The organism is Actinoplanes sp. NPDC049802 (assembly GCF_040656595.1).
Taxonomy (GTDB): domain Bacteria; phylum Actinomycetota; class Actinomycetes; order Mycobacteriales; family Micromonosporaceae; genus Actinoplanes.
The window spans coordinates 1-164739 of the sequence record NZ_JBFAMR010000009.1; the positions used below are offsets into that span (position 1 = coordinate 1).

152 protein-coding genes and 4 tRNA genes are annotated in these 164739 nt (G+C 69.6%); 95 read left to right on the forward strand and 61 right to left on the reverse strand.

Translation table 11 applies throughout. The features are described from left to right. Window positions 1–2117: 2117 nt before the first annotated feature. The 8 genes from AB0I88_RS08820 to rpmH form a co-directional block, all read right to left on the reverse strand. Window positions 2118–3170, reverse strand: a complete 1053-nt coding sequence (locus AB0I88_RS08820; protein ID WP_361020324.1) for a ParB/RepB/Spo0J family partition protein — start codon at window positions 3168–3170, stop codon at window positions 2118–2120. Continuing rightward, a complete protein-coding gene (locus tag AB0I88_RS08825) occupies window positions 3167–4174 on the reverse strand; it encodes an AAA family ATPase (RefSeq protein WP_361020326.1) in 1008 nt (335 codons plus the stop codon). The genes AB0I88_RS08820 and AB0I88_RS08825 overlap by 4 nt, the downstream gene beginning before the upstream one ends. Window positions 4175–5208: 1034 nt before the next feature. Further along, complete coding sequence (gene rsmG / locus AB0I88_RS08830; RefSeq protein ID WP_361020328.1) at window positions 5209–5976, reverse strand: 16S rRNA (guanine(527)-N(7))-methyltransferase RsmG; 768 nt, start codon at window positions 5974–5976, stop codon at window positions 5209–5211. A gap of 2 nt (window positions 5977–5978) precedes the next feature. Further along, complete coding sequence (locus AB0I88_RS08835; protein ID WP_361020330.1) at window positions 5979–6545, reverse strand: R3H domain-containing nucleic acid-binding protein; 567 nt, start codon at window positions 6543–6545, stop codon at window positions 5979–5981. A 124-nt stretch (window positions 6546–6669) separates the two neighbouring features. Next, on the reverse strand, window positions 6670–7695 hold the full coding sequence (gene yidC / locus AB0I88_RS08840; RefSeq protein ID WP_361020332.1) for a membrane protein insertase YidC: 1026 nt from the start codon (window positions 7693–7695) through the stop codon (window positions 6670–6672). A 1-nt stretch (window position 7696) separates the two neighbouring features. Further along, on the reverse strand, window positions 7697–7954 hold the full coding sequence (gene yidD, locus AB0I88_RS08845) for a membrane protein insertion efficiency factor YidD (RefSeq protein WP_361020334.1): 258 nt from the start codon (window positions 7952–7954) through the stop codon (window positions 7697–7699). Beyond that, a complete protein-coding gene (gene rnpA / locus AB0I88_RS08850) occupies window positions 7951–8307 on the reverse strand; it encodes a ribonuclease P protein component (RefSeq protein WP_361020336.1) in 357 nt (118 codons plus the stop codon). Before rnpA ends, yidD begins: the two co-directional genes overlap by 4 nt. 36 nt (window positions 8308–8343) lie before the next feature. Next, on the reverse strand, window positions 8344–8481 hold the full coding sequence (gene rpmH, locus AB0I88_RS08855) for a 50S ribosomal protein L34 (RefSeq protein WP_183225835.1): 138 nt from the start codon (window positions 8479–8481) through the stop codon (window positions 8344–8346). Window positions 8482–9077: 596 nt separating this feature from the next. On the opposite strand from rpmH, the gene dnaA reads away from it, so the two are divergent. The 6 genes from dnaA (at window position 9078) to AB0I88_RS08885 (ending at window position 16423) form a co-directional block, all read left to right on the forward strand. Next, window positions 9078–10931 carry a chromosomal replication initiator protein DnaA gene (dnaA, locus tag AB0I88_RS08860; protein ID WP_361020339.1) on the forward strand — a complete coding sequence of 618 codons (1854 nt, stop codon included), beginning with the start codon at window positions 9078–9080 and terminating at the stop codon, window positions 10929–10931. A 1105-nt stretch (window positions 10932–12036) separates the two neighbouring features. Beyond that, complete coding sequence (gene dnaN, locus AB0I88_RS08865; protein WP_361020657.1) at window positions 12037–13170, forward strand: DNA polymerase III subunit beta; 1134 nt, start codon at window positions 12037–12039, stop codon at window positions 13168–13170. Window positions 13171–13209: 39 nt separating this feature from the next. Then, window positions 13210–14082: a phosphogluconate dehydrogenase (NAD(+)-dependent, decarboxylating) gene (gnd, locus tag AB0I88_RS08870; protein WP_361020341.1), complete on the forward strand. Its 873-nt coding sequence runs from the start codon at window positions 13210–13212 to the stop codon at window positions 14080–14082. A gap of 3 nt (window positions 14083–14085) precedes the next feature. Further along, complete coding sequence (recF, locus tag AB0I88_RS08875) at window positions 14086–15216, forward strand: DNA replication/repair protein RecF (protein WP_361020343.1); 1131 nt, start codon at window positions 14086–14088, stop codon at window positions 15214–15216. Between the two features lie 184 nt (window positions 15217–15400). After that, window positions 15401–15916 carry a DciA family protein gene (locus AB0I88_RS08880; protein WP_361020346.1) on the forward strand — a complete coding sequence of 172 codons (516 nt, stop codon included), beginning with the start codon at window positions 15401–15403 and terminating at the stop codon, window positions 15914–15916. Window positions 15917–15949: 33 nt separating this feature from the next. Continuing rightward, window positions 15950–16423 carry a hypothetical protein gene (locus tag AB0I88_RS08885; protein WP_361020348.1) on the forward strand — a complete coding sequence of 158 codons (474 nt, stop codon included), beginning with the start codon at window positions 15950–15952 and terminating at the stop codon, window positions 16421–16423. A gap of 107 nt (window positions 16424–16530) precedes the next feature. Here the strand turns inward: AB0I88_RS08885 and AB0I88_RS08890 are convergent, their stop codons facing one another. After that, window positions 16531–17097 carry a hypothetical protein gene (locus AB0I88_RS08890; protein WP_361020350.1) on the reverse strand — a complete coding sequence of 189 codons (567 nt, stop codon included), beginning with the start codon at window positions 17095–17097 and terminating at the stop codon, window positions 16531–16533. Between the two features lie 546 nt (window positions 17098–17643). Between AB0I88_RS08890 and gyrB the strand changes: the two genes are divergently transcribed. The 10 genes from gyrB to AB0I88_RS08940 all read left to right on the forward strand — a co-directional run bounded on the left by gyrB (window position 17644) and on the right by AB0I88_RS08940 (window position 26183). Further along, complete coding sequence (gyrB, locus tag AB0I88_RS08895) at window positions 17644–19596, forward strand: DNA topoisomerase (ATP-hydrolyzing) subunit B (protein WP_361020352.1); 1953 nt, start codon at window positions 17644–17646, stop codon at window positions 19594–19596. A 145-nt stretch (window positions 19597–19741) separates the two neighbouring features. Further along, the gene (gene gyrA / locus AB0I88_RS08900; protein WP_361020659.1) at window positions 19742–22219 is read left to right on the forward strand and encodes a DNA gyrase subunit A; all 2478 of its coding nucleotides are present in this window, start codon (window positions 19742–19744) and stop codon (window positions 22217–22219) included. Window positions 22220–22222: 3 nt separating this feature from the next. Next, window positions 22223–23128, forward strand: a complete 906-nt coding sequence (locus AB0I88_RS08905; RefSeq protein WP_361020354.1) for a DUF3566 domain-containing protein — start codon at window positions 22223–22225, stop codon at window positions 23126–23128. A gap of 75 nt (window positions 23129–23203) precedes the next feature. Next, window positions 23204–23277: transfer RNA gene (locus AB0I88_RS08910), tRNA-Ile, on the forward strand. Between the two features lie 97 nt (window positions 23278–23374). Then, window positions 23375–23503: a DLW-39 family protein gene (locus AB0I88_RS08915; RefSeq protein ID WP_211304171.1), complete on the forward strand. Its 129-nt coding sequence runs from the start codon at window positions 23375–23377 to the stop codon at window positions 23501–23503. Window positions 23504–23514: 11 nt separating this feature from the next. Continuing rightward, window positions 23515–23587 (forward strand) — tRNA-Ala (locus AB0I88_RS08920). Window positions 23588–23724: 137 nt separating this feature from the next. Further along, window positions 23725–24438, forward strand: a complete 714-nt coding sequence (locus AB0I88_RS08925; RefSeq protein WP_361020356.1) for a hypothetical protein — start codon at window positions 23725–23727, stop codon at window positions 24436–24438. 177 nt (window positions 24439–24615) lie between these two features. Next, a complete protein-coding gene (locus AB0I88_RS08930) occupies window positions 24616–24852 on the forward strand; it encodes a hypothetical protein (protein ID WP_361020358.1) in 237 nt (78 codons plus the stop codon). 47 nt (window positions 24853–24899) lie between these two features. Continuing rightward, window positions 24900–25571 (forward strand): DUF6461 domain-containing protein, encoded by a 672-nt coding sequence (locus tag AB0I88_RS08935; protein WP_361020360.1) that lies wholly within the window; start codon window positions 24900–24902, stop codon window positions 25569–25571. 93 nt (window positions 25572–25664) lie between these two features. Beyond that, the gene (locus tag AB0I88_RS08940) at window positions 25665–26183 is read left to right on the forward strand and encodes an NUDIX hydrolase (RefSeq protein WP_361020362.1); all 519 of its coding nucleotides are present in this window, start codon (window positions 25665–25667) and stop codon (window positions 26181–26183) included. Here AB0I88_RS08940 and AB0I88_RS08945 read toward each other — a convergent pair. Next, entirely contained in the window at window positions 26066–26605 is a 540-nt protein-coding gene (locus AB0I88_RS08945; protein ID WP_361020364.1) for a hypothetical protein, read from the reverse strand. The genes AB0I88_RS08940 and AB0I88_RS08945 overlap by 118 nt on opposite strands. Before the next feature lie 97 nt (window positions 26606–26702). Between AB0I88_RS08945 and AB0I88_RS08950 the strand changes: the two genes are divergently transcribed. Both AB0I88_RS08950 and AB0I88_RS08955 read left to right on the forward strand, forming a co-directional pair. After that, window positions 26703–27491 carry an NAD(P)H-binding protein gene (locus AB0I88_RS08950; RefSeq protein ID WP_361020366.1) on the forward strand — a complete coding sequence of 263 codons (789 nt, stop codon included), beginning with the start codon at window positions 26703–26705 and terminating at the stop codon, window positions 27489–27491. Between the two features lie 306 nt (window positions 27492–27797). Next, window positions 27798–28349, forward strand: coding sequence for a YbaK/EbsC family protein (locus tag AB0I88_RS08955; RefSeq protein ID WP_361020661.1), 552 nt, complete (start codon window positions 27798–27800; stop codon window positions 28347–28349). Between the two features lie 29 nt (window positions 28350–28378). On the opposite strand, the gene AB0I88_RS08960 is transcribed toward AB0I88_RS08955, so the two are convergent. The 4 genes from AB0I88_RS08960 to AB0I88_RS08975 all read right to left on the reverse strand — a co-directional run bounded on the left by AB0I88_RS08960 (window position 28379) and on the right by AB0I88_RS08975 (window position 31741). Next, on the reverse strand, window positions 28379–29020 hold the full coding sequence (locus AB0I88_RS08960; RefSeq protein WP_361020368.1) for a DsbA family oxidoreductase: 642 nt from the start codon (window positions 29018–29020) through the stop codon (window positions 28379–28381). A 1-nt stretch (window position 29021) separates the two neighbouring features. Then, the gene (locus AB0I88_RS08965) at window positions 29022–29465 is read right to left on the reverse strand and encodes a SufE family protein (RefSeq protein ID WP_361020370.1); all 444 of its coding nucleotides are present in this window, start codon (window positions 29463–29465) and stop codon (window positions 29022–29024) included. Between the two features lie 117 nt (window positions 29466–29582). Further along, window positions 29583–29975 (reverse strand): CBS domain-containing protein, encoded by a 393-nt coding sequence (locus tag AB0I88_RS08970; protein ID WP_361020372.1) that lies wholly within the window; start codon window positions 29973–29975, stop codon window positions 29583–29585. Between the two features lie 32 nt (window positions 29976–30007). Further along, window positions 30008–31741: a proline--tRNA ligase gene (locus AB0I88_RS08975; protein WP_361020374.1), complete on the reverse strand. Its 1734-nt coding sequence runs from the start codon at window positions 31739–31741 to the stop codon at window positions 30008–30010. 101 nt (window positions 31742–31842) lie between these two features. Between AB0I88_RS08975 and AB0I88_RS08980 the strand changes: the two genes are divergently transcribed. From AB0I88_RS08980 to AB0I88_RS09040, 13 genes are all read left to right on the forward strand, one after another. Next, the gene (locus AB0I88_RS08980) at window positions 31843–32613 is read left to right on the forward strand and encodes an SGNH/GDSL hydrolase family protein (RefSeq protein ID WP_361020376.1); all 771 of its coding nucleotides are present in this window, start codon (window positions 31843–31845) and stop codon (window positions 32611–32613) included. Between the two features lie 20 nt (window positions 32614–32633). Continuing rightward, complete coding sequence (locus AB0I88_RS08985) at window positions 32634–33533, forward strand: sulfurtransferase (protein ID WP_361020378.1); 900 nt, start codon at window positions 32634–32636, stop codon at window positions 33531–33533. A gap of 79 nt (window positions 33534–33612) precedes the next feature. Further along, entirely contained in the window at window positions 33613–34188 is a 576-nt protein-coding gene (locus tag AB0I88_RS08990; RefSeq protein ID WP_361020380.1) for an RNA polymerase sigma factor, read from the forward strand. Further along, the gene (locus AB0I88_RS08995; RefSeq protein ID WP_361020382.1) at window positions 34185–35018 is read left to right on the forward strand and encodes a hypothetical protein; all 834 of its coding nucleotides are present in this window, start codon (window positions 34185–34187) and stop codon (window positions 35016–35018) included. The genes AB0I88_RS08990 and AB0I88_RS08995 overlap by 4 nt, the downstream gene beginning before the upstream one ends. Beyond that, entirely contained in the window at window positions 35015–35875 is an 861-nt protein-coding gene (locus AB0I88_RS09000; protein WP_361020384.1) for an ABC transporter ATP-binding protein, read from the forward strand. The genes AB0I88_RS08995 and AB0I88_RS09000 overlap by 4 nt, the downstream gene beginning before the upstream one ends. Then, on the forward strand, window positions 35872–37335 hold the full coding sequence (locus tag AB0I88_RS09005) for a hypothetical protein (RefSeq protein WP_361020386.1): 1464 nt from the start codon (window positions 35872–35874) through the stop codon (window positions 37333–37335). Before AB0I88_RS09000 ends, AB0I88_RS09005 begins: the two co-directional genes overlap by 4 nt. Beyond that, window positions 37332–37979: a hypothetical protein gene (locus tag AB0I88_RS09010; protein WP_361020388.1), complete on the forward strand. Its 648-nt coding sequence runs from the start codon at window positions 37332–37334 to the stop codon at window positions 37977–37979. Before AB0I88_RS09005 ends, AB0I88_RS09010 begins: the two co-directional genes overlap by 4 nt. Window positions 37980–38377: 398 nt before the next feature. Further along, window positions 38378–40132, forward strand: coding sequence for an HSP90 family protein (locus tag AB0I88_RS09015; RefSeq protein WP_361020390.1), 1755 nt, complete (start codon window positions 38378–38380; stop codon window positions 40130–40132). Then, window positions 40129–42921: a tetratricopeptide repeat protein gene (locus tag AB0I88_RS09020; protein WP_361020392.1), complete on the forward strand. Its 2793-nt coding sequence runs from the start codon at window positions 40129–40131 to the stop codon at window positions 42919–42921. Before AB0I88_RS09015 ends, AB0I88_RS09020 begins: the two co-directional genes overlap by 4 nt. A gap of 43 nt (window positions 42922–42964) precedes the next feature. Then, window positions 42965–43570 (forward strand): TetR/AcrR family transcriptional regulator, encoded by a 606-nt coding sequence (locus AB0I88_RS09025; RefSeq protein WP_361020394.1) that lies wholly within the window; start codon window positions 42965–42967, stop codon window positions 43568–43570. Between the two features lie 170 nt (window positions 43571–43740). Then, window positions 43741–44691 carry a hypothetical protein gene (locus AB0I88_RS09030; protein WP_361020396.1) on the forward strand — a complete coding sequence of 317 codons (951 nt, stop codon included), beginning with the start codon at window positions 43741–43743 and terminating at the stop codon, window positions 44689–44691. A gap of 274 nt (window positions 44692–44965) precedes the next feature. Further along, complete coding sequence (locus AB0I88_RS09035; protein ID WP_361020398.1) at window positions 44966–46525, forward strand: chaplin family protein; 1560 nt, start codon at window positions 44966–44968, stop codon at window positions 46523–46525. A 218-nt stretch (window positions 46526–46743) separates the two neighbouring features. Next, window positions 46744–47901, forward strand: coding sequence for an acyl-CoA dehydrogenase family protein (locus AB0I88_RS09040; RefSeq protein WP_361020400.1), 1158 nt, complete (start codon window positions 46744–46746; stop codon window positions 47899–47901). Window positions 47902–47911: 10 nt separating this feature from the next. On the opposite strand, the gene AB0I88_RS09045 is transcribed toward AB0I88_RS09040, so the two are convergent. After that, window positions 47912–48397: a MarR family transcriptional regulator gene (locus AB0I88_RS09045; protein WP_361020402.1), complete on the reverse strand. Its 486-nt coding sequence runs from the start codon at window positions 48395–48397 to the stop codon at window positions 47912–47914. 100 nt (window positions 48398–48497) lie between these two features. On the opposite strand from AB0I88_RS09045, the gene AB0I88_RS09050 reads away from it, so the two are divergent. Both AB0I88_RS09050 and AB0I88_RS09055 read left to right on the forward strand, forming a co-directional pair. Then, a complete protein-coding gene (locus tag AB0I88_RS09050) occupies window positions 48498–49070 on the forward strand; it encodes a YceI family protein (protein ID WP_361020405.1) in 573 nt (190 codons plus the stop codon). A 164-nt stretch (window positions 49071–49234) separates the two neighbouring features. Further along, window positions 49235–50707 carry a glutamate--cysteine ligase gene (locus AB0I88_RS09055; RefSeq protein ID WP_361020407.1) on the forward strand — a complete coding sequence of 491 codons (1473 nt, stop codon included), beginning with the start codon at window positions 49235–49237 and terminating at the stop codon, window positions 50705–50707. A gap of 2 nt (window positions 50708–50709) precedes the next feature. Here the strand turns inward: AB0I88_RS09055 and AB0I88_RS09060 are convergent, their stop codons facing one another. Beyond that, window positions 50710–51900 (reverse strand): Hansenula MRAKII killer toxin-resistant protein 1, encoded by a 1191-nt coding sequence (locus AB0I88_RS09060; protein ID WP_361020410.1) that lies wholly within the window; start codon window positions 51898–51900, stop codon window positions 50710–50712. 145 nt (window positions 51901–52045) lie between these two features. Between AB0I88_RS09060 and AB0I88_RS09065 the strand changes: the two genes are divergently transcribed. After that, entirely contained in the window at window positions 52046–52717 is a 672-nt protein-coding gene (locus tag AB0I88_RS09065; protein ID WP_361020412.1) for a PASTA domain-containing protein, read from the forward strand. A gap of 1 nt (window position 52718) precedes the next feature. Here the strand turns inward: AB0I88_RS09065 and AB0I88_RS09070 are convergent, their stop codons facing one another. Continuing rightward, window positions 52719–53021, reverse strand: coding sequence for a hypothetical protein (locus AB0I88_RS09070; protein ID WP_361020414.1), 303 nt, complete (start codon window positions 53019–53021; stop codon window positions 52719–52721). Window positions 53022–53403: 382 nt separating this feature from the next. On the opposite strand from AB0I88_RS09070, the gene AB0I88_RS09075 reads away from it, so the two are divergent. From AB0I88_RS09075 to AB0I88_RS09085, 3 genes are all read left to right on the forward strand, one after another. Next, window positions 53404–54285 carry a helix-turn-helix transcriptional regulator gene (locus tag AB0I88_RS09075; protein ID WP_361020416.1) on the forward strand — a complete coding sequence of 294 codons (882 nt, stop codon included), beginning with the start codon at window positions 53404–53406 and terminating at the stop codon, window positions 54283–54285. Continuing rightward, window positions 54249–54473 (forward strand): DUF397 domain-containing protein, encoded by a 225-nt coding sequence (locus AB0I88_RS09080; protein ID WP_361020418.1) that lies wholly within the window; start codon window positions 54249–54251, stop codon window positions 54471–54473. The genes AB0I88_RS09075 and AB0I88_RS09080 overlap by 37 nt, the downstream gene beginning before the upstream one ends. A 162-nt stretch (window positions 54474–54635) precedes the next feature. Continuing rightward, entirely contained in the window at window positions 54636–55082 is a 447-nt protein-coding gene (locus AB0I88_RS09085; protein ID WP_361020420.1) for a hypothetical protein, read from the forward strand. A 3-nt stretch (window positions 55083–55085) separates the two neighbouring features. Here AB0I88_RS09085 and AB0I88_RS09090 read toward each other — a convergent pair whose 3' ends face one another. The 3 genes from AB0I88_RS09090 to AB0I88_RS09100 form a co-directional block, all read right to left on the reverse strand. Beyond that, window positions 55086–55694 carry a hypothetical protein gene (locus AB0I88_RS09090; protein WP_361020422.1) on the reverse strand — a complete coding sequence of 203 codons (609 nt, stop codon included), beginning with the start codon at window positions 55692–55694 and terminating at the stop codon, window positions 55086–55088. Between the two features lie 190 nt (window positions 55695–55884). Further along, on the reverse strand, window positions 55885–56709 hold the full coding sequence (locus AB0I88_RS09095; RefSeq protein WP_361020424.1) for a WecB/TagA/CpsF family glycosyltransferase: 825 nt from the start codon (window positions 56707–56709) through the stop codon (window positions 55885–55887). A 565-nt stretch (window positions 56710–57274) separates the two neighbouring features. After that, window positions 57275–57357 (reverse strand) — tRNA-Leu (locus AB0I88_RS09100). 231 nt (window positions 57358–57588) lie between these two features. On the opposite strand from AB0I88_RS09100, the gene AB0I88_RS09105 reads away from it, so the two are divergent. The 7 genes from AB0I88_RS09105 to pknB all read left to right on the forward strand — a co-directional run bounded on the left by AB0I88_RS09105 (window position 57589) and on the right by pknB (window position 66358). Next, window positions 57589–58377 carry a DUF3662 and FHA domain-containing protein gene (locus AB0I88_RS09105; protein ID WP_361020426.1) on the forward strand — a complete coding sequence of 263 codons (789 nt, stop codon included), beginning with the start codon at window positions 57589–57591 and terminating at the stop codon, window positions 58375–58377. 5 nt (window positions 58378–58382) lie between these two features. Next, on the forward strand, window positions 58383–58865 hold the full coding sequence (locus AB0I88_RS09110) for an FHA domain-containing protein (protein WP_361020428.1): 483 nt from the start codon (window positions 58383–58385) through the stop codon (window positions 58863–58865). Continuing rightward, complete coding sequence (locus AB0I88_RS09115) at window positions 58862–60217, forward strand: PP2C family serine/threonine-protein phosphatase (RefSeq protein ID WP_361020430.1); 1356 nt, start codon at window positions 58862–58864, stop codon at window positions 60215–60217. Before AB0I88_RS09110 ends, AB0I88_RS09115 begins: the two co-directional genes overlap by 4 nt. A 76-nt stretch (window positions 60218–60293) precedes the next feature. Further along, window positions 60294–61751 (forward strand): FtsW/RodA/SpoVE family cell cycle protein, encoded by a 1458-nt coding sequence (locus AB0I88_RS09120; RefSeq protein ID WP_361020432.1) that lies wholly within the window; start codon window positions 60294–60296, stop codon window positions 61749–61751. After that, window positions 61748–63250, forward strand: a complete 1503-nt coding sequence (locus tag AB0I88_RS09125; RefSeq protein WP_361020434.1) for a penicillin-binding transpeptidase domain-containing protein — start codon at window positions 61748–61750, stop codon at window positions 63248–63250. Before AB0I88_RS09120 ends, AB0I88_RS09125 begins: the two co-directional genes overlap by 4 nt. Before the next feature lies 1 nt (window position 63251). Beyond that, a complete protein-coding gene (locus AB0I88_RS09130; RefSeq protein WP_361020436.1) occupies window positions 63252–64595 on the forward strand; it encodes a serine/threonine-protein kinase in 1344 nt (447 codons plus the stop codon). Next, the gene (pknB, locus tag AB0I88_RS09135; RefSeq protein WP_361020438.1) at window positions 64592–66358 is read left to right on the forward strand and encodes a Stk1 family PASTA domain-containing Ser/Thr kinase; all 1767 of its coding nucleotides are present in this window, start codon (window positions 64592–64594) and stop codon (window positions 66356–66358) included. The genes AB0I88_RS09130 and pknB overlap by 4 nt, the downstream gene beginning before the upstream one ends. A 51-nt stretch (window positions 66359–66409) precedes the next feature. Here the strand turns inward: pknB and AB0I88_RS09140 are convergent, their stop codons facing one another. The 4 genes from AB0I88_RS09140 to AB0I88_RS09155 are packed head-to-tail and all read right to left on the reverse strand — an operon-like array spanning window position 66410 to window position 69793. After that, window positions 66410–67060 carry an aminodeoxychorismate/anthranilate synthase component II gene (locus AB0I88_RS09140; protein WP_361020440.1) on the reverse strand — a complete coding sequence of 217 codons (651 nt, stop codon included), beginning with the start codon at window positions 67058–67060 and terminating at the stop codon, window positions 66410–66412. A 4-nt stretch (window positions 67061–67064) separates the two neighbouring features. Then, the gene (locus AB0I88_RS09145; protein ID WP_361020442.1) at window positions 67065–67328 is read right to left on the reverse strand and encodes a hypothetical protein; all 264 of its coding nucleotides are present in this window, start codon (window positions 67326–67328) and stop codon (window positions 67065–67067) included. A gap of 3 nt (window positions 67329–67331) precedes the next feature. Beyond that, entirely contained in the window at window positions 67332–68996 is a 1665-nt protein-coding gene (locus tag AB0I88_RS09150; RefSeq protein ID WP_361020444.1) for a class E sortase, read from the reverse strand. Next, a complete protein-coding gene (locus tag AB0I88_RS09155; RefSeq protein ID WP_361020446.1) occupies window positions 68996–69793 on the reverse strand; it encodes a DUF881 domain-containing protein in 798 nt (265 codons plus the stop codon). The genes AB0I88_RS09150 and AB0I88_RS09155 overlap by 1 nt, the downstream gene beginning before the upstream one ends. A gap of 197 nt (window positions 69794–69990) precedes the next feature. On the opposite strand from AB0I88_RS09155, the gene AB0I88_RS09160 reads away from it, so the two are divergent. From AB0I88_RS09160 to AB0I88_RS09180, 5 genes are all read left to right on the forward strand, one after another. Further along, entirely contained in the window at window positions 69991–70254 is a 264-nt protein-coding gene (locus tag AB0I88_RS09160; RefSeq protein ID WP_183225786.1) for a cell division protein CrgA, read from the forward strand. A 175-nt stretch (window positions 70255–70429) separates the two neighbouring features. Then, window positions 70430–72577, forward strand: coding sequence for a (Fe-S)-binding protein (locus tag AB0I88_RS09165; RefSeq protein ID WP_361020448.1), 2148 nt, complete (start codon window positions 70430–70432; stop codon window positions 72575–72577). A gap of 188 nt (window positions 72578–72765) precedes the next feature. Further along, window positions 72766–74100: a hemolysin family protein gene (locus AB0I88_RS09170; RefSeq protein ID WP_361020450.1), complete on the forward strand. Its 1335-nt coding sequence runs from the start codon at window positions 72766–72768 to the stop codon at window positions 74098–74100. Window positions 74101–74121: 21 nt separating this feature from the next. Then, window positions 74122–75162 (forward strand): hemolysin family protein, encoded by a 1041-nt coding sequence (locus tag AB0I88_RS09175; RefSeq protein WP_361020452.1) that lies wholly within the window; start codon window positions 74122–74124, stop codon window positions 75160–75162. A 123-nt stretch (window positions 75163–75285) separates the two neighbouring features. Further along, window positions 75286–76155, forward strand: coding sequence for a LamG domain-containing protein (locus AB0I88_RS09180; protein ID WP_361020454.1), 870 nt, complete (start codon window positions 75286–75288; stop codon window positions 76153–76155). A gap of 251 nt (window positions 76156–76406) precedes the next feature. Here the strand turns inward: AB0I88_RS09180 and AB0I88_RS09185 are convergent. Beyond that, window positions 76407–76480 (reverse strand) — tRNA-Gly (locus AB0I88_RS09185). A 53-nt stretch (window positions 76481–76533) separates the two neighbouring features. Then, window positions 76534–77040 (reverse strand): pyridoxamine 5'-phosphate oxidase family protein, encoded by a 507-nt coding sequence (locus AB0I88_RS09190; RefSeq protein ID WP_361020456.1) that lies wholly within the window; start codon window positions 77038–77040, stop codon window positions 76534–76536. A 75-nt stretch (window positions 77041–77115) separates the two neighbouring features. Between AB0I88_RS09190 and dcd the strand changes: the two genes are divergently transcribed. After that, window positions 77116–77694: a dCTP deaminase gene (gene dcd / locus AB0I88_RS09195; protein WP_361020458.1), complete on the forward strand. Its 579-nt coding sequence runs from the start codon at window positions 77116–77118 to the stop codon at window positions 77692–77694. A gap of 7 nt (window positions 77695–77701) precedes the next feature. Here dcd and AB0I88_RS09200 read toward each other — a convergent pair whose 3' ends face one another. Next, window positions 77702–78172, reverse strand: a complete 471-nt coding sequence (locus tag AB0I88_RS09200) for a YcxB family protein (protein WP_361020460.1) — start codon at window positions 78170–78172, stop codon at window positions 77702–77704. 234 nt (window positions 78173–78406) lie between these two features. Between AB0I88_RS09200 and AB0I88_RS09205 the strand changes: the two genes are divergently transcribed. Further along, window positions 78407–78691, forward strand: coding sequence for a YciI family protein (locus AB0I88_RS09205; RefSeq protein ID WP_361020663.1), 285 nt, complete (start codon window positions 78407–78409; stop codon window positions 78689–78691). Between the two features lie 78 nt (window positions 78692–78769). Here AB0I88_RS09205 and AB0I88_RS09210 read toward each other — a convergent pair whose 3' ends face one another. Continuing rightward, window positions 78770–79312 (reverse strand): phosphoribosyltransferase, encoded by a 543-nt coding sequence (locus AB0I88_RS09210; RefSeq protein WP_361020462.1) that lies wholly within the window; start codon window positions 79310–79312, stop codon window positions 78770–78772. 123 nt (window positions 79313–79435) lie between these two features. Between AB0I88_RS09210 and AB0I88_RS09215 the strand changes: the two genes are divergently transcribed. Continuing rightward, window positions 79436–80566, forward strand: coding sequence for a PP2C family protein-serine/threonine phosphatase (locus tag AB0I88_RS09215; RefSeq protein WP_361020464.1), 1131 nt, complete (start codon window positions 79436–79438; stop codon window positions 80564–80566). 1 nt (window position 80567) lies between these two features. Here AB0I88_RS09215 and AB0I88_RS09220 read toward each other — a convergent pair whose 3' ends face one another. Continuing rightward, window positions 80568–80720 carry a hypothetical protein gene (locus AB0I88_RS09220; RefSeq protein ID WP_361020466.1) on the reverse strand — a complete coding sequence of 51 codons (153 nt, stop codon included), beginning with the start codon at window positions 80718–80720 and terminating at the stop codon, window positions 80568–80570. Between the two features lie 266 nt (window positions 80721–80986). On the opposite strand from AB0I88_RS09220, the gene AB0I88_RS09225 reads away from it, so the two are divergent. After that, entirely contained in the window at window positions 80987–82843 is a 1857-nt protein-coding gene (locus AB0I88_RS09225; protein ID WP_361020468.1) for an acyl-CoA dehydrogenase, read from the forward strand. 202 nt (window positions 82844–83045) lie between these two features. Continuing rightward, entirely contained in the window at window positions 83046–85232 is a 2187-nt protein-coding gene (locus AB0I88_RS09230) for an Ig-like domain-containing protein (RefSeq protein WP_361020470.1), read from the forward strand. Window positions 85233–85239: 7 nt separating this feature from the next. On the opposite strand, the gene AB0I88_RS09235 is transcribed toward AB0I88_RS09230, so the two are convergent. After that, the gene (locus tag AB0I88_RS09235; RefSeq protein ID WP_361020472.1) at window positions 85240–85758 is read right to left on the reverse strand and encodes a histidine phosphatase family protein; all 519 of its coding nucleotides are present in this window, start codon (window positions 85756–85758) and stop codon (window positions 85240–85242) included. Window positions 85759–85872: 114 nt separating this feature from the next. Between AB0I88_RS09235 and AB0I88_RS09240 the strand changes: the two genes are divergently transcribed. Next, window positions 85873–86148 (forward strand): DUF6458 family protein, encoded by a 276-nt coding sequence (locus AB0I88_RS09240; protein WP_361020474.1) that lies wholly within the window; start codon window positions 85873–85875, stop codon window positions 86146–86148. Between the two features lie 51 nt (window positions 86149–86199). Here AB0I88_RS09240 and AB0I88_RS09245 read toward each other — a convergent pair whose 3' ends face one another. Continuing rightward, complete coding sequence (locus AB0I88_RS09245; protein WP_361020476.1) at window positions 86200–86877, reverse strand: hemolysin III family protein; 678 nt, start codon at window positions 86875–86877, stop codon at window positions 86200–86202. Window positions 86878–86955: 78 nt separating this feature from the next. Here AB0I88_RS09245 and AB0I88_RS09250 point away from each other — a divergent pair, with 78 nt between their 5' ends. From AB0I88_RS09250 to AB0I88_RS09260, 3 genes are read left to right on the forward strand one after another with little or no spacing between them, the layout of a single operon-like run. Continuing rightward, the gene (locus AB0I88_RS09250) at window positions 86956–87561 is read left to right on the forward strand and encodes an allophanate hydrolase subunit 1 (protein WP_361020478.1); all 606 of its coding nucleotides are present in this window, start codon (window positions 86956–86958) and stop codon (window positions 87559–87561) included. Then, window positions 87558–88397 carry a biotin-dependent carboxyltransferase family protein gene (locus AB0I88_RS09255; protein WP_361020480.1) on the forward strand — a complete coding sequence of 280 codons (840 nt, stop codon included), beginning with the start codon at window positions 87558–87560 and terminating at the stop codon, window positions 88395–88397. The genes AB0I88_RS09250 and AB0I88_RS09255 overlap by 4 nt, the downstream gene beginning before the upstream one ends. After that, window positions 88393–89157 carry a 5-oxoprolinase subunit PxpA gene (locus AB0I88_RS09260; protein ID WP_361020665.1) on the forward strand — a complete coding sequence of 255 codons (765 nt, stop codon included), beginning with the start codon at window positions 88393–88395 and terminating at the stop codon, window positions 89155–89157. The genes AB0I88_RS09255 and AB0I88_RS09260 overlap by 5 nt, the downstream gene beginning before the upstream one ends. A 4-nt stretch (window positions 89158–89161) precedes the next feature. On the opposite strand, the gene AB0I88_RS09265 is transcribed toward AB0I88_RS09260, so the two are convergent. From AB0I88_RS09265 to pdhA, 6 genes are all read right to left on the reverse strand, one after another. Further along, window positions 89162–90955 (reverse strand): NHL domain-containing thioredoxin family protein, encoded by a 1794-nt coding sequence (locus AB0I88_RS09265; protein ID WP_361020482.1) that lies wholly within the window; start codon window positions 90953–90955, stop codon window positions 89162–89164. Between the two features lie 376 nt (window positions 90956–91331). Beyond that, entirely contained in the window at window positions 91332–95036 is a 3705-nt protein-coding gene (locus AB0I88_RS09270; protein WP_361020484.1) for a hypothetical protein, read from the reverse strand. Window positions 95037–95387: 351 nt separating this feature from the next. Then, window positions 95388–95525: a hypothetical protein gene (locus AB0I88_RS09275; RefSeq protein WP_361020486.1), complete on the reverse strand. Its 138-nt coding sequence runs from the start codon at window positions 95523–95525 to the stop codon at window positions 95388–95390. 199 nt (window positions 95526–95724) lie between these two features. Next, window positions 95725–97227 carry a dihydrolipoamide acetyltransferase family protein gene (locus AB0I88_RS09280; RefSeq protein ID WP_361020488.1) on the reverse strand — a complete coding sequence of 501 codons (1503 nt, stop codon included), beginning with the start codon at window positions 97225–97227 and terminating at the stop codon, window positions 95725–95727. Further along, entirely contained in the window at window positions 97224–98201 is a 978-nt protein-coding gene (locus AB0I88_RS09285; RefSeq protein WP_361020490.1) for an alpha-ketoacid dehydrogenase subunit beta, read from the reverse strand. Before AB0I88_RS09285 ends, AB0I88_RS09280 begins: the two co-directional genes overlap by 4 nt. Continuing rightward, window positions 98201–99340, reverse strand: coding sequence for a pyruvate dehydrogenase (acetyl-transferring) E1 component subunit alpha (pdhA, locus tag AB0I88_RS09290; RefSeq protein WP_361020492.1), 1140 nt, complete (start codon window positions 99338–99340; stop codon window positions 98201–98203). Before pdhA ends, AB0I88_RS09285 begins: the two co-directional genes overlap by 1 nt. Before the next feature lie 1422 nt (window positions 99341–100762). On the opposite strand from pdhA, the gene AB0I88_RS09295 reads away from it, so the two are divergent. Continuing rightward, the gene (locus AB0I88_RS09295; protein ID WP_361020494.1) at window positions 100763–101023 is read left to right on the forward strand and encodes a hypothetical protein; all 261 of its coding nucleotides are present in this window, start codon (window positions 100763–100765) and stop codon (window positions 101021–101023) included. A 17-nt stretch (window positions 101024–101040) separates the two neighbouring features. Here AB0I88_RS09295 and AB0I88_RS09300 read toward each other — a convergent pair whose 3' ends face one another. Genes AB0I88_RS09300 through AB0I88_RS09310 form a run of 3 tightly spaced genes read right to left on the reverse strand, consistent with a single transcriptional unit; the run spans window position 101041 to window position 105653 of the window. After that, on the reverse strand, window positions 101041–102243 hold the full coding sequence (locus AB0I88_RS09300) for a hypothetical protein (RefSeq protein ID WP_361020496.1): 1203 nt from the start codon (window positions 102241–102243) through the stop codon (window positions 101041–101043). 33 nt (window positions 102244–102276) lie between these two features. After that, window positions 102277–103938, reverse strand: coding sequence for a GTPase (locus AB0I88_RS09305; protein WP_361020498.1), 1662 nt, complete (start codon window positions 103936–103938; stop codon window positions 102277–102279). Beyond that, entirely contained in the window at window positions 103935–105653 is a 1719-nt protein-coding gene (locus AB0I88_RS09310) for an ABC transporter (RefSeq protein ID WP_361020500.1), read from the reverse strand. Before AB0I88_RS09310 ends, AB0I88_RS09305 begins: the two co-directional genes overlap by 4 nt. Before the next feature lie 344 nt (window positions 105654–105997). Between AB0I88_RS09310 and dnaK the strand changes: the two genes are divergently transcribed. The 4 genes from dnaK to AB0I88_RS09330 all read left to right on the forward strand — a co-directional run bounded on the left by dnaK (window position 105998) and on the right by AB0I88_RS09330 (window position 110182). Further along, window positions 105998–107839, forward strand: coding sequence for a molecular chaperone DnaK (gene dnaK, locus AB0I88_RS09315; protein ID WP_361020502.1), 1842 nt, complete (start codon window positions 105998–106000; stop codon window positions 107837–107839). Further along, window positions 107836–108447: a nucleotide exchange factor GrpE gene (gene grpE, locus AB0I88_RS09320; protein ID WP_361020504.1), complete on the forward strand. Its 612-nt coding sequence runs from the start codon at window positions 107836–107838 to the stop codon at window positions 108445–108447. Before dnaK ends, grpE begins: the two co-directional genes overlap by 4 nt. Window positions 108448–108519: 72 nt before the next feature. Next, on the forward strand, window positions 108520–109701 hold the full coding sequence (gene dnaJ / locus AB0I88_RS09325) for a molecular chaperone DnaJ (protein WP_361020506.1): 1182 nt from the start codon (window positions 108520–108522) through the stop codon (window positions 109699–109701). A gap of 37 nt (window positions 109702–109738) precedes the next feature. Continuing rightward, on the forward strand, window positions 109739–110182 hold the full coding sequence (locus AB0I88_RS09330; protein ID WP_361020508.1) for a MerR family transcriptional regulator: 444 nt from the start codon (window positions 109739–109741) through the stop codon (window positions 110180–110182). 65 nt (window positions 110183–110247) lie between these two features. Here AB0I88_RS09330 and AB0I88_RS09335 read toward each other — a convergent pair whose 3' ends face one another. The 4 genes from AB0I88_RS09335 to AB0I88_RS09350 form a co-directional block, all read right to left on the reverse strand. Then, window positions 110248–110694 carry a hypothetical protein gene (locus AB0I88_RS09335; protein WP_361020510.1) on the reverse strand — a complete coding sequence of 149 codons (447 nt, stop codon included), beginning with the start codon at window positions 110692–110694 and terminating at the stop codon, window positions 110248–110250. Between the two features lie 184 nt (window positions 110695–110878). Next, window positions 110879–112090, reverse strand: a complete 1212-nt coding sequence (locus tag AB0I88_RS09340) for a cation:proton antiporter (RefSeq protein WP_361020512.1) — start codon at window positions 112088–112090, stop codon at window positions 110879–110881. Window positions 112091–112096: 6 nt separating this feature from the next. Further along, a complete protein-coding gene (locus AB0I88_RS09345; protein ID WP_361020514.1) occupies window positions 112097–112594 on the reverse strand; it encodes a cation:proton antiporter regulatory subunit in 498 nt (165 codons plus the stop codon). A 10-nt stretch (window positions 112595–112604) separates the two neighbouring features. Then, entirely contained in the window at window positions 112605–113828 is a 1224-nt protein-coding gene (locus AB0I88_RS09350; protein ID WP_361020516.1) for a sugar efflux transporter, read from the reverse strand. Between the two features lie 81 nt (window positions 113829–113909). Here AB0I88_RS09350 and clpB point away from each other — a divergent pair, with 81 nt between their 5' ends. The 6 genes from clpB to AB0I88_RS09380 all read left to right on the forward strand — a co-directional run bounded on the left by clpB (window position 113910) and on the right by AB0I88_RS09380 (window position 121217). Next, window positions 113910–116498 carry an ATP-dependent chaperone ClpB gene (gene clpB, locus AB0I88_RS09355; RefSeq protein WP_361020518.1) on the forward strand — a complete coding sequence of 863 codons (2589 nt, stop codon included), beginning with the start codon at window positions 113910–113912 and terminating at the stop codon, window positions 116496–116498. Window positions 116499–117128: 630 nt separating this feature from the next. Continuing rightward, the gene (locus AB0I88_RS09360) at window positions 117129–118424 is read left to right on the forward strand and encodes a hypothetical protein (protein WP_361020520.1); all 1296 of its coding nucleotides are present in this window, start codon (window positions 117129–117131) and stop codon (window positions 118422–118424) included. Window positions 118425–118618: 194 nt separating this feature from the next. Continuing rightward, window positions 118619–119263: a hypothetical protein gene (locus tag AB0I88_RS09365; RefSeq protein WP_361020522.1), complete on the forward strand. Its 645-nt coding sequence runs from the start codon at window positions 118619–118621 to the stop codon at window positions 119261–119263. Between the two features lie 377 nt (window positions 119264–119640). Then, window positions 119641–119958, forward strand: a complete 318-nt coding sequence (locus AB0I88_RS09370) for a hypothetical protein (protein WP_361020524.1) — start codon at window positions 119641–119643, stop codon at window positions 119956–119958. 107 nt (window positions 119959–120065) lie between these two features. After that, the gene (locus AB0I88_RS09375) at window positions 120066–120443 is read left to right on the forward strand and encodes a metalloregulator ArsR/SmtB family transcription factor (RefSeq protein ID WP_014440216.1); all 378 of its coding nucleotides are present in this window, start codon (window positions 120066–120068) and stop codon (window positions 120441–120443) included. Between the two features lie 99 nt (window positions 120444–120542). After that, a complete protein-coding gene (locus tag AB0I88_RS09380; protein ID WP_361020526.1) occupies window positions 120543–121217 on the forward strand; it encodes a class II aldolase/adducin family protein in 675 nt (224 codons plus the stop codon). 57 nt (window positions 121218–121274) lie between these two features. Here the strand turns inward: AB0I88_RS09380 and AB0I88_RS09385 are convergent, their stop codons facing one another. The 3 genes from AB0I88_RS09385 to AB0I88_RS09395 all read right to left on the reverse strand — a co-directional run bounded on the left by AB0I88_RS09385 (window position 121275) and on the right by AB0I88_RS09395 (window position 126238). Then, window positions 121275–122309, reverse strand: a complete 1035-nt coding sequence (locus AB0I88_RS09385) for a DedA family protein (RefSeq protein ID WP_361020528.1) — start codon at window positions 122307–122309, stop codon at window positions 121275–121277. Between the two features lie 75 nt (window positions 122310–122384). Continuing rightward, on the reverse strand, window positions 122385–124880 hold the full coding sequence (locus AB0I88_RS09390) for a polynucleotide kinase-phosphatase (RefSeq protein ID WP_361020530.1): 2496 nt from the start codon (window positions 124878–124880) through the stop codon (window positions 122385–122387). Continuing rightward, window positions 124877–126238 (reverse strand): 3' terminal RNA ribose 2'-O-methyltransferase Hen1, encoded by a 1362-nt coding sequence (locus AB0I88_RS09395; protein WP_361020532.1) that lies wholly within the window; start codon window positions 126236–126238, stop codon window positions 124877–124879. Before AB0I88_RS09395 ends, AB0I88_RS09390 begins: the two co-directional genes overlap by 4 nt. A 104-nt stretch (window positions 126239–126342) precedes the next feature. Between AB0I88_RS09395 and AB0I88_RS09400 the strand changes: the two genes are divergently transcribed. Together AB0I88_RS09400 and AB0I88_RS09405 are read left to right on the forward strand one after the other, a co-directional pair. Continuing rightward, window positions 126343–126825 carry a SigE family RNA polymerase sigma factor gene (locus AB0I88_RS09400; RefSeq protein ID WP_361020534.1) on the forward strand — a complete coding sequence of 161 codons (483 nt, stop codon included), beginning with the start codon at window positions 126343–126345 and terminating at the stop codon, window positions 126823–126825. Next, a complete protein-coding gene (locus AB0I88_RS09405) occupies window positions 126822–127853 on the forward strand; it encodes an LCP family protein (protein ID WP_361020537.1) in 1032 nt (343 codons plus the stop codon). Before AB0I88_RS09400 ends, AB0I88_RS09405 begins: the two co-directional genes overlap by 4 nt. 7 nt (window positions 127854–127860) lie before the next feature. On the opposite strand, the gene AB0I88_RS09410 is transcribed toward AB0I88_RS09405, so the two are convergent. Then, the gene (locus tag AB0I88_RS09410; RefSeq protein ID WP_361020539.1) at window positions 127861–128040 is read right to left on the reverse strand and encodes a hypothetical protein; all 180 of its coding nucleotides are present in this window, start codon (window positions 128038–128040) and stop codon (window positions 127861–127863) included. Window positions 128041–128585: 545 nt separating this feature from the next. Between AB0I88_RS09410 and fbaA the strand changes: the two genes are divergently transcribed. Both fbaA and AB0I88_RS09420 read left to right on the forward strand, forming a co-directional pair. Beyond that, a complete protein-coding gene (gene fbaA, locus AB0I88_RS09415; RefSeq protein ID WP_361020541.1) occupies window positions 128586–129611 on the forward strand; it encodes a class II fructose-bisphosphate aldolase in 1026 nt (341 codons plus the stop codon). A 110-nt stretch (window positions 129612–129721) separates the two neighbouring features. Next, a complete protein-coding gene (locus tag AB0I88_RS09420) occupies window positions 129722–130237 on the forward strand; it encodes a hypothetical protein (protein WP_361020543.1) in 516 nt (171 codons plus the stop codon). Between the two features lie 3 nt (window positions 130238–130240). On the opposite strand, the gene AB0I88_RS09425 is transcribed toward AB0I88_RS09420, so the two are convergent. Both AB0I88_RS09425 and AB0I88_RS09430 read right to left on the reverse strand, forming a co-directional pair. Next, window positions 130241–130597: a hypothetical protein gene (locus tag AB0I88_RS09425; RefSeq protein ID WP_361020545.1), complete on the reverse strand. Its 357-nt coding sequence runs from the start codon at window positions 130595–130597 to the stop codon at window positions 130241–130243. A 28-nt stretch (window positions 130598–130625) separates the two neighbouring features. Then, on the reverse strand, window positions 130626–131822 hold the full coding sequence (locus tag AB0I88_RS09430; RefSeq protein ID WP_361020547.1) for a hypothetical protein: 1197 nt from the start codon (window positions 131820–131822) through the stop codon (window positions 130626–130628). Between the two features lie 57 nt (window positions 131823–131879). On the opposite strand from AB0I88_RS09430, the gene AB0I88_RS09435 reads away from it, so the two are divergent. Together AB0I88_RS09435 and AB0I88_RS09440 are read left to right on the forward strand one after the other, a co-directional pair. Further along, window positions 131880–132872 (forward strand): ADP-ribosylglycohydrolase family protein, encoded by a 993-nt coding sequence (locus tag AB0I88_RS09435; RefSeq protein WP_361020549.1) that lies wholly within the window; start codon window positions 131880–131882, stop codon window positions 132870–132872. Between the two features lie 72 nt (window positions 132873–132944). Next, window positions 132945–133367 carry a DUF3151 domain-containing protein gene (locus tag AB0I88_RS09440; protein ID WP_361020551.1) on the forward strand — a complete coding sequence of 141 codons (423 nt, stop codon included), beginning with the start codon at window positions 132945–132947 and terminating at the stop codon, window positions 133365–133367. 50 nt (window positions 133368–133417) lie between these two features. On the opposite strand, the gene AB0I88_RS09445 is transcribed toward AB0I88_RS09440, so the two are convergent. The 3 genes from AB0I88_RS09445 to AB0I88_RS09455 form a co-directional block, all read right to left on the reverse strand. Beyond that, a complete protein-coding gene (locus AB0I88_RS09445) occupies window positions 133418–134464 on the reverse strand; it encodes a ParA family protein (protein WP_361020553.1) in 1047 nt (348 codons plus the stop codon). A gap of 1225 nt (window positions 134465–135689) precedes the next feature. After that, complete coding sequence (locus AB0I88_RS09450; RefSeq protein ID WP_361020555.1) at window positions 135690–136649, reverse strand: hypothetical protein; 960 nt, start codon at window positions 136647–136649, stop codon at window positions 135690–135692. 2 nt (window positions 136650–136651) lie between these two features. Continuing rightward, entirely contained in the window at window positions 136652–137944 is a 1293-nt protein-coding gene (locus AB0I88_RS09455) for an adenylosuccinate synthase (protein ID WP_361020557.1), read from the reverse strand. 91 nt (window positions 137945–138035) lie between these two features. On the opposite strand from AB0I88_RS09455, the gene purD reads away from it, so the two are divergent. Then, entirely contained in the window at window positions 138036–139277 is a 1242-nt protein-coding gene (gene purD / locus AB0I88_RS09460; RefSeq protein WP_361020559.1) for a phosphoribosylamine--glycine ligase, read from the forward strand. Here purD and AB0I88_RS09465 read toward each other — a convergent pair. Then, window positions 139267–139848 (reverse strand): hypothetical protein, encoded by a 582-nt coding sequence (locus AB0I88_RS09465; protein ID WP_361020561.1) that lies wholly within the window; start codon window positions 139846–139848, stop codon window positions 139267–139269. The two genes, purD and AB0I88_RS09465, sit on opposite strands and share 11 nt — an antisense overlap. 172 nt (window positions 139849–140020) lie before the next feature. Between AB0I88_RS09465 and AB0I88_RS09470 the strand changes: the two genes are divergently transcribed. Next, the gene (locus AB0I88_RS09470; RefSeq protein WP_361020563.1) at window positions 140021–141172 is read left to right on the forward strand and encodes a sensor histidine kinase; all 1152 of its coding nucleotides are present in this window, start codon (window positions 140021–140023) and stop codon (window positions 141170–141172) included. Continuing rightward, a complete protein-coding gene (locus tag AB0I88_RS09475) occupies window positions 141169–141819 on the forward strand; it encodes a response regulator transcription factor (protein ID WP_361020565.1) in 651 nt (216 codons plus the stop codon). Before AB0I88_RS09470 ends, AB0I88_RS09475 begins: the two co-directional genes overlap by 4 nt. 3 nt (window positions 141820–141822) lie before the next feature. Here the strand turns inward: AB0I88_RS09475 and AB0I88_RS09480 are convergent, their stop codons facing one another. Continuing rightward, on the reverse strand, window positions 141823–142272 hold the full coding sequence (locus tag AB0I88_RS09480) for an SCP2 sterol-binding domain-containing protein (protein WP_361020567.1): 450 nt from the start codon (window positions 142270–142272) through the stop codon (window positions 141823–141825). A gap of 124 nt (window positions 142273–142396) precedes the next feature. Between AB0I88_RS09480 and AB0I88_RS09485 the strand changes: the two genes are divergently transcribed. The 3 genes from AB0I88_RS09485 to purB are packed head-to-tail and all read left to right on the forward strand — an operon-like array spanning window position 142397 to window position 145571. Beyond that, window positions 142397–142921, forward strand: coding sequence for a helix-turn-helix domain-containing protein (locus tag AB0I88_RS09485; protein WP_361020569.1), 525 nt, complete (start codon window positions 142397–142399; stop codon window positions 142919–142921). Then, on the forward strand, window positions 142918–144153 hold the full coding sequence (locus AB0I88_RS09490; protein WP_361020571.1) for an MFS transporter: 1236 nt from the start codon (window positions 142918–142920) through the stop codon (window positions 144151–144153). Before AB0I88_RS09485 ends, AB0I88_RS09490 begins: the two co-directional genes overlap by 4 nt. Further along, window positions 144150–145571, forward strand: coding sequence for an adenylosuccinate lyase (gene purB, locus AB0I88_RS09495; RefSeq protein ID WP_361020573.1), 1422 nt, complete (start codon window positions 144150–144152; stop codon window positions 145569–145571). Before AB0I88_RS09490 ends, purB begins: the two co-directional genes overlap by 4 nt. Before the next feature lie 54 nt (window positions 145572–145625). Here purB and AB0I88_RS09500 read toward each other — a convergent pair whose 3' ends face one another. Beyond that, window positions 145626–146303, reverse strand: coding sequence for a trypsin-like serine protease (locus tag AB0I88_RS09500; protein ID WP_361020575.1), 678 nt, complete (start codon window positions 146301–146303; stop codon window positions 145626–145628). A gap of 258 nt (window positions 146304–146561) precedes the next feature. Between AB0I88_RS09500 and purS the strand changes: the two genes are divergently transcribed. From purS to purL, 3 genes are read left to right on the forward strand one after another with little or no spacing between them, the layout of a single operon-like run. Next, window positions 146562–146813 (forward strand): phosphoribosylformylglycinamidine synthase subunit PurS, encoded by a 252-nt coding sequence (gene purS / locus AB0I88_RS09505; RefSeq protein ID WP_361020578.1) that lies wholly within the window; start codon window positions 146562–146564, stop codon window positions 146811–146813. Continuing rightward, window positions 146810–147511: a phosphoribosylformylglycinamidine synthase subunit PurQ gene (gene purQ / locus AB0I88_RS09510; protein WP_361020667.1), complete on the forward strand. Its 702-nt coding sequence runs from the start codon at window positions 146810–146812 to the stop codon at window positions 147509–147511. The genes purS and purQ overlap by 4 nt, the downstream gene beginning before the upstream one ends. A 32-nt stretch (window positions 147512–147543) precedes the next feature. After that, complete coding sequence (gene purL, locus AB0I88_RS09515) at window positions 147544–149988, forward strand: phosphoribosylformylglycinamidine synthase subunit PurL (protein ID WP_361020669.1); 2445 nt, start codon at window positions 147544–147546, stop codon at window positions 149986–149988. Between the two features lie 58 nt (window positions 149989–150046). Here purL and AB0I88_RS09520 read toward each other — a convergent pair whose 3' ends face one another. Continuing rightward, window positions 150047–151816, reverse strand: coding sequence for a carboxypeptidase-like regulatory domain-containing protein (locus AB0I88_RS09520; protein WP_361020580.1), 1770 nt, complete (start codon window positions 151814–151816; stop codon window positions 150047–150049). A 387-nt stretch (window positions 151817–152203) separates the two neighbouring features. On the opposite strand from AB0I88_RS09520, the gene AB0I88_RS09525 reads away from it, so the two are divergent. The 5 genes from AB0I88_RS09525 (at window position 152204) to amcA (ending at window position 157049) form a co-directional block, all read left to right on the forward strand. After that, complete coding sequence (locus tag AB0I88_RS09525) at window positions 152204–152566, forward strand: sterol carrier family protein (protein ID WP_361020582.1); 363 nt, start codon at window positions 152204–152206, stop codon at window positions 152564–152566. Between the two features lie 97 nt (window positions 152567–152663). After that, a complete protein-coding gene (gene purF, locus AB0I88_RS09530) occupies window positions 152664–154274 on the forward strand; it encodes an amidophosphoribosyltransferase (RefSeq protein ID WP_361020584.1) in 1611 nt (536 codons plus the stop codon). Window positions 154275–154308: 34 nt separating this feature from the next. After that, a complete protein-coding gene (purM, locus tag AB0I88_RS09535) occupies window positions 154309–155460 on the forward strand; it encodes a phosphoribosylformylglycinamidine cyclo-ligase (RefSeq protein WP_361020586.1) in 1152 nt (383 codons plus the stop codon). A gap of 289 nt (window positions 155461–155749) precedes the next feature. Then, window positions 155750–156853, forward strand: a complete 1104-nt coding sequence (gene amcB, locus AB0I88_RS09540) for a cyclophane-forming radical SAM peptide maturase AmcB (protein ID WP_361020671.1) — start codon at window positions 155750–155752, stop codon at window positions 156851–156853. After that, complete coding sequence (gene amcA, locus AB0I88_RS09545; protein ID WP_361020588.1) at window positions 156822–157049, forward strand: multiple cyclophane-containing RiPP AmcA; 228 nt, start codon at window positions 156822–156824, stop codon at window positions 157047–157049. The genes amcB and amcA overlap by 32 nt, the downstream gene beginning before the upstream one ends. 125 nt (window positions 157050–157174) lie before the next feature. On the opposite strand, the gene AB0I88_RS09550 is transcribed toward amcA, so the two are convergent. Together AB0I88_RS09550 and AB0I88_RS09555 are read right to left on the reverse strand one after the other, a co-directional pair. After that, window positions 157175–157405 carry a DUF3073 domain-containing protein gene (locus AB0I88_RS09550; protein ID WP_361020590.1) on the reverse strand — a complete coding sequence of 77 codons (231 nt, stop codon included), beginning with the start codon at window positions 157403–157405 and terminating at the stop codon, window positions 157175–157177. Between the two features lie 181 nt (window positions 157406–157586). Continuing rightward, on the reverse strand, window positions 157587–158651 hold the full coding sequence (locus AB0I88_RS09555; protein ID WP_361020592.1) for a Glu/Leu/Phe/Val dehydrogenase: 1065 nt from the start codon (window positions 158649–158651) through the stop codon (window positions 157587–157589). A gap of 277 nt (window positions 158652–158928) precedes the next feature. Here AB0I88_RS09555 and AB0I88_RS09560 point away from each other — a divergent pair, with 277 nt between their 5' ends. Together AB0I88_RS09560 and AB0I88_RS09565 are read left to right on the forward strand one after the other, a co-directional pair. Further along, window positions 158929–159768 (forward strand): hypothetical protein, encoded by an 840-nt coding sequence (locus AB0I88_RS09560; protein ID WP_361020594.1) that lies wholly within the window; start codon window positions 158929–158931, stop codon window positions 159766–159768. A gap of 281 nt (window positions 159769–160049) precedes the next feature. Then, on the forward strand, window positions 160050–160259 hold the full coding sequence (locus AB0I88_RS09565) for a BldC family transcriptional regulator (protein WP_014687221.1): 210 nt from the start codon (window positions 160050–160052) through the stop codon (window positions 160257–160259). Between the two features lie 210 nt (window positions 160260–160469). Here the strand turns inward: AB0I88_RS09565 and AB0I88_RS09570 are convergent, their stop codons facing one another. Next, entirely contained in the window at window positions 160470–160841 is a 372-nt protein-coding gene (locus tag AB0I88_RS09570) for a PPOX class F420-dependent oxidoreductase (RefSeq protein ID WP_361020596.1), read from the reverse strand. An 18-nt stretch (window positions 160842–160859) separates the two neighbouring features. Here AB0I88_RS09570 and AB0I88_RS09575 point away from each other — a divergent pair, with 18 nt between their 5' ends. From AB0I88_RS09575 to AB0I88_RS09590, 4 genes are all read left to right on the forward strand, one after another. Next, on the forward strand, window positions 160860–161636 hold the full coding sequence (locus AB0I88_RS09575; RefSeq protein ID WP_361020598.1) for a methyltransferase domain-containing protein: 777 nt from the start codon (window positions 160860–160862) through the stop codon (window positions 161634–161636). Next, the gene (locus AB0I88_RS09580) at window positions 161633–162199 is read left to right on the forward strand and encodes an RNA 2'-phosphotransferase (RefSeq protein ID WP_361020600.1); all 567 of its coding nucleotides are present in this window, start codon (window positions 161633–161635) and stop codon (window positions 162197–162199) included. The genes AB0I88_RS09575 and AB0I88_RS09580 overlap by 4 nt, the downstream gene beginning before the upstream one ends. Before the next feature lie 82 nt (window positions 162200–162281). After that, window positions 162282–162863, forward strand: coding sequence for a hypothetical protein (locus AB0I88_RS09585; RefSeq protein WP_361020602.1), 582 nt, complete (start codon window positions 162282–162284; stop codon window positions 162861–162863). 73 nt (window positions 162864–162936) lie between these two features. Continuing rightward, window positions 162937–164196 (forward strand): PrsW family intramembrane metalloprotease, encoded by a 1260-nt coding sequence (locus tag AB0I88_RS09590; protein ID WP_361020604.1) that lies wholly within the window; start codon window positions 162937–162939, stop codon window positions 164194–164196. A gap of 5 nt (window positions 164197–164201) precedes the next feature. On the opposite strand, the gene AB0I88_RS09595 is transcribed toward AB0I88_RS09590, so the two are convergent. After that, window positions 164202–164447, reverse strand: coding sequence for a hypothetical protein (locus AB0I88_RS09595; protein WP_361020606.1), 246 nt, complete (start codon window positions 164445–164447; stop codon window positions 164202–164204). Window positions 164448–164739 lie beyond the last annotated feature (292 nt).

Below are 164739 nucleotides of genomic sequence, written 5' to 3' on the forward strand. Positions count from 1 at the left end.
ATCCGTCAACTCATCCAACGAGCCCGCACCCTCTACCGCTGGGACACCCGGCCGACAACCCGCCGACTCAAGTAACGCCTATCGCCGGTCGCTCTAATTCGCACCCGAAAGGCCCGCCTTCGGTTGGTCAACACAGCGGGCAGGTTGAGTAGCTGGTCGAGATTTCGGCCAACTACGTTGCCCTCTGCGCAGGCGCTGCTCAGCATTCGCGGACATCCCACAAGCACGGGGCACGATAGGCAGACCGCCGCGGGCGTGGGAACGGGCCACAGCCACGGGCAAGGGCACAGCCACGGGCACAGGTACGGGGCGAAGACCCAGATGCAGGCGCGGAGCCGCAGGGCTGCTTGGCGCGGGGCGGTGGGGGACAGGGGACAGACGGAGGCGGGCGCGAGGAACAAGCACAAGAAGCGGCCACGACAAGCGGGCACGGAGCGCAGACACGGACACGGACCCGTGGTCTGGGGCGCGGATGCAGGCGCGGGCGCGGGCCTACAAAGCCCGGGGCAGCGGGTGCGTAGATAGGCGGGGAACGTGGATGGGCAGGGCGCGAAGGGCGCGGGCGCTAGCTGCGAGCCCGGTGTAAACGCGCGACACGGGCAAGTGGCGCGGGTGCAGAAACGAGCCCAGGCCAAGGCACTGACGCAGACGGGCAACGCGAAAGGACGCGACGCGCAGTGTTCCATCAACAGAACGCTGGCTCCCCGCCCGCCGACCGCTTCAGTTTCACGTGAAACCAAACCAGAACGGCAGATCGCCGCAACCCCCGTACGAACCGAACCGAGGCCCAGCAGCAAGGAGCACCGATCAAGGCCCCACCTACGTCCCCTACTCATCGCCTACTTCTGGCGCAAAAATCGGGACACAAGTCGGGGTAGACCGTCATGGTGAAGCTGAGGGAGTGCACCACCAGGTGCTGGTTGTCCATCAACAGCTTCGAGGCCCAGCCTCGCCACGAAACCCGACTGCCTCACATATGGATATGGGATAGTCCTCGAAGAGAATGAACTCATACCGCCCCGGCCATGGCTGGTGGGCGCCTCAGTCGTTCACGGACGACAAGCTCTCTTCAACACTGCCTTGGCATCTCTGGTGGCTGCGGATCGCCAAGCCAGCAAATTCTCCATCTCCCGCTCGGATCTCGGCGAAGCCCTCTCTCCGGAACGAGGAACCAGCCACGAGAACAAGGCCTGCTCGACAACGGACCAACCGTCTCCGAGAGCAACCCACTTCGATCATGGGAGAGCCAACCACGTTGGGGCGTCTCATGGAGTAGGGGCGCCAGCCAGCCGGGCAGCCGGTGTAGCCACTCGCCGCAGACAACGTCGCTGGGCACGAACGAACTCGCCACGGATGCGCCGCACTTGCCGAAACCCGAGCCATGCCAATGCGCCCTAACGACCAGACGGCGAACCAACCCAATGTCCGGATGCCGGACGCCGATCCACCGCAGCTGCCGGCTCACCGATGGGCCGCGCGCTAGGACGCGATAGGTCGCACGGTCCCCTGTCAGCCCGGCAGCATCGCGCCGACCGACGGGCATGGCTGATCGATCCGCCTAGCGTCGCTCGGGTTGGGATGGGCTACACGTTCGCGGGTGCGGCTCGCCGGTTGATTCCCAGCGGATGCCGTGATCGCCGGGGTACGGCTGCCGGTGATCAGCCCTGTCGCTGAGGATGTCGCGGGGATGGCGCTGTGGGGAAACGCCGAACACGATGGTGTCTGACGATCATGCGATTCCAGCGCGGGGATGAAGTGGCGGCAGCTGCCGCATTGCGGTTCTCTCAGCCAAACCATGCTCACCCACCCAGTGTGTTCAGCAGCACAGTCTGCACGAGGAGAGCGAAGGCTGGGCCCGCGGATCGATCTCCACTTCGCGCGGTAGATGCGGCCGAACTTTTCCGACCAAATAGAAGATGAGCACAATTCGCACATCCGCTCTAATGCTGAACAAAACCAGCAACATGGCATCTAAGTGACATTCGAAAAACGAAAGCCAGCTGATGGCAGGCCCACCGAAATCCCAGGAGAATCCGTCTGACAGAACCGGATTCGGCCCAACAAAGAGGGCGCGTGAGTGGTCACGCGCCCTGACATACCGGCCTACCGGGATGGAGTCACCCCTCCGGCTCGGCACCGTCCCGTGGAGCGCCCTCCTCCTCGACACCGATCATGCCAACGATTCGCTCCAGGTCATCGACCGTTGCGAACTCGATCGTTATCCGACCCTTGTTCCGGCCGATGTCGACCTTCACCCGAGTGTCGAACCGGTCGGACAACCGCTCGGCAAGATCGTTCAGCGCCGGCGCGTGGACCTTGGCCCGCCGAGTAGGAGCCACTTTTTTTGCCGGTGCCTCCGAAGCCGCCAACTGAACGATCTCCTCGGTGGCCCGCACCGAGAGCCCTTCCGCAACGATCTTCTTCGCCAGCTTCTCCTGGGCTTCAGGGTCGTCCAGGCCGAGCAGCGCCCGTGCGTGCCCAGCTGAGAGGATGCCGGCGGCCACCCGTCGCTGAACCGGTGCCGGCAGGTTCATCAGCCGGATGGTGTTGGAGATCTGCGGCCGGCTACGACCGATCCGCCGCGCCAGCTCCTCATGCGTGGCGCCGAACTCTTCCAACAGCTGCTGGTATGCGGCGGCCTCTTCCAGCGGGTTGAGATTGGCCCGGTGGATGTTCTCGAGCAGCGCATCACGCAACATCGCATCGTCGGGCGTGTCTCGGACGATGGCCGGGATCGTTTCCCGGCCGACCGCCTGCGCGGCCCGCCACCGGCGCTCACCCATGACCAGCTCGTACCGGCTGTCACCGAGCTCACGCACCACAATCGGCTGAAGAAAGCCGACCTCCTGAATAGAGGTCTTCAGTTCTTCCAGTGCTTCTTCATCAAAGACGTGCCGCGGCTGCTTGGCGTTCGGCTCGATAGCGGACACCGGCAGTTCGGCGAAACGCGCTCCGGGCACGGGCGCGAGATCACCGTCCACCGGCGCGGCCGGAGCGGGAGCCGGAGGAACCACAGCCGGCGCCGATAGAACGACGGCGGGTGCCGCGGTCGGCTCCGCTACGGTGGGCTCGGGAAGCACCTCTACGGGAGCTGCCGCTTCGGCGGCAGGCGCTGTGGGGATCAGCGCGCCCAGGCCACGGCCCAAGCCACCCCGCGGACGGTTCTTCATGCCGTGCCTCCCGTGTTGACCCCGCGCATCGCGATCTCCAAGGCTGCCTCGAAGTAGCTAGTAGCCCCTCGTGATCCCGGATCGTAGGTCATCACCGACTGGCCGTAGCTGGGAGCCTCTGAAACCCGCACGTTCCGGGGGATCACCGCGTTCAGCACCTTGGTGCCGAAATGGTTCCGCACATCCTGTTCCACCGCATCTGCCAGACGGGTACGCCGGTCGTACATCGTCAGCAAGATCGTAGAGACATCGAGCGTGGGATTCAGGTGTTGACGCACCAGGTTGATGTTGTTGATCAGCTGATTGAGACCTTCCAGCGCGTAGTACTCGCACTGAATGGGAATCAGCACCTCCTGCGCCGCGCAGAGGGCGTTGACCGTCAACAGGCCCAGCGAGGGCGGGCAGTCGATGAAGACGTAGTCGAATTTCTCCGGATGCCCTGCAATGGCCCGGGCAAGCCGCGACTCGCGGGCCACAACCGAGACGAGTTCGATCTCGGCGCCGGCCAGGTCGATGGTTGCGGGCACACAGAAGAGATTCGGAATGCCCTCCACCTGCTGCGCGACTTCGGCCAGCGGCACGTTGTCGATCAGGCAGTCGTAAACATCGGGTACGCCGGCATGGTGCGGGACGTTCAGACCGGTGGAAGCGTTGCCCTGCGGGTCGAGGTCAACCACGAGCACACGGTTGCCATGGAGGGCCAGCGCCACAGCGAGGTTGACCGTCGTGGTCGTCTTCCCGACGCCGCCCTTCTGGTTGGCGACGCAAATCACCCGCGGGTGGTCTGGGCGCGGCATGATGATCTCGCCGCTCGGGTTGAGGATCTGCACAGCTCGCAACGCTTCCATGGCTAAGGGCGGATCGTCCTCATCCGCTACCGGCGTTTCACGTGAAACATGCTCGGTGGATTGAACAGGCACCCCAGAAGAAGGAGTGGCCGATACCTGGCTTGTCGGTGGCACTGTCGCTCGCCCACGAGGATCGCCCGACGCCTGGCCTGGCATCGGAGCCCCGTATTCATACGCCGGCGAAGGCCCATAGCTAGCCGCCCGAGGCTGCGGGACATTCTGTCCGCCCGCATGCAGCCCGCCCACGCTCACTCCCGACGGCCTGTCGAGAGGCGACCCGGTTTCACGTGAAACACCGTACTCATGCACCGCTTCATCCCTGATGGCTAGGAAGGGGTTGGCCGGCAGAACGTGTGCCCGGCTGGGGAAATCCGGTCCACACTATCGACATCCGGCCAGCCTACGGGTGTCGGGCATGTGTCGCCATGGTCCTAAGTTCCGATGAGTCGAGCACAACGCTGCTCCATGGTCTTTCAACGACGACCCGAACACCATGACCCTCGGCACACGTGCCTCACCTTCACCCGTCCGTCCCACTCAAGACCAAAGATCAACCCCAAGGGTGTACGGCCGAAGCCCACAACCCTCGCACTCCGCCAAGTCTGCCCCAATAGCTGAACCGTCGGCCTCATGGGCACCATCCGCCACCGATGCGGGCCGGCGGCCTTCCGTCTCGCCTGATCCGGTCGCCGCCCGGACCGCTTCGAACGGGCGCGTCGTCCCCCGGCCCTCCGTCAACGACAACGTGGGAACAGGCCAATCACGGACACGCACCGACGACGGTCCTCGTCCATGCCAGTCCAAGCCGCACCAAAGCACGGCACACAACCGACACGACAACAAGTCGACGACGCGACGGACGACGTCGGCACCGCGCACCATGAACTCACGAGACGGCGCTAAAAGCGCCGCAACCGCGCAACGCTGCACCCGGCACCCCCGCGTGCGCAAATGATCCTGAACGGCCGCCCTCGGCGCGTTGAGACCCCTCAGCGCCCCGCCCCGACCAGATGTCATCCCACCACAGGCGGCCGCGCCGAAAGCGGTTGTCCACAGCCCGCCACCACCAAGGGATCTCGCTGTGGACAACCATCCGACGCCGACGGCTGACGATGCCGTACCCGGAGAAGACCAAGACAACGCGGTCCCGACGCCGAGAGACCGGAAACCGGGACCAACTGAACGAGCCACTACGGTCGGCGGGGCCGCTTCCGTCCACCATCACCGCGTTGGGTGGAGCGAGCCGGCCGCTGCCGTGAGGGAACCACGTGCCGTTCCTTCATGATCTCCACCACCGTCGTAGGCGGATCGATCAGCCCGGTCCCGCAGAGATGAATGACCGGCGCGCCACCTCCTAGCGCGGTGATCGCCGCCGCGTGTTCCGCGATCTCATCGGCGGCCGACGACCCCTTCATCGCCAGAAGGCGGCCACCGACGGCGGCGAGCGGCAAACACCACCCGGCGAGCTTGTCGAGCGCGGCCACAGCCCTGGCAGTGACCACATCCGCACCGGGCAGAGCGTCGATGACCTCCTCGGCTCGGCCTCGCAGAACGGTCACGTTGCCGAGGTTCAGATCGGCGACGGCCTCGGTGAGGAACGCGGTTCGACGGGCGAGCGGCTCGACGAGGGTGACCGCGAGATCCGGCCGGGCGATCGCCAGCACCAGGCCGGGCAGCCCGGCGCCGGACCCCACGTCGACCACCGACGCACCGGGCGCGATGAGCTGCGACATGACGCCGCAGTTGAGCAGGTGCCGCTCCCACAGGCGTGGCGCCTCCCGCGGGCCGATGAGGCCGCGAACCACGCCGTCGGTGGCGAGCAGTTGCGTGTAGTGGGCGGCGAGTTCGAGTCGCTCCCCGAAGACTTCGGCAGCGACTGCCGGCGCCGGGAAAGACTGCGGCCCGGGCGTTTCGACGCCCGGGCCGGAGTCACCCGCGCCGAAGCGGGAGGTGGTCACGATCAGTCCGCCACCCGCACCACGATGCGCCGGTTGGGCTCGACGCCCTCGGACTCGCTCTGCACGCCGGGGATCGCATTGACCACGTCGTGCACGCACTTGCGCTCGAAGGCCGACATCGCTTCGAGGCGGACCGGTTCGCCGTGTTCCTTGACCTTCTCGACGGCGTTGCGGGCGACCGCGGCGAGTTCCTTGCGCCGGGCGGCCCGGTAGCCACCGATGTCCAGCAGCAGGCGGCTGGGGGAGCCGGTGGCCCGGAAGATCGCCAGGCGGGTGAGCTCTTGGAGGGCTTCGAGGGTGGCGCCGCGCTGGCCGACCAGCGGCTGGAGACGGCCGCCGACAACCTCGACCATGGGCCGGCCCGCGGAGACGAGTTCGTCGATGTCGCCGTCGTAGTCGAGGATGTCCAGCAGACCCTCGACGTAGTCCGCTGCGATCTCGCTCTGGCGGAACAGGTCGCTGTCCGAGGCGACGCTCTCCGACTTCTTGGCCTCTTCGGTGCCGGCCGGCTCGGCAGCGGTGGCGTCGGCTGTCGAGTCGGCGGAAGGGGGAGTGCTGGTGTCGGTCACGGTCTCATCTCCGTTGTCATTCGGGCCGGACCGAAGTCGGTCCGCTGTTTCCCGCGCGCGGCGCGGGGAGGTCTCTGTTCCAAGGGGTGCGCTCAGGCCCCCACTGCCGGGGCCTGAGCCGCGATCATCCCTTGGGTTTGTTCGCCGGCCGGGCGCCCTTCTTGGGATTCACCGGTTTGGCACCGGGCTTGGGTGCGAGCGCCTTGGTGTCGACCACCGGGCTCGTCGGCTCCGGGGTGTCCTTGCGACGGAACAGACCACCGGTACGGGCCGGCTGAACCGGGTTCTTGCCACCGGGGATCTTGGTGCCGGGCGCGGGACGGGCCGCGGCGGCGCCCTTCGCACCGGCCATCTGCAGAGGCGGGAACTTACGGAGCACCCACTGCTGCTGGCCCAGGGTGAACAGGTTGTTGGTGACCCAGTAGATGACCACACCGATGGGGAACAGTGCGCCGGAGATCAGCAGCGAGAACGGGATGCCGTAGAGCATCAGCCGCTGGATCATGAGCTGCTGCGGGTCCTCGGCCCAGCCGGTCTTGAGGATCATCTGGCGCTGGGTTAGGAACGTGGTGGCCATCATGACCAGGACCAGGATGCCGGCCAGGATCTTGACGGTGAGACCGTCGGCGCCGAGGGCGGCGAGTTCGGCAGCGGACGAGCCGAACTTGGCGCTGATCGGAGCATTGAACAGGTGTGCGTAGGCGGCGCTGTTGAACTGGTCGAGCGGCCAGCCGTACAGCTGCTTGTTGGCGTCGGAGATGTTCGGGTCCAGGTGCTGGAGCACGTGGAAGAGGCCGAAGAAGACGGGGATCTGCAGGAACATCGGAAGGCAACCCATGAGCGGGTTCGCCTTCTCCGTCCGGTACAGCTCCATCATCTCTTTCTGGAGCGTCTCCCGGTCGCCCTTGTGCTTCTCCTGGAGGGCCTTGACCTTGGGCTGCAGCGCCTGCATCGCACGCTGGCTCTTGATCTGCTTGACGAAGACCGGGAAGAGGATGACCCGCAGCGTCACGACCAGGAAGAAGATCGACAGGATCCAGGCCCAGTTGGTGCCGATCACGCGTTCGTCGGGTACGCCGATCGCATCCCACAGGGAATGCCAGCGCAGAAGAATCCACGAGATGGCGTAGTAGATCGGGTCGAGACTCAATCTATTCTCCAGTCACATCGGCAGGAGGGTGACGGATCGGGTCAGGCACCGGGTCGTACCCGCCAGGGTGGAAGGGATGGCATCGGAGGAGCCGCCAGATCGCCAGGCCCGTACCCCGGATCGCACCGTGACGCGCCAGCGCCTCCAACGCATACGCGCTGCACGAAGGGTAGAACCGACAGCGAGCCGGCAGCACCGGACTCAAGTATCGACGGTACGCGACGACCGCTGCGGTCAGGATGCGGGCGGCCAGGCTCATCGTGGCCGCCGGGGTCTGCGCGCGGCCGCGAGCGCGCCTTCCAGATCGGTGGCCAACGTGGCGTACGTCGCTGTGGACGCCGACGGCAGTGCCCGAACAACCAGGGAGGCACCGGCGGGGAGGTCGCTGAGCAGTGGCCGGACCAGATGCCGGAGCCGGCGGCGCACCCGGTTACGGACGACCGCGTTGCCCACCGCTTTGGATACGACGAAGCCGGCGCGCGCCGTGGAGGCACACACCGGCTCGTCGATAAGCAGGTGAACGACCAGGGTGCCGCGACCGGCACGGCGACCGCCGCGGATCGCTGCGGCGAAGTCCGCGCTACGCCGCAATCGTTGCGCCGCGGACAGCACGACTACCTGGACATTCCGACCCGACTAGCGGTCGGCTCAGGCCGACAGCTGGCCGCGGCCCTTGGACCGGCGGGCAGACAGGATGGCGCGACCGGCACGGGTGCGCATGCGCAGCCGGAAGCCGTGGGTCTTGGCACGCCGGCGGTTGTTCGGCTGGTAGGTGCGCTTGCTCACGTCAAAACTCCGTCTTCGTACTACGACTCTGGGGGCATCATGGGCTGCAAGACGCCACTTTAGCAGAGCGCGGCGGAGCAACCGCCCAACCCTACGCAGGCCCCCTGGGGTGGTCAACCATATCCTTGGTCGGCACGCCGACATGGGCGGGCGGCAACCGTCTAGCAGGTCTTTCCGTGCACAAAGTGAATCTTTTCCTGACCGCGTGCGGGGGATGGCCCGGACGGCGGTTGTAGTCGACCTGTCGCCGCTGTTAGCGTGCGCGGTTGCTGGTCTCATCCTGGTCGTTCGCAGCCCGCGAAAGCGACGGCCAAAACCGGACAAGCAGGTGGATCGTTCGCCACGGTGAGCCTGTTCACCGCCCGCGCCACGACAGGCTCCGGTAAATCTGCCGACCATCCGGCCGGGAGCGGCCACCGGCACCACCGCAGGTTGTGGATAACCTGTGGATAGCTGGTGGCGCCGTGCGTGTTCAGCACGTTAACTGTGCTGGGTTGGGGGACGTCGGCCGGTCGCCCGCCACGGGCGCCGACAGGCACAGGCGAAAGGCCGGACAAGGCCCACCGGGGGTCGGTGGCGATGGGGGTGGCGCGGCGGTGGCCGATCAGGTCGACCTGGGCAAGTTGTGGCGCGAAACGTTGGACGAACTGTCCGACGAGATCGCGTCACGGCAGCAGCGCGCCTATCTACAGTTCACCCGCCTCCGCGCGATAGTGGAGGACACCGCTCTTCTGTCCGTTCCGGACACCTACACCCGGGACATCATCGAATCCCGGCTGCGCCCGGCGATCACCGAGGCACTGACCCGGCGGTTGAGCCGGCCCATTCAGGTGGCGGTCACGGTCCGCCCTCCGGAGGACGGCTCGGGCATGCCCGGCACCGTCTACGGCACTCCGGCCGATTCCGCCGCCGGTCCGATGATGGACCCGCAGCCGCGGCACTACGCCGAGAACGGTCCTTTTCAACCGGAGCTGCCCGGCTACCCGGTTCCGCAGCGGATGCCCGATCCCCAGCCCTACCAGCCGCCCGCCTTCGGGCCCGCCGAGCACGCGCCCGAGCCCTATCCGACCGGTTCGGCACAGCACTCCGCACCGCAGGCGCCGTTCCCCCGCGGGGTTCCGGCCGCACGCGACGGCCAGGAGGCGCTCTTCGCCGATCCGATGCCACCGCAGATGCCGCCGCAGATGCCGCCCTCGGCGAACCGGCCGCCGACCTCGCCGGCGACCGAGAAGGAACAGCCCAACGACGCGGTCGCGCATCGGATGGCGGCCGATGCCGCCCAGCTGCGGCAGAACGACCGGCCGATGCCGGGCCCGGACCGCCGCGACGACATGCCGGTGCGGGCCGGTGACAACGGGCCCGGCCGGCCGCCGGTCGATCTGCGCGGCCCGGGCAGCACGCCGCGGCCCGGTGGGCAGGACGGCAACCGGCTCAACCCGAAGTACATGTTCGAGACGTTCGTCATCGGCTCGTCCAACCGGTTCGCGCACGCCGCGGCGGTCGCGGTCGCGGAGTCACCGGCGAAGGCGTACAACCCGCTCTTCATCTACGGCAGCTCCGGGCTGGGCAAGACCCACCTGCTGCACGCGATCGGGCATTACGCCACCACCTTGGGACACGCGCGCTCGGTCCGCTACGTGTCGACCGAGGAGTTCACCAACGACTTCATCAACAGCCTGCGGGACGACAAGACCCAGGCGTTCCAGCGCCGCTACCGCGACGTCGACATCCTGCTGATCGACGACATCCAGTTCCTGGAGAACCGCGAGCGTACGCAGGAGGAGTTCTTCCACACCTTCAACACGCTCCACAACGCCAACAAGCAGATCGTGATCAGCTCGGACCGCTCGCCGCGCCAGCTGGCCACGCTCGAGGACCGGATGCGCACCCGCTTCGAGTGGGGTCTGCTCGCCGACATCCAGCCGCCCGACCTCGAGACGCGTATCGCGATCCTTCAGAAGAAGGCCGCCCAGGAGCGGATGTACGCGCCGGACGACGTGCTGGAGTTCATCGCGTCCCGGGTCTCCAACTCGATCCGCGAGCTCGAGGGCGCCCTCATCAGGGTGACGGCCTTCGCCAGCCTCACCCGCTCCCCGGTACAGCTCTCGCTGGCCGAGGAGGTGCTTCGCGACTTCATGCCGGACGGCGCCGGCCCGGAGATCACCGCCGACCAGATCATGGTGTCGACCGCCGACTACTTCGGCGTCTCCCTGGAGGACCTGCGCGGCCACTCCCGCAGCCGGGTCCTGGTCAACGCCCGTCAGGTCGCCATGTACCTCTGCCGCGAACTGACCGACCTCTCCCTGCCCCGGATCGGACAGGCCTTCGGCGGCCGCGACCACACCACGGTCATGCACGCCGACCGCAAGATCCGCCAGCACATGGCCGAGCGCCGATCGCTCTACAACCAGATCGCCGAGCTCACCAACCGGATCAAACAGAACACCTGAGGGGTACGGCGTACCAGCGCTCAACCGCACCGGACGGCCGGCGCCTCGTCATGCCCGGCTCGCTGTCGGGGCACGCCCTCACCCACCCGCCGGGCTGTGCTGCCCCCTCACCGGCCGGGCCGCCCTCACGTCCCCCACACTGCTCGCCTCGAACCTCTAAGCGGGCTCTGCCCGTACCCGATTGATCTCTGTCAAGGGGGTGGGCCGGCTCGTCCGGCTCGGCCACCCGCGGGGTTGTGCACAACGGGATCGGCACGCAGGGACGGCTGTGCATGGTTCGACAGGTGGAAAGGCACTTACCCACAGGGTCGGACACGGTGTGCGACGTGCCTTGAGCTGCGACTTCTTCGCGGTCGGTGAGTTGTCCACCGGTTCTACACCGGGTTGTCCACAAGTTATGCCCAGATCCTTTAGCGAACCTGGGGATATTGAAGTAGGTCGCTGCCTACTTGCTAGGGCGCTGAAGTGAAAGTTGTCAACGCCGGAACGGGTCGGTTTCGTGCCAACGTTATCCACAGCTATCCACAGGCGTCCACAGGCTGTCTCCCCAGACGGTGGACAACTCCCGACAGTCATACCCACAGAAGTGGATAACTCCTGTGGAAATCGATGTGGACAGACACACACAGTAGTTTTTGACCTCACAGGCTGTGGACGGCTGTGGATTACCTGTTGAAGGTTCTGTGGACGACGACTCGGTAGCGTCCCTGCGTCATCCACAGCGCAGGGGATAAAACCAGTGGATATCCGGTGGATAGCCTGTGGACGACGGTGGACAACTCTCGAAAACTCCGAGACTGTGGATACAGACCCGGGTTTATACCCCGGTTACCCACAGGCAAATCACCGGTGGATAACTTGCTGACCAGCGCAAACTCAAGTTTTCCACAGTATGCACAGGACCTATGAAGACGACTAGTTATCTCTTCTAAGAAAACAAAAACCAATCATCAGCGTTGTGGAAGGTGTGGATGGGCCGGTTCCGGCTCGCCGCGCCTCGGGCTCGACTGCACGGCACCGGGGTCGGGCACACAGGGATACCGCCGGAGCCATAGAGTTCAGTGGGGTCCAAGCCCCCTGTATGAGGACGCATCGCGGAGGAAGCATGAAGTTCCGGGTGGAGCGAGACGCACTCGCCGACGCCGTGGCCTGGACAGCCAAGAGCCTGCCCAGCCGGCCCTCGGTGCCGGTGCTTGCCGGCGTCCTGCTGCGGGTCGCCGACGGTCGGCTGCAGGTGTCAGGCTTCGACTACGAGGTCTCCAGCCAGGTGACCGTCGAGGTTCAAGCGGACGCGGAGGGGGCCGCTCTGGTCTCCGGCCGCCTGCTCGCCGAGATCACCAAGGCCCTGCCGGGCAAGCCGGTGGACATCGCCGCAGTCGGCGCGCATCTCGAGCTGGTGTGCGGCAGCGCCCGGTTCACCCTGCCGACCATGCCGGTGGAGGACTACCCGACCCTGCCGGAAATGCCGTCGAGCGCGGGCACCGTCGACGCCGCTGTTTTCGCCTCGGCCGTTTCTCAGGTCGCGATCGCCGCAGGTCGGGACGAGACCCTGCCGATGATGACCGGTGTGCGGCTGGAGCTGAACGGTTCGACCATGGCGCTGCTGGCGACCGACCGGTACAGGCTTGCCATGCGCGAGATCGAGTGGGCCCCCGACGATCCGGAGATCAGCCACAACGCGCTGGTGCCGGCCAAGACGCTGAACGACACCGCGAAGGCCCTCGGCCCGACCGGTGGCGCCGTCACGCTGGCACTGGCCCATGGCAGCGCCGGTGAGGGCATGATCGGTTTTGCCGGTGGCGCCCGTCGCACCACGAGCCGCCTGCTCGACGGTGCCAACTACCCGCCGGTGCGTTCGCTCTTCCCGGCCTCCCACAACGCCGAGGCCCGGGTCGGTGTGGCCGCCCTGGTCGAGGTGGTTCGCCGGGTGGCGCTGGTCGCCGAGCGGCAGACTCCGGTGCTCCTGAGCTTCAGCGAGGACGGTCTGGTGGTCGAGGCCGGCGGCACCGAGGAGGCGCGCGCCAGCGAGGCGATGGAGGCGCAGTTCACCGGTGAGGCGCTGACGATCGGTTTCAATCCGCAATATCTGATCGACGGTCTTCAGAACCTGGGGGCGCCGACCGCGATGTTGTCGTTCGTCGACGCGTTCAAACCGGCTGTGATCTCTCCCGCTGGCGAAACCGGCGAAATCATCCCGGGTTACCGCTATCTGATCATGCCGATCCGGGTGACTCGCTGATACTGAGCTTGAACCAATCGCTCATCTAGGGAGATCACCATGCAACTCGGCCTCATCGGTCTCGGCCGCATGGGTGGCAACATGCGGGAACGACTGCGTGCAGCAGGGCACGAAGTCGTCGGATTCGACCAGAACCTGGAAGTAAGCGACGCTGCCAGTCTGGCCGAGCTGGCGGAGAAACTGGCCGCACCGCGGGTCGTCTGGACCATGGTTCCGTCCGGCAAGATCACCGAGGACACCATCACCCAGCTCGCCGAGGTGCTCGAGGCCGGCGACATCATCATCGACGGCGGCAACTCGAAGTTCACCGATGACATCCCGCGCGCCGAACGGCTGGCCGTCAAGGGCATTCACTACCTGGACGTCGGCGTCTCGGGTGGCGTGTGGGGCATCAAGAACGGCTACGCCCTGATGGTGGGTGGTGACGCTGCCCAGGTGGAGCACTGCAGGCCGATCTTCGAGGCGCTCAAGCCGGCCGGCGAGTTCGGTTTCGCGCACGCCGGCACGCACGGCGCCGGGCACTACGCCAAGATGGTGCACAACGGCATCGAGTACGGGTTGATGCACGCGTACGCCGAGGGCTACGAGATCCTCAAGGCGTCGGAGTACATCAACGACGTCCCCGCGGTCATCAAGAGCTGGCGCGAGGGCAGCGTCGTCAAGTCCTGGCTGCTCGACCTGCTGGACCGGGCGCTCGACGAGGACCCGGAGCTGGAGGCGCTGAAGGGCTACGCCGACGACACCGGCGAGGGCCGCTGGACCGTCGACGAGGCCGTGCGTCTCGCCGTGCCGGCTCACGTCATCGCCGCGTCCCTGTTCGCGCGGTTCCAGTCGCGTCAGGACGATTCACCCGCCATGAAGGCCGTCGCCGCACTGCGCCAGCAGTTCGGCGGCCACGCCGTCAAGCGCTGATCCATGCACGTACGCCGGGTCGAGCTCACCGACTTCCGTTCCTACGATCGGGTGGCGGTCGATCTCGATCCCGGCGTGTCCGTGTTCGTCGGCCAGAACGGCATGGGCAAGACGAACCTGATCGAGGCGCTCGGGTACGTGGCCACTCTGGACAGTCACCGGGTGGCCACCGACGCGCCGTTGGTCCGGGCCGGCGCCACCTCGGCGGTGATCCGTTGCGCGATCGTCCACGATGGCCGGGAGCTGCTGGTCGAGCTGGAGATCGTGCCGGGCCGGGCGAACCGGGCGCGGCTCAACCGTTCACCGGCGCGGCGGCCGCGGGAGGTGCTCGGCGCCCTGCGGATGGTGCTGTTCGCGCCCGAGGATTTGGAGCTGGTTCGCGGCGACCCGTCCGAGCGCCGCCGGTATCTGGACGATCTGCTGGTCGCCCGGCAGCCGCGCTACGCCGGGGTGCGTGCCGACTACGACCGGGTGGTGAAGCAGCGCAACGCGTTGCTGCGGACCGCCTACCTGACCCGCAAGGTGGGCGGCAACCGCGGTCAGGATCTGTCGACCCTGGCGGTCTGGGACCAGCATCTCGCCCACCACGGCGCCGAGCTGCTGGCCGGGCGGCTGGAGCTGGCGGCCGCACTGGGGCCGCATCTGACCAAGGCCTACGACGCGGTGGCGGCCGGGCGGTCGGCCGCGGTGATCGGGTACGCCTCCCGGCTCGGCGAGTCGCTGCCCACCGACCGGCCCGCGCTGGAGTCGATGCTCCTCGAATCGCTGGCCGAACGCCGGACCGCCGAGATCGAGCGCGGGACGACGCTTGTCGGCCCGCACCGTGACGACCTCTCGCTGCAGCTCGGCGACCTGCCCACCAAGGGGTACGCGAGCCACGGCGAGTCCTGGTCGTTCGCGCTGGCGTTGCGGCTCGCGGCGTACGACCTGCTGCGTTCGGACGGGATCGAGCCGGTGCTGGCCCTCGACGACGTCTTCGCCGAGCTGGACACCGATCGCCGGGAACGACTGGCGGCCCTGGTGTCCGACGCGGCACAGTTGCTGGTGACCTGTGCGGTGCCGGAGGACGTGCCGGCCAGCCTGCGGGGCGCACGCTACGACGTCGTGACGGGAGCGGTGACCCGTGGTTCCTGACTCTGATCGCGATCGGTCAGCCGGACGCAAGCCCACCGGCGCCGGAGAGCCCCCTCAGCGCCTCACGGAGGCCCTCGGGGATCTCTGGGCGGGGGTGGATGAGGCTCGGGAGCTTCACGGGGCTGAGCGAGGCACTGAGCGCGTCACGCGTACCCCTGGGGGAGGCCCGGACGATCCACAGGCTGTGGAGAACGACGGCCTTGCCGGACCCGAACTGGCCCGGGCCGTGCTGGATGCCGCGCTCGCGCGGCGGCGCGAGGCCGCGCGCAGCCCGCGCAAGCGCACCGGAACCGGGCAGGGCAGTGGGCGACGGTTGCGTGGCTATTCCGGTCCGGGACCGGATCCGCGTGATCCACAGCTGTTCGGTGTGATGCTGGAGCGCCTCATGCGGGCGCGTGGCTGGGAGAAGCCGAAGGCCGAGGCCACCGTTTTCGGGTCGTGGGAGAAGGTGGTCGGGCCGGACATCGCGTCGCACAGCCGTCCGGTGAAGCTGGAGGGCGGTGTGCTGACCGTCGAGGCGGAGTCCACCGCCTGGGCCACCCAGCTGCGGTTACTGGCCGCCACCCTGCTGCGGAAGATCGCCGGCGAGGTCGGCAACAACGTGGTCACCCGGCTCAACATCCACGGGCCGGCGGCGCCGTCGTGGAATCGCGGTCCGCGCCGGGTGCAGGGGCGTGGACCGCGGGACACCTACGGCTGAAACCGGATCGGCGTTTAGTGCGTCTGATCTCACATGATCAAGCTGCTGCGCCGTGTCCTGGTTCTGGTCTTGCTGGTGCTCGCCCCGGTTCCGGTGGCGGCGCGACCGGCGTGGGCGTGTTCGTGTGCCTCGGGTTTCGACCCGCTGGAGAACGCCGATGTGGCCTTCGTCGGTGTGGCCGAGGAGGTGGACGACCGGCTGCTGGGTACGAGCGTGGACGTCCGGTTCGCGGTCGAGTCGGTGCTCAAGGGTGACGCGGGTGACTCGGTGACGCTCGTTACCAACAAGGACGAGGCGTCCTGTGGATACGGGTTCGTCGAGGGCGGCCGGTACCGGGTGTACGCCGTCGACGGTCAGACGAACCTGTGCGACGGCAACGAGCTGCTGGCCACCGGGGTGAACGTGGACAGCGACGGGCGGTCGCGGATCTTCTGGATCGGTTCGGTGCTGGTCGTTGTCGCGGTGGTGGGCGGCGTGACCTGGTTGATCCGTAACCCGCGGAAGTAACCGACGGCCGGCCTCTGCCGGCCCGGGTTCTCAGCGGTCGGTTTCTCAGCGGCCGGGCTGTCGGTGGCCGGGCTCTCAATGGCCCGGGCTGTCGGTGGCCCGGGCTGTCAGTAGTCGGCGAACACCGCGAAGCCGCGGTCGGCGCAGCGGCGGTAGAAGCCGGCCAGGACGGCCAGCTCGGTGCGCGCGAAGCTCCAGTGCGGCGCGTTGCCGGCGTCGTCGCGCAGCGCGGCCAGCCGCTGGTCCAGCCAGCGCAACTGCTGGTCGGCGAGCCGGCCCGCGGAGATCGCCGTGCGCATGACGTCCGTGACGGTGTCGAAGGTGACCAGGTCACCGTGTTTCTCGTGACCTTCGACGAAACGTTCCAGGCCGCCGGCGATCCAGGCGCAGCCGTCCGGGTCGATGACCGGGTCCTCGTCCTCGGCGGCCGCGTCGGTGGCGTAGAGGACACCCTCCAGCCCGAGGAGCAGATCGACGAGCTCGGTGTACGCGGTCGCCCGTACCGTGCCGGTCTTGGCGATGTGCAGGGCCAGCGCGCCGGTGGGCGCGGCGATCTCGGGACGATCGGCGATCGTTCCGAAGTCGACGAACTCGGCGGGTGCCACCGGGTCGTAGTACTGGTTCGTCCGCGGCCAGTGCACCGCGACGTTGTCCAGGCCCTTGTCGTGCGCCATTTCCGGGGCCACCCCTTCTCGACCTGCCCTGCGACCGCCCGGCCATCCTCGGCCCGCGCGGGCCGAGGTTACGACACAGGCGCGGGACACTGTCGAGCAGTGTCGCAGTGAGTGCGGGCCGGGCATCGCAGGCGCGCCCGAGCGGCGAAACTGCCGCAGCGTTTGCCATTGCGCGGGGCACCAGTGGCGTGTAGGGGATTACGTGGGTAGCGCCTCAAGTCGCGCTACGGCACTCTCAGGCACCCTGAAGGGGTGCCGGACCCTCGCCGATTCGCTCCGGCGGAGTAGAATCGACGGCGACCGGGAAAACTGTGCTTGACGGTCGGGTCGGCCCCCCTGCCAGCCTGCATCGTCACGCTATGCGGTTTTTCCAGCCGATCACGATCCGCGGGTGGTCCGCGGCGACCGGCGCGCACGGTTCCACCGGTGGTCCGCAACTCCCCGCGGGGTCATCTCCGGTTCCTCGTGTGTGCCTGTGCCGTCGCCGGGCCAGCCCGCCAACCCCGTTGCGGGGCCTTTCGGCCCGGCGCGAGAAAGTGGCCGAGGGTGTCAGAGAATCAGCAGGAATACGGTGCCGGATCGATCACCGTGCTCGAAGGCCTTGAAGCGGTCCGCAAGCGTCCCGGTATGTACATCGGTTCCACCGGTGAGCGAGGTCTGCACCACCTGGTCTGGGAGGTTGTGGACAACGCCGTCGACGAGGCGCTGGCCGGCTTCTGCGACACCATCGACGTGGTCCTGCTCGCCGATGGTGGTGTCTCGGTCACTGACAACGGCCGTGGTTTCCCGGTCGACCTCCACCCGCAGCTGAAGAAGCCGGGTGTCGAGGTCGCGCTGACCGTGCTGCACGCGGGTGGCAAGTTCGACGGCCAGGCCTACAAGGTGTCCGGTGGTCTGCACGGCGTCGGCGTGTCCGTGGTGAACGCGCTCTCGACGCGGATGGCTGTGGAGATCCAGAAGGACGGCTTCTGGTGGCGGCAGAAGTACGAGTACTCCGTTCCCGGCGAGCTGGTGAAGGGTGAGCCGACCGACGACCTCGGCTCGACCGTGCAGTTCTGGCCGGACCCGGAGATCTTCGAGACGGTCGAGTTCGACTACCAGACCATCTACCGGCGTCTGCAGGAGATGGCGTTCCTCAACCGTGCCCTCACCATCAACTACATCGATCAGCGGCCCGACCAGGTCGGCGACGACGGCGAACCGCGCAAGGTCAGCTTCATGTACGAGGACGGCATCGCCGACTTCGTGCGGCACCTCAACGCCACCAAGAACGCCATCCACAAGACTGTGATCCAGTTCGAGGCCGACGCCCCCGAGGAGGGCATGGCGGTCGAGATCGCAATGCAGTGGAACGAGTCGTACGGCGAGTCGGTCTACACCTTCGCCAACCGCATCAACACCCACGAGGGCGGCACCCACGAGGAGGGCTTCCGCGCCGCGCTGACGACCATCGTCAACAAGTACGGGGTCGAGAAGAAGTTCCTCAAGGCCGACCAGAAGCTGTCCGGTGAGGACATTCGCGAGGGTCTCGCCGCGATCATCTCGGTGACCTTGGCGAATCCTCAGTTCGAGGGCCAGACCAAGACGAAGCTCGGCAACACCGACATGAAGAGCTTCGTGCAGAAGGTCTGCAACGAGCAGCTCGCCGACTGGTTCGACCGCAACCCGGCGGACGCCAAGCTGATCATCACCAAGGCGGACCAGGCGGCCCGCGCCCGGATCGCCGCGCAGCAGGCCCGCAAGCTGGCCCGGCGCAAGTCGCTGCTGGAGTCCGGTTCGATGCCCGGCAAGCTGGCCGACTGTCAGTCGACCGATCCGCGCGAGACCGAGCTGTTCATCGTCGAGGGCGACTCGGCCGGCGGTTCGGCCAAGTCCGGCCGGGAGAGCCGCATCCAGGCGATCCTCCCGATCCGCGGCAAGATCCTCAACGTGGAGAAGGCCCGGATCGACCGGGTGCTGAAGAACAACGAGGTCCAGGCGCTGATCACGGCCATGGGCACCGGCATCCACGACGAGTTCGACATCTCGAGGCTGCGGTACCACAAGATCATCCTGATGGCCGACGCCGACGTCGACGGCCAGCACATCCAGACGCTGCTGCTCACCCTGCTGTTCCGTTTCATGCGGCCACTGGTCGAGCAGGGGCACGTCTACCTGGCCTCACCGCCGCTGTACAAGATCAAGTGGAACAAGCGGGGTGACGACGCTCAGTACGCGTACTCCGACCGCGAGCGGGACGGTCTGATCGCTCTGCGCCAGCAGAAGAAGGCGAATGCCAAGCCCGACGACATCCAGCGGTTCAAGGGTCTGGGCGAGATGAACTTCCACGAACTGTGGGACACCACGATGAACCCGGACACCCGCACGCTGCGCCAGGTGACGCTCGACGACGCCGCCGTCGCCGACGAGCTGTTCAGCGTGCTGATGGGTGAGGACGTGGAGGCGCGGCGGTCGTTCATTCAACGCAACGCTAAGGACGTCAGGTTCCTGGACATCTGAGTCCGGTGAGCCGTATCCACAGCGTGCAGCGCATTTCCACAACGTTATCCACAGCTATATGCCCGTTCTGGTCGTATTTGCCTGGCATCACCTTGAGTAAGGGTTAAAAGTGACTGACACTCCCGAGCCCCCCGACGGCGACGAGATCCAGGACGATGCCGGCGGCGGTGTGACCCAGCGGGTCGAGCCGGTCGGCCTCGAGGTCGAGATGCAGCGCTCGTACCTCGACTACGCGATGAGCGTGATCGTCGGCCGTGCGCTGCCCGACGTCCGTGACGGCCTCAAGCCGGTGCACCGCAAGATCCTTTACGCGATGTACGACGCCGGATTCCGGCCCGACCGCGGCTACGTCAAGTGCGCCCGCGTCGTCGGCGACGTGATGGGCAACTACCACCCGCACGGCGACTCGTCGATCTACGACGCCCTGGTCCGGATGGGCCAGATCTGGTCGCTGCGGTACCCGCTCATCGACGGCAACGGCAACTTCGGCTCCCCGGGCAACGACCCGCCGGCCGCCATGCGGTACACCGAGTCGAAACTGTCCCCGCTCGCCATGGAGATGCTGCGGGACATCGACGAGGACACCGTCGACATGCAGGACAACTACGACGGGCGTACCAAGGAGCCGACGATCCTGCCGGCCCGGTTCCCGAACCTGCTGGTCAACGGTTCCGAGGGTATCGCGGTCGGGATGGCCACCAAGATCCCGCCGCACAACCTGCGCGAGATCGCGGCCGCCGTCCAGTGGCAGCTCGACAACCCCGAGTCGGACGAGGCCACCGCACTCGAGGCGATGCTTGAGATCGTCAAGGGCCCCGACTTCCCCACCCACGGTCTGATCGTCGGTCAGTCGGCGATCACCGAGGCGTACCGGACCGGCCGCGGATCCATCCGGATGCGTGCCGTGGTCGAGGTCGAGGAGGACCAGCGCGGCCGGCCCTGCCTGGTGGTGACCGAGCTCCCCTACCAGGTGAACCCGGACAACCTCGCCGAGCGGATCGCGGAACTGGTCAAGGAGGGCAAGCTCACCGGTATCGCGGACATCCGGGACGAGTCGTCCGGCCGTACCGGTATGCGGTTGATCCTTGTGCTCAAGCGCGACGCGGTCGCCAAGGTGGTGTTGAACAACCTCTACAAGCACACCCAGCTGCAGGAGACGTTCGGCGCCAACATGCTGGCGCTGGTCGACGGCGTGCCCCGCACGCTGAACCTCGCCCAGTTCATCCGCTACTACGTCGACCACCAGATCGAGGTCATCCAGCGGCGGACCGCGTTCCGGCTTCGCAAGGCCGAGGAACGCGCCCACATCCTGCGCGGTCTGGCCAAGGCGCTGGACATGCTGGACGAGGTCATCGCCCTCATCCGGCGTTCGCCCACGGTCGAGGACTCCCGTCAGGGCCTGATGCAGCTGCTCGACGTCGACGAGGTCCAGGCGACCGCGATCCTCGACATGCAGCTGCGCCGCCTGGCCGCCCTGGAGCGCCAGCGGATCGTCGACGAGCTCGTGAAGATCGAGGTGGAGATCGCCGACTTCAAGGACATCCTCGCGAAGCCGGAACGGCAGCGGGCGATCATCTCGGACGAGTTGGCCGAGATCGTCCAGAAGTTCGGAGATGACCGGCGTACCCAGATCATCCCGTTCGATGGTGAGGTCTCCATGGAGGACCTCATCGCCCGGGAAGACGTTGTGGTGACCATCACACGTACTGGTTACGCCAAGCGCACCAAGGTCGACATGTACCGGTCGCAGAAGCGTGGCGGGAAGGGCGTGAGCGGCGCCTCCCTGCGGCAGGACGACATCGTCTCGCACTTCTTCGTCATCTCGACCCACGACTGGATGCTGTTCTTCACGAACAAGGGCCGGGTGTACCGGGCGAAGGCCTACGAACTGCCCGAGGCGAACCGGGTGGCCAAGGGACAGCACGTCGCGAACCTGCTGGCGTTCCAGCCGGACGAGCACATCGCCCAGGTCATCCAGATCCCGAACTACCAGGTCGCGCCGCACCTTGTGCTCGCCACTAAGAATGGGCTCGTGAAGAAGACCCGCCTGGAGGAATTTGACTCCAACCGCAGCGGTGGCATCATCGCCATCAACCTGCGGGAGGATGACGAATTGGTGGGCGCGGCGCTGGTGGCTTCGGAGGACGACCTGTTGCTGGTCTCCAAGAAGGCCCAGGCCATCCGGTTCAACGCCACCGATGAGGCGCTGCGCCCGATGGGGCGTGCGACCTCCGGTGTGATCGGCATGCGGTTCGGCGACAACGACGAACTCCTGGCGATGGAGGTCGTCCGTGAGGGTATGGATGTGTTGGTCGCCACCGATGGTGGGTATGCGAAACGCACGCCCATCGAGGAGTATCCGGTGCAGGGGCGTGGCGGTAAGGGGGTGCTGACCGCCAAGATCACGGAGCGTCGTGGTGGACTTGTCGGCGCTCTGGTGATCAGCCCGGAGGATGAACTGTTTGCCATCACCAGCAATGGTGGTGTCATCCGGACTCCCGTGAAGCCTGTACGGCGCACACGGGATCGGAACACAATGGGGGTCAAGCTGATGGACCTCCCTGAAGGTGTAACCATCGTGGCGCTTGCTCGCAATGCCGACGAGCCTGACGAACAGGACTAGTTGATGCCGGAGACACAGGCGAAGTCGGGGGGCCCGGGGACCTCAGCGACTCCGGACGATGCGGCCAAGAAAGACGGCGCCGCAGCGAACGGTCGCGAGACCACAGGGCGCGCCGCTGTCCCCGCCGATGCCCCGTCCCCGCCCAAGTTCACTCGCGCGCCGGGCATGGCCCCGCCGCCGGGTGAGCCAGCCGCAGGCAGCAGTGACGGCGCGGACAAGCGGCCGGGCGTGCAGCCCGCGGTGAAGGGATCGGCCTCGGTGCCGGTCGTCACCAAGGGCAAGGGCGCTGCTCCTGGGGCGCCCGCAGGGCGTACCCCGGGAACCGCTCCTGGGGCGAGCCAGAGCGCCCCGCCGCGCCCCGCTGCCGCCGCGCCCGCGTCAGCGCCGCCGGCTTCCGCCGGCGCTGCAAAACAGCGGACCGGCACCTCCCCGACGGCACCGGCGCCCGGTGGCGCGGCAGCGGTCGGCGCCGCCCGTGTCTCGGAGGCGGTCCGTTCGGCCCGCTCCACCGTGTCGTCGGCCGCCGCACGCGGCCCTCGCCGCGCCCGGCTGAACCTGAAGCGGATCGACCCCTGGTCGGTGATGAAGTTCGCGTTCGCGGTGTCGATCGTGCTCTTCATCGTCGTCGTGGTCGCCACCTCGGTGCTCTACCTGGCCCTGGACACCATGGGCGTGTGGAGTTCGATCAACGGCAACCTCAAGGAACTGGTCACCGCGAGCGGCGGTAGTGAGACCTCGTCCAGCGGTGCGTTCCGGATCACCGCCTGGGGTGTCATCGGCACGTCGATGCTGATCGGCGCGGTCAACGTGGTGCTCTTCACCGCGCTGGCCACGCTGAGCGCGTTCATCTACAACGTGTGCGCCGATCTGGTCGGCGGTATCGAGCTGACACTCGCCGAACGGGACTGACGAAACGCATCGGGTTGCGGGGACCCCGCTTTGGAGACCCGCAGCCCGATGCGGTAACGTTCAGTCCGCAGGTGAGGGGCTATAGCTCAGTCGGTTAGAGCGCAGAGCTGATAACTCTGAGGTCGCTGGTTCGATTCCAGCTAGCCCCACGGGTGACTGAGAGGCCCCACTCACGAGATATCGTGAGGCGGGGCCACTTGTCATTCATGGTCCCTTTCCGAGCGGTGCCTAGGGGGTAGCAGTTCAGTGTTGAAGAAGCTCCTCATCATTGCCGGCGTTGTCGGGGTCGCGGCTCTGGTGGTCAAGAAGGTCAAGGCTTCCAGCGACGAGCGCGCCCTGTGGCACGAGGCGACCACTGCTCCCGACCTGCGATAGCAGCGGGTCGCGGGGCCCTAGCTCAACTGGCAGAGCACCGCCTTTGCAAGGCGGGGGTTAGGGGTTCAAGTCCCCTGGGCTCCACTTTCCAAGCCTCTCACCAGGCAAAACGCAAGGCCGAGATTGTTGGGGCCATTCCGGGACCACATCGGCCTAGAACCCACCTAGTGGCTTCAAGCTATTGTGAGGCCATCTTCAGGTGACGAAGGCGTAGGCCATTGGTGAAACGAACCGATCTCGTCGTCCCAGCCGACTTGATAGCCGGTCTACGGATTCCACCGCTGGCCATCACCGACGGTTCGGCCGATTCGGAGTGGGTCGAGGTACCGCTGAGCCACTGGCAGTTCGGCAAGCTGCGTCCGTCGCAGAGGTTACCCATGGATGCGCGCAGCGCGAGAAGCATTCGACGTGCGGTTCGGGTCGCGCCGTGGTCTGTGCTCGCCGCCGTGGTTCTCCTGATCGTCTGGTTGGTCGTCGTCAGTCTGGAGGCGTACCTGTCGTCTCCGGGCCTTTCGGTGGCGATGGCGGCGGCTTCCATCTTCGTCAGCGTCCTGTCCGTGGTACGGAACCATGGGGTACCGAAGCACCTGCCGTACCGCACCCGGTTCGGTGATCTGCGCATCCCTGAGATCCCGGTGGAGGTCGCCCAGCAATGGGTCGCCCTGAACCCAGGCGTGATCACCACCGACGAGCCGGCGCCGCGCCCGCATTCCCGGCGTTTCTACGTCGGCTGGTCCGTCGGTCTCCTGTCCACGTCGATGGGCCTCGGCGTGGTGATGGCGAACAACAGTCGCGAGGACTCCCTTCTGTTCTGGATGTTGCTGCCTGTGCTGTTCGTCATCGGCATCACCACGGCCCTGAAGATTCCGCCGCCCAGGAAGGCCGACGACGTACGGACGTGGTCACCCGTGAACGTCGACCGGCGGACGCCGTAGCGGTCGAACTCAGGGGTGGAACCGAGCACAGGGTGACCATCTTCGAGGGTGACGGTGCGCAGCGTTACATGGACGCACTACGCGGCGCAGTCGCCGCGTGCCCGGGGGAACGAGCGCCAACCATTTCCGCGTGGTCCGCGTAGTAACCCGGTGCCCTCCGCCGATCTGCGTTACCGGATGCTCGACCCGATCGGCGTGGGCGATGAAGCCCTCCTGATCGAGCAGACCGAGCCGCTCATCGAACAGCCGAAGAATCGTGAGATCCGTGCCACCGATCAGCTCGCCGTGTTCCGGGTCGGCGACACCGTGGTGAGCATGGAACTCAACGCGACGCCGTTCACCCCCGTGGTCGATGAGCCGAACATGGAACGACTGATTCGCGCTGCTCATCGACGGTTGGCCGACTGGCGGTAACCGGTATGCGGGCGTTGAAGCGGCACGAATTTTGATCTACTGGCGCGGTGAAACGCCGCTCCGCCCTCCTGCTGATTGCGCTCTCCGGACTGGCCGGCTGTGGCTCCCCCGGCGCCGCCGAACCCCTCTCCTCGGCCGGACCGCCGGTGGACTACGGCTGGCCCGCCCGGAGTGCCGACCTCACCCACGGGTTCTGCTTCACCCTGGTTCGGGGCATCAAGCCGTACGCCCTGATCGAACGACTCGGCGGGGAAGAGTTGGAGCGGGTCGAATGGCATCGGGTCGTCGGGCCCGGTGACGGGGAGACGGGCGACCCGGAACGGTTCTTCGTCGGGATCGCCAGCATCGGGGAGTGGTCGATCCTCGTGGAGGACAACGGGACACTCGGCGTCACCTCGTCGATCACGGCGCCATTGTCGGAGGACGGCGGGGAGGTCATCGCGTACCGGGGCGGCGGTGGCGGGCCCGGGCGGCTCATGATCTTCCGGGACGGGGCTGTCGTGCTCGACCTCGATCCGGCGACACCGGAGCGGGCCGACGGCAGCGGGCTGGACGAGTTTCGGTCCGAGTTGACCGCGTCGGGCCTTCTCGGGGATACGAGCGTGACGGATCCCACGGCCACGGCGCTCGGATTCCTGGCCGGGCTGACCGGCATCGCGTTGACCTTGGAGCTTCTGGAGGATCGCACATATCTGCTGGTCACCGTTCCGAAGCCGTAGGTACGCATTTGCCCGATCTGGGGCCGTGCCGGTTATCCACAGGGGAATGAATGAGCCCTGCGGTGCGCAGGTCATGCGGTTAGCCTGCATGGCGTGGACGAACGAAGACGGGCCGCCGCCGTGATCGTGCGGGACGGCCGTGTGCTGATGGTGCACGAGCGCAGCCGACGATCCGGTGGCGGTGAGTGGTGGACCCTTCCCGGCGGCGGTCTACGTCCTGGAGAGACGGCCGAGGAGGCGGTGCGGCGAGAGGTGTTCGAAGAGACCGGCCTCGTCGTCAGCCAGACGCGGTATGTGCTGGAAATGCCCTACCCGTCCGGCATGACCTCGGTCTTCGCGGTGACCGTCGCGGACGGGGAGCCGCGGGTCGGCCGAGATGACGGCTCCGGCCCCGAGCAGCTCGGCGTCGACTGGCTGCCGGTTCCCGAGTTGCCGATCGAGACCAACGGGGTGCCGGTTCCGCCGTTGATGGTGGTGCTGCCGACGCTTGCCGGTCAGACCGACGGGGTCGAGTCCACCACCGGTGCGCTCTCCGGCTCCGAGTCCGGCAGCGGTTCGGGCGCGGCAGGCAGCGTGGCCGCCACCGCACGGCGCCGCTCCAGCACGAAATAGGCGCAGGCACCGGTGTAACCCACGGCCAGCAGGCTGCCGAGCACGCGAAGCGGCACTGAGGCGGCCGGGGCCCAGGCTGTCGCAGCGGCGATCAGCGCCCAGGTTCCCAGGAGCACGGTGTTGACCGTGTCGGTCCGGTGCCAGGCGATCTGGGCCCGGCGACGGGCCTGACGTTGGATCTCCACGAGCAGGGCGTGCGCCATCACCGTGGCCAGCAGGCCCATGAGCAGGGTGGCGAAGACCGAGTGATGGCTGCCGGAGACGGATACGAGCGCGGTGGCACCGGTCAGTAACGCGAGGCCACTGACGGTCCCGACGCGCGCTTTCCGGCGGTCCTCCACAATCTCTGACGGTCGGCATGATCCGTTCGAATCTGAGGGCTTCGCGGAAATCCGGCCTTCGCGGTCCGCGAATCTGCGCACCTCTGGACCGCTTCGGGACTATTGTCCGCCCCCAGCAGTGATCCAGGCCATGTCACATCGCCGGCCCGCCGTCCGTCCCTCCCGCATGACTGACTCGATGACAGTGCTGGTGACCGGGGCGAGCGGAACACTCGGCACGGCAGTGACGCCCGTACTCGCCGCCGCGGGATTCCAGATCCGGCCGATGAGCCGGAAGGCACGGCCGGGATGGGTGACCGCGGATCTGGTGACCGGCGCCGGCCTCGTCGAGGCCGTCCACGGCGTCGACGCGATCGTGCATCTGGCGTCATCGCCCGGACGAAAGCAGCGGGAAACGGACGTGGAGGGCACGCGGCGGCTTCTCGCCGCGGCGGCCACCGCAGGGGTACGGCACGCGCTGTACGTTTCGATCGTCGGGATCGACCGGGTGCCATTCGGGTACTACCGTGCCAAACTCGCCACCGAGGCTGTTGTCCGTGAGGCCGGTGTGCCGTTCACGATCCTGCGGGCCACCCAGTTCCCATCGCTGGTCGACACCCTCTTCACCGTGTCCAGCAGGATGGGGCCGCTCATCGTCGACCCTCGACTGCGGATGCAGCCGGTCCATGTTCACGACGTGGCGCAGCGGATCGCAGGCCTGCTCGGTGAGCCGCCCACCGGGCAGGTCGTCGAGATCGCGGGACCGCGCGTCATGACTTTCGCCGAGATGGCCGGTCCGTGGGCCGCGGCGCGGGGTACGAGAAGGCCGGTCTGGTCGGTGCGGCTGCCCGGCGGGCTGGTCCGGAGCGTTCGTGAGGGTGGCTTGATCAGTACCGGCGGGTCCACTGGAACGCGGACCTGGGACGACTACCTGGCCGAGCGCTACGGTCGATCCGCCGAGGACGGATCGACCGTTCAAGGAACGTGACCGGGTGTGGTTCGGGGCTTGATCGAGGCGCTGATGGGTTTGGCGCCTCTCGGCCTGGGAGTGGCGCACCGGGGTCATCGATGACGCCCAGGAGAGGCGGTGGGCTCGCGACGACGCGGAACGGCAGGTACTGGCGGACCTCACGGCTGCGGCCAATGCCCTACGGCCAGCCTTTGAACGATGTCGACGGCGTTCGGGAGACAGCGGTCAGTGACCGTCGCGCTCCTGGGTACTGCGCGAGAGCGCCTCGGTACGGCGTACCCCGCGTGGTTTTGATCGTCTGACTTGAACGAGGATGTCGGCATGATGGGAAGCCTGCAGACCGAAATCGCTCAGACTCGGCCGGACCTGCTCGCGCCGGCGGTGGCGGAGGCGCTGACGGTCTGGCCGGCCGAGGCGCCGATCGACGCCGACCAGGTCCTGGTGGCGCCGATCGATCCCGGACTGGCGGACACGGCGGCATTCTGTGCGGCGTACGGGATCGAGCCAGCTCAGTCCGCCAACTGCGTGATCGTGGCCGGGCGCCGGGGCGAGGTCACCCGGTACGCGGCCTGCATCGTTCTCGCGACCACCCGCGCCGATGTGAACGGCGTGGTCCGGCGGTATCTGGATGTGCGGAAGGCCAGCTTCGCGCCGATGGACGACGCGGTGACCTTGACCGGGATGGAGTACGGCGGCATCACCCCGATCGGGTTGCCTGCCGCGTGGCCGATTCTGGTCGATGCTCGGGTGGTGGCCACGCCGCACGTCATCATCGGATCCGGTGTCCGGCACAGCAAGATCGCTATCGCCGGGCCGGCGCTCGGTGCACTACCGGGTGCCGAGGTGGTCGACGGACTGGCTCGCGACGTGACGTGATGGTGGTCGATCCGGTTTCACGTGAAACGTCATAGACCGACGTTGACGTCTGCCCTGCGTGCGATCTCCTCGAAGGCCGCGACCAGGGTGCCCGTTTCCTGAGCGCCCTGCACCTTGTACTTTCCGTCGATCACGAACGTCGGGACGCTGCTGATCCGCAGCGCCCGCGCCTCCTCGACGTCGGTCTGTACAGCCTTGGTGCCGGCGTCCGACTCCAGGTAGGCCTGCGCGGCGGCGGCGTCCAGGCCGATCGAGCCGGCCGTTGCCGCGAGAGCCGGGACCGAACCGATGTCGATGCCGTCGGTGAAGTGTGCCCGCTGCAGCGCGTCCAGCATGTCCGCCTGCCGTTCCTGGGTCTGCGCCCAGGCAATCAATCGGTGCGCCGCGAAGGTGTTGGCCGCGATCGCCCGGTCGAAGTCCAGGGTCAGGCCTTCGCCCGCACCGATCGCGGTGACCTGGGCGAACATCTGCTCAGCGCGGGCCGGGCCGCCGAACTTCTCCGCCATCACCTGTTTGATCGGCAGAGGCTGGAAGACTGGGCTCGGGTTCAGTTGGTAGGCCCGATAGGTGACCGTCGCGGTGCCCTCGAACGCTTTCAGAGCGTTCTCCAGCCGCCGCTTCCCGATGTAGCACCACGGGCAGACCACATCGGACCACACCTGAATATCCACGTCACTCCGTTCCGGCCGCGGTCACCTGCGCGGCGACCTGGCGCTTGAGGCGGGCGAGAATGGCCGTCCCGCCGCGGACCCGCAACGGGCTGATCGCTTGTGCCAGCCCCATCCGGGCATAGAGATCATCGGGTACGGCCAGGATCTCCGCGGTGTGTGCCCCCGCCAAGCCCTCGGCGAGGATGCCGGCGAAGGCCCGAGTGGTCGGCGCCTCCGGTGGGCAGTCGAAGTGGGCCACCACGGTGTCATCCGGCTGCACCAGCGCCTTCAGGAAGAAAGCGGTCTGGCACTCGGGGACCTGCTCCATGCCCTCATGCCCGGCCAGTTCCCCAGGCAGAGGCGGGACGGCGTCGGAGAACTCCAGCAGCATCTCGAGGACGACCTCCCGTGGGGCGGAGGCGAACTCGTCGACGATCTCGGCCAGCTTCGGTGGCATCTCAGTCACGTCATCGACCCTAACGCGCTGATCACCCACACCCGCTCGGGCGTGGTGGCCTCACGGCGAGGGCCGACGCGCCGAGACCGGGGATGGCCGGCCCCGGCCCGTCGCTCGGCTCAGGAGTCAGACGGCGGTTGATGACGTCGGTAGCAGCGCGATGTCGCTCAGACTCAAAATTCCGACCAGGTTGCGGTCGGCGTCACAGACCAGCAGACGGCGAACCCCACGCTCGCGCATCGCCTGCACCGCCTCCTCCACCGAGGCGCTCTGCTCGACCATCAGCAGCTCACGGGTCGCGATCGAGCCCAACGTCGTAGCGGTCGGTGGCAGCCGCTCCGCGAGGGCACGCACCACGATGTCCCGGTCGGTGACGATGCCGGTCATGGTCGGGCCGCTGGTCACCACCACATCGCCGATGTCCCGATCACGCATGACCTGGGCGGCCTCGTCGAGCGGGGTGTCCTCTGGCAGGTAGACCACCTGCCGAGTCATCGCATCCGCGACCAACCTGACCATGCCACCACCTTTCCGCTGCCGGTATCTCACGGTTACCCGGCCTCCGCCGTGATTACACCCGCCACGTCCACAAGGGGCACTTCCTGCCTCCCCTGATTTCGGCGGTCGCGCAACTCCACATAACCCTCGGAGAGACGGCGGCCGACCACGATCGCCCGGGGGATGCCGATGAGCTCGGCATCGGTGAACTTGACGCCCGCCGACACGTTGGGCCGGTCGTCGACGAGCACCCGCAGACCGGCCCGGGAGAGCGTGGCGCCGAGCCCCAGTGCCGCCTCCACCTGGCCGTCCTTGCCGGCAGCGACGATGTGCACGTCGGCCGGGGAGATCGCGGCCGGCCACACCAGGCCACGCTCGTCGTGGTGCTGCTCGGCGATCGCCGCGACCGCGCGGGACAGGCCGATGCCGTAGCAACCCATGGTCGGCCGGACCGGCTTTCCGTCGGCGCCGAGCACGTCGACCTTGAACGCGTCGGTGTAGCGCCGGCCCAGCTGGAAAATGTGCCCGATCTCGATACCCCGGCGCATGGTCAGCGTGCCGTCGCCGCAGGCGGGGCACGGATCGCCGGGCCGCACCTCGGCCGCCTCGATCACGCCGTCCGGCGTGAAGTCACGGCCCGCCACCACATCGGTGGCGTGCTTGCCCGCCTCGTTCGCGCCGGTCAGCCAGGCGGTGCCGGTCGACACACGAGGATCGGCCAGATAACGGATCTTCAGGTTCTGTGGGCCTATGTAGCCCTTTACCAGGTCCGGCCGGGACGCGAAGTCGTCGAACAGCACCGCGGTGGCCGGAGCCAGTGCGGCGTTGAGCCGTTTGAGATCGACTTCACGGTCGCCGGGCAGGCCGATCGCCAGCAACTCCGGCTCGCGGCCCGGATGCTGAACGGTGACGACCACGTTCTTCAACGTGTCGGACGCGGTCCAGTCGGCACGCCCCCCGAGAGCTCTCTCGTTGGCGAGAGCGACGAGAGAGGCGATCGTCGGCGTCTCGGGTGTGTCGTGTATCTCCATCGACGGCGCCGTCATCGCCCGTGCGGGCGGCGCCACGGTGGTCACGGCCTCGGTGTTGGCCGCATAGTCGCAGGCAGTGCAGCCGACATAGGTGTCCTCGCCGACCTCGGCGGCGGCCAGGAACTCCTCGGACGCCGAACCGCCCATGGCTCCGGACGTGGCCGAGACCACCGTGTGGTCCAGCCCGAGCCGCCTGAAGATCTGCTGGTAGGCGGCGCGCATGCGCCCATACACCTCCACCAGCCCGTCCTCGGTGAGATCGAAGGAGTAGGCGTCCTTCATCAAGAACTCACGCCCGCGCAGCAGACCCCCGCGTGGCCGGGCCTCGTCACGGAACTTGGTCTGGATCTGGAACAACAACAACGGAAAGTCCCGGTACGACCCGGTCATCTCCTGCACCAGCAGCGTGAACATCTCCTCGTGCGTCGGCGCGAGCAGATGGTCCGCTCCGCGCCTGTCCTTGAGAGTGAAGATGTCGTCGCCGTACTCCGTCCAGCGGCCACTGGTCTCGTAGGGCTCGCGTGGCAACAGCGCGGGGAACGAGACCTCCTGTCCGCCGGCCGCGACCATCTCCTCCTGAACCACTGCGGTGACCCGGTCCAGCACGAGCTTGCCGAGCGGCAGCCATGTGTATCCACCCGGCGCGGCGCGACGGATGAACCCGGCGCGCACGAGGAGGCGGTGACTCGGCACCTCCGCGTCCGCCGGCTCCTCGCGCAAGGTCTTGAGCAGCAAGGTGGACATCCGAAGCAGCATGCAGGCGAGCTTAGGGACCGGGTACGACGAAAACATCCGGTTATCCCGTTGTCACCAGCATCACGTTACGTTCGTCCCCCGCACGGGGGCAGACTGACCGAATGGCGTGGCGCAGTTACGTAGCCATGGGTGACAGTTTCACCGAAGGCATGTGCGATGAGTATCCGGACGGCACTTACCGCGGGTGGGCCGACCTGGTCGCCGCCCGGCTGGCGGTCGACTCCGGTCCCGGGTTCGGCTATGCCAACCTCGCGATCCGTGGCCGGCTCCTGGGCAGGGTGGTCGACGAGCAACTGGAGCCGGCCCTGGCGATGCGGCCCGACCTGGTCAGTTTCGCGGCCGGCGGCAACGACATCCTCCGCCCACGAGCCGACGCGGCCGCGCTGATCGCGCGGGCCGAGCCGGCCGTCGCCGCGCTGCGGGCGGCCGGCGCGGACGTCATCCTCTTCCGCTTCGCGGACATCGCGCCGCACATTCCGGGTGGGCAGCGGATGATCGCGCCACGTGCGGCCGCGTTCAACGACGGGGTACGCGATCTCGCCTCCCGGCACGGGGCGTACCTGATCGACCTGTTCGCCGACGAGACGTTCCACCGCCGTGAGATGTGGGCCGACGACCGCCTGCACCTCTCCGCGGCCGGCCACCGGCGAGTCGCCGGGCACGTGCTCACCGCGCTCGGCGTCGGCGTCGAGGAGGAGTGGATGCTGATCCCACCGGTCCCACAGCCGACGCCGTGGCTGCTGGCCCGCGGTGCGGACTGGCGCTGGGCCCGCGACCACCTTGCCCCCTGGTTGGGCCGTCACCTGTGCGGACAGTCGACGGGTGACCTCATCACCGCGAAGCGGCCGATGCTGGCCCCGATCGGGGAGTGACAGGCGCTAGCGTGACAGGCATGTCCGTACCGAACGATCCGGCGCAGGCGCTGCAGGCGTACGCGCACCCTGACAAACTGGTCACCACCGAGTGGCTCGCCGCCAACCTGGAAACCCCCGGCCTGGTCGTCGTCGAGTCGGATGAGGATGTGCTGCTCTACGACACCGGCCACATCCCCGGCGCCGTGAAGGTCGACTGGCACCTGGAGTTGAACGACCAGGTCAGCCGCGATTACCTCGACCCGGCCGCCTTCGCGGAGCTGTGTGCGGCCAAGGGCATCGGCCGCGACGACACGATCGTCTTCTACGGTGACAACTTCAACTGGTGGGCGGCGTACGCGCTGTGGGTCTTCAGCCTGTTCGGCCACCGCGACGTCCGGCTGCTCGACGGTGGCCGGCAGAAGTGGGTGGCCGAGGGCCGTCCGGTGACCAGGGAGAAGACCGTCCGCCCGGCCGCCGACTACCCGGTGCCGGTGCGCAACGACGCCGAGATCCGCGCCTTCCGTGACCAGGTGATGGGCCACATCTCCAGCGGGCGCCCGCTGGTCGACGTGCGGTCCCCGCAGGAGTACACGGGTGAGCTGACCCACATGGAGGCATACCCACAGGAGGGCGCTCTGCGTGGCGGCCACATTCCGGGTGCGGCCAGCAAGCCCTGGAAGTCCGCGGCCAACGACGACGGCACGTTCAAGTCGCACGACGACCTCATCAAGATCTACCGTGACGAGCTGGGCCTGGAGTCGGCGGACGACATCATCGCCTACTGCCGCATCGGCGAGCGGTCCAGCCACACCTGGTTCGTGCTGCGCCACCTGCTCGGATACCCGCAGGTGCGCAACTACGACGGCTCCTGGACGGAGTGGGGAAACCTGGTCCGGGCGCCGATCGCCAAGGGCCCGGAGCGCGGCGGCCTCAGCTGATCCTCCTCGAAACGGCGCTGTCGAAAGACGGCGCCGTTTTTCGTGAACCGAATCCGGAGCCGTCGGCGATAGTCCAGATGTGCGACGGAGAAGACTTCGACCGGTTCCGCCGGTCAGCGAGCAGAGCAGCGATGCTGAGCTGCTGCGCGCCATCGCCGCCGGACAGACCGCGGCGCTGCGCGTGCTGCATCACCGGCATGCCGGCTGGCTGCGCGCCCGGCTCCGCCGGCGCTGTGCTGACCCCGACGTGGTCGATGCCGCGATCCAGGACACGTTCGTCGCGGTCTGGAGCGACGCTCATCGGTATGCGGAGACGAGCGCCGACGCGGCCGCCTGGCTCTGGACCATCGCTGTCCGGCGACTGTTGTCGGTGCTTCGTGGCCCGGCGCATCGCTGGCTGAGCAGCCCCTCCGGCGAGTTGCCCGATGTCACCACCGCACCCTCCGCCGAGGAGTTGGTCCTGCTGGGGGTCGAGCACGGCGCTCTGGGCCCGGCGCTGGACCGGCTGTCCCCCGAGCTGCGCCATCTGATCGAGGCCACCGCCCTCGACGGCCTGACCGTCCGCGAGGCGGCGAAACTGCTCGGCATTCCGGAGGGCACCGCCAAGACCCGGCTGATGCGGGCCCGGATCAGGTTGAGGGAGCTGCTGACATGAGCGACTGGCACGTTGACGCCGACCTTCTCGAGCAGTATGAGCAGGGAGCCCTCAATCCGAGCCGGGTCATGGCGGTCGAGACGCACCTGACGGCGTGCGCCGCCTGCCGGGGCCGGGTCCCGGTCGACATCACCTGGCTGACCGGCAACTGGTCGGTCGTCTACGACCACATCCACGTCCCGGCGATCGGTCCCGTCCAGCGGCTGCTGACCCGGCTGGGTCTGCCCGAGCATCGGTTCCGGTTGCTCACCGCCACCCCGGCGCTGCGCTGGTCGTGGCTGATCGCGACGATGGCGGTCATCAGCCTGGCCGTCGTCGCGGCCTTGCTGGCCGGTTCCGGGCAGACCGGCGGGGCCAACCGGTTGTTCCTGATCCTCGCCCCGATTCTGCCGGTCGTCGCGGTCTCCGGCGCCTACGGTCCCGGCGTCGACCCGATGCATGAGATCACCGGCACCACCTCATCGGCCGGCCCGGCGCTGGTGCTGTGGCGGGCCATCACGGTGATCGGCGCCGCCGTGGCGGTGGCCGGCGTCGCCGGCGTCCTGCTGCCCGGTCCGGGGTGGTATGCGGCTGCCTGGCTGCTACCGGCGTTGCTGCTCTGCACGGGGACGCTGGCGTTGGCGACGGCATGGTCGTTGCAGGCCGCGGCAGGTGTCCTCGGCGGCCTCTGGCTCACCGTGGTGTCCTTCGCCGTCAATCTCTGGTCCGAGCAGTTCATCCTGCTGGCTTTCGGCCCATTCGCGCAGATCGCCTACCTCGCCACGGCGGCCGCCGCCGCGGTTGTCCTGATCCGGCGGCGACGCCACTTCGACCTGGGGGAGAGCCGATGACCACGGTCACCGTTCGGGGATTGTCCAAACACTACGGATCGCTCATCGCGCTCGACGCCGTCGACCTGGAGATCGGGGTCGGTGTGACCGGCCTGTTGGGGCCCAACGGCGCAGGCAAGAGCACCCTGCTGCGGTGCCTGGCCACCGCGCTCGGGCCGGACAGCGGTTCCATCCGGATGCACGGATTCGATCCCGCCGTCCCCACACAGCGCACCGAGGTGCGGCGCCGACTCGGATACCTTCCACAGAATCCGGGCTTGTATCCCCATTTCACGGTGTATGACCTGCTCGACTACGTCGCGGTGCTGAAGGAGATGACCGGCACCCGTCAGCGGCGTGCCGAGGTTCGCAGGGTGCTCGACGAGGTCGAGCTCACCGACCGGGCGAAGACGAAGGTGCGCAAGCTCTCCGGTGGTATGCGCCAGCGGCTCGGCCTCGCCCAGGCGCTGCTCGGTGATCCGGAGCTGGTGATCCTGGATGAGCCGACGGTCGGCCTCGACCCCGAGCAGCGGATGCTGTTCCGGGCGCTGATCTCCCGGATCGGCGAGCGCCGGACCGTGCTGCTCTCCACCCATCAGACCGAGGACGTCGGGGCGCTGTGCGAGCGGGTCGTGGTGATGAGCGGCGGCCGGGTGGTCTTCGAGGGCAATCCCCGTGAGCTGGCCGCGGTCGCCGAGGGGCAGGTGTGGCTCTCCGAGTCGCCGCCGGAGGGAAACACGGCGTATTGGCGCAACGCGGACGGGCTCTATCGGACCATCGGGCAGCGACCGGACGGCGCCGAGGCGGCCCGGCCGTCCATCGAGGACGGCTACCTCATGTTGCTGGGCCGGGCCACGATCGCAGAGGCGGTCCGATGACGATCACCATTGAGCGGGCCGAGCGATCGGTCCCGTCGCCGAGGGCGGCGACCGCGGCGCTGGCCCAGGCCGAGGCCCGGCGGATCTGGCGCAGCCCCTTCCTCTGGATCGGACTGGTGCTGTCGATCGCCCTGGGACTCGCCTGGTCCTGGACCCGCATGCCGACCTGGGAGACGTTCCACGAGAACAGCGGCATGGCCGCCATGGTGCTGGCGGCAATGCTGCTGGTCGCGTCGCAGCTGGCGGTCGCCCGGGACCAACGGGCCCACACCGTGGAGACCGTCCGGACCATGCCCACCGGTCCCGGCCGGCGGAGCATCGGCCTGCTCGTGGTGGTGCCGATCGCGATGTTCGCCGGGATCGTCCTCTACGCGGCGCTCCTGTCGTTCGTGGCGCCGACCTGGCCGGTCGGGCGATTCGAGGTCTGGGCCGCCGCCGTGGTCCTCATCATTCCACCTACCGGAGCAGCGATCGGCCTGGTGGCCGGCCGGATCCTGCCCGCGGCTGCGACCGGTCCGCTCGCCGTGGTCGCCATCTTCCTCGCACTTTCGGTGCCACTGGTCATGGGCGGTTCGGACAGCAGCGTCTGGCCGGTCCCGTTCGTCGTCTGGGACTTCGGCTACCGCTATCCCTTCGGCTGGCACCTGCTCTACCTCATCGGCGTGCTGGTGGCGATCGTCGCGCTGGCGTCCTGGCCGGCGGCGCGACGTGGCTCGGTGGTGATCGCGGTCGTGGCCGCGGTGTTCGCCGGCTATGCCGTCCAGCGTGAGGCGGCGATCACCCCGGACTTCGTCTACGCCGAGGAGGGGCTGCAACGGACCGCCCCGGACAAGCTCGACTGCCGGGTGCACGCGGACGTGCGCTACTGCGCCCTGCCCGGATATGCGCCGTGGATCGAGCACTGGAGGAAGGCCGTCGAGCCTGTCGCACTCCTTCTCCCGTCCGGCGCGCGGCGGCCGTCGATCCGGCAGATCGCCGCCATGGACGACATGAAACCGATGGTTCCCGGCTACCCGGAGATGGTCATCGGAGATGGGTGGGGGCGGACCGGCGCCTGGGCCGAGGATTCGCGGCGCCGGATGGCTCGCGATTACGTAGCCACCGCCGTGGGGATCCTGTCCCGTGAGCACCACTCCTGGCTCAGCTGTGACGCCACGGGCCAGCACCGGGCGGTCGTCGGCCTGTGGCTGCTCGGCCGGATCGCGCCGGGTGAAGGCTGGACCCTGCCCCGGACGCATTACGGGCGGGCTGAGATCCAGGCAGCCGAGAGTCTGCTGGCCAAGCCGCAGGCCGAGGTCTCGCAGTACCTTGCCGATCACTGGTCCGAGATCCTCGACCCGTCGTCGACCGCGCTGGCCGGCCTCGGCGTGACCATCACACCGCCGCCGATTCCCGACGGGCCGCCGGCCGATCCGGTCGAAGGCGCGGTCGCCTCGGACTACCGTGGAGTCTGCACGTGACCCGGCCGTTGACGTTGCATCTGATCCGGGCCGTGCCGTGGTTGCCTCTTGCCGCGGCGGTGGTGCTGGCCATTGTCGCCCAGCTTCCGGTTTTCCTGGCCTCGCCCACACCCACCATGATCGTGACCGGGTTGCGGCTGGCGGCGGCGGTCCTGGGCGCCGCGGTCGGGTTCGCGCTGCCCGATCTGATGGCGTCCACAGTGATCAGTCCGATGCCACGGTGGCGGAGGCAATGGTTGCGGCTGATGTTGTTGCTCGTGCCCTCCGTGCTGGTCTGGGCGCTGCTCTACCTTGCGGTCCGAAATGTGCTCGGCTCGGCGGCGACCTGGCCGCACGGGTTCGTGATCCTCCAGGCGGCGGTGTGCGGGCTCCTGCCGATCGCGGCGGCGGCGGTCGGTGCCCGCTATCGGGACGAAGCGACCGGCGCACTCCTCGGGCCGACCGTGCAGGGTGCCGTCTTGGTGGTGAGCCTGTTCTTCACCGAGCGCAGCTCGCCCTGGCCGGTCCCGACGGGGGACGACTGGACCACGGCCCAGCGTTGTTGGCCGGCTGTGCTGGCATTGGCGCTGGTCACGCTTCTGATCGCTAATCGGGAGTTGCCAGGGAGTCGTCCAGCCGTCACCAGGTGGCGGCGGTTCGCTTGACGACGGCGGTTCGCTGGGCCCGCGGCGGTCCGTTGGACGGAGCCGGTCCGTTGGACCGCGGCGGTTCGCTGAACGGCAGCCGTGCGCTGGGCGGCGGCCCGTGCGCTGGGCGGCTGGTTCTGCTGGGTGGCTGGTTCTGCTGGGCGGCGGCCGGCCGTTTGTTGAGCCGCAGCGGTTTCGCTGGGCGGCGGTCTACCTGTCGGCCCGGCGAGCGCCCCGCCCTCGTCGGCCGGTGAGATCCGCTGCGCCGCGGCGTGGTCGTCGGCTTGGGTGAGAAGTGCTGAACGCGGCGGTGGATCGTGCTGGGGGCCGATCCAACGGGGGCCGTCGCGCTCAGCGCGACTCACCGAGCGATATCGGTCTGATTTTGTCGGAGGTAACCGGTACCGTGCCGCACCGTGAGCAACACGTTTCAGGTCGACCTGCGAGGCATCGTCGATCTGCTCAGCCATCACCTCTACGCGAGCCCTCGGGTGTATGTCCGGGAGCTGCTGCAGAACGCCGTCGACGCGATCACGGCCAACGGCCCCGGGCACGACGGCGCGGTGACGATCGCCTCCTCCGACACCACGGGCGACGGCACGCTGCGGATCGACGACAACGGCATCGGCCTCACCGAGGCGCAGGTGCATGAGTTGCTCGCCACGATCGGCCGCAGCTCGAAACGGGACGAACTCGGTTTCGCCCGCCACGAGTTCCTCGGCCAGTTCGGCATCGGCCTGCTCTCCTGTTTCCTGGTGGCCGACGAGATCCGGGTGCACACCCGCCGGGAGGGATCCGCCCCGGTGCTCTGGACCGGTTACTCGGACGGCCGCTACGCAGTCCGTGCCGGCGGCGAGCGTGCGCCCGGCACGACCGTCACCCTGCTGCCGCGCCGCGGTGCCGAGCATTTCCTGACCGGTTCGACGGTGGCCGAGCTGGCCACCACCTACGGCTCTCTGCTTCCGGTCGCCGTCTCGGTCGACGGCCGCACGGTCACCGCCGGCACCCTGCCCTGGGAGCTGCCGCCCGAGTCGCGTATGGCGTATGCCCAGCGCACTCTGGGTTTCCGGCCTTTCGACGTGATCGAGCTGAACGTGCCGTCCGCCGGGCTCACCGGCGCCGCGTTCGTGCTGCCCACCCCGGTCAATCCGGCGAGCCGCGGCGGCCACCGGGTCTACCTGAAGCGGATGCTGCTCTCTGAGAGCATCGAGGGCCTCCTGCCCGAGTGGGCGTTCTTCGCCCGTTGCGTGGTCGACAGCACCGAGTTGCGCCCGACGGCGAGCCGTGAGGCGCTCTACGACGACGGCATGCTGGCCGAGACGCGGGAGGCGATCGCCGATCAGCTTCGCGGCTGGCTGGTGCGGTTGTCGGCGACGGACCCGCGCCGTCTCGCCGAGTTCCTGAGCATCCACCATCTCGGGGTGAAGGCGCTTGCCCTGCACGACGACGAGATGCTGCGCCTGGTCGAGCAGTGGTATCCGATGCAGACCAACATGGGTGAGCTCACGCTCGCCGAGTTCCGGGCCCGGCACGGCGTGCTGCGGTATGCCGCGACCACCGACGAGTTCCGGCAGCTCGCCGGCGTCGCCGCGGCTCAGGACGTGGGCCTGATCAACGGTGGTTACGTGTATGACGCCGAGCTGATTCAGCGTCTCGCCGCCACCGATTCGGAGATCAGTGCGGAGCGGCTGGACCCGACTGACCTGACGACCCGCTTCACCGGGTTGGACGCGGAGGCGGAGCTGCTGCTGCGCCCGTTCCTGGCGGCCGCCCAGCGCCGCCTTGACCGGCTCGGCTGCGAGGTCGTGGTGCGCGCCTTCGACCCGGTCACCATGCCCGCGTTGTACCTGGTGAGCCGGGCCGCGGCCTTCCATGAAGAGTTCACCACGGGCCGCGATCAGGCCGACGACCTGTGGGGTGGGGTGCTGGACGCGCTTGCCCGTACCGTGCCGGCCGACCGGCCGCAACTGGTGCTCAATCACCGCAATCCGCTGATTCGCCGGATTGCCGCACTGGGTGACGCAGAGCTCGCCGGTCTGGCCGTTGAGTCGTTGTACGGGCAGGCGCTGCTGCTCGGCCACCATCCGATTCGCCCGGCCGACGCCGCGCTGCTCACCACGTCGTTCCTCGGCCTGCTGGATCGGGCCATCCCGGGGGAGGAGACCCGATGAAGACCGCCCAGGAGCTGTGGGAGCTGCTCAACGAGGCACAGCACCTGCCGTACGGTGCTGCGCAGATCGCCCTGGTGGAGCAGGTGCTGCGGCAGGTCGACACGACTGACGACCCGGCGCTGCGGTTCTACGCGCGGCTGTTCGCGACGACCGCGTACATCTACGGCGGCGAGCCGGTGAAGGCTTTCCCCACGTTCTCCTGGTGTGTGGCCGATTTCGATCGCAACCCGGGGCCGTACCACCAACGGTGGATGCACAACCTGTTGTGGCTGTTCAAGAACATGGTCAGTTCGCTGACGAAGTTCCCGGAGGTGCCGCTGGAGCGCACCTATGCGGTGCTCGACGACATGGAGCGGCGTTACCGGGAGTCCGGTCACGGCTTGCAGGCGGTCTACAAGCACCGGTATCTGGTTGCGCAGCACGTCGGGCGTACCGGGGAGGCGGCGGAGTGGTTCGAGAAGTGGCAGGCCGCGCCCCGCGATTCGCTTTCCGACTGTGCCGGCTGTGACCCGACCACCCTGGTGAACCATCTCGTCGACCAGGGACGTTTCGAGGAGGCCGCCGAGCTTGCCGGGCCGGTGCTCGCCGGTGATCTGTCCTGTTCGGAGCAGCCGCAGAGCATTCTCAGCGAACTGATGGTGGTTTATCTGCGGACCGGGCGGTCGCAGGACGCCGCGGACGCGCACCGGCGGTCGTACATGATCGAGCGGAACAATCTGGCCGATCTGTGGGGTATCGGCGATCACATCCGGTTCTGTGCGCGTACCGGGAACGAGCATCGCGGCCTGGAGATTCTTCAGCGGCACATCGACTGGCTGGAACGGGCGCCGTCGCCGGCCGCCGCCATGAATTTCGCGGCGTCGGCGGTTCTGCTGCTGCGCCGTCTCACGAAGATCGGCCACGGAGACACCGTGGTCCGCCGGGCCGGGCGACCGGATGTCACCGCCGCGGCCGTGGCCGCTGAGCTGGAGACCTTCACCGTCGAGGCGGCGGCCCGTTTCGACGCCCGGAACGGCACCCAGTACCAGAGCGAGCTGATGGCCCGGGTGATGGATGCCCAACCGTACGGTGTGGACGTTCCGCTCTCGCCGACCGCACGACGGCCGGCCCGGCAGGAGGCTCCGACGCCGGTGGTAACCGCTCCGCCGGTGGACGTGCCGGAGGCGGCCACGCCCGCGGAACTGATCGACCTGGCCGAGGAGCACTGGCGGGAGGATCGGGAGGACGCCCTTCGTGTCGTGCTGGCGGCCTTCGACGCCCGGTTCGAGACGCCCGCCGAACCGGCACTGGCAGCCCGTCTCTGGCTGCTGCGCGGGTTCGCCGCCCCGGATGAGGACGAGGCGGCGACGGCGGCCGCCTGGGAGCGGGCTGTCGAGCTGTTCACCGAGGCCGGTGACGTGGGTGAGGCCGGTATGGCGCGGGCCCGGCTCGCGGTGCAGAAGGCCTGGACCGAGGAGCCGACCGAGGAGCTGCTGGCGGTGGTGGAGGCGAACGTGGCTCACCACGACACGCACGGCGACGCGCGGAGCCGGGCGAATGCCTGGGTGCGGTTGTCCCAGATGTACCGGCTTCTGCAACGTTTCGACGAGGCGAACGAGGCCGGTGACCGGTCGGACCGCTTCGCCGAGGAGACCGGTGACCCGCGGCGGGTGGCGTACCACGCGATGATCCGGGCGCAGAACCGGGCACTGGCCGACCGGGACGAGGAAGCGATCTCGGCCGCCCGCCTGGCGTGGGCCTTCTACGGAACACATGGCCCGGCGCGGGCCGCGGCGGAGGCGGCCGTGCTGGTCGGGCAGCTCAGCGAGTCTCCGGAGGAGACGGTGGCGGCGTTGGACCAAGGGCTGGCCGCCGGGGTGTCGGGTGCGGAGCTGCCGGCCCGGCTGCACCGGGCCCGCGCCCTGATGAATCTGGATCGTCCGGGCGAGGCGATCGACGACTACGTCGAGGTGATCGCCCTGATCGCGACCATGAGCGACGGTACGGACGAGTCCGACGGCGGCGGCGTCTTCGTTCGGCACGAGCTGGCGCAGGCGTACCAGCAGGCGGGTCGCCCGGCGGAGGCGGCCGAGGTGGCTGAGGAGGCGCTGCTCGGTTTCGAACGGCTGGGCGCCGAGGAGCCGGCCGTCGACACCCGGTTCCTGCTGGCCGCGATCTACCGTGACCTCGACGACACCAGCCGGGCGCTTCAGCTTTACCACGATCTGATCGAGCGGCTGGAGGGCAATCCGGCCGGTCGCGGCCAGGTCGGCGAGCAGGCCGGCCAGTTGCTGTACGACCTGGATCGCGACAGTGAGGCCGCACTGACCTTCCGGGCCGCCGCCGAGGCGCTGCACGAGGCCGGTGACCTGATGGCCGAGTTGCGGGTGCTGCGCCGCCGGCTGATGGCGCACAACTATGCCGACGAGGTGCCGGAGGCCGAGGAGGTCATTCGGCTCGCCGCCCAGCGGTATGCGGAGCTGCCGGCCGAGCTGGCCGCGCAGCCGGGCGTGATCTGGGGCCGGTCCATCTTCGCCTTCGAGGTGGGTAATCTGCTGATGCGCCGGGGCCGTTACGCGGAGGCGCTGCCTCATCTGGAGGGCGCCGCGGAGCCGTTGCGTGGCATCGGGGCGGTGGATGACGCCGACCGGGTGGAGGGCATGCTGGCCGAGGCGCTGCTGCGTTCCGGTTCTCCCCGGGAGGCCGGGCGGATCCTCGGTGAGCTGCTGCAGCGGATGGGTCCGGATTCGCCGACCCGCGAGCTGGTCACCAGCCTGTACGCCGAGGTGCGGGCTGCTGAACAGGGCTGAACGACCGTTAAGTGCCGGCTTGACATCGGGTTACAGTTGCGAGGTGACGACGGTAGATCAGCGGCGCCGGACGACCCCGCCGGCGCCTCGGCGGCGGTCGCGCCGTGACGAGATTCTGGGAATCGCGGTGGGGCTGTTCGCCTCCCGCGGCTATCACGGCGTGTCGATGGACGATATCGGGTCCGCCGCCGGCGTCACCGGTCCGGCTCTGTACCACCACTTCGCGGGCAAGGAGGCGATGCTGGTCGCCGCCTTGATCCCGGTCAGCGAGAGCTTGCTGCGGGGCGGCCGGGAGCGCGTCGCCCGGCATCCGGATGACGCGGAGGCCGCCCTCGCCGATCTGATCGACTTCCACGTCGACTTCGCGCTGGCCAACCCGGCGGTGATCGCTCTGCACCTGCACGAGCTGGACCGGCTGCCGGAGGACCCGCGCCGTCAGATTCGCAAGCTGCAACGGCTCTATGTGGAGGAGTGGGTGGGTGTGCTGTCGCGGGTTCGCCCTGAGCTGCCGGCCCCCGAGGCCCGGGTGCTGGCGCATGCGGCGTTCGGGTTGATGAACTCCACACCGTTCCTGGGTGGTGAGGTGGATCGGGTGTGCCGGGCGGCTTTGCTGCGCGACGCGACGATTCATGCCCTGACCGGCCATTAAGGACCGCACGCGTACTCGGTGTGATTCTCACTGCTTTTCCCTGCGATCATTTTTCCGATTTGTCCGCGTGACTTTCGGCTCGCTCCCGTCGTTACCAATACCGAGTGGCCAATACCGCCTGTTTGTAGTGAACAGGGCTAATCGGCCACCGCGACGACGAGGGGTGGATCATGGCGGGCTGGGGGGTCGAGCGCGACGAGCGCGCGACGTGCCGGTCGCTGCCGGACACCCGAGGCGGCTCCCCGCTCATGCCGTCCCACAGCCAGGGGGCGGAGCGGCGGACGGAGCGCCGCGCGGGCCGTGCCGGATCCCGGTGGGTCCTGCGTGCACTCGTCGTCGGAGGCCTGGCCGGAGTGGCCTGGCTGCTCACCGGCTCCGCCGCACACGCCGCGGACCACGATGACCCGCTCGGGTCCGTGTTGTCCGAGGTCGCGACGGTGACCGGGAACGAACCCACGGTCGGCGAACTCCTCGAGGCGGCCGCCCAGCCGCTGGAGACCGCACCGAAGAACCACCGGCCACTGCTGTCCACGCCGGTGGAGACGATCGACGAGGTCGTGCACGAGGTGACCGCGATCGACGGCGAGACCGTCGGCGTGCTGCTGCGAACGGCGACCGCTGCCCCGCGTGCCAGCGGTGGAACTGTGGACGACCGGGCGCAGTCCCGGCCGGCGAAGACCGTCGCGGAACCCGTGACCGAACCCGTTTCGGTGAAGGCCCCGCCGAAACGACCCGTCGCCGACGTCACGACCGCCGAACCGGAGGCGGAACAGCCGGAGGAACCGGTTGTCACGCGTACCGGAAAGGCGAAGTTGAAGAAGGGCAAAGCCAAGGCGGAGCCCAGGTCCCAGGTCCACCGGCAGGTCCCGGCCGCCCGGCCGGCGCCGGAGACCGTCCGTGACGAGGTGCCCGATGACGGGCCCGCGCCGCGACGGATGAACCTCGGGGCAGTCAGCGGCATCCCGGCCAACGGCACGGGAGCGTCTCCGGAGGCCGGCTCGGTAGCCGTCCTTCCGGCCCGGTTCGCGAACGGCGCGGTGGCTGACCACCGGTTGCCGGTAGCGGCCGACGTCGAGGCCCGGCGGAACGACGCCGAGGCACCGACCGTCTCGCCTGACTAGTGATGGCGTTCCGCCGCACCCTCCACCGGCGCTTCGTAGAGCGTTCGGACAGCGATTCCTGAACCGTTTGCGCACAAGCGGCGAATCGTCAAGGACTCGAGGGCATCACCTTCACCGCGATCGAAGCGCCACCTCAGGGCGCGTGTCGACAGGCGGAGTCAGGGCTTGGAAAAACGTGCCAGGGCACCGCTGCGCCCGAAAACCGTGGTTCCGGACCGAACAAATGAATACGCGGAAACAATGCTGACCATTTGCGAAAGGCATCTCTTTTCTGATGAAGAAGACTTGGGTTCGTAAGACTCTGAGTGTCGGCGTCCTGGCCGCCGGCGCCCTCCTGCTGGCCCCGGCCGCGGTCGCCCAGGCCGACGTCGACCAGGCATCCTTCAACAACTTCGGCGCGCTCAACGGCACCCAGGTCGCCATGCCGATCACCGTGCCGGTGAACCTGGTCGGCAACTCGGTGGGCGTTCTGGGCGCGGCGCAGTCGTTCGGGGTCGGCGCCAACAAGGTCGAGAACGGCGGCCGGGCTCAGCAGCGTTCGTTCAACAACTACGGCGTTCTGAACGGCACCCAGGTGGCCGTGCCGGTCACCGTGCCGGTCAACGTGTCCGGCAACGCCGCCGCCGTCGGCGGCCAGGCGACCGCCAAGGGCATCAGCGCCAACCACGTGGAGAGCGCCCGGACCCCCGAGAGCATCTGGGGCGGTCCCGGCGGTGTCGGCGGCAACCCGGACCAGTTGAGCTTCAACAACTACGGCGCCCTGAACGGCACCCAGGTGGCCGTGCCGATCAACATCCCGATCAACGCGTGCGGCAACGCCCTCGCGCTGATCGGTGGCGCGACCGCGACCGGCATCTGCGCGAACCAGATCGGCCCGACCTACCGGATGGCCCATCCGCAGGAGAGCAAGAAGGCCGGCAAGCGCACCGAGAGCACCAACGGTGTCGGGGGCGGCTTCGGCGACCAGCTCAGCACCGGCAACTACGGCCTGGGCAACGGCACTCAGGTGGCCGTGCCGATCAACATCCCGATCAACGCGTGCGGCAACGCGATCGGCGCGCTGGGCTTCGCCAGCGCGACCGGCATCTGCGCGAACCAGATCGGTGGCGGCGGTGGCCGGCCGATCTCCTTCAACCCGGGCGACGGCCAGCCCGGTCACCCGGGTCACCCGGGTCACCCCGGTCACCCGGGTCACCCAGGGCACCCCGGTCACCCGGGTGGGGTCCTTCCCGGTGGCGGCGGTTACCCGGGCGGTCACCACCCCGGTGGGGGCTACCCGGGCGGTTACCACCCCGGTGACTTCGACTCGGAGCCGGACTACGGCATCCTGCCGGCGCACAACTACGTGCCGTACTACCCCGTTCCGGACTACATCCTGGACGACTGCGACGAGTTCCTGGGCGACCTCGGCCCGGACGGCCCGCGGGGCCACTACTACGGCCACAAGAAGCCGAAGTACAAGGGCCACGGCAAGGGCATCGTCAAGGGCGACGGCAACCAGTGGACCCCGGACGACGACAAGGGCGGCGTTCGCGGTAACGACGGCTACGACGCCAAGGACGACAAGGGCAACGCCAACGCCGGGTACGACAAGGGCGGCAACCGCGGCGACCGGGACGACGAGCTCCCCGCCGACAAGAACGACGACGGCTACGAGCTGCCGACCGGCAACGCCGACAAGGACGACGACGGCTACGTCAGCCCGGACAAGTACGGCAACGGCGACGGCGGCCGGGAGTCCGAGAAGTCCCCGGTCTCGGGGCTGACCAAGAACCTGGGCGGCTTCGGCTCGGCCGGCTTCGGTGGTCTCGACCTGCTCGACACCCTGCGCTGACCGAGCGCGGTGGAAGGCCGGGTTGCGCCGGTCCCGGGCGCGACTCGCACCGGTGGCTCGCGCCGCCGGTGACCGCCGGCGCTACTCCACAGCGCCGGTAGCAGTGAAAACGAATGGGAGTCCCCGTAACGACGGGGGCTCCCATTCGTCGTTGCCGCTCCCCGGGCGCTGAGATAACCTAACGTTCGTTCACTCTAACGAGCGTTAAGGACGGTGCCATGGTCGACTTCCGGCTCGGCGACGAGTATGCGGAGTTGCGCGCCGGCGTGCGGCAGTTCGCGCGGGAACAGATCGCGCCGGTGATCGCCGAGCACTACGAGAACAAGACCTTTCCGTACGAGGTCGTGCACCAGATGGGAAAGATGGGCCTTTTCGGGCTCCCCTTCCCGGAGGAGCACGGCGGAATGGGTGGCGACTACTTCGCGCTCTGCCTGGCCCTGGAGGAGCTGGCCAGAGTGGACAGTTCGGTCGCCGTCACGCTGGAGGCCGCCGTCTCGCTCGGCGCCATGCCGATCTTCCGGTACGGCACCGCTGAGCAGAAGGAGCGCTGGCTACCCCGGCTGACCAGCGGTGAAGCGCTCGCCGCCTTCGGTCTGACCGAGCCGGGCACCGGGTCGGACGCGGCCGGCACCACCACCCGTGCGGTGCTCGACGAGGGCGCCGGTGAATGGGTCATCAACGGAACGAAGGCGTTCATCACGAACTCCGGCACCGACATCACCTGTCTGGTCACGGTGATGGCGGTGACCGGCACGAACCCGGACGGCAGCAAGGAGCTGTCGACCATCATCGTGCCGTCCGGTACGCCGGGCTTCACCGTGGCGCCGGGCTACTCCAAGGTCGGCTGGTGCGCGTCGGACACCCACGAGCTGTTCTTCGACGAGGTCCGGGTGCCGGCGGCCAACCTGCTCGGCGAGCGGGGCCGGGGTCTGGCCCAGTTCCTGCGGATCCTCGACGAGGGCCGGATCGCGATCGCCGCGCTCTCGGTCGGCCTGGCCCAGGGCTGCGTCGACGAGTCGGTGGCGTACGCCAAGAACCGCACCGCCTTCGGCAAGCCGATCGGCGCCAACCAGGCCGTGCAGTTCCTGATCGCGGACATGGACATGCGCGCCCACGTGGCCCGGCTCGGTTACTACGACGCGGCCGCCCGGATGCTGGCCGGCGAGGACTTCAAGCGGCACGCCGCGATCGCCAAGCTGAACGCCAGCAACGCCGCCATGGAGAACAGCCGGTACGCCACCCAGGTGCACGGCGGCTACGGGTTCATGAACGAGTCCGCGGTCGGCCGGTTCTACCGGGACGCCAAGATCCTCGAGATCGGCGAGGGCACCTCCGAGGTGCAGCGCATGCTGATCGCCCGGGGTCTGGGCCTGTAACCGAGACCGATCAGGCGGGCAGCGCGGGTTCCGTGCTGCCCGCCGTCGCGCACGGGTTGACGGCGTCGCGAATCGTGCGCAGTGAGTCCAGCAGCTGCGCCAGCCGGGCCTCGGGGAGCAACCCGACATACCACCGCTGAACCAGCTCCAGATGCCCCGGCAGCACCTCGGTGAGCCGCCGCATGCCCTCGTCGGTGATGACCGCGTAGGAGCTGCGCCGGTCGCTGGGGCACGCCTCGCGGCGGACCAGACCGCTGCGCTCCATCCGGTCGACGACCCGGGTGACACCGCTCGTGGAGAGGGTGGTCTGCCCGGCCAGGTCGGTCATCCGCAGGTGATTGCCGGGGGACCGGGCCAGCCGCATCAGCACCTCGAACTCCACCGGGGAGAGGCGGTGCTCCTCGAACTGCGCGGCCAGCCGGTTCATCAAGCCCGTGTACGCCTCCGCGAGCAGCCCGACTGCGGTGAGGCGTGGGTCGTCAAGGTCCGTGTTCACGCTCTCGACTCTAGCAGGCACTTGACAGGGGGAATATTGCGGCGCATATAGTTGCTCCGTCAGACAAGTACTGAACCCAGCTTCGAGAGAAGGCAGTGTCATGACCGTCAGCACCCGCGAGTTCGAAGGCCTCCAGATCCCCGCCGCCGGCACCTACGAGCTGGACGCGGCGCACAAGCGGGTCGGCTTCGTGGTGAAGCACCTCATGGTGAGCAAGGTCCGCGGCCAGTTCGCCGAGGCGACCGCCACCATCACCGTCGGGGAGAACCCGCTGGAGTCCTCGGTCACCGCCTCCATCAAGACCGCCAGCGTCGAGACCGGTCAGGTCGACCGCGACAACCACCTGCGCACCGGCGACTTCTTCGAGGCCGAGAAGTACCCGACGATGGAGTACCGCAGCACCGGCGTGAAGTCGCACGCGGGCGCCGAGTTCGTCCTCGACGGCGAGCTCACCATCAAGGGAGTCACCCGGCCGGTCGAGCTGGTCGTCGAGTTCGAGGGCGCCACCACCAGCCCGTACGGGCAGCATCTCTTCGGTTTCAGCGCGCACACCGAGATCGACCGGGAGGACTGGGGCCTGACGTACAACATGGCCCTGGAGACCGGTGGTGTGATGATCGGCAAGAAGGTGAAGATCGAGATCGAGGGTGAGGCCATCCTGCAGCAGGGCTGACCGTCCTCATCGGAGAGGCGCCGCCCGGCCGGGCGGCGCTTCTCCGTGTTTCCGGATGTCTGGCGGTCGTCCGCATGGGATGGCAGGGTGAACCGAGCGCAAGCATTCGTTCACAGAGAGGTGATCGATTTCCGTTTCGTCCCCCGCCGTTCCCGGGAGGGCACATGGGCAAGGAACTGGTGACCGCCGTCTTCGCGCCGCATGACCGGGTGTTGTTCCGGCGGAGGGTTCGCCGGGATCTCGAGGTGCTGGCCGGGATGCTCGCGGAGGGCCGGATCGAGGCCGGCGACCGGACCACCGGCCTGGAGATCGAGATCAACCTGGTCGACGCGGAGGCGGCGCCGGCCATGCGCAACGCCGAGATCCTGGCCGACCTCGACGACCCCCGTTTCCAGCTGGAACTCGGCCGGTTCAACCTCGAACTGAACGTGCCACCCCGATCGCTGGCCGGGGACGGGCTCGGCGACTACGAGCGGGAGATCCTCCAGGCGCTGCGGGGAGTCGCCGAGTCCGCCCGCAAACGGGAGATCCGGCTCATCCTGATCGGCATGCTGCCCACCGTCACCCCCGGCGACCTGGTGCTCGCCAACATCTCCGACAACGAGCGCTTCCGCGCGCTGGACGCCGAGATCGTGGGCGCCCGCGGCGACCACTTCCGCATCGACATCCAGGGTGTGGAACGGCTGCTGACCAGCAGCGACACCATCGCCCCCGAGGGCGCCTGCACGAGCGCCCAGTTCCACCTGCGGGTCGGGCCGGCCGACTTCGCCCGGTACTGGAACGCCTCCCAGGCGATCGCCGGCGTGCAACTCGCGCTCGGCGCCAACGCGCCCTTCCTCTACCGGCGGAGACTCTGGGCGGAGACCCGGATCCCGTTCTTCGAACAGGCCACCGACGCCCGGCCGGACGAGTTCGCGGCCCAGGGCGTACGGCCACGTGTGTGGTTCGGCGACCGGTGGATCGACTCGATCCTCGACCTGTACGAGGAGAACATCCGGTACTTCCCGCCCCTGCTGCCGGAGCTCGGCGACGAGGATCCGGCCGCCGTCCTGTCCGCCGGGGGCGTTCCCGGGTTGCACGAGCTGCGCATGCACAACGGCACCGTCTACCGCTGGAACCGGCCGGTCTACGACGTCACCGACGGCCGCCCTCACCTGCGAGTGGAGAACCGGGTCCTGCCCTCCGGCCCGACCGTGGCCGACCTGCTCGCCAACGCGGCGTTCTACTTCGGACTGGTCCGGCAACTGGCCGAGGAGGACCCGCCGCTCTGGGCATGTCTGGACTTCGCGGCCGCCGAGGCCAACTTCCGGGCTGGAGCGCGGGACGGGATCGAGGCCAGGCTGTTCTGGCCCGGCCTCGGTGCGGTGCCGGTGACCGATCTGGTGCGTGACGTGCTGCTTCCGCGCGCGCGGTCCGGTTTGGATCGGTACGGCGTACGCCCGGCCCATCGCGACCGGTTTCTCGGCATCATCGAGGACCGCTGCCGGACCAGGCGCAACGGTGCCGCCTGGCAGAGTGAGACGGTCCGCGCCATGCAGGAACGAGGTTTCGACCGCGAGGTGGCGCTGCGGGAGATGACACAGCGCTACCTCGAGTTCCAGCGCACCAACGAGCCGGTGCACACCTGGCCGGTCTGAGGCTATCGACCGGTCTTCTTGGGGTCGTCCGGGTTGATCCGGGCCACCGCCGGACTGGCCGGCGGCGGTGTGATGGTGGATCGCGGGGCGGTGTCGCCGTTACCGTTGCGGCGTTTGGCCGGCGGGCGGCCGCTCGGGCGGGCCGCCTCGGCGATCTCCGGGTCCACCGGAGCCGGCTTGGCAGCGGGAAGCGCCGGTGTCTCCGGAGCCGGAGCGCTGACCCGGCCGGTCGCCTTCACCGGCTTCGCGGGGGCGGCGGTCGGCTTCGGCGCCTCGGCCGGCGTCTCCGGCGTCTCCGGCGCGGCCGGCGCCTCACTCCGGCCGAGCCGGCGCCGCCGGCCTTTCACCAGAGCCACGGTCAGCGCGGATCCGCCCAGCCCGGCCAGCACGGCATACGGAGCGATGAGGTACGCCGACTGCAGCGGCCCCATCGCCGCGGTCAACTGTGGCGCCAGGGTGAGGAAGGAGAAGGCGACCAGCAGCGGCCCGACCGCACCGGAGATCGCCGTGCCCAGTCCGAGCTCGCCCTTGAGCGCCGCCGGGCCGGCCGCCACCAGCCCGATGACGAACGCCGCGACCAGGGTGAGCAGCGCGCTCGGCCAGTAGATCCCGCCGTACCGGATCGGGCTCACCGACTCGGCGAACTGCCAGCTCGTCAGGTAGGTGGCGAAGTCCCGGCCGGTGATCAGCTCGGCCACCACGCCGGCGATGGCCAGCGCCCACAGCCACAGCGCCGTCCCGATCAGGTTGGCCGCGACCGGGGTGGACGACACGGCCCAGAACGCGACCACGAGACCGGCCAGCAGACCGGCGAGCGCGTAGGCGGCGGCGACCATCTGCGGGGACAGGGTGTCGGCGCGGACCGCCGACCGGGCCGGCAACGCGACCAGGACGAGTGACACCAGCGCGCCCACCGCCGAGGCCACCGCCAGCGCGAATCGCCAGAGGGCGCGCCACTTGCCGGTTCGTTCGGTGCGCAGCCGTCCGGCGATCACCGCGCCGAGCACTGTGGCGCTCGCCGTGATCCAGGTCGCCCAGCCGAGGCTGCCCAGCCAGACGCTGTCCGCGTCGGCGAGGGTGACCGGCCAGGCGATCACCCCCAGGCCGTAGCCCAGGCCCAGTTGAGCGGCCCCGGTTCCGGCCGCGATGCCGGCCGCGGTGGCAGCCTGTGTTGTCCAGCCCTTATCGGCCATGCCGCGCACTGTACTGGTCGCCGCCGATGTCTGGGAAATGGTCACCACGGTCGCTTTCCGCTGGTGGAAACCACAACCAGGCCGCAGGATTCGATACCTTGACGCTGCGACGAGCGCGGATGTACGGAGCGGAAGGGGCGCGGTGATGCCCGAGGAAGACGAACCGGAGCGGGACGACGAGACCCGTCCGTTGTCGTCCGTCGACGACGAGCCGGCCCCACGGCCGGAGGAGCACGGTTCCGACGTGTGGACCGGCCGGGCCGGGGTCCGTCCGATCGGGGCCTATCGCCGGGACGAGTTCGACGAGGACGCCGACTGGACCGCCACCGGGATCGCCGAGCCGCCCGCCCACTGGTGGGCGCCGATCGCCATCGGCACGATCTCGCTGGTCCTGCTCGGCATGCTCGGCTTCGGTGTCGTGCTGATCGTGCGGAACTCCGGTGGTGAGGTGGAGACGCCCGCCACCGCGCCGACCGCGCGGCAGACGACCGAGACAGTGGATCCCACCGCCCCCGGCCTGCCCCCGGTCACCGAGGCGGTCACCGTGCCGCCGACCACGGACGCGGCGGATCGTGAGGTGATGGTTCCGGCACTGCGCGGCATGCCGTTGGCCGACGCGCAGGCGGCGCTGACCCGCTCGGGCCTCGGATACCGGGTGATCCGCCGGGAGAGTGACGCCGAACCGGAGACGGTGATCGACTGTGACCCCGCGGAGGGGCAGCAGGTGCCGTCGGACACCCGGGTGAGCCTCATCGTGGCCACCTCGGGGACGGATGACCCGTCCCCGACGACGTCGGCGCCCTCCGCCGGAGATTGATCTAGCGCGGGGTGCGGGCCGTCCGCGCGGGGACCACCCCGGGGCGGGTGGCCGGCTGACGGCTGTTGCGCAGCCGCGGATCGGGCGCTTTCCCGACCGGGCGAAGACCATTGACCTGTACGAAGATGGAGCGGCGTTCGACCGCGTCACCGGCCGAGTTGAGTTCGTAGCCGTCCAGCCAGACCCAGCCCTCGTAGGTCGGCCAGTCGTGGACCCGGATGACCCGGAAGAGCATCGGTGATGCGAATTGGACGCTCGCCGCTTTCGTCACGTGGATGACATCACCGGACCGAGGTAGAACCACGTCATCTCCTGCCCTGAGACCCGTGTAGATGGACTTTGGTGACCCAGACGCACCAGTTTGCCGCCTTGATGCGCCTTTGCAAGTCTTCGACGGATTTGACCATCGAAGGAGGTTGCGGAACGTCACTATCGCCGATCACGCCTACCCGGTTCCGGGAGGAGTCCATCGTGGACCGCAGGTGGCTCGGCGCCCCGTATCGGACGTCGTCTTGCTGGTATTTGTCTGACTTGCCGACATCTCTCAAGAACGTTAAGTGATGCAGGCCATACGGAAAGATTGCACCACCAGTCTCGTCGATGCAAGTTGCATGTCACGCTTCCGTGATTCTCCGTGATCATCCAATGTGCTTGTTTGATCACGAACAGGTCGGGAGACTGAGCGGGTGAATCGACGCCGCAGTCCCACCGTCCGTCGACGCCGCCTCGGGGTGGAACTGCGTAGGTATCGCGAGGCGGCCGGCGTGACGATCGACGTGGTGGCCGAGCGGCTGGGCTGCTCGCCGTCCAAGATATCCCGGATCGAAACCGGGCATACCACCGCCAGCCCGCACGACGTCAGTGCAATGTTGGTCATTTATCAGGTCGATCCGGACATTTTGGAAGAATTGGTAGAAATCTCGCGAGATGCCCGGAAGAAAGGGTGGTGGCATCCCTTCTCCACCGTCCTGAACAGCACCTATGTAGGTTTCGAAGCAGAAGCTAGATCAATTCAGGCGTACGAGCAGCAGGTCATTCCGGGCCTTCTGCAGAGCGAGCGGTACGCAATGGCTCTCATTCGATCCGCCCGATGGGATGACACCGATCTGGAAATCGCGCAACGGGTCCGCGTCCGTATGGAACGGCAGTCGTTACTGATTCAGGACGATCCAATCGATCTTTGGGTGGTGCTCGATGAAGCGGTGGTGAGCCGCCCGGTCGGTGGCGACGCGGTCATGTGCGATCAGTTGCGACATCTGGTCGAAACCGCCCGCCTTCCGAACGTGACTCTCCAGATCCTGCCGTTCGCGGTCGGCGCTCACGCCGCCATGGACGGCGCGTTCGCGATCCTCGACTTCCCCTCGGACGGTGATCCCGCCCTGGTGTTCGCCGAGAACGCGGCCGGCGGGCTCTTCCTGGAGAAGGACGACGAACTCCGCAAGTACCGCGAGGTGTTCGGCACCATCCGGGCCGCCGCCCTGGATCCGGAGCAGTCCATCGGGATGATCGAGAAGTTGGCAGAGGAGCCATTGTGGAAATCGAGGCGAAGGGCCTCCGAGTCGATCTGAACCAGGCACGCTGGTTCAAGAGCACGCGGAGCGGACCGAACTGCGACAACTGCGTCGAAGTCGCGTTCGTCGGCGAGGCGATCGCGGTGCGTGACTCGAAGAACCCGTCGGGACCGGCATTGATCTTCACGTCCGCGGAGTGGGACGCGTTCGTGGGCGGAGCCAAGGACGGCGAGTTCGACCTCTGAGGACGGTGGCGCGGCCGGTCCGGCGATCCGATCGCCGGACCGGCCGTTGCCATTTGCCCGATTTTGCGTCGCTGTGCGCGGCTCGCCTCGTTGAAAGCTCCAGGCGCGGACCGGACCGCGCTGACGGGCCGGGACACATCACCGACGAGGCAAGGCAAAGAGATGACGATTGGTTCCGAGAACCTCAGCAACGGTTCGTCGACGGCACAGGACCGCTTCAGCGGGGGCGTCAGCGCGTACCGGCAGGGCCGGCGGGAGGCCCTGACAGGCGACCACACCGACGGTGAGCTCGTCTCCCGTAACAGCTCGGGCCTGCCGACCCGGTCGCCGGGGCGGTCGCACAGCATCGAGCCGACCAGCCCGCTGGACCGGGCCGCGAAGCTGCCGTCCCTGGACCTGCAGGGACTGAGCGAGCCGGTCTTCCCGTCGGGCGCCTGGTCCGACGCGTCGTCCAGCCAGTCGATGGCCGACCATCCGTTGCTGCGCGGACTCCTGATGGAGCTGCCGGCGCGGGGGACGTTGCCGCCCTCGGAGTGGCTGGACCGCTGGTTCGAGGCAGCCCGCTCGATCCTGGAGCTGCTCTACGTCCAGGAGGCGAAGAAGCAGTAGAGGTCAGCGGGCGCCGGCGGGCGCCCGCTCCCGGTCCCGGTGGCTGATCGGGGCGAGCACCAGCGGGGCCAGCCGGCTGTGCCGCAGCGACGCCCGGATCCCGATGCCGGCCACGGTCACCACGGTCACCGTGACGGCGACGCCCAGCATCCCGGTCGCGGCACCGCCGGGCAGGTCCACCAGGCCCGCCGCGATCGGCAGGCCCAGCAGCGCGGCGATCCCGGTGATCTGCAACGGCGCGGACAGCAGCGGATGCGCGGCCGCGGCCCGAAGAGCCGGCGGAACCGGCGTCAGCGGCGCGGCGGCGAACGCCCCCGCGCCACGCCGAACCCAGCCGAGACGGCGCCGGGTCGCGGTCAGCACGATCAGCGCCGGCACACCGGGCAGCACGGCGGCGGCCGGTGCCGCCGAGGCGCCCGGCACCAGCTCGGAGAGCAGGGGAACCGCGGCGAACACCGTGACGCCGGCGCCGACCAGCGCGGAGAGCAGACCGGCCCGGCGGCGGAGCTGGCGCGCGGTCACAGCGGCGGGCATCCCGTCGACCAGCAGCCCGGCAGCGAGCCAGACGACGGCGAGGGTGCCGATCAGGATGACGTCCACGACGGTGTTCACATCGACAGCCTTCACCGATCGTGGTGATGCCGAAACCGGGATATGCCCGGAGCGGCCACCCGTAAGGGTTTCGTGACACTGTCCGTATGCGTGTCGACACTCTCCGTCAAGGACTTACCGGACCATGTGGATCAACGGCTCAAGGCGACAGTGATCTGTGTCGCACTGTCGGGAACAAGATCCCCGCGGCTCAGACCGCGAACTCGTGCACCCGTTCGGTTGCGGGCGCCGGCGGGGTCGCCTTCCACAGGCCCAGCTTCTGCGCCGCGAGCCGGCTCAGGTACGCCGGGTTGAGCAGCACATACCGCTTCCACAGCCGCTTCGGCTCCAGACCCAGGCGCCACAGCCACTCCAGGGCGTAGCGCTGCATCCACGCGGGCGGGTTCTTCAGCAGGCCGGCGTGGTAGTCGAAAGCGGCGCCGACGGCCAGCAACGGCATGTTCAGCAGCGGGCGCATCGCGTACGTGAAGATCTCCTGCCGCGGGCAGCCCAGGCCGACCAGCACCACACGGGCGCCGGAGGCCTTGATCCGCTCCGCGATCGCCTCCGCCTCGCCCGGCTGTGACTTGCGGAACTTCGACGCCTCGACACCGGCGATCTTGAGTGCCGGGAACATCTCCATCAGAGCCGGGACCAGACGTTCCAGGGTGGGCTCGGTCGACCCGTACAGGTAGACGGGGAGGCCCTCGGCGGCCGCCTGCTCGACGACCCGGAGGGTCAGCTCGGGGCCGTAGACCCGATCGGTCAGGTTCGCCTTGTGCAGCACGTTCAGCGCCCAGCGGACCGGCTGGCCGTCCGGGGTCACCAGATCGAACGAGTTCAGCCGGGCATTGTGGGCCGGATCCTCGACGCCGGTCATCACGCCGTGCACCGCGAGCGCCGTCACGGCGAACCCGCGCTGCTCCCGGGCGGCCTCGATGATCCGCGTGGTCGCCGTCGCATAGTCGGTCGCATCCACGAGCACACCGAGCACGTTCCGCTTGTCCTGCCCGACACCCGCACTAGTCGCTGTCACGACCGTCACTCCACCCTGAGAACCGATGAGGCGGCGAGCATAACGCCCCTCACACCTTCACCCGAAAGTTGACCAGAAACCGCCGCGCTCCCCCGTACCCAAAAGGTTTGACCTTGCAGGTCAAAAAGTCACCCACCCCACGCTCAACACCCCAGCAAAGCGGCGCTCCCGCAAATCCGCCCCAACCTCCCCGGCCAACCCACGCAACGCGGGGCCATCCCCCAGGGATGCACCAGCACCTTCCACGGCGACCCACACAACACGGGGCGCCCCCAGGGATGCACCAGCACCTTCCACGGCGACCCACACAACGCAGCGAGTCCCCCGGGGATGCGCACCAGCACCTTCCACGGCGACCCACACAACGCAGCGAGTCCCCCGGGGATGCGCACCAGCACCTTCCACGGCGACCCACGCAACGCAGCGAGTCCCCCGGGGATGCGCACCAGCACCTTCCACGGTGACCCACGCAACGCGGGGCGTCCGGGGGCTCGGCCCCCGGAGCAGATATGACGAAGGGCCCCCGGTCCGCGCTTTCTGCGGACAAAGGGCCCCTGGACCTGAGTGGGGATGGGGGGAGTTGAACCCCCACGTCCTTTCGGACACACGGACCTGAACCGTGCGCGTCTGCCATTCCGCCACATCCCCATGTGACTTCCTCGAAGATCATACATCCGACCTTCTCGGCCGAAGCGGGCTGGTCGAACCTGCTTCGTTGTTGCCAGCTGCGACAGACTACGCTGGCACAGGTCACCAAGCGAGTAGATACCGCCTCGCGACGCTGGAAACACTAGCACGGCGTCAGAGGCGGTCATACGAGGGTCAGAAGTGCCGGCTGCTCTTGGGCTAAGGATGCGCAAGCGGCGGCCGGATACCATCATGTCCTCGGAACCCGAGGAGGAGCCGGTGAGCGTGCTGCAGCGCTTTGAGAAGCGATTGGAAGGCCTGGTCGAAGGGGCCTTCGCGAAGGTGTTCAAGGGTGTCGTGCACCCTGTGGAGATTCTGAATGCCATGCAGCGGGAGGCCGAGGCGCACAAGGCCATCCTCGCCGGTGGCCGCACCCTCGTGCCCAACCGCTATGTGATCGACCTGTCGCCGTATGACCACAGCCGGCTGGCGCCGTATGCCGCCGCGCTGGCCCAGGAGCTCGCCCAGTCGCAGGCCGAGTTCATCGGCGAGCAGGCCTGGACGGTCTACGGCGACGTGATCGTCGAGATCGAGCGTGGGGATGGGCTGGACACGGGCATGTTCCGGGTCACCGCGGAGGTGTACACCGGCGGCGAGGTGGCCCCGGTGCAGCAGCCGGCGTATGACGCCGGCCCGCAGTACTCGCCCTATGACCAGCACCAGCAGGGTGGCTACCAGCAGCCGCACCACGGTGGGCCGCGCAGTGTCGGGCTGGTCTCCGGTGACGGCCGGACCTACCCGCTCCAGATGGGCTCGACCGTGATCGGCCGTGGTGACCAGGCGAACCTTCGCCTGCCCGACGTCGGCATCTCCCGGCGCCACGCCCGGCTGGATTACGACGGCAATCAGGTCGTACTGACCGATCTGGGTTCGACGAACGGCACCATGGTCAACGGCCAGCGGGTGTCCGCCGTCGCGCTCAACCCGGGCGACATGATCCAGCTCGGGACGACCACGCTCACCTTCCGAGTGGACGGCTAGCGGCCTTGCCCGAATTCGTCCTCACCGTCGCCCGATTCGGTTTCCTCATCCTTCTGTGGATCTTCGTGTTCACGGTGGTCGGGGTCATCCGGCGGGATCTCTTCGCCGGTGGCCGGTCCAAGAGCATCGTCGCCAGCCCTCGGGGGGTGGGTGGCGTGGTGCTTCAGGGTCGGCCGGCGAAGGTGAAACGCGGTAAGGCGGCGCGGCAACTGGTCGTGACCGCCGGTCAACTGGCCGGCACCAGGATCACGCTCGGTGAAGCTCCGATCACGATCGGCCGGGCCGAGGATTCGACGCTCGTCATCACGGATGATTTCGCGTCGGCCCGGCACGCCCGGTTGGTGCCCCGGGAGGGTCAGTGGTTCGTGGAGGACCTCGGCTCGACCAACGGCACGTACCTTGATCGGGGTAAGGTCTCCGGACCCACTCCAGTCCCCCTTGGCGTTCCGATCCGGATCGGGCGCACTTCCCTCGAGTTACGGCCATGACCCTGACCCTGCGCTATGCCGCCCAGAGCGACCGCGGTCTGATCCGAGACCTGAACCAGGACTCCGTCTACGCCGGGCCGCGACTTCTCGCTGTCGCGGACGGCATGGGCGGCATGGCCGCTGGTGACGTCGCGTCCAACATCGTTATCGCCGCCATGGCGCCCCTCGACGACGACGTCCCAGGTGACGCCATGGTCGACGCGCTGCGGCACGCCGTCGGGACCGCCAATCAACAGTTGCGGGACACGGTCGACGCCAACCCTCAGCTGGAGGGGATGGGGACCACGCTGACCGCGGTTCTCTTCTCCGGCAGCAAGTTCGGCATGGTGCACATCGGCGACTCCCGTGCGTACCTACTGCGCAAGGGTGAGTTCTCGCAGATCACCAAGGACGACACGTACGTCCAGATGCTGGTCGACGAGGGCCGCGTCAGCCCGGAGGAGGCGAGCAGCCACCCACAGCGGTCGCTGCTCACCCGTGCCCTGGACGGCCGGGACATCGACCCGGAGTACTCGGTCCGCCAGGTGCTCAAGGGCGACCGCTACCTGATCTGCAGCGACGGGCTCTCCGGAGTGGTCAGCGGGGAGACGATCGCGCAGACCATGCGCGAGATCACCGACCCGAAGGCCTGCGTGGAGCGGCTGGTGCAGCTGGCTCTCCGCGGCGGCGGCCCGGACAACATCACCGTGATCATCGCCGACGCCATCGACGGCATCGTCGAGCAGGCGCCGATCGTGGGCGGCGCGGCCTCCCTCGACCGGGGCAACACCACGGTGGCGGACAGTTCCACCTCCGCCGCCCGGGCCGCGGCGCTGAAGCCCCCGCCCCGCCCGGCTCAGCCGGAGCCGGCCACCAACGGCTACGACCGGGACGCGGAGCCCTCCGGGCACCCGGTGCGGACCGCGCTCATGGTGCTGGTACTGCTCGGCGTGCTCGGCGGCGGTCTGTGGGCTGGCTGGCGATACACCCAGGACCAGTACTACGTCGGCGCGACCGACGCCGGCCAGCTCGCCATCTTCCAGGGCGTGCCCGGCCAGATCGCCGGGATCGACCTGTCCACCGTGAGCGAGACCAGCCAGGTCAGCCTCGAGGACCTGACGACGGTCGCTCAGGAGCGGGTCAAGCAGGGCATCCACGCCGACGACCAGGCCGCCGCCCGATCCACGCTGGCCGACCTGACCAGCGAGGAACCGTCGAACCCGAACCTCAAGCCGATCTGTAACGCCGCCGGTGTCGCACCGTCGGCCTCCGCCTCGGCAACGCCGGCGAAGACCGCGCCGGCCCCGTCCGCCGCCGCCTCGGAGAGTGCTTCGCCGAGCGTCGATCCGGTCGGGTGCCGGACCGCCGACTGAATACTCGGCCTACACGTCTGGGGAAATTTTGACCGCGCCCGCCGTACCGGCTCCGACGCCCGCCTCCACGGGCGAGATGTCGCGTATCCGGCAATGGAAGACGCGCCGCAACGCCGAGCTCGGACTGCTCGTCTTCGCCATGCTTCTGGTCGCCGCGTTCGGCGCCACGGTGGAGGCGAACCAGTTCGACGAGATCCGGTCGAACTTCTGGGTGCCGGCCGCGCTGATCGGCATCCTGTTCCTCGGCCTGCATGTGGTCGTCCGGTTCACGGCGCCGTTCGCCGACCCGGTGCTGCTGCCTGCGGTGGCACTGATCAACGGCATCGGGGTGGCGTTCCTGCGCCGCCTCGACCTCGCCCGGGCGATCGCACAGGACCTGCCCGAGCCGGGGTTCTTCGCCGACACCAGCGGCCGTCAGCTGGCCTGGACACTGCTGTCGCTGATCCTGGCGGCGGTGCTGCTCCTGGTGGTGCGCGACCACAAGGTCATTTCGCGGTACGCGTACACGCTGGGCCTGGTCGGCATCGTCCTGATGATGATCCCGGCGGTGCTGCCCGCCAGCATCTCCGAGGTCAACGGCGCGAAGCTGTGGATCCGGTTCGGTGGGGCGTTCTCGATCCAGCCGGGTGAGTTCGCCAAGCTCGCCCTGGTCTCCTTCTTCGCGTACTACCTGGTCCGCAAGCGCGAGGTGCTGTCGCTGGCCAGCCACCGGTTCCTCGGCATCGACTTCCCGCGTGGCCGGGACCTGGGCCCGGTCCTCACGGTGTGGCTGTTCAGCCTCCTCGTCCTCGTCTTCGAGAAGGACCTCGGCACCGCGCTGCTGTACTTCGGGCTCTTCGTCGTCACGCTGTACGTCGCCACCGAGCGGTCCAGCTGGCTGATCATCGGCCTGATCCTGTTCTTCGGCGGCGTCTACGTGGCGTACCTGCTGGGTGCCGCGATCGGTGGCCCGTTCGCCAACTTCTACGACCGCGCCGAGCTCTGGCTCGACCCGTTCTCCGCGGAGAACTACACGCGTGAGAGCGGCAACAGTTACCAGTTGGTCCAGGGGCTGCTCGGGCTCGGCACCGGCGGTCTCTTCGGCACCGGGCCGGGCGCCGGCTCACCCGGCAAGGTGCCCGAGGTGCGGACCGACTTCATCTTCGCCGGCCTCGGTGAGGAGATCGGCCTGTTCGGGCTCTCCGCGCTGCTGGTCATCTACCTGCTGATCGTGGAGCGTGGCCTGCACGCGGCGCTCGCGGTCCGCGACTCGTTCGGCAAGCTGGTCGCCGGCGGCCTGGCCTTCACCCTCGGCCTGCAGGTCTTCGTCATCCTCGGCGGCATCACCGGCCTGATCCCGCTGACCGGTCAGACCACCCCGTTCCTCTCCGCCGGTGGGTCGTCGCTGATGGCGAACTGGTTGCTCATCGCGATGCTGTTGCGGATCTCCGACGCCGCGCGGCGGCCGGCGAACAGCATCGCCGAACGGGTCAGCGGGCCGAAGAAGGCGCCCACCCAGTTGCACGGCGCCATGACGGAGGTGATCAAGCCGTGAACGCCCCTCTCCGACGCTCCGGTGTCGTCATTTTCGTCCTGTTCGGCCTGATCTTCGCCAACCTCAACTGGATCCAGGCGTACAAGGCCGACGACTACCGCACCGACCCGCGTAACCAGCGGGTCCAGGTCGCCGAGTACGACCGGCCCCGCGGTGCCATCGAGGCGGCCGGTGGTGTCGCCCTCGCCCAGAACACCGAGACCGAGGGCGAGCTGAAGTACCAGCGGGTCTACCCGAAGAAGGAGATCTACGCGCCGATCCTCGGCTACAAGCCGGTCGACGGCGCCGCGGTCGGTATCGAGGCGGCCGAGAACGACATCCTCTCCGGCGCCAGCGACAAGCTCTTCGCGGACCGGCTCAGCGACATGTTCACCGGTGACAACAAGGGCGGCGGCAACATCGTCCTGTCGATCAACCCGCGTGCGCAGGAGGTCGCCTGGAAACAGATGACCGACAACGAGCGCGGCGTCACCAAGGGCGCGGCGGTCGCGATCGACCCGAGAACCGGCGCGATCCAGGCCATGGTGTCGATGCCGAGCTACAACCCGAACCCGCTTGTCAGCCACGACTCGGCGGCGGCCGGGGAGGCGTACCAGAAGCTCGAGGCCGACAAGAGCCAGCCGCTGCTGAACCGCGCCGTGGCGAACACCCTGCCGCCCGGCTCGGTCTTCAAGGTGATCGTGTCGGCGGCCGCGCTGGAGAACAACTACAACATCGGCAGCGAACTTCAGGCGGGCAGCGTCTACCGGGAGGGCGGCGCGACGATCCGCAACTCCGAGGACGAGGTGTGCCCCGGCAGCTCGATCACGCTCAAGGAGGCGCTGACCACGAGCTGTAACACCGCGTACTCCCGGCTCGGTGTGAAGCTCGGCCGAGATGTGGTGATCGACACAGCCAAGCAGTGGGGCTTCGAGACCGAGGACCTCACGGTCGGCGACCTGGAGAGCAACAAGGGCCTTTCGGTGGCGGCCAGCCGGACCGGCGCCATCGCGAACGACGACGGCTCCGAGGACAAGGCCGCGCTGGCCCAGTCCTCGCTCGGTCAGCGCGACGTCCGGATGACCCCGTTGCAGGGCGCGCTGATCGCCGCGACCGTCGCCAACGACGGCACTCAAATGCGCCCCTACCTGGTGCAACAGCAGCTCGACTCGGACCGCCGGACGATCTACACGGCCAAGCCGAAGGAGTTGCGCGAGCCGGTCAACGCGTCGGTCGCGAAGGACCTTCAGGAGATGATGCAGAGCGTCGTCGAGAACGGCACCGGTAAGAACGCGCGGATCGACGGCCTGACGGTCGGCGGCAAGACCGGCACCGCACAGAACGCCACGGAAGCCGACCCGCACGGGTGGTTCGTCGGCTTCGCCCTCGACGGTGACGGCAAACCGGTTTCCGCGGTGTGCGTCATGCTGGAGAACGTGCCCGGTGGGCATGCCAGTGCCGAGGCCGCCCGGATCGCCGGGCTCATCATGAAGGCCGCCGCGGGCCAGGGAGGGAACTGACATGATCCGCCCGGGGGTCACGCTCGGGGGGCGATACCGCTTGGAAGAGCGGATCGCCGGGGGCGGCATGGGCGATGTCTGGCGCGGCATCGATGACGTGCTGGGCCGTACCGTCGCGGTCAAGATCCTGCTGCCCGCCCTGCTCGACGAGCCGGGCTTCGCCGAGCGGTTCCGCGGCGAGGCACGGACCATGGCGACCATCAATCACCCCGGCGTCGTGGACGTCTACGACTACGGCAGCGATCAGCAGATTGCCTTCCTGGTGATGGAGTATGTCGAGGGTGACGCCCTCTCCCGGACGCTGAGCCGGGTCGGCCGGCTGACACCGGCCCGGACCATGGCGCTCGTGGCGCAGGCTGCCGACGCGCTCCAGGCCGCACACGGCAACGGCATCGTGCATCGCGACGTCAAACCCGGAAACCTTCTGGTACGCCCGAACGGCACGCTGGTCCTGACCGACTTTGGTATCGCCCGCTCGGCCCTGGTGGGCCAGCTGACCGTGGCTGGCGCGGTGCTGGGCACGGCGTCGTACATCTCGCCGGAGCAGGCCGCCGGTGATGTCGCCACCCCCGCCTCCGATGTGTACGCTCTCGGCGTCGTCGCCTACCAGTGCCTGTCCGGCCACCGCCCGTTCGACGGCGCCACCCCGATCGAGATCGCCATGAAGCACGTCCGGGAGACCCCGCGACCGCTGCCCGGCGACATCCCGCCCGCGGTCCGCGCCATCGTGGAGCGAGCCATGGCCAAGGACCCGTCGGCCCGCTGGCCCAGCGCCTCGGCGATGGCCGCGGTGGCCCGCCAGGCGGCGTCCTCGCTGACCACGAACGTGCAGCAGCCGGTCGTCCAGGCGGCCCCGCCGGTGAGCTCGGCCCCGCCGGTGAACCGCCCGCAGTCCGGTGGCCCCACCTCGGGCGCGGCCCGGGCGGCGGTGCCCCGGCCGGTGTCCGGCGCCCGGGGAGCGGCGTCGGTGCCGGTTCCGCAGCCGCCGCCGATGGCCCCGCCGATGTCTCCGGCCCCCTACCGGCAGCAGTCCGCTCCGCCGGTCAACGCATACCATCCGCCGGCAGCCAAGCCGGAGAGTTCCTTCGGACGCCAGGTGCTGGTCGTCCTCGCCGTCGTGCTGGCCCTTCTCGTGCTGCTCTGCGCCGGGGTCATCTCTTTCCTGTTACGACATGGCAACAGCACCGCCGCCGGGAGCAACGCGCTGGGCTATCACCGCAGCTCCACGGCTATCCTCCGCTCGGGCGTGGCCGCTGACCCTGTGTCGGTGGCGTCGTACCGTCTTACGAAAGCCGATGCCCAGTTCGGCTGGATCCGACCGAACGAAGGACGACAGACGCTATGACGGCGCAGGCCCGCCTGCTCGGTGGCAGGTATCAGGTCGGCGAGCTGCTCGGCTACGGCGGCATGGCCGAGGTGCACCGTGGGCGCGATCTGCGCCTGGGGCGCGACGTCGCGATCAAGATGCTCCGGACCGATCTGGCCCGTGACGCCACGTTTCAGGAGCGGTTCCGCCGCGAGGCACAGAACTCGGCGGCTCTGAACCACCCCGCGATCGTCGCCGTCTACGACACCGGTGAGGAGATCTCGGCAACCGGCGAGAAGCTCCCGTTCATCGTGATGGAGTTCGTCAACGGGCGGACCCTCAAGGAGGTGCTCGCCCAGGAGCAGCGCCTTCAGCCACGCCGGGCGCTGGAGATCATCGCCGACATCTGCGCCGCTCTGGAGTTCAGCCACCGGCACGGGATCATCCACCGGGACATCAAGCCCGGCAACGTGATGATCACGCAGAACGGCCAGGTCAAGGTGATGGACTTCGGTATCGCCCGGGCTCTGGCCAGCGGCGCCACCACCATGACCCAGACCAGCGCGGTCATCGGCACGGCACAGTATCTTTCGCCCGAGCAGGCTCGCGGTGAGTCGGTCGACGCCCGTTCCGATGTGTACGCGGCCGGCTGTGTCCTCTTCGAGCTGGTCATCGGCCACCCGCCGTTCGTCGGGGACAGTCCGGTCAGCGTCGCCTACCAGCACGTGCGGGAGGACCCGCGGACACCCAGCTCGATCAACCGCGAGGTCCCGCCGGACATCGACGCGATCGTGCTGAAGGCGCTGGCCAAGAACCCGCTGAACCGTTACCAGAGCGCCCAGGAGATGCGCGCCGACGCGCTGCGTGCCGTCTCCGGCCGTCCGGTGATGGCCACCCCGGTGATGAGCCAGGCCGAGACCGTGGCGATGACCAGTGGCCAGCAACAGTGGCAGCCGCAGGGTGCCACCACGATGCAGCGGCCGGTGTCGCCGGCGATGGCCACGCCTCAGAGACCGGAGAGCCGGTCCTCGTGGGTGATGGCCGCGGTGGCAGGCGTGGCCGTACTGGCTGTGGTGGTTCTGGGTGTGGCTTTGGCGTGGGACCGCGACAGCAAGACACCCACCAGCACCGAGCCGCAGGCGGTTCCCATGCCCACCCTGGTTGGTCTCACCCAGGACCAGGCGAAGGCGGAGCTCGCTCGTCTCCAGTTGACCAACGTCGTCCCGCAGAAGCCGACGACCGGCGAGGACTGCGACGGCAAGGTCGCCGAGCAGAATCCCGATGCCGGCACCACCGTCAAGCTCACCGACCAGGTTTCCTATCAGGTGTGCAACAAGCCTGACAAGGTGACCGTGCCGACGGGCCTGGTCAGTGGCACCAGTGCCGCGGCCAAGGCGGCCATCGAGGGCGCCGGTCTGCAGGTGGACTTCCAGAGCGTCAACAGCGTGGCCGAAAAAGGTCAGGTCCTGGAGGTCGAGGACGAGGGCAAGGAGGTCCCGCCGAACACCACGATCACGGTCAAGGTGTCGAACAACAACCTGGTGATCGTGCCCGACGTGAAGAACCGCTCGCAGGAGACGGCGGAGGCCCTGCTGGAGGAGAACTTCCTGACCTTCAACGTGGTCTACGTCCAGGCCGACGGCGAGCCGGGCACGGTGATCGGCCAGGATCCGAAGGCGGGCAAGAAGGTGGAGAAGAACCGGCAGGTCACGATCCAGGTGATCGCCGAGGCCGAGCCCGACCCGAGCGGCTCCCCGTCGCCCGACGCGACCGGCGCGGGCGCCGGCACGGAAGGCGACTGAGACGAACGACGAAAGGCCGGGGAAAACCCCGGCCTTTCTCGTTCTGGTACGTCAGGCGGTGGCGAAGGCCGCGCGGCGGCGGATCTCCACCTCGGCGGCCAGGGCCGGCGCCTTCTCCAGGGCGGACGGCAGACCGCAGGAGGCCAGCCAGTTCGCCAGCATGGTGTGGCCGCCCTCGGTCAGCACCGACTCCGGGTGGAACTGCACGCCCTCGATCGGCAGCTCACGGTGCCGCATCGCCATCACCACGCCGGACTCGGTCGTGCCGGTCACCTCGATCTCCGCGGGCAGCGTCTCGGGCACGACAGCGAGCGAGTGGTATCGGGTGGCGGTGAACGGGTCGGGCAGCCCGGCGAGCACACCCACACCCTTGTGGTGAACGTCGGACGTCTTGCCGTGCAGCAGTTCGGGGGCGCGGGTCACGGTCGCCCCGAACGCGGCGCCGATCGCCTGATGTCCCAGGCAGACGCCGAACATCGGGATTCTTCCGGCGTACTCCTTGATGACGTCCATCATGATCCCGGCCCGGGTCGGCTCGCCGGGGCCGGGCGACAGCAGGATGCCGGCCGCGCCGAAGCCGCCGACCTCGGCCACCGAGATCTCGTCGTTGCGGCGGACCTCGCACTCGGCTCCGAGCTGGCCGAGGTACTGCACCAGGTTGAAGACGAACGAGTCGTAGTTGTCGATCACGAGAATGCGCACGTCATCACCTGCTGGGGTTCGGCTGGGGCTGATTGGAGGTCGTGCTGTAGGGGATCTCGTCCTCGGAACCCTGATCTCCCGGGACGGTCGAGCCGGCGTCCTCCCCGGTGCCTGCCTCGACCTGGACGTCGTCGAACGGCAGCAGCGGGGTGGCCCACGGGAACACGACGAACCAGAGCAGCACGCCGATCGCCGAGGCCAGCACCAGAGACATGGTCAGCTTGCTCCAGGCGCCGCCCGGCAGTTTGCGCCAGATCCACGCGTACATCGATCACGCTTTCATCTCGGCCGGCATGCCGGCGTCGGGCAGGGTCTGGTCCCGGGGGACCGTCTCGACCAGCTCGGCGTGGATGATCAGGCGTTCGTAGTTGTTGAACTTCGGGTTGCAGGTGGTCAGCGTCAGCAGCGCCTTGGTCGGCTTGGCCTTGGGCCTGCCCGGCACCGCGGCGACCACCTCGACCTGGTCCGGCTTCACGATCTCCTGGTCGTAGACCCGGTAGACGAACCAGCTCTCCCGCGTCTCGACACCGATCACGTCGCCGGACCGGAGCTCGTCGAGACGCCAGAAGATCTTCTTGATCCGGTGGCCGGCGACCGAGAAGTTGCCGATCTTGCCGGGTTTCGCGGTCTCCGGGTAGTGGCCCGGCGCGTACCGGATGTCGTCGGGCTGCACGCCGTCGACGACCACCCACTTCTTGTCGAACTTTGGGATGTAGAGGCGGCCGACCAGGTTGGCGCCGGGCGCCTTCGGGCCCTTGACCGCCGTGCTCGCCGTCGGGGCCACGGTCGGGTCGGCCCACGCCTGGTCCAGCTCCTCGCCCAGGCTGTCCTGCTCGGCCTGCACCGCGGCCGAGTTGCCGAAGACCTGGTAGCCGGCGAAGAGCAGCACCACCAGGCCGAAAGTGATCATGATTTCGCCGGAGGTGCGGATGCCGGTCCGGATCCGGGAGCCGATGGTGGGGCGGGTCAGCTCCGAGTAGACGCTCTTGTAGCCCTCGTCGGTCTGCTCCGGCCGCAGCTTGACCACCCGCTCACCCCGCTTCGCCTTGACGGGCTCCGCGGTGTCCGGCGCATCCGTGCCGGTCAGGCCGCCACCGGAGCCTACCCCGGCAGTGGCGGTCACCGATGCGGCTCCGAGCGCGGCGTCCGGCCCGGCCGCCGCACGCGCGGCCTCCGCCGCGCTCATCGCGGGTTTCTCCGGGACCGTCGGCAGGATGCCGGTCGGAGCATCCACCGTACGGATGACCGTGGTGACGCTCGGGTCCTTCGTCGGGCCGGCGGTCCAAGCGGGAGCGGTCTGAGCAACCGGGGTGGTGGGCGCGGTGCGGGCGACGGGGGTGGTGGGCGCGGTGCGGGCGACGGGGGTGGTGGGCGCGGTGCGGGCGACGGGGGTGGTGGGCGCGGTGTGAACGGCCGGCGTGGCAGGCGGGGTGGGGGCGACCGGGCCTGCCTGCGCCGGGGTTCCCGCCGCGGGCAGCCAGTCGGCGGTCCCGGCCGGCACTCCGGGCCGTTCCGGTGGCGGCCAGGCCGATTCGGTACGCGACCAGCCCTGCCGCGGCTGCTGTCCGGCGGTGGGCGCCCAGGCGGTGGTTGCCGCCGGGTCGACGGCCGGGCTGAGCGCTTCGCTGGGCGGCTGTGATGCCTGAGCCGGGGTACGGGACGGGCTCGGCGCTGTCGGGCCGCCCAGGCCGCTTGCCGGGGCCGGCCGCTGTTCCGGCTGCACGGGAAAGAAATTCCCGGTGGTACGCGCGGCGGCCGGCTCGGGTCGCGGGTCGACGTTGCCGCCCGGGCCGATCGGGGCGGAGAGTGGACCGCCGGGCACCCCGTCGGGTGCGGTGTCGGTGATCCGGGGGATGTAGGCGGTCTGTGCGTCGCTGTCCGGTGCGCGGTGGCGGCCCGATCCGGACGGACGTGCCGGGTACTCGGGGGAAACCATCACCGGGCAGCCTGTGCTGATCGGAGGTCGGTCGATCCGTCGTACGCCTGCAAAGTCACGTTCTTCTCCACCTTTTCCTGGTAACCGAGCCCGAAGTCGGCGACGGCCTCCCGGAACTGCCTGACTCCCTCTGACGACTCCAACGCGCGACTCAGCGCTGTGGGTTCGCCGATTGCGGTGATCTTGAAAGGTGGTGAGAAGACCTGGCCGTGAAGGAGCAGCGTGTTGCCGACACAGCGTACCGCGCTGGTGGAGATCACCCGGACATCCATGATCGTCATAGCCTCGGCGCCACCAGCCCAGAGAGCGTTCACGACGGCCTGCACGTCGCCCTGATGGACGACCAGAGCGTCGTTGTCCGGAGCGTTGTCGCCGAAGTCGGAGTCACGCCGCGGTGAGTCGTCGAGGGTGACGCTCAGGCCGGGGCCGCGCACTTTCGAGAAGCCGGCGGACTGGCGCAGGGCGTCGGCCTGGTTGCGGGCCGGGCTCTCCAGCTCGGCCAGCAGGGCGGTCTCGGCGTCCACCGACTTGCGCAGTTCGGCTGCGCGCTTCTCGCCGGCCGCCAGGCGATCCCGCTTCTCGGCGATCAGCTGCGTCAGTTGTGGGCGCCGGTCGTCGCGCAGGGCCGTACCGTCGGCGGTGTTGGCGGAGGTGGTGAAGAGCAGGCCCGCCGCCAGCGCGATCAGCGGAACCCCCACTGACCAGATGGAACGGCGCTGGTCACGCCGTGGCCGAAGGCCGCGGGCGACGCGCCGGAGGACGAGTTTCCAGGAGGCTCCAGCAGCGTGGTCGTCCACGTCGCCTCCTACTCGAAAGCCCACCCAGCCCCCTCAAGAACAGACGCCGGGGTATTTTCCTGCCCCGGCGGGTGCCTCTCTGCACAACGCCTTGACTACGCTAGCTGTCGAACAGTATTCGCCACGGGCAGCATTCGGGACTCCCGGAGCCGCTCAGCGGTGGGTTGTTCACCACTTGTTGCCCTCAGGAGAGCACCGTGCCCAAGTCGCAGGTTCGCAAGAAGAAGGTCTACACCCCGCCGTCGGACATCAGCCCGGCAGTCAAGGGTGCGTCCAACAAGCCGAGTCCGGTCTGGGTTCCCGCCACGGCGGTGGCCCTGATCGTCATCGGCATCGCGTGGCTCGTCGTCTACTACCTGTCCTCGCAGCAGTGGCCGGTGGAGAGCTGGCAGTACTGGAACCTCGCGGTGGGCTTCGGTTGCATGGTGGCATCGCTGGGCCTGCTCTCGCGCTGGCGCTGAATCTCACAGTCCGCCGCGGGGCGGTCCCGTGGAAAACTGCAGAAGCAAAGCGCACCTCCGCTCGGCGTGGGGTGCGCTTTCGGCGTGGGGGCGCATCGCCTTGACCTGCAGCGCGCGCCCATCTATTACTCGTGGGTAACATAAGCTGGCGCACCGCCGACCGAGGAGGCACCAGATGGGCATCGCGCAGATAATCGCCACCGTCTTGGCGGGGGCAATCACGGTGGTGGCCGTCTATCTGGCGGTTCGTGCCGTCATGACTATCACGGCGGTGATCCGGCAGGGCCAGCCCGATCCGGCCCGTTTCGCCGAGCCGAAGGTCCGTGGCAAGAAGATGCTGGTGGAGACCGTCGGTCACACCAGGATGCTCAAGTGGTCCGCGATCGGCGCGGCCCACTGGCTCGTGATGGTCTCCTTCGTGGTCCTGTCGTCGCTGGTCCTGGAGGCCTATTTCGAGGTCGTCGACCCGGACCTGGGCCTGCCGATCATCGGGCACTGGGTCGTCTTCGGCCTGGTCACCGAGTGGATCGGCGTTCTCGGCACGATCGGCATCCTCTACCTGGTGTTCGTGCGCCAGCGCAACAAGCCGGGCGTGGTGAAGCGCAGCCGGTTCCTGGGCTCGACCATGTGGCAGGCGTACTTCGTCGAGGCCGTCATCGTCGGCGTGCTGATCTTCGGCTTCCTGATCCGGGGCTTCAAGGTCGCCACCGACCACTTCGAGTTCCCGCTGTGGGCCACCCCGGTCAGCCACGCCGTCGGCGCGGTGCTGCCCGCCTGGGAGGACGGCGCCACCTGGGCCGCGCTCGTCAAGATCTGCATCTCGATGGCCTGGCTGATCACCATCTCGCTGAACCCGACGATGGGTGTCGCCTGGCACCGTTTCCTGGCGTTCTTCAACATCTACTTCAAGCGCAGCCCGGAGAAGCCGGCCGGTTCCGGCCTGGGCGCTCTGAAGCCGATGATGAGCGCGGGCAAGCCGCTCGACTTCGAGGAGGCCGACCCGGAGAAGGACCTCTTCGGTGTCAGCCAGGTCGAGCAGTTCACCTGGAAGGGCCTGCTCGACTTCTCCACCTGCACCGAGTGCGGCCGCTGCCAGTCGCAGTGCCCGGCGTGGAACACCGCCAAGCCGTTGTCGCCCAAACTGCTGGTCCTGTCGCTGCGTGACCACGCCTACGCCAAGGCCCCCTACCTGCTGGCCGGTGGCGGCAAGGACCTGATGGGCGACGAGAAGGCCACCGAGGCACAGTTGGCCGGCGTCGACGTGCTGGCCCTGGCCGAGGCCGAGCGCCCGCTGATCGGCGGCGTCGACGAGAACGGCGTCATCGACCCGGACGTGCTCTGGTCCTGCACCACCTGCGGCGCCTGCGTCGAGCAGTGCCCGGTCGACATCGAGCACATCGACCACATCGTCGACATGCGCCGCTATCAGGTGCTGATCGAGTCGTCCTTCCCCTCCGAGGCCGGCGTCATGCTGCGCAACCTGGAGAACAAGGGCAACCCCTGGGGCGCCCCGCAGAACACCCGCGAGGACTGGACCAAGGGCCTGGACTTCGAGGTGCCGCGCGTCGGTGAGGTCGAGGACTTCGACTACCTGTTCTGGGTCGGCTGCGCCGGTGCCTTCGAGGACCGGGCCAAGAAGACCACCCGCGCGGTCGCCACCCTGCTCAACGAGGCCGGCGTCAAGTACGCCATCCTCGGCGAGGGCGAGACCTGCACCGGTGACCCGGCCCGCCGGATCGGCAACGAGTTCATCTTCCAGATGCTCGCCCAGCAGAACGTCGAGACGCTGACCGAGGCGCTCGGCGAGAACACCACCAAGAAGATCGTCGCGACCTGCCCGCACTGCTTCAACTCGCTCGGCAACGAATACGAGCAGCTCGGCCTCAAGGTAGAGGTGGTCCACCACACCCAGTTGCTGGCGCACCTGGTCAAGGAGGGCAAGCTCACCCCGGTCCAGCCGATCGACGGCGACGTCACCTACCACGACCCCTGCTACCTGGGCCGCCACAACCGGGTCTTCGACGCCCCGCGTGAGGTGCTCGGTGAGACGGCCAACCTGGTCGAGATGCCGCGTAACCAGGAACGTTCCTTCTGCTGCGGCGCCGGCGGCGCCCGGATGTGGATGGAGGAGCGGATCGGCAAGCGGATCAACGTCGAACGCACCGAGGAGGCCCTGGCCACCGGCGCCAAGACGATCGCCGTGGGCTGCCCGTTCTGCTACACGATGATCGGCGACGGGGTCACCGGAAAGGGCAAACAGGAAGAGGTCGAGGTGGTCGACGTGGCCACCGTCCTGCTCCGCTCGCTCAAGAAGGACGCCTGACGCGAATCCCACGATGGCCGGTCGCCTCGGTGACCGGCCATCGGCCTGTCCGGGACACCTCGGCCGCCGCCGGGTGATTCAGGCGGCTCAGGCGGTACACGATTCGACGGTGGGACGGGATGTCGCACCGGGCACGGTTAGTGCCGGACGTCCCGGTCCGGCACAATGAGTCCCGAGGTGAAGCGATCATGGACGGCCTGCTCCTGACCGCGGTGCTCCCGCTGGTTGCGTTCGCGCTGCTCACGGGCGGCAACGCGTTCTTCGTGGCAGCCGAGTTCGGGTTGGTGACCGTCGATCGTGCCGAGATCGACGCGCGTGCCCAGGCGGGTGACCGCCGGGCCGCCAAGATCCGCACCGCCCTGCAGGAGCTCTCCTTCCAGCTCTCCGGGGCACAGCTGGGCATCACGGTCACCGCGCTGCTCACCGGTTACCTGGCCGAGCCGGCGCTCTCCGAGATCTTCACCCCACTCGTGGAACCGGTGGCCGGCTCGTCGACCGAGACCGTCACCCAGGTGGTCGCCCTGAGCGTGGCCACGCTGATCTCGATGCTCTTCGGTGAACTGGTGCCGAAGAACGCGGCGCTGGCCCGCCCGATGCGGGTCGCGCTGCTGACCACCGCCGGGCTGCGCGGCTTCTCGACGCTGTTCAAATGGTTGATCGCCGCCCTCAACGGCACCGCGAACTGGCTGGTCCGCCGGCTCGGCATCGAGCCGCAGGAGGAGCTGGCCAGCGCCCGCTCCCCGGAGGAGCTGGGTCTGCTCGCCGCCATCAGCGCCTCGGCCGGCGCGCTGCCGGCCGAGACGGCCACGCTGATGCGCCGCACCATCCGGTTCGGCGAGAAACGGGCGGCCAAGGCGATGACGCCGCGCGTCGACGTGGTCGGCCTCAAGACCACCGCGAGCGCCGCGGACCTGATCACGGTGGCCCGCGAGACCGGCCACACCCGATTTCCGGTGTACGAGAACACGCTCGACGCCGTGATCGGAGTGGTCGGTGTGAACGAGGCCCTGGGTGTGCCACCCGAGCGCCGGGCTGCCACCCGCGTCTCCACCCTGGCCCGGGAACCGGTCTACGTGCCGGAGAGCCTGAGCCTCGACAGGGTGCTGGAAGCGCTCCGGGCGGCCGGGGCGGACCTGGCCATCGTGGTCGACGAGTACGGCGGCACCGACGGCGTCGTCACCGTCGAGGACCTGGTCGAGGAGTTGGTCGGGGAGATCGCCGACGAGTACGACACCGACTTCGGCGAGACCGGCACGAGCGAGCTGACCGCCCCCGGCGGGGAGAAGACGTTCCTGGTCGACGGGGTCCTGCGTGAGGACGAGGTGCACGAGCAGACCGGGTTCCGGCTGCCCGAGGGACCGTACGAGACGCTTGCCGGATTCCTGCTCGCCCGGCTCGGGCACATCCCGGTCGCCGGGGAATCGCTGGAGGAGTACGGGTGGGAGTTCACCGTCATGCAGGTCGACCGGCACCGGATCGAACAGGTCCGGGTGGTCGCGCCGCCGGAGCCGGCCGATGAGTGAGCTCTCGGCGGAGACGACGGCATGACCGAGTTGCTGTTCGTGGCGGTCCTGCTGATCGGCAACGGACTGTTCGTCGGCGGGGAGTTCGCGCTGATCGCCTCCCGGCGTACCGCGCTGGAACCTCTGGCCGAGACCTCCAAGGCGGCCCGCTGGGCGCTGTCGGCGATGAGCCAGATCCCGCTGATGATCGCCGGGGCGCAGCTCGGCATCACGATCTGCACGCTGGTGCTCGGTGCGATCGCCGAGCCGACGATCGCCCATCTGCTGGAGGGTCCGTTTCACGCGATCGGGCTGCCGGAGAACGCGGTGCACCCGATCGCCTTCGTGCTCGCGCTGATGATCGTCACGTTCCTGCACACGGTCGTGGGCGAGATGGTGCCGAAGAACATCACGCTGGCCGGCCCGGAGCGCTCGGCGCTCATCCTGGGCCCGTTCATGCTCGCGTTCTGCATCGCCACCAAGCCGCTGCTGAACGCGATGCGCTGGGCCTCGAAGATCATCCTCAAGATCTGGAAGATCGAGACCACCGACGCGGTGAAGACCGTCTTCACCGCCGAGGAACTGGCCGGCATGGTCACCCAGGCGCGCAGCGAGGGGCTGCTCGGCTCGGAGCAGTACGCCCGCATCCACGCCGCCCTGGGCCTCAACAACCGCACCGCCGGGGACACGCTGCTGCCCTGGTCCCGGGTCACCACGGTGGCCGCCGACGTGTCGCCGGCCACCCTGGAGGCGGTGGCCACCCGCAGCGGCCGGTCCCGCTTCCCGGTGGTGCAGCGCGACACCCGGCGGGTGCTCGGCTTCGTGCACGTCAAGGACGTTCTGGGGTACGCCGCGACCCAGCGCCGACTGCCCGTTCCGCCCGAGGTGATTCGTCCGCTGGCCGTGGTGCCGCCGGAACGGGGCCTGGCCGACCTGCTGCTCACCATGCGCCGGGACCGTCTGCACATCGTCCTGGTCAGTGACGGCCGGCGACCGCTCGGTGTGATCACCCTGGATGACGTGCTGCACGCGGTGATCGGCGAACCGGCCGGCACGACGTACCCGGCCGCCAGGACACGGTGATCCGCGTCACCCCGGATCGGTGTCAGTGGTTCGGTTGACCGCGTTCGAGTGGATTTCCGGTGAACCGCTTGCGATGCGGAGTTTCAGTTAGCCATACAAGCGGCAATCCGGACAATAACCCACATGTTTCACTCCAGTCGGCGCGCCATGCCGATCGGCGCCCTGTCCGCGGCCCTCGTCCTGGCCTGGGTAATTCCCCTCACGCAGCACACGCCCTCGGAGGCCGGCGTGACCCGGGCCACGCCGGCACCCTCAGGGCCGGCAACCGCCCGCCCCGCGCCGGGCTTCCTCGACAACGCCAGCACCTTCTCCGTCCCCGTGGCGCCCGGCCGGATCCGCACCGCCGGCGGCCCGGTCGCCGTCCACTACGACTTCGACGACGGTGTCGGCCGCCCCATCGCCGACGTCGCCGGCGGTCACGAGCTACGGCCGCTGGGCCAGAACGGCGGGACGCTCCGCCTCGTACCCCAGGGGGCCGGTCTTGCCGTCGCCTATCCGGACCGATGCACCCTGCTGAGGGAACGCGATTGCCCCCGGGCGATCCTGGAGGGATCGCGCGACGACGCCCTCAACCCCGGCCGGCGTCCGCTGCGCTACGGCGCGTCCATCCTGATGACCCACGCCGACCTGGCCGACGGCGCCAACGTCCTCCAGAAGGGCTACTCGGTCGGCGGAGTCAGCCAGTACAAGCTTCAGGTCGACCATCGGCTGGGTCACCCCAGCTGTGTCATCGCCGGCCAGCGGGCCCGGATCTACCGTGCCGAACCGTGGATCGACGTGGCAGACGGCGCCTGGCACGACCTCGAATGCCGCCGCACCATGGACCGCCTCGTCATGCTCGTCGACGGCGCCCCGCGAGCCTCCGTCCCGGTCCCGCCGCAGGTGTCGATCGCCAACGCCGAGCCGTTGCGCATCGGCGGCAAGGGCCCCGGCCAGGGCAACGACCAGTTCGCCGGCGAGATCGACGACGTCTTCGTCCACATCGGCGGCTGACCGCAACCCGACGGCGCGGCACAAGGCGAACCCGCGTGCCGCGCCACCGGTCAGTCACCCGTCGGCCCGGAAGACCTCCGATCGCCGACGCGATGGACCGTGCGGTGAAGGCGGCCCGCGCAAGCCGAAGCCGGGATGCCGAGGGCGAGAAACCAGCCGTCGAGGCGAGCTGATGGCCCGATCCTGTCTCAACATGGCCTAGAACGGCGGAAGCCCTGGGGACCATCGGTCCTGACCAGGGCTTCCGTCAGTGGAGCGGGTGACGGGAATCGAACCCGCACTGTCAGCTTGGGAAGCTGATGTTCTGCCATTGAACTACACCCGCGAGCTGCCTCACTGTACCTGATTATCCGACTCGGTGGCGGCACCGCCCCGCGATCAGCTGGCGACAGCGAGCGGGCGCCGTAAGCCGCGCGGAGCATGCCAGGTCTGGGCGTAAGCGGGCAGGAACGGGGTGGCGGCCAGGGGGAGAGCGCCGGCCGGGCCGTGCCGGCGCAGCATGGCGGTCTCGACGGTCAGCTCGAAGAGGCGCCAGTCGACGTCGGGCGAGGCGTGCAGGGCGCCGGCCAGGTGGGTGACCCGCAGCGGGTCGCGCACGGGGACGGCGTGGCCGGTCAGGCAGGCCTCGTCGTCGTTGTCCTCCGGCGGATAGGAGTGGAGCGCGTAGCGGCCGTCGCGCTCGAGATCGCGGCGTTTCGGCGAGTCGACGATGAAGCAATACAGCCCGTCGTCGGTGAAGACCGGCGAGACCGGGTGCAGGCGAGGGCCGCCGTCGGGGCGGATGGTCGCCAGATAGCCCATGCCGGGACCGTACTGCTGGAGGAGCGCACGGATGCCGTCGGCGAGCGCCGGCTGGGCGGCAACGAAATCGGACCAGGAAGCCATGTGGGCATTCTATAGAACGTATGTTCGAGACGGCCACCGAACGCGCCGATCGGGGCAGGTCGGTATGGTGTCGCAATGCTCCTTTCCGACCGCGACCTGGTCGCCGAGATCAAGACCGGTGGCCTCTCGCTGGAGCCGTTCGAGCCGACGCTCATGCAGCCGTCCAGCATCGACGTCCGGCTGGACCGGTTCTTCCGGGTGTTCAACAACCACCTGTACACGCACATCGACCCCGCCGAGCAGCAGGACGAGCTCACCGCGGCGGTCGAGGTCGAGGACGGTCAGCCGTTCGTGCTGCACCCGGGCGAGTTCGTGCTGGCGTCGACGCTCGAGGTGGTCACTCTCGGGCAGGACCTGGCGGCCCGGCTCGAGGGCAAGAGCAGCCTGGGCCGTCTCGGCCTGCTCACCCACTCCACCGCCGGCTTCATCGACCCGGGATTCTCCGGCCACGTCACGCTGGAGCTCTCCAATGTGGCGAACCTGCCGATCAAGCTCTGGCCGGGGATGAAGATCGGCCAGCTCTGCATCTTCCGGCTGTCCAGCCCGGCCGAGCACCCGTACGGATCGGCCGTCTACGGCTCCCGCTACCAGGGGCAGCGCGGGCCAACGGCGAGCCGCTCGGCCCAGAACTTCCGGATCTGGCCCACCCGTTAGAGGGAAATCAGCGGCGGCGCACCCGCAGCCCCTGAGCCGACGCGGCGCCCAGCACCTGCTCGATCTGGGCGGGACTCAGCCCGGCCGTCGGCACGGGCACGAAACGGGCGCCGCTCAGACGGAACAGCAGTTGCCCGGAGAGTTCCTCGACGGAACGGAAGGCACGCCAGGCGTACGCGTGCCGGCTCTCCGGCCCGGAGCTCGCGACGCCGCCCTCGCTGATCTCGTAGGTGGTCACCTGTTCGGGTCGTAGGGTCCGGGCGGTGCTGTTGAGCAGGACCACCGGCACCACGACGGCGAGGCCGGCACCGAGCGTCAGCAGCATCGGGTCGAGGTCTCCGGTGGCGGCCAGGAGCGCGGTGACCAGCAGGAGCGCCCATCCGGCTAGGCGCGCGAACAGCACCGGCCGACGCAGGCCGCGCCGGGTGGCGGCGGCGATCAGCGCCGGATCGGAAACCGCGGTGAACTGGATCTGCACCCTTGAAAGGTAGGTTTTACCGGGTCGGACCGGAATTGCCCGGATGGTCGCCCCGGCCCGCCGTTTCACCGGCCCCGCCCGCCGAGGTGGACGCGGCCCGCGCGGACCACATGACCTTCCTCGCCGAAGACAGCGCCGGCCCGCCGAAGAGGGACCCGGCCCGCCGAAGAGGGACCCGGCCCGCCGAAGAGGGACCCGGCCCGCCAGCGGATCTACGATGACGGCGTGTATCTCATGATTTCGACGTACCTGAAGCCGCTCGCCGAGGTGGACGCGGCCCGCGCGGACCACATGACCTTCCTCGCCGAGCTGGAGGACGGCGGCTACGCGGTCACCGCCGGCCGGATGGACCCGCCGACCGGGGGCATCATCCTGCTGGACGTGGACACCGAGGCCGAGGCGCAGGAGCTGATGGCCCGGGACCCGTACGTGCGGCGCGGCCTCGCGTCCTACACCGCCACCGGCTGGCACCCGGCCCGGGGGGCTCTCGCCGGGTACCAGCGGGTCCGCAAGGGCTGAGTGGACCGGCCGGTCGCGCGCTCCGGGCGTACCCCTGGATCGGGGTCGTCGTAGTCGGCGCGACTCGCCCGCTGCGGCTCAGGGATCGAGGTCCACTCCGGTCAGCAGGCTCTTGATGGTCAGCTCGGCGGAGACCTCGGGCGGGCACTCGTCGACGATCACCGCGGTTCCCACGTAGGTGGCGCCGAGCAGGTCGCGCAGGCCGCGGGCCTGCGCGCCGGTGGCGGCCCAGTCGTCGACGACGAGCGCGCGGTCGGTGCCGGCGACGAGGTCGCGGCGGATGCCCAGGCGCTGGGTCTCGCCGCGGTGGTCGGCCGGCACGTCGGCCCAGATCATCGGCTCGGCGATGGCCCGGCGCGCGCCCGCCCGGTACGCCTCGACGAAGCCCACCCCCAGCGCCCGCGCCACCAGCGGGCCGATCATGAAGCCGGTGACCTCGGGTGAGATCACCACGGTGGGCCGCCGATCCGTGAAGAGGCCGGCGAGGGCGGGTCCGAGTCCGTCCAGGATCCTCGGGTCACGCCACCAGCCGGAGCGATCACTGACCAGGTAGTCGCTGCCGGGGCCGAGGTCGGTCCAGCGGAACGCGGAGCGCAGGAGATCACGGAGATCGTCGGTCACGCAGACATCCTGTCACCGGCTGTCGCCCTTCTTGGACCGACCGAATGACGCGGAACCCAACGGTGGGCCAGAACCTGCTCAGCCTACGGGTCAAGTTGATGCCCGACGTGTGGTCGATCGGGCATGCTGTTCCGCGGAACCATGCATACTTTTCTGCCGGGCCGACGCCCGCTGAGCCCAGGGAACCGCGCCGGCCTCGGCGCGGCCCTCGTGCTGCTCGTCGTCGTGTCCGCCGTGGAGGTGTCCGACGGGCCTCCGGTGCATTTCGTCGGCCTGCTGGCCGCGGTTCCGTTCCTGGCCGCGGTCTTCGCCGTCTGGCAGCTCGTGCTCGGCGCGGGCGTGCTCGCCACCATGGTCGGGGCCGTCTTCGTGGGCGTGGCCGGTGACCAGACCGGCATGGCCGGCCTGGTCAATCTGATGGGCATCATGCTGGCGACCGGCGTGGCCGCGGCCGGCGCCACCATGCGGCAACGGCAGTCCGAGCAGATCACCGAGTTGCTGCGGCTCGCGGCGGTGGCCCAGCAGGCGGTGCTGCGGCCGATCGGACCGCAGGTGGGCGCGCTCGCGGTGGCCGGCCGGTACATCTCGGCGACCGCGGCCGCGGACATCGGCGGCGACCTGTACGAGGCGCTGAACACGCCGTACGGGGTCCGCATCATCATCGGTGACGTGCGTGGGAAGGGCCTGGACGCGGTCCGTCTGGCGAGCATCGTGCTGGGGTCGTACCGGCATGTGGCGTACGAGCGGGCCGACCTGAAGCTGATCGTGGAGGACCTGGACCGGGCGGTGGCCCGAAGTGTGGGGGACGAGGACTTCGTGACCGCCGCGCTGGTCGAGGAGCGCGGCGGCACGCTCACGATCGTCAACTGTGGACATCCGGCGCCACTGCTGTTGCGCCGTGGTCAGGTCATCCCGTTGGAGCCGCCGGCGCCGGCCCCGCCGCTCGGTTTCATGCCGGAGGTGAAGCCCCGGGTGGAGCGGCTGGAGCCGGGTGACCGGCTGCTGCTGTTCACCGACGGTCTGGGCGAGGCACGCCGGGACGGCGAGTTCTTCCCGACCGCCGACCGGGCGTGGCGTCTGCTCGGCCACGGCACGGTCGGCGACGGGCTGGTCTCGCTGGAGACCGCACTGGTCGACTGGGTCTACGGGCGTCTCGAGGACGACATCGCCCTGGTCCTGCTGGAGTACGCCGGCCCGGACGGCGGCGCTGCCGTCTCGGTGCCGAGCTGGGAAGTCGGAGCCGCGGGAAGCTGACTCAGGCCGCCTCGTCCTCGGGCTCGGCCGGTGCGGCCGGTGAGGTCGGGGCCGGAGCCGGGGTCTGGTCGGGCTGACGATGCCGGCCGATGTAGTTGCGCGGGTGGTTCGCCTGGCGCGGCTCCGGAATCAGGTTCTTGATCGTGGCGAACATGGCGTCCCCCTGTTCGTGGCTGTCTATCCGGTGAAACGAACCATCCCGGACCTCGATACGTGGTCCGTGCGTCGAAGTAGGCAAATGGCCGAACGGCCGTCCCGGAGGCCACCTGATCGGAGACGTTTGACCCACGAACCGGCGGACAGGCGGCCCTTACCGGCGTGCCCGGCCGTTAGTCCTCCCGGCTTGTCGCAGGCTACCGATCAGTAATACAGTGTGGTTACTGACGGGTAACTCGCGTCCGGAGAGCGGGGCCAAGCACGATGACGCACTACAAGAGCAACCTTCGGGACCTCCAGTTCAACCTGTTCGAGGTCTTCGGGGCGGACCAGGCGTTCGGCCAGGCGCCGTTCGACGAGATCGACGTGGAGACCGCACGCGACGTGCTCGCCGAGGTCAACCGGCTGGCCCGCGAGGATCTCGCCGCCAGCTACACCGACAGCGACCGCAACCCACCGGTCTTCGACCCGGCGACGCACACCGCGCCGCTGCCGGAGTCCTTCAAGAAGTCTTACGAGACGTTCATGGCGTCCGAGTTCTGGCGGCTCGACCTGCCGGCCGATCTCGGCGGCACGTCGGCTCCGCGGAGCTTCTACTGGGCCATCGCCGAGCAGATCCTGGGCGCCAACGCCCCCATCTGGATGTATTCGTCGGGCCCGTCCTTCGCCAACGTCGTCTGGCACGAGGGCACCGAGGAGCAGAAGGAGTGGGCCAAGCTCTTCGTCGAGAAGCAGTGGGGCTCGACCATGGTCCTCACCGAGCCGGACGCCGGCTCGGACGTCGGCGCCGGCCGCGCCCGCGCCATTCCGCAGCCGGACGGCTCGTGGCACATCGAGGGCGTCAAGCGCTTCATCACCTCGGGTGAGCACGACCTCAGCGACAACATCATCCACTACGTCCTGGCCCGCCCGATGGGCGTCGAGGGCGTGGGCGGTCCCGGCACCAAGGGCCTGTCGCTGTTCATCGTGCCGAAGTACCACTTCGACCCGGCCACCGGCGAGCTCGGCGAGCGCAACGGCGTCTACGCCACCAACGTCGAGCACAAGATGGGCCTCAAGGTCTCCAACACGTGCGAGATGACCTTCGGTGAGCACGGCGTCCCGGCCAAGGGCTGGCTGCTCGGCGAGGTGCACCAGGGCATCCGGCAGATGTTCATGATCATCGAGAACGCCCGGATGATGGTCGGCACCAAGGCCATCGCCACCCTGTCCACCGGCTACCTCAACGCGCTGGAGTACGCGAAGAACCGCGTACAGGGCGCCGACCTGGTGCAGAACGGTGACAAGGCCGCCCCGCGCGTGACCATCACCCACCACCCGGACGTACGTCGCTCGCTGATGCTGCAGAAGTCGTACGCCGAGGCGCTGCGTGCTCTGGTCATCTATACGGCCACCTGGCAGGACAAGGTCGCCATCGCGGAGGCCGCCGGCGACGAGAAGGCCGCCGGGCTGGCCGGCAAGATCAACGACTTCCTGCTGCCGCTGGTCAAGGGCGTCGGTTCGGAGCGGGCGTACGAACTGCTCGGCGCCGAGTCGCTGCAGACCTTCGGTGGCTCCGGCTTCCTCCAGGACTACCCGCTCGAGCAGTACGTCCGGGACGCGAAGATCGACACCCTGTACGAGGGCACGACCGCGATCCAGGCGCTCGACCTGATCTTCCGCAAGATCGTCAAGGACAACGGCCAGGCGCTCGGCGCGGTCGCCGCCGACATCCAGGGCTTCGTCGAGAGCGAGGCCGGCAACGGTCAGCTCAAGGGCGAGCGGCTCGCCCTCGGCAAGGCGCTCGCCGAGATGCAGAACATCCTCGGCGTCACGCTGGGCTGGCTCCAGGCCGTCGGCAACGGCGAGGGCCGCGAACTCTACAAGATCGGCCTGAGTTCCCGCCGGATCCTGCTCGCCCTCGGTGACGTGGTCCTCGCGTGGCTGCTGCTGCGCCAGGCCGAGGTGGCCCTCAACGCACTGAACGGCGAGGTCTCCGAGGCGGACCGGAAGTTCTACACCGGCAAGGTGGCGGCGGCCCGGTTCTTCGTGCGGGAGATCCTGCCGCGGATCGGCGCCGACCGCCGGATCATCGAGAACACCACCCTCGACCTGATGGATCTGGACGAGGACGCGTTCTGATCAAGCTTTTCCCACTCTCCTGAAAAGCAGCGAGGGCCGGCGGACAAAGGTGTCCGCCGGCCCTCGCTGTTTTTCAGATCTCTGCCCCACGACGGGACGCAGGCGGAGCGAAGTAACAGTATGATCGTTTCCGATTCTCCTGCTCTTCACGGGTTCACTGTGGAGGTTGCGGGTCGCGGGGTGAGTACATCAGGAGATGTAGATGCGTTTGAGGCTGCCCATTTTGGCTTCCGGGCTGGTGGCCGGATTGATCGTCGGCTCGGCGGCGGTCCCGGCTGCCGCGGCGGCCGCTTCCAGTTGGTACAACGTCGGCCTCACCGAGGGCACCGATCCCGCCGCGGTGATCGCCGACCTGAAGGACCGGACCATCTCGGCCTCCCAGGTCGAGAACCTTCCGGTGGTCCGGGTGGAGGTGTCGGAAACGGCCGTCGCCGAGCTCAAGGCGAAACTCGCCGCGGACACCGCCCGTGTGCGCTTCGTCGAGCCCGACGCCCGTATTTCCACCACCGAGGATCCTGGCCGGGCTTACGCGGATCCCGACCTCGGCCCCAGCAAGATCTCGGGAGCCCGGACGTGGACCACCGGTGACCCCGAGATCGTCGTGGCGGTCCTCGACACGGGTGTCACGCCCGGCGACGAGATCGGCGCCGATCGGCTGGTCGCCGGCCGTGACTTCGTGGATGGTGACGACGACGCGAGCGACGGGCTTCGGGGTACCGGTACCGAAACGGCCAGCTACATCAGCGCCGCCACCGACAGCAAGATCATGCCGGTGCGCGTCCTGGGCGTCACTCCTGACGACGGCACCCAACCCGGGGTCGGCTCGATCTCGGCCGGGGCCTCCGGAATCGCCTGGGCGGCAGACCACGGCGCGAAGGTCATCCATGTCGGTTTCAGTCTCGACCGGTCTCGTCGCGACGAGACCACCTCGCTGGACAGCGAGGTGCTGCGAACGGCCGTCGAGTACGCCGCCGGCAAGGGCGCGCTCGTCGTCGCGCCGGCCAACGGTCATTACGACGAGTCGAGCAAGAAAGCGCCGGCTCAGTACGAGCCCGCCCTTGCGGTCGGTCACCCCGGAGTCGCGTACAGCGGTGACTGGGTCGATCTGACCACCACCGGTTGGTGGGGTCCGGCCTATGTGTCCGGTGCGGCCGCCCTGGCGATGGCTCAGCGGCCGGACGCGAGTGCCGCGAAGATCCGTAGCGCGCTGATCGCCGGTGGGTCTGCCCCGGGGCTGGCCGGCCAGCCGCCCCAGTTGGACGCGGCCAAGGTGGTCTACGCGCTCGGCGGCACCGATGACGTCGCCCCGAAGATCACCGCGACCGGCCTGACCGAGGACGAACTGATCGGAGCCGCCGGCAAGAAGGTGACCGCGAAAGCCACCGACGACCACGCGATCCAGCGCATCGACTGGCTGATCGACGGCAAGGTGGTGGCCTCCAGCACCGACAGTGGTGTCGAGACGACCCTGGTGCCGGCACCCGGCACGAACGGTGTGAAGAAGGTCACCGCCAAGGTCTACGACTACGCGGGCAACGTCGACGAGACGACCACCGACGTGCGGGTGGACACCTCGGTGCCGGTCGTGTCGATCACCTCGCCGCGCTTCGACGAGGTCCAGCAGTGGGGCAGCGACGTCGAGGTCACCGTCACCACCGATGCCACCGACATCGCCTCGATGGAGGTCCGGTGGAGTCCCGAGACTCGACGGCCGATGACCCAGGTGGCCGGCACGAACCGCTGGACGGGCAAGGTCAAGTCGGTGCAGGGCGGCCGGATCACCGTGTGGGCGGTGGACACGGCCGGGAACACGACCGAGGTCGAGCTGGCGATCAAGTCGGACTGGGAGGGCCCGACCGGTGGCCGGGTGAGCCCCGCCGACAGCACGCGTGTCGGCAACTCCTTCAGCACCACGCTGAGCGGGATCACCGACCCGAGCGGCATCGCGCGGGCCGAGGTCGTGGTGAACGGCAAGGTGGTCGCCACCGACAAGGCCGCCCCCTACACCGCCACCGTCCGGACCGGCTCCACCACCGGGAAGTTCCAGTACGCCTGGCGGGTCTTCGACAAGTGGAACAACGTCCGCACCTACACCCGTACGGTGATCGCGGACAACAAGGTGCCGGCCGTGTCGATCACGAAGGCGCCGAAGAACAAGGCGAAGGTCAAGGGCACCGTCAAGGTCTACGTGAAGGCCTCGGACGCCAGTGGCATCGCCCGGGTCGAACTGCTCGTCAACGGCAAGGTGGTGGCGCGTGACGCCAAGGCCGCCTACGTGCTGGCGTTCAACGCGAGCAAGCAGAAGAAGACGATGAAGGTGCAGGTCCGGGCGTACGACCGGTTCGGCAACGTGACGTACACGACCACCCGGACCTGGTACCGGAAGTAGCGGGGCCTCAGCCGCGGGCGGTGTGCGAGCGAGTCAGGCGCATCGCCCCCGGTTCGGCCTGCGACCACGGCCGGTCGCCGCTGTGCACGGCTATCCCGGAGGTGCGCATCTCGGCGACCGTGCCGGTGTACTGCTCGTCCGGCAGCAGGAGAGCGGACACTTCGGACATTGTCGGGTTGTGTCCGACGACCAGGACCGTACGAATGTTGTCGGGAACGGCTCGGAGAAGGTCGAAGACCTCGCCGCCGCGACCCAGATAGAGCGACTCCTCGTAGTGCACCTCGGGCGCCGGCCGGGCGCTCGCGCTGCGGCTCAGCACGATGGCCGCGTTCTGCCAGGTCTGCCGGGTGCGCTTGGCCGGGGAGCAGATGACCAGGTCGGGATGCAGTCGCTCGTCCGCCAACCAGGCGCCGGCCGCCTCCGCGTCGGCCACTCCGCGGGGTGCCAGGGCCCGGTCGTAGTCGTCGAAGTCGCCGGGGGTCTCCGCCTTGGAGTGGCGCAGCAGGATGAGCGTCCGCGTGGTCATCGGTACAGCTTGCCTGATTGGAATGTCACGCGTGCGGGTAACTGGTCGATCGACGCATTCACCACGGTCGAGCGGCGTCGCCCGGCCGGGCGGACACCAATCGAGGAGGGTCCGATGGGCATCGGCGCAAGCATTTTCCTGCTGGCTCTGGGGGCGATCCTGGCGTTCGCCGTGGAGGCGGACATCAGCGGTCTCGACATCGGTGTGATCGGCTGGATCCTGATGCTGGCCGGTCTGGCCGGCCTGGTCATCACGCTGGCGTTCTGGGGTAACCGTCGCCGTACCGTGGTCACCCGTACGCAGCAGCCGGTCCCCGAAGCGGGTTACACCGAGTATCGCGAGGTCCGCCGGGACGACGTCCCGCCGCCGCCTCCCCCGGCGTACTCCTGAATCGAAGGAAGGCCCGGGCGGATGCCCGGGCCTTCTGACCGACAGGGAAAGTCAGGCGTAGAGAGCGAAGTAGACCGCGATGTGATGACAGATCGCGGCGATCAGCGTGCAGGCGTGGAAGAACTCGTGGTGACCGAAGACGGCCGGCCACGGGTTGGGCCGGCGCAGCGCGTAGAAGACGGCGCCGACCGTGTAGATCGCGCCGCCCACGACCAGCAGCACCAGACAGGTCACGCCGCCGACGTGCAGCACCTCCGGGATGATCGCGACGGCCACCCAGCCGAGCGCCACGTACAGCGGCGCCCCGGCCCAGCGCGGCAGGTGGGGCCAGATCACCTTCAGGGCGACACCACCGATCGCGCCGCCCCAGACCACGCTCAGCAGGACGGCCTGCTGTGTGCCCTCCAGCAGCAGGACGCAGAACGGCGTATAGCTGCCGGCGATGAGGATGAAGATCATCGAGTGGTCGGCACGCCGCATGATCTGGTAGCCGCGTTCGCTCCAGACCCGCCGATGGTAGAGCGCGCTGGTCCCGAACAGCCCGCACACCGAGATGCTGTAGATCAGGCAACTCAGGAACGGGGAGATGCCGGGTCTGCTCAGCGCGATCGAGCTGAGCACGATGCCGCAGACCGCGGCGACGAAGAATGCGTACTGATGCAACCGGCCGCGCAGTCGCGGCTTACCGAGATCGGCCGGCGATATCCGGAACGGGGCTGAGGTCGTCACGCCCTCTAGGTTACGACACCGTAGGTTACCGTTGGGTAGTGGCGCTGGACCCGGTTGACGCCCCCGGATGATTTCCCCATGAAGATACGACGCGTAGGGGACTCCGGCCTGCTTATCGAGTGTTCCGACGCCGACCGGGTCGAGGACTGGCGGGCCGAGCTGTGGCGACGCCGCGAAACCGGGCACCTGAGGGCCGTCGAGATCGTGCCGGGCGCTCGCACCGTGCTGCTCGACGGCGTCGCCCCGGGCACCGCCGAACTGCTCCCGGCCTGGGAACCCGCGCCCGGTCAGCAACGCGCCGAAGGCCACCTCGTGGAGATTCCGACGACCTTCGACGGCGAGGACCTGACGTCGGTCGCCGAACTGTGGCACGTCACCGCGGACGAGGCCGTGAGACGCATCACCGGCACCCCGTTCACCGTCGCGTTCTCCGGATTCGCCCCCGGATTCGCCTACCTGCGCGGGCTTCCGGACGAATGGGCGGTCCCCCGGCTCGCCGCCCCGCGACCTCGCGTCCCGGCCGGATCGGTCGCCCTCGCCGGCGGCTACGCGGGCATCTACCCCACCGCCTCGCCGGGCGGATGGCGGCTGGTCGGCCGGACCGATCGAAACCTCTTCGACGTACGACGTGAGCACCCGGCCCTGCTCACCCCCGGCACCCGGGTACGGCTGGTGCCGGCATGATCACCGTGCTGCGGGCCGGACCGCTGACCACCGTGCAGGACCAGGGCCGACCCGGATGGGCACACCTGGGCGTACCCCGCTCGGGCGCCCTCGACGCACCCGCCCTGCGCCTCGCCAACCGCTTCGTCGGCAACCCGGACGACGCCGCCGGCCTGGAGACCACCCTGCTCGGCTGCACCCTGCGGTTCGAGAAGCCCACCCTGGTCGCGGTCACCGGTGCGATCGCGGACATCGACGTGGACCGCCGCCCGGCCGAACGCCCGCACGGCTGCCAACTGTTCGAGGTACCGGCCGGCGCGGTCGTCGACGTCAAACGGGCCACCCGCGGAGTGCGGTCCTACATCGCGGTGGCCGGCGGGATCACGGTCGAACCGGTGCTCGGCAGCCGCTCCACCGACACCCTCTCCGGGCTGGGACCGGCACGACTGACCGACGGGGCGACCCTGCCCGTCGGCACACCCACCGGACGACAACCGCTCGTCGGTGAACCGGCCTGGATCTCCGGCGAGCTGACACTCGGCATCCGGCTCGGGCCGCGAGACGACTGGTTCGACGTCTCCGGGCTGTTCGGTACGGCGTACCGGATCAGCCCGTTGAGCAACCGGGTCGGAGCCCGGCTGGCCGGCACCGCCCTGACCCGCGCCCGGATCGGCGAACTGCCCTCCGAAGGCGTCGTCCTCGGGGCCGTGCAGGTCCCGGCGGACGGACAGCCGATCATCTTCCTCGCCGACCATCCCACCACCGGCGGATATCCGGTGGTCGGCGTGATCGATGACGTCGCGCCGCTCGCACAGGCCGGGCCGGGGACTACCGTGAGATTCCGTGAGCTGGATTGATCTGAACGCCGACCTCGGCGAGGGCTTCGGCGCCTGGCGGCTCGGCGACGACGAGGCCCTGCTCGACGTGGTCACCTCGGCGAACGTGGCCTGCGGCTTCCACGCCGGCGACCCGTCCACGATGCACCGGGTGTGCCGGGCGGCCGTCGCGAAAGGCGTCGCGATCGGCGCCCAGGTCGGCTACCGGGACCTGGCCGGATTCGGCCGGCGGCGGATCGACTACGACCACGACGAGTTGCGCAACGACATCCTGTACCAGATCGGGGCGCTGGAGGCGTTCTGCCGGGTCGCCGGAGACCGGGTGCGTTACGTGAAACCGCACGGAGCCCTGTACAACACCGCGGCCGTCGACCCGGTGCAGGCGTCAGCCGTGGTCGACGCCGTCCTCGCCTACGACGCGGCGCTGCCGGTGCTCTGCCAGCCCGGCTCGGAACTGGCCCGGCAAGCGCTACGCGAAGGACTGAACGTCACCGGCGAGGGTTTCGCCGACCGCGGCTACCAGCCGGACGGGCGGCTCGTGCCACGGTCCCGGCCGGACGCGCTGGTGCACACACCCGACCTGGTGGTCCAGCGGGCGGTGCGGATGGCCGCGGAGGGTTCCGTGATCGCTGTCGACGGCGCCGAAGTGCCCTGCCCGGTCCGGTCGATCTGCCTGCACGGCGACACACCCGGCGCGGTGGAACTCGCCCGATCGGTGCGGGACGGACTCCGGGCCGTCGGCCTGAACGTCCGCCCCTTCACCAGCGATCAGGGTCGCTGACCGATCACGCGTCCATGCCCCGCAGGATCAACGGCAGCCGGGACGGGCCGTCCGGATCGATCACGATCGGCACACCCCAGTCCTGGCGGGTCAGATGACAGGCGCCGAATTCGGCGTCCACATCACACGTCGCGGCCTGCGCGACGACCTGAAGCACACCCTTCGGCACCTCCGGGTTGAGCACGATCCGCCGGGACAGATCGGTGGTCGTGCCCTCGCCCTCCAGCAGCAGCTCGGCCGGGGACGCCGACACCACCAGGCGAACCGGCGACCCGAACTGCGAATCCAGCTTCTGACCCGGCGCCGGCGTGAAGATCACGTCAAGGGTGACCTCGCCCGGGGCCAGGCGCGACGGCGGGCGCTCGGTCCGGTGCCGCTCCCCGCTGACCGTCTGCACCACGCCCGGAGCCAGCCGGGTCAGCCGGTGCGCGGCCGACTCCACCACGAGGATCTGCCTGTCCCCCGTCACGAGGACGTCGCTCGGCTCCGCCACGTCGCCGTCCACCGTCGACACGGTGTTCGCGGCCGGGTCGAATCGGCGTACCGCGCCGTTGTAGGTGTCCGCCACCAGCACCGAACCGTCCGCCAACGCCGCCACCCCGAGCGGATGCTGGAACAGAGCCTCACCCGCGGGGCCATCCACGTGACCGAAATCGAACAGGCCCTGACCGACCGCGGTGTGCATCACGCCGTCCTCGACGTAACGCAGCGCCGACGTCTCACTGTCCGCGATCCACAGACGCCTGCCGTCCGTGCTGACCGACAGGCCACTCGGCTGGGCCATCCACACGTCCGGCAGCGTGCCGTCGCGCAACGCCTCGACCGTGGTACCGGCGAAGACACCCACCGTGCGCTTGATCGGGTCGAACCACCACAGCTGGTGGATGCCGGCCATCGCGATGATCACGCGGTCGTCGTACCAGGCCAGGTCCCACGGCGACGACAGATCGGCGGCGAGCGCATCATGCGCGTGATCGTCCACCGCCGACCGCCACGGACGACCCGAGCCGGCCACCAGCGTGATCTCCCCGGTGTCCAGCCTCAGACCACGCAACTGATGGTTCACCGTGTCCGCGACCACCACGTCGTAGCCGGCCGCCGCGGCGACCTCCTCCGGCAGCAGCAGCAGACCCTGCGGCTCGCTGAACGGCTCCCCACGAACCTCGGCCCCGAACCGCCGGACCAGCGTCTCACCGTCCGCCGACAACTCGGCCAGCGAATGCCGGGCCGAGTCGGACACCAGCAGATTCCCGTTCCGCAGCTCGATCGCCTTGCCGGGGAAGCGGAGCAGGCTGTCCGGGGCGGGCGGAGGGACAAACGGGCCGTCACCGCGGTGCAGGGTGCCGTCCGCCTCGTGCTTGACGATCAACTCGTCGATCAGTCGCGACAGACCCTCGGCATGCCCCTCACCGGCCATCGAGGCGACCAGGTAACCGGCCGGATCGACCACGGCCAGCGTCGGCCAGGCCTTCGCGGCGTACTGCTGCCAGAGATGCATGTCGCCGTCGTCGACGACCGGGTGATGAACGCCATACCGTTCCACGGCCGCGGCCAGCGCCGCCGGGTCCCGCTCATGCTCGAACTTCGGCGAGTGCACCCCGATCACCACGAGCGCGTCGCCGTACTTCTCCTCGAGCGGCCGTAGCTCATCCAGGACATGCAGGCAATTAATGCAACAGAAAGTCCAGAAATCCAATATTAGGATTTTTCCGCGCAGATCGGCCAAGGTGAGGGCCTTCCCGCCGGTGTTGAGCCAACCGCGACCCTTGAGTTCGGGCGCACGCACGCGAAATTCCATCCGCCCATCGTGCCTCACCGCCGCCGGACACCCTCCGGTGATCCACTCCGGCACGATTTCAACGGCGCCGCGAGGCCGTTCGCTCCGCCCGCGGCGATCTTCGAGACCCCACTTCAAATCCCGGCACTGTACGCCCACCGTCGCGGCCCGCTGCCCACCTCCGGCCGTGCCGCGACCGCCGGGCTGATCCGCCACCCACCCCCGGTGAACCAGGGCAGCCTCCCCGGCCGGCGACTCAACCCTGTGCCGTGCCGCATCCGCCCGTCTCACGATCTGATCCGGCAGGCCGGCACCCCGCGACGGTTTCACTCGTACCCCGGAAACACCGCCGGCGCCGAAGCAAAGGATCGCCTCGACGCCGGTCTCTGCCGCGGGGTCAGTTGGCTTTCAAGCAGAGGACCTCTTTGTTCTTCGGGACGACGATGTAGGGCTGGGTGGCGTCGGCGCACTCGCCCTTGGCTTTGACGATCGACACCACCTCGAAGGTGCCGGCCTCCGTACACGGGGCGACCACCGGAGTGTTGCCGTCGCGCTTGACGCACTCGCCCTGGGAGACCTTGAACTCCTCGTCGCCGATGCCGGAGATCAGAGAGACCAGTCCGAACACCACGGCCAGCAGAACCGCGGCACCCAGCACGACGGCGAGAGCCACCGGCACGGTCTTCACGTGCGGCTTGGCCGGCGGGGGCGTCGCTGAATCGGCCTTGAACTGGTCGAACTTGCCCTGTTCTTCGGGGCCGGGCCAGCTGGTGGTGTCCTCCGGCCCGGGTGGCGTCACGGTCGCCCGAGCCGCCGGGCTGTGCGGATAGATGCCGCCGCCGGGCTGCTCGCCGGGAAGCGGCGAGAGCGCGGGCGCCGGCACGTACGGCGAGTTGCCTCGGCCGGACACGTCCGTGGTGTGCTCGTTGTACTGGTCCGGCATGCCGACCGGGGCGCCGTACGAGGTGCCGAACGGCGACGCTCCGGGCGATCCGGGACCGTTGGCGCCCGGGAACTGCGGGGAACCCGGCATGGCCGGTTCACCCGATCCGGGGAACGGGACTCCCGGCATGGTGGCGTCACCCTGCCCCGGGAACTGTGGCGATCCGGGCACGGCCGAGTCCCCGGAGCCCACTCCGGGGAACAGATTTCCCGGCATGGTCGAGTCGTACTGGCCCGGGAACTGCGGCGATCCCGGCATCGCCGGACCGCCCTGTCCGGGGAACTGCGGCGAGCCGGGCGCCTCCGGCGGAGCGACCCGCGCGCTGGCGGTCGCCCGGGCGGTCGCCCGCGCAGGCGACTGCGGGGCGACACCGGGGGCGCCGGCCGGACCGTCGCCCGTCGGCGGCGGGAATCCGCCGAAGCCGTTGCGGTCGTCGTCGGTGGCGGGACCGCCGAAGCCGTCCCGGGCGCCGAAGCCGCCTGACGGTGGCTCGTCGTCGGGCCGCGTCGGCGGCGGGAATCCGCCGAAGCCGTTGCGGTCGTCGTCGGTGGCGGGACCGCCGAAGCCGTCCCGGGCGCCGAAACCGCCGGACGGCGCCTCGTCGTCGGGCCGCGTCGGCGGCGGGATGGACGCGCGCCCGCTCAGGCCACGATCACCGGCGCCACGCTGCGGCAGCCCGAAGCCGCCGGAAGCGCTGTCGTTCTGCGGTCCGAAACTGCCGGGGCCGCCGTCGTCCGGCGTTCCGAAGCCGCTCGTGCCGTTGTCGTTCCGGGTCCCGAAGCCGCCGGGGCCGTTGTCGTTCTGGGGTCCGAAGCCGCCCGAGCTGTCGCTCTGGGGTCCGAAGCCACCCGAGCCGTCGCTCTGCGGCCGGAAGCCGCCCGATGGGCCGTCGCCTTGGTGCGGGACGCCGAACTCTCCGGAGGGGCTTTCGGCCTGCGGCCGGAAGCTACCCGACGGGCCGTCGCCCTGGTGCGGGACGCCGAATCCGCCGGAAGGACCCTCGGTGTGCGTTCCGAAGCCACCGGACGAACCGTCACCCTGCTGGTGGGGCAGGCCGTAACCGGAACCGTTGTCGCTCGGCGGCCGGTTCAGACCGAACCCGCCGGACGGGCTCTCATCCGGCTTCGGCGGCCCGAAGCCGGGAGCGTCCTCCTGCGTCGGCCGGCTGTAGCCGCCGGAGGCTTCCTCCTGCTGCGGCAGGCCGTAACCGCCGGACGCCTCTTCGCTCTGCGGGCGGGGCATGCCGAACCCGCCGGACGGGCTTTCGGTCTGCTGAGCCGGAGTGAAGCCACCGAAGGTGCCGACCGGTCCGTCACCGCCGAACGGCGAAGCCGGGGCCGCGCCGAAACCACCGTCAGGCGCCTCGTCCGAGCCGGTCTCCGGCTCCTCCGCCGGCGCTGCGGCGGGACGGCCGTAAACCCGGGCCTGTGGTGCCGGGCTCGGCGGGGGAAGCTCGCCGGCCTCCGGCGGGGTGACCCGCACACCGGGCACCGACGCGCTGGCCGTGACCGGCCGGGCCGAGCCGACAGCGGGCTTGCCCGGGTCACGCGGTTGCGGCACCGCGGACGAAGCGGCCGGCGACTCAGAACCGGAACCCTCCGCGCTGTGCAGCCCGGCAACCGGCACCGAACCGAGAGAACCGGCACCCGGGAGCGAGCCGTTCGAGTCAGCGCCGGGGTACGGCTCGCGGGAGTCGCCACTCGGGAAAGATCCGCGCGAATCGCTACCGGCAAGAGGCCCACGAGAGTCGAAACCGCTACGGGAGTCGACGCCAGGGTACGGCTCGCGGGAGTCGGCTCCGGGGAAGGTGCCGCGGGAGTCCGCGCCGCTCGAGTCAGCGCCGGGGAACGGCGGGATCGGATTGGGGCTCTCGGGCTCCGGGTACGGGATGCGCCCGCCCGATCCGGCCGGGCCACGCGACTCAGGGCCGGCGAGCGGGTTGAGCGGATCCGACCCGGACGCCGGGACGGTGCCGCCGGAGGCGAGCGCCGCGCCGGGAACGCGCTGCGGGAACCCGGAGCTGCCGGCCGGCTCGTCGGCGGGAGTCTCGGGCTGGGCGCCCGGGAATGTGCCGCCACCGAACGGCTGCTGACTGCGGATGGGCAGGTCGATGCTGAGTGGGGCGCCGTTGTCGGTCTCCACCTGCGGGCCGGCGGGCGCACGCAGCGGGAATCCGCCGCCGTCGCCGCGCCGGGACGGGAAGGTGTCGGCGGCCGGGCGCTGGGCGGCCGGTTCGGCCGGGGCGTCGGTGGGCCGGGCGCTCTGCATCCAGCTGTTCTGTGCCGGGCCGGCGGTGAAACTCGCCGGGCCGGCGGGCTGCCCGCCCTCTGCGGTGCGGTGGCCGGACCTGTCCGGCAGGTTGTTCAGGCTGGCGCCGGGAACGCGAACCGGCTGGTCTCCGAAGGCGGAGAACGGGGTATGGCCGAGGCCGCCGTCCTCCGGTGCGGTGGCACCGGGGGTGCGGGTCGGAAGGCCGCTCGCGCTGAGCCTCGGCGGAGCCTCACCGGCCGGGGCAGGCGGCGGCGGGGTGGGCGACGGCACCGAGGCCGAAGCCTGGGCCGGGCGCCCGGCGGGCGGAACAGCGGCGGCCGATCCGAACGGCGCCGGGGATCCGGGCGTGGCCGACCCGAACGGCGTCGGAGCCGGGGCAGCGGGCGCGGCGGACCCGAAGGACGGTCCGGCGGCGGGTTCGGAACCAGCAGGCGCCCAGGGCGACCCGTCCGGCCGCGGTCCGAACGGGCCGGAGGACGGCATGGACGCGGCACCGGAGGCGGGCGCACCGGGCTGCCCGTACTGCGAGCCGGAGACCGGCCCGTACGGCGAGGCGCTCCCGGGCTCGGGTGACACCGATCCGTAGGGCGATGCGGTCCCACGCTCGTCACCCTCGGGCTGCGGCACACGGGCCGAACCGTACGAGGTGCCGCCCTGGCCGGCGCCGGCGCCGAAGGTGGAGACGGCGGGCACGACGAATGGCGAGCCGCCGCCCGGAGCGCTGGGCGGTGGCGGACCGTACGAGTTGGGGAAGCCCTCAGCGGGCGACTGGGCCGAGGCCCGGCCGGCGATCCGCTGACCGTCGGAATCGTGCGGGAACCCGCCCGACGTGGGTCCGCCCGACGTGGCCTCGGCCGGCTGACCGGCGTGCTGCCCCTCGGACGTCATACGCGCCTCCTCATCGATGCGGCCGTGCCAGCTTTGCACGGACGCGACCCCACCGGCGACCTTCCGCCGCAGGGCCGTGCCAGCTTTCCGGCCTGGCCGTGCTGGGACCGTGGGCGAGGTTAACCGCCGGTGACCCCGGTCTCCGCACCGACCGGCCGTGCCGGTTTGGGGACCGTGCCCACGGTACCGGGCGGGCACGGCGGGAGGAATCCCGGTGTACGCCCGGAGGGGACGAGTGCCCGATCTTCCCGGGTGGGATAAGACACGATACGGAGTGGGATAAAACACGAAACGGCCCGCCCGGGTGATCCGGGCAGGCCGTTCGGGGAGGTGGTGCCCCTGATCGGCAGATCAGGAGAAACGGCGCTGAGCGAAAACGGCAAGTTCGTCGCGCATCGCGTGCGTGGGCGCCGACTGGAGCGCGCGGTCGATGGCGCGGTTCTGGCGGCTGACGATCCGACGCTGGCGGAAGCGGTCGATCATGTTCATGGCGGTGCTCACTTCTCCGGCGGTAGCCGGTTGTCGGTCTGACGCCGCCGTTCGCCCGCTTGTGGCGGACCTCCCGGCACGCGTCCCGGTGTTGACACAATTATGCGTCTCACACCGTGGACGCGGCCATGGATTCAGAGGGTGAGCCGGGTCATGAACCTACGGATCGAAAGTCAACTTTCGAACATGCCGAACGACCCTAGGTCCAACTGAGCAACGTCGCCTCCGGATCCTCAAGGAAGGCGCCGACGTCGCGCAGGAACCGTGAACCCAGCTCGCCGTCGATGATCCGGTGGTCGAAGGAGAGCCCCAGAGTGGTCACCTCGCGGATCCGGATCTTGCCCTTGTGCACCCACGGCGTCGGCCGGATCGCGCCGAACGCCAGGATCGCCGACTCGCCGGGCGGCAGGATCGGAGTCCCGGTGTCGATGCCGAACACGCCCACGTTGGTGATCGACAGAGTGCCGCCGGACATGTCGGCCGGGGCCGTTCGACCCGACTTCGCCGTCCGGACCAGCTCGTTCAGCGCCTCGGCGAGCTCCCGCAGGGTGAGCCGGCCGGCGTCCTTCACGTTCGGGACGATCAGACCGCGCTCGGTCGCCGCGGCGATGCCGAGATTCACGTAGCCCTTGACGACGATCTCGCCGGTCGCCCCGGACCAGGACGAGTTGACCATCGGGTGCCGTTCGACCGCGAGCAGCACGGCCTTCGCCACCAGCAGCAGCGGCGAGATCCGGGCACCCTCGAACTCGGGCCGCTTCCGGAGCTTCTCCAGCGCCTTCATCGAGCGGGTCACGTCGACGGTCAGGAATTCCGTGACGTGCGGCGCGGTGAAAGCGGACGCCACCATGTTCTCCGCGGTCAGCTTCCGGACGCCCTTGACCGGGATGCGCTGCTCCCGGGAGGCGTCGAAGACCGCGGTGGCCGGGCTCGCCGCCACCGGCGCCGGCATCCGGGCCGGCACCGAAGCGGCCAGATGTACGTCGTCCCGCGTCACCGACCCCAACGGGCCCGTGCCGTTGACCGTGGCCAGGTCGACGCCGAGGTCCCGGGCCAGTTTCCGCACCGGCGGCTTCGCCAGCACGGGACCGGTACGGACGGCCGGCGCCACGGTCTCGGAAACCGGGCCTGCGGGTTCGACCGGGCGGACCTCGGCAGCCGCCGGAGGCGGGGGAGGCGCCGCTGCGGTCGTGGCAGGTGTGGGCGTACCGATGCGGGGTCGTCTTTGGGCGCTGGTGGTCCGCGGGCCGTAACCGACGAGCACGGCCGTGCGCCCGCCCGGAGCCGGTCCACCGATGAGGCCCGCCCCGGCCTCGTCGGCGGCGGCCGAAGATCCGGCGGAGGGTGAAGACGCGGTGGCGGCCGAAGATGCGGCGGAGGGTGAAGACGCGGCGGCGGCAGCAGATGCGGCGGGTGCCGAAGCCGGGGTCTCCGGAAGCGGTGACCCGGGCTCGGTGTCGATGGCGATGATCGGCTTGCCGACCTCCACGACTGTCCCGGCGTCGTGGAAGATTCGGGTGACCACGCCGCCCCACTTGGCGGGGATCTCGACGGCCGCCTTGGCGGTCTCGACCTCGACGATCGGCTGGTTCAGCTCGATCGTGTCGCCGACCTTGACCAGCCAGGCCAGGATCTCGCCCTCGAGCAGGCCCTCACCGAGGTCGGGCAGGTTGAACTCCTTGATCCGCGACATCGGCGTCACCAGCCGAAGGAGCGGTCGACGGCGTCGAGTACCCGGTCCAGGTCGGGCAGGTACTCCTCCTCCAGGCGCGCGGCCGGGTACGGCGTGTCGTAACCGGTCACCCGCAGCACCGGGGCCTCGAGTGAGTAGAAGCACTCCTCGGTGATCCGGGCCGCGATCTCGGCGCCGAGTCCGGCGTTGCCGGGGGCCTCGTGGACGACGACCGCCCGGCCGGTCCGCCGGACCGACTCGAAGATCACCGGGTAGTCGATCGGGGAGAGCGTGCGCAGGTCGATGACCTCCAGCTCGCGCCCGTCCTCGGCGGCGGCCGTGGCGGCGTCGAGCGCCACCCGGACCATCGGGCCGTACGCGAGCAGCGTCGCGTCCGATCCGGCCCGTGCCACCCGCGCCGAATGCAGCGGGAACGCCCCGCTGAGCGGCGCGTCGAGGTCCACCTCGCCCTTCTCCCAGTACCGCCGTTTCGGCTCGAAGAAGATCACCGGATCGTCGGAGGCGATCGCCTGCTGGATCATCGTGTACGCGTCCGCCGGGTTGGCGCAGGTCACCACCTTGAGACCGGGGGTGTGCGCGAAGTACGCCTCGGGCGATTCGGAGTGGTGTTCGACCGCGCCGATGCCACCGCCGAACGGGATCCGGATGACGATCGGCAGCCGCACCTTGCCCTTGGAGCGGTAGTGCATCTTCGCCACCTGGGCGACGATCTGGTTGTACGCCGGGAACACGAACCCGTCGAACTGGATCTCGCAGACCGGCCGGTAGCCGCGGATGGCGAGGCCGACCGCGGTGCCGATGATGCCGGCCTCGGCGAGCGGGGTGTCGATGACCCGGTTCTCGCCGAAGTCCTTCTGGAGGGCGTCGGTGATCCGGAAGACGCCACCGAGCTTGCCGACGTCCTCGCCCATGACGACGACCTTGGGGTCGTCCTCGAGCGCGCGGCGGAGTCCGTGGTTGAGCGCTTTACCCAAGGTGATCATCAGTGTGCGCTCCCCTCGAACGAGGCCTGGTACTCGGCGAAGGCGGCCCGCTGGGCGTCGATCTCCGGCGAGCCGTTGGGGTAGACGTTGTCGAAGAGGGTGACGGGTTGTGGATCAGGCATCGCCAGCACCCGTTCCCGTAGATCGAGGGCCTGCTGTTTGGCTTCCTCGTCGACCTCGGCGAAGAAGTCCTTCTTGACGATCTTCTGCTTGGTGAGGAAGGCCTTGAGCCGGCTGATCGGGTCCTTCGCCTTCCACGACTCGACCTCGCTGGCGATGCGGTACCGGGTCGGGTCGTCGGAGCTGGTGTGCGCCCCCATCCGGTACGTGTACGCCTCGATCAGTGTCGGGCCCTGGCCGTTGCGCGCGTTGTCGAGCGCGGCACGGGTCACCGCGTAGGTCGCGAGCACGTCGTTGCCGTCCACCCGGATGCCGGGGAAGCCGTAGCCGCCGGCCCGCTGGTACAGCGGAACCCGGGTCTGGCGCTCCAACGGCTCGGAGATCGCGTACTGGTTGTTCTGGCAGAAGAACACGATCGGCGCGTTGAAGACGCCGGACCAGACGAACGACTCGTTGACCTCGCCCTGGCTGGTCGCGCCGTCGCCGAAGTAGGCGATCACGGCCTCGCCGTCGGGCGAGCCGACCTTGCCGTCCATGGTGACGCCCATGGCGTAGCCGGCCGCGTGCAGCGTCTGCGATCCGATCACGATCGTGTACGTGTTGAACTTGAACTCGTTCGGATCCCAACCGCCCTGGTCCACGCCCCGGAACAGGCCGAACGGCATGATCGGGTCGATTCCGCGGCAGTAGAGGACGCCGTGCTCGCGGTAGGTCGGGAACGCCATGTCCTGCGGGCGCAGTGCCCGGCCGGATCCGACCTGTGCCGCCTCCTGCCCGAGCAGACTGGCCCAGATGCCCAGCTCACCCTGCCGTTGCAGGGCGACCGCCTCGCTGTCGAGACGCCGGACCGTGACCAGGTCCCGGTAGAGACCGCGGTACTCCTCGTCGGTGAAGTCGACGGAGTACGTCGTGCCGTCAGCGGTGGTGACGGTGTCGATGCGTTCCCCGTCGGGGGTCAGCAGTTGGACGAAGCCGCCGGCCGGAATGTCGCTGCCGGCCACGCTCTCGCCTTTCGCCATCCGTGTCTCCTGTTTCCTCAACTAAGCCCGCAGCGGGTGTCTCCCGGCCACGCGGCTGACCAGTGGGGGCCGCGCCTGGCCCGGGTGGGGTTGCCGCGCGGCTTCTCCGGCATGTCGCCGGGACGGCGCGCTGCGACCCCGCTTGGTCGGCGGAAGGCGACAGCGGCGATGCCGTCGTCCCCCATCCTGACAGAGAGAGTGAGCCGCGTTACAGGCTGCGTAGATCACGAAAAGAGATTCTGTCGACGCATTGCCTAGGGTATTTGTCCGATTTAGTTAAGTATGCACCCCCACTTTGGCACGAATAGCGCAGGTGTGCCGCAGCGGAATTCGCAGACTGTCGTTCATCCCCAGTGACCGGAACGGATCCAAGTCGATCTTTTCTTGTGGGGGGATCTTCGCGTGCCACGCCTGCCCGACGACGACGGCTACCTGCCGCCAATCAAGGTGCTGCGAAAGCGCCTGAACGGGGTGTATCGCGAGGATCTCGGCTTCTCCGGGCCGACGCGGCGCTACGTGCTGATGGTCGCGCTCCTGGTCGGGCTGGCCTCGGTGCCGACCCTCGCCGTCCTCACCACGGGCAGCAGCGAGATCACCGGCGAGAACCGGCCCGGCGCCATGGACGTGCCATTTCTGCCACCTCCGGCGACCGGACCGGTGCGGCCTTTCCCGCCACCCTCGATCTCGGCGCCGGCCAAACCCCAGACCGATCAGGGGTACGCCCAGAGAACTCGTCCCGGAAAGAGCCGGAAACCGTCCCGCCCCGCCGATGCCCGCCACCCGTCCTCTTCCCCGAAGCGCTCGTCTGTCTCCGCCGATCCCGGACTCCGGAGATCTCCGCGATCGCCGGCCCGAACATCACCGCCGGTGGCGGCGCCCACATCGCCGGCGCCATCGACTTCATCGCGGGCCGGTGCCGTGCCGTCGCGGACGGCGGTCCCGGTCCGACCGGCCCGGCCGAAGCGGGACCTGCCGCCGCGGATGGCACGGTCCGTGCCCGACGGCTTCCCCACAGTTGTGGACCTGCCTTCCGTCCCTGCAGAGGATGAAGTCCCGAAGCCCTTCCTCTCCTCCTCTTACCCATCAGTACCCGGCCTGCCGCGCGTTCCCGACGAGCCGAGCCGGACCGGTTCCGACCAGGACAGTCCTTCCGCGCATCGGTCCTCACCGGACCGGAACACCACACCGGACCGGCCGTTCCGGCCATCCCGGGACCGGCACTCGGCGGGTGATCCGCCGACCGTGCCGGACAAGCCGAACCGGGGCCGGCGGGCCGCACCGAGCCCGCGGGCCGTGCCCGACGAACCCGATCGGGACGCGTCGGACCACGACGAATCACCCTGCCGGGACCACGGGTCCTCCCGCTTCACCGTCCATGACAGCCGGTCGCCGGACCGGCCCCGACACCGTCGGAGGTCAGCGATGAACGATCGCCACCACAACGTCCGCGCGTCCCGGATCCTCGAACAGAGCTACTCGGGCGGACATCCCAACGTCGCCCGCCGCCTGCTCGACGACTCCAGCTCCGAGGAGAGGCGACTGGGCAACCGCCCCTATCGCGGCCTGCACCGGGCCGAGCACACCAACTACCCGGAGGAGCTCAACGGCTCCCGCGACCGTGACTCACGAGTCGGCCGCCACCACGCCGACCCGTCCTCCGAGCACCACATCAACCGACGCTGACCCGGCGTGGACCGTGATCAGTCGTCCCGGTTGGCTTCCAGCCAGGCGTCGATGGCGGCGGTGTCGTTGGGGTCCACACCCTCGGCGATGAGCTGGGCCACCGCCGCGGTGGCCGGGCTGCGGCGCTCACCCGTCGTGTAGAGCCGGGCGAACTCCGGGATCAGATCCTCCAGCGCGGCCTCGGCCTGCTCGACCGCGGTGGCGGGCAGGCCCCGGCGCCGCATCGCGAACGCCGCCCAGGCCCGCACCACCCGGGGCATCATGGCCGCGTCGTCCATGTCCAGCACGGCCCGCCGGTGCACCCAGTCGAGCAGGAACAGGCCGGCCACCGACGGGCTCCAGCGCAGCGGATCGTCGCCGGGCAGGGTGGCGCCGTGGTCCAGCAGCAGACTCAGGCAGAACTCCAGCGACGCGCTCTCCGGTGTCGCCGCCGGCCCGGTCGGCAGCTCGAACCGGGCCGCCTCCGGGGAGTTCAGGAAATCCCGGATCAGGCCGGTGTCATCCGGCCCGAGCGGCTCGGTGAGCGGCGGAGTGGTCGCCACCGGCAGCAGCGCGAGCCGGGCCCCGGCCAGCGCCCGGTCGGTGGCGAGGGAGCCGTCCGACGGCAGGTCGCCCAGCCCGTCGGTGACCTCCAGATGCCGGCTCACCTCGTCGCGCAGCCGGCCCGGGTCCTCGCTGCGAAACCAGGTCAGCTCGTCGCCGGCGCAGATCTCCCGCACCTGCTCCAGCAGCGCCTCCGCCGAGGTGGCCACGAAGACGTCCTTGGTGATGCCGATGTTGTGATCGACGAGCGCCACCACGGCGTGCGGTGGGCCGCCGTCCGACGCGTCCTCGTACGCGAAGGTGACCAGGTAGGACGTCTGATCCCCATACACGTCGCCGTAAGCCCAGCAGCCGGTGGGCCGGACCCGCCCGAGCTGACCGGCCCACGACGGCGATCGCCGGTCGTGGCCGATCCGGTCGGCGCCGTCGGCATCCGGAACCAGGGTGGCGAAGACATCGCGGATGGTCACCGCGGCGGGTGTGCCGGTGTGGACCGTGGCGGTCAGGAACCGGCCGACGAAGTCGCGCACCGCCTCGGCGCGGTCCTCCGCGGCCATCGCGTAGACACTGCCGAGCAGCGCCGCGCCGAGCATCTCGGCGTCGAGCGCGCAGCCCAGTTTCGTGACGTCGCGGGCCGCGTGCAGCACGGCGTCATACGCGGACCGGGGTGCTGGCATGCCGCGAGCCTACGCCCGCGGACCCGGCCCGAACTACTCCGCGCGCACCACCACGAGCGCTTCCCTCGCCTGGGCGTAGGCGTTCAGCACCTCGCGGACCGGCGCCACCACGTACCCACGCCCGACCTCGGTGACCGCGGCCCGCAGCCGCTGCTCGGCCCGGCGCCGCGCCCGGCGTGCGCCGGCCTCGATGACCGGGCGCAGCACCAGCCAGAGAACCAGTCCGCCGAGGATGCCGCCGAGCAACAGCACGGTGGGCAGCGGAACCACCCCCACCTCGGGATTGTCGAGCTCCGGCAGGCCCAGGACGCGAAGCGCGTAGCCGAGGATCAGCCACGCCAGCCCGGCGGTCGCGACGGCCAGCAGCACCCATTGCAGGATCCCGACCACCCGCCACCAGATCGGCGTCCGTTCCATGCCGAGGTCGGTCTGCGCGACGGCCCGGTCGAGCGCGTCCGGCAGATCCGCCGTCCGGGAACGGGCCGCGGTGTTCAGCGCGGGCGCCCACGCCTCGGGCAGCGGGGCGGCGGCCCGCGCCGCGACGGCCCGGACCGAGAGGCTCACCGCCGACTTCTGCGCGGCGTCGGCCTCCGGCACAGAGGTACGCGGAACGACATCCGTGGACACCGAATCGGTCTTGACCGGCTCCAGGTGCAGCCGGCGCAACGGGTCGGGCCGCAGCCGCCGCAGCCCCCGGACCAGCGGCCAGCCGGTGGCCCCCGCCGCCCGGTGCCGGTAGGCGCCCGCGGTCGCGTCGGCCACGCCGGGCACCCCGGCCGACTCGGCCAGCGCGTCGCACAACTGCCGTACGGTCGCGCGGTCCACCTCGTCCTCGGCGGCCGGCGGCCCGATCATGCCGCCCAGTTCGTCGGCGACCGCGTTCAGATCGGCGTCGAGCCGGCGAAGCGCGGCCTGCCGGTTGGCCACCGTGTTCTCCAGCGCCGTCCGCAGCTCGCCGAGCATCCCGGGCTGCTTGGCCGAGCTGGCGATCACCGGGGCGCCGGTGAGCCCGTCCTCCTCGAGCAGGCGGGTCAGGTCGCCGAGCACCACCTCGGTGTCGCCGGGACTGAGCCGGTCGGCCTGATTGAGAACCACGATGGTGACGCCGGCGTGCGAGCTGAACTGGGACAGATAGGCCCGGTGCAGGACCCGGTCGCCGTATTTCTGCGGATCGACCACCCAGACGATCTGGTCCACCAGACCGAGCAGCCGGTCCACCTCCAGCCGGTGGCCGCGTTCGACCGAGTCGAAGTCGGGCAGGTCGAGCAGAACCAGCCCGTGCAGCGCCGCCTCGTCGTCGCCGTCCAGCGCGCTCTCCCGGACGAACCGCTGCCGGGGCAGCACACCCACCCAGTCGAGCAGCCGGTTCGCCGGCTCCAGCGGCCCCCAGACACAGGCGTGCGCCGTGCCGGTGGTCGGCCGGCGGACCCCGACCTGCGAGAGCTTGAACCGGGCGAGCGCGTTGAACAGGCTGGACTTTCCGCTGCCGGTGCTGCCGGCGAGCGCCACCACGGTGTGGTCGAGCGAGAGCGACAGCCGGTTGCCGGCGCGTTCCACCAGCGTGTGGGCGGCGACCAGGTCGCTGTCCGGAAGGTACGGATCGACGACCCGCAGGAACCGGGACAGCGCCTCCAGCCGGCGGGCCAGCTCATCGCCGTCGACCCGCTTCTCGGGCACCTTCTGCACCAGATTCATGACCCGGACCCGGTCAACGCAAGTTCCTTCCTGGCGGTCTCCACCTCGACGGCGGCCCCGCGCAGCAGAGCGCCGTCCGACGTCTCGTGGCGTGCCACCGCGGTCCGCTCGGTGAACCGGGCGGCCTCGGCGGCGAGCAGTTCCTCGAACCGGGTCATCAACTCGGTGCGGGCCCGTGCCGCGAGAGTACGGATGGCCTGGTCACCGAAGACGGCCTCGAGCACCTTCTGCGCGGCGACCGCGCTGCCGGCGCCCGCCGCCACCTCCAGCCCGGTCGGGATGAACGCGGTCGACGTGAACACCGCGATCATGACAGCCAGGCCGGCGCCGTTCACCGCGTACGCCGCGCCGCGGGCCACCGCCCGTTTGTCCGACGCCTCGCGCCGGACCAGGTCGAGCACCCACTGCTGCCAGTCCCGGACCATGCGGTCGGCGCGCTCCGGCAGGCTGTCCGAGGCTTTCCGCAGTTCGGGTACGAGCAGGACGGCGCCGGCCGGGTGCGCGTGCCAGGCCGAGTACGCCTGTTCGGCGGCGTCCGTCGCCACCCCGCGCAGCAGGGTGACCAGCTGGGACTCCATGGCCACCTGAAGGGTGCGGCCCGGCGCCGGCCGTCCGCTGATGGCGGCCACCACCCGGTCGCGCATGTGCCCGACCCGTGACTCGAGGCTGCGCAGGAACTCGCCGGTGCCGACGAACTCCTGCCAGCGGGCCAGCACCTCGCCGCGGAGCAGCCGGCCGTCGCGCAGCCCCTCCTCGGCGGTGCGCAGCGCGTTGCGGTAGGCGGACTCCACCCGCTCGTCCAGCGAGTGCGCCACCCGGGTCTGCTCGTCGGCCGCCTCGGCCAGCCCGGCGAGCGCCGGGGCGAGGGCGCCGAGCGCACCGTCGAGGGTTTGCCGGACCACCGTGGCGCGGGCGTTCGCGTCCCCGGCGAGCTGGGCGAACCACACCCGCATCGGGCCGATCGCCGAGTCCGGCAGCAGACCGCGCCCGTCCAGCTCGGTCTCCGGCAGCACGAACAGCGGGGCGGCGCCCAGGTCGTTGTCGGTGAGCATCTCGCCCAGGTGGGCGGCGATCTCGGCGGCCGCGTCGACCGGCACCCGGTCCAGGACCAGGGCGATCACCGTGCCGCGCAGCCGGGCGGTGATGAGCAGCTCCCACGGGACGGCGTCCGCGTACCGTGCGGCGGTGGTGACGAACAGCCACAGGTCGGCGGCCGCCAGCAGTTGGGCGGCGAGGTGACGGTTGTGGTCGACGACCGAGTCGATGTCCGGAGCGTCCAGCAGGGCCAGGCCGGGACCGATCGTCGGCACGGCCACCACCTGCAGCGCGTCCGGCGCGGTGCTGGCCTGCCCGGTACGGGTGAGCCCGGGCAGCAGACCGCCCCGGCCGAACCAGGCCACGTCGTCCGGGTGCGCCACCAGGACCGGGGACCGGGTGGTGGGCCGCAACACGCCGGCCGTGCTCACCGGGGCCTGGACCAGGCTGTTCACCAGAGTGGACTTCCCGGCCCCGGTGGAGCCGCCGACGACCACCAGCAGGGGCGCGTCGAGCCTGGCGAGGCGGGGCAGCAGGTAATCGTCGAGCTGGTCGATCAGGGCCGACCCGACCCGCCGTGCCTCGTCCGCGGAGGGCAGCGCCAGGGGGTACGAGACCGAGCCCAGTGCTGCCCGCAATCGGGTGAGCGCGGTCGCGAGCCGTCCCACCGCGGGCGGCACGTTTTGCAGGTTCGGCTGCCTGACCTGGCCACCCCCCGTACGATCTGATGGGTCTATGGCCGCTTTGACCTGGTGTTTCTCATCCGATGCGGCGGGGACGGCGGAAAGGGCCGACGGACCGACCGCGTCTCCGTGCGTCGTCACGGGTAAAGCGTGCACGATCTATGCATCCAGGACAACGGGTCCCGGTATGCCGTGACCTGACAGGTATGTCGCCAGCGCTGAGTTGCGCCGCGCCGACTCAACTTCGATTTGACGGTGTGCGGACCCGTGGCATCATTGAGTCGGTTCCACTCAACCCTGTCGGTAGCTAGACCCTGTCGGGTAGCAAAGCGAGGAACACCATGGCACGTGCGGTCGGCATCGACCTCGGCACCACGAACTCCTGCGTCAGCGTTCTGGAAGGAGGCGAGCCCACCGTCATCGCCAACGCGGAGGGCTCCCGGACGACTCCGTCGATCGTCGCCTTCGCCCGCAACGGCGAGGTGCTCGTCGGTGAGGTCGCCAAGCGCCAGGCGGTGACGAACCCCGACCGGACGATTCGCTCGGTCAAGCGGGAAATCGGTACGAACTGGTCGATCGACATCGACGGCAAGCAGTACACGCCGCAGGAGATCTCCGCGCGTGTGCTGATGAAGCTGAAGCGGGACTCCGAGGCGTACCTCGGCGAGACCATCACCGACGCGGTCATCACCGTTCCGGCGTATTTCAACGACGCCCAGCGTCAGGCCACCAAGGAGGCCGGCGAGATCGCGGGGCTCAACGTCCTGCGGATCGTGAACGAGCCGACCGCCGCCGCTCTGGCGTACGGGCTGGACAAGGGTTCCAAGGAGCAGACCGTCCTGGTCTTCGACCTCGGCGGCGGCACCTTCGACGTCTCGCTGCTGGAGCTGGGCGACGGCGTCATCGAGGTCAAGTCCACCTCCGGTGACAACCACCTGGGCGGCGACGACTGGGACCAGCGGATCATCGACCACCTGGTCAAGACCTTCCGCGGCGAGCACGGCATCGACCTCTCGCAGGACAAGATGGCGCTCCAGCGTCTGCGTGAGGCGGCCGAGAAGGCCAAGATCGAGCTGTCCGCGGCCACCACCACCAGCATCAACCTGCCCTACATCACCGCGGGGGCGAACGGGCCGCTGCACCTGGACACGTCGCTGAGCCGTGCCGAGTTCCAGCGGATGACGCAGGACCTGCTGGACCGCTGCAAGGGTCCGTTCGAGGCCGCGATCAAGGACGCCGACGTCAAGCTGTCCGACATCGACCACGTCATCCTGGTCGGCGGCTCGACGCGTATGCCGGCGGTCACCGAGCTGGTGCAGGGCCTGATCGGCCGCGAGCCGAACAAGGGCGTCAACCCGGACGAGGTCGTCGCCGTCGGCGCCGCCCTCCAGGCCGGTGTGCTCAAGGGCGAGGTCAAGGACGTCCTGCTGCTCGATGTCACCCCGCTCTCGCTGGGCATCGAGACCAAGGGCGGCATCATGCACAAGCTGGTGGAGCGCAACACCACCATCCCGGCGCACCGCTCCGAGGTCTACACCACGGCCGACGACAACCAGCCCTCCGTGCTGATCCAGGTCTACCAGGGTGAGCGCGAGATGGCGGCGAACAACAAGAAGCTCGGCACCTTCGAGCTCAGCGGCATCGCCCCGGCGCCGCGCGGCGTTCCGCAGATCGAGGTCTCCTTCGACATCGACGCGAACGGCATCGTGCACGTGTCCGCCAAGGACCTGGGCACGGGCAAGGAGCAGAAGATGACGATCACCGGCGGCTCCGCGCTGCCGAAGGAAGACATCGAGCGCATGATGCGCGACGCTCAGGACCACGCGGACGACGACAAGAAGCGCCGCGAGGACGCCGAGGCCCGCAACCTGGCCGAGCAGCTCCAGTGGCAGACCGAGAAGTTCCTGGCGGAGAGCGGCGACAAGCTCCCCGAGGAGAGCAAGAGCAAGATCAACGAGGCGCTCGGCGAGCTGCGTGGCGCGCTCGGCGGCACCGACATCGAGAAGATCAAGTCGGCCCACGAGCGGCTGTCCCAGGTCTCCCAGGAGGCCGGTTCGCTGCTCTACTCGCAGGGCGAGACCCCGCAGGCCGCCGCGGGCGGTGCGCCGGGTGGCGCGACCGGTCCGGCGGCCGGCGGCGACGACGTGGTCGACGCCGAGATCGTGGAGGACGACAAGAAGTGAGTGCCAGGGACGACGACAACGACGGTCCGGCGGCCGAGCGGGAAGTCATCCAGGGCGAGATCGAGGAGACTGCCGAGGAGACTTCCTCCGAGGAGTCGGCGCAGAAGCCGGCCGGCGCGCACCGCGCTCCCGATGCGGAGATCCCGGCGGCCGACGATGCCAAGCCCGGTCTCGGCGCCGAGCTGGAGGCACTGCGGGGTGAGCTCGACGAGCGGACCCACGACCTCCAGCGGGTGACCGCGGAGTACGCCAACTATCGCAAGCGGGTCGACCGTGACCGCGGCGCGGCCGCCGAGCAGACCACCGGCAAGGTCCTCACCGACCTGCTGCCGGTGCTGGACGACATCGACCGGGCCCGGGAGCACGGGGACCTGGTCGGGCCGTTCGCCTCGGTGGCCGAGCAGCTCACCGCGGTGACCGGCAAGCTGGGCCTGGTGGCCTTCGGGGAGAAGGGCGACCCCTTCGACCCGAACCGCCACGAGGCGGTCGCGCACCAGACGTCCGCGGACGTCTCCGAGCCGACCTGCGTCGAGGTGATGCGCCGTGGCTACTCGCTGGGTGAGCGGCTGCTCCGCCCGGCGATGGTCGCGGTCGCCGACCCGGAGTGAGATCAGTGATCGAGTCCCGCTCGCCGGTTCGCCGGCGGGCGGGACGTCGCCAACTCGAGGAGGTGGACTGACATGAGCTCGAAGGACTGGCTCGAGAAAGACTTCTACGCCGTGCTCGGCGTGAGCAGGTCCGCCTCCCCCGACGAGATCAAGAAGGCGTACCGGAAGCTCGCCCGCGATCTGCACCCTGACCGGAACCCGGGCAACCAGGAGGCGGAGGAGAAGTTCAAGGCCGCTTCCGAGGCGTACGACGTGCTCGCCGACGACAAGAAGCGCAAAGAGTACGACGAGATGCGCTCGCTGTTCGGCTCCGGCGCGTTCCGGCGCGGGGCACGGGGTGGCACGCAGTTCGATCCGTCGGACCTGTTCGGCGGTTTCTCCGGCGCCACGGCTCCGGGCGCCGACCGCCGATTCGGTGGTTCCGGCTTCTCCGACATCTTCAGCTCGATCTTCTCCGGCGGCCAGCAGCCCGGCTCGACCGCGCGGCGAGGACCCCAGCGTGGGCGGGATGTCGAGACCGAGGTCACCCTCGACTTCGTGCAGGCGGTCCGGGGCACCACACTGCCGCTGACTCTGCGGACCCCCGGCGCCTGTGACACCTGCCGGGGCAACGGCGCGAAACCGGGCACCACCCCGCGCGCGTGCCCGAAATGCCACGGCACCGGCCTGATCTCCAGCAACCAGGGCTCGTTCAGCTTCTCCGAACCGTGCCGGGACTGTCAGGGCTCGGGCAGCGTCGTGGACGAGAAATGCCCGGAGTGCCGCGGCACCGGCGGGGTCACCAAGACCCGTTCGATCAACGTCCGCTTCCCGGCGGGCGTCGCCGACGGCCAGCGGATCCGGCTCAGCGGCCGGGGAGAGCCGGGCGACCGTGGCGGTCCGGCCGGCGACTTGTATGTGCAGGTCAAGGTGCGGCCCGACGACCTGTTCGGGCGCAGCGGCGACGACCTGACTCTGACCGTGCCGATCACGATCGCCGAGGCCGTGCTGGGCACCGACCTGAAGGTGCCGACGCTGGACGTGCCGGTCACGTTGCGTGTGCCGCCGGGCACCCCGAGCGGCCGGAAGCTGCGCGCCAGGGGCAAGGGCGTGGCCCGCAAGGAGGGCCAGGCCGGCGATCTGATCGTGACCGTCGATGTGCAGATTCCGGCGACCGTCACCGGAGAGGCCCGGGACGCGCTGGAGAAATTCGCGAAGCTCACCCCACCGCCTGCGCGGGAGCGGCTCGACGCCCGCCTGCGCCGGGCCGGTTGAGCCGCGTCTGAAGGGACCCCGTCTCGGGAGGTGGTACATGTACGAAGAGATCAACATCTCGATGGAACAGTCCTCAGATGCGAAGGTTTTGATCATCTCGGTGGCGGCCCGGCTCGCCGGGATGCATCCGCAGACCCTTCGGCAGTACGACCGGCTCGGCCTGGTCCAGCCCGGCCGGGCCGGCGGCGGCGGCCGACGCTACAGCGAGCGCGATGTGGCACTGCTGCGTGAGGTGCAGAGACTCAGCCAGGAGGACGGCGTCAACCTGGCCGGCATCAAGCGCATCATCGGCCTCGAGCACCTGGTCGGCGATCTCCAGCAGCGGGTGGCCGAGCTCGAACAGCAACTCGAGGCGGCGTACACCCGGATCGCTCAGATGGAAGCGATGAGCAGCCCGTACGCGGGCCGGGACCTGGTGCGCCAGGAGACCCACTCGACAGCCCTGGTCGTGTGGCGTCCGCGTCGTTCTCCGGGTAAATGACAGCGGCGGCCCGGGATCCGGGCCGCCGCTACAGCACGTAGTGACCGCGTGAATACTGCGCGTACTCAGCGGCGATTGAACAGGCCCAGTCGGCGCGGGTAGCGCACCAGGCCGCCCTCCATCCAGTCGTGATGGTCGAAGAGCTCGGGCCGGGTCATCAGAACCCGGCAGTTGTGCGCCCAGATCTGCATCGGCTCGTCGCCGACCTGCTCCGCGCGCTCGATGAACTTCTTGAGCCGGCGCTTCCGCTGCCCGCTCGCGTTCTGCCGCACCCCGTCCGCGGCGTAGATGTACATACAGTGCTGCGCGAACCGCCGGGCCGGGCACTGCCGGTCCATGGCGAGTTCGAACAGCGTCGGGCCGAGCACATCGCCGGAGATCAGGAGATCCCAGTCCTTCGGCATGGTGCTCAACGGGACCGACTCAGGGTTGTATGCCCAGGTCTGCAGCTCGTCGGGTCGGGGATCGACCGGATTGCCGAAACCGAGGAATGTAGCTTCACGCACGCTCACGCCGCCGCCTCACTCAACCGTTCGCAACCAGGCCGACATCACTTACCGGCCACAGTGTCGAACGTCCCAATACTCAGAGTCGTCGCCGCGCAACGGTAGCGTGTGACGTGCCGCTACGGAAGTGTCAAGGGCTCACATTCAGATACCGGACAGTAACTTTAGGCTCTATCTGTGGGGGCGCAGGTCACTCCGCGGACGGCAGGGGTTTCTGGGCGGCCCGCTGGGCCGCTATCCGCTTCCGGATCAGCTCCTTGAACCACGCGTAATCGGTCAATCTAGCCAGCATCGGGCCGGACACCACCGTGATCAACACGTAGGCGGTCGCCAGCGGCGCCAGTCGCGCGTCGACGCCGTACACCACCGCGAGACCGGCGATCACCACGGAGAACTCGCCCCGGGGCATCAGGGCCAGACCGGCCCGGATCCGGCCGGGCAGCGCGATGCCGGCCCGGCCGGCCGCCAGATAACCGGTCAGTACCTTGGTCAACATGGTCAGCACGGCCAGCGCGAACGCCGGCAGCAGCACCGGCGGCATGTCGGCCGGGTTCGTGGAGAGCCCGAAGAAGACGAAGAACACCGCGGCGAACAGGTCACGCAGCGGCGACAGGATCTGGGTGGCGTGGTGCGCCACCGGCCCGGAGATGGCGATGCCGACCAGGAACGCGCCGACCGCCTCGGAGACCTTCAGCTCGCCGGCCACCCCGGCGATGAACAGGGTCAGCCCCAGGACGCTGAGCAGCAGCGCCTCCGGATCCTTCACCGAGATGAACCGGCTGATCTCACCGCCGTACCGGAGGGCCACCACCAGGACCGCGACCACCGTGACCACCGCGACCCCGAGCGTGCTCAACCCGTTCGCCAGGCCCAGCCCGGCCAGCACGGCGGTCACCACCGGCAGGTAGAAGGCCATCGCCAGATCCTCGATGACCAGCACCGACAGGATCGTCGGCGTCTCCCGGTTACCGACCCGGCCGAGATCGCCCAGCACCTTCGCGATCACCCCGGACGAGGACACCCAGGTGATGCCGGCCAGCACCAGCGCGGCCTCCCAGCCCCAGCCGAGCAGCAGCGCGAAACCCGCCCCCGGCAGAGCGTTCAGCAGCATGTCGATCAGGCCGGCCGGCGCCGCCGAGCGCAGGTTGCCGATCAGCTCGTCGGCCGAGTACTCCAGACCCAGCATGACCAGAAGCAGGATCACCCCGATCTGGGCGCCGATCGCGATGAACTCCTCGCTCGCCGACAGCGGCACCAGGCCACCCTGACCGAACGCCAGACCGGCCAGCAGATAGAGCGGAATCGGGGACAGCCCGAAACGACGACCCAGCCGACCGAGCATCCCGAGGCCGAACAGGAGCGCGCCGATCTCGATGAGCAGGATCGTCGTGTGGTGCTGCACGGCCGGTCAGCCGTCGTCGTCGCCGGCCAGGATGGCGGTGACGCCGTCCAGGCCGTGCCGTGTCCCGACCGCGACCACCACGTCGTTCGCCTCGAACTTGAACGACGGGCCGGGCGAGGCGATCACCTCGCGATCACGCAGCACGGCCACGATCGACGCGCTGGTCCGGCTACGGGCCCGGGTGTCGCCGAGTTCCCGCCCCACGAACGGGGAGCCGGCCGGCAGTGCGATCTGCTCGGTGAGCAGGCCCGCCGCCTGCTGCCGCAGGCCGGCCAGCTGACCCAGCATCAGCGAGGCGCCGAGCACGTCGGCGAGGGCTTCCGCCTCGTCGTCGGTGAGCGGTATCGAGGCCAGGCTCGAATCGGGATCGTCCACGTCGTACAGGACCAGGTCGCGGCGGCCGTTGCGGTGGGAGACCACCCCGACCGTACGACCTGACGTGGTCACCAGGTCATGGCGGACGCCGATTCCCGGCAGCGGAGTCTGTTCCACCCGTACGCGCACGATCTCTACGTTAGCCCTCAGCCTGGTGTGTCGCGTCGGTAACCGGACGAACCGGCAGCGCCGCCGGTGCCCGCCGCGGCCGGACCAGCAACAGCAGGATCAGGCCCGCCACGCTGAGACCCAGATTGATGCCGTAGGCCAGCCGGAAACCGTACTGCTGGGAGAGCCCGAAGAGGGGCGCCGCCAGGACCTGCCCGATCGGGAAGGTGTTGGTGAACATGGTCGTGGCCCGTCCCGGCTGCCGCGGCATCAGATCCTGTACGTAGGTGATGCCGAGCCCGGACGCCGCGGCGATGAAGACGGCGTTCAGGATCTGGGCCGCGACCAGCGTGCCGACCGACGACGCGGTCGCCACGACGAACTGGTACCCGACCGCGCACAGGGCGCCGCCGAGGATGATCCGGCGCAGCGGGACACGGGTGGAGAGCACCCCGAAGCCCAGCATCAACGGGATCTCCAGGGCCGCGCACAGTCCGAAGATCAAACCGGCGTCGCGGACCGACCCGGCCAACTCGGTGCTCAGGAACAGCGGCATGACCTGACCGCCCAGGACCATGGTGGTCTGGAGCAGGGTGAAGCCGCACAGGATCGGCCACAGGATTCGTGGCGCGCGGGCCGGGGGCTCCGTCTCCTTCTCCCGTGGCGCCGCCGGTGCCTCCACCTCCGGCAGGAACCGGACCGCGACCAGGGCGGCGAGCAGATAGAGGATGGCGGCGGCGCCGTAGACGTGGCGGAAGTCACCGGCGTCCAGCAGCAGCGCGGCCAGCGACGGGCCGCCCACCCAGGCGATCGAGAAGACGGTGCGCAGTGTGCTGATCCCCAGGGCGGTCCGTTTCGGATCATCTCGTTGCAGCACTTGGCGGGCGTACGCGAAGGATTGCGGGTAGAGCGCCCCGGCGGCGGCCGTGAGCGTCGCGGTGACCGCGAGCAGGATCCAGTAGTCCCGGAGGAAAGCGGTGAGCCCGCTGGCGGCGAAACCGGCCAGCGCGGCCGCGATGAGCAGCGCGCGGCGGATCGGGAAGCGGTCGGAGACGCGCCCGATGGCCGACGACATCGCCACCCCGGACAGCGAGGCGACGACCAGGAAGACGGTGGTCTGGACCGGGTCGGCATGCACCTCGGTGCTGAGGAAGAGTCCGAGGAAGGGGCCGACCACCGCGGTCGCGATGCCCGAGGTGAGGAACACCAGGCCGAGCGGGAGAAGGCGGCGGAACAACGGAAAAGAAGCCTTCACTTTCCGTACGTTACGGCTCCTCGATCGGGCGCGCTAAAGTTGAGCGCGCTACGCTCAAGTGTGTTGGCTGCAGGGGAGCTCATGAACACCGAACGCTTGACCACCAAGAGTCGAGAAGTGATCACCTCCGCGGTCGCTGACGCCGGCCGCCGCGGACACGCCACGGTCGAGCCCTGGCACATGCTCCAGGCGCTGCTCGACACCGGCGGATCCACCGCCACCGCCCTGCTGCGGGCGGTCGGCGCCAATCCGGCCGACATCCGCCGTGCCGCGGTGCGCGCGATCGAGCAGTTGCCGTCCGCGCGCGGCGCCAGCACCGCCGAGCCCGGCCTGTCCCGCGAGTTCGTCAACGCCATCGGCTCCGCCGACCTGATCGCCAAACCCCTCGGCGACGAGTATGTGTCGACCGAGCACCTGCTGGCCGGCCTGGCCCGGGTCGGCGGCGCGGTGTCGCAGGTGCTCAAGGACGCCGGTGCCGACGAGGACACGCTGGTCAACGCGTTCCCGCAGGTGCGCGGCGGCGACCGGCGGGTGACCACGGCCGATCCCGAGCAGACCTACAAGTCCCTGGAGAAGTACGGCGTCGACCTGACCGCGCTGGCCCGCGACGGCAAGATCGACCCGGTGATCGGACGGGACGCCGAGATCCGCCGGGTGGTGCAGGTGCTGTCCCGCCGGACCAAGAACAACCCGGTCCTGATCGGTGAACCGGGCGTCGGCAAGACCGCGATCGTGGAAGGGCTGGCCCAGCGGATCGTGGCCGGCGACGTGCCCGAGACGCTGCGCGACAAGAAGCTGGTCTCCCTCGATCTCGGGGCAATGGTCGCCGGCGCTCAGTACCGCGGCCAGTTCGAGGAGCGCCTGAAGAGCGTGCTCGAGGAGATCCGTGGCTCCAACGGGCAGGTCGTGACGTTCCTCGACGAGCTGCACACGGTCGTCGGCGCCGGCAAGGGCGAGGGCTCGATGGACGCGGGCAACATGCTCAAGCCGATGCTGGCCCGCGGTGAGCTGCGGATGGTCGGCGCCACCACTCTCGACGAGTACCGCGAGCACATCGAGAAGGACCCGGCCCTGGAGCGCCGGTTCCAGCCGGTCGTGGTCGGCGAGCCGACGGTGGAGGACACCATCGGCATCCTGCGCGGCCTCAAGGGCCGTTACGAGGCGCACCACCGCGTGCAGATCACCGACGCCGCCCTGGTCGCGGCCGCCAGTCTCTCCGACCGCTACATCAGCGACCGGTTCCTGCCGGACAAGGCGATCGACCTGATCGACGAGGCCGCCTCCCGGCTGCGTATGGAGATCGACTCCCGGCCAGTCGAGCTGGACCAGCTCCAGCGACAGGTCGACCGGATGCGGGTGGAGCGCCTCGCCCTGGAGAAGGAGACCGACCCGGCGTCGGTGGCCCGGCTGGAGCGCCTGATCGCCGACCTGGCCGACCGCGAGGAGGACCTGACCGCCCTCAACGCCCGGTGGGAGCGGGAGCGCGGCGGGCTCAACCGGGTGGGTGAGCTGAAGAAGCAGCTCGACGAGGCCCGGGCCGCGCAGGAGCGGGCCCAGCGTGACGGCGAGCTGCTCCAGGCGTCCCGGCTGCTCTACGAGGTCATCCCCAGCCTGGAGAAGGAGATCCAGGCGGCGGCCGACTCCGAGGACGAGAACACCGAGCCACCGATGGTCAAGGAGGAGGTGGGCGCCGACGACATCGCCGAGGTCGTCTCCTCGTGGACCGGCATCCCGGCCGGCCGGATGATGGAGGGCGAGACCACCAAGCTGCTGCGCATGGAGGAGTCCCTCGCCGCCAAGGTGATCGGCCAGCGCGAGGCGGTCGCCGCGGTGTCCGGGGCGGTCCGCCGCGCCCGTGCCGGCATCGCCGACCCGGACCGGCCGACCGGTAGCTTCCTGTTCCTCGGCCCCACCGGCGTCGGCAAGACCGAACTGGTGAAGGCGCTGGCCGGGTTCCTCTTCGACGACGAGCGGGCCATGGTCCGCATCGACATGAGTGAGTACGGGGAGAAGCACTCGGTGGCCCGGCTGGTCGGCGCCCCGCCCGGCTACGTGGGTTACGAGGAGGGCGGCCAGCTCACCGAGGCGGTGCGGCGCCGGCCGTACAGCGTGGTGCTGCTGGACGAGGTGGAGAAAGCCCACCCCGACGTCTTCGACCTGCTGCTCCAGGTGCTCGACGACGGCCGGCTCACCGACGGCCAGGGACGGACGGTCGATTTCCGCAACGCCATCCTGGTGCTCACGTCGAACCTGGGCTCGTCGACCGCCGACTTCACCATGAGCGACGAGGAGCGCCACGACGAGGTGCTGGCCGCGGTCCGGGCGCACTTCAAGCCCGAGTTCCTGAACCGGCTCGACGACATCGTCGTCTTCCACGCCCTCACCAAGGGCGATCTGACCGCGATCGTGGACATCCAGCTGGAACGGCTACGGGCCCGGCTCGCCGAGCGGCGGCTCGACCTCGCGGTCGCCCCGGCCGCGGTGGAGTGGCTGGGCGAGCACGGTTACGACCCGATCTACGGCGCCCGGCCGCTGCGCCGGCTGGTCCAGTCGTCGATCGGAGACCAGTTGGCCAAGGCCTTGCTGTCCGGCGAGATCCGGGACGGTGACACCGTGGCGGTCGATCTGAGCGAAAGCAAGGACGGCCTGTCGGTCCGCCGAGGCCTCTGACGGAGACGGGCCCCGGGTTTCCCCGGGGCCCATCGCTCATCTGTCCGCCTCCCGCTGCCGGTAGGCCTGAGTCATCAGAACGTCCGTGATGGCGTGTTCGCCGTCCGCGGACCAGATCCGTATGCCGTCTCGATGGAGTTGGTACCGGACGTCTTTGAAACGCGTCCGGGTGTCGTCATGGTGAACGACGTCGAGGGTGTCGGCGTGGGGCATGGGACTCACCGGTCCTTAACAGGTCTGGGGCGGCCGCGGTGTGGTCACGCGGCCGGCGCAATCGGAATGGCACCGTCAGCCGGTCTGCCTCGGCCCCGGGGAAGTGTGCGCGGGGCGGGCGACTCGTGCGGGCACGGCGTGCCGCTGGAGCTGCTTGCTTCCAGTCGGGCGCCACGGAATCGAAGTCTAGGGGGCGCCGTCCAGGCGCGTCGCCCCCCGATCGAGCGACGTTTTACGGTCATTTGGGGTCATCGGTGCCTGATGTTGCCACATGGATGCGGAGGGTGCGGCTCGGTCGCGTGATCTGGCCTCCGACAGATACCGTGAATTGATCTATAGGAGGGCAGTGTGTCCGTACCGACATATCCGGGCCACCACCCGCAACCGGCGCGACCGGTCGTGGTGACCGCTTCATCAATGCTGCTTTACCTCGTCGTGGCCATGCAGTTGCTGAGCGCAGGCCTGGTGGTGTCGATGATCGGCACCGTCACGGAGGCGTACCAGGACGCCATGGACACCAGCGACGTCCCCGGCGAGATCGGCACCTTCATCAGCATCGTGCTGATCCTCACCGCGTCCGTCTACCTGCTGATCGCGATCGGCCTCGTCGTGCTGGCGATCTTCAACAACCGTGGAAAGAACGGATCACGGGTCACCACCTGGGTCATCGCGGGCCTCGGCCTGTGCTGCAACTCACTCAGCCTCGGCGGCACCGCCGCCGGCACCGCGGTCGGCGGGACCGTGCCGTCGACCACCGACCAGGCTCAGGTCGAGGCGGAGGTCGCGGCCGCGATGCCCGGTTGGTACGACGCGCTCGGCCTGGTCAGCTCGGTGGTCACCGTGCTGGCGCTGCTCGGGGCGATCATTCTGCTCGCGCTTCCGCAGTCGAACGCGTTCTTCCGCCGGCCGGTGGCGTGGAACCCTGCCATGCCGTTCGGGCCCTACCCGGGGCAGCCGGGATATCCGGGGTTCCCCGTCCAACCGGGATACCCGCCCCCGCCTGGACAGGCGGGTCATCCGGGCTACCCCGGTCAGCCCCAGCCCGGGTTCTACGCCCAGGTCTCCTACCCGCCGCCGTTGCCGCCGGCACAACCGCCGGCCTTCCCGGTGCAGCCGCCGTACCCGAGCGGTGTGCCCACCTATCCGCCGCCGCCCAGCCACTTCGGCTCGCCCGAGCAGTACGGGCGACCGGGGGAGCCCGCGCCCGGACTGCCGCCCTACCCCGGTCAGCCGGGGAGCACACCGTCGACCGGGCTGGAGCCGTCCAGCGATCCGTGGGCCGCCCCGCAGGAGGCCTCGGCCGGCCCTGAGCCGTCGCCCGCCGCTCTGCCGCCGTCGCCGAACCCTGAGCCGTCGCCCGCCGCCTTGCCACCGTCGCCGAACCCCGAGCCGTCGCACGCCGCCTTGCCGCCGGAGCCTTCGCCGTGGGCCGCGCCTTCGCCGTGGGCCGCGCCGTTGCCCTCGGAGCGGTCGCCGGACGTTCCGCCGGCTTCCGCGCCGGATTCTTCGCCGGCGTCCGCGCCGCCCTTCGTGCCGGATTCTTCGGCGGCTTCCGTGCCGGGGCCGTCGGCCTATCCGGCGCCCCCCGCACCGCCCTCTGTGCCGGAGTCTTCGCCGGCCTCGCCGCCGGCTTCCGCCGCGCCGGAGCCTTCGCCGGAGCCGCCCTCCGGTGGCGCATCGGAGGGCGAGCCGCCGCAGCGGCCCGCCACCTGATCGGTTCCGGACCGGTCCATCCACCCGGATGGACCGGTCCGGCCACTTCCGGGGCCGTCACACGATAGGTTCTTGCCAGCCGAACCACGCGGGAGCCATCGATGTCGTACGCCGCCCAGCCTCCGCCCGCCGCCACGCCCCCGGCGGTCCGCCGGCCAACCACCGTCACTCTGGCGGTGACCCTGCTCTGGGCCATGGCCGCGGCGGGCCTCACCTATGCGGTCGGCATGGTGGCGGTCACACCAGCCGTGGTGAGCCGTTTCCGGGACGCCACCGCGGGCTCCGACACGTCTGAGAACTTCATCTCCGTGGTCTGGCTGATCTCCGCGCTCGCTCTGGTGCTGGCGCTGCTGGTGCTTGCCCTCTTCCTGGTGCTCGGGATCGCGCTGCGCCGCGGCAACCGGCTGGCCCGTGCGGTGACCCTGGGCGTGTGCGGCCTCGGCATCCTGGGCGGCTGCGGGACGCTCGTCGTGCTCGCGGTCCAGCGTTCGGGCGAGGCGGCGCCGGGTTCGCTGGGTGAGGCGCTGAACGAGGCGTACCCCGAAGGGTGGATCGTTCTGAACGTCGTGGTGGCCGTCGCGCAGCTGATCGCGTACCTCGGAGTGGGCGTTCTGCTTCTGGCGGCTCCGGGTGAGTTCTTCGGCCGGACGGTGCCGGCGGGGACCGCGCTGCCGGGTTTTGTGCCGCCGAGTCAAATCGTCGCGTCAACCACGGAGTGGGCTGCCCCACAATCGCAGCCGTTTGTTACTGGCCGGTCCGAACCCGATCAGTTCCCGGATCAACCTACGCCGCGGAAGTCGGAACCGAACCCGGAAGACGAGTACTGGTCACGACCGTAGGTGTGAGCGGTTCCGTATCGACGACTGTGGGTCACTCGAACGGGTACGGTCCGTTTCTGTCGCTGTCACTCGATCGGCTGTCCGGATAGATCAAGACCGGCCGGACGGTGGGTGTTTTCGCCCGTACGGACAAACGTGATTAGGCGGTTTCACAGGCTCTTCACAGCCCAGTCACCAGGTGATCCTGAGGGTCGCCCGGGTACGGTGCAGACGTTAGGTGCTTTGAGCAGCATCTATGCTCTGCGGGAGGGTCGAGATCAGTTGTGAGATCAGTAAACCTTCTTTACAGCAAGGCTCAAAGGTCTGCGTCAATCGTTCCGTTCCGTCCCGCCGGGGGGAGAGTTTCCGGTTTCCGTCCAGCCAGTACGCTCGATGTCATGAGAGCAAGGCACGACCTGGGTAAATTCATCACTGAATTGTCCGTCGCGCAGCGTGGTGTCGTGCTTTCATCTGGTCGTGGGGTGAGTGGGGAACCGGAGATCGCGCAGTGTGGCGTGATGGCCTCGACGCGTTCCGTGCCGAGTCATCGTCGAGGATCGGTAGGCCGAAACAATCGACGAATTGACAATGTGGTCCGACTCACTCCGGAGGCGGGGATCGAGACCTCGACACGGATGGGTAGCGACCAGAAGGCGACTGAGGCGTTGCAGGAGGCAGAGACCGAAGTCGTCATCGCACGAAAGGTGGACCGGTGAGGGTGTCCGGGCTGGCCGACTCGGCGATCGATGTCGGCCTTACGGCCTGAAAGTTAGCCGGTTCGTTCCTGCGCACATGCAGGAGAATCGATGCAGTTGGTGGAAGGATGGAGATCGTGGGAACTGCGTTGGCGGAAATGACGATGCCTCAGATCTCGCCGCTTGCCGGCGAGCCAATTGAACGCGCTGACGCTGAGCGCCTGGCGGGAGTGCTCAAGGCACTCGCCGACCCGGCTCGGCTACGGCTGTTGAGCCTTATCCAGTCCGCGACGGACGGTGAGGCGTGCGTCTGCGACCTGACGGCTCCCCTGGGCCTCTCGCAGCCGACCGTGAGCCACCACCTGCGGATCCTGACGGAGGCGGGTCTGCTGGAGCGGGAGAAGCGGGGTGTGTGGGCGTATTACCGACTGGTGCCGACCGCGATCGCCACCATCGCCGACCTGCTGACGCCGCCGCGGAAGCGGGCCACCAAGAAGGCCCGCTGAATCGTCGGAAGTCGCCTGGCGTCACTGACTATCGGGGCGTGGCGCCAGGCCGAGGACCCCGGCCCAACGGATTGGGCCGGCGGACCTGAGGAGGAGCGGGTGAACTACGTCCCCGGTGACCTGCGTGATCAGCTCGCGCACGTGGGTTACGACGTGGTGCAGGCGGGTCTCGTGTGTGGATCGGGCGGCAACCTGTCCGCCCGCATCCCCGACGAGGACGCCATCTGGGTCACCGCGAGTGGATCCTGGCTGGACCGGCTGAGCCGGAACACCTTCGCGCCGGTGCGGATCTCCGACGGGGCACCCGCCATCGTCGGCACCATGCCGCCGCCACGAATCGAGCCGACCAGTGAGCTGGCTCTGCACCTCGCGCTCTACCGGGCCCGGCCCGACATCAACGCGGTGGTTCACCTTCATCCACAGACGGCTCTCCTGCTGGACGCGCTGGGCGAGCACATCCGGATCGTGACCACCGATCACGCGTATTACCTGCGGCGGGTGTCGACCGTGCCGTTCCGGCTGCCGGGCAGCACCGAGCTGGCCGCTCTCACCGCCGCGATGGCCGCCGACGGCACCGACTGCCTGGTGCTCAGCCAGCACGGGTGCGTGGTGATGGGCGACTCCGTGGAGATCGCACACAAGCGGGCCCGCAATCTGGAGGAAGCGGCATCGCTCACCTACCGGGCGCTCACCGCGGGCCGGCTGGAGAACCTTCGGGACTGCCCGGAGGAATTCCTGGAGCGGCTCTCCCGATCCACCGCCGTAACGGTGTAACCGGACACGGAAAAGGCCGGCCCCGATCCCGGGAGCCGGCCTTCCGTGTTTCTCCGTTCAGCCGCGCGGCCAGTGTTGCTGCTGGTCGTCGTAGGGCTGCTGCTGGCCGTACGGAGCACCGTACTGCTGCGGCGGGTAGTGCTGCTGTTCGTGCTGTGGCGGAAAGCCGGGCTGCCCGTACGTCTGCTGCTGCGGTGGGTAGCCGGGCTGCTGATGGGGGTAACCCGGCTGCGGCGGATAGGCGGGCTGCTGCTGCGGGTAACCCTGCTGGTACGGGTGGCCCGGCTGCTGCGGCACCTGGTGGTGCTCCTGGAACTCCTGGAACTCGTGCCGGGCGGCGTCGGCCATGCCCGCCACGCTGGCCGCGGCGACGATCCCGATGGCGGTCGCCGGCTCCGGCCCCTTGTGCAGACCCTGCTTCTTGGCCTTGCGCTCACGCAGGATCTCGATGCCGATCGGCAGCACCGAGATCAGGATGATGAGCGCGACCACCGGCAGGATGTAGTGGTCGATCTGGTCGCCGATGGCGTCGTAGATCTGCTGCGCCAGCAGGTAACCGACGAGGATGATGCCGTCGGTCCAGAGGACGGCGCCGACGATGTTCCAGATCAGGAACTGGCGGGCCGGCATGCCCAGCGTGCCGGCGACCGGGTTGAGGAACGTCCGCACGATCGGGATGAACCGCGCCAGCACCACGGCCTTGGCCGGGCCGAACTTCTCGAAGTAGTACTCCGCCTTCTCGACGTACTCCTTCTTGAAGAGCTTCGAATCGGGTTTGTCGAACATCCGGCGCCCGTACTTCGCGCCCAGCCAGTGCCCGAACTGGGCGCCGATGACGGCACAGATCGGGGCGCCGATCAGCAGACCCACGATGGACAGCTTCGCGCCCTCACCGAAGATCGAGTCGGCCACCGAGGAGGCCGCCACGCCCGCCAGGAACAGCAGCGAGTCCCCCGGGAAGAAGAAGCCGACCAGCAGGCCGGTCTCCGCGAAGAGGATGGCCAAGACACCCGGCAACCCGAAGGCCTGAAGCAGGTCCTTCGGGTCCATCGGGTTCAGGGCGAGCTGCTCCGTGAGCGCATGGATGTCCACGAGGAGCCAGGGTACCGGCCTCTGCACGGCCGGAAGCTGTACGAATGCTGTGCTATCAAGAAAGTAACCGAGCAGTCACAAACGAGGATCCACCGGTTCCGACTCGGCTGCCAGAATCGCGAAGACCAGCTCATGCACCCGCCAGGCCGGGGCTCCCTCGGCCAGCCGGTCCAGCGCCGCCAGGCCGAGCCCGTGCTCGCGCAACGCCAGCGACCGCTTGCGGCCCAGGTTGCGCTGGCGGAGCTGGGCCAGCTGCTCGGGCCGGGTGTACTCCGGGCCGTAGATGATCCGGAGGTACTCCCGGCCGCGGCACTTCACGCCCGGCTGCACGAGGCGGCCTTTCTCGTCGGTCACGGCCAGCCCCGCCCACGGCTTGACCACCATGCCCTCGCCGTCGGCCGCGGTCAGGGTCAGCCACCACTCGGTGGCGGCGGCCTCCGCTGCCGGGTCGGCCAGATCGACGAGCATCCGCCGGGTGGGCGTGAACAGCTCCGGGTCTGCCGCGACCAGGCGGTCCGCCAGCGCCAGATGCCAGTCGTGGTCCCTTTTCGCGTACGAGACGCCGGCGCCCGCCAGTACGGCGAAGGGAGCGAGGGTGACCCCGGTCAGGCCGTCGGTCGGTTTCACATAAGCCCGGTAGGCCGCCGAATACCCCTCGATCTCGGCTGCCCGCAGCTCCAGATGGTCCCGCAGCCCGCCGACGTCGAGCCCACGCCCGGCCGCCTGCTCCAGCATCGCCAGCGCGGCGGGCAGCGCGGCCCGGCCGGCCGCGCCGACCCCGGCGTACTGATCCCGGATCAGGCTGCCCGCCTTGGCGGACCAGGGCAGCAACTCGGCGTCCAGCAGCAGCCAGCCGGTGTCCAACTCGGCGAAGAGCGGGGCGGCCGCGGCCCGGACCCGGGTCAGCAGCGGCTCGTCCAGCTCCGGGCCGAAGAACGGCCGGCCGGTCCGGGTCCAGATGGCGTCACCCTCACCGGAGACGGAGACCCGCACCACGGCGCGGGAACCCATGTGTTTCTCCTCGCACACCACCCGGTCCACCCCGGCGGCGCGCAGGTCGGCGAAGGCGGAGGACGGATGCTCCAGGTAGCCCTCCACGGTCGAGCTCGTGCACGGCGCCATCGTGGGCGGCAGCCAGACCAGGGTCTCCGGGTCGACCGAGAAACGTCCCATGACCTCCAGGGCGGCGGCCGCGTTCTCGGCGGGGACGGTCGTTCGGCCGTACCCGTACTCGATGTGCCGGCGGCCCGTGACATCCGCGATGTCGAGGCCCTGATCGGGTTTGGCGGTGGCCGTGAACAGCGGCCGGACCGGCGCGTAGTACTCCTGCGCGGCCGGCACGGCGACCAGCTCGCGCGACGGCCAGCGCAGTGCGGTGAGCGCGCCACCGAAGACGCAGCCGGTGTCCAGGCAGATGGTGTTGTTGATCCACTCCGGGGCCGGGGTGGGCACGTGGCCGTAGACGACGGCGGCCGAGCCGCGGTACTCCCGGGCCCAGGGGTAGCGGACGGGCAAGCCGTACTCGTCGGTCTCGCCGGTGGTCTCGCCGTAGAGCGCGAAGCTGCGCACCCGGCCCGAGGCACGCCCGTGGTAGGCCTCCTTGAGGCCGGCGTGCGCCACCACCAGCTTGCCGTCGTCGAGCACGTAGTGGCTGACCAGGCCGTCGATGAAGGCTCGCACCTCGGTGACGAACTCGTCCGGTTCGGCCGCCAGCTGCTCCAGGGTCTCCGGCAGGCCGTGGGTCAGCTGGACGTTGCGCCCGTTCAGCTTGCGGGCCAGCTTCTGTTCGTGGTTGCCCGGCACACAGATCGCGTGCCCGGACGCCACCATGCCCATGACCAGCCGCAGGACACCCGGCGAGTCCGGGCCGCGGTCGACCAGGTCACCGACGAAGACGGCCTTGCGGCCCTCCGGATGCACGGCGTCCACCGGCCGGCCGTGGTCGTCGCGGGTCAGCTGCCAGCCCAGCTTGCCGAGCAGCGCCTCCAGCTCGGCGCGGCAGCCGTGCACGTCACCGACGATGTCGAACGGCCCGTGCTCGGTCTTCAAGTCGTTGAAGAGCTTCTCGTACCGGATCTCGGCGGCGGCGATCTCGTCGACTCCGCGCAGCACGTGAATCTTGCGGAAGCCCTCCCGGGCCAGCTGTCCGAGGGAACGCCGCAGGTCGCGGTGCATCCGGCTGACCACCTGGCGGCCGAAGACACGGTCCTCGCGGGCCTGCGTGCGCTCCCAGGCCAGCGACTCCGGCACGTCCAGCACGATCGCCACCGGCAGCACGTCGTGCTCGCGGGCCACCTTGACCAGGCCGGCCCGGGCGTGGGTCTGGAGGTTCGTCGCGTCCACCACGGTCAGCCGACCGGCGGCCAGCCGTTTGCCGGCCACGTAGTGCAGCACCTCGAACGCGTCGGCCGAGGCGGACTGGTCGTTCTCGTCGTCGGCGACCAGACCACGGAAGAAGTCCGAGGAGAGGACCTGAGTCGGCTTCCAGTGTTTGGCCGCGAAGGTCGATTTGCCGGAACCGGAGATGCCGACCAGGGCCACGAGCGACAGCTCGGGAACGTCGAGGATCATGCGGTCACCTCCGAAATCTTGAAGAGGGCGAGCTGGGTGGGCGTGCCGGTGGTCTCGTCGGCCTCGCCGACCCCGCGGATCGTCACCGTGTAGCCGTGTGTCGCGGCGACGGACTCGGCCCAGGCCGCGAACTCGGCACGGGTCCACTCGAAGCGGTGGTCCGAGTGCCGCATCCCGGTCAGGCCCTCGTAGTGCACGTTGTACTCCGCATTCGGTGTGGTCACGATCACGGCGCCGGGCCGCGCGTGCCCGAAGACGGCGGCCTCCAGGGCGGGCAGCCGGGGAAGGTCGACGTGCTCGATGACCTCCATGAGCACCGCGGCGTCGAAGCCGCGCAACCGGTCGTCGCGATAGGTCAGCGCGGTCTGGATCAGCCTGATCCGATCCTTCTGCCGGTCGGGCAGCCGGTCCAGCCGGAGCCGGCGGGCCGCCTGCTCCAGGGAACGGGTGGACACGTCGGCGCCGACGATCTCGGTGAGGCCCCGGTCCTTGACCAGCGCCGTCAACAGCGCGCCCCCGCCACAGCCCAGATCGAGCACACGAGACGCACCCACCTCGGAGAGAGCGGCCAGCACGGCGTCACGGCGCTGCTCGGCCAGCGGGGCACGACGGGCCACCGGCAGCTCGGCCTCCTCCTCGGTGACCGGCTGATCCGCCTCCAGCAGCTGGAGCGCGGTGGTGGCCAGCGACCGGCGGTGGGCCAGATAGCGCCGGGCGATCAGCACCTTCTCCGGGTGAGCGGCGAGCCAGCCCTCGCCGGAGCGCAGCAGCTTCTCGATCTCGTCCGGAGCGACCCAGTAGTGCTTTCCGTCATCCAGCACCGGAAGCAGCACATACAGATGGTTCAGCGCGTCGGCGACCCGCAGCACCCCGGAGAGGCGGACGTCGACATAGCGGCTGTCGCCGCCGATCTCCGGCTCGAACGGGACCGGCGTCGCCGTCACCCGCCAGCCGAGCGGGGTGAACAGGCGCTCCACCAGCGCCGGGGTGCCCCTCAGCACCGGCACGTGGATCTCCAGCGGGATCGGGGTGGCGGCCAGCTCGGGCCGGTCCTTCGACGCGCCGCGCAGGGCGCTGCGGAACACCTTGGCCAGGGCGCTCGCCAGCAGGCTGGAGGCCGCATAGGGCCGGTCGTTGACATATTGACTCAGCTCGAACGCGTCGCGCTGCGCGCGCAGCCGCTGGGGGTCGACGTCCAGCAGGAGCGCGGCGGTGCAGCGGTCCTCCTCCGCCTCCGGGTAGAGGACGTGCGCCGTGCCGGTGGGCACATCGAAGGAGTGCACCTTGCCAGGATGCTTGACCAGCAGGTAGCCCAGATCGGTGGCGGGCCGGTGGGTGGTCGTCAGCGTGAGCAGCACGGGTCGATCCTGACAGCCGAACACCGGAGCGGCGATCGATTTGCGAGTTGCCCACAGCCGCAATGATTCCGGTGCCCGGTCCCGTCGTACGGGCGGAGGTGACCGTGACCTACGAGGAATTCGCCGACAGCAGGCTCAGCGCGCTCCTGCGTTATGCCGTCATGCTGACCGGCGACCCGACGACCGCTCAGGACCTGGTCCAGGAGACCATGGTCCGAGTTCAGTTGCATTGGACGAAGGTGTCGCGCACCGATTCGCCGGACGGCTACGTGCGCAAGATCCTCACCAATCAGTTCATCGACATGCGCCGCGGCTCATGGTGGCGGCGGGTGTTGTTGTGGCCCGACCTGGACGACTCGGTCCCAGTCACCTCCGACCATGCCGACGAGAGCGCCGAGCGCGACCGCATGTGGAGCCTGCTCGCCAAGCTTCCGCGCCGCCAGCGGGCCGCGCTCGTCCTGCGCTACTACGAGGACCTGCCCGATCAGGAGATCGCCGACATCCTCGGCTGCGCGGTCGGCACGGTCCGCTCGTCCATCTCGCGAGGGCTCGGCACACTCCGGGCGGAACTGGTGGAGACCCTATGAGCAAGATCGAGGAAGAGCTGCGGGCCGCCTTCGAGCGGCACGAGGCGATGACCCCGGCGACGGGGCCGGTGCGGCAGAGGATCGATTTCGCCTGGGTGCGGGCGAGGCGTCGGCGGATGTGGCGCCGGGCCGCCGGTGCGGCCGCCGTGGTCGCGCTGGCCGGTGTGACCGTGCCGATCGTGGTGTCCGAGTCGGCCCGGCACGCCGTCCCGGCCGTGATCCTGCCGGCGACGACCGGCGCGGCGGCGCTCGACGGCCCGGTCGACGTGCTGTTGATCGGCAGTGACCACCGCGCCGGCCGGTCGGCGCAGACCCAGTTGGCCGACACCGTGATGCTGCTGCACCTGACGGCCGACCGGAAGCAGGCCTATCTGGTGAGCCTGCCACGCGGCGGCATGCTCCTCGACGACGGCCGTCCCTCGATGAAACTCTACGAGACACTGCTCCGGGGAGGCCCACGACTGACCCGTGACGCCGTGGCGGATCTGACAGGGGTCGACGTCGACGCGACCGTGGTGGTCGAGATGGCGGCCCTGCGCAAGGTCGCCGAGGCGGTGGGCGCGGTGACCATGTGCGTCAAGCAGGGGATCCCCGCCCACAGCGGGCGCAAGGCGATCCCGGCCGGCTGCCAGGACATCGGCGCCGATGAGGTCGGCCCGCTCCTGCAAGGGCGTTACCGGTTGACCAACGGTTCCTATGACCGCGACTTCAACAATCGGGCCTACCTTCGGTTGCTGGCCGGCAAGGTGATGGCCGACGGGCTGGAGCTCACCGAGTTGCGGGCGTTGCTGTCCCGGGCCGGGAGCGGGCTCCGGGTGGACGGCGACACGCTCGCCCTGCTCGGGGTGGCGGCCTCGCTCGAGAAACCGGAACTCATCGGCATCGGCGCGAAGTCCGCGGCCGGGGGGCTGGAGGGCGCCAAAACGGAGGCCATCTATCCCGAGGTCGGGCCGAGCCTGTTCGCGGCGCTCCGGGACGACCGGATGGCCGAGTGGGTGGCGGCCCACCCGGATCACGTCGACCGGTGAGCGCCGGTCAACGGTAGTCGTCGTCGAATTCGACCATGCGGTCCTGCTCGGGGGCGCTGTCGACATCGGCGGCGATGGGCCGCTCGTCGTCCGCGTCGTCCTGCCAGCTGGGGACCGCGACCATCGCCTGTTCGGCCGCGTCGACCTCGGGTGTCTCCAGGTCGATCTCGTGCGTCGGGTGCGTCATCCTCGGCTCCCTTCCGTTCTCGGCGGCTTTCGGCTTCGGGGTGGACGGGCAGATGTCGGTACGGCTGGGTGGCTTCACTTCCATGGTGCGCGTTGCCCGGCTCTGATGCCGCACAAACGGGCAGGTAGCACCTTTCTCACCGAGGTACGTCCGCGCGATGGGGTGTGGGCGCCCCGGGCCGTCGGGGGGAAGCGATCGCGGTGAGTGAGTGAAGGCGACGGGCGGTGATGTGGCGTAGAACACATTGCCAACCGTCGGCGGGCCGGTCGAGGTGGCCGGTGGCGACACCAGGGGCCTTTCCCGCCGTTACGGGACGGCAGCAGCCACCGAGCGCAAGAGGAACAAGGGGCCGCAGTCGCCGCGATCCGGCCCTGAACTGTGCACACAGGCCGCTGTGAAGTGCCTGCTTACGGCAGGAGTGTCGCTATTCCCGTACGGATTTCGGGGTGATTTCCGCTACGCAACGCGACTGCGGAATACTGCCTGCTGGAGGACAGCGCGGTCCTGCCCTCTGCTGCCCGTACCAAAGAGCAAGGAGCGCACCGATGCCTATCGCTTCTCCCGAGGTCTACGCCGAAATGATCGATCGCGCCAAGGCTGGCGCGTTCGCATACCCGGCGATCAATGTGACGTCCTCGCAGACCCTCAACGCGGCCCTTCAGGGCTTCGCGGAGGCCGGCAGCGACGGCATCATCCAGATCTCCACCGGTGGTGCCGAGTACGTCTCGGGCCCGACCATCAAGAACAAGGTCACCGGCGCCGTGGCGCTGGCCGAGTTCGCCCACCACGTCGCCAAGCAGTACTCGATCAACGTGGCGCTGCACACCGACCACTGCCCGAAGAACCACCTGGACAGCTACGTCCGCCCGCTGCTCGACATCTCCGCGGAGCGGGTCGCCAAGGGCCAGGCGCCGCTGTTCCAGTCGCACATGTGGGACGGCTCGGCCGTGCCGCTGGAAGAGAACCTCCAGATCGCGGAGGAGCTGCTGGCGAAGGCCGCGGCCGCCAAGATCATCCTGGAGATCGAGGTCGGCGTCGTCGGTGGCGAGGAGGACGGCGTCTCCGCCGCGATCGACGACAAGCTGTACTCGACCGTCGAGGACGGCCTGGCCACCGCCGCCGCCCTGGGCCTGGGCGAGAAGGGCCGTTACCTGACCGCCCTCACCTTCGGCAACGTGCACGGCGTCTACAAGCCGGGCAACGTCAAGCTCCGCCCGGAGATCCTCAAGGAGATCCAGGAGGCGATCGGCGCCAAGTACGGCAAGGAGAAGCCGCTCGACCTGGTCTTCCACGGCGGCTCCGGTTCGCTGCTGTCGGAGATCCACGGCGCTCTGGACTACGGCGTGGTGAAGATGAACATCGACACCGACACGCAGTACGCGTTCTCCCGCCCGGTCGCGGACCACTTCTTCCGCAACTACGACGGTGTGCTCAAGGTGGACGGCGAGGTCGGCAACAAGAAGGCCTACGACCCGCGCGCCTGGGGCAAGCTGGCCGAGAACGGTCTCGCCAAGCGGGTCGTCGAGGCCTGCGAGCACCTTCGCTCGACCGGCACCACTCTCTCGAAGTAATCGAACGGCCACGGCCGGTCCCCGTTGGCGGGGACCGGCCGTCGTTGTCTTGCAGGGTTACGCAGCGGTATGGGTACCATCGTGCCGTCAAGATCGGCGGGACGGTGGTCGTGCTCGGTATCGAGGGCTGGAAACCCGAGTGGCATCACGATGCCGAGGCCCTCGCCGCGACCCATCGACACATGTTCGTGCGGCTCATCGGCCGGAAGCTGCGATCAAGTCACCTCATGTGGGATGTCGCCGAGCGCGGCTGGTTCGCCGACGGCCCGGTGATCCTCGACTTCGGACTGAGTCGCGTGGAGATCACTCACCGTAAGTTCGATGAGTGTGCGATCACCTGGGACCAGATCGACATGTCGCTGCCGGTCGACTGGTACGACCATTTCGACTGGCGTTCCGATCCGCACGCCGCGCTGCGCAACGCCCGCGGCCGCCCGCTGCGGGCGGTCAACGTCATCGAGCGGACCACCTCGGCCGACTGGCGGCCCCGCGTGCTGCACGCCGTCGAATTCCTCTTCGACGGCGCGCGCCTCGCGATCTACAACGCCATGGACGAGAACGGCATCACCGACGTCCCCGAAGCCGACCTGCCCGCAGCGCACTGGCGGCGCGTGCACGTCGCGTAGAGCTCAGTAGCCGCCACCGGACGAGCCGCCGTCGCCGCCACCACCGCTCCAGCCGCCGCCGCTGTCGCCGCCACCGCCCCAGCCGCCGCCGCTGTCGCCGCCGCCCCAGCCGCTCCAGCCGCCACCGTCGTTCGACGATGAGCCGCTGTCGCTCCACGACTGGTCGTCCGACGGGCTGCTGCCGTCGCGGTGCTGCTGCTGGAAGTAGGAGGTCGCCAGCCAGGGGCCGTTGGCGCCGGACCCGGACTTGCCGTACCGGCCCTGCCGGTAGGCGGCCCTCGTGTTGTGCTTGACGACCTTGAACACCAGCAGGACCGCGAACAACGCGATGACGACGAAGATGCACACGCCCAGATCCATGGCTGCAGTGTGCGGCACCACCGCCACTTCAGGAAGACGCAGGTGAGAGGGCCTCCATGGCCTCGTCCAGCGAGTCGGTGACGACGACCAGACCGGACTGGTCGCCGTGCGGGGAACGGGCCAGCAGCGACCCGAGCAGATCCGTGACGGGCAGCGCGGACCAGTGCTCCACACCGAGGAACACATACGCCCCGGACGGTCCGTCGGTAGCGTAGAACGTCTTCGTCGCCGCCTGGAAGATCTCCTGCACCGTTCCGGCCCAGCCCGGCGCGAACACGATCCCGCCCCGCGACAGCCGCAGGATCGAGTCCTCCCGCACCGCGTTGGAGAAGTACTTGCCGATCTGGCCGGCGAACAGGTTGGCCGGCTCGTGACCGTACAGCCAGGTGGGCAGGGCCAGGCCGCCGTGCTGAAGCCGGCCGGCCACGTCCAGCGGCGGCAGCGGGTAGGTGGCCCGCACGGACAGCGCGGCCGCCGTGTACGGCTCGTGGTCCAGGAACGCCGGCGCCACGGACAGCCGGTCGATCGCGGCCGCCAGATCGTTCTCCGGGAACGAGGCGAAGTAGGCGCCCAGGTTGGCGGCTTCCATCACACCCGGGCCGCCACCGGTCACGATCAGCCGTCCGGCGGCGGCCAGGCGGCGGGCCAGCGCCGCGACCATCCGGTACGGCTCCGAGCCCCGTGGCGCCGCGTGCCCGCCCATGATCCCGATCGCGCCGCCCGGCCCGTACGCGGACACCCACGCGTTGAGCGCCTTGCCGAGCGCGTTGTCGATCCCGGCGTCGTGCAGCCGTTGGGCGATCGCCTCCCGGATGTCCGGTACCGCGCCGCCGTGCGCCACGAAGTGGTCGTAGACGACGGTGTCGTACATGCCGGTGAAGCCGTTCCCGGCGAACCCGGCGGACAGGTCCTCGGCCGTGTAGAGCAGCGCCGGATGCGTCGGATAGGGCCGCTCGTCGAACGGCGGGATCACGTGCGCCCCGCGCCGGATCAGGTCGGCCTCCACCTCCACCCCGGCCAGATGACAGCCGACGAAGACGGTGTCGCGAACGTCGGTGCCGGTCAGATCAGGCGGGTCACGGTCCAGGCGAAGTCCCAGGACACACAGCCCGGCCAGGGTGTTCTTGGCCAGGTGCACGTCCAGCTCGGCACGGGTTTCGATCTCGTCGGCGGTCGCGTCGAAGGGCGCGTCCCCGCCGAGGACAGGTTGTAGCGGATCGGGCATGCCGTCCATCTTGCGCGCACGAAGCACGCCGTTGACGCACTACCTAGAGTTGTCCGCATGCGTGCTGCGTCGGGGTCACTGTTTGGGTTGGCGTATGGGGACTCGCTCGGGAAACCGACCGAGTTCCAGGAGTACGCGTCGATCGTCGCCAGGTACGGTCCGGGCGGCCCACGGCAGCTGGTCGGCGAACCAGCCCTGGTGACCGACGACACCCAGATGGCCCTGGCGGTCGGTGAGGCACTGCTCGAGGTCGGAGCCGACGTCACCCCGGACGCCCTGGAACCGGTGCTGCGCCGGCGTTTCCTGGCCTGGGCGGCCAGCCCGGAGAACGATCGTGCACCCGGCATGACCTGCCTGCGTGCCATCGGGCTGCTCGCCGACGGGCGGCCGTGGACTGAGGCCACCCAGGTCGACTCGAAGGGCTGCGGCGCCAACATGCGGGTCACCCCGGTCGGTCTGGTGCCCGGCCTCAGCGACGACCAGCGGGCCGGGGTGGCACAGTTCCAGGCGGCGCTCACCCACGGCCATCCGACCGGGCTCGCGGCGAGTGAGCTCACCGCGTACGCCTGCCTCTGGTTGCGAAACGGCCTCGCGCCGGCCGATCTGCTGGCCGCGCTCCGGGAACGCTGCGCCGAACAGCGAAAGATCTATCGGGGCGACTGGCTCGGGGAGCTGTGGCAGCGCCCCGCGGCGGCCTCACCGGAGGAATTCATCGCCCCGGGCTGGGACGAGTGCGCCGCCGCCCTGGACCGGGTCGGGGTCGCGCTCGCCTCGGGCGATCATGCCGGTGACCCGTGCCTGGCGACCGGTGCCGGCTGGATCGCCGAGGAAGCGCTGGCCACCGCCCTCTACTGCTATCTGATCTCCCCGGACGAGCCGGTCGCGGTCCTCGGCCGTGGCGCGGCCTCATCCGGCGACTCCGACTCCATCGCCTGTCTGGCGGGAGCCTTCGCGGGCGCGTCGCTCGGCCTCTCCGGGTGGCCGAACGGGTGGCAGACCCAGATCGAGTACGCCGACCGGCTGTTCCGTCTGGGCGCGGCCTGGGACTGATCATCCGTTGTTCATCCGGCGAAACGCGGTCTTGATGGGAACGTGGCCGGCCCGGGCGGGTTGAATGGGGTCATGCAGAACCTCCTTCCCGAGCCGCCGGCCACCCGCCTGCCCGCCGACGCCGAAGCCGACAAGGCTCTCGCCGAGGCCTCCGCCACGGGCGCCGACGATGCCTTCAAGGCGGTCGCCGCCAAGTACCCCGCCTACAGCGCCGCCTGGGCGCCCCTGGCCGCCGCGGCGCTCGCCGCAGGTGAGCCGGTCACCGCGTACGCCTACGCCCGCACCGGATACCACCGCGGCCTGGACGCGCTGCGCCGCAACGGCTGGAAGGGGCACGGCCCGGTGCCCTGGTCGCACGAGCCCAACCAGGGCTTCCTGCGCTGCCTGCACGTCCTGTCGCAGGCCGCCGCGGCGATCGGAGAGGCGGACGAGGCGGCCCGCTGCGCCCAGTTCCTGCGGGACAGCGATCCGGCGGCGGCCGACGCCCTGACCTGATCCGTTCCGGTCGACGGCGGGCGCCGTAGGCGCTCGCCGTCCATCCTCGATCAGAGGCCTTCGGCCACCGCGGCTGCGATCTTGAGCCAGGCGTCCTTGGTGTTGGTGGAGAGCTCGCCGTACCGGATCGGCTCACCGGAGTCGATCAGCCGCTCGTAGGGCGCCACCAGCACCGCCCGTGTGCGGGCCGCGAAGTGCTGCTGAATCCACTGCAGGTCGATGTCCTTGCGGGTCGGCGGCATGGTGACGATGGTCACAGCCTGGCGCACCAGCCGCCGGCGTCCACTCTGCTCCAGATGGTCGAGCGCCCGGGCCGCGGTCTCGGCCGAGTCGTTACGGGCCGACATGGTGATCACCAGTTGGTCGGTGGCGTCCATGGCGGCCTGCCAGTTCTCCGCGCGGACGTTGTTGCCGGTGTCCACGAAGATCAGTTTGTAGAACCGGCTCACCACGTCACGGATCTCGGCGAACGAGTCGGCGGTCAGCATCTCACCGGCGGTCGCCGACTCGTCCGAGGCGAGCACGTCGAACATGCCCTCACCCTGGGCCCGCACATACTGCGACAGGTCACCGACCCGGCCCTGCGCGCCCTGGAAGAGATGCAGATCACGCATCATGTCCCGGACCGTACGGGCGTGGAAGTCCTGCTGCGCCCGCATGCCGAGCGTTCCCTGGGTCTCGTTGTTGTCCCAGGCCAGCACATAGCCACCGCGCTTCTGCCCGAACGTCATCGCCAACAGCAGCACGGCCACCGTCTTCCCGGCACCGCCCTTCGGATTGACGACGGTGACCTGGCGCAGCCCACCGAAGTTGCGGCGGACCATCTCGACGTCCTGCTTGTACTCCAGCTCACGCTGTCCCGGAGACAGCTTCACCAGGCCGAACATGCCTTTCTGCAGCATCGCCCGGGCGCCCATCGTCGCACTCTGATGGGCCGGCCTGGCCAGCCGCCGCCGGGCGAACTCCTCCGCCGTCGGCGTCGCCTCGGACAGCAGATCCTGGAACGGATCCACCTCCGCCGGTGCGGGCGCCCCGGCCGGGCCGGTCTGCGGCAGCAGCGGCGTCGTGTGCACCGGCATGTCCCCGTGCGGCGGCATCTGGCCCACCGCCTGCGGCGGGAAGCCGGGCGGAAACTCCTCGGCGGCGCTTCGCGGCGGCCAGGGCGCGGCGTCCGTTGTGGGCGGCGTCCCGATGGCGGCTTGCGGGTGTGTCGGCCAAGGCGCGGCGTCCGTGGTGGCCGGTGCGCCGAGGGCGGCTTGCGGATGCGTCGGCTGACCCAACAGCGGGGGTACGGCGAAGCCGTCCGCCGCCGGGGAAACCCGTTGGACCGGGTTCGCCGAGACCGGTTGGACCGGGTTCGCCGAGACCGGCTGCTCGGGTGCTGGGCCGGGCCATGCGGGCTGGCCCGGGACCGCTTGCTCCGGTGTCGGGCCGGGCCAAGCGGGCTGGGCCGAGATCGGAGGCGACATGTCCGGCCATGCCGGCTGAGCCGAGAGCGGTGAGACCGGCGGGGCGGGAACGGGCTGTGTGGGGCCGGCTTGAGCCGAGAGCGGTGAGACCGGCGGGGCCGGAATGGGCTGGGCAGGGCCGGGCTGAGCCGAGAGCGGTGAGACCGGCGGGGCCGGAATGGGCTGGGCAGGGCCGGGCTGAGCCGAGACCGGCGGGACCGGCGGGGCCGGAATGGGCTGGCCAGGGCCGGGCTGAGCCGAGAGCGGTGAGACCGGCGGGACCGGAACAGGTTCAGCGGGGCCGTGCTCGGCAGAACCGGGCTGAGCCGAGAGCGGTGAGACCGGCGGGGCGGGAACGGGCTGCGCAGGGCCGGGCTGGGCCGAGAGCGGGGGTGACATGTCGGGCCAGCCCGGTTGAGCCGAGAGCGGCGACACAGGTGCGACCGGCTGGACCGGGACAGGCCGGGTCGGCGGCGCCGGGGCGCGGTGCGGCGGCTGCGCCCACGGTGAGTCCACGGTGTGGCCCTCGCCCGGGGCCGGCGAGACCGGCTCGGGACCGGGCCACGGCGCATCCTCGGACGGCGTCCGCGGGCTGGGCAGGTGCACTCCGGGTGGCAGGGACGCGCCCCCGGAAGGCCGGTAGACCCCCGGCTCGACCTGCACCATCCCGACCGGTGGGGTCCGCTCCACCGGCACGGCACGGCCGTGGACCGGCGTCTCGGGCTCATCGGCCCAGAACGGCTCCACGTCCCGGGCCGGCGCGGCAGGCTCGCCGCCCGGAGTGTGGACGCGGTCGGCGTGCTCCTCCACGGATGAGACCTCCCCGTGTTGCCCCGAATCTTGCCGAATTCCGTCCCCAGGGTGGCACAGCAGGTCAGCCCGCGTACACCGCCCAAGCGCCCGGCTCTGTCCACCAGGACCGCTTTCGGCTGGTCGATCCTGCCACCCCGTCGTCGAGGAACCGCAGGTCGCCCTCCCGGGGGAGCACCGACACCGCTCTTCCCCGGGCGCGGCGCACCTCCACCCGTACCTTCGTGCCTTTGAAACGCTGTTTGACCACGACCGGGACCACCACCGCGACCTCGACCCGCCCGTCGGTGGGGTCGCCCTGGGCGAGCAGGCGCAGGCCGTCGAACTCGGCGTAGCGCGCCGCGTTGCCGACCACGCAGGCCAGCACCGGCTCCTCGCCGTCGGTGAGCACGGTGTCGTCGACCTCGACCCGGGCACGCCACGGCACCGCCCGGCCGTCGTCGTCACTGCCGCCGAGCAACGCGCCGTCCAGCGTCACCGAGCCGCCGTCGTTGCGCAGCAGGTCGAGGCGGCGGACCGTGCCGTTCATCACAGCGGCGGCCACCTCGGCCGGGGTCCGGGGCAGGCCGAGTTGGGCGGCCAGGTCCTCGGTGTCGTCCGGGTCGAGCGGCAGGATCGCGAGCGGCGGCAGGTCCGGCACGGTCCGGCCGGGGGCCAGGTCGGCCGGCCGCTTGCTGGGCGGCGGAGCGTACCGCCGGACCAGCCGGCGCACGACGGCGCGCAACTGGCCGTCGGTGGCGCTCACCACCACCAGCCTGAGTTTGGTCTCCGAGTCCGGCCAGGTCAGACCGTCCGGCCGGGCCGGGCCGTCGAAACGGGCCAGCACCTCGTCGATCTCCTGGTCCGAACCGGCCCGCACGGTCTCCACCCGGGCGCCGGCCTCGCGGAGCGCGTCCGCGCAGGCCGGCGCTGGGTCCCGAGGGGTGGAACAGACGGCGTTGCAGCCGCCACAGCCGGAGCCGGAGCCGGAACCACAGCCGTCGCCCGACCCCTCGGTCAGGCTGAGAAGCACTACGTCATACATGATCAGTTTCCGCCAAGCACCGAGTGTCGTTCGATGACCGCCTCGCGGCCCGGACCGACGCCGACGATCGAGATCCGGGCGCCGATCCGGGTCTCCACGAACTCGACGAACGCCTGCGCCTCGGCGGGCAGGTCCTCGAATTTGCGGCAGCCGGAGATGTCCTGCTTCCAGCCGGGCAGCGTCTCGAAGATCGGCTCGGCGTGGTGGAAATCGGTCTGGTTGACCGGCATCTCGTCGTGGCGTACGCCGTTCACGTCGTAGGCCACGCAGACCGGGATCTCGTCGAGCCCGTCGTAGTTGTCCAGTTTGGTCATCGCGAAGTCGGTGACGCCGTTGATGCGCTGCGCATACCGCCCGATGACCAGGTCGAGCCAGCCGATCCGGCGCGGGCGGCCGGTGGTGGTGCCGTACTCGTGACCGACCTCACGCAGGTAGTCGCCCCACTTGTCGTGCAGCTCGGTGGGGAAGGGGCCCTCGCCGACCCGGGAGGTGAACGCCTTCAGCACGGCCACCACCCGGTCGATCCGGGTCGGCGGGATGCCGGAGCCGGTGCAGGCGCCGCCGGACGTCGCGTTCGAGCTGGTCACGAACGGGTAGGTGCCGTGGTCCACATCGAGCAGAGTGGCCTGACCGGCCTCGCAGAGCACGACCTTGCCGTCGTCGATCGCCTGGGACAGCTCCAGGGCGGTGTCGGCCACATAGGGCCGCAGCCGGTCGACGTAGGAGAGCAGCTCCTGGACCACGTCGTCGACCTTCGCCCCGGTGCGGTTGTAGATCTTCGACAGCACCTGGTTCTTGAAGCCCAGCGCGGCCGTGACCTTCTGCCGCAGGATCGACTCGTCGAAGAGGTCCTGCACCCGGATGCCGACCCGGTTCATCTTGTCGGCGTAGGTGGGGCCGATGCCACGGCCGGTCGTGCCGATCCGGCGGGACCCGAGGAACCGCTCGGTCACCTTGTCGAGGGTCCGGTTGTACGACGCGATGACGTGCGCGTTCGCGCTGATCCGCAGACGGGAGGTGTCGATGCCGCGGGCCTCCAGGCCGTCGATCTCCTGGAACAGCACGTTGAGGTCGACGACGACACCGTTGCCGATCACCGGTACGACGTTCGGGGAGAGGATCCCGCTTGGAAGAAGGTGAAGCGCGTACTTCTCGCCGTCGATGACGACGGTGTGGCCCGCGTTGTTGCCACCGTTGAACTTGACCACGTAGTCCAGCCGGTCACCCAGCAGATCCGTGGCTTTGCCCTTGCCCTCGTCGCCCCACTGGGCGCCGACCAACACGATCACCGGCACTTTGAGCGTTGCCTTTCCCCAAGGTCGTACCTGGAGGAGCCCGGGTACTGCCGAAGTTTACTGGACGGTGACGCAGGTAGGATGGGCCGTCGTGCGCGTACTTCTGATCGGCTCTGGTGGGCGCGAGCACGCGCTTGCCGTCGGGTTCGCCGCCGACCCCTCCGTCGACTTCCTGGCCGCCGCGCCGGGCAACCCGGGCATCGCCCAGGTCGCCGAGCTGCACGAGGTCGAGGCCACCGATCCCGCCGCGGTCGCGGCGCTCGCCGTCGAGTTGAGCGCTGATCTGGTCGTGATCGGCCCGGAGGCCCCGTTGGTCGCCGGTGTCGCCGACGCGGTGCGCGCCAAGGGCATCGCCTGCTTCGGGCCGTCGGCCGCCGCCGCGCGGCTGGAGGGGTCGAAGGCGTTCGCCAACGAGGTGATGGCCGCCGCCGGGGTGCCGACCGCCCGTTCGTTCGCCTGCACTTCCGTTTCCGAGGCGCGTGCCGCTCTCGAGGAGCTGGGCGCTCCGTACGTGGTGAAGAACGACGGTCTGGCCGCCGGCAAGGGCGTCGTGGTCACGAACGATCTGGACGAGGCGCTGATCCACGCCGAGGCGTGCGGCAAGGTCGTCATCGAGGAGTTCCTGCCCGGCCCCGAGGTCTCGCTGTTCGTGGTGACCGACGGCACCGCGGTGGCGCCGCTCATGCCGGCGCAGGACTTCAAGCGGCTCTCCGACGGTGACGAGGGCCCGAACACCGGCGGCATGGGGGCGTACGCCCCGCTGGACTGGGCGCCGGCCGACCTCACCGAGCGGGTGCTGCGGGAGACCGTGGAGCCGACCCTGGCCGAGATGCGCCGGCGTGGCACCCCGTTCGCCGGCCTGCTCTACGTCGGGCTCGCCCTCACCCCGGACGGCCCGAAGGTGATCGAGTTCAACGCCCGGTTCGGCGACCCGGAGACCCAGGTGGTGCTCGCCCTGCTGGAGTCGCCGGTGGCCGGCCTGCTGAAGGCGGCCGCCACCGGCACCCTGGCCGAGCACGGCCCGCTGCGCTGGAAGGACGGCTCGGCCATCACGATCGTCGTGGCCGGTCACAACTACCCCGGCGTGCCGCGGACCGGTGACGTCATCGAGGGTGCCGAGCGCCCGGGTGTCATCCACGCCGGCACCGCCCGCAACGCCGCCGGTGAGCTGGTCTCGGCCGGCGGCCGGGTGCTGAGCGTCACCGCGACCGGCGCCGACCTGACCGCCGCCCGCGCGGCCGCCTACGCCCTGGTCGAGGGCATCCGGCTGGACGGCGCGCAGTACCGCACGGACATCGCCCTGCGCGCCGTCGAGGGCCGGATCACGCTGTGACGAGCGCCGGCCGTCCGGCGTCGCGCAGCAGGGCCACGGACAGCCACAACACCCCCAGGCTGCCCGCTACCAGGCCGGACAGGTAGAGCCACTCGGGCGCCGCGGTACGCAGGGCCGCGGCGCTCAGTCCGGTCATGTAGAGCGCGATGGCGGCCCTGGGCAGCACCCCGGCACGCCAGGACGCGGCGCCGAAGAGCAGCACCCCGGCCACGAAGGTCATCGCCACCACCAGGAAGTACGGCCGGCCCGGCCCGGTGAGCACGGCCTCCCGGGTCGCCGCGTCCTGGTACTGCAGGACCGCGTGGGTGAGGAACTCGATCGCGAACAGTCCGCTCAGGCCCAGGTGGTTCAGCGCGAAACCGGCCAGCCCCAGCCGGCCCGCCTCCCGCCGCTGGCACAGGTAGAACGCGGTCAGGGTGAGCAGCATCAGCGCGGTGGCCGGTGGGGCGAGGGCGTGGGTGAAGCCGTTCTCCGGCAGCAGCCCGGCTCGCCGGGTGACCGCGATCAGGGTGAGGACGCCGCCGGCCAGGCCGGTCAGGGCGGCGAGGCGGTAGAGATCCCGTTCGGACATGGTGGACTCCTTCGGTATCGGACGCCGATACCGTGCCCGGCCGGGCAGGGACGGGGACAGTGTCGCGCGGCCAGGACCGGGCGCCGCGCGCCGGCCGGACGGCACATGACCAATGGCCAAACCTGAGCGCCGGGCATGGGCGTGAATGCCCCGGGTCACCTAGCGTGACGGTATGGCTCTGGACGCTCCTCCGCTGCGCTGGATGGCCTCGCTGCTCTATGTGGCGGTGATGCTCACCGGCCTCTACTACGTCGGCGCGGGTCTGGCGCCGGACTGGTCGGGCACGGAGCTGGCGGTCTTCGTCGGCGGCCTGATCGCTCTGCTGGCCGTCGAGCAACTCGACTGGCGGCGGCCCCGTACCCGGAACTGGGCGATGGCTCTGCTGGTGGTCCGGATCGTGCTGCTGGAGATCGTGAACTCCGCTGACGCGGCCGGCTTCTCCCGGGCGCTGTTCGTCCTGGTGCCGTTCTTCGGGTACCTCTGGCTGGGCCGTGCCACCGGGATCGCGCTTGCCGTGATCTATCTGCTCGCTGCGCTCATCCGGGCCAGCACCGTGACCGGCGGCCGTACCGATCCCGAGGTGGTCTCCGACCTGTTCATGCTCTTCATCGGGCTGGTTCTGGTGGTGGCGACCGCGGCCGTCGCCGCCGAGCAGCGGCGCAGCCGGCTGCGGGCCGAGCGGCTGGTGGCCGAGCTGACCGCGACACAGCAGCGGGTGGCCGAGCTGAGCGCGGCGAGCGAGCGCAATCGGCTGGCCCGGGACATTCACGACAGCGTCGGCCACCATCTGACCGCGATAAGCGTCCAGCTGGCCAAGGCCGAGGCGTTCCGGGACCGCGACCAGCAGGTGGCGGACCGGGCCGTCGCGGACGCGCGCCGGGCGGCGGGACGGGCACTGCGCGAGGTACGGGAGTCGGTCGGCACCCTCCGTGCCGAGCCGTTCTCGCTGGCCGCCGCCCTTTTCGCGCTGGTCGAAGGGCTGCACGACGCGGACTTCCGGGTGGTGCTCGATGTCGGCGACGCGGAACTGGACCAGGGCCGGGCCGGTTCGGAGGCGCTGTACCGGGTCGCCCAGGAGGCGCTCACCAACGCCCGTCGGCACGCCGGCGCCGACCTGGTCCGGGTGGTGATCCGGCGCGGCGACGACGGCGCGGTGCTCGAGGTGGAGGACAACGGCCAGGGTTTCGCCCCGGACACCGCCGTGGGTGGTGGGCTCAGCGGGATGCGGGAGCGCCTGGCCGTTCTCGGCGGCAGCGTACGGGTGGAGTCGAGCCCCGGACAGGGCACCCGGATCGTGGCGAGTCTCCCGGCGGCGGCCCGGTGACCGGCCCCGACGAGCCGGTACGCGTTCTGATCGCCGACGACCAGGCGCTGATCCGGGAGGGCATCGCCTCACTGCTCGGCATCGAACCGGGCATCGAGGTGGTCGGCACGGCGGCGGACGGCCGTGCCGCGGTGGAGCTGGCGCTGGCGACGACTCCGGACGTGGTGCTCATGGACGTACGCATGCCGGTTCTGGATGGTCTTCGCGCCGCCGAGCTGCTTCGTGAGCGGTTGCCGTCCTGCCGGGTGCTGATGTTGACGACCTTCGACGACGAGGAGTACGTGATCCGGGCGCTGCGCGCGGGAACCGGCGGTTACCTGTTGAAGGATCTGCCGCCGAGGGACCTGGCCCGGGCGGTACGCCTGGCGCGTTCCGGCGTGGATCAGCACGACAGTGCGGTGGTGCGCCGTCTGGTGTCGGCGCTGGATCGCGGGGAGCCGGTGCCGACTCCCCGCGCCGATCTGACCGACCGGGAGCACGCGGTGCTGCGGCTGATCGCCCGGGGCGCCACCAACCGGGAGATCGCCGCGCAGCTCTACGTGAGTGAGGGGACGGTCAAGAACCACGTCTCGCACATCCTCGCGCGGCTGGGGCTGCGGGACCGGACGCAGGCCGCGATCTACGCCCGGGATCACGGCCTGCTGTGAGGCTCAGCCCTTCGGGATGTTGAACAGTTTGGGGATGCTGGTGGCCAGGTTCAGATCGCCCTTGGCTTTGATCTTGCCGGTCATGAACAGCATCATCGGGTTCCCGGTGCCGGTGACCGTCTTCAGGAACGTGAGCGCGTCCATGGTCATGGCCAGTTTGGGCTGACGGACCGGCTCGTTGGTGACGGTGCAGGTCCTGTTCTCGATCACGGTTTCGTAGATGTCCTGCCCGTTGGGCCCGCCGGTGATGATCCAGTGCAGGACGGTCGCGGTGTCGCCGGCCTTCGCCGGGCGGAACAGCGTGGGCATCCGGTTGAACACCTCGTCCAGGATCTTGGTACGGGTGTCGGAGGCCATCACCTCGGCGATCTTCGAGTCCGGTGTGGACTTGACCAGCTGAGTGAACTCCTTCGGGCCGATCGTGGCGAGCGACTCGGGGCTGAAATCCGTCATCAGTAGTCCTTTCGATGATCTCTACCCACCGGTAGCCCTGACGAGGATGCCGGGCGCCCGTGCAGTGTGCCACTCTCAAACAACTGTTGGACAGTCGACCCACCCGGTCCATAGACTCCCAAACATGTCTTTGGGAGATGCCGAGCCCGGTGGCACGGCCGCGCTCCGAGCGCTGGCCCATCCGGTACGCCTACAGATCATGTCCCTGCTCACCGGGGCCTCGCTGACCGCCGCCGAAATCGCCCGGGAACTCGGGATCACCCACGCCAACGCCAGCTACCACCTGCGCAACCTGCTCTCCGGCGGGCTGATCGTGGTGGCCGGCGAGGAGAAGATCCGCGGCGGCGTGGCGAAGCGGTACCGCTACGACGCCATGAACGATCGCGGCCCGGTCGCCCCCGGGGAGAGCCGGGTGCCCTACCCGGCCGCCGCACAGGAGCTGATCCGCCGGTCGGCGAAGGGCCGCGGGCCCGGCCCCAGCGTGCTGGGCGACGGCGAGCTGTGGGTCGATCCGGACCTGTGGAAGAACATCCGGGACCGCGTCACCGCCGCACTGCTCGACCTGCACGCGGCCGCGCAGCCCCCGCGCACCCCGGGCACCATCCGCACCAGCACGACCGTCGCCCTCTTCGAGATGGTGACCGAATGACCGGGCCGCTGCGGTATCGCAACTTCCGGCTGCTGCTCGCCGGCCGGACCGTCAACGCACTGGGCAACGCGATCGCCCCGATCGCTCTTTCCTTCGCCGTCCTCGACCTCACCGGCTCGGTCCGCGACCTCGGTCTCGTGGTGGGCGTCCGCACCCTGGCCAACGTGCTGTTCCTGCTGTTCGGCGGAGTGCTCGCGGACCGGCTGCCGCGCGGCCTGGTGCTGGTCGGCGCCGGCCTGGCCGCGGCCGCCACCCAGGGCGTGGTGGCCGCCCTCGTGCTCACCGGCACGGCGACGATCCCGCTGCTCGTCGGGATCTCCGCGATCAACGGCGTGGTGGCCGCCCTGGCCCTGCCGGCCACCGCGGCGGTGGTCCCGCAGACCGTCCCGGAGGACGTCCGGCAGCAGGCCAACGCGCTGAACCGGATGTGCTCCAACGGCGCGATGATCGCCGGCGCCCCGCTGGGCGGCGTGCTGGTCGCGGCCGTGGGACCGGGCTGGGGCATCGCCGTGGACGCGGCCACCTTCGCGGTCTCGGCGCTCTGCTTCGCCTTCCTCCGCCTGCCCGCCGGGGCCGTCTCGGTACGGCCCGGCATCCTGACCGAGCTCCGCGGCGGCTGGACCGAGTTCCGCTCCCGGCAATGGCTGTGGGTCGTGGTGGCCTGCGCCTGCGCCGGCAACGTGGCGTGGTCCGGCTCGGCGAACGTGCTGGGCCCGGTGGTCGCCGACCAGACCTTCGGCCGGACCGCGTGGGGCCTGATCCTGGCGGCGCAGACCTTCGGCATGGTCGTCGGCGCGCTGGTGGCGATCCGGCTGCGGATCCGGCGGCTGCTGCTCTTCGGATGCCTCTGCTGCAGCCTGATCACACTGCCGATGCTGGCCCTCGGCGTCTGGCCCACCGTGCCGGTGCTGCTGGTCACCGGGTTCATCGCCGGGATCGGGCTGGAGCAGTTCGGCATCGCCTGGGACACCACGATGCAGGAGCACGTGCCGGCCGACAAACTGGCGCGGGTGTACTCGTACGACATGCTCGGCTCGTTCCTGGCCATGCCGGTCGGCGAGGTGGCGGTCGGCCCGATCGCCGAGGCGGCGGGGCTGCGGCCCACCCTGATCGGCTGCGCCGTGCTGATGTTCCTGTCCGTCGCCGCGATGCTGCTCAGCCGCGATGTCCGTACCCTGCGTCACCGGTTGCCGAAGGACGCCCCGCCCACCATGAAAGAATCGGTTCCGTGACCATCCCGAACGTGCTCGCCGCCAGGTACGCCTCCGCCGACCTCGTCACCCTCTGGTCCCCGGAGGAGAAGGTCCGGATGGAGCGCAAGCTGTGGCTGGCGGTCCTCAAAGCCCAGCGTGATCTCGGCGTCGACGTTCCGGAGGGCGCCGTCGAGGCGTACGAGGCAGTGCTCGACCAGGTCGACCTGGCCTCCATCGCCGCCCGCGAGCGGATCACCCGGCACGACGTGAAGGCCCGCATCGAGGAGTTCTCCGAGCTGGCCGGGTTCGAGCAGATCCACAAGGGGATGACCTCCCGCGACCTGACGGAGAACGTCGAGCAGCTGCAGATCCGGGCGTCGCTCGAGCTGATCCGGGACCGCGTGGTGGCCGCCCTGTCCCGGCTGGCCGCGCTCGCCGTCGAGCATTCCGACCTGGTGCTGACCGGGCGCTCGCACAACGTCGCGGCGCAGGCGACCACGCTGGGCAAGCGGTTCGCCTCGGCGGCGGAGGAGCTGCTCATCGCGTACGAGCGTCTGGACGACCTGATCGGCCGCTACCCGCTGCGCGGCATCAAGGGCCCGGTCGGGACCGCGGCCGACCAGCTCGACCTCTTCGACGGCGACGTCGGCAAGGCCGCCGAGCTGGAGAAGAAGGTCGCCGAGCACCTCGGTTTCCGCCGGGTGCTGTCCAGCGTCGGGCAGGTCTACCCGCGTTCGCTCGACTTCGACGTGGTGTCCGCGCTGGCCCAGATCGTGGCCGGCCCGTCCTCGCTGGCCACCACGATCCGGCTGATGGTCGGCCAGGAGCTGGTCACCGAGGGCTTCAAGCCCGGCCAGGTCGGCTCCTCGGCGATGCCGCACAAGATGAACACCCGGTCCTCGGAGCGGGTCAACGGCCTCGCCGTGATCGTCCGCGGTTACCTGTCGATGGTCGGCGAGCTGGCCGGCGACCAGTGGAACGAGGGTGACGTCTCCTGCTCGGTGGTGCGCCGGGTCGCGCTGCCGGACGCGTTCTTCGCCACCGACGGGCTGTTCCAGACGTTTCTCACGGTGCTCGACGAGTTCGGCGCGTACCCGGCGGTGATCGCCCGCGAGCTGGACCGCTTCCTGCCCTTCCTGGCCACCACGAAGGTGCTGGTCGCCGCGGTGCGCAAGGGCGTCGGCCGGGAGGCCGCGCACGAGGTGATCAAGGAGCACGCGGTCGGCGTGGCGTTGGCCATGCGGGAGAAGGGCGCCGCGGTCAACGACCTGTTCGACCGGCTCGCGGCCGACGAGCGCCTGCGGCTGTCGCGTGCCGAGATCGACACGCTGGTGGCGGACCGGGCGGCGTTCGTGGGCGCGGCGCCCGCGCAGGTCCAGGCGGTTGCCGCGCGGATCGGCGAGATCGTCGCCCGAAACCCACAGGCGGCGGGGTACGCTCCCGCGCCCATCCTCTGACGAAGTAGTGGTCCGGGCGCCCCGTGCACCCGGACCACCGCTCCGTTCCGGTCGCTAGACGCCGGCCACCGAGGTGATCCACGCCCGGTTGTAGGCGACGCTGCCGTAGTACTGGTTCGCCGTGCCGTCCGCGGTCGACGCGACACCCACCTGGGCGCCGTTGTAGACCTGCGGGCCGCCGGAGTCGCCGCGCCACGCGTTGCCGTTGATCCGGGTGCTGGCGATGGCCCGGCCACCGTAGTAGTCGGTCGCGTTGGTCGAGGTGACCCGGACCGTGGCCGTCTTCAAGGTGGTCGACGCGGAGCAGCCCGAGTAGCAGGTCATGCCCCAGCCGTAGATGTTGTTCGTCGCGCCGACCGGCGGGTACGCGCTGGACAGCGGCATGTAGGTGGTGCTCACCGCGCTGCTCAGGCGCAGCAGGGCGAGGTCGTACCGGGTGGAGCTGGACGAGACGGTCCGGGTGACGCCGCCCGAGGTGCGGTTGACGCTGCCGACGCGTACCGACATCGTCCCGCTCACGCAGTGCCGCGCGGTGAGCACGTAGTTGGCCGAGATGATCGTGCCGGAGCAGGTGAAGCTGCCGTTGCTGAGGACCGCGGCGGCCCACGGCGCGGAGGACACCGTGCCTCCGCCGATGATGTACGGGGTGACCGGGTCGGCGGCTTGGGCGGCGGAGGGGGCGACCAGGGCCGCGATCACGCCGGTGACGGCGGCGAGCAGGCGAATTCGCACGTCGAGGTTCCTTTCTGGGGATCGGGTCGACGAGGTACGCGCGTTGATCGAATCGAACTCGATGGATGAAACCTAGGTCGCCGGTGCCGCCGGCCTCTCAGCCCAATTGATACATATCACTGTGGGATGCCCCCGGTCCCGGGACGCCTTGCCTGCTCAATGACGCTCGGGTCGGCCTGCCGACACCGACCCGTAGGCCGTCGGCAGGCCCTACCAGGTAGGCTTCGGGCTGCTTACACCTATCAGTCAGGAGTGCCCGTGGCTCGCGTCGTGGTCGACGTCATGCTCAAGCCGGAGATCCTGGACCCGCAGGGTCAAGCGGTAGCGAACGCGCTGCCCCGGCTCGGCGTCACCGATGTCTCGTCTGTCCGCATCGGTCGTCGGATCGAGATCGATTTCACCGGGGAGGCCGACCTCGATCGGGCCCGGGAGATCGCCGACAAGCTGCTCGCCAACCCGGTGATCGAGGACTTCCAGATTCGCCTCGTCGAGGGCGCGGAGGTCGCCTGACCATGCGGATCGGTGTGGTCACCTTCCCGGGTTCACTTGACGACGGGGACGCCGCCCGCGCCGCCCGGATCGCCGGCGCCGAGGCAGTGCGTCTCTGGCACGGCGACCCGGATCTGCACGGGGTCGACGCCGTGGTCCTTCCCGGCGGGTTCTCGTACGGCGACTATCTGCGCTGCGGCGCCATCGCCCGGTTCGCTCCGGTGATGGAGTCGATCATCGATGCGGCACGTGGCGGTCTGCCCGTGCTCGGCATCTGCAACGGTTTCCAGGTCCTCTGCGAGGCGCACCTGCTGCCCGGCGCGCTGACCCGGAACCAGCACCTGCACTTCCGCAACCGCGACCAGTGGCTGCAGGTCGAGGCCACCAACACCGCCTGGACCAACAGTTTCACCGCAGGCCAGGAGATCCTGATCCCGGTGAAGAACGGCGAAGGCTGCTTCGTCGCCGACACGCGCACGCTGGACGCGCTCGAGGCCGAGGGCCGGGTCATCGCCCGCTACATCAAGGGCAACCCGAACGGCTCGCAGCGCGACATCGCCGGCATCACCAACGAGGCCGGCAACGTCGTCGGCATCATGCCCCACCCGGAACACGCCGTGGAGGCGCTGACCGGCCCGTCGCTCGACGGCCTCGGCTTCTTCACCTCCGTCCTGCGCAGCCTGGCGACGGACGGACAGCTCGCAGGGGGACAACAGTGACGACGCAGCAGAGTGGCTTCGCTGCGACCGACGTGCTCGCCACCGGCTCCGCGGAGCCCGACACCGTCGAACGGGCGGAGAAGTCCCCGGACGAGCTCCAGCCCTATGGTGAGCTGGGTCTGAAGGACGACGAATACGCCAAGATCCGGGAGATCCTCGGCCGCAGGCCGACCGCCTCCGAACTGGCGATGTATTCGATCATGTGGAGTGAGCACTGCTCGTACAAGTCGAGCAAGGTGCACCTCAAGCAGTTCAGCGAGAAGGCACCGAAGAACATCCGGATGCTGGCCGGCATCGGCGAGAACGCCGGTGTGGTGCAGATCTCCGAGAAGATCGCGGTCACCTTCAAGGTCGAGTCGCACAACCACCCCAGTTACGTGGAGCCGTACCAGGGCGCCGCCACCGGCGTCGGCGGTATCGTCCGCGACATCCTGGCCATGGGCGCCCGGCCGATCGCCGTGATGGACCCGCTGCGCTTCGGTGCCGCCGACCACCCCGACACCGCCCGTGTGCTGCCCGGCGTGGTGGCCGGCATCGGCGGCTACGGCAACTGCCTGGGCCTGCCCAACATCGGCGGCGAGATCGTCTTCGACCCGTGCTACCAGGGCAACCCGCTGGTCAACGCGCTGTCGATCGGGGTTCTGCCGGTCGAACGGCTGCAGAAGAAGGAAGCCACCGGCACCGGCAACATCGTGGTGCTCCTCGGCGCGCGTACCGGCCGGGACGGCATCGGCGGTGTCTCCGTGCTGGCCTCGGCGACCTTCGACGAAGAGGCCGAGCAGCGCCGCCCGTCGGTGCAGGTCGGCGACCCCTTCATGGAGAAGCTCCTGATCGAGAGCTGCCTCGAGCTGTACGACGCCGGCCTGGTCAGCGGCATCCAGGACCTCGGTGGCGCGGGCCTCACCTGCGCCCTCACCGAGACCGCCGCGGCCGCCGGCACCGGCATGCGGGTCTGGCTCGAGCGGGTTCCGCTGCGAGAGCCGTCGATGACGCCGACCGAGATCCTCGCCAGCGAGTCGCAGGAGCGCATGCTCCTCATCGTCACCCCGGAAAACCTGGACGCCGTACTCAAGGTCGCCGAGAAGTGGGGCGTCTGGGCCACCGCCATCGGCGAGGTCACCGCGGCCGCCACCGACGGCACCCCGGGCCGCCTGCTGATCACGTGGAACGACCACGTCGTCGTCGACGTCCCGCCGGGCTCCCTCGCCGACGACGGCCCGGTCTACAACCGGCCGTTCCGCGAGCCGAACGACGTGATGCTGCTCCAGGCCGACCGCGCCGAGACGCTGCCCCGCCCGTCGACCGGCGACGAGCTGCGCGCCACCCTGCTGCGGATGGCCGGCTCACCCAACCTGTGCGACAAGACCTGGGTCACCGAACAGTACGACCGGTACGTCCTGGGCAACACGATCCTGGCCCAGCCGGAGGACTCCGGCGTGCTGCGGATCGACGAGGAGACCGGGCTCGGGGTCGCGCTGTCCGTCGACGGCAACGGGCGGTTCGCGCGCCTCGACCCGTACGAGGGCGCCAAGCTCGCCCTCGCCGAGGCGTACCGCAACGTGGCCGTCACCGGCGCCGAGCCGGTCGCGGTGACCGACTGCCTGAACTTCGGATCCCCCGAGGACCCGACCGTCATGTGGCAGTTCGCCGAGGCCACCAAGGGTCTGGCCGACGGCTGTCTGCAGCTGGGCACCCCGGTCACCGGTGGCAACGTCAGCTTCTACAACCAGACCGGTGCCGCAGCGATCCACCCGACCCCGGTGGTCGGTGTGCTGGGTGTCTTCGACGACGTGTCCCGCCGCATCCCGATGGGCTTCCCGCAGCCCGCCAAGGCCGGCGGCGACCTGCTCTTCCTGCTCGGTCAGACCCGCGCGGAGCTCTCCGGCTCGGAGTGGGCCTGGGTGACGCACGGTCACCTCGGCGGACGCCCGCCGAAGGTGGACCTCGCGGCCGAGCAGGCGATCGCCAAGGTGATGGCCCAGGCCTCGCGGTCCGGGCTGGTCAGCGCGGCACACGACCTCTCCGACGGCGGCCTGGCGCAGGTCCTGGTGGAGAGCACGCTGCGGCACGGGATCGGCGCCAGGGTGACCTTCCCGGAGGACGGCAACTCGCCGTTCGTGCACCTGTTCAGCGAGTCGGCGGGCCGCGTGCTGGTGGCCGTTCCGCGCGGGCACGACAAGGCGTTCCTGGCCCTGGCGGCCGAGCACGGCGTGCCGGTCACCCCGCTCGGCGTCACCTCCGAGCAGCCGGCGCTCCAGGTGGAGGGCCAGTTCAGCATCCCGCTGGACGAGTTGCGCGAAGTCTGGTCGTCGACGCTGCGGAACCTGTTCGGCGGGACCGCCGAGCTGGTCAACCGGCACAACGACGCCGCCGAGGAGCCGGAGCCCGAGGCGGCGCCCGTCCGGGTCCGCTCGGTCACGCTGGAGCTGAGCCCGCAGTCGCCGGGCGGGCCGATCGACCCGCCCGCCAACGCCTGAGCGAAGCACGAGAAAGGCCCCGCGCGATCCGCGCGGGGCCTTTCTTCATGTGGTCCGGCTAGTTGTCGTTCCACTCACCACGGTTCGGGCGCGGATTTCCGTACGTGCCGCGCTGGTCGCCGTATCCACCCGGCTGCTGCTGGTCGTATCCACCGCCGTAGGCGCCGCCCGGCTGCTGCTGGTCGTAGCCGGCGTCGTCGTAGCCGCCGGGGGCACCGTAGTCACCGCCCTGCCGCGGCGGGGGTGGCGGGTATCCGCCCGGCTGCTGCTGGTCGTATCCACCGCCGTAGGCGCCGCCCGGCTGCTGCTGGTCGTAGCCGGCCGGCGCGCCGTAGCCACCGGCGTCCGGACCGCCCCAGCCGCCCTGGTCGCCGTAGGCGCCGCCCGGCTGCTGGTCGTAGCCACCCTGCGCGCCGTAGCCACCGCCGGCCTGCTGCGGGTATCCGCCCGGCTCGGGCTGGTACAGGTTGGTGTGCTCGTCATACCGCTGCGGCTGCTCGGGCTGGTACAGGTTGGTGTGCTCGTCGTACCGCTGCTGACCCGGGTCGGCGTAGCCGCCCGCGCCTGCCGCCCCGTAGCCGGCACCTGCCGCGCCGTAGCCCGCATCCGCGCCAGCCGCACCTGCCGGGCCGTAGCCGGCACCCACGCCAGCCGCGCCAGCCGGGCCGTAGCCGGCGCCCGAGCCCGGCACGCCTGCTGCGCCGTAGCCGGCGCCCGAGCCCGGCACGCCTGCTGCGCCGTAGCCGGCGCCCGAGCCTGGCGCGCCTGCTGCGCCGTAGCCGGCGCCCTGCTGTTGCCCGTAGGTCTGCGTGGCGCCACCGTAGGCGCCGCCCTGGTCGCCGCCGCCCCACTGGCCGCCGCCGCTGCCGTTGAAGCTGCCCGCGGGAGGCATCGGAGCGCCGTACGGGTCGGGGAACTCGTCCTCGGTGGGCCGGTGGATCATCGTGGGCGCGTCGGCCAGGCTGTCGCTCCGTGAAGCGCCCATGCCGCCCGCCGGAGCGATCATCGTGGCGTCACCGGTGCGGCCGCCGCCGACCGGTGCGGCCACCCGGGTGGCGTCGAAGCCACCACCGGCCGCCGGGAGGGCCTTGCCGAGGCCGGTGTCCGAGTCGAGGTCGTCGCCGGAGTTCCTGCGCCGCATCCAGACCAGCACCATGGCGCCGATGCCGGCGGCCACGAGCAGGACGCCCATGATGATGAGCAGCCAGTTGCTGCCACCGTCGTCCGTGGTGTTGGAGGTGTTGTCCAGGCCCTGATCGGCCAGCGGTGCCGCGCTCTCGGTGGTCTCCTCCTCGGTGACGTCCTCCTCCGGCGTGGCGCTGGCCGACGTGCTCGCCGACGGGGTCGGGGAGGGGCTCTCCGCGGCGACCTTCTTGATGGTCAGTGGCACGTTGACGGTCCGGCCCGCGGAGCCCTCCACCCGCACGGTGGTGGCTTCGTAGCCGTCCTTGGCCGCACCGACCGTGATCGAGCCGGCCGCGATCGGCTTGGAGTCCGACGAGGTGAAGAAGTAGGTGCCCTGTCCGTTCGTGGTGGTGCTGTACGAATGACCGGCGCTGTCCTGGATGGCGACCTGCACACCGGAGACCCGGGCGCCGCCGTCGTCCTTGATGCGCCCGCTGACCTGCCGGACGGTGGTCGGCGCGGCCGGTCCGTTGACGGTGATCGTCTCGGAGGAGCTGTTGGTCTCGCCGTTCAGCGTCGCGGTCACGGTGACCGTCACGGACCGGGACTGCCCGGCGCTCACGGTCGGCGCGGTGAGGGTCGCGTTGAAGGACGCGGAGTCCTGAATCGCCTGAAGTGGGCTGCAGTCACCGGAGCAACTCATCCCACTGACCTTGATGCTGGCGCGATTGTCGCCCTGTTGTCCCTGGCCCCCGGGGTTACTAACGGTGTACTGCATGGTTACAGTACTTCCAGAGTCAGCCTCGGTAGCCGAGAGCTGGATCTGGATGGACGGGGGGTCAGCCAGGGCAGCCGTTTGAACGCCGGCCACTACACCGGTGACCAGCGCCAGGAACGCACCGGCCTGGGCCGTCCGGGCTCGAAGGTGCGTTGTCACGTCCACCGCCTTCCGGTCGCGCGGTTCCCGGTTTCGGGTGCCCGGTGAGATCCCGCGACGTGTACACCGTCGGCAACTATGCCTTGTCATACGTCACTCGCGCGACCCAGGGCGGTGTGCCGTTGTCGGCAGACCGGGTCGTATTGTCCCGACATGTCACCTGCGCACAATAATTCCGAGTCGGTTGCCGAAGCGTTGGACGCGCTGGACCGGGGTGTCGAACCCGACCGCGTAGTGCTCCGTGACGCGGTACGAGCACTGCTGACCGAGTTGTCCCGCCTGGCGCCTGGCCGTTCGGTGGAGGTGAGAATTCCGCCTTTCGGTGCGATTCAGTGCGTTGCCGGTCCGCGGCACACTCGCGGGACGCCGCCCAATGTGGTCGAAACGGATCCGGCGACCTGGTTGCTCCTCGCCTCCGGGCGTCTCGACTGGGCTGCCGCGGTCGCCGACGGCCGCCTCCGGGCGAGCGGAGTCCGGACCGATCTGAGCGAGTACCTGCCACTCACCGGCCGATGAGCCCAGGTGGCCTTCCCGCGGGCTCGCGTACACTGGGCGGTCGGACGGACCAGCGAGTTCGCGGTCCGTGCAGACCCTGACATGAGGGAGCGAGCAGGTGCCCCGAGGCGACGGCCGATTGACCGACGATCTCGACCCCCAGGAGCGCGGCCCCCAGGATGCCTGCGGCGTCTTCGGCGTCTGGGCCCCCGAGGAAGAGGTCGCCAAACTCACCTACTTCGGGCTCTACGCACTTCAGCACCGCGGTCAGGAGGCAGCCGGCATCGCGGTGAGCGACGGTTCCGGCGTGGTCGTCTACAAGGACATCGGCCTGGTCTCCCAGGTCTTCGACGAGCCCACCCTGGCAAGTCTGCGCGGCCACCTCGCGATCGGGCACGCGCGCTACTCCACGACCGGCGGCTCCAACTGGGAGAACGCACAGCCCACCATCCGGGCCACCCCGGCCGGCACGACGATCGCGCTGGCCCACAACGGCAACCTGGTCAACACCGCCGAGCTGGCCAAGGAGGTCGCTGACCGCGGCCTCGAGGTGGGCGACGCCACCTCCGACACCGCCCTGGTCACCACCCTGCTCGCCGGCCGCCCCGACCTCTCGGTCGAGGCCGCCGCCCTCGAGCTCCTCCCGACACTGCGGGGCGCCTTCAGCTTCGTCTTCATGGACGAGCACACGCTGTATGCGGCTCGCGACGCGCAAGGCGTCCGCCCGCTGGTGCTGGGCCGGATGGAGCGGGGCTGGGTGGTCGCCAGCGAGACCGCCGCGCTGGACATCACCGGCGCCAACTTCGTCCGCGAGGTCGAGCCGGGCGAGATCATCGCGATCGACGAGCACGGCCTGCGGTCCAGCCGGTTCGCCGCTCCCGAACCCAAGGGCTGCCTCTTCGAGTACGTGTATCTGGCCCGCCCGGACACCACGATCGCCGGGCGCAACATCTACTCCGCCCGCGTCGAGGTCGGGCGCAAGCTGGCCAGGGAGCACCCGGTCGAGGCGGACCTGGTGATCGGCGTGCCCGAGTCCGGCATCCCCGCCGCGATCGGTTACGCGGAGGCCTCCGGTATCCCGTACAGCGCCGGCTTCATGAAGAACGCGTATGTCGGCCGTACCTTCATCCAGCCGTCGCAGACCATCCGGCAGCTCGGCATCCGGCTGAAGCTGAACCCGCTGCGCGAGGTGGTCCGCGGCAAGCGGCTCGTCGTGATCGACGACTCGATCGTGCGCGGCAACACCCAGCGCGCTCAGATCCGCATGCTGCGTGAGGCCGGCGCGCTGGAGATCCACGTCCGGATCTCGTCGCCGCCGGTGAAATGGCCCTGCTTCTACGGCATCGACTTCGCCACCCGGGCCGAGCTGATCGCCAACGGTCTGGAGCTCGACGGGATCCGCCGCTCGATCGGCGCCGACAGCCTCGGCTACGTCTCGCTGGACAACCTGGTCCAGGCGACCGAGCAGCCGAAGTCCCGGCTCTGCATGGCCTGCTTCGACGGGGAGTACCCGATCGAGCTGCCGGCCGGCGACCTGATCGGCAAGCACGTCCTGGAGGGTGTCGGCCGGCGGGCCACCATGCCGGGCGCCTCCGAGGAGGCTGCCACGGCCGCGGTCGCCGACCTCGAGTCCGACTACGAGGCCCGCGAGTACGCGAGCGACGACCCGTCGGCATCGGTGCCGCTGGTCGCCAGCCCCGGCGGCGCGAACGCGCTGCACCACCCGTGACTTCCAGTTTCACAGAACCGCTAAGGGGAGAACCGTGACGCACGTGTCCGAGCGCAGCAGTGCCGGATCCAACGGCGCCGAGGGAGGCGACCGTCAGCTGTGGACGGCCGGCTCCGGCCGGGGCGCGCGCAAGCGCCCTGCCACGTACGCGGAAGCGGGTGTCTCCATCCACGCCGGTGACCGGGCCGTCGAGCTGCTCAAGTCGAAGGTGAAGAAGACCTCCCGGCCTGAGGTGATCGGTGACCTGGGTGGGTTCTCCGGCCTGTTCCGGCTGAACACGGCGAAGTACAAGAGCCCGATCCTGGCCTCCTCCACCGACGGTGTGGGCACCAAGCTGGTCATCGCCCAGCAGCTCGACATCCACGACACCATCGGCATCGACCTGGTCGCCATGGTCGTCGACGACCTGGTGGCCTGCGGCGCCGAGCCGCTGTTCCTGCTCGACTACATCGCCTGTGGCGAGGTCGTCCCGGACAAGGTCGCCGAGATCGGTGCCGGCATCGCCGACGGCTGCCGGTACGCGGGCTGTGCCCTGCTGGGCGGCGAGACCGCCGAGCACCCGGGCGTGCTGCGCCCGGACGAGTACGACGTCTCCGCGACCGGTGTCGGCGTGGTCGAGGAGAGCGAGATCCTCGGCCGGGACCGGGTCGAGCTGGGCGATGCGGTCATCGCGATGCGCTCGTCGGGTCTGCACTCCAACGGCTACTCCCTGGTCCGGCACGTGCTGCTCGGCGCCGGCCGGATGCGGCTGGACACCGTGGTCGACGATTTCGGCACCCAGCGCACCCTCGGTGAGGAACTCCTCACCCCCACCAAGATCTACGCCAAGGATTGCCTCGGCCTCATCGAGGAGACCGAGGTCCGGGCGTTCTCGCACGTCACCGGTGGCGGCATCCCCGGCAACCTGAACCGGATCCTCCCCGACACCATGGACGCCGTGGTGGACCGGTCGACCTGGCGCCCGCAGCCGATCTTCGACCTGATCCAGGCCAAGGGCCGGATCGAGGACACGGAGATGGAGTCCACCTTCAACATGGGTGTCGGCATGTTCGCGATCGTCTCCTCCGACGACGCGGACCGTGCGATGGCGTACCTCACCGGCCGTGGCGTCGAGGCGTGGCAGGTGGGTGAGGTCGTCGAGGGCACCGGCGAGGTGCAGATGATGAGTTCGTACACCCGCGGCTGACCGGAAAGTGCTTCTGGTTGGCAATAGTCCGAACGTGAAATGATCCGCGTGTGTCGATGTCCGGCACATGCGGATCTTTCGCGTTTCCCTGTGGATCGCGGGGCGCAACCTGACCGGGCGGCTGGCGCCGCACGGTCCGACCCGGGCGGCTGGCGCCGTACGGGTCACTGGCTCAAGGTTTCCCCTGGGTGAGGTGGTGCATGGGGTTCCGGTCGTTGCCGGTTTCCTTATCCATGCCTGGTGGGGCCGGACGGGAAGGTACATGACCATGGCGGTGGCGTGGAGCGGGATGCGGGGCATCTCGGCGGTTCCTGATTACGTCGTCATGCAGCCCACTACGCTCTGCAATCTCGCGTGTGACTACTGCTATCTGCCGTTTCGCCGGGACAATCGGAAGATGCCGGTCGAGGTGGCCGAGGCGGTGGCGTCCGGTGTCGCCGGCTTCACACGTACCGGAAGATTCTCGGTCGTGTGGCACGGGGGTGAGCCGCTCGCCGCGGGCCGTGCGCACCTGGCCGCGCTCTTCGCGCCGTTCGGCGCGGGTGTCGAGCATCACATCCAGACGAACGCGACGCTGATCAACGATGACTGGTGTGAGTTCTTCGCCCAGCACGGCGTCCGGGTCAGCGTCAGTGTGGACGGGCCACGCGAGCGGAACGGTGAACGGGTGGACCGGGCCGGAAAACCCGCCTACCGCCTGATCGTCCGCGGCATCGAGCGGCTGCGCGCGCACGGCATCCCGTTCTCCACCCTGTGCGTGGTCGGCGACCCCAGCCCCGGCGTGGCCACCGAGCTGTACGAGTATTTTCTCGGCCTGGGCTGCGAGGTGCTCGGCATCAACGTGGAGGAGCTGGAGGGCGTCAACACCCGGCTCAACCGGCACGACCCGGCCGAGGTGAGCGCCTTCTGGGCGGAGCTGGTCAGCGCCTGGCGCCGTGACCCCCGGATCCACCTGCGTGAGATCGAGTGGTCCCTGCGGTACGCCTCCGCGGTCCTGGACGGCAACGCCGACGAGTTGCTCCCACGCCGGATAGACCCGATTCCCACGATCGCCCACGACGGGTCGGTGATCCTGCTCTCACCGGAGCTGGCCGGCTTCCACGACCCGCGCTACGGCGACTTCACCAGCGGCAACGTTCTCACCACCCCGCTGCCCGAGATCCTGGCCGACGCGACCGGGACGCCCTGGATCCGCGAGTTCCTCCGTGGTGTCGAGGGGTGCCGCAGCGCCTGCCCGTACTTCGGCTTCTGCGGTGGCGCGCATGCCGCCAACCGGTACTTCGAACACGGCAGGTTCGACGTCACCGAGACCAACCACTGCCGGAACAGCAAGATTCGCCTATTGGAGGGAGTGCTGGACCATGCCCGAGATCACGAAGCCACGGCTGTCTGACGGCGTGGAGACGGATCCCCTGACGGCACGAGTGCACGACACCCGGGCCGGACTGGCCGCGCTCATCGCGGAGGCGGAAGCGGCCCGGAGGCAGCGCGCCGAGGAGTCACCGCAGGACGGCGGCTCGGCGGTCTGCGCCTGGAACCACTTCGAGAACATTCCTACGTTCTACAACTGGAACAACCGGCCACGCTGAAAGCGGGACTCGGTCGAAGCCCACGCGGGAGGAGCCCGCGTGGGCTTCACTGTCAACCGTAGGAATCGTGACCACGTGACACACCGAAGCACGCGGTCAGTCCGCGTGCTCTGTGCAAAACGGGGTCAGCGCCGCCTTGTCGGCGACCAGGAGTCCTGCTCCCAGGTGTCCTGGTCGTCCGCAGCGTCGTCCTCGTCGTCGTCGACGAACTCGTCGTTGTCGTCGACGAAGTGACGGTCCGATTGGCGGGCACCCGCCAATTCGCGCTGCAAGGCGGTGAGGTCGGTGTTCGGGGAGTGGTACTTCAACTCCCGGGCCACCTTCGTCTGCTTGGCCTTAGCACGGCCGCGCCCCATGGCTCGACCCCCTCGCACAGAATTCGGGGCAGCCCGAAGGCGGTCCCCGATGACGTCAGGCATCTCTCGTGGGTCTTACGGTACATGGACGACGGCGCGTTCGGCACCTCGGGTTGCGTGTGACACTGCCGCGCGTCGCGGATGAGCTTTTCCGGCGCCGCGCGGCAGGCCCTCGAAGCCCTCAGCCGAGGTAGATCGAGCGGAGGCGGCCGACCTCCGCCATGCGCCGTTCAGCGAGCCGGTCGGCGGCGATCGCGGGCGGCACACCCTCGTCGCCGGCGAGCTGGAGCAGACGCCGGGTGGTCTCGAAGATCCCGGTGGCCCGCAGCTTGGCCCGCTCGAAGTCGAAGCCCTGGATCTCGTCGGCCACCTGGATGACGCCGCCGGCGTTCACCACGTAGTCCGGGGTGTAGAGGATGCCGCGGTCCTCCAGAAGCTTGCTGACACCGGGATGAGCCAACTGGTTGTTCGCCCCGCCGGACACCACCCGGGCCCGGAGCGCCTGGACCGTGTCGTCGTTCAGCGCGCCGCCCAGGGCGCACGGGGCGTACACGTCGATGTCCGAGGCGATCAGGGTGGCGGTGTCCGGCACCAGGGTGATCTCCGGGTGGTTGGCGCGGGCCCAGGCCAGGGCGGCCTCGCTGACATCGGTGGCGACCACCGTGGCGCCGTCCTCGAGCAGGTGCCCGGCCAGGTACTTGCCGACCTTGCCGAGACCGGAGACACCGACCGTGCGGCCACGCAGCGACGGGGTGGCCCAGGTGTGCTCGGCGGCGGCGCGCATGCCCTGGAAGACACCCCACGCGGTGAGCACCGAGGAGTCGCCGGCACCGCCGTGCTCCACGCTGCGGCCGGTCGCGTACCGGGTCTCGCGGGCGACCACGTCCATGTCCTGCACGTAGGTGCCGACGTCGCAGGCGGTGTAGTAGCGGCCGTGCAGCGACTCGACGAACCGGCCGTACGCCCGGAGCAGCGCCTCACTCTTCAGCTTGGCCGGGTCGCCCCAGATGACCGCCTTGCCGCCGCCCAGGTCCAGCCCGGCCATGGCGTTCTTGTAGGCCATCCCGCGGGACAGCTGGAGCACGTCGGCGAGGGCGGCCGACTCGTTCTCGTACGGGTAGAAACGGGTGCCGCCGAGCGCGGGGCCCAGCGCCGTCGAGTAGATGCCGATGATCGCCTTCAGGCCGGTCTCCCGGTCCTGGCAGAAGACGACCTGTTCGTGCCCGCTGGCGTCGAACACGTCCATAGTTGGATCTCCTGATCTCTTACGAGGCCTTCGTGGGGCCATCTTTCCCGGCGGGGTGAGCCGGACGATGAAGCGCATCCGCGACGGTGGAGGTGTCCTGTGCCGACCTCTTCGCTGCCCGCGCCGAGGTTTTGTCGCGAATGAGCCTCACCGCGAGCCTAGGCCCTGCCGCGCGGGTCCTGCGCGGCTGCGCGGTAGGGCCGAGTGGCGCGAATGCCGCGGCGATTACGACCGTGCGGGAAGTTCCGCTCGGCCGATTTCGTGAAAGGATCGCGCCGTGCCGTCACTGTTCGCGTCGTACTTACGGGTTTACGAGCCGCTGACCGCCTTCGACCGGGAGCGGCAGATCTTCTGGCGTGAGTACGCGCGGGAGGGCCGGGATCTGGGTCTCGTGGAGGGCCCGGCCCGCCAGCGCAGCGCCGTGCTGGAGGCGCTCGGGGCCGGCTGGACCCGCCTGCCCGACCTGCCCGACGAGGCCTACGTCCTGGAGTGGGACGGCGCGGTGCTGGTCTGCCCGTGGAATCTGCGGTTGCGGGTGGCCGAGGCCGCGCTGAACGCACGGGACGGCGTGCCCGCCGTGCTGGCCGACGCCTTCGTGCCGCCGGTGCTGGCCGGCCAGGCGAGGGCGGTGGTGGACGACTGGCGCAGTGGCGCCAAGGTCCTCGAGCAGGGTGTGCCCCGTGTCCACGAGCAGACCGCCACGTGGGGTGTGCCGCTGCGCTGGTTCGCCTTCGTCGATCTGGGGGAGCGGGAGATCTCGCTGGCCAGCCGGCGGCGGGTGTTGCGCTACCGGACCGAGATCTCGAAGGCGCGACGCCGTGCCCACCGGGCGGTCTCGGTGCTGCGCAAGTCACTCGGCGACGCGCCGATCACCGAGGCCGTCGAGGAGGGCACCCGCTGGCTGGAGGAGTTCCATCCACGGTCGGTGGTGGAGCTCGACTACGGCGGCCTCGTCAACCTTCTCCCGGAGGACAGCCTGACGGCGGACGATTCCCCCGGACTGGTGGCAGCCGGACTTTCGGCACTTTCTGCCGGTGACGCTGAGTCAGCAAGTGAGGCATACGAGAAGTTGGTGGCGCGCTGGCGCGTCGTGCAACTTCTTGAACGATCCAATTGACCTGCGGAAATGGGACAGACAGGCACGTAACCCTGTCCGCGGGAGCGCTCCCGAAGCGAGCACTCTTCGTAATCGCTGCCCGGCGAAGCGTGATAATCGGACTAAACGAGACACTATCTGGCGTAGAAAACACGCAAAAATCGGGCATGCTTCATCCGTCTATCTGGGGACGTTCGTCCGTTCGGCCCATGTCGGACATCGGGGACTAGCCGGACCATGAGAGACGCACCGGCCGGCGGGACCCCGGCCGATGTTTTTAGGCACCTGTGGAGGAGTGACCGATGGCATCGCGTACGCACGATCCTGAGCCGCTACTAACGCCGGCCGAGGTGGCGTCGATGTTCCGTGTCGACCCGAAGACCGTGACTCGGTGGGCGAAGGCTGGCAAGCTCAGCGCAATTCGCACGTTGGGTGGCCACCGTCGCTACCGGGAGTCGGAGGTTCGTGCCCTGCTGCAGGGACAGATTCCCACGCAGCGTCAGGGCGACTGACCCACCGAGGTTTGTTCGCGACGGTGTTTACCACCGTCGATCACCCGCTCTTGACAAGCTCAAGGTAGGTCACGGACAAACCTCGGTCGACCGCAAATCGTTGTAAGGGGCGAACGCTGGGGAAGGCGATCGCCCCTTCTTCGTTTTCCTGGCCGGCTGTGAGGACTGTTTCAGCGACGCTGAACAGCCCTCACACCCAGCCGGTCGAAGTCAGTCGACCAGGACCGCGACCGTGCCGTCGATGCCGCGCCGCAGCCGGCTGCCGAGCATGGTGAGCCGCCCGATGACGCCGTACTTGCGTTTGATGCCGGCGCCGATGCGCAGCCGGTCGTCGTGGTCGCCGATCCGCGCGGTCGCCTCGATCGGGTCGCCGGTCGGGTTGCCCCGCATGTCGCAGGGCGCGACCGTGACCCGGCCGCTGTTGCGGATCCGCTTCAGCTTCCCGCTGCCCGCCACGGTCCAGAAACCGAGACCGGAACCGTCGGGCACCACCCACAGCGGGGTCGGCACCGCCCGCCCGTCTCGTCGAAACGTCGTGAGCAGGACGTACTTCTCCGACCCGAGTTGCTCCAGTGCGGCCATGCGTCAAGAGTAGTGACCATGACAGAGCCGATGATCGGCGACGCCTTCGGCGAGATGATCCGGGACGCGTACGCGGTGCATGTCGGGGCGGGGCGGCGTCCCCTGGCCGGCGGCCGGTACCCGCGACCGGTGATCGAGGTGATCGAGCGCGACGACGGGCTGATCAACGGGGCGCTCGCGGACCACTACCTGAGCGGGCCGGGGGACTGGCGGCCGTTCGACCACCTGGCGATGACCTTCTGCCGGGGGCGGGTGCTCGACATCGGGGTGGGCGCCGGACGGTCGGCGATCGAGCTCCAGCGGCGGGGTATCGCGGTCACCGGGCTGGACACCTCCCCGGGCGCGATCGAGGTGTCCCGGAAACGAGGGCTGCGCGACACCGTGCTGAACACGGTGGATGAGTTCTCCCGGGCCAGCGTCCGGTACGACACGTTCCTGCTGCTCGGCAACAACCTGGGACTGATCGAGAGCCGGGAGCGGGCGCCGGTGTTCCTGGCCGCGCTGGCCCGGCTGGCGGCGCCGGGTGCGCGGATCGTGGCACAGGGCGCCGACCCGTACGGGACGACCGACCCGGTGCATGTGGCGTATCACGAGAGGAACCGGGACCGCGGGCGGTTCGGCGGGCAGTTGCGGCTGCGGCTGCGCTACCGGGAGGTGGCCACCGAGTGGTTCGACTATCTGAACTGCTCGGTGGAGGAGCTGGAAGGCCTGCTCAAGGGCACCGCGTGGCGACTGAAATCGGTCGACGACCGGGAACGCCCGTACTACCTTGCGGTCATGGAGTTGATGGAATGACGGTTCTCGACCGCGACCAGGTCCGCCTCAGCCGGCGGCTGTCCCTGGTTCTGCGGCACCGGCCGGAGACGGCCGGTCTGACCCTCGACGCGCACGGCTGGGTTCCGGTCGCCGAGTTGCTGGCCGCCCTCGGCATCACCCGTGCCGAGCTCGACCACGTGGTCGCGCACAACGACAAGGCACGCTTCGCCGTGTCCGCCGGCCCGGACGGGGCCGACCGGATCCGGGCCAGCCAGGGGCATTCCCGGCGGGTTGCCGTGGATCTCGGCCTGCCGTCCGCGGTCCCGCCCGCCGAGCTGTTCCACGGCACGCCACGGGCGAACCTGGAGCCGATCCTCCGGGATGGCTTGCGGCCACGGAGCCGTCATCACGTACACCTGTCCGTTGATGTGCCGACGGCCTTGACCGTCGGTCGGCGGCGCTCGCCGGACGTGGTTGTTCTCCGCGTCGCGGCGGGGGTGATGGCGGGGGAGGGGCATGTGTTCCACCGCAGTGACAACGGGGTATGGCTTACCACGACCGTGCCGGCCCAGCATCTTTCGGAAAAACGGACAAATCCGTAATCTCCCAGGTTGATCGACCATCCACAGTGTCCGGCCATCGGTTCTCCGGACAGCGGCGGGTTACCGCCGTTAGCTTGGACGGATGGGGAGGGTCACTCGGCGTCAACTCACCGATCTGCCCGCCACCCTGGGACTTCCCGCCGCCCTGGCGCTGGCATCGATCCTGGCCGTTCTCGCCTTCGGTCTCCCCGCCCTGGACCGGGCCGTTCCGGCAGACCGATCCGTCGCGGCCGGTGAGCCCTACCGGGTGGCCGCGGGAGTGACGATCGTGCCGCCGGACGGGGCGAGCCTCGACGTCACCGGCACCCGGCCGGGCGACGAACGCGGAACCGCGCTGTTCCGTCTCGGCCACGTGCGGTACGCGATCGGCGTCGAACCCTTCGACGGAGACCTGACCGCCGCGGCCGTCCGCCTGCGGCAGCGCATCGCCGGCACCTCCGGCAACCAGGTCACCGGAACCCAGCTCGCGGTCTCCACCGCCGGCGGGCTCGCCGGGGTCGAAGGCGGATACACCGCCGGCGACCGGGACGGGCGGTACGCGGTCTTCGTCGCCGGCGGGCTCATCATCGAGGTCATGGTCAGCGGAGACGACGCCGGCCTGGAGCAGGTCCTGCCGCGGATCGACGCCAGCACCCGGACGCTGCGACACGAGAACCACCGATGAGCGATCACGCGAGCGGATCGTCCAGCTCGGTGAGCCTCCCGTGGCAACGCCGGAGAGCAGCGGAGACGCCGACATGAGCGAGGCGGTTCGTCCCGGCGCCACCCGGTCGGCCGCGCTCCTCCGGCAGCCCGCCTTCTGGGTGGTCGTCACGATCCTGGCGGTCGGGGCCGTCCGCGTGTCACAGATCGCCGTCCTCTTCTTCCAGGCGTACCCGATCGCCACGGGAACCGCGATCCTGCTCTTCGCGCTCCTCGCCGTACCGTTCTGGCTCTTCGTCTCGGAACTGGACTTCCTGGAACGCGAGCCGCCCAGCCTGCGCGTGCTCGCCTTCGCCTGGGGCGGCCTGGTCGCGACCAGTGTGTCGATCCCGGGCAGCACCGCCCTGGACAACCTGATCGCCAAACTCGGCTCACCCGAGCTGGCCGCCGAATGGGGCGCCGCCCTGGCCGGGCCGACGGTGGAGGAGATCGCCAAGACAGGCGGTGTGGTGGCGATCGTGCTGATCGCCCGGGCCCAGGTCAACAGTGTGCTCGACGGCATCGTCTACGGCGCCCTGGTCGGGCTCGGCTTCCAGATCGTCGAGGACGTGGTCTTCGCGATCGGCGCGGTGCAGCAGGCCGGCGAAGGCGACCAGGTGCAACCGGTGATCACCACGTTCCTGGTCCGCGGATTCCTCGCCGGGGTCTGGAGCCACACCCTGTTCGGCGCACTGGCCGGGGCCGGCATCGGATATCTGGTGGTGCACCGGGACCGCAGCCGCCGGCGCCGGATCGCGGTCGCCGCGTGCGCCCTCTTCGGGGCCTGGGCGTCGCACTCGCTGTGGAACTCGCCGCTGTTCCGGGAGAGCCTCGGCGACGGCGCGGTCGCCCTGCTCGCGGTGCTCGTCTTCAAAGGGCTGCCGCCGCTGCTGCTGGTCCTCTTCCTGGTGCGCCGCGCGCACGACCGGGAGGCCGCCTACTACGTGGGCGTGCTGGCCACCGTCCGCGACCCGGAGCTGATCACCGAGGGCGAGTTGCGGGTGCTCGGCTCCGGCTCCCGGCGGGGCGCGGCCCGGCGGCACGCCGCGGCCTGCGCGGGCCGAAAAGCCAGATCAGGGGTACGCCGCTTGCAGCGCGCCCAGGCCGCCCTCGCCGTGGAACTGAGCCGCGACCCGGACAAACCGGCCGAACGGGAGGCCGCGGAGGTGCGCGGGCACCGCGCCGCCCTCGTCGCTCTCGGGCACCCGGAAGCGATCGAGGGGGCACGGTCCTGGCGGCACACCGCATCGACGGTAGGGACCGCGGCGGTGGCCATCGCGGTGCTGTGGGTGGCGCTGTCCGCTCTGGGGAGTTGACCGTGTCAGGCCGGCGGCAGGCCACCGTCCCCGTCGACGATCGTGTCCGGGGTGCCGTCCTCGTCGAGGTCGACCATCGTCACGTCGACCTTGCCGTCCCCGTCGGTGTCGAACTGGTACAGGTCCGGCTTGCCGTTGCCATCGGTGTCCGCAACCCACACGTCCGGACGGCCGTCGCCGCTGGTGTCCTTGGCCAGCAGGTCGACTCGATCGTCGCCGCGGGTCTCCACGGTCTCCTGCGGATCGGTCACGACTGTGCCTCCATGGTCATGCCCTCCCGGCCCTCGCCTGTGAGGCCGTCGTCATTCGCGGCCAGGTGCCGCTCGGTGCAGTCCGTCATGACTGTGCCTCCATGGTCATGCCCTCCCGGCCCTTGCCTGTGAGGCCGTTGTCATTCGCGGCCAGGTGCCGCTCGGTGCAGTCCGTCATGACTGTGCCTCCTTGGCCATGCCCTCCCGGCCCTTGCCTGTGAGGCCGTTGTCATTCGCGGCCAGGTGCCGCTCGGTGCAGTCCGTCATGACTGTGCCTCCTTGGCCATGCCCT

Excerpts from the sequence above, each read along its gene's own strand:
- AB0I88_RS08820 (WP_361020324.1), bottom strand. The coding sequence starts at position 3,170 with ATGAAGAACCGTCCGCGGGGTGGCTTGGGCCGTGGCCTGGGCGCGCTG.
- AB0I88_RS08825 (WP_361020326.1), bottom strand. The coding sequence starts at position 4,174 with ATGCCAGGCCAGGCGTCGGGCGATCCTCGTGGGCGAGCGACAGTGCCA.
- yidD (WP_361020334.1), bottom strand. The coding sequence starts at position 7,954 with ATGAGCCTGGCCGCCCGCATCCTGACCGCAGCGGTCGTCGCGTACCGT.
- dnaN (WP_361020657.1), top strand. The coding sequence starts at position 12,037 with ATGAAGTTCCGGGTGGAGCGAGACGCACTCGCCGACGCCGTGGCCTGG.
- gnd (WP_361020341.1), top strand. The coding sequence starts at position 13,210 with ATGCAACTCGGCCTCATCGGTCTCGGCCGCATGGGTGGCAACATGCGG.
- recF (WP_361020343.1), top strand. The coding sequence starts at position 14,086 with ATGCACGTACGCCGGGTCGAGCTCACCGACTTCCGTTCCTACGATCGG.
- AB0I88_RS08885 (WP_361020348.1), top strand. The coding sequence starts at position 15,950 with ATGATCAAGCTGCTGCGCCGTGTCCTGGTTCTGGTCTTGCTGGTGCTC.
- AB0I88_RS08890 (WP_361020350.1), bottom strand. The coding sequence starts at position 17,097 with ATGGCGCACGACAAGGGCCTGGACAACGTCGCGGTGCACTGGCCGCGG.
- AB0I88_RS08905 (WP_361020354.1), top strand. The coding sequence starts at position 22,223 with ATGCCGGAGACACAGGCGAAGTCGGGGGGCCCGGGGACCTCAGCGACT.
- AB0I88_RS08930 (WP_361020358.1), top strand. The coding sequence starts at position 24,616 with ATGCTCGACCCGATCGGCGTGGGCGATGAAGCCCTCCTGATCGAGCAG.
- AB0I88_RS08950 (WP_361020366.1), top strand. The coding sequence starts at position 26,703 with ATGACAGTGCTGGTGACCGGGGCGAGCGGAACACTCGGCACGGCAGTG.
- AB0I88_RS08955 (WP_361020661.1), top strand. The coding sequence starts at position 27,798 with ATGGGAAGCCTGCAGACCGAAATCGCTCAGACTCGGCCGGACCTGCTC.
- AB0I88_RS08970 (WP_361020372.1), bottom strand. The coding sequence starts at position 29,975 with ATGGTCAGGTTGGTCGCGGATGCGATGACTCGGCAGGTGGTCTACCTG.
- AB0I88_RS08975 (WP_361020374.1), bottom strand. The coding sequence starts at position 31,741 with ATGCTGCTTCGGATGTCCACCTTGCTGCTCAAGACCTTGCGCGAGGAG.
- AB0I88_RS08980 (WP_361020376.1), top strand. The coding sequence starts at position 31,843 with ATGGCGTGGCGCAGTTACGTAGCCATGGGTGACAGTTTCACCGAAGGC.
- AB0I88_RS08985 (WP_361020378.1), top strand. The coding sequence starts at position 32,634 with ATGTCCGTACCGAACGATCCGGCGCAGGCGCTGCAGGCGTACGCGCAC.
- AB0I88_RS08995 (WP_361020382.1), top strand. The coding sequence starts at position 34,185 with ATGAGCGACTGGCACGTTGACGCCGACCTTCTCGAGCAGTATGAGCAG.
- AB0I88_RS09000 (WP_361020384.1), top strand. The coding sequence starts at position 35,015 with ATGACCACGGTCACCGTTCGGGGATTGTCCAAACACTACGGATCGCTC.
- AB0I88_RS09005 (WP_361020386.1), top strand. The coding sequence starts at position 35,872 with ATGACGATCACCATTGAGCGGGCCGAGCGATCGGTCCCGTCGCCGAGG.
- AB0I88_RS09020 (WP_361020392.1), top strand. The coding sequence starts at position 40,129 with ATGAAGACCGCCCAGGAGCTGTGGGAGCTGCTCAACGAGGCACAGCAC.
- AB0I88_RS09030 (WP_361020396.1), top strand. The coding sequence starts at position 43,741 with ATGGCGGGCTGGGGGGTCGAGCGCGACGAGCGCGCGACGTGCCGGTCG.
- AB0I88_RS09035 (WP_361020398.1), top strand. The coding sequence starts at position 44,966 with ATGAAGAAGACTTGGGTTCGTAAGACTCTGAGTGTCGGCGTCCTGGCC.
- AB0I88_RS09040 (WP_361020400.1), top strand. The coding sequence starts at position 46,744 with ATGGTCGACTTCCGGCTCGGCGACGAGTATGCGGAGTTGCGCGCCGGC.
- AB0I88_RS09050 (WP_361020405.1), top strand. The coding sequence starts at position 48,498 with ATGACCGTCAGCACCCGCGAGTTCGAAGGCCTCCAGATCCCCGCCGCC.
- AB0I88_RS09055 (WP_361020407.1), top strand. The coding sequence starts at position 49,235 with ATGGGCAAGGAACTGGTGACCGCCGTCTTCGCGCCGCATGACCGGGTG.
- AB0I88_RS09060 (WP_361020410.1), bottom strand. The coding sequence starts at position 51,900 with ATGGCCGATAAGGGCTGGACAACACAGGCTGCCACCGCGGCCGGCATC.
- AB0I88_RS09065 (WP_361020412.1), top strand. The coding sequence starts at position 52,046 with ATGCCCGAGGAAGACGAACCGGAGCGGGACGACGAGACCCGTCCGTTG.
- AB0I88_RS09085 (WP_361020420.1), top strand. The coding sequence starts at position 54,636 with ATGACGATTGGTTCCGAGAACCTCAGCAACGGTTCGTCGACGGCACAG.
- AB0I88_RS09105 (WP_361020426.1), top strand. The coding sequence starts at position 57,589 with ATGTCCTCGGAACCCGAGGAGGAGCCGGTGAGCGTGCTGCAGCGCTTT.
- AB0I88_RS09115 (WP_361020430.1), top strand. The coding sequence starts at position 58,862 with ATGACCCTGACCCTGCGCTATGCCGCCCAGAGCGACCGCGGTCTGATC.
- AB0I88_RS09120 (WP_361020432.1), top strand. The coding sequence starts at position 60,294 with ATGTCGCGTATCCGGCAATGGAAGACGCGCCGCAACGCCGAGCTCGGA.
- AB0I88_RS09130 (WP_361020436.1), top strand. The coding sequence starts at position 63,252 with ATGATCCGCCCGGGGGTCACGCTCGGGGGGCGATACCGCTTGGAAGAG.
- pknB (WP_361020438.1), top strand. The coding sequence starts at position 64,592 with ATGACGGCGCAGGCCCGCCTGCTCGGTGGCAGGTATCAGGTCGGCGAG.
- AB0I88_RS09145 (WP_361020442.1), bottom strand. The coding sequence starts at position 67,328 with ATGTACGCGTGGATCTGGCGCAAACTGCCGGGCGGCGCCTGGAGCAAG.
- AB0I88_RS09150 (WP_361020444.1), bottom strand. The coding sequence starts at position 68,996 with ATGGTTTCCCCCGAGTACCCGGCACGTCCGTCCGGATCGGGCCGCCAC.
- AB0I88_RS09165 (WP_361020448.1), top strand. The coding sequence starts at position 70,430 with ATGGGCATCGCGCAGATAATCGCCACCGTCTTGGCGGGGGCAATCACG.
- AB0I88_RS09170 (WP_361020450.1), top strand. The coding sequence starts at position 72,766 with ATGGACGGCCTGCTCCTGACCGCGGTGCTCCCGCTGGTTGCGTTCGCG.
- AB0I88_RS09175 (WP_361020452.1), top strand. The coding sequence starts at position 74,122 with ATGACCGAGTTGCTGTTCGTGGCGGTCCTGCTGATCGGCAACGGACTG.
- AB0I88_RS09180 (WP_361020454.1), top strand. The coding sequence starts at position 75,286 with ATGTTTCACTCCAGTCGGCGCGCCATGCCGATCGGCGCCCTGTCCGCG.
- AB0I88_RS09190 (WP_361020456.1), bottom strand. The coding sequence starts at position 77,040 with ATGGCTTCCTGGTCCGATTTCGTTGCCGCCCAGCCGGCGCTCGCCGAC.
- dcd (WP_361020458.1), top strand. The coding sequence starts at position 77,116 with ATGCTCCTTTCCGACCGCGACCTGGTCGCCGAGATCAAGACCGGTGGC.
- AB0I88_RS09205 (WP_361020663.1), top strand. The coding sequence starts at position 78,407 with ATGATTTCGACGTACCTGAAGCCGCTCGCCGAGGTGGACGCGGCCCGC.
- AB0I88_RS09215 (WP_361020464.1), top strand. The coding sequence starts at position 79,436 with ATGCTGTTCCGCGGAACCATGCATACTTTTCTGCCGGGCCGACGCCCG.
- AB0I88_RS09220 (WP_361020466.1), bottom strand. The coding sequence starts at position 80,720 with ATGTTCGCCACGATCAAGAACCTGATTCCGGAGCCGCGCCAGGCGAAC.
- AB0I88_RS09225 (WP_361020468.1), top strand. The coding sequence starts at position 80,987 with ATGACGCACTACAAGAGCAACCTTCGGGACCTCCAGTTCAACCTGTTC.
- AB0I88_RS09230 (WP_361020470.1), top strand. The coding sequence starts at position 83,046 with ATGCGTTTGAGGCTGCCCATTTTGGCTTCCGGGCTGGTGGCCGGATTG.
- AB0I88_RS09235 (WP_361020472.1), bottom strand. The coding sequence starts at position 85,758 with ATGACCACGCGGACGCTCATCCTGCTGCGCCACTCCAAGGCGGAGACC.
- AB0I88_RS09240 (WP_361020474.1), top strand. The coding sequence starts at position 85,873 with ATGGGCATCGGCGCAAGCATTTTCCTGCTGGCTCTGGGGGCGATCCTG.
- AB0I88_RS09250 (WP_361020478.1), top strand. The coding sequence starts at position 86,956 with ATGAAGATACGACGCGTAGGGGACTCCGGCCTGCTTATCGAGTGTTCC.
- AB0I88_RS09255 (WP_361020480.1), top strand. The coding sequence starts at position 87,558 with ATGATCACCGTGCTGCGGGCCGGACCGCTGACCACCGTGCAGGACCAG.
- AB0I88_RS09265 (WP_361020482.1), bottom strand. The coding sequence starts at position 90,955 with ATGGAATTTCGCGTGCGTGCGCCCGAACTCAAGGGTCGCGGTTGGCTC.
- AB0I88_RS09270 (WP_361020484.1), bottom strand. The coding sequence starts at position 95,036 with ATGACGTCCGAGGGGCAGCACGCCGGTCAGCCGGCCGAGGCCACGTCG.
- AB0I88_RS09275 (WP_361020486.1), bottom strand. The coding sequence starts at position 95,525 with ATGAACATGATCGACCGCTTCCGCCAGCGTCGGATCGTCAGCCGCCAG.
- AB0I88_RS09285 (WP_361020490.1), bottom strand. The coding sequence starts at position 98,201 with ATGATCACCTTGGGTAAAGCGCTCAACCACGGACTCCGCCGCGCGCTC.
- pdhA (WP_361020492.1), bottom strand. The coding sequence starts at position 99,340 with ATGGCGAAAGGCGAGAGCGTGGCCGGCAGCGACATTCCGGCCGGCGGC.
- AB0I88_RS09295 (WP_361020494.1), top strand. The coding sequence starts at position 100,763 with ATGAACGATCGCCACCACAACGTCCGCGCGTCCCGGATCCTCGAACAG.
- AB0I88_RS09300 (WP_361020496.1), bottom strand. The coding sequence starts at position 102,243 with ATGCCAGCACCCCGGTCCGCGTATGACGCCGTGCTGCACGCGGCCCGC.
- AB0I88_RS09305 (WP_361020498.1), bottom strand. The coding sequence starts at position 103,938 with ATGAATCTGGTGCAGAAGGTGCCCGAGAAGCGGGTCGACGGCGATGAG.
- dnaK (WP_361020502.1), top strand. The coding sequence starts at position 105,998 with ATGGCACGTGCGGTCGGCATCGACCTCGGCACCACGAACTCCTGCGTC.
- dnaJ (WP_361020506.1), top strand. The coding sequence starts at position 108,520 with ATGAGCTCGAAGGACTGGCTCGAGAAAGACTTCTACGCCGTGCTCGGC.
- AB0I88_RS09330 (WP_361020508.1), top strand. The coding sequence starts at position 109,739 with ATGTACGAAGAGATCAACATCTCGATGGAACAGTCCTCAGATGCGAAG.
- clpB (WP_361020518.1), top strand. The coding sequence starts at position 113,910 with ATGAACACCGAACGCTTGACCACCAAGAGTCGAGAAGTGATCACCTCC.
- AB0I88_RS09360 (WP_361020520.1), top strand. The coding sequence starts at position 117,129 with ATGCTGCTTTACCTCGTCGTGGCCATGCAGTTGCTGAGCGCAGGCCTG.
- AB0I88_RS09365 (WP_361020522.1), top strand. The coding sequence starts at position 118,619 with ATGGCCGCGGCGGGCCTCACCTATGCGGTCGGCATGGTGGCGGTCACA.
- AB0I88_RS09370 (WP_361020524.1), top strand. The coding sequence starts at position 119,641 with ATGAGAGCAAGGCACGACCTGGGTAAATTCATCACTGAATTGTCCGTC.
- AB0I88_RS09375 (WP_014440216.1), top strand. The coding sequence starts at position 120,066 with ATGGAGATCGTGGGAACTGCGTTGGCGGAAATGACGATGCCTCAGATC.
- AB0I88_RS09390 (WP_361020530.1), bottom strand. The coding sequence starts at position 124,880 with ATGATCCTCGACGTTCCCGAGCTGTCGCTCGTGGCCCTGGTCGGCATC.
- AB0I88_RS09405 (WP_361020537.1), top strand. The coding sequence starts at position 126,822 with ATGAGCAAGATCGAGGAAGAGCTGCGGGCCGCCTTCGAGCGGCACGAG.
- AB0I88_RS09410 (WP_361020539.1), bottom strand. The coding sequence starts at position 128,040 with ATGACGCACCCGACGCACGAGATCGACCTGGAGACACCCGAGGTCGAC.
- fbaA (WP_361020541.1), top strand. The coding sequence starts at position 128,586 with ATGCCTATCGCTTCTCCCGAGGTCTACGCCGAAATGATCGATCGCGCC.
- AB0I88_RS09425 (WP_361020545.1), bottom strand. The coding sequence starts at position 130,597 with ATGGATCTGGGCGTGTGCATCTTCGTCGTCATCGCGTTGTTCGCGGTC.
- AB0I88_RS09430 (WP_361020547.1), bottom strand. The coding sequence starts at position 131,822 with ATGCCCGATCCGCTACAACCTGTCCTCGGCGGGGACGCGCCCTTCGAC.
- AB0I88_RS09435 (WP_361020549.1), top strand. The coding sequence starts at position 131,880 with ATGCGTGCTGCGTCGGGGTCACTGTTTGGGTTGGCGTATGGGGACTCG.
- AB0I88_RS09440 (WP_361020551.1), top strand. The coding sequence starts at position 132,945 with ATGCAGAACCTCCTTCCCGAGCCGCCGGCCACCCGCCTGCCCGCCGAC.
- AB0I88_RS09445 (WP_361020553.1), bottom strand. The coding sequence starts at position 134,464 with ATGCCGCCGCACGGGGACATGCCGGTGCACACGACGCCGCTGCTGCCG.
- AB0I88_RS09450 (WP_361020555.1), bottom strand. The coding sequence starts at position 136,649 with ATGTATGACGTAGTGCTTCTCAGCCTGACCGAGGGGTCGGGCGACGGC.
- AB0I88_RS09465 (WP_361020561.1), bottom strand. The coding sequence starts at position 139,848 with ATGTCCGAACGGGATCTCTACCGCCTCGCCGCCCTGACCGGCCTGGCC.
- AB0I88_RS09470 (WP_361020563.1), top strand. The coding sequence starts at position 140,021 with ATGGCTCTGGACGCTCCTCCGCTGCGCTGGATGGCCTCGCTGCTCTAT.
- AB0I88_RS09480 (WP_361020567.1), bottom strand. The coding sequence starts at position 142,272 with ATGACGGATTTCAGCCCCGAGTCGCTCGCCACGATCGGCCCGAAGGAG.
- AB0I88_RS09485 (WP_361020569.1), top strand. The coding sequence starts at position 142,397 with ATGTCTTTGGGAGATGCCGAGCCCGGTGGCACGGCCGCGCTCCGAGCG.
- AB0I88_RS09490 (WP_361020571.1), top strand. The coding sequence starts at position 142,918 with ATGACCGGGCCGCTGCGGTATCGCAACTTCCGGCTGCTGCTCGCCGGC.
- AB0I88_RS09520 (WP_361020580.1), bottom strand. The coding sequence starts at position 151,816 with ATGAGTTGCTCCGGTGACTGCAGCCCACTTCAGGCGATTCAGGACTCC.
- AB0I88_RS09525 (WP_361020582.1), top strand. The coding sequence starts at position 152,204 with ATGTCACCTGCGCACAATAATTCCGAGTCGGTTGCCGAAGCGTTGGAC.
- amcB (WP_361020671.1), top strand. The coding sequence starts at position 155,750 with ATGCGGGGCATCTCGGCGGTTCCTGATTACGTCGTCATGCAGCCCACT.
- amcA (WP_361020588.1), top strand. The coding sequence starts at position 156,822 with ATGCCCGAGATCACGAAGCCACGGCTGTCTGACGGCGTGGAGACGGAT.
- AB0I88_RS09550 (WP_361020590.1), bottom strand. The coding sequence starts at position 157,405 with ATGGGGCGCGGCCGTGCTAAGGCCAAGCAGACGAAGGTGGCCCGGGAG.
- AB0I88_RS09555 (WP_361020592.1), bottom strand. The coding sequence starts at position 158,651 with ATGGACGTGTTCGACGCCAGCGGGCACGAACAGGTCGTCTTCTGCCAG.
- AB0I88_RS09565 (WP_014687221.1), top strand. The coding sequence starts at position 160,050 with ATGGCATCGCGTACGCACGATCCTGAGCCGCTACTAACGCCGGCCGAG.
- AB0I88_RS09570 (WP_361020596.1), bottom strand. The coding sequence starts at position 160,841 with ATGGCCGCACTGGAGCAACTCGGGTCGGAGAAGTACGTCCTGCTCACG.
- AB0I88_RS09575 (WP_361020598.1), top strand. The coding sequence starts at position 160,860 with ATGACAGAGCCGATGATCGGCGACGCCTTCGGCGAGATGATCCGGGAC.
- AB0I88_RS09580 (WP_361020600.1), top strand. The coding sequence starts at position 161,633 with ATGACGGTTCTCGACCGCGACCAGGTCCGCCTCAGCCGGCGGCTGTCC.
- AB0I88_RS09585 (WP_361020602.1), top strand. The coding sequence starts at position 162,282 with ATGGGGAGGGTCACTCGGCGTCAACTCACCGATCTGCCCGCCACCCTG.
- AB0I88_RS09590 (WP_361020604.1), top strand. The coding sequence starts at position 162,937 with ATGAGCGAGGCGGTTCGTCCCGGCGCCACCCGGTCGGCCGCGCTCCTC.